Genomic DNA, 227,851 nt, shown 5'->3' on the forward strand with positions numbered 1-227,851 from the left:
AAAGATCACAGCCTGTTCCGTTGAGCCCCCACGGAAACGGCCAGGGCAATGGCCAGGGAGAGACTTGCGGACAGCGCCCGGAACGCGCCTACGTCCAGTTCCGAGACCAGTAGCTGGATTGCTTTCAGGCGTGCGAGCGGGCTGGTCACGACATCCGTAATCGCGACAATGTCAGCGCCGCTGGCACGGGCCTTGGTGGCCATGTCGATGGTCATTTCCGTGTACGGGGCGAAGGTCACCGCGATGACCGCGTCGTTCGGTCGGATCAGGTGTTCCATGTTGATGTTGGCGATGCCTGAATGGAGAACCGCCGGCACGTCCATCTTTTCGAAGGCATAGGCAAGATACGACGTGACCGGGAAGGCCCTGCGGAAGCCGATCATGTGAATCGTTTCGGCACGGGCCAGCACATCGACTGCCTGTTGAAGCGCGGTCGGGTCGACGGTTGTCAGCAGATTTTCCAGCGAAGAACGGCCAACCTCGACGAATTCGGCCAAGAGCGCAGAAGGGGACTCGGTGCCGTGCTCGCGCAGTTTGGCGAGGCGGGTGGCGTAGTCCGGCCATTTCTGGGAATAGTCCGAGCGGAACAGTTTCTGCATTTGCGAAAAACCGGAAAAGCCCATTTCCTGGCAGAAACGCATCACGGCGGACGGCTGAACGTCGGCGCCTTCGGCAAGTTCGGCAACCGTGGAAACCGCCACCTTGTCCGGATTGGCGGCGATGTAGTTCGCGAATTGTTTCAGGCGCTTGGGCAGTCTTTCGGCGGTGCTGCCGAGCCGGGCAAAAAACGCATCGATCGACTGCGGCGGCGCAAGGATTTCGGCGGTGGCGAGATTGGGTTCATTTTCTGGATCGGGCGAGGCGTCATTCATTGTCTTCTTCTTTTCCGGCTTGACACATTCCGTCGAAAATGATTTTGGAATTTTTATTCTAAATTGGCAAGCGCTGGTTCAAACCGCTCTGCCACATGTCATCCGGGAGGAAGTATCATGGCCGTCAATGTCGCCCTGCTTGGGGCTGGACGTATCGGTAAAGTGCACGCAAAGGCCGTTGGCGCGGCCGCCGGTGCGACGCTCGTCGCTGTTGCGGACGCCTTCCCGGAAGCCGCCGAAACGCTCGCAGCCGCCTATGGCGCCCGTGTCAGCACGATCGACGAGATCGCTGCCGCCGGAGATGTCGACGCGGTGATCATCTGCACGCCGACCGACACCCATGCCGATCTGGTCGAAAAGTTTGCACGCGCAGGCAAGGCGATCTTCTGTGAAAAGCCGGTCGATCTGTCGCTGGACCGGGTAAAAGCCTGCCTGAAGACGGTAGAAGACCTTGGCGCAACCTTGATGCTGGGGTTCAACCGCCGTTTCGATCCGCATTTCCGCGCCGTGCGCGCAGCCATTGACGAAGGGCGGATCGGCGACGTGGAAATGGTGCAGATCACCTCGCGCGATCCGGGTGCACCGCCGCCATCCTACATCACGTCGTCCGGCGGCATCTTCCGTGACATGACCATCCATGATTTCGACATGGCCCGGTTCCTGCTCGGCGATGAAGTCACGACCGTCTACGCGACGGCGTCGGTTCTGGTCGATCCGGAAATCGGCAAGCTCGGCGATTACGACAGCGCGATGGTGGTGCTGACGACGGCGTCCGGCAAGCAATGTTCCATCTCCAATTCCCGCCGGGCAACCTATGGCTACGACCAGCGCATAGAAGTGCATGGCTCCAAGGGTGTGGTGAGTGCGGAAAACCAGCGTCCGGTATCCATCGAAGTGGCAACTGAAGCCGGATACACCCGTCCGCCGCTGCATGATTTCTTCATGACCCGCTACACGGAAGCCTATGCGGCTGAAATCACCGCTTTCGTCGAGGCTATCGAAACCGGTACTGCGCCGTCACCGAGTGGCGAGGACGGATTGAAGGCACTCGCCCTGGCGGAAGCTGCCCTCAAGTCCATCGCCGAACGCCGCGCCGTCGGCATGGACGAAGTCTGAGCGTCAGAACCACTATGACCTCATCCTGAGGAGGACCGTCTGGTCCGTCTCGAAGGATGGGCGGCACACTCATGAGCAAGCAGCCCATCCTTCGAGACAGCGCCAAGGCGCTTCCTCAGGATGAGGTTAAAGGGCGGAACGGTCCGCTTCGTCACCTCCGGGAGGATCGGATTACATGACAAGTCTCGGTATCGGATTGATCGGCACCGGTTTCATGGGCAAGTGCCATGCGCTTGCCTATGGTTCGGTGAAAGCGGTGTTCGGCGATGTGCCGGCGACCCGCCTGGAAGTGTTGTGCGATGTTCCTGCAGAAAAGGCAGAAGCCTTTGCCGACCAGTTCAGCTTTGCAAGGGCAACGAGCGACTGGAAAGATCTGATTGCGGATCCGAAGGTCGATATCGTCTGCATCACCACACCCAACAAGGTGCACAAGGAAATGGCGCTTGCCGCGCTCGAGGCCGGCAAGCATGTGCATCTGGAAAAACCGATGGCGCTCAGCCTGGAGGACGCCAGACAGATGCTGGCTGTTGCCGAAAGAACAGGTGCGAAGACCATCGTCGGCTACAACTACCTGCATAATCCGGCGATTTCGCATGCCCGCAAACTCATCGCGGATGGCGCTATCGGCCGGATCGTGCATTTTCGCGGCATGGTCGATGAAGACTACCAGGCTGATCCGGACCTCGCCTGGACCTGGCGGGCAACCAAGGCCGATGCCGGCCTCGGCACGCTCGGCGATCTTGGCTGCCATCTGATTTCGCTCGCAACCGCGCTCGTCGGACCGGTCGAAAGCCTGGTCGCGGAGACAAGGACGGTTCATGAAACACGGCCCATGGGCAATGGCTCAAGCGAGCGGCGTCCGGTTGAAAACGAAGACATCGCTTCTGCGCTGCTGACCTTCGAAAACGGTGTGCATGGTGTTGTCTCGACCTCGCGCAGTGCCTGGGGCCGCAAGAGCTACATCGGCTTCGAGGTGCATGGAACGGAAGGCATGATCACCTTCGATCAGGAGCGCATGAACGAACTCCGTCTCTATCAGAACCGGGGTGAGCTTGCCGAACAGGGTTTCAAGACGTTGCTCAGCGGGCCAGCTCATCCCCCGTACGGGCAATTCGTTCCGGCCGCCGGCCATCAGCTCGGGTTCAACGATCTGAAGGTGATAGAGGTTCATGAGTTCCTGACGGCGATTTCCGAAGGGCGCAATGCCGTGCCGTCGTTCCGGGAGGCGCTTCATTTTGAAGCGGTCATTCATGCGATTGCCGAAGCCGGAGAGACGGGCTCCCGGGTACGGGTCTCCAGGGCGGACTGACGCCGACAGCATCCCACTGTCTATCGCTCACTTTATTGTTCAATGGGCGCGAACAGGCCGGTTCCTGTTCGCGCCCTTTATCTGTTGCGGATGATCCCTATAAACTCTTGAGAATACAGACCGTTGGTCCGCCGTGCCCGGCAGGCCTTGCCGGCTCTGCGGGCTTACTCAGATCCGGGAGATCCTCTTGGCCAAGGTAATCGTTTTCTTTGCCCACCCACGACCGCACAGGTCGGAGGTGAACCTGCCGCTGTTTGAAACCGCGCGGTCGATCAAGGAGATCACCACCGTTGATCTTTATGCGGACTATCCGGATTTCAGCATCGATATCGACCGGGAACAGGACCGCCTGCGGGCTCATGACGTGGTTGTCTTCCAGCATCCGCTTTACTGGTATTCGGCACCCGCCATCATGAAAGAGTGGCAGGATCTGGTTCTGGAACATGGCTTTGCCTATGGTCATGCCGGCAAGGCGTTGCATGGCAAGGTGTTTCTGAACGCGGTCACGACCGGTGCCAAACCGGATGCCTATTCGCAAACGGGCATGAACCATGCCGAGTTGCGCAGCTTGCTGGGCCCATTCGAAAAAACGGCGGATCTGTGCGGCATGCGCTACCTTGCGCCCTTTGCGCTGTTCGGGGCCGGGCGGGCACTGGAAGAAAACCGCTTTGAGGCCCACCGCCATGCCTATGGAAAGCTTCTGAATGCTTTGGTCCGCGATCAGCTGGATCTTGCAAAGGCGGCCGCAGCGCCGGTCCTGCCGGATGACCTGGATGCGTTCCTACAGGCAGGGGAGACGGTTTGATGGCGCTGCTCAGCGAAGCCTTCGTCTATCTGTGCGCGGCCGTCATCGCGGTGCCGATTGCCAACCGGCTCGGCCTTGGCTCCGTGCTCGGTTATCTGATCGCAGGTGTGGTGATCGGGCCTGTCATCGGCATCGTCGGGTCGGAAGCGGCCGACGTGCAGCATTTTGCAGAATTCGGCGTGGTGATGATGCTGTTCCTGGTCGGGCTGGAACTGCAGCCCGCCATGCTCTGGAAAATGCGCCAGCAGCTTGTCGGGCTTGGCGGCCTGCAGGTTGTCGCGACAGCGCTCGTCTTTGCTGCGGCCGGTCTGGCGTTCGGTCTTCACTGGCAGAGCGCTTTGGCGCTCGGCATGATCCTGTCGCTCTCCTCCACGGCCATCGTCTTGCAGACCCTCAACGAGAAAGGCTGGCTGAAAACGCAAGGTGGGCAGAGTTCCTTCTCGGTATTGCTGACCCAGGATATCGCGGTCATTCCGATGCTGGCGCTTCTTCCGTTGCTTGCCATCAGTGGCCATGGCGGGGAAGGAGCCGCGGATGGGCATGGCGAGAGTGCCGGTCATGGAGGTGAAGCTCTGGCGGCCTTGCCAGGCTGGGCACAGGCTCTTGTCATTCTGGCTGTTATTGCCGCAATCATTCTGGCAGGGCGTCATCTGCTGCGACCTGTCTTCCGGTTCATAGCCGAAGCGCGCCTGCGGGAAATCTTCACGGCAACCGCGCTGCTGCTGGTAATCGGCATCGCCCTAGTCATGGATTTTGTCGGTCTGTCGCCGGCACTCGGAACCTTCCTTGCCGGGGTTGTCCTGTCCGACAGCGACTATCGTCATGAGCTGGAAAGCGATATCGAACCCTTCAAGGGCCTGTTGCTTGGCCTGTTCTTCCTGACGGTCGGGGCGGGGATCGATTTCGACCTGCTGTTCGGTGCCCCTTTATCGATCCTTGGACTCGCGCTCGGCTTGATGGCAGTCAAGTTTCTGGTGCTGTTCCTGCTTGCAGCCCTCTTTCGCCTCACCGGGCCAGATCGGTGGCTGTTCGCGCTCGGGCTGGCACAGGCAGGGGAATTCGCTTTCGTGTTGTTCGGATTTGCCTCGGGCAGCGGAGTGCTGGAACCATCGCTGATCAAGACCATGACCCTGGTGGTGGCGATTTCCATGCTGCTGACACCCGCGTTGTTCATCTTCTACGAAAAAATCGTCGCTCCACGGGCTCTGGCGAAAGCGGATCGGGAACCGGATGTCATCGACAGGCGCGGCCGGGTTGTTGTCGCGGGCATGGGCCGGTTCGGCCAGATCGTCTCGCGACTTCTGCTGACCAGTGGCTACGACGTGATCATTCTCGATCATGACCCGCAGACGATTGAAAACCTGCGCAGGATAGGCATTCGAACCTTCTATGGGGATGCGACCCGGCCGGACCTTCTGCACGGTGCCGGGCTGGACGATGCCGACCTCTTCGTTGCCGCGCTTGATGATCGCGACAAGCAGACCGAACTGGTGGAACACGTTGCCAAGACCTATCCGAATGTCCGGATCCTCGCCCGTGCCCGCGACCGGCATCACGTCTACGAACTGGAAAATGCCGGTGCTCATTGTGCCGAGCGAGAGGTCTTCGAAGGGGCCTTGGCGCTTGGGCGCCAGGCGTTGACCGAGCTGGGGTACCATCCGTTCCGGGCGCGCACCAAGGCGAGGGAATTCCGTCATCACGACATTGCGATGCTCGATGACCTTCGCGAGAATTTCAACGACGGTGGCGTCGACACTTCCTATATCGATGCCATGCGGGCGCATTCCGAAACCCTGTTCGAAATCATGCAAGTCGACAGGGGCGGTGATCGCCCTGAAGGATCGGAGCGTGGCTGGACGCCGCCCCCAAAGGGCGACGCGACGCTCTGACGGGAGGGGGAAAGCAGCGTTCCGACAAAAGAATGAGGTTTCCCGGTGGTAACCACTGCCTTTTCCCGGCTGGCAGCGGCTCCTATATGCGGTGCAAGACAGACAATGGCGCCGGCCAGACATATGGCTGACAGCGCCGGAACAGGAACCAATCATGACTTCGCAAGACACCGACACAACCGGCCTCGATGATGTGTTGCAGATCGACATTGTTTCCGATGTCGTCTGCCCGTGGTGCATCGTCGGCTTCAAGCAGCTCGAACAGGCGATCGCACGGACCGGCGTTACGGCCGCCATCAAATGGCATCCTTTCGAACTCAATCAGGATATGGCTGCCGAGGGAGAGAACCTGCGCGAACACATCATGCGCAAATACGGCTCCAGCGCGGAGCAATCCCAGGCAGCGCGGGACCGGCTGACGGACCTTGGCGCGAGCCTTGGTTTCGAGTTCAACTTCACCGACGACATGCGCATGGTGAACACCTTCAAGGCGCACCAGCTGATCCATTGGGCCGGTGAGAGCCGCAAGGAACACCAGTTGAAGATGGCGCTGTTCCAGGCCTATTTCGGCGACCGGAAGGACCTCAATGACAATCAGGTTCTGGCGGATGTGGCCGAAAGCATTGGTCTCAACCGGGCCGAAGCCCTTGCCGTTCTGGAAGACGGCCGCTTTGCCGAAACCGTTCGCGCGGAAGAAGCCTTCTGGACCGGCAACGGCATTCACGGCGTTCCGGCTGTCATCTTCGAGCGTCAGCACCTGGTATCAGGCGCACAGGGCGTCGACAATTTCGCAGCCATCATCACCGAGCTGACGAAGGGCAAGGCGGCCTGACGGCACAGCCTTGGAGATAACCTGTAGATCGTCCAATTTCTTCGTCATGCCATAGCTACCATGGCATCCACGCCGTTACGTTCCCGCTCCACAGGCCTCAGTTTGAGGCTCTGTCTCGGCATGGATTGCAGGATCAAGTCTTGCAATGACGGGGTGGAGGAAGAGTTCGGTTATCTAACCACTCCCAGGGTAGAAACACTTTTGCCTTACAGCATTTCGAACAACACCCCTGCAGCCTCGATCCGACCGGCAGGTGTGTCGGCAGGCTCGGCGCCGTAATTTGTCCAGATCCTCAGGCCATCGGTCACACGGCAGCGGACGCCGCCGGCAAGGTCGAGCGTGTCGATCCCGGCTTCTTCGCACAGCATGGTGTAGAGGCGCTTCAGCACGGTTTCGTCACCCCAGCCACCGACATAGACGAGATGTTCCTGGCGGTAGGCGGCGGGTTGGCCGTCTTCCAGTTCCAGGATGACTTCGCCAGCACCTTCCAGTTCCTCGCGGTAGCCGGTGAAGGCGCCACCGCCCTTGAGCGGCATCGGCATATCCGGGCGCAGGCTTTCGACCCGCGAGACTGCAAGATCGAGCCCGGGCATGTCTGGTGGCAATGGCACGGGAATGACCATGTCGGCGTTGCGGGCGGCTGTGCGCGGGCCCATCACCACCAGCGCCTCGGTTTCCGCAAGCGCCTGTTTCAGGTCCTGCGGCACGTAGATCAGGCCAGGCAGGGCAACAATCTTGTAGCCGGAAAAGTCGCGGGTCTCGCCGCGCAGGATATCAACCGAAAGCCCGAGCTTGCGCAGCGCCTTGTAGGTGTCGAAAACAAGCTGGAAATAGGAAAGCCCCTTGCCGTGCGGCTGGGTGGTCCAGGCAAAATCCGCGTCATAGTCGAAGATCAGTGCAACAGGTGCCTGTGGGGCCGAGACGTCAGGCGCATCGCGCAATTCGTCGGCGACCTTGCGGGCTTCGAGCAGCGCCGGCGCATCGGCATTGTCCGGGCGCAGCATGCCGGCATGCATCTGTTCCTGCGCGAAAGGCGCCTGTCGCCAACGGAAATAGCACACGGCCTCGGCCCCATGGGCATAAGCCTCCCAAGCCCAAAGCCGCATCATGCCAGGCAGCGGAGCAGGATTGTGGGGGGCCCAGTTCACCGGTCCCGGCTGTTGTTCCATCACCCACCAGCGGCCCTTGCCAACGGCACGGTAGAGATCGTGGTGGAAGGCCTGGAAGTCCGGATCGCCCTGGCGCATGAAGGCCCGCTGATGGGCGTCATCCGCGCCGACACGGTCTTCCAGAAAACCGAGCGGGTAGCTGTCCCATGTCGCGATCTCGAGATCGTCGCCGACCTTGAAGTGGTCGAAATCCGTTACGCGGCCCATGTAGTTGTGGCTGATCGGTGCGCTGGAATGCGCCCGGATGATATCGACTTGTCGCTTGTTGAAGGTAACCACCTGATCGGAGGAGAACCGCCGGAAGGCAAGCGTGTGCGAGGGGTTCGGTTCGGTTACGGTCAGGTTCGGCAGGTCGATCTCGTCAAAGGAGAGATACTCCATAGACCAGAACACGTTGCCCCAGGCGCGGTTGAGCGCTTCAATGGAGCCGTAACGCTGCTTCAGCCAGACCCGGAATGCTTTTCGGGCAGCTTCCGAATAGGAGAGGATGGTGTCATGGCAGCCGTATTCGTTGTCGGTCTGCCAGGCGGCGACATGCGGATTGTTGCCGTAACGCTCGGCGACGAGCTTCACGATCCGGTCGCTCTCCTGACGAAAACCCTCGTGTGAAAAGCAGTAGTGGCGGCGGGAGCCGAACTTGCGGGGATTGCCGTTGGCATCGACGGCGACCATGTCCGGATGCTTGTCGATAACCCAGCGCGGCGGCGTTGCGGTCGGTGTGCCGAGCACGACCTTCAACCCGGCACGGCCCAAGGTCTCGATGGCTCTGTCCAGCCACTCGAAGTGCAAGTCACCGGGACGAGGCTCGAGGCGCGACCAGGCGAATTCACCGATGCGGATCCATGTCAGCCCGGTCTCGGCCATCCGGCGGGCATCTGCTTCCCAGATTTCTTCCGGCCAGTGTTCCGGATAATAGCAGGTGCCGAGAGTGCGTTTCATGATGGATGCTCACTGCTTGATGGGTCGGCAACGCTCATCCGGATGGTGAAGCGTTGCCACATATTCCGTGTCATCCCCGCGAAGGCGGGGTCTGAGGACCCTTCAAAGGTCCACTGAACTAGCATTTGGTCCCGGTGCTCCCAAAACTTTACCCGGGAGAAGAACGGCGGACCTGTTAGAGCAGGACCCTGTGCTCGCTCTGTCCACGAACCTTCACTTGCGCGAAATAGGTCTTGCCTTCGTGCTCGCCTGCAAGACCTTCGGCGGCGGATGTGGCAAAGAGCGTCTGCAGATCCGCCCCGCCGAATGCCGGGCAGGAAATCTGTTTTGCAGGCATGGAAACAGCCTCGGCAAATTTCCCGTCCGAAGTATAGCGCGCGACGTGGTTCGCCCCCCAATGGGCGTTCCACAGGAACCCTTCACTATCGACCACGGCGCCATCCGGATTGAATCCGTCGGCGGACAGATCGACGAACAGGGACGGCGCACCTGCCGGCCAGCCCTCGGCGTCCAGAGCGACCTTCTGAATGGTCAGGGTGTCGGTGTCGGCAAAATAGGCTGTCTTGCCGTCCGGCGAAAAACAGATCGCGTTGGAAATGGTGATGTCGGAGAACAGCTTGCGCAGCTCTCCCTTGTAATATCGGTAGATCGATCCGGCGTTCTTTTCGGCACCAAAGCCCATGGTGCCGATCCAGAAACCTCCCTTGGGATCTGCCCTGCCGTCGTTGGACCGCGTGATTGTGTTGTCGGCCTCCAGATCGCAGATCTTTGCGGAGGCTTCCGTTTCCAGATTGAACAGGAACAGCTTCGAAGAGCTGGCGATCAGGAGTTCGGTCCGGCTGACCCAGCCTGCGGCAGAAACATATTCATCGAACTGCCAGGTCTTTTCCGTGCCGTTGTCACGGCTGAGCAGGCGCTTGTTGAGAATGTCGAACCAGAATAGCTGCTGGCGTTCGGGATGCCACAACGGGCCTTCGCCAAGGGTGCACTGGCGCTCGTCGAAAACTGTGCTCATGACATCACCTGCATGCTGCAACGGCCGCGTCGTAGGCGGCGACGATTTTTTCGGCCCGTTCGCTGACTTCGGCAACACTGAACCCGGGTTTGAACAGAGCCGTTCCGATGCCGAAGCCGGCTGCCCCGGCCTTGATCCAGTCCCCGAAATTGTCCGGGCCGGCACCGCCCACGGCATAGGTCGCAGTGCCCTTCGGCAATACCGCCAGCATCGCCTTCAGTCCGTCCGGGCCGATGAGCGAGGCGGGAAAGAACTTCAGGCCGTCTGCCCCGCTGCGCAGCGCCGTGAAGCACTCGCTTGGCGTCATCACACCGGGAAAGGAAGACATGGCTTCGGCTTTCGTCGTCTTGATGACATCCGGATTGCAGTCGGGTGACACGATCAGCGTGCCGCCGGCGTTCTTGACGTCGCGCACCTGTTCGGGCGCCAGCACGGTGCCTGCGCCGATCTCGGCATTCGAGGAAAAGGCCTTTGCCATGGCGGCAATGCTGACAAGCGGGTCCGGCGAGTTGAGCGGAACCTCGATACGAGTGATGCCGGCGGCAATCAGGCATTCGGTAACGGGCAGAGCCTCGTCCGGGGTCAGGCCGCGCAGGATGGCTATCAGGTTACGGCTCATGAATGCTCCGGTTCGTAGAAGGAATAGGCAAGGGTCAGCCCCTTCAAGGTGATGGTTTCCGCATCGAGCTGCCTTGAGGCATGGCCGAGATGTGTCAAGGCGCTGCGATAGGCACCGGCGATCTTGTCGCTGCCCAGCAGGGCCGTGTTACCAAGGTCGAAATCACGGCTGACAGCGGCCAGTTCGGCTCCGATCAGAAGTCCCGACAATCTGCCGCTTGCCTGTGCCGGGCCAAGGTCCGCGACAAGGCCGGCAGCGCGCACGCCGAAGAGATCGGCAGTCAGCGCTTCGGGCGCGTTGAAACTGTGTTCGGCCGCTTCGGCAAAGGCTGTGCTGTCGAGGTCATCGGCGGAAAGGCCGTGCCGCAGGACGGAGTGTTTGGACAGAAGCGCGAAGGTCTCTCCTGTCATGAAGGTGCGGAACCGCTCAATTCGTCCGTCCTGGAGGGCGACCCACTTGGTGTGCGTTCCAGGCAGGCACAAGGTGCCGGTATATTTCTGATTATCCGCAAGGAACCCCGCGATCTGTGTTTCCTCGCCGCGCATGACATCGGGAGGGGTGAGCTGCTTGATGCCCGGCAGGATGCGCACGTCGAGGCGCGGGTCGGCTGCATCCACCCCGGTAGCGTTCCGGATCGACGGCGGCGCGCAGGGTACGGTCATGTAGGGAGCTTCGGCCCAACCCTGCCGGGACCCGGCCATGCCGCAGACGATCACAGGTGTGACCTCACCGTCCCTCAGAAGGTCAGCGATCAGTTCGATCAGGGCAGGTTCGAAATCCTGTTTCTCCAGTCGGCCCATGCCCTTTTCGGAGCTGCGATGGGCAAGGATGCCGCCGGCTTCGTCAAGCGCCCAGATGCGCAGATTGGTGGTGCCCCAATCCGCCGCGATCCAGGACGCTTTTGGATGTGTGTTCATCCCGTCACCACCACGCCGCCATCCACGACCAGCGCCTGTCCGGTCATCGCCTTGCTGGTTCTGGAGGCAAGGAAGAGCACCGGGTCAACCATGTCGTCCGGCTGCAGTTCAACCTTGAGACACTGCCGGTCGATGTGAGCTGCCAGACCTTCCGGTGTTACCCACATGTCCTTCTGCTTCTGGGTCAGGACCCAGCCGGGCGCAATTGCGTTGACGCGGATGTTTTCCGGGCCGAATTCCCGTGCGAGGCTGCGGGTCATGCCGTTGATGCCGGAATTCGCGGTTGTGTAGACCGGGTAGCCCGCATTGCCCATCATGTAGGAGATGGACGAGAAGTTGACGATGGAGCCACCGCCGGCCGCTCGCATGCCGGCAACCACATGCTGGCAGGCAAAGAAATAGGCCTTCAGGTTGATCGCCACGGACCAGTCCCAGAACGCCTCGTCAACCTCTTCGGTCTTGTGGCGTTTGTCGTTGGCGGCATTGTTGACCAGAACCGTGATCGGGCCATGGGCTTCGGCTGCCTGATCCATGGCCGCCTTGAGGGCAGCCATGTCTGTGATGTCACAGGGCAGGAACAGCGGACGGCGGCCGTATTTCTGTTCCATCTCGTCGCAGAAGGGCGCTGCGTCGGAACGCTGCACAAAGGCGACCTTCGCCCCCTGCCGCAGAAAGCCCTCCGTCAGCGCCGCGCCAATGCCGGAGCCGCCACCGGTGATGAATACCGATGCGTTGTCGAGATCCGGGTATGTTGCGTACATGGCACTTCCTCAATTGTTTTGGCGGCCTAAGCCGAAATCGGTTCGTTTTGAGTAACGTTACTCAAAGACGTTCGCCTTCCACAACCCAGACGGTTTCAGGGAACCGCCAGGGGAGCGTGAGCCCGTGGGACATCAGATATTGTCCACTGGCTTCAAGGTCTTGATGTTTCAGGAGAGGCGCACCGCGGGACAGCCGGGGCGCTTCGTCCCGATTGACGAGAGATAGCCTGTATCTGCCTTGCGGGTCCAGACCGGTCAAGCGTAACGGACGCGGCAGGATCTGGTCACTTGGTCGCGTCAGCGCGGCAAACGCAACGAACCGGCTGCCGTCGCCGGCAAGCTGCTGTTCTGCGATCACGGCCGGATCGGCGCTGTCCAGCCGCAGGATATCGGCCTGCATCATCCAGTCCCGGTTGGCTTTCCACCAGCTCGTGACATTGCGCAGCGTCTCGGCTTCGGCTTCCGTCAGCTCACGCGGGTCCATCTCGAAGCCCATGTGGCGTTGAGCCGCGGTCCAGGCTCGCAGACGAATGTCCAGCGTGCGGCCGGAAGTATGGCAGTGACGCGGCCCGACGTGAGAGCCGGTTACCGAGGCTGGCAGGAACAGGGCGGCATCGTGCTGAATACGCTGGCGTTCCAGCGCATCGTTACTGTCCGAAAGCCAGACCCGGTGCGTGCGTTCCAGGACGCCGAAGTCGATCCGCCCGCCGCCGGACGAGCAGCTCTCGATCTCCACTGCCGGAAAATCGGACCGCAGACGGTCGACCAGCTCGTAAAAGCCTTCGGCCTGTTTGGCATCGACCACGGGCAGGATGCGGTTGTGGTCCCACTTGATGTAGCCGATGTCGTTGTTTTTCAGGACGTCGGCGATGTGGGCATAAAGATAGTCGCGAACCTCCTGGTTGGACATGTCCAGCACCAGTTGCTGGCGTCCGCGGATCTGGTCTGCGTGACCGAGCACCCAGTCGGGATGAGCGCGGCAGAGGTCACTGTCCTCGTTGACCATTTCCGGTTCGAACCAGATGCCGAACTCCATGCCGAGCGCCTTGATATGGTCGATCAGCGGGGTGAGGCCGTCCGGGTACTTGCGTTTGTCGATCACCCAGTCTCCCAGAGACGAGGTGTCGTCATCCCGGCGGCCAAACCAGCCGTCGTCCAGCACAAAGCGCTCGGCGCCCAGGCCCGCCGCTTGGGAGGCGATGGCTTTGAGTTCGTCGAGGTCGTGTTTGAAATAGACCGCTTCCCAGCAATTGTAGTGAACCGGGCGGGGTGTGCGGGCTCCCTGAACCACATGGTCGCGAACATGGCGCTGGAACCGCACGGCGGCACCGTTGAAGCCGGTGGCGGAATAGGTTGCGTAGAGCGGTGCGCTGACGAAGTGGCGTCCGCTGGCAAGGCTGGCAGTGGCGTGGCCGAACTGGACCTGGCGACGCCCATCGGCAAGTTCCTCGGCAACCATCTTGTGGCCCCCGGACCAGCCATAGTGAAACGCGAAAGCTTCACCGGCCGTGTTGGACGTTCCGGCATTGCAGACGACAAGCCCCGGGAAATGGGCGTGGTCCGTGCGGCCCGTGCGGTTGTCGCGGACACGGGAACCGGGCGCAAACGGCAGGCGGCGGGTCAGGAATTCCGCGCACCAGCGGCCGGAAAACTCGATCATCTCGCCAGTGTAAGCCGGGACCGGCAGAACCGGAGCCGCCAGCCAGTCGACCGTGATCTCATCGGCGCTTTCCAGCCGTGTCTGAAGCTTTAACAGGGAGGTTTCCGGTGTCAGGACGAGATCGAAGACGAGGCTGAGATCAAGGCTGTTGTCGGCAAAGACAAGCGTCAGGCCATGCTCCGAAGCGGCTTCGCTTTCGAACCGGAAACTGGGCATGAGCGGCGCGCCGGATGCGTTCCTTGCAGTCAGGCCGGTTTGCCCGGGGAAGCTTTCGGAGGCTTCCGGACACAGGCTCAGACCGGCGTTGCGGTCGACCATGCCACCGGTGACGTCGGCAAGTGCGGCTGCCGAAAGCGTCTCCAGGTTTTCGCCAGTGGGAAGGGCGGGCCCCCAGTAGACGGCTTCCGGCAATCGGTCGTCGAAGCTGGCCAGGACCAGGCTCTGTCTGTCATCTCCAAGATGCCAGCTGCGGATCATTTCACGGCTCCGAGTGTGAGGCCTGCAATAAAGTGGCGCTGCATCAGAAAGAACATGGCGACAGGCGGCAGGGCGGCCACGATGGAACCGGCGCTCATCAGGTGGTAGGCAGCACGATATTGCGCGTTGAAGGACGTGATGCCGGCGGTGACAGGCTGGCTTTCAACGCCCTGGGTCAGCACCACGGCCCAGAAGTAGTCGTTCCAGATAAAGGTGAAGATCAGCACCGACAGCGCGGCGATGGCCGGCTTCATCAGCGGTAGCACCACGTACCAGAAGATCCGCCATTCGGAGACGCCCTCAACGCGCGCGGCCTCTATCAGCTCAAACGGCAGGGCACGGATGAAGTTGCGCATGAAGAGTGTGCAGAAGCCGGTCTGGAAGGCGATGTGGAACAGAACCAGGCCGGTGATGGTGTTGTAGAGGCCCATCTGCAGGGTCAGGTCACGCACCGGCACCATCAGGATCTGGAACGGCACGAAGTTGCCCGCCACGAACATGAAGAAGAGCCAGATATTGGCCTTGAACTTGTAGATGCCGAGGGCGAAGCCGGTCATGCACGAGAGGCCAACCGCGCCGATTACCGTTGGAATGGTGATCTTGAACGAGTTCAGCAAATACTGCGGCATGTCCGAGCCGGTGAAAACCAGCGCGTAGTTGGTGAAGCCTTCGAAGGATGACGGCCAGCCCCAGTAGTTGGCGTTGGCAAAATCCGAATCCGGCTTGACCGAAAAGATGGCGACCGCGATCAGCGGCAGCAGCCACAGGATCAGCGCCAGCGGAAGCAGCGTCTGATAGGTGATCTGCCAGGGGCGGGACGTGCGTTCGATCGGTGTCGGGAACATGTCAGCGCGCCTTTTCTTCTTTGTACATCGACCAGAGGAAGTAGGCGATGAAGGCCAGCATGATCAGGAACAGCACCACGGCAATGGCCGCGCCGTAGCCCATGCGGAAGCCGTATTCGGAGAGTGCGACCTCGAACATGTAGAAGCTGAGCACCCGGCTGGCGCCGAAGGGCCCGCCGTTGGTCATGACCGAAATCAGGTCGAAAGAGCGCAAAGCGCCGATGATGGTGACGACGAAGGCGATGAAGGTGGCCGGGCGAAGCTGCGGCACGATGATGTACCAGAGCATGCGCCAGCCCTTGGCGCCGTCGAGGCGTCCGGCCTCGATCTGCTCCGGATCAACCGCGTTGAGGCCGGTGAGATAGAGGATCATGCAATAGGCCGTCTGGGGCCAGAGGCCCGCGACGATGATGCCCACGGTGACCCAGTTCTCGTCCCCCAGCACGTTGAGCGGCGGCAGGCCGACTGCGCCGAGCAGAACGTTGAGGATGCCGAATGTCGGGTCGTAGAACCAGGTGAACACCAGGCCGACGACGACCTGGGAAATCACGAAGGGAAAGAAGAACAGGGATTTATAGAGCCGGATGCCGGTGACGGTCTGGTTCAGGAACAGCGCGATGAACAGACCGGCCGGAATGGCAAGCAGATAGAGCAGCAGCCAGATGACGTTGTTCTTCAGCGAGGTGTAGAACGCGTCATCCCAGTAGAGTTCCTCGTAATTGTAGAGCCCGACATATTCCGCCTGGCCCAAACCGTCCCACTCGTAGAGCGACAGGTTGAACGACTGGAAAATCGGAAAGATCACATAGAACAGGAAGAACAGGATCCCGGGAGCCAGGAATAGCCAGGGTGTCAACTGCTGCTGGTTGCGATGCCACCAGGAACTCTGGCGGGTCTCGGCGACGGATGCTTGGGCCATTTTCGGAACTCTTCGTGAGTCGTCGGCGTATACCGGAAAAGAGGACAGGGAGCGGTTGCCCCCTGTCCGGTCATGCGAAGGCAGACCTTATTTGTAGATACGCTGTTGGGCGCGGTCCAAACGGTCCAGGATCTTGTCCAGGTTGTCCGGCTTGACCATGAATTCCTGCAGGCCTTCCATGGCAACCTTTGCCATTTCAGCCGGGGCATCGCGGTCGAAGAACTGGGCAACGCCGCCCGGAGAGTTCGTGGACAGCATCTCAAAGCCCTGTTCCAGGAACTTGTCCTGGTCCACGGACGACTTGGCGTTCACCGGGAGCTGGCCGAGGTGCTTGCCGTCGTTGATCCAGGTCTGGACGTCCGGCGAGACCGCGAACTTCAGGAATTCGCGCGCGTTTTCCTTGTTCTCGGCATTGGCCGGAATGTGGAAGGTATCGGTCGGCGCGTCTTCCGCCTTGGCGATGCCCGGCGTGATTTCCACGAACTGGTAGAAATCGATCTGGTCATCGGAAAGACCGGCTTCGCGCAGCGGTGCCACGGCGAAGTTGCCCATCAGGTAAGCGGCTGCATCGCCCTTGACCATGAACGGCAGAGCTTCCTGCCAGGAGTAGGTCTGATGGTTGTCGATGAAGGCGCCCATGTCGATGAGCTCGCGCCAGTTGGCGAAGGTCTTGCGGACTTCGTCGGACTTCCAGGACGCCTTGCCCGTGAGCAGGTCCATGTGGAAGTCGAAGCCGTTGGTGCGCATGTTCAGGTAGTCGAACCAGCCACCTGCGGTCCAGAGGAACTTGGTGCCGATCGTGTAGCACTTCTTGCCGGCATCGATGATCTTCTGGCAGTTCGCCTTTTCCTCTTCCCAGGTAGTGGGTTCGGACAGGCCAAGCTCGTCGAAGATGTCTTTGCGGTAGTAAACACCCCACTGATAGTAGGTGTAGGGCACGCCCCACTGCTTGCCGTCGATGGTCATCGCACCCTTGGTAGAGGCGAGGTTGTCGGCAATTGCCGGTTCCGCCCAAAGGTCGGACACGTCCTCGAAAAGGCCGGCCTCCACGTAAGGCCGCATGCGGTTGGCTGCGTACCAGGTGGCAACGTCCGGCGCATTTGCCGTCAGGAAGTTGCGGATCTGGGTCTTGTAGGCTTCCCGGTCAATCACCGTCGTCTCGATGTTCAGCTCCGGGTTCTTCTCCTGGAACTGAGCGATCATCTCTTCCATGGTCGCACGCGGCGCCGGGTTCGATGTGTCGAGAAAGATTTTCAGATTGCCTGTCAGGCCGTCAGCAGAAGCTGCGCCCATCACGGCTGCCAACATGGCAAATGCCGCTACGGACGTTTTCAGCATGGAACGCATGGTGTCCTCCCTTTTGGTTCCATTATGTGAAACTTAGTTTTGTATATTGATACTTTGATGCGATGGCGATAAGTTGTCAACAGGCTCGACGACAAGAAACGGGCCGAAGGAGGAGCTGATGAACAAACAGGCGGGGTCATCGACAGGTGACGGCACGGTCGGCAAGGCGCTGGAAGTGCTGGACAAGGTTGCGGCTGTGGGCCGGCCTGTGCGCTTTTCCGAACTGCTGTCTGAAAGCACTCATCCCAAGGCGACGCTGTACCGGCTGCTGCAGACGCTGGTGAGCCAGGGCATGCTGGCCTACGACGAGCGCCAGCAGACCTATTCGCTGGGTATCCGCCTGGTGCGGCTGGCACATGCGGCCTGGCGGCAAAGTTCCATCGCGCCGATTGCGCGTCCCTTCGTAGGCGCCTTGTCGGAAGCTGTCGGCGAAACGGTTCACCTGGCACAGCTCGACAGCGGGCAGGTGCTTTATGTCGACAAGCGCAATCCGACCAATGCCATCGACATGTTTTCGCAGGCCGGCAAGGTTGGTCCGGCCTATTGCACCGGGGTCGGCAAGGCCCTGATGGCCTTTCTGGAGCCTGCTGAACTCGATCACGTTTTGAAGAAGCAGTCGTTCTATCGCTACACCCCGGCAACGCTGGCCAGCGAAGCTGAACTGCGTGCGGACCTGGAAAAGATCCGCGAAGAGGGGCTGTCCTACGACCGCGAGGAACACGAGCCCGGCATCATCTGCATTGCAGCGCCGATCCTGTCGTCCAAGGGGCGCCCGGTTGGAGCGCTTTCCGTTACCACGTCCACGCAGCGCAAGAGCCTTGAACAGCTTCTGGAATCACGGCCCGCACTGCTGGATGCGGCCTCGAAGATCGCGGCGGCGGTCGAGGACTGGCAGTTCCCTGCCTAACAAGAATCCCAAGGGAGAGAGAATTACATGTCTGGCGTCACACTGACAAAAGCCGTCAAGAAATATGGCGACCTGGAAGTCATCCACGGAGTGGACCTTCAGATCGAGCATGGCGAATTCTGCGTTTTTGTCGGTCCGTCCGGCTGTGGCAAGTCCACCCTTCTGCGCATGATCGCCGGGCTGGAGGAAACGACCGACGGCAGGATCGAGATCGGTGGCCGTGATGTGACCAAGACAGATCCGGCGGAACGGGGCGTTGCCATGGTGTTTCAGACCTATGCGCTTTACCCGCATATGACGGTTGAGGAGAACATGGGCTTCGGGCTGAAGATGAACGGTCATCCGAAGGCCGAGATCCAGTCCAAGGTTGCCGAGGCCAGTCGCATCCTGAAGCTGGACCCTTATCTGAAGCGCAAGCCGAAGGCGCTTTCCGGCGGGCAGCGCCAGCGCGTCGCCATTGGCCGGGCCATCGTGCGCGGACCGGAGGTGTTTCTGTTCGACGAACCGCTCTCCAACTTGGATGCCGAGCTGCGTGTTGACATGCGCGTTGAAATCGCCCGCCTGCACAAGGATATCGGCGCGACGATGATCTACGTGACGCACGACCAGGTCGAGGCGATGACGCTGGCAGACAAGATCGTGGTTCTGCGCGGTGGCAATATCGAGCAGGTCGGCTCGCCGATGCAGCTCTATTCCGATCCGGACAACAGGTTCGTTGCCGGCTTCATCGGCTCGCCCAGTATGAATTTCGTGGAAGGTATTGCCGGGGAGGGCGAGGTCAGTGTCGCTGCGTTCGGCGGTGTTGCCGTGCCGACATCGGTCGCGCTGCCCGCCAAGGGTGAAAAGGTGCTGGTCGGTCTGCGCCCGCAGCATCTGAAAGTCTCGCCTGCGCAGGAAGGGGCGAAGGTCGATCTGTGCGAGCAACTCGGCGGCGTCGCCTATTCCTATCTCATCTGCCCGACGGGCGAGCGCGTGATCGTGGAAACCAAGGGTGAGGATGCGCCAGTTTCAGATGGCCTTGTCGCCATCGACTTCGATCCGGCTTCGGCGTTGTTCTTCGATGCGAAGACGGAACAGCGGCTGAGGTAGTCTCGCCGAGGCGACTTGTCCAGGCGGCCCACCTTCCGCACGTGGTTTTGGACAAGTGAGACAATGCCGAACCGGAATCAGGCTATCAGCCGTGCCATTGGCGCGTCTCCTCGTACGAAAAAGAGTTCGCTACACTCACGCAGATGCGCTGGATTCCGGATCTGCACGCAGCTTATGCTGCGCTTGTTCGGAATGACGGTGGACAGCCGTAGATGGTGACGTTCCCGAGGGGCTGGCAACCGGATTGCGCAGGGAGCTGAGAACGCCTTTCCACTTATGCCGGGACGCAGGGCATCTGGTCCGCGGGTCGCTTGCATTGCATTCGTCTGGTGGGCGGGTCTGTTTTCTTGCCGATTTTGGCGGCTCTCCTGTCAGGGCCGATCTTTTCCCTCTGTCATCATAATCCTTCAGACAGCCATTATCACATGACTGTCAGGCATTGCGCTGCCGCTCTTGGTGCTGTGTCTTTGCAGGACCGGGTTGCATTCATCTGTCATGAGCTCGTGTTACGCTAACTGACGACCCGCCCGGAAAGGCGGCCACTTCGAACACGTATCTTGCCTTGACATGAATACTGATTCATGTGTCATATATTCCAGCGTCAGGCGATGATGTTACCCTGTGGAGGCCGTGGGAGCGGCCGTGCAGGTTTGCCGGCCTTTCGCGCAACGGGAGGAGAATTCATGACGAAACGCGTTTTCCGCTGGGCCGTGCCGCTTCTGGCTGGCATCAGCGTGGCGGCGGCCGGGATTGCCGGTGCCCAGGCCGACGATATCAAGATCGCCCATGTTTACGGCAAGACCGGTGCCCTGGAGGCCTATGCGAAACAGTCGCATACCGGCCTGATGATGGGTCTCGAATATGCCACCGACGGCACCATGGAAATCGACGGCCGCAAGATCGTGGTCATCGAGAAGGACACTCAGCTGAAGCCGGATATCGGCAAGGCCGCGCTGGCGGAAGCCTATGGTGACGATGAAGTCGATATCGCCGTCGGTCCTGTCTCCTCCGGCGTTGCGCTGGCCATGCTGCCGGTCGCCGAAGAATACGAGAAGGTGCTTCTGGTGGAGCCGGCGGTTGCCGACAGCATCACCGGCGAGAACTGGAACCGCTACATCTTCCGCACCGCGCGGAACTCGTCCCAGGACGCGATCGCCAACGCTGTCGCACTGGGGCAGGAAGGCGTCTCCATCGCGACGCTTGCACAGGACTATGCCTTCGGCCGTGACGGCGTCGCCGCCTTCAAGGAAGCGCTGGAAGGCACGGGTGCCAAATTGGTGTTCGAGGAATATGCGCCGACCGATACCAAGGATTTCACAGCCAACGCGCAGCGCGTCTTTGATGCCCTGAAGGATGAGCCGGGCCGCAAGTTCCTGTTCGTGATCTGGGCCGGTGGCGGCAATCCGATCAGCAAGATCAAGGCAATGGAGCCGGAGCGCTTTGGTGTCGAGATCGCCACGGGCGGCAACATCCTGGCGGCCATGGCGGCCTACAAGGAACTGCCGGGCATGGAAGGCGCGACCTACTACTATTACGAAATCCCGAAGAATCCGGTGAACGACTGGCTGGTGGCCGAACACCAGAAGCGCTTCAATGCGCCGCCGGACTTCTTCACCGCGGGTGGCATGTCTTCCGGCATTGCCATTGTCGAGGCGATCCGCAAGGCCGGGTCCACGGAGACCGAAGACCTGATCACTGCCATGGAAGGCATGGAGTTCGAAACGCCAAAGGGCAAGATGATGTTCCGGGCGGAAGATCACCAGGCTCTGCAGTCGATGTATCACTTCAAGATCAAGGTCGACCCGGATGTCGAATGGGGCATCCCGGAGCTGGTGCGCGAGTTGACAATCGAGGACATGAACATCCCGGTGCGCAACCAGTAAGCCGAATGAAGACGCGGCGGAGCCTTCAGCTTCGCCCGCGTGGCCCCAAGACCCTTAAGTTTGCCCGGCTGGTGTGAAATCCGTCCGGCCGGGCACTCATCCGATACAGTTTTCGCGACAATTCAAGCCTGGGAACGCGCATCGTGGCCAAGGAACACCCGATTCTGGAAACGAGGGACCTGACCATTCGCTTCGGCGGTCATGTGGCGGTCGATCACGTTTCCTGCGCCTTCGAGCGAGGCACCCTGACGGCGATCGTTGGGCCGAACGGTGCGGGCAAGACCACCTATTTCAACCTGATCTCCGGTCAGCTGGCAGCGACCTCCGGGGCTGTGCTGCTCAACGGCGAGACCATCACCAAACTGTCGGTGCCGGAACGCACGGACAGGGGGATCGGCCGGGCGTTCCAGCTGACCAATCTCTTTCCGACCCTGAGCGTGCGCGAAAACGTGCGCCTTGTAGCGCAGGCGAAGGCACGCAAGGGGTTCGATCTCTTCACCGTTGCAGAAAGCCATGTGGAACTTCTGGAGCGGGCAGACCACGTGCTGGCGGAGGTTCGGCTGATCGATCAGGCCGACCAGACCGTTTCCGCTCTGCCCCATGGTGACCAGCGCAAGCTTGAGGTGGCGCTGCTGATCGCGCTTGGGCCCCAGGTGCTCATGTTCGACGAGCCGACCGCCGGAATGAGCGTCGACGAAGTGCCGGTGATCCTGGAGCTGATCCAGAAACTGAAGAGCGACATGGACCGGACGATCCTGCTGGTGGAGCACAAGATGGATGTCATTCGCACCCTGGCCGACCGCATCATCGTTCTGCACAACGGGGCGCTGGTGGCCGATGGAGAACCCTCGGAAGTGATTGCCCTGCCGATCGTGCAGGAGGCTTATCTCGGCAAGGCACCGGCTTCCTCCGGGGAGGCTGCGTGATGGCGGAAAATCTGCTCACCCTTTCCGGAGTGCACACCCATATCGGCCCTTACCACATCCTGCAGGGTGTGGACCTCGCGGTGCCTGAAGGCGGGGTGACCGTTCTGCTCGGCCGTAACGGCGCAGGCAAGACCACAACGTTACGCACCATCATGGGGCTTTGGACGGCCAGCCAGGGCGATATCCGGTTTGGCGATCATGTCATCACCAAACTGTCGACGCCTGAAATTTCCCGCAGGGGAATTGCCTTTGTGCCGGAAGACATGGGCATCTTCACCGATCTGACAGTTGCCGAAAACATGATCCTGGCCGCTGCCAACGGGCCGATGGACCAAAAGCGCCTTGCCTGGATCAAGGAGCTGTTTCCGCCGATCGGCAGCTTCTGGAATTCCTCCGCAGGAACGCTGTCCGGTGGTCAGAAGCAGATGCTGTCCGTGGCGCGGGCGATCATCGAGCCGCGCCGGCTGATCCTGATCGACGAGCCGACGAAAGGCCTCGCGCCGGCGATCATCAAGGCGATGACCGATGCGCTGAAGGAACTGAAGGAAACCGATACCACCATCCTGCTGGTGGAGCAGAATTTCGCCATGGCGTCCGGCATCGGCGACACGGTCGCGGTGATGGATGATGGCCGCATCATTCATTCCGGCCGCATGGACGAACTGGTGGCGGATGTCGCCTTGCAGGAAAAACTCATGGGGCTGAGCCTGGAGGCGCATCAATGAGCGAGACGGCGATCAAACCGCGGATCGAGAAAATCCCGCTGAAGGAACAGCTTGCCCAGAAACTGCCGGTGCTGCTGGTGCCGGTGCTGGCTGCCGTCGGGCTCATTGCCATCGGCAATCCGGCGAGCTGGCTGACACTGACGGTGGCCGGGCTGGCCATGGGCATGATGATCTTCATCATGGCGTCGGGATTGACAGTGGTCTTCGGGCTGATGGACGTGATCAACTTCGGCCATGGCGCCTTTGTTGCCGTCGGCGCCTTCGTCGGCTTCACGGTTTTGGCCTGGCTGGCCGGCTGGACGGCTTCGCCAAGCGTCTTCATGAATCTCTCCGCCGTGCTGATTGCCATCCTTGCGGCCATGCTCGTGACCGGTCTTCTCGGTCTTGCCTTCGAGCGGGTGATCGTGATGCCGGTCTACGGCGAACATCTGAAGCAGATCCTTGTCACCATGGGCGGGCTGATCGTGGCCCAGCAGATGATCTACGTGGTTTGGGGGCCGGACGAGCTGCATATGTCCCGCCCGGAAGCCTTGCAGGGATCGCTGGTGATCGGCGAAGCAGCCATCGAGAAATACCGCCTGGTGGCGGTCGGCATCGGCCTCGCGCTGTTCATCGGCATGCGCCATATCCTGAAGAACACCAAGATCGGTCTGCTGGTGCGCGCCGGGGTGGAGAACGGCGAGATGGTGGAAGCGCTCGGCTACCGCATCCGCCGGCTGTTCCTGATCGTGTTCATGACCGGATCGGCGCTGGCCGGGCTCGGGGGCGTCATGTGGGGCCTCTATCAGGAAACGATTACCGCACACATGGGCTCGGAGATCATGGTTCTGGTGTTCATCGTGGTGATCATCGGCGGCCTTGGCTCGGTCGAGGGCTGTTTCATCGGCGCCATGCTGGTGGGACTGCTTGCAAACTACACAGCTTTTTTGGCGCCGAAGGTGGCGTTGATCTCGACCATCGCGCTGATGGTCGTGGTGCTGATGTGGCGGCCGCAGGGCCTTTATCCGGTGGTCAAGGCGAAGTAGGGACGGAACAAGATAATGTTGACCAGACTTCTTTCCGGCGACACGCCGCGCAGCGGCCTTCTGACTGCGCTGCTGCTGATCGTGTTGATCTCGCTCGCCTTTGCACCGTTTCTCTTTCCCGGCACCAAGTCACTGGAGACGGCCGCACGGATCTGCATCTTCATCGTGCTGGTGGCAAGTTACGACCTGCTGCTGGGCTATGCCGGTATCGTTTCCTTCGCCCACACCATGTTCTTCGGCATTGGCGCTTATGGGACCGCGCTTGCCTTGTCGACCACCGGGCCGAACTACGGTTCGCTGGTCTGGGGCACGGCGGCGGGTGCCGGGGTTGCGGCTCTGTTCGCGCTGGCCATCGGGCTGTTCTCGCTTCGGGTGAAGGCGATCTTCTTCGCCATGGTGACGCTGGCGGTCGCAAGCGCCTTTGCCGTGCTGGTGTCGCAGATGTCCTGGCTGACAGGCGGTGAGGACGGGCTCAACTACAAGATCCCGCGCGAGCTGACACCCGCCTTCAAGCTTATCAAGGCGAAGGTGTTCGACGTCAGCATCAATGGCAAGGTCCTGGCCTATTACCTGGTGTTCTTCGCCGCCGCGATCCTGTTCCTGGTCATGCTGCGCATCGTCAACTCGCCGTTCGGCCGCACGCTGAAGGCGGTTCGCGACAATGCCTTCCGGGCGGAGGCGATCGGTTACCGCGTGGTCTGGTATCGCACCACGGCCACCGTTCTGTCGGCAGTCATGGCAGCGCTTGCAGGCTCGCTCCTGGCCATCTGGCTGCGTTACACCGGCCCGGCAACAACGCTCTCCATGGAGATCATGATCGACATTCTGCTGATGGTCGTGATAGGGGGCATGGGCACGCTTTACGGGGCCGTGCTCGGGGCAACCCTGTTCATTCTGGCGCAGACCTATCTGCAAAACCTGATGGGTGTTGCTGCAGAAGCAACCAGCGCGGTGCCGGTGTTCTCGACGCTGGTGGCGCCGGAACGCTGGCTGTTGTGGCTGGGTGTTCTCTTCATTCTGTCGGTCTATTTTTTCCCGACGGGCATTGTCGGACGGCTACGGGCGGGGCGTGCGTGAGCGGGAATATGTTGCATATCCGCGACGAGGGAACGGGCAGACCGCTGGTGCTGATCCACGGCTGGTCTTGTCCGGGCCGGTTCTTCGAAGGCCAGATCGGGGCTCTGAAAACTGACGCCCGTTGCATTGTTCCGGATCTGCCGGGCCACGGCAAAACAGCGGGCCGGTTGCCATTGACCATCGAGGCAGCAGCCGATGCAGTTCATGCGGCTTTGGCCGAGCGCGAACTAACTGAAGTAATCCTCTGCGGTTGGTCGATGGGTGCGTTGGTTTCCTATGCAATGATTGAGCGGCACGGCGCGGACCGGATCTCGCAGTTCGTTGCCATTGACATGACGCCGAAGGTTCTGAACGACCCCGACTGGCAGAACGGAACGCTGAACGGCCTCAATGCCGAACTCAACGACCATTTCCTGAATGCCATTGTGGCGGATTGGGCCAAACTGCCGGCCCGGATCGCGAGACGACTGTTCGCCGAAGGCCTGCCCGTGCCGGAGTGCGTTGCGGAGCTAGCCCGCAAAGAGATTGCTGCAGCCGATCCTGTGCTCTTGAAGCCGATGTGGTCGTCACTGACCGCGCAGGATTTCCGCCCGCTTTTGAAAGCCTTTCCCGTGCCGTTTCATCTGGTGGCGGGTCTGCGCAGCCAGCTTTACGGCCCGGGTGTCCATCGCTGGCACGCGGACAATGTTCCGGAATTCCATTTCCATGGCTTTGAAGCATCAGGCCACGCGCCGCACATGGAAGAGCCGGACAAGTTCAACAGCCTGCTGCGGAACCTGGTGAAGGGCTGAGGTGCACAAACTTGGCTTTTTGGGACGGCCATCCTGACCGTTTCCTCAGTGTCCGCCGCCCAGCTTCGCCTTCACGAATTCAATGATCCGGTCCAGGATGCTCAAAACCAGGAACACGGCGAGCAGGCCGACGAAGAAGCGGAGGTCGCGCAGCAACGTGCCGGGGGCAAAATTCTGGACGCTGCTGTTGGCGTAGGTCCACACAGCCCAGGCAATCCCGGCGAGGAGTGCTGTCATCACCAGCGAGATCACGATGGTCAGCCAGAGAGGCTTTTGCGGCTGATCGCTCATTTCAGCACCCTTGCGGTCAGAAGGTCTGCCTTGAACACCATCAGGTCGTCCAGCTGTTCGACCTCGCCTTCGACCTCGATGTAAAGCGCCAGCAGCGGATTGATCGCCTCGCCAAGAAGCTGGCCGTCCTTGCCGGCCATGAGAAAGAAATTGCGTCCCTCGACCGGTCCGGACGAGACGAAGACCGGCGGAATGCCGCCGGTCAGGCAGAGGTCCGCGCAGGCCTTGTGCGCAAGGCCCCGGCCCGGGCGCATGGCGCCCGCATAGCACTTGCCGTCGCAGATTTCACCGGTCAGTTTCCAGCGGCCGAGCGAGACGGGTTCGGATGGGGTGAAGCCGGGTGTATCCTCCGTTGCAGGTTCTACCTGTCCCACCTGGATCATTGTCAGATCGCCGCGGTTGACCGGCACTCCACGCAAGGTCACCGGCATCTCGCGATTGGCTTCTGCCTGTTCAAAGACACCGCGTTTGCCCTGGCCTGCCAGCATGTAGGTGCGGGCAGGGGTGTCGCCATCAGCCGGAATGCGGAACACCGGATAGGGCCGGAGTTCAAACAGGCCTGTTTGCTCGAACCTGTTGCCCCACTGAAACGTGCCGCTGCCCGGATCGTTCTGGGTGGTGGACAGGGCGAAGGCTGCAAGGCCCAGTCCCGCGACAAAACACAGGGAGAAGACCCCGAGAAAGGCCACCAGTGGCTTCGGCACCTTGTTGAGATAGCCGACGAAAAACGGAGCCGCATTGGTTTGTTTCCAGCTCATGGCGCACCTCCGATCACCACCGGCTCGACATAGGTGCCGGGTGGCAGAGCGTTGGGATCGAGAAGGACGGTGGAGCCGACCAGCTTCAGCTTGTAGGTGGCGATCTTCTCGGTGAAGGGCGCGGGCGCTCGGCCGTCGGCCAGATTGTATTGATACCCGTGCCAGGGGCAGGTGATGCAGCCCCACAGCACCTTGCCTTCGCCAAGCGGGCCGTTCTGGTGGGCGCAGACATTGGTGACCGCCGACAGCTTGCCGTCATACTTGAAGATGGCGACACGCTCCTCTTCGCTCAGGGTCACGACCTTGGCGCATTTGTCGTCGATTTCGTCCACCTCACCTGCAACGACCCAGCCGGCTTCTTCCAGGGAAGCCTTTGCCGTGGCATCGCCTTTTTCCCGATTGGCCTCCAGGCGTCCGCTTGCAAAGTGAAGACCGCAGACCATGACAACGCTTGCCGCAACCATGCTGGTGAAGATGGGATCGGACGGGCCTTGCAGCGCGCCGAGCGCGACATGCAACACTACGAAGGCGTAGGCGGCATAGATGAACATGTGCAGCGCCTTCCAGATCGGCGCTCCCAGAAAGCTGAGCCAGAAATCATGGCTGGTGGCAGCCAGTGCGAACAGGATCAGGAGAGCAGCGATACCGAAAGCCTCGAAGGGAAAGCCGATCACCTGCCCGTAGCTTGTGTTGGACGACAGTAACGCGACATAGCTGTCGGTCGGGGAGAAGTTGAAATACCAGCCAAGTACATAGTTGGCGTGGACAGCCGCAATACCGGCGGTCATCACGCCGAAATGGCGGCGATTGTAAAGCAATGGCAAAAAGCGCCGGTCGAGCCGGGCCAGCGGCCCGATGCACAGGATCACCGTCAGCATCAGGAAGGCACAACTGCCGAAGGCACGCATCCTCAGGATGGCACCGTCGATTGGCCGGGTAATATCCTCATGGAACGGCCCGACACGAATGAAGACATAAAGATAAAGTGCGACGGCAATCAGCAGGATGGCATCATAGACCATCTTGTTGCGATTCCAGATCACCGGTGTGTATTGCACGCTCATTGGCTTGCCTCCGCGGAGCTTTCCACCGGAGCTTCAATCAGCACAGCCGGTCTGTCTGCGGGGGGCGACTGGCGCATCGCCAGGATGGTGAAGAAGACCAGCGGCAGGAGCAGGCCGAGGACGGTCCAGATACGGGCATGCGCCTTGCGATGTGCACGTTTCACCGGCCAGCCTCCCCATGCTTTTCAAGCACGTACCAGCGATAGAGCACCAGCGGCCAGATCAGGCAGATACCTGGAATGAGCAAGGGCCGGAAGACATGAGACCCGCGTGCGGATGGCTCCACCCGGTCGATGCCGATGACAAGAAAGAGTGCCGCGACCAGCCCGCCGGCCATGAGATAGTATTTTCCGATGTCGATCAGAATGGCTGCTGTTTGCAAGTGGACCCCCGCCAGGTCTGGATGTGATTGGTGTCAGCTTAGCTCATTACGAAGCGTTGCCAACGGTCTCTTCAAGTCTTCCGGTTCGAGTTGGCCTCTCTTCTTTTCTCACCCCGTCATTGCAGGGCTCGACCCTGCAATCCATGCCGTTTCCGTGCCTTGAGCGAGGTCCGTCATGTCGAACCGCAATGGCATGGATCCCATGGTCGAGCCATGGGATGACGGAGGAGGAGGTGTTGCACGAGTGGCCTTGCCGCGTAAAAGGAGCGATTGAGACCTTGTCACGGTTTCCATCACACCAGATCCGCATCCGTGATGATCTCCACCAGTGACGGACCGTCGTGGGCGATCGCGTCGGCGATGGCGTCTTTCAGCTCGGCGGGGTCGGTCACCCGGTGGCCATGACCACCGCACAGGCGCGCGAAAGCGGCGAAGGACGGGTTGGTGAGGTTCGTTTCCCAGACCGGCCATTCGCCCGAGCGCTGCTCCTTGGAGATCTTGCCGAGCTCGGAATTGTTCAAAAGGATATGGGTTATATCCATTCCGTATTTGACGGCCGTGGTGAACTCCATGGCGTATTGTCCAAAACCTCCGTCACCGGAAATCGAGATCACCTTGCGGCCCCGGAATTCCTCGAAGTCCTGGGTCGCGCTCCAGGCGCCCAGGGCCGCGGGCAGGCTGAAGCCGATGGAGCCGAGATAGCCGGACATCAGGATGCGCTGTCCGCAAGGCTCAAAATACCGACCGAAGGAATAGGTGTTGTTGCCGACGTCGACCGGGATGATCGCGTCCGGTGGGCACAGATCGCTCAAAGCCTTGAAAACGGCCGCCGAGTGAATGCCCCTGCCGCCGTCCTCGGAAAGACGAAGGTCCTTTTCCGCACGCCAGATTGTCCAGCGTTCCACCAGCTCGCTCGCCTGGTCGGGGGCATCTGCCGGTTTCAGTACCTGATCGACAATGGCTTCGCAGAAGGTGCCGATCTCGCCCCAGACAGGCAGAGTCACGGGATGAAACTTGCCGAGCTGCATGCGCTCGAAATCCACCTGGATGATGGTCTTGTAGGGGGCGATGCCTGTGTGGTTGGCAAAGGAAGACCCGAGCGAGACGATCAGATCCGCCTCGTTCATGAACCAGCTTGCAATGGGCGTCCCGGAGCGGCCAAGAACACCGGCTGCCAGCGGGTGGGTGTCCGGGATCAGGCCCTTGCCCTTGAAAGTGGTCAGGACCGGTGCGCCGAGCTTTTCGGCAAGCGCGACGACCTTGTCGCGAACATTCTTGGCGCCGTAGCCAAGCACAATGACCGGGCGTTTCGCTGCGTTGATCATCTCAACGGCCTTTGCGAGGTCCTCGCCCGAGGGCGTGATGCCGGTTCCGCCGAGGCGGCCTTCGGGTTTGCCTGCCTCCCTGCTGCTCGGATTGGTCTGGACGTCGTCGGGGAAAATGAGATTGGCGACATCCCGTTCCACCAGCGCGGTTTTCAAGGCCAGCGACATCAGCTCGGCATGGTTGGAGGTGCTGAGTACCGGCTGGGAAAACTTCGAGACGGCTTCGAACGCGGATTTGAGATCAATGTCCTGAAAGGCCCCCGGGCCGAACACCTGGGTCTGCACCTGGCCGGTGAGGGCCAGAACCGGTGACCGGTCGACCTTGGCGTCCCAGAGGCCGGTCAGAAGATTGGTTGCGCCGGGTCCGGCAATGGTGAGGCAGGCCGCCGGTTTGCCGGTCAGCTTGCCATAGGCGGAGGCGGCGAAGGCGGCGGCGCCTTCGTGGCGAATGCCGACATAGCCCAATGTGCCCTTGTCGACCTGACGGCGGATGGCATCGGCAAGGCCGAGGTTGGAATGGCCGACCATGCCGAAGACGCGCTTGACGCCCCAGTTGACCATGGTTTCGGCCATGACGTCTGTCACCGTGCGTTCGTGGGGCGGCTCCGGTTCCAGTCCGATGAAGATCTCGTCGCCGTCGATCCTGAGGGGATAGAGCTTCTGGCCACTGTCCTCGTGACCGCCGGGAGGCGTGCCCGTCAGCGGATCGAAGTCCCAGCCGTGCCAGGGGCAACGGATCCAGCATTTTCCGTCCGACCCCTTCTCGATGGAACCTTCCCCGAGCGGGCCGCGCTGATGCGGGCAATGATTGTCCATCGCCGCCCACTGGCCTTCGAAATGCGACAGGCATATCGAGGTTGTGCGGGCCGTGACCGTTTTCACCCGGCCTTCGGGCAGGTCGTTGACGTGCCCAACCTTGATCCAGTCGAGATTCTGAGCGTCCATTGGTCTTCCTCCCTTAAACGTCGCGATCGGTCACGCGATGCCGCCATAGGCAACGCCGGATAGCTCGGCCATTTCCCGTTTCCAGGTCGTCAGGTCTTCCAGGGTGAACTGGCTCAGGTGCGAATGACCGCAGGCCCTTGCCATCACCTGCATCAGTTCAACCGATGCTTCGAAGAAGTTGGTCAGCTGGCGGGCGGATTTCTCGATTTCCAGTCGATTGACCAGATGCGGTTTCTGGGTGGCGATCCCAACCGGGCAATTGTTGGTGTGGCAGGCTCGCATGGCGATACAGCCGATGGCCTGCATGGCCGAATTGGAAAGCGCCACCGCGTCGGCACCGAGCGCCAGGGCCTTGATGAAATCGGCCGGTTTGCGCAGGCCGCCTGTGATGATCAACGTGATGTCCGGCCGTTCCGACGTGTCGAGGTGCCGCCGGGCGCGGGCAAGCGCGGGAATGGTCGGAACGGAGATGTTGTCGCGGAAGATGATCGGTGCTGCCCCGGTGCCGCCGCCACGGCCATCAAGGATAATGTAGTCGACACCCAGCTCCAGCGCCGCGTCGATATCCTTTTCGACGTGCTGGGCCGACAGCTTGTAACCGATCGGGATGCCGCCGGTGCGGGTGCGGACCTCGTCGGCGAAATCCTTTATCTGAGATCGATCTGTCCAGTCCGGAAAGCGGGGCGGCGAGATCGCGTCTTCGCCTTCCTTCAAGCCGCGGACCTCGGCAATCTTGCCCTTGACCTTGGCACCCGGCAGATGACCACCCGTGCCGGTCTTGGCCCCCTGACCGCCCTTGAAGTGAAACGCCTGAACCTTGTCGAGCTTGTCCCACGCAAAACCGAAACGGGCCGAGGCAAGTTCATAGAAATACCTTGAATTGGCCTGTTGTTCTTCCGGTAGCATGCCGCCTTCGCCAGAGCAGATGCCGGTTCCGGCAAGGTCTGCGCCTCTGGCAAGGGCAATCTTGGCCGGCTCCGAAAGGGCGCCAAAGCTCATGTCGGAGACCAGCAACGGGATCTTCAGTTTCAGCGGTTTCTGCGCGTTCGGCCCGACAACAACGTCCGTGCCGACCGGTTCGTCCTCCAGAAGCGGGAATTTCTGCAGTTGGGCCGTCAGGATCTGGATATCGTCCCAGTCGGGCAGCTGGTTGCGAGGCACGCCCATGGCGTCGACGCGGCCGTGATGACCTGTCTTTTTAAGACCGTCGCGGGCGTATTGCTGGATCAGGCCGTTGTAAGGTTCTTCCTCGGTGCCGTGGCTGGTGTCGGCATAAAGGCCGAGGTAGCTGTTGCGGTTGAACGGCTGCGGATGCTCCCGGGCCCAGGCGGCGACCTCGTCCTCGTCGACCAGGATATCGTCGCCTTCCACCCAGCTCTTGAATTTCGGCAGGGCCTCGGAGTTGTTGTATTCGGAGACGCCGCTGTCGAGCCGGTAATCCCAGTAATGAACACCGCAGATGAGGTTGTTGCCGCTGACATAGCCATCGGACATGAGCGCGCCGCGATGCAGGCAGCGGCCGTAGAAGACGGAGATGTCGTCGTCGAAGCGAACAACCACAAGGTCAACATCTGCGACGAGGGCATAGGTCGGTTTTCTGTCCGGCAATTCGCTGAGTTTGGCAACAACCTGTTTTGTCATGTCTTCCCCCGGCTACTGGCGATATGCGCCCTTGCTATTGGGTTGGTCGAAATTCAGTCGGCAGGCACTTCCGGCCGCATGGGCGGCATGGCCTTGAGTTCCGCTGCCCCGTCCTTGCCGGACATGTGAGCAGCGTACCATTTGGCAAAAGGCACGGCTGTGACACCATGCAGGACCGCGCTGATCCAGACAGCGTTAACGGCCAGGTTCAGGAGCTGTTCGCCGATTGCGTGATCGATCTGGTCAACGACGAGCAGCGCGAAGAGGGCTGTTGCCAGTCCGCGCGGGCCGAACCAGCCGAAAAAGAGCTTGGTCAGCGGGGCGGCATCCGTGCCGGCAAGCGACAGCCAGACCGCCAGTGGCCGCACCACGAACAGGCTCACCAGAATGAGCGCAAGGCTGGCGGCATCAAGATGGGCGATGGCATCGGGCAACAGGGCAAGACCGATCAGGAAAAAGGCACCCCAGGAAAGCATCTGGCCTTCGCTTTCGGTGAATTCGTAGATGAAGGCGCATTGCCCCTTGATGACGTTGCCGAAGAAGAGCCCTGCGACGAACGCTGATATGAAGCCGTTGCCGCCGATTTCGCCGGCGGCTAGATAAGCGCCGCAAGCCATGGCAATGGCGCCGATGCCTTCGATGGTGTCTGTCGTCATGCCCCGGCGTTTGGCAGCCAGAAACAGCACCCCGCCCGCAGCACCGATAGCCGCGCCCGCCAGGGGACCAAGGATCAGTTGCTTGGCGCCGAACATCAGCCAGTCTGTCGCGCCCGGCTGCATCATTTCTCCGGCAAGGCTAGCGAACAGCAAGATGGCCGGCAGGGCCAGTCCGTCATTGAGGCCGCTTTCCAGCGTCAGCGCCCGGCGCACCCGCTCCGGCACCGCCTTGTTGGTGATGACAGCCTGGCCGAGAGCAGCATCGGTCGGGGCGAGCAGCGCGGCAGCAAGAGCGGCGACGATGAGCGGTTCGCCGCTCAAAAACGGTATGGCCGCCATGGTTCCGATAATAATGGCAAGTGGCAGGCCAAGGGCGAGCATGCGCAGGGGCCATTGGTGGCGCTGGCGCAAGGCCTGAAGATTGATCTGGGCAGCGTCCAGGAACAGAAGGACGATGAGAGCCATTTCGGCAACGATATGCAGAAGGCGTTCAGCATCGGTTCCGGGCATCAACCCGGTCTGGGCCATCAGGTAGCCGAAGCCGATGAAGAGGATCGGCGCTGTCAGGACGCCCTTCGACAATGTCCTGGCCAGCAGCGTGTAGCAGACCGTAAACAGCGCCAGAAGCAACAGGCCGGTTGTCATGAAACGGTATCCCCCTCGAACGCTGTGACGTTAGGACAGCGCGAGCTGCCGTCTCAAATCATAATGCGATGACGCGGTTGTGCGACAGCCGTGATTTGCCAAAGGCGAAAATGCGTTTGGAAAGGGCGGGTCAAAGGCCCGTGTGAGGATTACTGCAAGGCCGCCAATTGCTTCAGGATGCGCTGCGCATCGGCGGGTTTGGCGGCGATTTCAAGGATCAGTTTCTTGCGCACTGCTTCGGCAAATGTCGCTGGACTGTCGGCAGTCACCACAAAGGCGGCCGGACCGCCGATGATGCTCTCGTAGAACCGCTTTTCCAGATCGTAGGCAATCGGCCGGCCGGAACAGTGCCGGCACAGAACCGCCAGGCCGTTGATGACAATACCGGAGGAAACCACGATATCTCGGGCTTCGGGAATGGTCGGGCCGTTCCAGTTGTTGGCGCTGTCGGCAGACAGGTCGATCACCCTGCGCAAGCCCGCAAAGGCATTGTCGTCGATCAGCTCCTTGCCTTTCAGAAGCGCTGCGCCAATGGCGTTGCGGCCGTAGGCGCGGCGCGGGGCTGCCATCAGTTCCGTCGCAAAATGCTGGGCGCTCTCCGGACCGTCGATGACTGTCCAGTCCACGACAACATCCTGGGAGTGCATGTCCGCCCATTCGACATAGGTGACGACGATCTTGCCGTAAATGTTGCTGGCGATGGCATTCAGCACTGACGGATCCGTGATCGCGTCGGCATAGCCCTTGCGCTGGAAGCGGATTTCCTCGTCATCGATTGACCCGGTCGCATCGGCCAGGAGCACCAGTTCCAGGTCGAGTTCTTCGGAAAAGGCTGGGGGGATCAGAAAAAGGCACCAGACAACAACAGCAAGGATTATCCGCATCGCAACCGTCTCCCCATGGCAAAGGCATTTGAGAGTAGCTAGGGCGAGGTCGGGAAAAGGGCAGGGTGGATGATGGTCGTGTCGCGAAGTTTGTCGTTGTTTGCACATGTCATTATGCGGCTTGCCCCACTCGTATCCGGGGAAGCGCTCGCCACAGAATATTTGCACTCAAGCACTCGCAACTTGTCATCCCTGCGCAGGCAGGGATCCAGTAACTCACAGACTTTGCGTTTTTCGTCTCATACGACACGGCGTACTGGGTCCCGGTCTTGCTGCTGACGCAACAATCCGGGACGACAAATCATGGAGGTTCGGATGTGCTTAATCCCGCAATCCATGCCAATGCGTTTCCTCGTTCACGCACTTTGTATGGAGGTGCAACGGCTTGGATCCCATGGTCGAGCCTTGGGATGACGACGCTTGGAAATGAACAAACAAAAAAACCCGCCTTCCATCGGAAAGCGGGTTTTGCAGGGTCTGCTTTTTAACCAGAGCTTACGCGACAGCGCGGGCCAGTGCGCATTGCGACCACAGGTCGTTGATCGCGTTGGCGAGGTGTTCGATGTCCTCGGCCGTGTGCAGCGGTGTCGGGGTGAAGCGCAGGCGCTCCGTGCCGACCGGAACCGTCGGATAGTTGATCGGCTGAACGTAGATGCCGTAGGTGTCCAGAAGGATGTCAGAGATCCATTTGCACTTCTTGGCATCACCCACCATCACCGGAACGATGTGGCTCGGGTTTTCCATGTGCGGGATGCCGCGCTTGTCGAGAGCGGCGCGGACCTGGGCGACCCGGTCCTTGTGCGCCTTGCGTTCGAACGGGCTGTCCTTCAGGTGACGGATGGAGACGGCTGCGCCTGCTGCCAGCGCCGGCGGCAGGGCGGTGGTGAAGATAAAGCCGGAGGCGAAGGAGCGGATAAAGTCGACAACCGTCTTCGAACCGGTGATGTAGCCGCCCATCACGCCGAAGGCCTTGCCGAGCGTGCCTTCGATGATGGTCAGACGATCCATCAGGCCTTCGCGTTCGGCAACGCCGCCACCGCGCGGGCCGTACATGCCGACGGCATGCACTTCGTCGAGGTAGGTCAGTGCACCGAACTTGTCGGCAACGTCGCAGATTTCCTTGATCGGCGCGATGTCGCCATCCATGGAATAGACGCTTTCGAATGCTACCAGTTTCGGCGCGTCCGGATCGTCCGCCGCCATCTGGCGTTCCAGGTCTTCATAGTCGTTGTGCTTGAAGATGCGCTTTTCGCAGCGGGCGTGGCGGATGCCTTCAATCATGGAAGCGTGATTGAGCGAGTCCGAATAGACGATCATGCCCGGAACCTGGGAGGCGAGCGTACCCAGCGCTGCCCAGTTGGAAACATAACCGGACGTGAAGATCAGAGCAGCTTCCTTGCCGTGAAGGTCGGCCAGCTCGTTCTCCAGAAGAACATGGTAGTGGTTGGTGCCGGAAATGTTGCGCGTTCCGCCAGCGCCTGCGCCGCATTTGGAGATCACGTCCTGCATCGCGGACACGACCTTTTCGTTCTGGCCCATGCCGAGATAGTCGTTGGAGCACCAGACGGTCACGTCCTGAACGGAACCATCTTCGCGGTAACGGGTTGCGCGCGGAAAAGCACCTGCCTGGCGTTCCAGATCTGCAAACACACGGTAATTGCCGTTGTCATGCAGTTTGCCCAGGCGTTCTTCCAGATACGCGTTCACGTCCATTCTCAGGATCCTCTCATCGCGGGCACCTTTGCCAGCGCCTCTCTCCTGCCCGCGCAACTCGCGTCCCGCGCGGCCAATTTGCTGCCTGGAACCTTTCCGTCCGATTCCAGACTAGCAGCTAACTTATAGCCATTCAAAACTGCTTATCAAAGTTTTGGCCTTGATCAAGGTCAAAAACCCCGGCTGCGTCCAATCGCCATAGTGTCCGTTGCCGTGGTTTGCCAAGGAAAACCGGCCTTGTTCCCTTGTCGGAAAAAGTGCGCAATTCCCGGAGAAACCGAAGAATATCCCAAGGTGATTGCCGGAAAGTTTTCGCGGTTACGGCAAACATGGGTACGGCATCGAAATGTGCACGGGGCCAAATTGCCGCATTCTTCGGCCCGGTTTGAAGAAGTTTCTTGCTTTCAACCCACAAACATGAATACTGATTCATGTTTCATGAATTGGGAGGAAACAGCAGGTGCGCAAACCAGCCGCAGAAGCAGACGCGCCGCAAAAGGCTGCAGGCAACCAGCCGAAAACGGCGCGCGGTGAAGCCACCCGAAAGGCGATCCTGACAGCTGCCGAAAGGGTGATCGGCGAGAAAGGCTACAACGACGCCTCCATCGGCCACATTACCAGTGAGGCAGGCGTCGCCCAAGGCACTTTCTATATCTACTTCACCACCAAGGAGCAGGTGTTCTCGGAGCTCGTCCTGGAAATGGGGCGGCTGGTCCGGCACACGATCGCCGAGGCAACGCAGGGCATCGGCAACCGGCTGGAAGCGGAAAAGGCCGGCTTGCGGGCCTTCCTGGAATTCGTCCAGGCCCATCCGGACCTCTACCGGATCGTACAGGAAGCACTGTTCGTCGATCCTGCAGCCTATGAGGAATATTACAAGACATTCGCTGCCGGTTACCGGTCGGGACTGGTTGCCGCCGAGGCCGCCGGACAGATCTCCAAGGGGGACACGGAAACCCGTGCCTGGGCCCTCATGGGCATCGCCCGGGCCCTTGGCGAGCAGCTGGTCGTGTTCAAGTCGGAAAAACCCATTTCCGAACTGGTTGCCAGTGCCTACGACCTGATTGCCAACGGCATCAAACCCTGAGGCGCATGTCATGGGTCTCGTTGAGGCAGAAACACGCGGCGGCGCGATCTGGATATGGTTGAACCGGCCGGACCGGCACAATGCCCTGGTTCCGACCCTGGTTTCGCAACTGCGGAGCGCCATTGCCGAAGCGGCGATGGCCGAACCGGTGGCGCTGGTTCTGTCGGGCCGCGGATCCAGCTTTTCGACCGGTGGCGATATTGGCGGGTTTTTGGACCATGCCGGATCGCAGGGTACACTCGTGGCCTACTCGGATGAGCTTGTCGGCAGCCTGCACGAGACGATCCTCGACCTGCTGTCCTTTCCGGCGCCGGTGCTGGCGGCGGTCAATGGGCCGGTGACGGGTGGGTCTGCTGGCTTGATGCTGGCGGCAGACATGGTTGCCATGTCCGGGACGGCCTTTGTCCAGCCCTACTACAATCAGGTGGGGTTCGGTCCGGATGGCGGCTGGACAGCCTTGCTGCCGGACCGCATCGGCACTTCGAAGGCACTTGCGATCCAGTATCGCAACACGCGCATCTGTGCTTCGGAGGCCGTGGACCTGGGGCTTGCCGTCTGTCAGGTGCCGGGGGCTGAGCTTGTCGCAACTGTTGACGGCTGGGTCGTGGATCTCGGCAAAGGCTTCGCGCAGACCCACCGCACGACACGGCAGAGTGTTTGGGATGCACGCAGATGCGCGATGGTGCGAGACCGTCTCGACCAGGAAAAAGCCAGGTTCCTGGACCTGGTGAGCCGTCAAAGCACGCTCGACGGCATGAAGGAATTCACCAGGAAACGGGCCTGAGGAGAAGCCCGTCCGAAGGGCCAGGATGGCGACTGCAAGCCGGATCATCTCGACTTGCAGGGCGCTGGCTCCAGGCCCCGCCAGGTGTTGGGAGGACGCATGGAATATTTAACCGACATGGCCGCAAAACGGGCTGAGCTCACGCCCGGGGCGACAGCCTTTGTCGATCATGAAAGCGGCAGATCTTTCAGTTTCTGCGAGATCAACGAACGCGCCACCCGGTTGGGTAACCTTCTGCTCGGTCGCGGTCTTGCCAAGGGCGACCGCATGGCGGTGCTCTGCCATAACCACCCGGATTTCTTCGTGCTGCTGTTTGCGGCTCAGAAAACCGGCATCCTGCTGGTGCCGCTCAACTGGCGGCAGACTGTTGCCGAGCTGCAGCCCATATTGGCGGCCTCCGGTGCGAAGCTGCTGTTTCATGATCTTGCGTTTGTCGAGATTGCCGAAGAACTTGCCGCCACAACCGGCCTGTCCCTTCTGCCTCTGGGCGCCGAGGGTCGGGGCGGCAGCGCTCTTGATCGTCTTCTGACGGGGGCAAGTCCTGCAGCGATCGGATGCGGCAAGGTCAAGGCCTCGGCCCCCTGGTATCTGCTTTACACTTCCGGAACGACGGGCCTGCCCAAGGCGGTCATCCAGACGGCAGGCATGGCCTATGCCAACATGATCAACTACTGCCAGGCAACGGGTCTTTCGATCGGCGAAAAGGGCGTCAATTTCCTGCCGCTCTTCCATACGGCGGGGATCAACCTGCCGACGCTGCCGATCTTCCTGAACGGCGGCATGTCGACTGTCTTGCGCAAGTTCGATCCGGAGACCGTGCTTGATCTCGTTTCCGCCGGAAACGTCACCTGCTTCTTCGGTGTTCCGGCGATCTATCAGGCGCTGGCCCTGTCACCCAGGATCGGCAAGACGAATTTTTCGAAGGTCCGGTCGCTCGGCTGTGGCGGTGCGCCTGTGCCGAAACACCTGTTGTCGGAGTTTCAGGAGCGGGGCGTCACCATCTGCAACGGCATGGGCATGACCGAGACCGGGCCAACCGTGTTCCTGATGGACAAGGGCCATGCGCCCGCCAAGATCGGCTCAGTCGGAAAACCGCAGATCCTGACGGATGTTCGCCTGGTCGACGGCGATGGCGGTATCGTCGAAGGGCCGGGGGAAGGGGAAGTCCAGTTTCGTGGGCCGAACATCACGCCGGGCTACATGGACAACAAGGAAGCGACGGTTGCCACCTTCACGGTCGACGGCTGGCTGAAATCCGGTGACATCGGGCGCCGCGACGAGGACGGCTACTACTACATCGTCGACCGGATCAAGGACATGTACATCTCGGGAGGCGAGAACGTCTATCCGGCCGAAGTCGAGAAGGTTCTTGTCGGTTATCCGGCCGTTCTGGAGGCTGTGGTGATTGGTGTGCCTGATGCTAAGTGGGGCGAGGTCGGTGCGGCCTTCCTGATTGTGCGTCCCGGCGAAGACCTCGATACGACGACGTTGGCCGACTGGTGCCGCAAGCAGCTGGCGCCCTACAAGGTGCCGAAAAGCTTTACCGTCGTTGACGACCTGCCGCGCACCGCGGCGGGCAAGGTGCGCAAGAACATTCTGAAAGAAGACTTCCTTGCCGACAATTCCCTGGAGAAAGCATAACCGATGAGCCTGACCGCTGACGCGCAGCACAGCGCAACGTTTAGCTGGATCCCCCGTCAGGAGGATTTCGATGCCTTTGCCGATCTGTCCGGTGATGACAACCCGATCCACGTCGATCCCGAATTTTCGGCTCGCACACGGTTCGGCCGGACCGTCTCCCACGGAATGCTGCTCTATACGCGGGTCTTTGCGCATCTGAAGGCCCTCCATCCGGGGCGAAGCCATGCCGTGCAGACTTTGATGTTTCCCAATCCGGCCTATGCGGATGAGGAGCTAACGTTTTCATTCACGCCGAGCGAGGACGATGCAGACCTGATCCTGATCGAGGTCGCCCGTGTGGCGGACGGGGCCGTGACCTTGTCCGGTTCCTGTAAACTGGGGGTGCGGACATGAGCCTGGAAGTCGGAGCGCGCGCGGAAGTCAAACGCAGCTACACAGAAGACGACATGCGTGGTTTCGCGCAGCTTGCCGGAAACGGCACGGAAGTACCTGTGTCTGTTCCGGGGCCACTGATCGGCGGGCTCTTTTCCTATCTGCTGGGCGTCGAGCTGCCGGGGAGAGGAACCAACTACCTGAAGCAGAACCTGGAGTTTCTGGCGCCCGCCCCGGTCGGGGAGACGCTGACGGCCTCGGTGACCATCACGCGCCTGCGGCCGGAAAAACACCTGGTCGATCTGGAAACGGTCTGTGAAGCCGAGGACGGCACCCGCATCTGTCAGGGCCGGGCGCTGGTCTATGTCGAGGATGTCGGCAAGGACTGAGCCGTTGTTACAGGTTTTCGGCTGCCGCGTGGCGTTAGGCTGACCGGGTGCGCATTCGAGAGCCTTCTACTCGCCCTCGATGATCCGGACCTTGGATGGCCAGAAGGCGTAGTGCCCGGCAAGTTTCTCCGCCATCGGCACCGGCGATCTGTAGACCCAGCCGATCTCCTCGCCATCATGGGAAATGTAGCTGGCGTCGCCCTTGATGGGGCAATGGGTAGACTTGTCGACATACCCGAACCGGGTCTTGAGATCGGCTTCCGGTACGTAGATCACGGGGTCATAAAAAGACTTGCCGATTTCAAGAACGCGAACCGCATTGATGCTGTCCGCCAGCAGGGCCGCGCCCTGATAGATGCGAATTCGCCGGGGCACGTCCTTAATCACCATCAGGTGGTCGGGGTTTTCCGGGTTGCGGATCGCCGTATCGAAGGCGGGCATTGTCTGCGCAGTCATGAGGTCCTCCGTGGAATTGGCCCTCATGTGTGGATGGTGACGGTGAAACGCAAAACAATTCTATGCTGCAGGGCACACGGTTTCGCTGGGTTTTGGGCGTTCGCAGGTTGAAGGTCATCGTTTCGGCCTTGATAATTCCTGCAGTTCTGCGCTCAAACAGGAGAACATGAATTTAGGAAGAAGTGGTGCCATGGCCGAAAGCGTTCAGGATTTTTTGAAACGGCTGTTCCTGCGGGCCGTCGAAGTGGCGGACCCGATGCAGAGCCTTGGTGCGTTTCTGCCGGAGAAACCAGCGGGCCGCGTCGTGGTGATCGGCGCAGGCAAGGCCTCCGCCCGAATGGCGGAAGCGGTCGAAAAGATCTGGGGGCCGTGCGAGGGCCTGGTGATCACGCGCTATGGCTACGCGCGGCCGTGCGAAGGGATCGAGATCGTGGAGGCCGCGCATCCGGTGCCGGATGAAATGGGGTTTGTCGCGACCAAACGCATGATCGAGCTTGTTTCCGGCCTGGGTGAGAACGACTACGTACTGGCGCTCATGTCCGGTGGTGCCTCGGCCTTGCTGATTGCGCCCGCCGGAGAAATCTCGCTGGCCGAAAAGCAGGCGGTCAACCAGGCGCTTCTGGCTTCCGGTGCACCGATCGGCCAGATGAACGTCGTGCGGAAACATCTGAGCCGGGTGAAAGGCGGGCAATTGGCAGCGGCTGCCTATCCTGCAAAGATGCTGGCTCTGCTTATTTCGGATGTTCCTGGTGACAATCCTGCTGAAATCGGGTCCGGTCCGACGGTTGGCGATACCAGCACGACGGCCAATGCCAAGGCGATCCTGGAGCAGTGGAAGATCGAAGTGCCAGCTTCGGTGCAACAGGTTCTCGCCGCCGGAAGCGGTGTGTTGAAGCCCGATGACGAACAGCTCGGCCGCGTAGCGAATGTCATCTTCGCAGCTCCCTCCCAGTCGCTGGAAGCTGCCCGGACCCTAGCCGAAGCAGAAGGCTGTGATGTCGAGATCCTGGGTGATGCCCTGGAAGGCGAAGCGCGGGAAGTGGCGCGTGCCCATGCAGAGCTTGCCCTCAGCCGCCAGAGCGAGCGCCCCGAAGGCAGTCGGCCCTTGCTGCTCCTGTCCGGCGGTGAGCTGACGGTAACCCGACGCGGCGAGGGCGTTGGCGGACCGAACGCCGAATACGCTCTAGCTCTTGCCTTTGCCTTGCGCGGGGCTCCGGGTATCCACGCGATCGCTTGCGACACGGACGGTGTCGACGGAGCGGCAGAAGTAGCGGGTGCCGTCATTGGCCCGGATACGCTGGCGAGGGCGGACAAGGCGGGTGCCGATGTGGAAGAGGCACTTCTTACCAATGACGCTCACCGCTTTTTCGACACGATCGGAGATCAGGTTGTCACCGGGCCGACACTGACGAATGTCAATGATTTCCGTGCCATATGGATTGGATAGTGCATTGGCCGGGACGAACGCCCGCAAATCCTTTACCCGGCAAATGGCGCCGGAATTCCCAAGGGACCGGACTTGACTGAAATCACCATCACCCGTGTGGCGCGCCTGCCGGATCCGTTTCGGATCGAACGGTTTCTGTCCAATCCCAAGCTTGGCCCGAGGACGTTGTTCTTCAGCGGAGGATCGGCACTCAACGGTGTCGCCCAGTGCCTGAAGCGCTACACGCATAATTCCATCCACCTGGTGACACCGTTCGATTCCGGCGGCAGCTCGCAAGGGCTCAGGATTGCCTTCAACATGCCGGCCATCGGTGATCTCAGAAGCCGGTTGATGGCACTCGCCGACGAGACGGTGCTCGGCCATCCGGACGTTTTTCGCCTGTTCACACATCGGTTTTCGAAAACAGCCTCGCAAGTGGATCTGGCCGCCGAGCTGGAAAGCATGATCGCCGGAACGCATCCGCTTGTGGAGGCGATAGAGCAGCCGATGCGCACGCTCATCCAGAATCAGCTGGGCATGTTTCACGCCGCACGCCCGATAGATTTCGACCTGCGCGGCGCCAGCATCGGCAATCTGATCCTGGCCGGTGGTTACCTCAACCAGAACCAGCAGCTTGAGCCGATCATCTTTCTGGTGGCCAAGCTGGTGGGTGTTCAGGGCACCGTCCGGGCCGTTGCCGACGACAACCTGCACCTGGGGGCAGACCTTGAGGATGGCGAGGTTGTTATTGGCCAGCACCTTCTGACCGGCAAGGAGCATCCGCCACTGGTTTCTCCGATCAGGAACCTGTTCCTCAATCGGGGGCTGACCGGCAAGGACCCTGCGGAAGCAGCGTTTCCGGACCGCAACCGGAGCCTCATCCAGTCTGCTGACCTCATCTGTTATGCGCCGGGCAGTTTCTATACCAGCCTGATCGCAAATCTTCTGCCGAAAGGCGTTGGAAAAGCCATTGCCGCGCGCACCGTTCCGAAGGTCTATGTGCCCGGAACGGGGCAGGATCCGGAAACCGGCACGATGAGTGTTGCCGACAAGGTGCAGACCCTGCTTGCCTACTTGCGGCGGGACGCGGGTGGCGATTGCCCGGTCGACCGTCTGCTCAACTTCGTGATCGTCGACCAAGCGGTTCCGGAGAAGGAAACGGAAGGGCTGCAGGCGCTTGGGCTTTCCGTGCTTCGGCTCGATCTCGTCAGCAAGGCGTCCGCACCCTATTATGCCCCTGTGCCGCTTTGCGAAACTCTGGTCTCGCTGACGTAAGCACCACCGAACATTCAGGACAAGGCCATGAAACGTACGAAGCTTCTAAACCGGCATCTCAGCAAACTGGTAGCATCGCTCGGCCATATGGACGAGATCGTCCTTGCCGATGCAGGCCTGCCGGTTCCTGCCAATGTCGGTGTGATCGACCTGGCAGTCAGCCCCGGTATTCCGGCCTTCTTCGATGTTCTGGAAGCGCTGGCTGATGAAATGATCATCGAGCAGGCGGTCTTTGCAGACGAGGCATCGGAAGATCTCGTCACGCAGATCGAGGTCCGACTGGCCCATTGGGCGGCGGACACCGGCAAGCCGATCGAACATGTCCGCATGTCCCACGAGGACTTCAAGGAGCGTTGCTCGAAGGCACGTGCGGTCATTCGCACCGGTGAATGTACGCCTTATGCAAATCTGATTCTCGTCTCCGGCGTGCCGTTCTGACAATCGCCGCAGACGGTGTCTGCAAGGCCTGTCTCCACGACCATCGATGAGAACTGACCGATGCGAGGGGGGAGCGGAAATGCTCCTCCCATTTTTGTTTTCCGAAACGTTGCGGCGGCATGTTTCGTTGCAACGTCAGTCGCTTCCCGCTCTGCAAAAAATAAAAATTCGATCTCCAAAACCGATTTTGTTGACTTACAAAATCGGTTTTGTAAAAATTTTCCTCAATAAAACAAACTGTTGCCTTTTGAGGCTGCAGGCCGGGAATTGAGCCCTTCGGGCTCGCAGGGAGGATCGATGTCGCGACTTCGCGATTCCGTCACCATTGATGACGTGGCGCGCCATGTGGGCGTTGCGAAAGGAACCGTGTCGCGGGTCCTCAACAATTACACCGATATTTCCGAAGCCACCCGCAAACGTATCCTCAAGGCTGTTCAGGATCTGGGCTATCAGCCGTCGGCCACCGCGCGTAATCTGAAGCGCGGACGTCAGGACACGCTCGGCATCGTCATCCCCGTGGGTCACGGCAGTGGAGCGGATCCGTTCCTGTCCGAATTCATCGACGGCATCGCAAGAGCTCTCGACGAACTGGGGCTGGACCTTCTGGTGACCACTGCCCATTCACGCGAACACATGATCGAGACCGTGAAGCGGCTGATCGCCCGGCGCAAGGTGGACGGTTTCATCGTCACCCGAACGGAAGTGGACGATCCGCGCATCGCCTATCTGCGGGAACAGAATTTTCCATTCGTCGCCCATGGCCGCACGCGCGATCCGGCAGGCTATGCCTGGTTCGATATCGATAACGAGGCGGCCTTTGCTGACGGCGTTCGCCACCTCTACAGCCTCGGGCACGAGCGGATCGGGTTCATCGGCGGTCCGATGAAACTCAACTTCGCGCTTCAGCGCCGCAACGGGTACAGGCAGGGTCTGGAGGCGCTGGGCCTTGTGCATGATCCGGCATTGGAAAATCTTCAGCCGCTCAGCGAGAAAGGCGGCTTTGCAGGCGCCGAGGCGCTGTTGTCGCTGGAGGCGCCGCCGACCGCACTTTTGTGCGTGACTGATGCCCTTGCCATCGGCGCGGTGCAGTACTGCCGCAAGTTCGGTCTGAAGGTCGGCTCCGACGTTACCGTCGTCGGCTATGACGGCCTGCCCGTGGGCGAATACCTGGACCCGCCGCTGACGACCTTTTCGCAAAGCGCCCAGGAAGCAGGCGGCAGGGTTGCCCGCATGCTGATCGATGTTCTGGACGGCAAGAACCCCACGGATCTGCAGGCCCTTGCCAAGGCAAACCTGATCCGGCGCGCCTCGGATGGCGCTCCGGCAAATTCATCGGAGGCGCTTGCAAGCGCGCTCCGCGACCGGCTGAACCAACAGCCACATTCCGGCAGGAAGGGAGAGTAATATGTTTGGGAGGACAACATTCCTGGCCTCGACCATCGCGGGCGTTCTGACGCTCGGTCTGACGGCCGCACAGGCCGAGACGTTGCGGTTCTGGACGACTGAAGAACAACCGGAACGCCTGGCCAAGCAGGAAGAAATGGCCGCCGCGTTCAAGGAAAAGACAGGCATCGAGGTAGACGTCATTCCGGTGACGGAATCCGATCTCGGCACGCGTGCCACGGCAGCCTTTGCCGCCGGCGATTTGCCGGATGTCATCTATCACACACTGCAATACGCGCTGCCCTGGGCCGAAGCAGGCATCCTGGATACGGAAGCTGCGACCGAAGTGTTTGAAAAACTGGGTGCCGGCACATTCGCGCCGGGCGCGGTTGCCATGGCTGCCGTTGAAGACGGTGTCGCCTCCGTGCCTGTGGACGGCTGGACCCAGATGGTGATCTACCGCAAGGACCTCTTTGAGGAAAACGGCCTTGCCGCTCCGGACAGCTATGAAGACATTCTGGCAGCTGTCGAAAAACTGCATAACCCGCCCGAGATGTTCGGTTTCGTTGCCGCGACCAAGGTGGACGAGAACTTCATGAGCCAGGTGCTGGAGCACGTGCTTCTGGCCAATGGTGTCAGCCCTGTCGGCGACGACGGTTTCAAGCCGCTGGACGAGAAGAAGACTGTCGAAGCGCTGGAGTTCTACAAGGCCATCGCCAAGGCATCGCCTCCCGGAGACCTCTTCTGGAAGCAGTCGCGCGAGCTTTATTTTGCCGGCAAAGCGGCCATGATCATCTGGTCGCCGTTCATCCTGGATGAGCTTGCCGGCCTGCGTGACAGCGCTCCGCCGACCATCACAGACGATCCGACCTCCACGGAACTTGCTTCCAAGACCGGTGTTGTCACCACCTTGAGCGGCCCGTCCAATCCTGATGGGGCAGCTTGGGCCGACATCCGTTACTTCGGCATCACCAACGATGCGGACACGGAAGCGGCGATGCAGTTCGTCGAGTTCTCCATGGATGACGGCTACCTGTCGACCCTGTCGATCGCGCCGGAAGGCAAGTTCCCGATCCGTCGTGGTTCAGCCGACAACGCGACCGAATTCGTCGATGGCTGGGCAAAGCTCCCGGTGGGTGTCGACCGCAAGGCGCCGCTGACCGATCTCTACGATGCCGACACCATCAAGACCATCGTCTCCGGTCTCGACACCGCCAGCCGTTGGGGCGTCAAGGAAGGCCAGCTCTCGCTTGCCTCCAAGATGATCAACAGCCAGGTGATGAACCGTCTGGTGCGTGAATACATCGACGACGAACGCGATGCTGCGGCAACAGTTGCCAAGCTCAACGAGGAACTGGCCAAGATCCAGTAACGCCTTTCCACCCCTCAAGACCCCACGAGGGGGGGGGAAGCCCGCACATAACGGCCCGGACCGGGCGTCTATCGGATGCCCGGTCCTTCCCAATCTCCTGCCGCTGCATTGTCGGCAGCCGAGATGGGCTCCAGACAGTTGCCGGTTGGGACTTGTCGGTCGCCAACGGCAGAACGGGATCTAGACCCCGGGCGGAAACATGAACACCAAAACCGAAGCTGACGCTTCCTCAGGGCCGCCGAAAGGCATCGGTCCGATGCAGCGGCGTGAAATGTGGCTGGCGTATCTGATGCTGGCGCCGACATTTGCCATCATCCTGATGATTGTTGCCGGACCGCTGCTTGCCAATTTCTGGATCAGTGTGAAACCGGTTCAGCTTGCCGACCTGCGGCCGCCGACCGTGCTCGTCAACGAACGGGTTCGTGGTCGGCCAAATGCACCAGGCGACGAGGCCCGGCTGGAATACAGGCTGCGCAATTCGTCTCAGGACGAGGAAGTCCGCAACGTGACGCTGAGCGATGTGGTGCCCGATGGGTTCACGGTGACTTCGCATTCCGAAAACTGTTCGCTCAATGGCGCCGCGCTGACGTGCGATCTTGGAACCGTAGCGCCTGGCTGGCGCGGAGATGTCGAACTGGTTGGAACCGTGTCGCAGGGGTTTCTGGATGCAAACCGTCCCGAACGTGCGAGCGAGCCGGTTATTTCGGGCGAAGCCAACAATGTGCTGACCAACTTCGAATTCACGTTCGAGAACTTCAGCCGGATCTTCAGCGCGGACGAGTTCTGGTCAGTGCTGCGCATTACGTTCTACTACACCATCTTCGGGACAGGTGGCGCGTTGGTGCTGGGTCTCTTTGCGGCGCAGCTCCTGAACACGACCTTCCCCGGTCGCGGTGTCCTGCGGGGCCTGTTCCTGTTTCCCTACGTCTCGCCTGTGATCGCGGTTGCCTTCACCTGGGTCGTTCTGTTCGACCCGTTTTCCGGCACGCTCAACGCGCTGCTGACCAAAATGGGCGTTGTCGCCGATCCGATCAATTTCTTCGGCCAGAGGGCGATCGAGTTTTCCGTTCTCGGCATTCCGATGGAGTTTCCGCTGGCGCTGACGACGGTGATTGCCTTCGAGGCCTGGCGTTACTTCCCGCTGTCCTTCCTGTTCATTCTGGCGCGCATGCAGTCGATCAACACGGACATGTATGAAGCTGCCGAAATGGACGGGGCAACGCCGCTGCAGCAGTTCTGGTACCTGTCGCTGCCGCAACTGATGGGGATCCTCTCGGTCCTGTTCCTGCTGCGCTTCATCTGGACCTTCAACAAGTTCGACGACATCTTCCTTCTGACCGGCGGCAACGCGGGCACGCGTACGCTGACCGTCGATGTCTATGAGCAGGGATTTGCCCTGTCCAATCTCGGCGCCGGTGCAGCCGTTGCCGTGGTCGTCTTTGTCGTCCTTGTCACCTTCGCCACTTTGTTCATCCGCTTTTCGCCGAAGGAGGAAGGGCTATGAGACCCGGCAGTATCGTTCTCGCGGCGCTGACCGGCCTGATCTGGGGCGTCACTGCCATGGTGGTTATCGGTGTCACGCTGACACTGGTGACCGGCGATGTGGCGCAGCCGCAGGCAACGGCGGCAGGTCTTGCAGGGCTTGTCAGTGCTCTGGTTCTGGTCTGGAGGCAGTCGACCGGGGGCGCTGGAGCGATGGCGGACAGGGGGCTTTGTGCTGCCGTCCTGTTCGTCGTCCTGATGGTGGCTTCCTTCGCGGCTCCCTTCGGTCTGTCGCTTGGTCAGCACACGCTGTGGCAGGGACTTGGTCTGGTGATGTTTGTCGCCGGTGTTACCGGTGCCAATGCGATCTGCCTCGGTGGGGCCCGGCTTGGTGCCATGTCGCGCTACGAGCGTGAGGTTGTCTATATTCGCATCGCGAAGGGCGTCGGCTTCGTCGTCTTCTCGATCATTGTCGCCTTGCCGTTCTACGTCATGATCATGACCTCGCTCAAAAGTCAGCAGGCACTGCTGGCCAATCCGCTGGACCTGTCGATCGACGTCAGTCAGGGCATCAGCGGGCTGTTCCGGTCCTATGTCGAGCTTTTCACCCAGTTCAACTTCGGCCGTTACCTGATGGTGTCCGCCTTCGTGTCGGTGGCAACCGTCGTGCTGACACTGCTGTTCTCGGTGCCGGGTGCCTATGCCGTGTCGCGGCTGCGGTTTCCGGGACAGGCATTCCTGGCCCGCTCCGTTCTGCTCATCTACATGGTGCCGGCGATCGTGCTGGTGATCCCGCTCTATGCGGTGTTCTCGCAGCTTGGCCTGCGCAACACGCTCACCGGTCTGTTGATTGTCTATCCGGCAACCACCATCCCGGTCGCGCTCTACATGCTGCAGGGCTACTTTCGCGGTCTGCCGTCGGAGCTGGAGGAAGCCGGACTGATGGACGGGCTGTCGCGCATCGGCGTGATCCTCAAGATCACCCTGCCGCTGTCCCTTCCGGCGCTGGCCTCCGTTTCGCTTTACGTCTTCATGATCGCCTGGAACGAGTTCCTGTTCGCGTTCATGTTCCTGGATGATCCGGACATCTTCACGCTGTCGCGCGGAGTGGTGTCCCTCAATTCCTCCGAGGTGCCACGTCAGCATCTCATGGCGGGCGCGGTAATTGCGACCGTGCCCGTCCTTTTCATTTTCCTGTGGTTCGAACGTTTCCTTGTCCAGGGCCTGACGGCCGGCAGCGTCAAGGGTTGAACGATCAAGAGAAGGGGCTCTGAAGAGCCCGAGGGAGTACGCTGTGGCACACGCAGATCTAGACCAGGCGGCAAAGGCCATCCTGACCGAAAACGACCAGGGCGGGTACACGATCCCGACGAAGGGTCTTTATCCGTACCAGTGGAACTGGGATTCCGTCTTTGTCGCCCTGGGGTTTGCGGAATTCGACCAGGACCGGGCTTGGCAGGAAATCGAGATGCTGTTCCAGGGTCAGTGGCGCGACGGAATGGTGCCGCACATCCTGTTTCGCAAGGACGATCCGAGCTATTTTCCCGGACCGGGCGTGTGGGGAACCGACGGCGGTCCGATCCCGAGTTCCGGTCATTCCCAGCCGCCGGTGGCCGCGTCCGTCGTCCATAGCCTGGTGGAGGCTGACCGGACCGGCAAGGCATTGGAGCGGGCGAAGGCCTTGTTGCCGAAACTGATGGCCTGGCATCGCTGGTATCTTGCCTATCGCGACCCGAAAAACCTTGGTGTCATTGCCGTCATTCACCCCTGGGAATCCGGCCGAGACAACCTGCCGGACTGGGACGAGGCGCTGCGGGCGGTCGAGGTCAAGGACATTGGTCCCTATGAGCGGAAGGACACCTCTCATGTCGATCCGGCCATGCGGCCGCACAAGGAGGACTACGACCGCTATCTCAGCATTGTCGCTGCTTGCCGCAAGGTAGGCTGGGATCCGAAAAAAGTTGCCGAAACCTGCCCGTTCTTCGTTGCCGACCCGGGCGTTACCTTCATCTTCCTGCGCGCCAACCGGGATCTTCTCGCGCTGGCCGAAAAACTCGGCATGAGTGCGGAAGCCGACGAGATCCGAGGGTGGATCGCGGCGATGGAAAAAGGCAGCCGGACGCTTTGGAATGATGAGGTCAAGGCACATGTCGCTTTTGACGAGCGTCGCGGCAAGCAGACAGATGGCATCTCCAGTGCTTCCTTCCTGGCGCTCTATGCCGGGCTCCATGATCCGCAGACCCTTGGTGCGCTTCAGGGACATTTCGACAGGATCGCGGAGCGGGTCGAATACCTGATGCCGTCCTATGATCCCGATCACCGCAGTTACGAGCCTTTGCGGTATTGGCGCGGACCGGTGTGGGCGATGATCAATTACATGATCGCGAAAGGCTTTGCCGAAGCAGGCGATGCCGTCCGGGCGGAACGACTGCGCGCCGACACCGCGCGGCTGATCGAAACCGGGGGCTTTGCGGAATATTTCAGTCCGGAAACGGGCGCAGGAGCAGGTGGCGGATCGTTCTCCTGGACGTCGGCCATCTGGCTGACCTGGGCTTCGCCTTCACACGCCGAGCAGGCAGCTTAAGGGGGACGCGATGGGAGCGATCCAGCTCAACAAGGTTGAAAAGTGGTTCGGCAACCTGCAGGTCATCAAGGGCATCGACCTCGACATCAAGGATGGCGAATTTGTCATCTTTGTCGGACCGTCCGGCTGCGGGAAGTCGACACTGTTGCGTCTGATCTCAGGGCTTGAGGAAACCAGCCGTGGTGCTATCGAAATCGATGGCAAGGACGTCACTGCACTGCCACCATCGGGGCGGGGACTGTCGATGGTCTTCCAGTCCTACGCGCTTTACCCGCATATGTCGGTGCGCGAGAATGTCGGTTTCGGTCTGAAGACGGCAGGCTTTCCCAAGGCGGAGATCGACCGCAAGGTGAATGCGGCTGCTGAAGTGCTGAAGCTGGACGAATATCTCGACCGGCGCCCCAAGGCGCTTTCGGGTGGACAGCGCCAGCGGGTGGCCATCGGCCGCGCGATCGTCCGCGAGCCAAGTGCCTTCCTGTTCGATGAACCGTTGTCGAACCTGGACGCAGCGCTTCGCGTTGAAATGCGTTTTGAGGTCGCCCGGCTCCACAAGAGCCTCGGCACCACCATGATCTACGTGACACACGATCAGGTGGAAGCCATGACGCTGGCCGACAAGATCGTGGTGTTGCAGGCCGGCAGGATCGAACAGGTCGGATCGCCGCGCGAACTTTATGAACGGCCGGACAATCTGTTCGTGGCCCAGTTCATCGGTTCGCCGAAGATGAACGTGTTGCCCTGTTCACTCGAAGAAGGACGGTTTTCGCTGCGCGGGCATGGCGGCGGTCCTTATCCGTATGCCGGCAGCGGGCAAACACCGGTTAAACTCGGCATCCGTCCGGAGCACATCAGCCTTGCAACGCCGGGCGAAGGGCATTGCACCGGGACGGTGGAAGTGGCCGAGTATCTGGGTGCAGACACCTTCCTTTACGTGGCGCTCGACGGGCTTGAAACGATCCTGGTGCGCATCAGCGGTGCCGAAGACGTGGAGGAGGGTACTCGTGTTGGTCTGACCTTCGACGAGAGCCGCCTGCATTTCTTCGACGGCGAAGACAAGGCCATCCGCTAAGACTGCCTGTCGGAAAGAACCCGGCCTTTTCGGCGGGTTCAGTTCCGGCAGAGCACCAGCACGGTGTATCGAGAAGCCTCCTCGTCGATCCGGGTCGGGCTCTTGATGTTGGTGATGGTGTTGTAGGAAGGCGCCAGGCCGAGATCTTCCATGAACTCCGCCATCAGCTTGCCCCTGACCGCGAAATTCACGTTTTCCGGCAGGTCACCGGCCAGTTTGAGCGTCTTGAACTTGTCCAGACGAGACACAACGGTGCCGACAACAGCCCCCGTCCTGTCCAGAACCGGGCCACCTGAATTGCCTGGCTGTACCGGTGCTGTCAGCATGAAATGGCGGCTGTCGCCCTTGACGCCTGCCAGCGACGAGATCATGCCGGGAGTGAAGTTCAGGTTGTTGTCCAGGATCTGGGCAAAGGGATAGCCGATCACGAAAATCTCCTCTCCGCGAACGATCGGCTGTTTTGAACGGAACTGCGCAACATGATCCGACTTGCCGCTGTCGAGCTGCAGGATCGCGAGGTCGTTTTCCGTGTCCGCCTTCACCAGCCTCGCGGCACCGTGGCCTGGAATATCCAGCGAGCGGCAGTTGCCGACCACATGCGCATTGGTGCCGATGTGGCCTTCTGTCGTCAGGAAATAGCCGCTGCCGGAGGAGGAGGTCTTGCGGCCGATAATATCCTTGCGTGCTCCCTTGGGAAGCGGATCGCTGCTGTTGTCCTCTTCCAGAACCTGCAGGCCGGGAGCTGATGTGACCGCGTCCAGTTTCTCCTCGTCTGTTCCGTCGTAAAACGTCATGCTGTTCGACATGGCAACTGCCACGCGATCCATGAAGACGGCATGGCGTGCCTGCCAGGCAAGCGAAAAGCCGCGGCTGTCCGAAGAGGTCTTCATCATGCGCAGGTAGAAATCACGTCCATCCTGCCGACCGGAGACGACGAAGTAGTCATTCCGGAATTGCTTGTGCTCCACGGTCCGCCCATCGCTGGTATCGGTCAGACGCTTGTAGAGGGCCGCGTAGTCGGTTTCTTCCGCCGAAACCTGCAGGGTTTCCAGTTCGATGCTGTTGTCGTAGGCCCGCCAGAGGTGTCCGCGCGGCGTCTGGGTGGACGGTTCGAAGAGCTTGCCCGGAACGCCGAGCTGCAATCCGGAAACGGCGTCCTTGTAGGTTTCAAAACCGACCCGTTCGACAAGGTCTAGGCCGTCGCGCTGGAGGATCTGCATCTGCTCGTCGTCGAGCACACCGTTCGGGGTGAAGTCCCGGTGCTTCTGGAAAGTTGTGAGGGCGTTATAGGTGAGCCTGCCGAAGGTTCCGTCCACCTGTGAGGCGTAGTCTCCCGTAAAGACCAGCAGGAACTGGATCCGGACCCGTTCTCGCCAGTCCCTGGCATGGAACCAGTCCTTGGACTGATCGTAACCTGCCTGCACGGTGCCGGCTGATACCAGCAAAAACACGATGGCATGAAGAAACGAACGCATAACCAGCTCCCCTTGGTCGCGTTCCACATTTTAGCAAAACGGCGATGATGGAAACAGGCTCGCCCTGCTCAGCCGGGGATATCTCGCGATAAAACTCCGGAGGCGGTGTTCAGATGGAGCGGCCTGAAAAACCATGTTTCAAAGCGGAACAACATCGACCTTGTGATCGGTGGTTTGAGACCCTGACGTGCGCAACACGCCTTTCACCGGTGCCGCGTCTCCATAGTCGCGGCCATGCGCGACAACGATGTGATCCTGTCCGACCCTGAGAGCATTGGTGGGGTCATATTCGATCCAGCCTATCTCGATGCCGCACCAGGCCCTGACCCAGGCGTGCATGGCATCCGCACCTTCCAGCCGTTCCTGGCCTTCCGGCGGAATGGTCCGGAGAAAGCCGCTGACGTAGCCTGCCGGAATGCCGATGCTTCTGAGGCATGCGATCATGATGTGCGAAAAATCCTGGCAGACGCCATGACGTCGCTCGAACGCCTCGATGGCCGGAGTGTCGACTGTTGTGGCCTCGGCATCGAAACGCATGTCCGTGTTCAAGGCCTTGCCGATGGCTTCGACGGCGGAAATCGTGCTCATGCCCGGGACGACATGGTCCTGCGCATAGACTGCAAATGCGGGGTCGAGGGGCAGGCGCGGCGAGGCTGAAAGAAAATGGACCGGCGCCCTGGGGGCAAGCGACTGAACGCCGGAGAGCTCCCTTGCCAGGGCGTGCAACGGCGGTGAAATGTCGAGTTCTTCCGGTACCGCTGTTCTGTCGATACGGGCCTTCAGCTTGAAACTGAGTTCGCTGTGGCTGCGCCGGTAGGCAACGTCGGTGACAGCATTGCCGAAGAAGTCCGTCCGGTCGTGACGCTCAGAAGGGCCAGGCACGATATGGATCTGCCCCGCCATCAGCTTCTGCTCGCCGGGGATGGTTGCCGGCATCAGCCGGAGCGCATGATGTCCGTAGTTGGCCGGGCTGGCATAGTCGTAAGTGATTTCAAGCGTTACATCGTAATGCACGGGCGCCTCGCGTCGGGCGTGTCGGGTGAAAGCGACCGTCCGTTACCGGATATAGGCATCGGTCAGCTCCACGGAGAGATAGGAGATCTGATCGCGAAGATCGGCAAGAGAAGCCGGTGTCAGTGTCTCCGGGGTGGCGATTGCCAGAAGTGTGTGAACCTGCAGGACGGAGCGGGCCAGCTCCGAAAGATGCCCGTTTTCCGTCGCGTTGGGCAGCACGCCGATATGGTCTTTCATGTCGGTCAGCTGGTAGAGCACCGCGCGCGGGTTCTTGGTGTCCATCGCCAAAAGGTCCAGCACGGTGGCATGGCTGAGAGAGACCGCATAACGCCGGCTCATGGACATGGCACTGTCGCCAACCTCAAGCAGCAGTTCAAGAGAGCCTTCCGGGGCGTCTTCGTCGGTAAAGACCGACAGGAGATCAGCCATCCGGTGGGCGCGTTCCAGTGCACGGCCGATGGACAGGAAACGCCAGCCGATAAACCTGTACATGTTTTCATGCACAAGACCCGAAAAGCCGGTGATCTTGCGCAGCAGCAGGCCCATGGCTCTGGTAACGTCGGCATTGTCGCGCATTGTGCGCTTGGCGCCGTTCGCGGCTTGGGCAAGGTCGTTCAGCGCCAGCCAGCCATCGACAGAAAACCGGTCGCGTACCTTTGCAGCGCTGGCGACGGCCGATTGCAGCATGTCGCACAGGCCATCGGGAACAGGCTCGACAGGCGCCATGCCGATCTTGTCCAGATATTCCGCCGTCAATGCCACAAGCGGGGCTTCCGGGTCCGCCGTTTCCATCAACCGGGCATGATAGGCACGCAGCAGCCGCACCGCGCCTTCCGCACGCTCCACGTAGCGGCCGAGCCAGAACAGGTTGTCGGCTGCGCGCGATGGCAGGGAACCGGTCTGTGATTTGAAGAACGGCGATTCCGTCTGGTGGAGCAAGGTTTCCTTATGCGGCTTCTGACCGCCGACGATCCACACATCGGCCGCCGATCCGCCCGCCTGCATGGCAATCGCACTTGCATCTTCCGTTTGTCCGATCCGGGCAAAGCCGCCAGCCATGACTTCCCAGCCGTTGGTCGTTCGGGCCAGGAAGACGCGCAGGCTCATGGGCCGGGGGACCAGAAGCCCGCTGTCATAAGCAGGCGTCGTCGACAGGGTCACGGCTTCCTGCCCGACCAGCTTGTCGCTCTTGCTGTCGATCCAGGTTTCCAGAATGCCCTTGTGGAACTTGTCGAAATCCTTGCCGATAAAATCGGTATGGGAGGACGTGAAAGGCAGCGCGGTCGACAGCGCGGGGCTGAACATCATGCCTTCCGCATTTTCCTTCACGTAGGCTTTTGTTCCCTCTTCACCGCACCACCAGGTCGCGACGTTCGGCAGCTTCAGCGGCTCGCCGAGCAGGTGTTCGCTGATGCGCGGCAGAAAGGCAAGGAGCGCGCGCGTCTCCAGAATGCCGGTGCCGAGCGCGTTGATCATGGTGACTGCGCCGCTGCGGACCGCCTGAACAAGACCCGGTGTGCCGATGTGAGAGGTTTCGTTCAATTCCACCGGATCGGCCCAGGCGGCATCAAGGCGCCGCCAGAGAACGCTGACGGGCCTCAGTCCGGCGACCGTGCGTACCATCAGCTTGCCGTTTTCAACGGTCAGGTCCTCACCTTCCAGCAGCATGAAGCCGAGATAGCGGGCGATGTAGGCATGCTCGAAATAGGTGTCGTTCAGCGGGCCTGGTGTCAGGATCGAAACGCGGCTTTCGCTTTCTCCACGCAGCTCGACCAGGTGGTCGCGGAACCGCCGGAAAAACCCGGCCAGCCGATGGACATTGGCACGGGCGAAGAACTCGTTGAAGACGCGTCCGGTTGCGACCCGGTTTTCCAGCGCGAAGCCGGCACCGGAAGGCGCCTGTGCCCTGTCGGACAGGACCCACCAGGTTCCGTCCGGCCCGCGGCCGATCTCGAACGACAGGAAATGCAGAAAGTGTCCGGATTTCGGCTTGATGCCCACCAGCGGACGCTGCCACTCCGGGCTTTGCGCAATCAGGCTTGCCGGAAGATAGCCGTTGGACACCAGCCTGTTGTCGCCATAAAGATCGGCGACAACCTGTTCCAGAAGTTCGGCGCGCTGGGTCAGACCGTCTGCAATCACCTGCCAGTCGTCCTGGCTGATGATCACCGGAATATGGCTCAACGGCCATTCCCGCTCATTCGCCCCGTCCTGCCCGTATTGACGGAAATAGACCCCGGCATCGTTCAGATACTGATTGCCGCGCGCGAAACGCTCGGTGATTTCCTCCGGCGTCAGAGCGCTCAGATGCTCCAGAAACGGCCGCCAGACCGGTCTTACCCGGCCATCAGGGAAGAGCAGCTCGTCCGAAACATCCGGAAAGGGACGATAGGCCTTCAAGAGGCCGTAGCGAAGCGCTCCGGGTTCTGCGTTTTCGTCCAAGCTCATGCATCGTTTCCAGTCGGCGGGGCTGCCGGTTCGTCAGACATTCTGCGGTCTGCGCAGGTCCAACGTCAACGGAAACTCCGGATGCGGCCGTTCAAGCCCCGGAAGATAGAGCCCCGGCGTATGGCCGTGCGGCTCGAACCTTGCAAGGCGGCGGGCTTCTGCCTCGTTCCCGTTGACAGGAAACGTGTCATAGTTCCGTCCGCCCGGATGAGCAACATGATAGACGCAGCCACCAAGGGCCCGGCCGCTCCAGCGATCGAAGATATCGAAGGTCAGCGGGGCGTCGACCGGATGCACGGGGTGCAGCGCCATGGCCGGTTGCCAGGCCTTGTAACGGACACCGGCAACCGAAACGCCGTTGGTCTCGGTTTTCCTGAGCGGCAAGGTCCGCCGGTTACAGGTGACGGCGTAGCGGTCCGGATCGCTGGTGGTGAGCTTGACCTGCAGACGTTCAGTGGAACTGTCCGTATAGCGCACGGTGCCACCGATGGCGCCGGTTTCGCCCAGTACGTGCCAGGGTTCCAGCGCCTGTCGAAGTTCAAGGTGAACACCATCGACCTCGAGTTCTCCGCAGAAGGGGAAGCGGAATTCGGCCTGGGCTTCGAACCAGTCCGGACGCATCTGAAAACCGTGATGCTCCAGATCCCCCAGGACGTCGAGAAAATCGGTCCAGACATAATGCGGCAGCATGAACCGGTCGTGCAGGGCCGTGCCCCAACGGGTCAGATTGCCGGACAGTGGCTGCTGCCACAGGCGCGCAATGAGCGCCCTGAGCAACAGCTGCTGGGCAAGGCTCATGCGCGGGTCCGGCGGCATTTCGAAGCCGCGAAACTCGACGAGGCCCAGCCGTCCTGTCGGGCCGTCGGGGGAATAGAGCTTGTCGATGCAGATTTCCGCCCGGTGGGTGTTGCCGGTGACATCCACCAGAAGGTTGCGCAGCAACCGGTCCACCAGCCAGGGGAACGGCGTTGCTCCTTCATGTGGGCGGTGGATCTGTGACAGCGCGACTTCCAACTCGTAAAGGCCGTCATGACGGGCCTCATCGACGCGCGGTGCCTGCGAGGTCGGGCCGATGAAGAGGCCGGAGAACAGGTAGGACAGGCTTGGATGGCGCTGCCAGTGCAGGATCAGGCTGCGCAGGAGATCAGGCCGGCGCAGGAACGGACTGTCGAGCGGCGTCGCGCCGCCAACTACCACGTGGTTGCCGCCGCCGGTGCCGGTGTGCTTGCCGTCAATCATGAACTTGTCGGCACCGAGCCGCGACTGCCGGGCTTCTTCATAGACGCCTTCGGTGATCGCAACACATTCCTGCCAGTTGGACGCCGGATGGATGTTGACCTCGATGACGCCAGGATCCGGTGCAACGCGGATGACATTCATGCGCGGGTCGGGCGGGGGCGGATAACCTTCGATATGAACCGGCAGGTTCAAGTCAGCTGCGGCAGATTCCGCCACCGAGATGAGTTCCAGATAGTCCTCGATCCGTTCCACCGGCGGCATGAAGACGCAAAGACGTCCGTCGCGAGCTTCCACCGACAGCGCTGTTCGGACCGATGCTCCGCCAAATTCGTCGTCCGTCAGGGTTTGTTCCCGCCGGTCCTGCTGGCCTTCGCTGGCGGTGAAATGGGCAACATCCTGCCTGCGGTCAGCGCGCGGGCCCGCAGGAAACTCCGGCAACGGATCGCGGGGGACGGTCGGATCGGCGATGTTGGTGTAGGGGTATTGGGCCGGTGGGACATGGGGCAGGGATTCCAGCGGCAGGCGGTAGCCGACAGGGCTGTCTCCGGGTACGAGGAACAGCGCATCACGGCGCAGCTTCCAGCGTTCGGATCGCCAGCGGTGTCCGCCGGCCTTCGATTGCCAGCGCTGGATCGGCAGCACATGTCCGGCAGGTTCGGTCAGCCCGCGGTCGAAGACACGGGCAATACGATGCCGGGCCTCGGCATCCTCCAGCTTGGAATTTTTCGGGGTGACATTTTCCGGAAGGTTGGCTTCCTTCACCAGCCACACCGCCGGGTCTTCATAGGCGGCCACGACGTGGTCCGGGTCGATTTCCAGCTTCGTGGCGATCTCCTGCAGCAGCGCTGCGGCCTGATCTGCGCTGGCCTTGGTATCGTCGCCTTCTTCCGCGATCAAATCCGGATCATGCCAGATCGGTTTTTCGTCGCGGCGCCAGTAAAGCGAGAAAGTCCAGCGGGGCAGGGTTTCACCCGGGTACCATTTCCCCTGGCCGTAATGCAGGAACCCTCCAGGGGCAAAGCGTTCACGCAGCCGGCGGATCAGAATGTCCGCCTTCTGGCGTTTGGTCGGGCCGACCGCGTCGGTGTTCCATTCTGCGGCTTCGAAATCATCGATCGAGACGAAGGTGGGTTCACCGCCCATGGTCAGGCGGACGTCCTCCTGCGACAGGATCCGGTCGACCTTGGTGCCGAGCTGATTGAGTGCCGACCAGGCATCGTCTGAAAACGGCTTGGTGATGCGCGGATGTTCGGCGACGCGGGCCACCTTCATGTCGAAGGCAAAGTCGACCTCCGCCTTGCTTGCCATGCCGACAATCGGGGCGGCGTTGACGTAATGCGGCGTCGCAGCCAGCGGAATGTGGCTTTCGCCTGCCAGAAGGCCGGAGGTCGGATCGAGCCCGATCCAGCCTGCACCCGGCAGGAAGACCTCGGCCCAGGCATGAAGATCGGTGAAATCGTGATCGGTGCCGGAGGGGCCGTCCAGTGCTTCCAGATCCGGCTTCAATTGTATGAGATATCCGGAGACAAACCTTGCGGCAAAACCGAGATGGCGCAGGGCCTGCACCAGCAGCCAGGTGGAATCGCGACAGGACCCGGTTCCTTTCTCGAAGGTTTCTTCCGGTGTCTGTACGCCAGGCTCCATGCGAATGACATAGTTGACGGTCTGGGAAACCTTGGCGTTCAGCCCGACGATGAAGTCGACGGTTCTCTGGCGATCCTTAGGGACCGTTTCCAGGAACGCGGTCATGTGCGGGCCGGTCGGGTCGAGGCGACGGTAGATCTGAAGATCTTCGCGAAGTTCCGGCGGATAGTCGAAGGGCCATTCCTCCGCGCTCTCCTCGATGAAGAAATCGAAGGGATTGTAGACGGCCATGTCGGCGACCAGATCCACTTCGATCTTGAATTCGCGTACAGGCTCGGGAAACACGAAGCGGGACAGCCAGTTGCCGTAGGGGTCCTGCTGGTGATTGACGAAGTGTCCTTCGGGCGAAACCTTCAACGAGTGAGACAGGACCCGGGTGCGGCTGTGAGGGGCCGGCCGCAAGCGGATAATCTGCGGGCTTAAGGTAACCGGACGGTCGTATCGGTAATGGGTCAGGTGATAAATGCTTGCACGAATTGACATTTACAGGGTCCCGGTATTTGTCCGTTTCAAAGCGCGAGTGTCAGGTTTTCACAAAATCAAACGCATAACCACGTCTTTCTGTAGGCAGTTTCGCCTCACGAATGGGCTGCAAGCATCTTGTGAAAGGAGAAGGCCGGAAACCAGGTGAAATCTCGTGTCGCCGGTCAGGGTTCGTTAAACACGATGCAATCCTTCCGGCGAAGCCGGCTCTGACGAGCGCTTTTCCTGTGCTAATTTCGGATTGATTAACACAATCGGATCAAGGTGCCGGCTGCCAGTGAGCGGCCAGCAGGCATGAGCTCTGTTGCGGCCGGGTTTCAGGCAGGAATGCCTCAGGAGCCGGTTTCTGGCAATCTTTGGATATGCGCCAATAAAATGTGCGTAAGTGGTTGCCACTTCTGCAGAACATATTTGTGGTGGCTAATATGACGCCGGGGGTATGACCAGGCACTGTTTCGGTGCGGTCGGCCGGCCCCATCTCAAGGTTCCGTTCGGCTTTCGAACATTTAACCGGTGCTTCGGTGAATGTCCGTGATCTGAAGCGGGGCCGTTCTTGCGTGAAGTGCTGCAAGACGGGACGGGCAAGGATGAAGAGCGAAGGATAATGATGATCGTCAGACTGCTGTGCATGGTGTGGTTCTGGGTGGCAGCCGGCGTGGTTCAGGCGGCGGACTTCCGCGTGACCTTCATCAATCCGGGTGGTGAGACCGGTTTCTGGGGAGACGTGTCCAGAACCATGATGGCGGCTGCTGCCGATCTGAACGTCGACCTGGAAATCCTCCACGCCGATCGGCGTCCCTACGGCATGGAAGAGCTTCTCAGCCTCCGGCTGGAACAGGGGGAGCTGCCGGACTATTTCATTCTGGTCAACGAGAACCAGGCGGCTGCCCGTCTGATGCAGCTTATGGAGGGCCGGGAGAGCAAGGTTCTGTTCCTGCTCAACAAGCTGACACCGAAGCAACGGGTCGACCTGGAACGCAGGAACATCGATCTTCATGGTATTATCGCCTCGGTCGTTCCGGACAATGAAACGGCCGGTTACGAGATGGCACAGTCGTTGTTTGCCGAAGCGCGGCGGCTCAACCCGGAGGCAGGGGAAATCCGGTTGCTGTCCCTGACTGGCGATTCAACCACGCCTGCCGGATTGCAGCGGGAACTCGGAATGTTGCGGGCTGTCGCAGACAACAGTGACGTCAAACTGGTCCATGCCATTCCGGTCGACTGGAGCGAGGAACTTGCTTTCGCGCGGACGAAAAGCGTTTTGAACCGTACGCGAATTGATGTCGTCTGGGGTGCGAACGATGACATTGCTTTCGGTGCACAACGTGCAGCAACCGATGCCGGGCTGAACATCGGCAAGGATATATTGTTCGCCGGGTTGAACTGGTCGAACCGCGGCATGAACGCGGTACGGTCCAACGAACTGACCATGACTCATGGCGGGCATTTCTTTGCAGGTGCCTGGGCGATCGTGATGCTGAGGGATCATTTCTTCAGAAGCGTTCAGGGGGAAGTTTTCGTCGATGTCGTGTTCAAGATGTCGCCGATCACCGCCCAGAACGTCGAGCTATATCTCAGCAGGCTTGGTGACGGGAATTGGGACAAGATCGACTTTGCCCGTTTCTGCAAATCGTCTTCCAATCATAGCCACTACGATTTTTCAGCTGACGCCATTCTGGAAGCTGCCGGAAGTTGACCGGCGTGCCGGCTGGAAGGGGACGGCTGTTGTTTCTTTTCTCGTAACACTTTGAATTCTCACCTATCCAAGTCTGCTGTCCGGACGGTATAGATGCCTTGGAAGGGCCATTTGAAGAGCCCAGCGGGAGAGAGCCATGAGCGACGAAGCCGAACCGGGCAAAGCCTATAATCCGGAAACGGAAGGCGCCGAGATGCGCTTTGCGGACAAGATGTCCTATGGCGACTATCTGGGGCTGACGCAGATTCTGAATGCACAGGCCCCCTTGTCGGACGCTTCCGACGAACTGCTTTTCATCATTCAGCACCAGACGTCGGAATTGTGGATGAAGCTCATGCTGCATGAGCTGAACGCCGCTCGCGATGCGATTGCCGATGATCACATGCCGCAGGCGATGAAGCTTCTTGCCCGGGTCAGCCGGATCATGGAGCAACTGAATTCTGCCTGGGACGTGCTGCGGACGATGACGCCGAGCGACTATACCCAGTTCCGGGATGCTCTCGGCATGTCCTCGGGCTTCCAGTCGCTGCAGTACCGGCTGATCGAATATGCGCTGGGCAACCGGAACACGGCAATGATCCGACCGCACGAGCACGATGCGCAAAGCGTTGCTTTTCTGAATGCGGAGCTGGCCCGCCCCAGCCTTTACCAGGTCGTGCTGGCCTTCGCCCGCCGCCAGGGTCTCGACGTACCGGATGACGCCATTGCGGTACCTGCTTCTGCTCCGCATCTTGAAGTTCCCGAGATCATGACGCTCTGGCAGAAGGTTTACCGGGATCCGTCAGCCCATTGGGCCCTTTACGAAGTCGGTGAGAAACTTGTTGATCTGGAAGACTACTTCCGCCGGTGGCGCTTCAATCATGTCACCACCGTGGAACGGGTGATCGGCTTCAAACGTGGAACCGGCGGAACCGGCGGCGTCAGTTACCTGAAGCGCATGCTGGAAGTCGAACTCTTCCCCGAGCTCTGGCATGTGCGCACTGCGCTCTGAAACAGTCTGCGTCTCGTCATTCTTGGACGAATTGCATGTTTGCCATCGGCGTTTGTGCCGATAGAGTGTCGTTTCAAGAGCCCCGCAAGCGGGCTCAAGGGACTGAAGAGGGGATTTCCTATGTTGAAACAATTTGCTGCGGCCGCCAGCCTGGTGGCCCTTCTGGCGGGAGCGGCACAGGCCGAACCCGTCAAGGTCGGCATGATCACGACCCTGTCCGGCGGTGGTGCAGGTCTTGGCATCGATGCACGTGACGGCTTCATGCTGGCGGTCAAACAGGCCGGCAACAAGGACCTGGAAGTGATCATAGAAGACGACCAGCGCAAGCCGGACGTCGCGGTTCAGCTTGCCGACAAGATGATCCAGTCGGACAAGGTCGACGTCCTGACCGGCATTATCTGGTCGAACCTGGCAATGGCCGTCGTGCCGTCTGTCACTGCCCAGGGCAAGTTCTATCTGTCACCGAACGCCGGTCCGTCCGCTCTGGCCGGCAAGGGCTGCCATCCGAACTATTTCAGTGTTGCCTATCAGAATGACAACCTGCATGAGGCGGCAGGTGCCTACGCCAAGGAAGCCGGTTTCAAGAAGAGTTTCATCCTCGCGCCGAACTATCCGGCCGGCAAGGATTCGCTGACCGGATACAAGCGCTACTACGACGGTGAACTGGCGGGTGAGATCTACACCAAGCTGGGCCAGACCGACTATGCGGCCGAGATTGCCCAGATCCGCGCATCGGGCGCCGATAGCGTGTTCTTCTTCCTGCCTGGCGGCATGGGTATTTCCTTCCTGAAGCAATATGCCGACAGCGGCGTCGGCCTTCCGGTCGTTGGTCCGGCCTTTTCCTTTGATCAGGGTATCCTGCAGGCAGTCGGGGATGCTGCGCTGGGCGTGAAGAACACGAGCCAGTGGAGCAAGGATATCGACAACGATGCCAACAAGGCCTTCGTTGAAAGCTTCCAGGCCGAATACGGTCGCCTGCCGTCGCTTTATGCGGCCCAGGGCTTCGACACGGCCAATCTGCTGCTGTCGGCCATGGCGAAAGCGGATGTGACGGACGCCGACGGTTTCCGCGCAGCGCTTGAAGCAGCTGACTTCCCGTCCGTGCGCGGCAAGTTCAGCTTCGGCCCGAACCATCATCCGATCCAGGACATCTATGTTCGCGAGGTGATCAAGGAAGGTGATGTCTACACCAACAAGATCGTCGGAACGGCCCTGACTGATCATGGTGATGCCTATTCAGCCGAGTGCAAGATGTAAGACCCGGCGGGTTCTCCAAGCTTTGCGAAAGGCGCAGTCTCAGGGCTGCGCCTTTTTCTTTTTTGAAATCGTGGGGCTTCCGGGTCCCGGTTCGCAGGAAGTATGGGGCTGGGTTCAATTACCTTTGCCGGCGAAATTACTCCTCACCTGACTTCGGTCTTTCCAGGGCTTGCCCCTGTAATCCGCATCTTGACCATGCCTGCCGGGGCTGTGGTTTGGCGCAAGGGCAACGGCATGGATCCCATGGTCGAGCCACGGGATGACGGGGAGGGAGTGGGAGAATAGAGGGCATGGATACGGCGATACTTTGCCCGGCGTCCGTCATTGCAGGGCTTGACCCTGCAATCCCTGCCGTGATCTCAGCGAACGCAGATGGTGTGGTCTGAAGCGAGCTACTTCCCGAACGCACCTGTATCGATCATCTGCTGGAACATCTCTTCCATGGAGGTTTTCATCGGCCTGTAGGTTACGCCGAGGGCGCGTTTGCTTTTGGAATTGTCGGCGCGCCATTTCACGTCGACGTTGTTGGTGACGAATTTCCGTGAAATACCGCCGACGATCGGCCCGACCAGCCAGACGATCCATTTGGGTAGCGACTGGCGAGGCACCGGATAACGTTCGCCGTATTTCTCGATCAAGGCCTTGCCGAGTTCCAGAATGTTGGTGTCGTGGCCGGAGATGATATGCCGGCCCTCGGCCTCTTCCCGGAAACCCGCCTCCATGTGTGCCCTGGCAAGGTCACGCACATCCACGACACCAAGGCCAAGTTTCGGAGCGCCCCGTTTCATGGTGCCGTCGCCCATCTGGCGGACGATGTTGAAACTTTCGGATGTCGGCCCGGCGTTAAGGGCCGGACCGATCACCAGCGACGGATTGACGGTGACCAGCTTGAAGCGATCCTGAGCCCTGGCGTTCTTCCAGGCTTCCTGTTCCGCAAGCGTCTTGGAATAGCTGTAGGGCTGGTATTCGAGAGAGGCGGTGGTGTTCCAGACCTCCTCCGTCAGTTTGCCACCGGGGGCTTTTAAGCAGTCGATTGCATCCGTGTAGATGGCCGCGCAGGAGCTGGTGACGACCACGCGTTTGACACTTGCAGTCCGCGTGGCGGTTTCCAGAACGCTCCGTGTGCCTTTCACTGCGGGCTCGATCAGTTCCCTCTGCGGGTCCTTGACCGATGTGGTGAAAGGGGAGGCTGTGTGGAAGACGATGGCACAGCCTGCCATCGCCTCGGCGTAGGAACCTTCCTCCAGCAGGTCGGCCCTGAAAAAACGCAAGGTGCCCGGAGATCCGGCCGCAATCTCCTGAAGGTGTGCGACCTTGTCATTGCGGTCCGGGTCACGGACAGCAGCGTGCACCGTAATTCCGGCATCGAGCAATTCCTTCACCAGCCAGCCGGCAACATAGCCCGTGGCACCCGTTACCAAGACCGGTGCATCGGTGGAAAAAGAGGTCATCGGATCGGGTCATCCTTCCTTTGAAGGCCGCTCTTGCGCCGGCAGCTTGTCCAAGCAGTGAGATAGCCGCTGGATGGTGTGCGTCAACACAGGAATTTTTTCTGCCATAGATGCCCGTCCAGCAGCCAATGGGCGACAGACGATCGTGAAGACCTGCCCGGCGGACGTCGTATCCGGGGTGCAGACAGGCTGAGGACATGGGCGAGCAGGTCACGCTGCAGTGCAAAGTCAGTATTCGGATTTCGTTTTGCGATGCAAAACGAACCTCAATAGAAGTATGATGTAGAAAAATATGAAAGACTCGAAACCCGATTTCGTGCTACATCTGATGTCAAAATTGTGCCACACTGACGGTGCTGGTCGATAGGTGACCGGGTTTTCGGGTCGGGTGCAGGGGGCGTTCCTGTTCTTGAAACGCCTTTGAAAACAATGTTTTGCCACTCGTTTGAGTAGGCTTGATTATCTACTAAAAATTTAGTTTGACAACATGGCGATGCTGTGACCATCTATTCGTAGCCGGTTAATGACGGCGTTTAATATCTCACGGGAGGAGATGCAGATGCGTAAGTATCTACTCACCGCAGTCGCAGCTGGTGCTGTGCTTGCGGGGGCAGGGTCCGCTTTTGCCGATGAAGCAGCGGCGCAAAAGTGGATCGACCAGGAATTCCAGCCATCCGTTCTGTCAAAAGATGAGCAGCTTGCAGAAATGCAGTGGTTCATCAATGCGGCTGAACCGTTCAAGGGCATGGAAATCAACGTCTTGTCCGAAGGCATTCCGACGCACTCCTATGAGTCGGAAGTTCTGACCAAGGCCTTCGAAGAAATCACCGGTATCAAGGTCAATCACCAGATCCTCGGCGAAGGGGAAGTGGTGCAGGCCGTGCAGACCCAGATGCAGACCGGCCGGAACCTCTATGACGCCTATGTCAACGACTCCGACCTGATCGGCACCCATTCCCGTCTGCAGCTCGCCTACAACCTGACCGACTGGATGAACGGCGACGCCAAGGATGTCACCAACCCGGGTCTCGACCTGGAAGACTTCATGGGCACCCAGTTCACGACCGGCCCGGACGGCGACCTCTATCAGTTGCCTGACCAGCAGTTTGCGAACCTCTACTGGTTCCGCAAGGACTGGTTCGACCGTGAAGACCTGAAGGCAGCCTTCAAGGAAAAATACGGGTATGAACTCGGCGTGCCGGTCAACTGGTCCGCATATGAGGACATCGCCGAATTCTTCACCAAGGACGTCAAGGAAGTCGACGGCGTCCAGATCTATGGTCACATGGACTACGGCAAGCGCGCACCGGACCTCGGCTGGCGCATGACCGATGCCTGGCTGTCCATGGCGGGTGCAGGCGACAAGGGCGAGCCGAACGGCGTACCGGTTGACGAGTGGGGCATCCGCATGGAAGCCGGCACCTGTAACCCGGTTGGCGCTTCGGTTTCCCGCGGTGGTGCTGCAAACGGCCCAGCGGCCGTCTACGCGATCCGCAAGTGGGACGAATGGCTGCGCAACTATGCGCCTCCGGGTGCTGCCAGCTTCGACTTCTATCAGTCCCTGCCGGCTCTCAGCCAGGGCAACGTTGCCCAGCAGATCTTCTGGTACACCGCGTTCACCGCGGACATGGTGAAGCCGAAGTCCGAAGGCAACAACACGGTTGACGACGAAGGCACGCCGCTGTGGCGCATGGCTCCGAGCCCCCATGGTCCTTACTGGGAAGAAGGCCAGAAGGTCGGCTACCAGGACGTGGGTTCCTGGACCATCCTGAACTCCACTCCGGTGGATCGTGCGAAAGCAGCCTGGCTCTATGCCCAGTTCGTGGTTTCCAAGACGGTTGACGTGAAGAAGAGCCATGTCGGTCTCACCTTCATTCGCGACAGTACCGTGCGTCACGAGTCCTTCACCGAGCGTTCTCCGAAGCTCGGCGGCCTGGTCGAGTTCTATCGCTCGCCGGACCGTGTTGCCTGGTCCCCGACCGGCATCAACGTTCCGGACTATCCGAAGCTGGCCCAGATCTGGTGGCAGCAGATCGGTGACGTGAACTCCGGTGCGTTCACGCCGCAGGAAGCCATGGATCGTCTGGCACAGGAAATGGACATCGTCATGGCCCGCATGCAGCAGGCTGACGAGCGCGCCAACGTCTACGGTGGCTGCGGTCCGCGTCTGAACGAAGAGTCGGATCCGCAAGAATGGCTGAACAAGCCGGGCGCACCGAAGGCAAAGCTCGAAAACGAGAAGCCGCAGGGCCAGACCGTGAACTACGACGAGCTGGTCGCACGCTGGGCTGAAAAGTAAACCTGAGCGCGACGTGCAAGGGCATCGTGTCTGCCAAGCAGAACATGGTGCCCGGGCACCCATCACCCAACAAACCGGACCGGGGCGTCTCCCCGGTCCACCACCGATCCGAAGCGACAGGGCGCGAAATCGATGTTTCGCCACTTGCACCTGTCCGGACGCGGGCGAAAAATAAATGTCTCTAGAACTTAAGAACGTCAGCAAGCGCGTTGCAGGCATCACCCATGTCAAGGAAACGAGCCTGACGCTGCATCCCGGTCACTTCAATGTTCTGCTTGGGGAAACCGGCTCGGGCAAGACCTCGCTGATCAAGCTGATGGCTGGTCTCGACAGCCTGGCGACAGGGCAGATCGTGCTCAATGGCAAGGACGTGTCCCGCCTGTCCGCGCAAAAGCGCAACATCAGCCTGGTGCACCAGTTTTTCGTCAACTACCCGCATATGTCTGTCTTCGACAACATCGCCTCGCCGCTGAAGGTTGCAGGAGTTGCCAGGTCGGAGATCGAAGGCCGGGTGGAAGAAGCGGCCAAGCTGATGAAGCTGAACCCGTATCTCAACCGCAAGCCGCATGAACTGTCGGGTGGCCAGCAGCAGCGCACCGCGCTGGCGCGGGCCATCGTCAAGGAAAGCGATGCGGTCTTCCTCGACGAACCGCTTGCCAACCTCGACTACAAGCTGCGCGAGGAACTGCGCGACCAGCTTCCGGAACTTTTTGCAGGCCGCGGCGCGGTCGTCGTCTACGCAACGTCCGAGCCTGAAGAGGCCCTTCTTCTGGGAGGGCATACGGCCCTCATGACCGACGGCAACGTCGTGCAGTTCGGTCCGACCGCCGACATCTATCGCAAGCCGAAGGATCTGGACGCCGCCAAGGTGTTCTCCAACCCGCCGATCAATGTCGCTCCGGTGACCAAGCGCGGAGATCTAGTGATCCTGAACGAGGTCACGAGCTGGCAGGCCACAGGTGCTGCGTCGGGTCTTCGAGATGGCGCCTACACCCTTGCGATCCGGCCCAATCACGTGATGCCGGTGGCAAGTGCGCATCATACCGTGAAGCTTGACGGACACGTACTGGTGACGGAGCTCAGCGGTTCGGAAAGCAGTGCCCATTTCGACATGGACGGCAACGCCTGGGTCTCTCTGTCACCCGGTGTTCATCCCTATTCCGTCGGCGAGGTCCACACTTTCTACCTGGATCCGAGCCATTGTTTCTTCTTTGCGCCTGACGGCCAGCTGGTCGCCTGAGGAGAGGACATCATGGCACAAATCAAACTCTCCAATCTGCGTCACAGCTACCAGCCCAACCCGGCGAGCGATGCGGATTACGCGCTGAAGAAGATCGACCTGACGTGGGATGACGGCGGCGCCTATGCTCTGCTTGGCCCGTCGGGCTGCGGCAAGTCCACGCTGTTAAACATCATTTCCGGCCTGCTGGTTCCTTCTGAAGGCAAGATCCTGTTCAACGATCAGGACGTCACCTCGCTGCCGCCGGCAAAGCGCAATATCGCGCAAGTGTTCCAGTTTCCGGTCATCTACGACACGATGACCGTCTACGACAATCTGGCCTTTCCGCTCAGAAACCGCGGGCGGGACGAGGACACGGTCAAGCGCCGGGTCGCCGCGATCGCCGAAATGCTGGAAGTCAGCGACATGCTGAAGGTCCGGGCGGCAAATCTTTCGCCGGACAACAAGCAGAAGATCTCCATGGGCCGCGGCCTCATCCGCGAGGACGTCAACGTCGTCATGTTCGACGAGCCGCTGACGGTGATCGACCCGCATCTGAAATGGAAGCTGCGATCCAAGTTGAAAGAGCTTCATCAGCGGGTCAAGGCGACCATGATCTACGTGACGCACGACCAGACCGAAGCGCTGACCTTTGCCGACCAGGTGGTGGTGATGCAGGACGGTGAAGTCGTGCAGATCGGGACGCCAGTGGAGTTGTTCGAACGTCCGGCCCACACTTTCGTCGGTCACTTCATCGGCTCCCCGGGAATGAACGTCCTGCCCTGCGACGTCCAGAACGGCGCCGCGTTCTTCCGCGGTGAAAAGGTCGCGCTGGAAGGCCCGGTGACCGCCGCCGGCGACGGCACGGCGGAGATCGGGGTCCGTCCGGAATTCGTCAAGGTGTCTGCCGACGGTGCAGGCATTGCGGCGAAGGTCCGCAAGGTTGCCGATATCGGCCGCCACAAGGTGGTTGAGGCGATCGCTCATGACATGCGTATCAACGCCATTCTGGAGGGCGAAGCGCCCAATGCCGGAGACGACGTGATGCTCGACTTCAAACAATCCCAGACGCGTCTCTACAAGGACGGCTGGCTGGCGAGCCAGCCTGAGGGAGGGGCCCGATGAAAACGCAAAATCAACGCGCCTGGTTCTTCGTAACCCCGGTGCTCATTCTTGTCGCCTTCAACGCGCTCATCCCGATGATGACCGTGGTGAACTACTCCGTTCAGGAAACCTTCGGCGACAACCTGTTCTTCTGGCAGGGTCTGGACTGGTTCGAGCAGGTGCTTCGCTCGGAGCGCTTTCACAATGCGCTCGGACGGCAGTTCCTGTTCACTTTCCTGATCCTGATTATCGAGGTGCCGCTTGGTGTCGCGATTGCGCTGTCCATGCCCAAGAAAGGGTTCTGGGTGCCGTTCTGCCTCGTCACCATGGCCTTGCCGATGCTGATCCCGTGGAACGTGGTCGGCGCGATGTGGAACATCTTCACCCTGCCGGATATCGGTCTGCTCGGTTACTTCCTGAACCACACCCTGGGCATCTCCTATGACATGACCCAGAACCCGATCGCTGCCTGGGTGACGATCATCGTCATGGATGTCTGGCACTGGACATCGCTGGTGGTGCTCCTGGCCTATGCCGGTCTGGTTTCGATCCCGAACGCCTATTATCAGGCGGCGGAAATCGATGGAGCCTCCCGGTGGGCGGTGTTCCGCTTCATCCAGTTACCGAAGATGAAAACGGTGCTGACCATTGCCGTGCTGCTGCGCTTCATGGACAGCTTCAACATCTATACGGAGCCTTTCGTGCTGACGGGCGGTGGTCCGGGCAACTCCACGACGCTGCTCTCGATCGATCTTGTGAAGATCGCGCTGGGTCAGTTCGACCTTGGACCGGCAGCCGCCATGTCCCTCATCTACTTCGCCATCACGTTGTTCGCCTCCTGGCTGTTCTACACGCTGATGACGATGAACGATAACAAGTCCTGAGGAGAACCGTCATGCGCCTGAAAAGCCTGGTTCCCATCCTGTACATTCTCTTCCTGATGTTGCCGATCTACTGGCTCGTCGCGATGAGCTTCAAGACCACCAACGAGATCCTGTCAGGGTTCACCCTGTTCCCGCAGACCTGGACCTTCGCCAACTACATCGAGATCTTCACCGATCCGACCTGGTACTGGGGCTACATCAACTCGATCATTTACGTGACCATCAACACGGTCATTTCGATCACCGTCGCGCTGCCGGCAGCCTATGCATTCTCCCGCTATTCCTTCGTGGGCGACAAGCACCTGTTCTTCTGGCTGCTGACAAACCGTATGGCACCGGCCGCCGTCTTCGCGCTGCCCTTCTTCCAGCTCTATTCCGCCGTCGGCCTGTTCGACACCCATCTTGCCGTTGCACTGGCACACTGCCTGTTCAACGTGCCGTTGGCGGTCTGGATCCTGGAGGGTTTCATGAGCGGGGTGCCGAAGGAACTGGACGAAACCGCCTATGTGGACGGCTATTCCTTCCCGCGCTTCTTCATGACGATCTTCCTGCCGGCCATCAAGTCCGGCGTCGGGGTGGCCGCCTTCTTCTGCTTCATGTTCTCCTGGGTGGAAATGCTGCTGTCCAAGACACTTACCGCCGTCGAGGCGAAACCCATTGCCGCCGTGATGACCCGAACCGCTTCCTCCGCCGGTTACGAACTGGGTCTGCTGGCGGCCGCCGGGACCCTGACCATCATTCCCGGCGCCATCGTCATCTATTTTGTCCGTAACTACATAGCCAAGGGCTTTGCCCTGGGGAGGGTATGATGCTCGGTTGGATGGCCTGGACCCTGCCGACGGCTCTGCTGTTCGTCGGTATATTCTCCGCAATCGGGGTGCTGACTGCTCTGGAAGTGAAATTTCCCGGTGGCGCTGCCCGGCGCGGTGTCCTGGGACTGGAAACGACCCGCGGCGACCGCCTCTTCATCACCTTGCTCGGAACGGCCTATATCTTTCTGGCCTGGCTTGGCCTGGTGGGCAACCCGCTCTGGTGGCCGCTCGCCCTGAGCATCGGTTGGGGTGTCTTCTGCTTCTGGAAAGTCTGACGTGAATAAAGGCGCGCGGGTTTCCCGCGCGCTTCGTCCATCAGGTGGTCTCGATCAGGGGAGAAACCCGAACACCTTCGTCGACTAAAGACATAGTAATTTCCGATATTCTGGTGCATGAATAGATGCGTAAGCCACATCCATTCCGCAATCGGTGCAGGACTGTAATGAGAAAGCGTAAGAGCAACGAGTTTTTGACCGAAGTCGAACTGGAGTTCATGACCGAACTCTGGAAACTCGGCGAAGGTTCCGTGCGGGACATCCTTGCATGTCTGCCGCCGGAGAGAAAACTCGCCTATACGTCCTGCGCCACCATCATGCGGATCCTGGATGAAAAAGGCTTCGTGGACAGCCGCAAAGAAGGCAAGACATTCATCTATTCCCCTCGGCTGACCAGGGATACCTACCAGTCCCGATCTCTCCGAAACCTTTCAGAAAAACTGTTCGACGGCACGCCGGCGTCCCTCGTGGCCCGACTTGTCGATGAATACGAACTATCGGGAGACGATCTGGAGGAAATCAGAGCGTTGCTGGACAGGAGGAGGACAGATGACGCTACTTAACCAGATTTTCGATATCTATATCGATCTGAACATCACACTGGCCATTACCGCAATGGTGTGGCTGAGCGCCAAACTTCTGCTGGCCCGTTCCGGCAAGAAGGTCGACTTTTCCGTACAGCTTGGGCTGCTGAACGGCTTGTTCGCCCTGATCCTGCTAACACCCTTCGCCGTCATGGGCTACCAGCACATGCTGTCGGCGGAGGTGGTCCCCCGGACCATGTCCGTCAACCTGGCCGATTACGCCGTGTCGCAGTACCTGCGTGGCGGCATCGCCATTTCGGCGGAAGACTTTCAGTCGCTGCTTGGACTGCGCACGCAGATCAGCGAAACGATCCTGACCCTGTCTACAGGTCTGGGTGCCGGGATCGCTTTGGCTTTCGTGGCCGGGTTCAGCTATTTCGCGCTGAAGCTTGTCGTCAGCTTCGTCCGATTGTACCGGGTGCTCGCAACCTGCCATGAATGGCGGAGCAATGGCCGTGTGCTGTTGCTGCTGTCGGATCGCGCAATGGTGCCGTTTTCCGCACGTGGGCTGAGGCGCCACTACGTGGTCATTCCGTCCGACCTGCTGGCCGAGCCGGAAGACCTGAAGCTGGTTCTCAAGCACGAGTTCCAGCATCTGCGCCAGGGCGATGTCACCTGGGAAATCGGGCTTGAACTGCTGCGCCCGCTGTTCTTCTGGAACCCGTTCTTCTACATGTGGAAGTCGGAAGTCGAGCGTCTGCGTGAACTGGCCTGCGATCAGAAGGTCGCCGAAAATGCCCATGTGGACCTGAGGTCCTATTGCATGTGTCTGCTCCGCGCCGCCCAGGCGGGGATCCGCAAGCGCCAGGACAAGGAAGCGCGCAAACGTTCCGTCGGGATCGCAGCCGTTGCCCTTTTGGAGGTGCAGGACAAGCTGCTTCGCCGTTCCCCGGCCGCGAAACTGCGCCGCCGCGTGGAGGCCTTGCTGGAGACCAATCGGGTTCGTCCTCATTGGGGCGTTACCTGCCTGGCCGTGCTGCCCATGGTGGCGGTGGTTTTCCTGTCGGCACTATCGATCCAGAAACCGGCGGACTGGAGCCAGGACCGGCTGATGCTGTCGGCCATCATCAATCTGGAACGCCTGGAAACCAGAAACGGTTCGAACGGGCAGCAAGCCTATAATACCTTTGCGCAGCGCCCGCTGCGCTGAGTGATCCAACACTGCTCCGGGCGGAAAGTCGTCCGGAGCAGGAGCATATCCCCTCTGTTCTACAAAACGTTCGGTCTTGCTCAGGCGAGCGACCATGAGCTCCCGTTCGCGCTGTGCGTGCCTCGATTGCGGGTCATTCAAAAATATCCATCTGGAAATCATTCTCCATTCAGGGGATTACTGAACCGTGCCTGCACAGGGGCGGTGCCTCGTGGCTGGCGAGAAATGAAGGTCATCGTCGGCGGCGGTGTCGGGCAATCCAGAGATCTTGAGCGCGTGCAAGAAACAGGTCCATTGAGGTCAGCCAAATCCATACGGATCAGGGGTCTTGTCCAGGGCGTCGGGTTTCGGCCGTTTGTCTGGCAGCTTGCGAGGGGCCTGGGTCTTGCCGGTCATGTGCTGAACGACGGCGAAGGTGTGCTGATCGAAGCAAGTGGTGACGAGCGCTCGCTTGACCTTTTTCTGGGCCGTCTGCAATCGGACGCGCCACTGCTGGCACGTATCGACCAGATTGTTGTGTCCGATCTGGCAGGTGCGCCCGATGCCAGAGATTTCAGAATTCTGCCGAGTGAAGAAGGCAAGGTCGCCACTGGCGTGGTGCCGGACGCCGCAACATGCCCGGCCTGCCTGGCCGACATCCGCAACCCGGCCGACCGGCGTTACCGCTATGCCTTTGCCAATTGCACACATTGCGGACCGCGCCTGTCCATTCTGCGGCACATTCCTTATGACCGGGCCTCAACAGCCATGGCGGCCTTTGAAATGTGCCGGGCGTGCCGCAACGAATATGAAGACCCGGCTGACCGACGCTTTCATGCCCAACCGATTGCCTGTCCGCAGTGTGGGCCGAGACTCTGGTTTGAAGACAAAGACGGACGAGCTGTTGATGGCGATCCCGTCGTCCTTGCCGCCGAGCGGCTCGGGCGCGGTGCCATTCTGGCGATCAAGGGTCTTGGCGGGTTTCAGATAGCGGTCGATGCAGGCAATCAGAGCGCCGTTGAAAAGCTGAGGTTGCGCAAGCACCGCCCGGTGAAGCCACTCGCCCTTATGGCGCGGGATCTGGACCAGATCCGGGACTTCGCCTTGGCTGATGCAAAAGAGGTGGCGCTGTTGGAAAGCCCGGCGGCACCGATCGTTCTGCTTAAGAAAGCGGGCGCACCACTGGCGCCGGGTATCGCCGGTCCGTTCGACCGCCTGGGTGTCATGCTGCCGAACACCCCCTTGCACCATCTGCTGATGGCCAAACTCAAGGGGCCGATCGTGCTGACCTCCGGAAATCTTTCCGAGAACCCGCAGGAAACACAAAACGAATGTGCCCGGCACAACCTTGCGGGCATTGTCGACGGGTTCCTGATGCACAACCGCGACGTGGTCAACCGGCTGGATGACAGCGTCGTTCGCCAGGATCGATCCGGCGTTTCCATCCTGCGCCGCGCGCGCGGATACGCTCCGTCGCCGATCCGTCTGCCCATTTCTTTCGAGGGGGCGCCGAAGGTTCTTGCTCTTGGGGGAGAGCTGAAGGCGACCTTCTGCCTTCTCGACGGCCGCAATGCAGTTCTGTCGCAGCATATCGGCGATCTTGAAAACGCGCCGACCCTTGCGGACTACAAAAAGATGCTGAAGCTCTATCTGGACCTCTACCAATTCGAACCTGATATTGTCGCCGTCGATGCACATCCGCAATATCTGTCGACGCGGACCGGCGAAGACTTTGCTCAGGAGCGTGGCCTGCCGTTGGTTCGGGTGCAGCATCACCATGCGCATCTCGCGGCCTGTCTGGCTGATCAGGGGCAAGACCAGGCGATGCCCGGGAACGTTCATGCCGTTGTTCTGGACGGGCTGGGCTGGGGTGCGGACGGGACGGTCTGGGGCGGTGAAATCCTGCAGGGAAGCTACGGCGGCTTTGTGCGGCGTGGCCATTTCCGGCAAGTGCCGTTGCCGGGAGGAGAGGCCGCAAACCGTGAGCCGTGGCGCAATCTGGCAGCGCAATTGTTTACTGCCTTTGGAGTGAACTACCGCGTCAACCTGGTGGGAACCGGTCTGGAAACCAGGTTTGCCGGCCATCAGGCAAAGCTGCTTGATCAGATGATGCAGAAAGGTGTCAACGCACCGATGACGTCCTCTGCCGGGCGACTGTTTGATGCGGTGGCTGCCGCGCTTGATATTTGTCCGGACAAGCAAGGCTTCGAAGGTGAGGCTGCAATGCAGCTGGAGGTGCTGGCGCGAGCCTCCGTGGCTGCTGGCAAGGAAGGATATCCGGTGGAGGTGACGACGTCGGAGACCGTATTGCTGTCGTTCGACAAGGTCTGGCCAGCGCTTCTTGGTGATCTCAAATCCGGTGTGAAGCATGAGACTATCTCCGCGCGCTTTCACCAGGGCCTGATCGACGGCCTTGCGTGCGGCCTGTCGGCTGCAGGCGCAAGACCATCCGGCAAGGTCGTTCTTTCCGGCGGCGTTTTCCAGAACGCCTTCCTGCGCGACGGCCTGACCGAGAAGCTGGAAACCGATGGCTACACTGTTCTCAACCACAAAAGTGTGCCCGCCAACGATGGCGGTCTTGCGCTCGGTCAGGCGGCAATCGCGGCAAATTTGCAAGCGCCCTCAACCTTCGATGACTGATTTTTTGCCCTGACTGAAGGTCCTTGAACGCGCCTTGTTCAGCAGGATCGACTGATAGGCCATCGGGTACCATCTGCCCCGATTTTAAGCAGGTTGATCTTCCTCAAAGACGTTTTCCTGCAAGTCTGGAAGCGTGGAACCACTCGAAAATTTCACAGGTGTATTGCGGGTCGTTGCCATCATGTGCTGCAGTCCGGTTTGATCTCAAATCGATTTAGCGGCAGGGCGCAACACCAGACAATCGCGCTGGACGGAACGGTCATCGCCTACGCGGGTGCAATCTGCTTTGGGTATCAGGAGGGAGGGGCCATGGACAACGGGCACAAGACCGGGAACGGGGTCTCCACGGCCATCTGCGGAACCGCGCCTGTTCCTGCCGAAGAGATCGAAGCGATCTGCGCGCAATTTGGCAACGACAAGCACCGAATGCTCGACATCCTGCGCGAGGTGCAGGACCGCTACCGCTGCATTGCCCCGTCCACCATGGACCATGTTGCCGCCGCTACCGGTCTCACCCGGATCGAGGTGGAGGGCGTTGCCAGCTTCTATTCCTTCCTCTCCCTGGCGCCGAAAGGCAGGGTCACCATTCGGCTGTGTGACGATATCGTCGACCGGTTCTCCGGGGTGTCAGAGGTCGCCTGTGTTTTTGAAGAGGAGCTTGGGCTCAAAATCGGCGAAACCAGCAACGACGGTGCGTTTTCGCTGGAATACACTCCTTGCATCGGCATGTGCGATCAGGCGCCGGCCGCGATGGTCAACGACATCGTCCTGACGAAACTGACGCCGGAGACCGCGCGCAGCGCCGCGCAGGCGCTGAAGGCGGGCCGAAGCCCGGAGCAGTTGATCAGCGAAAGGTTCGAGGCGCTGACACCTTCCGAACGCGCCTTGCATATGGTCGACAACAACATCCGCCATGCGGGTGAAGTGCTGTTGGGGCCTGTTCCAGAAGACGCCGGGCTTGCCAAGGCGGCCACGATAACCCCGACGCAGATCATCTCCGCGATCGAGGAAAGCGGGTTGCGCGGCTGTGGCGGTGCAGGCTTTACCACCGGCCGCAAGTGGCGGTTCGCGGCCAGTGAACGTGCCGAGAAGCACTTCGTCATCTGCAATGCCGATGAAGGTGAACCGGGCACCTTCAAGGACCGGGTTCTCCTGACCGAACGGCCGCATCTCCTGATTGAAGGCATGACTATAGCGGCAAGGGCTGTCGGTGCGCGCGAGGGCATCCTTTATCTGCGCGGCGAATATGTCTATCTGCGCGAGCTTCTGCTTCAGGTGCTGGAAGAACGACGCCGGCGCGGTCTTCTCGGCAAGGACATTCTAGGCGTTAAGGGCTTTGATTTCGATATCCGCCTGCAGCTTGGCGCGGGCGCGTACATCTGTGGCGAGGAAGGTGCGCTTATCAGCTCCTGCGAGGGCCTGCCGGGCGAACCCAAGACGCGGCCGCCGTTCCCGGTCAACCGCGGCTATCTCGGGTATCCGACGGTGGTCAACAACGTTGAGACCTTCTGTCATGCCGCGCGCATTCTCGACAAGGGGGCGGCATGGTTCAATGCCATGGGGATGGAAGGCTCGCACGGCACCAAGCTCTTCTCCGTCTGTGGCGATTGCCTGAACCCGGGTATCTATGAACTGCCTTACGGACGCACGGTCCGGGAACTGCTGGCGATGGTCGGCGGCGAGGATGCCGCCGCGGTTCAGGTTGGCGGACCGAGCGGCACGATGATTGCCCGCGACAGCTTTCACCGCAAACTGACGTTCGACGACCTTGCGACCGGCGGGGCGATCATCGTCTTCAACGGAGAGCGCAATGTTCTGGAAATCGTCGAATACTACATGTCCTTCTTCGTGCATGAGAGCTGCGGCTATTGCACGCCCTGCCGGGTCGGCAATGTCTTCCTGCAGAAGGCGATCCAGAAGTTCCGCAAGGGGCTCGCGAACCCGGAGGACATCGACTACCTCAAGGACCTCTCCGGTACGATCATCGAGACCAGCCGCTGCGGTCTCGGCATGACGTCTCCCAACCCGGTTCTCACCACCTTGAAGAACTTTCCGCTGGTCTATTCGGCGGTGATCAAGCCGAGCAAGGACGGCATCCGCGATACGTTCGACATCCAGTCGGCCATCGACGGGGCACGCAAGATCGCCAAGCGCCGCTCCTATATCTTCGACAAGGATTTCACCCAATGAGCGGCACGAAGAGAGAGACCGGCTTCACCTTCACCATCGACGGGGTGGAGATCACCGCCTACGCGGGCCAGACCATCATGGAAGCGGCCGACGAGGCCGGGGTCTATATCCCGCGCCTGTGCGATCACGAAGGCCTGCGCCATCAGGGCAGTTGCCGGGTCTGCACGGTGAAGGCGGGCGGGCGCAGCGTTGCCGCCTGCACCCAGCCGGCGGCACCGGGGCAGGCGGTGGAAAACGAGACACCGCATCTAACCAAGATGCGCCGCGACCTGGTTGAAATGCTGTTTCACGAGGGCAATCACCTTTGCCCGATCTGCGAGGCCAGTGGCAATTGCGAGCTTCAGGCCATGGCCTACAGGCTGGACATGACGGAAGCCACCAGGTTTCCCTATCTGGAACCGTGCCGTGCTTTGGACGCATCCCATCCCGACATCGCGCTGGACACCAACCGCTGCATTTCCTGCGGGCGCTGCATCCGCGCGTCCCAGGACGTCGATGGCAAGGGCATCTTCGGTTATGTCGGCCGCGGCATTCACCGCCGTGTGGCAGTCAACGGCGAGAACCTTGCCGATACCGATGCCGAGGTGACCGATCACGCGATTTCGGCGGAGGTCTGCCCGGTTGGCTGCATCATCCGCAAGCGCGTCGGCTTCGCCGTTCCCATCGGCGAGCGGGAATTCGACCATGGCCTGATCGGTCACGACATTGAGGAGAAGCGCAAATGAGCGAGCTGCCCAAGGCCCGGATCGCGACCGCTTCTCTTGCCGGCTGTTTCGGCTGTCACATGGCGATCCTGGATATCGACGAGCGCCTGATCGAGCTGATGCAGCTTGTCGATGTCGACCGCTCGCCACTTACCGACAAGAAGCGCTTCACCCAGCGGTGCGACATCGGCATCATCGAAGGCGGCTGCTGCAACGAGGAAAACGTGCATGTGCTGCATGACTTCCGGCGCAACTGCGATGTGCTGATCGCGCTCGGCCAATGCGCGATCATGGGTGGGCTGCCGGCCATGCGCAACGCGATCATGCATTCCGATGCGCCGCTGCGCGAGTGTCTGGACGAGGCCTATATCACCGGCAAATACATCCGCAACACGACCCACAACGTGCCCAACGACCCGGCTCTGCCGCTGCTTCTGGACGAGGTTTATCCGTGTTCCCAGGTGGTGGAGATCGACTACCAGATCCCCGGCTGTGCACCCAGTGGGGACATCATCTTCGACACGCTTTCCAAGCTGCTGACCGGCAAGTTCCGGGGCTTCGAGCGTGAAATGATCAAGTTCGACTGAGGGTGATGGCGATGACTGAACCCAGACTGATTGAAATCTCTCCCGTCACCCGCGTGGAAGGCCACGGCAAGGTGACGATCCACCTCAATGCGGAAAACGAGGTGGATGAAGCCCGGCTGCACATTGTCGAATTCCGCGGCTTCGAGCGGTTCATTCGAGGCCGGCTGATGTGGGAAGTGCCGGTGATCGTGCAGCGGCTTTGCGGCATCTGCCCTGTCAGCCACCATCTGGCGGCAGCGAAAGCCATGGACATGATCGCCGGTGTCGACCAGTTGACGCCGACGGCGGAAAAGATGCGCCGGCTGATGCATTACGGCCAGGTGATGCAGTCCCACGTGCTGCACTTCTTCCACCTGGCAGCGCCCGATCTGCTGTTCGGCTTCGGTGCGCCTGCGGAAAAGCGCAACATCTTCGAGGTGATCAAGGAGAAACCGGAACTTGGCAAGCGCGCCGTCCTGATGCGCAAATACGGGCAGGAGATCATCGAGGCGACGGCGGGCAAGAAGGTACACGGCACCGGCGCCATTCCCGGTGGTATCAACCGCAACCTGCCCATCGAACGGCGGGATCATTTTCTTGCCTCGGTGGACCAGATGATCGAATGGTCCCTGGATGCGGTGAAACTCGCCAGGAACTACACGCTGGAGCATGAAGACCTGGTCGCCGAGTTCGGTTCGTTCCCCTCCAACTACATGTCACTGGTGCGCGAGAGCGACGGTGCGCTTGATCTCTATCACGGCAACCTGCGGGCTCTCAGTTCCACCGGAGACATGATCTTCGATCAGGTGCCTTACACGAAATATCACGAGCTGATTGTCGAGGACGTGCGCTCCTGGTCGTACATGAAATTCCCCTTCATCACGACGCTTGGGCCTGACGCCGGCTGGTATCGGGTCGGGCCATTGGCACGCATGAACACGGCTGCCTTCATCGACACGCCACTTGCCGATGCCGCCCTGAAAGACCTCAAGGCCGTGACGTGCGGTACGCCGAACAATTCCACACTGGCCAATCACTGGGCTCGGATGATCGAGGTTCTGCATTGCGTGGAGAAGATCCGGGAGCTTCTGAACGACCAGGATCTGCAAGGGACGGACCTGATTGCCAAGGGGGACCGGCGCGAGGAAGGCATCGGGGTGATCGAGGCTCCGCGTGGCAACCTCATTCACCACTACAAGGTCGATGAACATGACCAGGTGACCTATTGCAACCTGATCGTCTCCACGACCCATAACAACGAGGGCATGAACCGTGCGGTGAAGGATGTCGCGGTCAAGCATCTTTCCGGCAAGGAGCAGATTACCGAGGGCATGCTCAACCATGTCGAAGTCGCGATCCGCGCCTATGATCCATGCCTTTCGTGCGCCACCCACGCTCTCGGCCAGATGCCGCTGCAGGTGGAGCTTTTCAATGCGGATGGTGCGTTGGTCGACAGCCGGACGCAGTGTGTGTGAGCGTGGGGAGGTTCAGCGGAATGAATACCTCTCAGATGGTCATCCCGGACGCAGCAAAGCGGAGATCCGGGATCGGCGAGCCCGATACTCTCTTTCGGGAAATGAATTGCCGAGAAACCTGTACCTCCCCGATCCCGGCTCGCGCTGCGCTTGGCCGGGATGACGCTGGAAAGAGTTTTTGTAGGAACTCTGAAAAGAGGACGTCGTCATGCTTCTGATCGGATATGGCAATCCCGGGCGGGGCGATGACGGACTTGGGCCTGCCTTGTCCGAGGCAATCGCCGCGCGCGGATTGCCGGGGTTGGAGGTCGATACCGATTATCAGCTTGTCGCCGAACATGCGCTGGCGGTCTCAGAGCACGATGTGGTGATCTTCGTTGACGCGGAGATCGGTGCCGAGGGAGCCTATTCGTTCCGGGAAATCGCGCCGGGTGCACCGGAAGTGCTCGGCAGCCACAGCCTGGTTCCGCAGACTGTTCTGGCGCTTAGTGAAACCCTTTATGGCACCCGACCGAAAGCCTTCGTGCTGGGTATCTCCGGCTACGAATTTGGTGAGGTAAAGGAAGGGCTGTCCGACAAGGCAGCTGCCAATCTGGCTGCGGCCGAGGCTTTCTTGCTGGAGTGGCTGCAAAAGGCAGATCAGCAGAGGGAGGCAGCCCATGCATGAAATGTCACTTTGCGAGAGCATACTCGACATTTTGAAGGATCAGGCTGCGAAGGATAGCTTTACCCGGGTGAAGCGGGTCGCGGTCGACATCGGACCGCTGTCTTGCGTCGAACCAGAGGCGCTGAAATTCGGATTCGACGTCGTCATGCGGGGCTCACTCGCCGAAGGCGCCATTCTGGAAATATCCAGGCCTTCAGCCGAGGCTCTGTGTCTTTCCTGTTTCAAGACCGTGCAGGTGAACGCATGGTTCGATTGCTGCCCGGAATGTGGTTCGGAAGCCCTGCAGGTTGTCAGTGGGGAAGAGCTGAAGATCCGGGAACTGGAGGTGGTGTGATGTGTACGGTATGCGGTTGCAGCGGGTCTCACGAACATGACCATGAGCATCACCATGGACACGCCCATTCACATGACGCAGGTCATGTCCATTTCGGCGAAGGGGAAGCCGGCGTTTCCGTTCCGGGCATGAGCCAGGCACGGCTGATCCAGATCGAAACCGATATTCTGGGCAAGAACAATTCCTATGCGGACAACAATCGTGCCTTGCTGGCCGCAAAAGGCGTTCTGGCACTCAATCTTGTTTCAAGCCCCGGCTCCGGCAAGACAACGCTGCTTGTCGAAACCTTGAAGCGGATGGCGGGCAGGACCCCGGCTGCGGTCATCGAAGGTGATCAGCAGACGTCAAACGATGCCGAGCGGATCCGGGAAACGGGAGTACCTGCCATTCAGATAAACACCGGCAAGGGGTGCCATCTGGATGCACATATGGTCGGTCATGCCTTGGAGAAGTTGCCGCTGGACGAAGGCAGCGTGCTTTTCATCGAGAATGTCGGCAACCTGGTCTGCCCTGCGGCGTTCGATCTCGGCGAAGCCTTCAAGGTGGTGATCCTTTCGGTAACGGAAGGTGAGGACAAGCCGCTGAAATACCCCGATATCTTCGCCAACGCCGACCTGATGATCCTCAACAAGACCGACCTTCTGCCGCATGTCGATTTTTGCGTCGGCGCGGCGATCCGGAATGCACGACGGGTCAATCACAAGATCCAGATCCTGCAAGTGTCGGCGCGCACTGGCGGTGGCCTGGAAGGCTGGCTAGTCTGGCTGGACGGTGCCTTGAAGACGCAGGCAGCGCACGCACGCGGCCTTGCTGCGGAATAGGAGTTCTCCGTCATGTGTCTCGCCATTCCCGCAAGGGTGGTTTCCGTCGATAGCGACGACATGGCAACTGTCGCTCTGGAAGGGATCCGGAAACCGGTCTCGACAGCTCTCCTGGAGGAGGTTGCCGTTGGCGACTATGTGCTCGTCCATGTCGGCTATGCCCTGCACAAGCTCAGCGAGGAGGAAGCCGAACGGACCCTTCAGCTTATGGCGGAAGCCGGTGTTCTTGCCGAGGAGCTGGAGGAGATGGCGGGCGAGCCGGTGGTGGGGACGGACGCATGAAATACATCAAGGAATTTCGGGACGGCAAACTGGCGCAAAAGCTTGCCCTTGCAATCCGGCAGGAAGCTGATCCGGACCGGCGTTACCATCTGATGGAGTTTTGCGGTGGGCACACTCACGCCATCTTCCGTTACGGGGTGCAGGCTCTGGTTCCGCAAAATGTCGAGTATGTGCATGGGCCGGGATGCCCGGTCTGTGTCTTGCCGGTACGGCGTCTCGATGATGCGATCGAGCTGGCACTGAAGTCGAATGTGATCCTGACCACCTATGGCGACATGATGCGGGTGCCGGGCACCAAGCAGAAGAGCCTGATCCGGGCCAAGGCCGAAGGCGCCGATATCCGGATGGTCTATTCGACCCAGGATGCTCTGCGGATTGCGCGCGAAAATCCGCAACGGCAGGTGGTCTTTTTCGCCATCGGCTTCGAGACGACGACGCCGCCAACGGCGGTCGCGATCCTGCAGGCAAAGGCGGAAGGCCTGAAGAATTTCTCCGTCTTCTGCAATCACGTTCTGACACCGCCTGCCATCGCCCATATCGTCAACGCTCCTGCGGAGCCAGGGGAGCAGCCGGTTAAGATTGACGGTTTCCTTGGACCTTCTCATGTCAGCTCGGTCATCGGCTGGGCGCCGTACCAACCGGCGGCGCGGGACTTCAGGAAACCCGTCGTCATTGCCGGCTTTGAGCCGCTCGACGTGATGCAGTCGACCCTGATGCTGATCCGCCAGATCAACGAAGGCCGGCATGAAGTGGAAAACCAGTACACCCGGGTCGTCACGAAGGAAGGCAATCGCAAGGCCCAACGGCTGGTTGACGACGTTTTGGAGTTGCGCCGGACCTTTGAATGGCGCGGGCTCGGCTATGTCCCTGACAGTGCCCTGAAAATCCGAGAAGCCTATGTCGACTTCGATGCTGAAGAGCGTTTTGCGCTCAGCCCGAAGGAGTCGCGCGAAGTCAAATCCTGCGAATGTCCGGCGATCCTGCGCGGGGTGAAGAAGCCCACGGAATGCAAGCTGTTCGGCACGGTTTGCACGCCGGACAATCCGATGGGGGCCTGCATGGTTTCCTCTGAAGGTGCCTGCGCCGCATACTGGACCTATGGCCGCAAGCGCGAGGCGATTGCCGCCGCCAAGGGAGCCGCGGCGTGACCAGCATCGATCCGCAGGCAAAATTCCGTACCGGCGCTGTCGATATGACCCATGGCGGCGGCGGCCGGGCCATGGCCGTCCTGATCGAGGACCTGTTTCACCGGCATCTGAAAAATACAATCCTGGACCAGGGCCATGATGCGGCGGTGCTCGAAGTGCCGCCAGGACGGCTCGTCATGTCGACCGATGCCCATGTGATCTCGCCGCTGTTCTTTCCAGGTGGCGATATCGGATCGCTGTCGGTCCATGGCACCTTGAACGATGTGGCCATGGCCGGTGCGAGGCCGGTGTCCCTTACCGCGAGCTTCATACTGGAAGAAGGGTTCCCGCTGGCTGATCTGGAACGGATTGTCATATCCATGGCGCGCGCAGCCCGTGAAGCCGGAGTGCCGGTGGTTTCCGGCGATACCAAGGTGGTTGAAAAGGGGAAGGGCGACGGGGTCTTCATCACAACGACCGGTGTTGGCGTTCTGCCGGAAGGCGTCTCGATTTCTCCTGCTGCGGCCAAGCCAGGTCAGGCGGTTCTCCTGTCCGGTACCATTGGCGATCATGGTGTTGCCATCCTGTCGAAACGGGAAAACCTGACCTTCGAAACCGAAATCCAGTCCGACAGTGCAGCGCTGCATGGCCTCGTCAGTTCGATGGTCGACGCGGTGCCGGGCATTTCGGTTCTGCGGGATCCAACCAGGGGAGGACTGGCAACTGCGCTGAACGAAATCGCTCATGCTTCGAAGGTTGGCGTGATGCTCGACGAGGGTGAGATCCCCGTTCGCCCGGAAGTGGAAGGGGCCTGCGAGCTGCTCGGTCTCGACCCGCTTTACGTTGCCAATGAAGGCAAGCTCATCTGCATTTGCGAGGCGTCTGATGCAGACCGGTTGCTGGAGATCATGAAGGCTCACCCGCTGGGTCAGAACGCTGCGAAGATCGGGGAAATCGTGGAGGACGCAGATTGCATGGTGGTCATGAAGACCGGCTTCGGCGGCTCCCGTGTTGTCGACTGGCTTTCGGGCGAGCAACTGCCGCGCATCTGCTGAGGGCCGCATTGGCCCCAAGGCTTTTTCCCAATCCGATGCTTGTCATCCCGGTTTGGCGCAGCCAGGACGGGATCCGGTACACACCGGCCTTTGTGTTCCTCCAGAAGAGGCTGCTTTGTTTTCTCAGCCAGGGACTTGAGAGGACGCGCTCGCAGCGCGACTCATGACCGGGTTCCGGATCTGCGGGCGGCTGCGCCTTCCTGGTCCGGAATGAGGGGAGGGGGCAACAGGTTTTCGGGGCTTGTCCCTATCCGCCCTTTACCTTCAGCTTGCCATTGTCCTTCTTGTCCTGGCCGTCGTTGGCCCATGTGATGCGCAGGTCCAGGCGGGACTGGTCGTCTTCGGTGGTGGCTGTCACCCTGATGGCCAACAGACCTTTCGGGTGCAGGGTAATCTCGCCGGTGTCGTCACCGAATTGCAGCTCGCCCTTGGCGATGCCACGCTTGACGGCGTCGAGCAGTTTCTGGATCGATTTCCTGTCCTGCAGGGACTGGTGCCGGAAACGGCCCTTGCGTTCCATCATGACGACAATCCGTGTTGCTGGAGAATGTGCGCCGGATTGAACAGCTTGGCGTGGGGATAATCCCGACTGATGCCGACGATGTTGCCATCCGGGCAGATGATCGTGGCGCCGGTGCCAATGCCTTCAAGACCTTCGGAGCTTCTGGAATGCCGGTCGAGCGTGATGTCCGCTTCCAGATGCAAGAGGCCGTGCTTGGACGTCAGCTCCTGTCCGCTGTGCCTGTTGACGTGCCCCTGTACCAGCATCCTGATGCCGGCAAGATGGAGATCGTCTACGCCGGTTTCGGTCAGGGGATGGTCCACATCCCGGTATTTCGTGCGCATCAGATTGGCGATGGTGCCGGAGTAGAACACGAAGGGATCCTTCCGGCTTTCCTTCCGAAAGCGGCGATTGACGTGGGCCACACCTTTTGCCGAAATCTGGGACGCCATGTGATCATCGATACCGGCATGCACGAACAGCAACGATCCGCTCTGATGCACCGCCTTGAGGCTTTGAAAGAACCAGGCGTAGCGTCCGCCGGGTTCAACGAAGAGTTCCCGGCATTTGAGCGCGGCAGCATACAGCTGACGAGTGGTAAGGCCGACTTCGGCGGCGTGTTCCGCGAACTTGTCCGCCTTCTTCTTGAGCCGCTGCATTTCCTTGCGGATGGCCGCGTCACTCAGATAGCGTGAGGCTGCCTTCGGAAATTGTCTGGTCCACTTCTTTCCCGGAACCATCAGCGACAGGCAGGTTTCCTCGTCGGGCAGCATGGCGAGGTTGGCCGAGCTGCCGACATACCGCTCGTGTACTTCCTTCAAGAGCGGCATCACCTTCTTGCCCATGCGAACGAACATATGGGCGTTGAGCGAGCTGCGCTTGACGGTGAGGGCTTCGAGACCGAGGTAAAGCCGCAGGTCGTGGTTGCCGGCGAGGATGACGACATCGGCGCCGGTTTTCAGCAGCGCGCTGAGGCTGTCGAGAAGGTCCAGATTGCTGGGGCCCTTGTCCAGGCAATCGCCGCCGATGATGAACTGGCAGCTTCGGCCGAAGGGCGTCAGGTGAAAGTCGCTCAGACCATTTCCATTGCGCTGGATTGCCCGTGCCGCCGTCAGGGATCTCAACAGGCTTTCCGCATCCGCATGCAGGTCGGAAATGAAGATTACCGGCTTTTCCGGCCAGTCCCAGGGGCCAAGAGCATTTGCCCGGGCAAGGCTGCCGACAACACCGGGAAGGGTGCTTTCGGTGGTGAACTGGCCGAGGGGCAGATTCCCGATGGGCGCCAGCGGCCAGGGGACACAGCTTTCGGGCAGGCCGAGATCAATGGCTTCCGCCTGGTCCATCGGCGGCAGAAGCGGGGTCAGTGGCAGATGGGTCATCATGGCAGCAATCCGGTTCAATCCGTTGCGGTTTCAAGAGGCTGGCGCTGTTTCCAGTCGCCGCCGTGGTGCCTCCAGGTGCCGTTCTCGTCCAGTTTCAGGACGAGGGCACGGGCGTGGTGCATGCTGAGCTGGCGGATCTGGTCGAACGACAGAACGCCGAGGCAGTGGGCGGCATGGCGTATGGAAGCGCCGTGTCCGACGAAGATCCGGGCATTGGGCCCTGCACCGTCGTTGAGGTCCGCCATCTTCTGCTCAAGGAAAGCTGCCACGCGTTCGCCGGCGTCCATCAGGCTTTCCGCGCCCTGGACCGGTAGTCTGTGATGGCTGTTGGACTTCCAGTCTCCCGGCAGCGGGGCGGTGCGCGGGTCGTCTGCAATCACCTGCTCGATCTCGCGAAGGCTCAGGTTGGCAAGGGCCCCGACGCTGCGTTCGGCAAGCGCTTCGTCCTCGGTGATGGTGAAGTCCGAACCAAGTCTTTCGCCTAGCGACTGACCGAGAAGCGCTGCCGTCTGCCAGGCCCTGAGCTGACGGGAGCACAGGACCTCGGGTGCCAGCCGGAAGCCTTCCTGCCGTGCGATGTCCGCAATCTCGCGCCCGGCCTCCTGGGCCTGAACCTTGCCGGCGTCGGTCAGGGCATAGGGTTGCAGGGCGCTCGGCGTGTCCGGCTTTTGATGATAGGCGCCGTGGCGCACCAGAATGGCGAAACAACCCGTCATGGTGTCTGCCCCAGAAGCTCGGCACCTGCCTCGAACAGGGCATCGAAATCAATCAACCCCTTCACTTCCCACACCTGAACGCCGTCAAGTGCATCCAGGTAGGCAGCCGTGTCGAGCGGTGTTTTCATCGGCCAGAACGGGCCTTGCGGGGTCTGGTAGAAAGGGCCGGGGTTTTTCATGATTGCCGACAGGAGATCCGGCCGGTCCTTCAGATCCGTCTTGCTTACCTCGGTCGCGTCGGCGCTGTCGCGGGACCAGTTCAGCACCCAGAAATCGGTCAGCTGCGCATCGTGGGAAATACGCCCGGGGCCGTAGATGTCATCGATGAAGAGGTCGTATTTTTCTTCCAGATGCCAGAGCTCGTCCGGCTCCAGGTTGCGGAGTTCCTCTTCGCGTTCCTCGTCGATGAGACCGGTGAGCCGGGCGTTGGTGACGATGGTGCCCGGGTTGATGCGCGGAAGTTTCGGAATGCCGAGCGCATTGGTGCTGTTGCCGGCACTGCGCACGAGAAGGCGGTCGTTGGTGACATACTGCGTGCCGCTGAGCTCCATCAGGCGCAACATCGAGGTGGACTTGCCGCCGCCGGAAAGGCCCGATATCGCAAGCCCCCTGTTGGGGGTGCGGACAGCCGCTGCATGACAGGCGACCCACCCCTGCCGCTGGAAGTGATTGAGAAACTGGGTGTTGATGAAGTTGATCACCTGGTTTGGGTGATCGTCCGTAGGGCCAAAGGCGATCGCCCAGTCGGGGGATTGCAGGAACTGCAGACCCGTGCGGACCTTCAGGATCAGGCGCCCGTTTTCAAGGTCGCAGACCGCATCCTTGCGACCGGACTTTCCCGTTTCCCGCTCCCAGTCGGTGAACTCCGGGTCGAAGGGCAGTTCCATGGGTCCGAGCACATGGACGATCCTGTCCGGTTTGCTCGGCGCGGAAATCACATGCTGGAAATAGCGCAGCAATTCGGCCAGAAGCGCCGAAGAGGTGCATCTCACCTCGACCACATGGCCGCCGACCGTGAGGCACACCGGATCGCAGTTTCGCGTTTCCCGAGCCGGGGAAAGAGCGTCGACAACGTCCTGGACGGTTATGCCGTTCATCCGCGCACCTTTTCAATTACATGGTTGGCGTAAAGCTTGGCAGCGTCGATGCCGGCGCCTTCCAGAGCTCCCTTGAAACCACCGAAGGCCGAGACCTCAAACACGACCGGTCCGTTGTCCGTCAGGCCGACATCCACGGTGGTGAAGTCGAGATCGAACGGTTCCTGCGCGCGACGCGCCAGTTCGATCAGGTCGGCATCAGGTTCGAACGGTTCGTATTTGCCGCCGTGAAGGATGGTCGTGTTCCAGCTGTTTGTCTGGGCAACGCGGGCATAGGTGCCGAGATAGGACCCGCCGAGGAAAACCATGCCGAGGTCCCTGCCGGAAAGATTGACCTTCTTCTGCAGGTACATCACCGGATTGTCGGCCTTGAACGCGGCAATCTTGTGCCGGAGGGCTGTTTCGCCTTCGGTGGCATCCATCAGCGTCATGCCGCGGGCCTTTGTCGAAAACAGGGGCTTGAACACCGCACTGCCGAACCGCAGGACGGCGGCCAGGGCTTCGTCTTCGCTTTCGCTCACGCAGGTGGCTGGCATGGGAATGCCTGCATTGGCCAGGGTCACGGTGCAGCTTAGCCGGTTGACCAGGCCGAGAATGGACCTTGTGCTGGAAAAGACCCTGGTGCCGCTGGCCTCGGCAAGGCGCAACATCTCCAGCCGGTCCAGCGTTGCGGGGCTGTAGGTCTGGCTGATCTTCTTGACCACGATGCCGTCGAGGCTGCAAAGATCGATCTGCCCAGCCATCAGCGCCCTGGCTTCCAGATCCAGAACGACGTCGGCCATGTCGACCACGCAGCGAAAACCTGTTTGTGCTTCCAGGGCGTCCGCCAGAACTTCCGTCGACCATTTGCCGGGTATGCCGACAACGCCGATCCTGAGGTCAGTCAACGAAGATCTCCTTCATTTGCAGGCGGAACCGGGCCTCGGCGCCAGGCGGGCAGGCAAGGGCCTGTTCGATCAGGTAGCGGGCACGCAGCCACATGCGCCGGGCATGGGACTTGTCCAGAATGAACCGCGTCGACGTGGCAAAGGACCGGGCAAGGCCAAGGGCAAGCCGATATTCGAACGTGTCGTCACCCTGCTTGCGGGCGAAGGCTCTTACGGATTTGTAGAATGCGAGAGAGACATCGCTGATCCGCCGACGTGTTTCCCTGTCGAGCACCTGAAGCCGGTAGTTCGAAACCATGAACACGGACACGTCCTGAACGTAGTCCATGTAGCGGGAGCGATGCAGATCGACGAAGTGGATCCGGTTCTCGCCGGGGTCGTAGATGATGTTGTCGACGTTGAAGTCACCGTGGATATAGACGGAAAAGGGAGCGGTTACCCTTGCCTCGCGGTCGGCTGCCTCGGTGATCAGGGCGTCGAGCGAGGGAAGGGTTTCTCCCGCGAAATGGATGCCGGTTTCCTTGAATTCCGGGTGAACCCTGCGGACGTCTCCAAGGCGTTTGCCAAGTTGCTGCATGCTGCCGAGATCCGCCGGTTCTGCAGTCCGCGTCTGCTTCCAGACGTCTTTCAACGTGTGGGAAAGACTGGCAAGCGCCTGATTGCGCAGGGCGTCGCCTTCGTTCAGGACGATGTGCTCGAAGGTCAGGCCGGGCAAATGTTCGATCAGGAGCGCTGCCGACTGGTCGCGTTTGCGGTAGGAAAGGATTTTCGGGGCAAGGCCTGGATAGATGGAATGCCAGCTTTTCACGCCCTGGCGTTCTTCCTTGACCTTGCTCTTGTCGCCATCCTTGAAGACCGCCGTAACCATTTCGGTCTTCTTGTCCTTGATGGCGGAGATGGAACTCCCCGACCTGGTTTCGGCAATCGTTTCGATGGTGACATCGTCGCTGGCCGTGTCCAGGTCAGACATCAGGCCTTGCAGGGCGAAATAGCGTTCGAAATTGACTGCCTGTCCGATGTTGGCGGAAATCAGCGCTTCGCTTATGGCCCGCAGGGATTCGCCCATGCGCTGGAATTCGCTGGCGACCAGCAGGCTGTTGGCGATGTCGGCCGGCAACCGGTCCGGGTTGCGCATGTCGCGTGTGTAGGCCTTGAAGAGCTTGCGGTAGTCAGCCTCGATCTTGTTCTGGAGCTGGCCGATCTCTATGGCCTTTTCACTGTCCCTGCTGAGAAGGGCGTCCTCGATGCGGGCAACGCCTTGCCGGACACGACTGACAATCGCGGGATAACGTTCAGGCTCAAGCGTGACAAAGGTCTCGATGCGCTCTGCATGGCGCAAGGATTGGCGCACCAGGTTGGCGATGCGCTGAAGATCGGTGGCGACAAACTCCAGGCTGCGCAGGGTAAGATGTTTGCGATCGTTCTTTCTGGCTCCGGCCATCTGCTGGACACAGGCCGCAAGGATCCGGCTCTTCAGGTTATGGGCGTATCCGGCACGGTCCATGATCCGGCGTGCCGTCGCTGCCGTCGGTTCCTTGAAGAAGGCTTCAAGCTGTATGAGCTGACCATCGATTTCCGCGCACAGAAAACGGAGATTTTCCCGAATGGTCTTTGGGGCATTAATCATTATGGGGTCCGAGATAGACTTCGGGCTCCCGCGTACAGCCAAGTGAAAACAGTTTTGTGACATAAAGCGGACGTAGCTGTTGAGCTTCGTCGAAACCTATCCAGCGTGTCCCGACCTGATGCGGGTCCGGGCGTGGTCCCAATACCGGTTGGTAGTCTTCGGCAACGCTGCAGGCGAAAATGAAATCGAGCTGGTGCTGATATTCTCTTGCGGCCTGTTTGCGCCGATGAACTTCCGCCACATGCATCAGGTGCGACACGGTGATTGCGGCACCGATTTCTTCCACGCATTCGCGCTTCAGGCAGGCTTCGAGCGTTTCGCCCGGGTCCTGCTTGCCGCCGGGCAGAGTGAAGTACCGGCCTTTGACGGGGTGTCGCTTGTCTTGCACCAGCAGCCGGTCACCCCGGCGGATAAAGGCTCTTGGTGTTGAGCGGATGACGGGCCGAAACACGGCACCTTTTAGGGGCGCGTCACTTGCGATGGATCTCGCTCCCTGTTCAGGCCTGCCGGTTCGGGACCTGCCAGACCGGCTGGCGCAGCTTCTGTCAGGGGCCCGCTTCGGCTTTCAGCAGGGCCGTGATGGGGCGAGTATAGGTGAGTCGCTCACCGCGAGCGAACCGATCTTCGACTGTTCACGGTTTCAAGTGGTTCCAGTCCGCTCAGATATCCGGCCCCATGGCGCGGCCTTCTGTCGAGGGGTCGATGTCGTTGCGCAATTTCTCCAGTGCGCGCATGCGCTCCTGGGCCCGCTTCTGGTTCTCACGTGTGACGCCGGTGATGAGCACTTCGGCAATCGCCATGAGTGCCAGCGAGGAGTCCCAAGGGGAAGGGACCGCGACGCGGGCAGGCAGAACGAAGGTGGCGATGCGGCCGACCGGTGACATCCAGCTATCGGTGACAAGGGCCACGGTCGCACCCTGTCGGGCGGCGGCTTCGGCAAACTGGATGATTTCAGCCTGGTAGCGCCGGATATCGAAAACGACGACCACGTCCTTCGGACCGATGCCGATGAGCTGGTCCAGCCAGTTGCCCTGCTGGCCGGCGACGTGATTGACGTTGGCCCGCACGATCCGCAGATGCGCCGCCATGTAACGGGCAAGGCCGTCGGTAAAGCGGCCCCCGATCAGGTGCACATGCTTGCGTTCGTCCGACAGCAGCTTGACGAGGCCGGTGAGTTCGCCTTTCGGCAGATGAGCAAAGGTCTCGCGCACATTTTCCAGAAGCTGGCTGACATGGGGGTCGCCGACCGGGTCGTCTTCCATGTTGGCACTGCGGGCGAGTGGCGAATTCAGCTGGCTTTCCAGTTCGCCGCGGAGTTTTCGCTGAAACTCGGCGAAGCCGGGAAACCCCAGGCGGCCGACGAAGCGCAAGATGGTGGGGGAGCTGACCCCCGCGGCCTCTGCGAACTGGGCGACGGTGCCCAGTCCCTGCATCGGGTAATTGGCCAACAACGCATGCGCCGCCTTCTTTTCCGTGGCGGTGAATTCGTCCAGACGGTCGCGAATATCTTCCAGAAGAGGACGTTCCATGGTCGTCGGCCTTTATGACGGTCCGCGGCACTGAATTTCATTTGACAGCCGCTGCAATCTGCGTATCAAATATTACAGAAGTTAGTTAAGTCGGCAATCCTGTAATAAACATTACAAAATGCAGGGCCGATCTTTCAGGGAGTAGGGAATGGGTTCGAATCCCCAGACCGGAGGAATGACTCGGGCTGTCGCCGTTGAAAATGCGGAGGGAGCGGGGCCTTTCGTTTTTGTCTGCGATCACGCTTCCAACTTCTTTCCGCCCCCCTACGATACGTCGCTCGGGATTACCGATGCGGACAAGATTGCGCATATCGCGTGGGACCCGGGAGCGCTCGGCGTTGCCAGGGGGCTGGCCAAGAGCCTTGATGCGCCGCTGGTCCATACCACTGTCTCGCGCCTGATCATCGACTGCAATCGTGAGGAAAACCGGCCTGACCTGATCCCTTGCCTTAGCGAAACCACCAAGATTGCGGGCAACCAGGACCTGTCGGCCGATGAGAAGACCTTCCGTCTGAACCTGGCGCACCGGCCGTTTCACGATGCCATCGACAATGTGATCAGCCAGCGGCTCGAGCGCGGGCTGCCGACAGCGGTGGTCTCCATCCATTCGTTCACGCCGGTTTACAAGGGCCAGTCCCGTCCCTGGGAAATCGGCCTCATCTACGACAAGGACCGGCGTCTTGCGGATCCGGTTCTGGAAGCCTTGAAGGCACATGCCGGCCTGACCGTTGGAGACAACGAGCCGTACGCTCCGTCCGATGGTGTCTATTATACAATCCATCGGCACGGCGAGGATCGCAAGCTGCCTTGCCTGATGATTGAAATCCGCAACGACGAAGTGAAGACCTCGGCAGAAGAAGCGCAGTGGAGCGATCTTCTGGCGCCCCTGCTGGAGCACGCCGCGCAAGCCGTTGGCGGGCAGACGCAGGGAGAAGCCCATGCTTAAGGCGGCCCGCGTCTATATCTGCATCGTCGACGGCTTCAATCGGGGCCTCGGTAAGATAATCATGTGGGGGGTCTTCGTCATGGCGGCGATCCTTCTGTGGTCGTCGATCTCCAAGACATTCTTCAATCCATCGCTCTGGACACTGGAAGTCGCCCAGTTCGCGATGGTTGCCTATTACATTCTGGGCGGGCCCTATTCCATACAGCTCGGCTCCAATGTGCGCATGGATCTGTTCTATGCCGAGTGGAGCGCCAAGAAGAAGGCCTGGTTCGATGCCTTCACGGTGCTGCTGCTGATGTTCTATCTCGGTGTGCTGCTCTATGGCGCGTTGAATTCCACGGCGTACTCGCTTGGCTATTTCGGCAAGGACTCGCTCAGCTTCTGGTGGGACCTGTTCGTTTCCTTCATCACCGGTGGTCCTGACGCGGCGGCTGAAAAGCTCGGCTATATCGAGCGTAGCCCGACTGCCTGGCGGCCCTATCTCTGGCCGGTCAAACTCATAATGATCATTGGATTTGTTTTGATGCTGCTGCAGGCCATCTCGGAATTCATCAAGGATATCGCCCTGATCAAGGGAGAGACGCTCTGATGTCATACGAGATGATCGCTCTCCTGATGTTCTCGTCGATGATGCTGATGCTCCTGACGGGGCAGCGCGTTTTCGGCGCCATCGGTGGCATTGCCGCAATCGCCGCTCTGGCCCTTTGGGGCACTGGCGGTGGCGACATTCCTTTCTCCGCGGCCATGAAGCTGATGAAGTGGTATCCGCTGCTGACGCTGCCGATGTTCATCTTCATGGGCTATGTGCTGTCGGAAACCAAGATCGCCGACGACCTCTACAAGATGTTCCACGTGTGGATGGGTCCGCTCAATGGCGGGCTGGCTATTGGCACGATCCTGCTGATGGTCCTGATTTCCGCCATGAACGGTCTGTCGGTTGCCGGCATGGCCATCGGTGCGACCATCGCGTTGCCGGAACTCCTGAAACGAAAATACGACAAACGGATGGTCACGGGGGTAATCCAGGCCGGGTCGTCGCTTGGCATTCTGGTGCCGCCGTCCGTGGTGCTGGTGCTTTATGCGATGATCGCGCGCGCTCCTGTCGGCCAGCTCTGGCTGGCGGGGGTCGTTCCTGGTCTGATGATGGCAGCCATGTTCGTCGTCTACATCGCGATCCGCTGCAAGATCCAACCTGAACTCGGTCCTGCGCTGACGAAAGAAGAGCGCGACGCCTCCAAGGACGAGAAATATCATCTGCTTCTGGCAGGCATCCTGCCGATCATCATCTTTGCGGTGATGATGGTACCGTTCGTCAAGGGCTACACCAGCCTGGTGGAAAGCTCGGCCATTGGTGCTCTGGCCGCCCTGGTGGCTGCCATCATCCGTCGCCGGATGACCTGGGATATCCTGAAGCTTTGCCTGAAGAACACGCTCGGCATTTCGTGCATGTTCATGTGGATCATCCTTGCCGCCCTCGGGTTCGGCGCGGTGTTCGACGGTCTGGGCGCGGTCAAGGCCATCGAGAGCCTCTTCACCGAACAGCTCGGCCTGTCGCCGTGGATGATCCTGATCCTGATGCAGCTGTCCTTCCTGGTGATGGGCACCTTCCTGGACGATACGGCAATGCTGGTCATCGTGGCACCGCTTTACGTGCCTCTGGTCGCAAGCCTTGATCTGGGCATGCCGGCGGGCGAAGTTCTGATCTGGTACGGGGTGCTCTACACGATCACCACGCAGATCGCCTACATGACACCGCCCTTTGGCTACAATCTATTCTTGATGCGGGCGATGGCGCCCAAGGAAATCAGCATGCGCGACATCTACGGCTCGATTACGCCGTTTGTCGCGGTGATGGTCCTGGCGCTCGTCCTCGTCATGGTTTTCCCGCAAATTGCCCTGTGGTTGCCGGATCTGGTTTACGGCAGGTAGCAAGGAACGGGACAAGAAGACAACGTCCGGAGGAAAAACGGAGTTGGACCGCGGACTTACGAGAGCCGGAAAACGGCCGCACCGCTTTAGCTGAATGTGAAACTTAGGGGAACTTGAGATGACCAACAGACGTGAGTTTCTGAAAAAAGCCGGTATCGGCACTGCCGCCGCCGCCGGAGCGACCACCCTTGCGGCTCCGGCCGTGCATGGCCAGTCGCAGATCAAATGGCGCCTCCAGACCTATGCCGGTCCGGCGCTCGCCGAGCACGTGATCAAGCCGCATATCGATGCCTTCAACAAGGCCGCCAACGGCGAGATGGTGATCGAGCTCTACACCGCCGACCAGCTGGTGCCGACGGGCGAACTGTTCCGCGCCATGCAGCAGGGCACGATCGATGCCGTTCAGTCGGATGACGACAGCATGGCGTCCCCGACCGAAGTCACCGTCTTCGGCGGCTACTTCCCGTTCGCTTCCCGTTATTCCCTCGACGTGCCGGTGCTGTTCAACCAGTACGGCCTGAAGGAAATCTGGGAAGAGGAATATGCCAAGGTTGGCGTGAAGCACATTTCCGCAGGTTCCTGGGATCCGTGCCACTTTGCCACCAAGGACCCGATCCGTTCTCTGAAGGATCTTGAAGGCAAGCGCGTCTTCACCTTCCCGACAGCCGGCCGTTTCATGAGCCAGTTCGGCGTCGTGCCGGTCACCCTGCCGTGGGAAGACATCGAGGTTGCCGTTCAGACCGGCGAACTCGACGGCATTGCCTGGTCGGGCATCACCGAGGATTACACCGTCGGCTGGGCGGATGTGACCAACTACTTCCTCACCAACAACATCTCGGGTGCGTGGGCTGGTTCGTTCTTCGCCAACCAGGAGCGCTGGAACGAGCTTCCCGATCACCTGAAGACCATGCTGCAGCTTGCCATGGATGCGTCGCACTACTATCGCCAGTGGTGGTACTGGGGCGGTGAGGCCAACCTTCGCGTCAACGGCACCAAGATGGAGCTGACCTCCATTCCGGACGCCGAATGGGCAACGGTTGAAGAAGCTGCCATGGCCTTCTGGGACGAGATCGCAGCTGAATCCCCGACCAAGGCAAAGGTCGTGGAGATCTTCAAGAAGTACAATCAGGACATGAAGAAGGCCGGCCGGCCTTACCGCTATTCCTGATAGAAACCCGGACCGTGCCGGCCATCGGCAGGCACGGTCAGATCTGCCGGTCCGGAGCGACCCCTCCGGACCGGGAATTTCCGGAATTAAATTCTCGACCGCTCAACCTGGAACAACCGTAAAATGCCTGGCAACCTGACCTTTGATGCACTGAAGACTCTCGTCTCTTCCGGCGAGATCGACACGGTGCTGACCTGTATCGTCGACATGCAGGGACGGCTGATGGGCAAGCGTTTCCACGCCCAGCATTTCGTCGACAGTGCCTATCACGAGACCCATTGCTGCAACTATCTGCTGGCAACCGACCTAGAGATGTACACGGTCGAAGGCTATGCGGCGACGAGCTGGTCCGGCGGGTACGGCGACTATGTCATGAAACCGGATCTTTCCTCCCTGCGGCGGGTGCCGTGGCTGGAAGGCACGGCCATGGTGATGTGCGATATCCTCGATCACCACACCCACAAGGAAGTGCCGCATTCCCCGCGTGCGATGCTGAAATCGCAAGTCGCGCGTCTGGAGGAACTTGGGCTGACGCCGATCATGGCGACCGAGCTGGAGTTTTTCCTGTTCGAGAAAAGCTTTGAGGACATGCGCAAGGGCGGCTACCGCGATCTGGAGCCAATTTCCGGTTACAACGAAGATTACCACATCCTGCAGACCACCAAGGAAGAGGATGTGATGCGCCCGGTGCGCAATCACCTCTATGCCGCCGGCATCCCGGTCGAGAACACCAAGGGTGAAGCCGAAGCCGGGCAGGAAGAGCTCAACATCAAGTATGCACCGGCACTCGACACGGCCGAATATCACACCATCGCCAAGCATGCGGTGAAGGAAATTGCCTGGGCAAAAGGGCGTTCCGCGTCGTTCCTTGCCAAGTGGCATCATTCCCGCGTCGGGTCTTCGTCCCATGTGCACCAGTCACTGTTCGACAAGGACGGCAACAACGTCTTCGTGGATGCCAAGGGCGAATACGGCATGTCCGAGACCATGCGCCACTACATGGCCGGGCTCATCAAGTATGCGCCGGACTATACCTATTTCCTGGCGCCCTACATCAACAGCTACAAGCGCTTCCAGAAGGGCACCTTCGCGCCGACCAAGACCGTGTGGTCGGTCGACAACCGCACCGCCGGCTTCCGGCTCTGCGGCGAAGGCACCAAGGGCCTTCGCGTCGAGTGCCGCATCGGCGGTTCCGACCTCAATCCCTATCTGGCACTGGCGGTTCAGATTGCTGCCGGCATCAAGGGCATGGAAGAGAAGCTGGAACTCGACGCTCCGACCACCGGCGACGTCTACGACGCCAAGAAGGCGAGGGAAATTCCGCACACTTTGCGCGAGGCCCGCGAGACCCTGCGCAAGTCGAAATTCCTGCGTGAAGCGTTCTCCGACCAGGTGATCGACCACTATTCCCGCGCCGCCGAATGGGAGCTGGAGGAGTTCGACCGCGTGGTCACCGATTACGAGATTGCCCGCGGCTTCGAGCGGGCGTAAGAGGCGATGAAGCACTAGAAGGCAAGCTGCTTGGTTACCCCTCATCCTGAGGAGGACCACTAGGTCCGTCTCGAAGGATGGGCGGCACACCGGACAAGCGGCCCATCCTTCGAGACAGCACTCGCGCGCTTCCTCAGGATGAGGGAGGCGGGTGCTGAAAAACAAGAAATCGGAGCCAACCACTTTCAACAAACCGTCCGTAGAGGCGGTTCTGAGAGGTTCAAAATGTCAGATGTCATCAAGCTGATTTCCCCCATCGACGGTTCGGTCTATGCCGAACGCACGGCGCTGGACGACGCCACGGTCGACCGTGTCGTTTCCACCGCACGGACCGCACAGGCAAGCTGGGCTGCCGTGCCGGTTGCCGAACGCGTTGCCTATTGCCTCAAGGCGCTGGAAGCGCTGAAGGCGATGAACGAAGAAGTCGTGCCCGAACTGGCCTGGCAGATGGGCCGGCCGATCCGTTTCGGTGGCGAACTCGGCGGCACCATCGAGCGCACCGAATATTGCGCGAAGATCGCTGCTGAAGCGCTGGCCGATGTGGAGCGCACCGACAAGGCGGGCTTCAAGCGCTACCTGCGCCGCGTGCCGCTCGGCATCGTCATGGTGATCGCGCCGTGGAACTATCCGTTCATGACGGCGATCAATACCATCATGCCGGCGCTGATGGCAGGCAATGTGGTCGTGCTGAAGCATGCCGCGCAGACCCTTCTGGTCGGTGAACGCCTCGCCAAGGCCTTCGAGATTGCTGGTCTGCCAAAGGGCGTTTTCCAGAACATCGTCCTGACCCACCAGGGCACGGAAAAGCTGCTCGGTTCCGGTCTGATCGACCATGTCAACTTCACAGGTTCCGTCGGCGGCGGACGTGCCATCGAAAAGGCGCTGGCCGGTACCTTCGCGACGCTTGGTCTGGAACTGGGCGGCAAGGACCCGGCATATGTGCGGGCTGATGCAGACCTGAACTATGCGGTTGATAACCTGGTCGATGGTGCATTCTACAACGCCGGCCAGTGCTGCTGCGGCATCGAACGCGTCTATGTGCATGAAAGCCTCTACGACCGCTTCGTCGAAGGCTTTGTCGATCTGACCAGCCAGTACAAGCTTGGCAATCCGCTGGATGAAGCGACCACTCTCGGCCCGATGGCCCAGGCGCGTTTTGCCGCCTGGATCCGCGAGCAGACGCAAGAAGCTCTGCGCAAGGGCGCGAAGGCGCACATCGATACCTCCAAGTTCGAAGCCGACAAGGAAGGCACGCCCTACCTGGCGCCGCAGGTGCTGACGGACGTCAATCACCAGATGTCCGTGATGCGCGAAGAAAGCTTCGGCCCGGTCGTCGGCATCATGAAGGTGAAGGACGACGAGGAAGCGCTGCAGTTCATGAACGACAGCCCCTATGGCCTCACCGCATCGATCTGGACCGAAGACGTTCAGGCCGCTGCCGAGATCGGCGACAAGATCGAGACCGGCACCGTCTTCATGAACCGCTGCGACTATCTCGACCCGGCCCTGGTCTGGACCGGCGTCAAGGACACCGGCAAGGGTGCGGCTCTTTCCGAAATCGGCTTCCACAACCTGACCCGACCGAAGTCGTTCCACTTCCGTCTGGAACATTGAGGCCGGTCTGACAAACGACCGAGCAAGCCCAGTTTCCTAGTCCAAAATCGGGCAGGGTGATTGAGCTTGCTCCCCTCTCCCCCCTTGAGGGGGAGATGTCTCCGCAAGGAGACAGAGGGGGGGTGCCACCCCCTCGGCAAACTAGGCACCGGAATATACGCAGAGCCCAGTCACCCCCCTCTGTCAGCTTCGCTGACATCTCCCCCGCAAGGGGGGAGAGGGGTGCAAGAGGCAATGCCGAGACTTGTAACTGCCTCCCTTGTCGGTGTGGCAGCGACCAGAACCCTGAGTTTCAAGACAACGAGACACCCATGAGCTCACTTCCTTCCGTCAATTGGTCCTATCCGACCTCCGTTCGCTTCGGTGCCGGCCGCATCAAGGAACTTCCCGATGCGGTCAAGGCCACCGGCATGGCCAATCCGCTGCTGGTCACCGACCCGGGCCTTGCCGGCCTGCCGATGGTCGCGGAGGCGATTGCAAGCCTGGAAGCTGCCGGCCTTAAGGCTGCGGTCTTTTCCGACGTCAAGCCGAACCCGGTCGACAGCAACATTGCTGCCGGTGTCGCCGCCTACAAGGCCGGTGGACATGATGGTGTCATCGCTTTTGGTGGCGGTTCGGGCCTCGATGCAGGCAAGCTGATCGCCTTCATGTCCGGCCAGACCCGGCCAATTTGGGACTTTGAAGATATCGGCGACTGGTGGACCCGTGCAGATCCGGCCGGTATTGCGCCGATCGTCGCGGTGCCGACCACTGCCGGAACCGGCTCGGAAGTTGGCCGCGCGGGTGTTGTCACCAACGAAGCGACGCACACCAAGAAGGTTATCTTTCATCCGAAAATGCTGCCGGCCATCGTGATCTGCGATCCGGAACTGACTGTCGGTATGCCGCGCTTCATCACCGTCGGCACCGGTATGGACGCTCTGGCACATTGCCTGGAAGCCTATTCCGCACCGATGTATCACCCGATGTCCGAAGGCATCGCGCTTGAAGGCATGCGGCTGGTGTTTGAAAACCTGCCGAAAGTTGCTGCGGATGCGTCTGATCTTGAAGCACGTGGTCACCTGATGAGCGCCGCCGCCATGGGTGCTGTTGCCTTCCAGAAGGGCCTCGGAGCGATCCACTCGCTGTCTCATCCGGTCGGCGCGCTTTATGACACTCACCACGGCATGACCAACGCGGTCTTCATGCCTTACGTGCTGCAGTTCAACAAACCCGCCATCGAACAGAAATTCGAGCGGCTTGCCGGTTTCCTTGGCATCGCCGGCGGTTATCAGGGTGTGCTCGATGCGATCCTGAAACTGCGTGAAGACCTCGGCGTACCGCACACGCTGGCCGGTCTCAATGTCGATGACAGCAAGCGCGACCTGATTGCCGAAATGGCGATTGTCGACCCGACCGCAGGCGGTAACCCGGTTCCGCTGACCAAGGAAGGCGCATTGGACATCTTCGACAAGGCTCAGCAGGGTACCGTCTGAAGCAAGACCCCTTGACCTCGAAGGCGCACCGGATACCGGTGCGCCTTTTTTTGTTTTTCAGGCCATCTTTCGCAATCACGGCCAAGCGTAGCCAAGCCAGGCCGGTGTGCCGCGAGGCCTGTAGATGGACCAGAACTGTTCGCGGACAGCTTTGACGCTCTCCGATCCCGGGTCTTCGCTTCGCTGCGTCGCGGATCACGCACTCAGAGCCTTTGCACTTCAGGTCGCTCTGAACGTTTCCAGGATGAGGTTGGTGGTGCGTGCATTGCTGGCGCTCAGCGCGCCATTCGGTCTTTCTGTTCGAGATCGCTGCTCTCCGCCTTCCGCCACTGATCCGGCGTCATGCCGGTCACCCGCAGGAATTCGCGGTTGAAGTTCGACTTGGTCGAAAACCCTGCCCGGTACATGGCCTCGGTCACCGTGATGCCGTCCTGGCGCAGCAGCGTGCAGACATCCTTGATCCTGAAATCATTCACATAGCGTGAGACATTCATGTCGCGCACCCGGTTGATCGCCTGCGAGAGCTGACGGGCGGGCAGACCGGCACGGCGAGCCAGCCTTGAGAGGTTGAGCGTGTCGTCGCGATGAAGGTGCTGTGCCGTCATCAGGGCGTCGACCCGCGCGACGATTTCCGCGTCTTCGGACGTGGCGGTCTGGGCCGCGGGTTCCGGCTCGGTGTTTGTCTCCGTCTGGGCATGGCCTGCCGTGCGGGCGGCAAGACCGATCAGCAACAGGCTGACTATATTTGCGTTACTGACCAGAATGGCTGCATGGCTGCCGCCCGAGCGTTCGAAATCGAAAAGGATCACCAGATCGAACAGGGCGGACAGGCACAGGCAGAAGGCGGCCAGCCACAGGGCCCGGTGGGCAGCGGCAGCTTCGTCCAGACGCGCAAGTCCGAGGCCGTCCGGTCCGCGCCAGGCGATCCGTGCCAGGGCCACGGCATAGGCCAGGAACAGCAGCACCAGCGCACTATCCAGCAAGACAGGCGCCGCAAGCATCAGACCCAGAATGACGAGTGCGGCCAGTGGCGCCGCTGCCAGGCGAAACCGTCCGGGCGCGGCCTGATCGACGAGACCGCGAAAGCTCTCATAGGCAAGAGGGGGAAGCAGAGCGGCCAGCAGCGGCTGCACGAAGCGCAAAGCGTCGACGTTATATCCCCAGCGCAGGCCCAGGACGATGGATTGCAGGCAGCACAGGGCAATCAGCATCAGGAAAGCGCGCGTGGCTGTTGCTCCGTTGCTTTTCTTCAGGAACACAAAGACAAGCGCCAGAAGCAACGCGTTGACGAAGGGCAGGGGAACAAACAGCACGGGCAAGGCACCTCGATGGGGCGATGGCGGGGACCTTTATCGCGATCCGGCATGACTGAATCGTGAAAGAGGACGCTTTCCATCACGGCCTTAGCAAGAATTCGGTCATTGCTCCACTGACTGAAAGACCCCTCATGAAAATACAATCTCTTTTCTTGCCGCTGGTTCTCACGCTGGCCGTCACCACACCAGCCAAGGCCCAGGAACCGGTGGGTGTTCGCGAGATCTCGGTAAATTCGAAAGCCAGAGGCGAGGATCTCACTGTTCTGGTCTGGTACCCGGCCAAGCCGGGCGGGGAGGCGGTGCTGATCGGCGATGACAGGATCTTCGAAGGCACGCCAGCATTGGCCGATGCCGCAAGGGTGGAAGGGATGTATCCGCTGATCGTGCTCTCGCACGGGTCGGGAGCGTCAGTCGAAAAGATGGCCTGGATCGCGAGCGAACTTGCCGGCGAAGGCTTTATCGTCGCCGGTCCAAATCACCCCGGCACCACCAGCGGCGATTCCACGCCGGAAGATACGCCGAAGCTCTGGCAAAGAACGGACGACCTTTCCGTGGTGATCGATAAGTTGATTGCCGATCCGGACTGGTCGGCGTCAATCGACCGGGGAAATATCGGGGCGCTCGGTTTTTCCCTTGGTGGCGCTGCCGTTCTGGAAAGCGTGGGCGCAACGGCAAGCCTGGAGGCTTACGTCAACTATTGCGACACCAATCCGCAGATGCCGGACTGCCAATGGTTCATGGGCGGCAGAGCCTTTGTCGACAGGGAGGAAATCAAGGTCGAGCCGCTTGATCTGCGGACGGTCGACAAGGTTCTTTTCGAACAAAAGAGCCATGATGCCCGGATCAAGTCTGTTATCGCTGTCGATCCGGCGCTGGCGGCTGCTTTTCAGGAGCAAAGCTTCGCGGGCGTCGGTGTGCCGCTGCATTTCCTCAATCTTGGCGTGGCAGGGCAGATCGATGTCGGTGTGCGTTCTGCGCATCTGGCCGCTGCTGCGCCAGACGCCGATCTGGATCACATCGAGGATGCCGTTCATTTCAGCTTCCTGCCCGTGTGCAAGGAAGACGCGATTGCCTTCATGAAATCTATCGGCGAGACGGACAGCCTGTGCACCGATGGTGGCGGCAGGTCTCGTGCCGAGCTGCACGATCAGATGGCCAAGATGATTGTTGAGGGTTTCCGGGAAGATTTGAAGGCGGCAAACTGACGGCCTGGCCGGGGACACGATCGAGCTTTTTTGCTCATGTGGACTGCAGCCTCCCTTGCTTTCGGGGGGGAGGCTGCCAGTCGTCTCAAGGTGTCAGGATGAAGCGCCCTGGCTGCGTTCGATCAGCTTCAGCACTGCCACAAGCACGATGCCGTAGAGAACATGGCCAACGAGGGCGACCCAGACGATGCCACTGAAGTTCAGGAAGAAAGGCAGGCCGGCGACCGATGTGATGCCGCCAATGGCGAAGACCCAGAGACCGAAACCGTAAATTGCCGACGGCAGGAGCCAGTGGGTGTTGCCGACCACGCGCTGCCACAACGGCGCGAAGATGAACATCCAGCCGACAGGGTAGCCGATCAGTCCGACGGCGTAGAAATGGACGAAATATCCGCCGAAGTCACCGTTCGGAAGACCCAGGCTGCCAAGCAGGCTTTTGGCGAGGCCGTGCGGTGAAAGTGTCGCGAAACCCAAAGCCGGACTGATGATCTGGCCCCAGAGGTCGAACGCGTTGGTCGCAAAGAAGCCCGAGATGAACATCAGACCGAGCGTATGAAAACTCAGGGCGGGCAGGGTGCCGGCAGTCTGGGCCTGGCTGGAAGTCGTATTCATGACGGGATCACTTTCCTGAGATTGTCTCTTCTGCTGGCAGATACTTGGCTCTGAATGCGATCACATGGAAATAAAATGGCGAGGGTCCTGCGTGACGAATTCGTGATGAAAAATTGACGCCTCGCAGCGGCTGTTTCCAATCTTTGGATAACGCGACGGCGCTGTTGCTACACCTCCTCTTGCATGATCGGATGCGCCCTCTTTGCAACGCCGACAATGTGAGAATGCCGAAATGGATAAGTTGCCCGTCCGCCTCTATGCCGCTTTTGCTGCCGATGAGCGAGGCGGCAACATCGGCGGCGTTGTTTTTGAGGATACGCCGCTGTGGCCGGACGCGCGTCAGCGGATCGCTGCGGATATCGGTGCCCCGACGACGGGTTTTGTCCGCCAGAAGTCCGACAAGAGGATCGAGGTCCGCTTTCACTCGACCCGGGCGGAAATGGATATGTGCGGCCATGTTACCGTTGCGATTTTTGCAGCGTTGCTGGCCGACGGGCGGATTGGGCCTGGAAGCTATGTGCAGGAAACACCCGCGGGGGAAATCGGTGTTGATGTCGCCTCGGACGGTGCCATCACCATGCACCAGCCTTTGCCGAAGTTCGGATTGAACGAGGCAATCGCGGACGAGATAGCTCCGCTGCTCGGCATGGAGCCGGCTGGTATTCTCAGCGTTGCGGCGTCCTCGACAGCCCTTCGGCATGTTTTCATCGAAGTGGAAGATACCGATGCTCTGGCAGCCCTTCGTCCGGATGATGACGGGCTGCGCCGTTTCAGCCAGGCACGGTCGATCGACACGATGGGCATCTGGTGCCGGACAGGGCGTGGTCTGGGCAAGGCTAAGGTTCGCCTGCGGGATCTCTGCCACGGTGTCGGCGATCCGGAAGAGGCGGCGAGCGGCACCACCAACGGTGCGCTGGCCTGCCAATTGTTCCGGGCGCAAAAACTTCTGCCTGGTAATGGCGGACAGGCGGTCCTGGTCGCGGAGCAGGGCTTCGAGATGGGTCGTCCAAGCATCGTCAGAACAGTGCTGAACACGTCTGGCGGCGAAGTCACCGGTGTTTCTGTCGGTGGGTATGCGGCCTTGCGGTTGACGGGCGAGTTTCACCTGTGAAACCCGCTGCGCCGGTGTGACGTCAGACCCGTTCGAACAGCGCTGGTCCCGTCTCGCTGAAGAGTTCGATCTCGAGCGACTTGGCCGGACCGGATGATACATCGCCAAAGACGAGCGTCGAACGGGATCCGTCGGGCGCGTTCTCGGTGACGAAATCGAACACCATTACCGGCCCGCTCCAGGGCTTCAGCGGGAAGGGGATCTGTTTCGGTCCTGCCATCAGCACCAGCTTGTCGCCGTCTGCCTTGATTTCGACCTTGCCGAAATACGGGTTGGAATAGGTGCCGGTGAGAAGGTCTTGCGGAGGCGTCGGGCCGGCATCTGCCGGGCGGTCCTGACCGACAGTGCTGCCACGTTTGGTGTAGAAGCCTTCGAACCTGCTCGAATATCCGCCGTACCAGTCCCGGGTGATGTGGCCGAGCTGTGCCAGGTCGGTGAAAGAGGCCGTGATGGCTTCAGCTGCCCCGACAGGGGCTGCATTGGTGAGGACGACTATGCCCAGGCCGAGCGAGGGGATCATCGCAAAGCAGGTGCCCGCGCCCAGCAGGAACGCGCCGGAATGGCCGATCCGGACACGGCCGGACGGATCAGTGCCGACATTGAAACCGTAACCGTAAAAGCCGGACCTGGCATCGGGGCTGTGGGGGCGATCCGAAAAGCTTTGCGGGCTGATGGCCGGCAGAAGCGCCTCGGGTGCGATAAGCGGAGTTCCCGCGTGGGCGCCGTCTGCAAGCAGCATCTTCAGCCAGATGGCCAGATCGTTGGCGGTCGAACTGACGCCACCTGCCGGCGACTGGGCATCGGGCTTGCGCTGGTACAGCGGAGCAAAGCCGTCGCCGTCTCGGCTGTGTGGGATGGCGCGGTTGCTTGCTGCTATGTAGTCGGCAAAGCGTGAGCTGGTCGACGTCATGCCGAGTGGCCTGTAAAGCGCTTCTTCCGAAAGGCTGCTCCAGTCGGTGCCGGCAGCCTCGGCAACGGCCTCCGCGGCGGCAGTCAGGCCGAAGTTAGTATAGGCATAGGAAATCCGGAAAGGTGCCAGCGGCAGAAGCTTCAATCTCTGCAGGATTTCCTTTCGGTCGTAACCCAGGTCTTCCAGATCGTCGCCTGCGTGGTCCGGCAGACCGGAGCGATGGCTGTAGAGGTCACCTATGGTCAGCTTTTCGGTGCGGTCGGGATCGGACAATTCGAACCAGGGCAACAGTTCACGCATCCGGCTGTCCCAGCCGACGACGCCCTTGCTGACCTGGCTCGCAACGACGGTCGCGCCCACCGGTTTGGAGAGGGACGCAAGCTGAAACACGGTGTCCGGTGTGATGGTTTCCGGTCCGTCAAGGCGGCGCACGCCGAAGCCCTTGGAATAGACGGTTTCGCCCCGATGAACGGCGGCAACGGCGAGCCCCGGGATTTTGCTGCGCGTCATCACGTCGGCCACGATTGCGTCAAGCTCCGCGACTGCCTTTGCAATCTGCTCGGGCGAGGCTTCAACGCCTGGTGTCTGGGCAGGAGAAAGCTCCTGCGCAAACCCACGCAGTGGCAGTGCAGTCAGTGCAGCGGTCGCAGTGCCGAGAAACAGACGGCGGGAGAGTGTGTGCCGGGGCATATGCAAATTCCTTGGGGAGATACTGAAATCAAAACAAGCATATGCATGATGCGCGAAACGCACCTGAGAGATCAACTTAACGACGTGTAATGCGGGTTTGTTGAAACTTCTTGGTTAAGCAACCGTGTCTTGAGCAGACAAGCAAGTGGCCGGCACCAGAACGGCATCCGGCCGGCAGGTCGGGTGCTATTCGATGTCGCCGTGGACGGCGACCATATCCAGTTTCGCTTCCGGGGCGGCAATGGTTCTGAAGGCTTCGCGCACACCGTCTTCGGTCAGGTCGCGCTGAACGGCGATCAGCGTGTTTTCCGGATGCTCCTCGCAAAGCTCTGCCATATAGGCCAGCTCCTGACGGGCAACACCAAGCGCCGCCTCTACGGAAGGTGCGCCGTAAATGTCGACAAAATGCTGAGCAAGCCGCTCTGCGAGGGTGGCAAGCTCGGCCTCTTCGATCGGGGTGACGGCAACGAAGGTTGCTCTGCCGAAGGTTTCCAGCCCCAGCCAGCCGTTGGCAAAGGCCTGACGTGCCTTGCCGGTCAGGTCGGCTTCGGTCCAGTCGGAAAACTCGAAGCCGCCGGACAGGCACCATTCGCCGGTACGAGCCGGGGAAAAGAAGACGTTGCGGTCGCTGTCATCCAGGTGAATGGCACGAGCGAGTTTCATCCGGTTATCCCTCAAGACGGCTGGAAAGCGGGATCAAGGTCGTGTCCTCACCCGTTCTCAGCAACATACCAAAATTTTCATCGACACCGACGAAAGTGCCGGAGGTTCCGTCAACCTCCACCGTTTCACCCAGCGTCGGAACAAGACCGCGCCAGTCGGAATGGACGGGGCGCGGGCCGTCGTCCAGCCAGCGATTGAGCCAGTAAAGGCTATGGCGCACCCAGCACTCCAGAAGCTGGTCGGGGGTAATCTCGCCGCAGCCTTCTTCGGACAACCAGGTTCGGTCAGGATCCTTGCCGGGGTTCGATTTCCGGCTTGTCATGCTGAGTTCCAGGCCGAGGATCAGCCAGTCCGGGGTTGCCTCGGGATCCTGCGTAGACGCCTTGACGCGCATGCGCCCGCAGACCGCGCCGTTGACGCGAATCCGGCCATCCCATTCCAGATGGACTGCCACCTCCGGCGGGGCGAGCGTGCCGAGCGCTGCCTGAAAGCCGAGGCCGCACACGGGCAGGATGGCCATGGCCTCCTCCAGCGGGACTTCCGGTGCAAAGATCAGAGCCGCCCGCAGACGTTCCCCGCCAAGGTTATAGATGACTGTTCCGGGATCCGTGCCTGTGATGGCAAGCGCCAATGCACGTTCGAAGGGGTCTGCCTGTCCGGTCAGCGCCTCGCCCTGAAAAAGCGGCGGAAACTGCACTTCGCTCATGCGTTGCCCTCCGCGATCAAAGTTCGAGCGAGCTGACGGAACACGGAAGCTTCCGGCGCTTCAGGTGTCTTGATCGAAATCGGCGTGCCGCCATCGCCGGCAAGGCGGATGTTGAGATGCAGCGGCACTTCGGCCAACAGGGGAACACCGAGCTTTTCCGCTTCCGCAGCAACGCCGCCATGGCCAAAGACGTGTTCCTCATGACCGCAGTTGGAGCAGATGTGGGTCGACATGTTCTCGATCATGCCGATAAGCGGAACCTGCATCTGCTCGAACATGCTGATGCCCTTGCGGGCATCGATCAGGGCAACGTCCTGCGGTGTCGAAACGATGATGGCGCCGTCGACGGCGAACTTCTGGCAAAGTGTCATCTGGACATCGCCGGTGCCGGGCGGCAGATCGACGATCAGCGCATCGAGCGCGCCCCATTGCACCTGGGTCATCATCTGCTGCAGAGCACCCATCAGCATCGGCCCGCGCCAGGCAACTGCCTCGTCGCCAGATGTCATCAGGCCGATGGACATCATGGTGACGCCGTGGTTGCGCAGCGGCAGGATCATCTGGCCATCCGGCGAGGTCGGCCGGCCGGAGATGCCAAGCATCTTGGGCTGCGACGGACCATAGACGTCGGCATCCAGAAGCCCCACCTTGCGACCTTCGGCGGCCAGCGCACAAGCAAGATTGGCAGCCACGGTCGACTTGCCGACGCCGCCCTTGCCCGAGGCAACCGCGATCACCCGGTCGATGCCAGGCACCTTCTGCGGCCCGGTTGCGCCCGGTGCTGCCGGTTTCGCCCGGATCGGCTGCGGTTCGGACGGTTTGGGCGCTGCGGGTTTGGCGGCCTGTGCGGTCGGCTGGTCCGCATGGGACGTCAGGATCACCTGAACGCTTTCGCAGCCTTCCAGCGCTTCGAGCTTCGTTTCCGCTTCGCTTTTCAGAACTTCCATCTCGGCCATGCGCCGCGGGTCGATCTCCAGAACGAAGCGGACCGTACCGCCATTGACTTGCAGTGCCCGCATCATGCCCGAGGCGGCAATGTCCTCGCCGGAGGCCGGATCCTTGATCGTCTTCAGAACCGACAGGGCGGTTTCGCGCGTCAGTGACACGTTAGTCCTGCCCCTCGATTTCGCCGGTGACCACGTGCTCGAGACCGAGTTCCTCGATCGTTACGACAGCTTTCACCTTGAAGGATTTTCCCGCATTCGGGCCTGCTTCGCGCACCGCATTTTCGATGGCCTGCTGCGAGGTCACACCGACCTGCTTCAGGAACTTGCGCATGGACATGTTGAAATCTTCGCTCATCTTATTCTCCTGTTGAATGCGGCGCACATTGACGGCTCGCCCGATTGAAACCTACCCTAGCGGATCTGGCCAGCAACGTGAGGGAGGAGCGCGTGGGCTGCCGTGCCTTGATATTTCTTGCCGTTGCCCTGTCGGCGGGCATCCTGTTCCATAAACCGGGGATCGCGCAATCGCGGTCTTTCCGGATGGGCGTGCCGAACGCGATTGCGGAAACCGGCTTCCTCCAATATCTGCTGCCGCGCTTTTCGCTCAAGACCGGGATCCGCATCGAAATTGTGGGTGACACGGAATCCTCCGAACTCAGTCTTTCGGAAGGCGCTTCCGGGGTTGCCGTGTTTTCCGGACTTGGCAAGACCTGGTTCCTCATGACCCATGAGGAAACAAACGAACACGCGATCCGCTTTCGGGACTGGCTGACCGGGGATATCGGCAGGCGCACGGTTGATGCTTTCGAGGAGGACGGCAAGCAGGTGTTCACCGCAGCGCTCGAACAGGTGGAGGACGACGGTCCGGTCGTCCTGTCCGGCGATGCGATCCGGGGTGAGGAACTGGCCGTTCTCCATTGCGGACGGTGCCATATGGTCAACGAGGCGACGCGCCTTACGACCATCGGTTCATCGCCTTCCTTCGCGGTGATGCGCAGTTTCTCCGACTGGCAAATGCGGTTTGAGGCGTTTTTTGCCCTCAATCCGCATCCCGCTTTCACGGTGATCGACGGCGTTACCGAACCCTTCGACATTAGCCGGCCATCGCCAATCGTGCCGGTGCAGATGACGCTTGAAGAACTCGAAGCGATCCTTGCGTTCGTTTCCCGCATTCCGCCGGCCGACCTCGGAGCCCCCATACAGTACCAGTGATCTTGTCTCATGCGGTTCAATGATCGCGCCGCTTGCTGATGTAGTCGTCCGTCGTGCGAACACGTGGGCGCTCGGCGGAGGCGAACGGGTTGTTTTCCGAATGGTAGACGGCGTTCACGCGGCAGTCGTCGCACATCTGTATGAGCTGTATGGCCTTGTTGTCCTGGAACATGGCGTGTTTGCCGGCGAGCTTTTCCGTCAGTCTCATCACTGTTGACCGGACACCGAATGGCTTGCCGCATTCAACACAGTTGAACGGTTCTTCTTCCTTCAGCACCCTGGCGCGCAATGCGTCGTCCGAAAGATCCAGCCTCGGATCCAGTGTCAGGGCCTTTTCCGGGCAGATTGTCGTGCAGATGCCGCACTGCAGGCAGGCATCCTCCTGAAAGCGCAGCTGCGGCGCATCGGGATTTTCCTTAAGGGCGCCGGACGGGCAGAGCGACACGCAGGACAGGCACAGCGTGCAGGCGTTCTGGTCAAGGACAACCGAGCCATAGGGGGCTCCTTCCGGAAGCGGGATGACCTTGCCCGGCTCGTTGAGCGATTTGGCGGCAAGGCGCGTGATTTGCCGGCGGGAGCCAAGGGGCAGGATCGGCTGCTTCGCGGTCACCGGAGACTGTTCGCGGTAGAGGATTTCTTCCAGCTCGTCCGGATCGGACGGGGTGATGAGGCAGACGCGGTCTTCGCCGGCGATCGCATTGGAGAGTTCTGCCTGGAAGGGCATGCCTTCCTTTTCCGTGGCTGGTGATAGCAACACGGTCACGTCGGCGAAGCCGCAGGCAAGTGCTGCCAGGCTTTCCGTATGGCCGAAACTGGCAATGGCTTCCATCTCCAGCGGAATGACGTCTGCCGGCAAGCCCTTGCCGTAGCGCGCGCCCAGGCGGATCAGTTCTGCGCCGTGGCTGCTGTCGTGAACGAGCAGGCGCGGTGCGTCGGAGCTGAGCTTGCGCCAGGTTGCCGCCAGCGTTTGCAGTCGCTGGAAGGTGTGGCTGACGGGAGGAGCGTCGTAGCTGATGGCGCCGGACGGACAGACCGCCGAACAGCTTCCACAGCCGGCGCAGACCATCGTATCGACCGCAACACTGTCGCCGCCGGGGCTGATGGCACCGGTTGGGCAAAGATCCAAACAGCGCGTGCAGCCTGTTTTGCGGGCCCTGGAGTGAGCGCAGAGCTGCTCGTCCAGACGAACGTAGAGCGGCTTTTCGAAGGTGCCGACAAGTTGTGAGGCATCCAGGAGCACCTTGGTGAACGCGCCCGTATTGCCCGGGTCTGCCCGCAGGTAGCCTTCCCGCTTTTCCGGTGCGGGAAAGAGCGGCTGCCCCCGGCGGAGGTCCAGCACGATGTCGCATTCCGTGCGCCCACCGCTCTTGGGGTCTGTCCAGTTGAACGCGCCCCGCCCGCCGGGAATGCGTTCCTGCAGGGCATCGAAACCGACCTTGAAGTGGCCAAGCGCACCGGTTGCTGTTGTTACCCGGCCGCGCACGATGTCGAACCGCCGGTCGTCGGCAAGAGGCAATTCGTCGGCAGGGTCGAGAATGACTGTAACGCTCAGGAGCTCGCAAAGATGGTCTGCCGCGGTAAGCGCAGCTTCGTTGTCGCCAAGGATGAGGCAGGTGCCCTCCGAGGTAACGTCCACGACCTTTGCACCGGGTGTCGGCAAGATCGATTCGGCGAGCAGCGCGGCCATCTTGGGAGATGTGCTGCGGGTGTCGGCGGTCCAACCGGCTCGGTCGCGCAGATCGACAAAAAGAGGTTCGTCCGCTTCAAGGTCTGCGGCCAGATCCTCGAATGCCTGGCGTTCCTGCTGACACGCAATGATGACATTGCCCGCCTGAAGCGCTTCGGCAGCCTGCGCTGCTTCGCCGCGGCAAAGTTGCGTGTGGATTTTCGAACAGGTCAGTCCCGTTGCCTGTTCGATAAGCCCGGCGTCAATAGCCTGTGTATTCAGGCAATCGCAAAGCAGAAGCCTTGGTTGCGTCATTGTGTGCGCGTCCTCTCCCCCGGATCGTCCGAAACCGATTCTCTTGTGATTTGTCAGACAATACCGAACCCCATAACAAGGGCGCTGAAAGGCGCGCGTCAAGTTCGACTTCTGCGGGGCTTGAAATTTATGTCGCTTGCTACAGCATTTTACGTAACATCAAAACGGAGTCGGATTGAACCGGCGGACGGGGAGGTAGGTGGTTCGTGACTAGGGAAAGAACGCGCGTCATGCCGGTGGGGGTTGTGGTGCGCAGGCTGCCTGGCGTAACGCGCTGGCAGAAGTGGACCTGGTTGCCGGTGTCCCTGCTGCCGGGAGCCGCGCCTGCGGACTGGAAAATGCTGCGGGCCGAAGGCGATGCGATCGAATACCATGCGACGACCTTGAGCCTGGAGCTGCATCACACCCAGACCGAAGCCTATCTGATTGCCCTGTCCGACAAGGTTCCCTCCGTCTACGTTGTGATGCGGGCTGCCCCGGAGCTGGCTCCGGCGATCCCCATTGAGGTGCTGCACATGACAGCGTCTGCCCATGAAGGCCTGGATTACGCGGATTCCGCCGAGGTCTTTGTCGAGAAGGTGCCAATGCCGCCAGGGCTGATTGCCTGGGTCCGGGAATTCATTGACATGCACCACGAAGAGGAAATCTTCTACAAGCGTCAGCGTGACAAGCACCGGATCGACCTGGAGGAAGAAGGCATCGGTGATCCACGCATCCGGCAGCTTGCCGACGTTTACCGGGCGCCCGGCACCCGAAAGAAGGACACACTGCAGTGAACTCCGGTGACGACAAGCCAATGGATTTCTGGTCAAGGCGCAAGGCTGCGGTTCGTGAGGCCGAAGCCGCGGAGGTCGAGCGCCGGGACGCTGAGCTTGAAACCGCGAAACGGGTCGAGCTGGAAGAAAAGACCGATGCGGAAATCCTGGAAAAACTTGGATTGCCTGATCCCGACAGCCTGCAGAAGGACGACGATTTCACGCAGTTCCTGGCCAAGACCGTGCCGGAGCGTCTGCGCCGGAGGGCATTGCGCCGTTTGTGGCTGTCCAACCCCGTTCTCGCCAATCTCGATGGCCTGAACGATTATGACGATGATTTTACCGATGCATCGACCGCCGGTCAGGTGGTGAAGACCGCCTATGAAGTTGGTCGTGGATTCTTGAAAAAAATCTCTGAAACGGAGCCGGACGAAAACTCGGACGCTACGCAGGCCGGAGAAGGTGAAGTACTTTCCGGGCAAAGTGATTCTGCTGCGCCGCAATCGGAACAACTTGTTGCAGCGCAGCATAATTATGTCGAAAATGGAAAAACATCTATTCGATTGACGCAAAGAGACGAGAAGGTGCAAATTAGTGAAATTGGGACTATTGTGTCTGATGAAACAGCACTGGTCGAAACCGAAGAAGAGCGCCTGCCGAAACGGCGCCGAATGCGTTTCGACTTTGATTAATACTAAAGTCTAAGAAGTTTTTGCGCCAGAAAAGCACCGCGCGTGTGGGAGGAAAAGGCTCGAATGGCCGTTGTGGCGAGGGAATTCATTATCGAACCGGAAGATCAGGCCCGGTCCGAATTGTACGACTTTCTGGCACTGGTGCTTGCGCGCCCGGCCGGAGCCGAACTGCTCGAGCAGATTGCGGGCCTGCAGGGTGGTGACACGCCCCTGGGCAATGCTCTGAATGTGCTTGCCAGAATTGCGGCAGTGACGACGCCGGAGACGGCCGAGCGTGAATTCAATGCCCTTTTCGTCGGTCTCGGGCGCGGCGAACTGCTGCCATACGCCAGCTATTACCTGACAGGGTTCCTCAACGAAAAGCCTCTCGCAAAGCTGCGCCAGGACATGGCGGAGCGCGGGATCGAGCGCGCTGAAGACAAGCACGAGCCAGAAGACAACATCGCATCGCTGATGGAGATGATGGCGGGGATGATCCTCGGCCGTTTCGGCAAGGTGACGTCTCTCAGCGAACAGAAGAGTTTCTTCAACGCCCACGTGGAACCTTGGGCGATACATTTCTTCACTGATCTGGAAGCGGCTGGAACATCGGTGTTCTACGGTGCTGTCGGATCGTTGGGGCGCCAGTTCATGGAAATCGAGGCACAGGGCTTCGACATGATCTCGAACTGACGGTTGCATCTGAAATGGGGTGGCTTGGCCATCCATCTGCGAGAGGAGGAATGCGACAATGAAACGACCCGAAACGGCAAGCCCCGAAGAGGGTACAGGCCGCCGGGACTTCCTGAAGCTGGCGGCGATTTCTGCCCCGGTTGCCGTGACCACGGTAACCGCCGGAACCACCGCTGAAGCGGCTGAGCCCGATCTGGCTTCCGACAAGATGCAGGACACGGTTCATACCCGTGCCTACTACGACAGCGCCCGGTTCTAACTGGACCCTGTGAGACTTCCCCGGCCATGGTTGCGTGACGCCCGGACGCCGGTTCACAAATAACCCAGCCGTATCAGGTTCTGATACAAGCAAGGTAGGGCAATATGCTTAGGAAAAAGACCAATGGGGTTGCGCGACGCCCCCAAGGTGCAAGTATCCTGAAAGACGCTGCACACAAGTCGGTAGACCGCCGTACGTTCCTTAAGGGATCCGGTCTTGCCGCAGGCGGCCTGGCCGCCATTACCGTGACCGGAGGAACGGTCACCAAAGCCAAGGCACAATCCACCGGCGATGCCGTGAAGACCGTCAAGTCGATCTGCACGCACTGTTCCGTTGGCTGTACCGTTATCGCCGAAGTTTCCAGCGGAGTCTGGATCGGGCAGGAGCCCGGTTGGGACAGCCCGTTCAACCTGGGTGCCCACTGCGCCAAGGGAGCTTCCGTCCGCGAACACGCTCATGGCGAGCGCCGCCTGAAATATCCGATGAAAAAGGAAGGCGGAGAGTGGAAACGGATCAGCTGGGACGAGGCGATCAACGAGATCGGCGACAAGATGCTGCAGATCCGCGAAGAAAGCGGTCCGGACAGCGTCTACTGGCTCGGCTCGGCCAAGCACAGTAACGAGCAGGCTTATCTCTTCCGCAAGTTTGCAGGCTACTGGGGAACGAACAACGTCGACCACCAGGCCCGCATCTGCCACTCCACGACGGTTGCCGGCGTAGCGAACACATGGGGCTACGGCGCCATGACCAACAGCTACAACGACATCCACAATTCCAAGGCGATCTTCATCATCGGCGGCAATCCGGCGGAGGCACACCCCGTCTCCCTGCTGCACGTGCTGCGCGCCAAGGAACAGAACAACGCTCCGCTGATCGTCTGCGATCCGCGGTTCACCCGCACCGCGGCCCATGCCGACGAATATGTGCGCTTCCGTCCGGGTTCGGACGTTGCCCTCATCTGGGGCATTCTGTGGCACATCTTCGAAAACGGCTGGGAAGACAAGGAGTTCATCCGCACCCGCGTGTGGGGCATGGACCAGATCCGCGAAGAAGTTGCCAAATGGACGCCCGATGAAGTCGAGCGTGTCACCGGTACGCCGGAAAGCCAGCTGAAGCGCGTAGCGCGGACGCTTGCCAACAACCGTCCGGGCACCGTGATCTGGTGCATGGGCGGCACCCAGCACACCAACGGCAACAACAACACCCGTGCCTACTGCATCCTGCAGCTGGCACTTGGTAACATGGGCACCGCCGGTGGCGGCACCAACATCTTCCGTGGCCACGACAACGTGCAGGGAGCGACCGACCTTGGCGTTCTCGCCGACACGCTGCCGGGCTATTACGGCCTGACCGCCGGCTCCTGGGCTCACTGGGCTCGTGTGTGGGAAGAAGATCTTGATTGGCTGAAAGGCCGCTTCGGCACCATCAAGGGTGCGGACGGCAAGGACAAGGCCATGATGAACCTGACCGGTATCCCGGTCAGCCGCTGGATCGATGGTGTCCTTGAAGCCAAGGAAAACCTGGAACAGCCGGACAACACCCGTGCGATGGTTCTGTGGGGCCATGCCCCGAACTCCCAGACCCGTTTGCCGGAAATGAAACAGGCTATGGAAAAGCTCGACCTTCTGGTCGTGGTTGATCCCTATCCGACCGTTTCGGCAATCCTGCACGACCGCACCGACGGCTGTTACCTGCTGCCGGCCTCGACCCAGTTCGAGACCCGTGGTTCGGTGACCGCTTCCAACCGGTCGCTGCAGTGGCGCGAACAGGTGATTGCACCGCTGTTCGAATCCAAGCCCGACCACACGATCATCGCCATGTTCGCCAAGAAGTTCGGTTTCGACGACCGTCTCTTCCGCAACATCGGCATGGACGGGGACGAGCCGAACATCGAGGACCTGACACGCGAGTTCAACCGCGGCATGTGGACGGTGGGCTACACCGGCCAGTCGCCTGAGCGTATCAAGTCGCACATGGAGAACCAGCACACCTTCGACCGTACCACGCTGCGTGCAGTCGGTGGTCCGAACGACGGCGAGTTCTACGGCATGCCGTGGCCGTGCTGGGGCACCGCAGAGATGAAACACCCGGGAACGGCTAATCTCTACGACATGTCCATGCCGGTCGCTGAAGGCGGTCTGTGCTTCCGTGCCCGTTACGGCGTGGAGCGTGATGGCCAGAACCTTCTGGCGGAAGGTGTCTCCAACCCCGGTGCGGACATTCAGGACGGCTATCCCGAGTTCACCATGCAGATGCTGATCGACCTCGGCTGGGATGGTGACCTGACGGCCGAAGAGCGTCAGTCGATCGAGACTGTTGCCGGCGCTGCGGACAAGATCGGCACCGTGAACTGGAAAACCGACCTTTCGGGCGGTATCCAGCGCGTGGCGATCGCCCATGGCTGTGCCCCGTTCGGCAACGCCAAGGCGCGTGCCGTTGTGTGGACCTTCCCGGATCCGGTGCCGCTGCACCGCGAGCCGCTCTACACCAACCGGCGGGATCTGGTCGCGGACTATCCGACCTATGCCGACAAGTCGTTCTGGCGCGTTCCGACACTCTATGCGTCGATCCAGAAGAACGACTTCTCCAAGGACTTCCCGATCATCCTCACATCCGGCCGTCTGGTCGAATACGAGGGCGGCGGGGACGAAACCCGGTCGAACCCCTGGCTGGCGGAACTCCAGCAGAACATGTTCGTCGAAATCAATCCGCGGGATGCCAACAATCTCGGGGTGCGTGACGGCGCACAGGTCTGGGTCGAAGGCCCGGAGGGCGGCAAGGTCAAGGTCATGGCGATGGTTACCGAACGTGTCGGCGAAGGCGTTGCCTTCATGCCGTTCCACTTCGGTGGTCATTACCAGGGCGAGGACCTGAGGTCGAAGTATCCGAAGGGTGCAGACCCCTATGTGCTTGGGGAAAGCTGTAACACCGCTCAGACCTACGGGTATGACTCGGTGACCCAGATGCAAGAGACCAAGGCTACTCTCTGCAAGATCTCGGCAGCGTAAGGAGGACGACAAATGGCAAGATCAAAGTTCCTTTGCGACGCCGAACGCTGCATTGAGTGCAATGCCTGCGTCACGGCCTGCAAGAACGAGCACGAGGTGCCGTGGGGCATCAACCGCCGCCGTGTTGTGACCATCAATGATGGCAAACCGGGCGAACGGTCGATCTCCGTGGCCTGCATGCATTGCTCGGACGCACCCTGCATGGCGGTGTGCCCGGTGGACTGTTTCTACCAGACCGAAGAAGGCGTGGTGCTTCACTCGAAGGACCTGTGCATTGGCTGCGGCTACTGCTTCTACGCCTGTCCGTTCGGCGCACCGCAATTCCCGCAAGCGGGCAATTTCGGATCGCGCGGCAAGATGGACAAATGCACCTTCTGTGCAGGTGGTCCGGAAGAAAACAACTCCACTGCAGAGTTCGCGAAATACGGCCGCAACCGTATCGCGGAAGGCAAGTTGCCGCTCTGCGCGGAAATGTGCTCCACCAAGGCCCTGCTCGCGGGCGATGGCGACGTCGTGTCGGCCATCTACCGCGAACGTGTGGTTGCCCGCGGCTTCGGCTCGGGTGCCTGGGGCTGGGGTACCGCTTACGGCCAGAAAGGCGGCTGATCCCTTGCGGGGTGAGGGCAGACCGGCACGCCGGACTGCCCGTCACGCTTGGGTAGATGCCTGAAAGAAACGTAGGCGGGGCGGCTTTACAGCCGCCCCGCTCGTCTCCGGTTGTAATCGACAATGAGGTTTGCGGTCATGAAACGCGTGACTATGGCTTTGCTTGTTCTTCTGGCCTTTCTTGGTGCGGGTCTGGGGACAGGGTTTGCGCAGGATACGTCCGCCGACCGGTCGGCGACCGGTGGTGCGCAGACGCTTGAAGACATCATGAAGCGCCAGCGTGGCGAGAAGGTCGACTACGACTTCCGCCGCAACAACACCGGTGATCCGGACGACGCGGCGTCGATTTCCTCACAGCTCGGGACACTTGGCGGTGTCTCCGATCCGGAGCTCTGGCGGGCACTGCGGTACGGCTCCGCGGATGTAACAGTCTCTTCCGGTGGATTTGCAGCAACCGTTCTGATGCAGGATGGCGGCATGCGCTGGCTCGAATGGCGCAAGGGTCCACTTGCCACTTACGGCGCCTGGCTGCTCGGCGGGACTATCGTGCTGCTGGCCCTTTTCTATCTCATTCGCGGCCGTATTCGCATCGATGGCGAGAAGACCGGCCGCACCATCACCCGCTTCAAGGCGATCGAGCGCTTCGGGCACTGGCTGCTTGCGGGATCCTTCGTCCTGCTTGGCATTACCGGCCTGCTGACGCTTTTCGGGCGCTTCGTGATCATCCCCATGATCGGCAAGGACGCCTTCGCGCCCGTCGCGCATTTCTCGAAGTGGATCCACAACAATGTCGCCTGGGCCTTCATGCTTGGCCTGATCATGGTGTTCGTGATGTGGGTGGCACACAACATCCCGAACAAGACGGATGTAAAATGGATCGCCGTCGGTGGCGGGCTTTTCAAGAAGGGCGTGCACCCGCCGGCCAAGAAATTCAACTTCGGTCAGAAGCTGGTGTTCTGGGGGGTGATCGTGCTGGGCGCTTCGATTTCCGTTTCCGGGCTGTCGCTGCTGTTCCCGTTCGAAATGCCGATGTTTGCGGTTACCTTCGAAAAGCTCAACGCACTCGGCCTGCCGCAGCTGGTGGGTCTCGGTACATTGCCTACCGCGCTTGCACCGCATGAGGAAATGCAATTTGCGCAGCTGTGGCACGCCATTGTGGCCTTCGTGATGATGGCGCTGATCCTGGCGCATATCTACATCGGTTCCATCGGCATGGAAGGCGCCTATGACGCCATGGGCTCCGGCGAGGTTGAACTGCAGTGGGCGAAGGAGCACCACGGCCTCTGGGTGAAGGAAGTCGAAGAAGCTGAAAAGCGCGAAGCCGCCAAACATTCAGGCGGCGACAGCGCGGTTCCCGCCGAATAGGCCCGGCGTGACATGCCGTTTCAGCCGGATCCCGTATGGTTGCTTGCACGGGTCTTCGGGCCCGCTGCCGGCTTCCTTCTGACGCTGGTCTCCGCAGCCGGTAGCGCCGATTTCCAGACCCTGAAGGGTCACGGCGGCCCGGTCATGGATATCGATGTTTCCCTTGAGACCGGTCAGGTGGCCACTGCCAGCTTCGACAATTCGGTCGGCATCTGGAAAGACCGGGTGCCGCAATGGCTTGAGGGCCATGCGGCGGCGGTCAAGGTGGTTCAGTTTCTGGACGGTAGTCATCTGGTGTCCGGCGGAGACGACAACGAGCTTATTCTCTGGAACACCCGCAATAACTCGAACCGGGTTCTGGAAGGGCACACGGCCAAGATCATGGGGCTTGCGGTTTCCCCCGACAAGACGACGATTGCCAGCGCAAGCTGGGATGCACGTGTGGGGCTGTGGCCGGTTGCCGGCGGCGAGCCGGCTTATCTTGCCGGACATGCAGCCGGGGTGAATGCGGTCGCGTTTTCAAAGGACGGGCGCCAGCTTTATTCAGCGTCGGTCGACGGGTCGATCAAGCTCTGGGATCTGGCAACGCAAAGTGAAAAGCGGGTCGTTGATCGCAACGGTTTCGGCATCAATGTCATTGCCATTGGCGGTGAGGGTGACCGGGAGAGCTGGATTGCCTACGGCTCCCAGGACGGAGTGACGCGGATCGTCGATATCGAAACCGGCGAAAGGCTGCATGACTTCACTTTCGAGCGCCGGCCGATACTGGCCATGGCGGTCAGTCCGGATGGCTCACGTCTGGCGACCGGTGACGGTCATGGATATATCACCGTGTTCGACACGACGTCCTGGGCGCTTGAAACGGATTTCCGGGCAGCACTGAAAGGTCCGATCTGGGCGCTTGCCTTTTCGAAGGACGGCGATGTGTTGCATGCGGGCGGCATCGAGAACATCGTCTATTCATGGCCCCTTGCCGATCTTGCAACATTCGATCCGATGGCAACCGAGACACCGCAATTCCTCAAGAAACCGGAAGAAATGTCCAACGGCGAACGGCAGTTCGCGCGCAAATGCTCGATCTGCCACGCCCTGACCGGCGATACCGCGCGCAAGGCCGGGCCGACGCTTCACAACATCTTCGGCCGGCGTGCGGGCACTATTCCGGACTACCCCTATTCGGCGACCCTGTCAGGATCTGATATTGTCTGGTCGGAAACGACGATCGATCAACTGTTCCTGGACGGTCCGGATCACTATATTCCCGGGTCGAAGATGCCGATGCAGCGGATTGTGGAACAGCAAGACCGTGACGATCTGATCGACTATCTGAAATCGGCGACGGCGCCATCCGAAGGAGATACACAATGAAAACAATGCTCATCGCGTTTGCCGCCATTATCGTGATTGCCATCGGCGCCAACCAGGTTCTGGAGCACCTGCGGTTTTCCAGCGCCGACTTCACGTCCAGCCCGTCCGTGCGCTTGGGGGAATAACAATTACCCGAAATTCGACGGCAACAGGCGGCGCCTGCCGCTAATTCCCTTCGACATGAGCTTTTGATAGCTCATGAGCGGTGCCTGTGTGCGGCGTACTTGCCTTTCGCGCCGGGGTGACCTTGAAGCTCCACGCAAGTCCATTTGGCTTTGATCAGGTCAAAAAAAATCCCCCTCCTCGCGTGAGAAGGGGGAAGGTTTGAGCGGAGCATGCGACACAGATTGCTATCTGGCTCCACTCACTCGGAAAGCGAGAAGACGGTCAGACGGGCTCAGCTTGAGCCCTTGTCCGAATTAGGGAAGAACAGCTGCTGGCCGTCGACCTTGTAGTCGGCGATAGCCTGCTGGCCTTCCTTGGACAGCACCCAGTCAACGAACTGCTGGCCAAGATCGGCCTTCACATGGGCATGAACTTCCGGGTTCACCAGAATGATGCCGTACTGGTTGAACAGGATCGGGTCGCCTTCAACGGCAACCTTGTAGTCGCCCTTGTTGCCGAAGGAGATCCATGTGGCACGATCGGTCATGACGTAAGCGCCCATGCCGGTGCCGGTGTTGAGGGTAGCGCCCATGCCGGAGCCGGTTTCACGGTACCAGTCGCCAGACCCTTCGCTCGGGTCGATGCCGGCGGCCTTCCACAGGCGAAGTTCCGCCTTGTGGGTGCCGCTGTCATCGCCGCGAGAGGCAAATGGGGCCTTCGCATCGGCGATTTTCTTCAGGGACTCAACGACATCTTTCGAGCCGGCGACGCTTGCAGGGTCGTTTGCCGGGCCGACGATGACAAAGTCGTTGTACATGACGTCGGAACGGGAAACGCCGAGACCGTCTGCAACGAATTTTTCTTCGGACGGTTTGGAGTGAACGAACAGGACATCGCCATCGCCATTGGCGGCGTTCTTGATGGCCTGGCCTGTGCCAACGGCAACCACGCGGACCTCAATGCCAGTCTTTTCCTGGAAGATGGGCAGGAGGTAGTCGAACAGGCCCGAATTCTGGGTTGAGGTGGTCGACTGGACGACAATGAACTTGTCTTCCGCAAAACTCGGCTGACCGGCAAATACGGTCGTCAGGACGGCGGCGGCAAGCGCCAGAAATGCTCTTCTGATCAATTTTTCCTCCCGGGGTAATCATTCAGGGATTGGGTGTTGGGTCCAAGGTAAAGCCTGCCTTCCCGCCAGGCGCGAACGGGTTCGCTTCTGGGGTTGGACAGCACTTTTTCGACAGGGCCTGTCTCGACCACGGTGCCGTTCTGCAGAAAAACGAGGTCTTCACCGAGGCGTTTTGCCTGGCCTGCATCATGGGTCACCAGAACAACGGTGACACCGCGGGCGTTGGCTTCCAGTACCAGGGACTCGATCGCGGCAGTGGAGGCCGGGTCGAGATTGGCAGTAGGTTCGTCGAGAAACAGGAGTTCGGGATCGCAGGCAAGAGCACGCACCAGGGACAGGCGCTGCTGCTCGCCGCCGGACAAGACGCGCGCCGGTCGCCGGGCCAGATGACTGAGGCCCGCCGTTTCCAGCGCGGCCCTGACCTTGTCGGCGCGTTCGCTGCCGCGCAGGCCGCGAACGCTCAGTGCGAACTTGAGATTGGCGATAACCGAGCGGCGCAGCAACACGGGACGCTGGAAGACCATAGCCTGCGCGCGTCGGGCGGTGGCGTCCATCCGGCCGCCTTCCCACAGGATAGCGCCTTCCTGCGGCTGAAGCAGACCGTGCATCAATCGCAGCAAGAGGCTCTTGCCGGCTCCGTTCGGGCCCATGATGAGCGTGCGTGAACCGCGGCGGATGGCAACATCGACGTCGTGCAGAAGTTTTTCGCCGCCTGCCGAAAAGCCAAGACTTCTGACATCCAGCAAGGGGTCGTGCACTGCCGGGCTACGGCGCGACATCGTGGAGGCAGTGCCTGGTGTGTCGAAAGCTGCGTCACGCATAGGCGGCCCTCGCGGCTGAGGCACGAAGGGCCATGACACCGGCGTTCACGGCAAAGGCGATCATCAGCAGGATCACGCCGAGCGCCAAGGCAAGCTGGAGATTGCCCTTGGATGTTTCCAAAGCGATGGTCGTTGTCATCACGCGGGTAACATGGTTGATGTTGCCACCGACAATGATAACCGCTCCGACTTCGGCAACCGCACGGCCGAAACCGGCCAATGCGACTGTCAGCAGGCTGTAGCGGGCATCCCAGAGCATGGCTGTCAGACGATCAAATCGGCCGACGCCGAGCGATGCGAACTGCTCGGAATATTCCCTGTTGAGGTCTTCGATTACCTGGCGTGTCAGCGCGGCGACAATGGGCGTCACCAGCACCATCTGCGCGATAATCATGGCAGTCGGCGTGTAGAGCAGGCGCAGCGGCCCGAGCGGTCCGGATGCCGACAGGACGAGATAGACAAGCAGGCCAACCACGACAGGGGGCAGGCCCATCAGCGCGTTCAAGATGACGGCGACGAGCGTTCTTCCGGGGAAATTGAAAGTGCCGACCGCCGCGCCGAGGGGCAGGCCGATGACGCAGGCGAGAACGACAGCCGTAAGCGTGACCCGCATGGACAGGCCGATGATTTCCATCAGATCCGGATCCAGCGCGATGACCAGGCCAAGGGCTCCAGCAAATGCCCCCCAGAAACTGTCCATTCCTGTCATTTCTCCCTCTCTATGGGAAAAAATAACGTAAAATGCCAAAGAATGAAACTCATGTACGACATGGACACGCACAAAAAAGCCACAGCGGAAGGCGCTGTGGCTTTTTTAGGTAGATCGTGAATTTTATCGGCTTGCCGAGAAACTCCTCAATACAGCCAGCGGGGCAGCCAGGTGGCGAACATCGGGAAGGTCCAGAGGATGGCGACGGCGACGATCTGCAGGATGATAAAGGGAACGACGCCGCGGTAGATCTGGCCCGTTGTGATTTCCTTCGGCGCTGCGCCTCTCAGATAGAACAGCGAGAAGCCGAAGGGAGGGGTCAGGAACGAGGTCTGCAGGTTGATCGCGATCAGGACAGTCAGCCAGATCGGGTCGATGCCCATCAGGATCAGGGGCGGGATCAGAACCGGCAGCAGGATTACCGAGATCTCGACGAAGTCGAGGAAGAAGCCCAGCACGAAGACGAACAGCATCGCGAAGATCAGTGCGCCTGTCGGACCGCCCGGCATTTCCTGAAGGATGTCGTGGACCCGGTCTTCCCCCCCAAGGCCGACGAAGACCAGCGAGAAGAAGCTGGCCATCAGGATGGTGGCGAAGATCATCGAGGTGACGGTCAGCGTGGACAGCATGGAAGCTTTCAGGAGCCCGTCCGCGAAAGCCTTCCTCAGGATGTGCAGAACGACCCCCAGGGAAAACAGCGCCAGCCCCGCATAGACAGCGGCGATAACGTAGCCACCGGCCGTGACATCGGAGCGTTGCAGGCGTATCGGCAGGATCGATGCGGCGATTGCAAGTGTCAGGAGCGCAGCTGTTGCCAGCACGATGAGCTTTGAGGACACCCCGAGACGGCGGCCTGCCAGCAGGATCGCGCCCACGGCACCGACGGAAGCTGCCTCGTTGGGCGAGGCGATGCCGCCGAGGATGGAACCGAGCACCGCAACGATCAGCAGGATCGGCGGCACGATGGCGGCAGCAATCTCCCGGCCTGACGGCTGGTCGACATGTTCCGACATCGCTGGCGCGTCGTTCGGGAACAGGTAAGCCCGGCCGACAATGTAGGCGCAGTAGACGGCGACGAGCAGCAGACCGGGGATCATGGCGGCTGCAAAGGTCTGGCCGACCGAGATCGTCTCGATGGTGAACTTGCCCTGCGCGTATTGCGCCTGCTGGAAGGCATTGGACATGACGTCGGCCAGGATGATCAGCAGCGTCGACGGCGGGATGATCTGGCCGAGCGTTCCGGCAGTACAGACCATGCCGGAGGCAAGTTTGGGGTCATAGCCATTGCGCAGCATTGTGGGCAGGGCGATCAGGCCCATGGCAACCACCGTTGCGCCGACAATGCCCGTGGACGCGGCGAGCAGGGCACCGACCAGCATCACCGAAACACCGAGGCCACCTCTCATGCGGCCGAAGAGCCGGCCCATTGTTTCCAGCAGATCCTCTGCGATGCGGCTCTTTTCCAGAATGACGCCCATCAGGACGAACAGCGGGATCGCGGTCAGGACCGGGTTGGTGAGCACGCCGAAGAAACGCTGGCCCATGGCGCCCATGAGCTGAATGTTGAAGTCACCCATCATCCAGCCGAGCAGGGCAAAGCCCGTGGCAACGCCCGCAATGGTGAAGGCAACGGGATAGCCGAGCAGAATGAAGGCGATCAGCGCGCCGAACATGATGAGATCGAGAGGCAGGCTCATGCGCTGACGCCTTTCAGCTTCTGAACATCGCGGATGAAGGCGGCTACGCCCTGAATCAGCAGCAGCACGCAATAGGCGGGAATGAGGGATTTCAGGAGGAAGGAGGCAGGGATGCCGCCAACGGAAATCGGCCCTTCCAGAATGGCCCAGCTGCCGCGCACGGACGGCCAGGAGAACCAGATCAGCACGACGAGAGCCGGTGTCAGCAGGAACAGATGGCCGAAGATATCGACCCACGCCTGCGCGCGCTCGCTGTTCCTGGCATAGAAGATGTCGACACGCACATGGGCATTGACGAGGAACGTGTACCCGGCGCCGAGCATGAAGATCGCCGCGTGGAAATACAGCACGCCTTCATCGAGAAAGATGAAGCTGTAGCCAAAGACATAGCGAAGCAACACGATCGTGAATTGCAGCAGCAACATCAGAAGCGCCGCCCAGCACAGCGTGTTGCCTAATACCGAATTGACACGCTCCAGCGCGCCCGCCAGTTTTTCCATCTGTGGTTCCTGTTTGCTGACTGTTCTGCCTTCTGGATCAGTGGCAGACGTCCCATCATTTGTCATCCCCGCGCAGGCGGGGATCCAGTAACCCCGGCTAACTTGCTTTGGTTTGAAAGGCTGCGGCGTACTGGATCCCGGATCTGCGCTTCGCTCCGTCCGGGATGACAAGTGGAGGGGGGCCATTGAACGGCACCTTCGAACCTCCCGGTCTCTCCGCAGTCTCAAACCTCCAGGCTATTCGTCATTGCAGGGTTGAGCCATGGGGTGACGAAAGCAGGGGCAACGTGATTTGTCCATTTGCCAAGTCACGAGGAATACACTTCCCTGTTCCGAGCATCATCCAGAGGGAGCGCGAAGCGTTGTCTCGAAGGATCGGCCACACATTCCGGAACAAGGGGACGATCCGTCCAGACAGGCCGCCGGTTCCCCTCTGGCGTACTGCAACGACGTTGAAACGCCACCACATCGGGGAAAACAGATTTCCCCGATGTGAGACGTCAACCCGATCAGTCGTAGTTGTAGTCGAGCATACGCGCGTTCATCTGGCCGTTGTCGGCATAGGGCATGTACTCGCGCATCAGCTTGCGGTAGGCGAGGAAGCTTTCGGTGATGCGTTTCACCAGCTCGTCTTCGTCCGCACGCAGTTCGGCGATCACTTCACCGGCGGCATTGCCCATTGCAACGATGACGTCGTCCGGAAGCTTCTTCACCATCACACCGTGATCGTTGACCAGCTGGGTCAGTGCCTGGGCGTGCTTGGTGTTGTATTCCGTCAGAACGTCGTTGTAGAGGCTGGCGCAGGCACGCTGCACGGCTTCCTTCAGGTCGTCCGGCAGGGCGTTGTAGGCTTCCAGGTTGACGGCACATTCTTCAGCGGAAGACGGCTCGCCGACACCCGGCCAGTAGTAGTTCTTGGCGATCTGGTAGTAGCCGAGCGCGCTGTCGGTCCACGGACCGATGAACTCGCCCGCATCAAGTGCGCCGGACTGAAGCGCCTGGAACATGGCCGGGCCGCTCATGGCCTGAACCGCCATGCCGAGCTTGGAACACATTTCGGAGGCAAGACCGGTGGACCGGAACTTCAGGCCTTTCAGGTCGTCGGCGCTGTTGATCTCGTTGCGGAACCAGCCAGCCCACTGCGGTCCGGAGTTGCCACACAGGAACGGCTTCAGGTTGAAGCGGGCATAGATCTCGTCATAGAGAGCCTGGCCGCCGCCGTGGATCATCCAGCCGGCTTGTTCGGGAGCTGTCAGACCGAAAGGCTGCGAACCGAACAGCAGGATGCCCTTGGACTTGGAACCCCAGTAGGCGGGTACAGCATGGTACAGCTCGGCAGTGCCCTGGCCGACGGCATCGAACACACCGTTGCCCGGGACGATTTCGCCGGCGGCAAAGAGCTTCACCTCGATGCGGCCACCGGACAATGCGGTGATGCGGTCCGCCAGCATCTGGGCAGCGACGCCCGGTCCCGGCAGGTTCTTCGGCCATGCGGTGACCATGCGCCACTGGTGCACATCCTGCGCAATGGCAGGTGCGGCCAGGGTGGAGGCCGCAACAGCGGCTGTGCCGGTGGCGCCGGCTTTCAGAAAATCACGTCTTTTCATGGTATTACCCCTCAGTCAAAGGAATGGATCGGAGTGTCCCGCCGTGCTTGATTGTTTCCCCAAGATCAACCTGCTTTCATGTTGGACCATGAAAGCAGAAAGTTGATTGCATTATAGTTGCTGGGTCATCTTTCTGCGTCCATCAGGACGCGGGACGACCCAGAATAGCCGGCAGGTTAAGCCCCTGTTCTTTCGCGCAGTCCAGCGCGATCTCGTAGCCGGCATCCGCGTGACGCATCACGCCCGTTGCCGGATCGTTCCAGAGCACCCGACCGATTCGCCGATCGGCATCTTCCGTGCCGTCGCAGCAGATGACCATACCCGAGTGCTGGGAAAAGCCCATGCCGACGCCGCCGCCATGGTGGAGCGACACCCAGGTCGCGCCGGAAGCGGTGTTGAGCAGGGCATTCAGAAGCGGCCAGTCGGACACGGCATCGGAGCCGTCCTTCATGGCTTCGGTCTCGCGGTTGGGCGATGCAACCGAACCACTGTCGAGGTGGTCGCGGCCGATCACGATCGGCGCTTTCAGTTCGCCGTTGCGGACCATTTCGTTGAAGGCAAGGCCGAGGCGGTGGCGCTGCCCAAGGCCAACCCAGCAGATGCGGGCCGGCAGGCCCTGGAAGGAAATGCGCTCGCGCGCCATGTCCAGCCAGTTGTGCAGGTGCTGGTCGTCCGGGATCAGTTCCTTCACCTTGGCGTCGGTCTTGTAGATGTCTTCCGGATCGCCGGAAAGCGCGCACCAGCGGAACGGGCCGATACCGCGGCAAAACAGCGGACGAATATAGGCGGGCACGAAACCCGGGAAGGCAAAGGCGTTTTCCAGGCCTTCTTCCATGGCAACCTGGCGGATGTTGTTGCCGTAATCGAGTGTCGGCACTCCCATGTTCCAGAAGTCGACCATGGCGGCGACATGCACCTTCATGGACGCGCGAGCTGCTTTTTCCACCGCCTTCGGATCGGTCTCGGCCTTGGCGCGCCATTCGGCGACGGTCCAGCCCTGCGGCAGGTAACCGTTGACCGGATCATGGGCGGAGGTCTGGTCGGTGACGATGTCCGGCTTCACGCCGCGCTTCACCAGTTCGGAGAAGACATCGGCGGCGTTGCCGATCAGCGCCACGGACTTGGCTTCGCCTGCCTTGGTCCAGCGGTCGATCAGTGCCAGCGCCTCGTCGAGGGAGTGGGTCTTTTCATCGACGTAGCGGGTGCGCAGGCGGAAGTCGGCGCTCTTCTCGTCACACTCCACCGCAAGGCAGCAGGCCCCGGCCATGACGGCTGCAAGCGGCTGGGCACCGCCCATGCCGCCGAGACCACCGGTCAGGATCCAGCGGCCCTTCAGGTTGCCTTCGTAGTGCTGGCGTCCGGCTTCCATGAAGGTCTCATAGGTGCCCTGCACGATGCCCTGTGTGCCGATGTAGATCCAGGAACCGGCGGTCATCTGGCCATACATGGCCAGGCCCTTCTTATCCAGCTCGTGGAAGTGGTCCCAGTTGGCCCAGTTTGGCACCAGGTTGGAATTGGCGATCAGAACGCGCGGGGCATCCTTGTGGGTCTTGAAGACACCGACCGGCTTGCCGGACTGCACCAGCAGCGTCTCGTCTTCCTCAAGGGTCTTGAGGCTTGCGACGATGCGGTCGAAATCGTCCCAGGTGCGTGCCGCGCGGCCGATGCCGCCATAGACGACCAGCTCATGCGGGTTTTCCGCCACATCCGGATGAAGGTTGTTCATCAGCATGCGCAGCGGGGCTTCGGTCAGCCAGGACTTGGTGTTGAGCTCGGTGCCGGTGGGCGGGAATACGTCGCGGGCGTTGTGGCGGCGATCAGTCATTGTTCGCTCCCTGGGTGTTGTTCTGGAATAAGGAGGGCGCGAGGTTTTCCAGCGCGCTCAGGATGTCTTTCAGATGGGTCCGAAGCCGGTCGGCCTTGGCCTCGTCATAGGCAAAGGGCGTGTCTTCGGTGGCAAGATGGGTCTTCTGGGCGAGCTCCATCTGAATGGCGTGAAAGCCTTCGGCCGGTCGGCCGTAATGCCGTGTCGTCCAGCCACCCTTGAAGCGGCCGTTGAGGATCGACGTGTAACCTTCCGCTGCTTGGGTGCAGGCGACGACGGCAGCCTCGATGGCGCTGGCGCAGGTCGTGCCGTTGTTGGTGCCCGTGTTGAAATCGGGCAGCGTGCCTTCGAACAGGAACGGCACGACCGAGCGGATCGAGTGGCAATCGTAGAGGATGGCGACGCCATGTTTGGCGCGGACCCGTTCCATTTCCGCCTGAAGGGCAGCGTGATAGGGAGCATGCCAGGCAAGACGCCGGGCCTCGATTTCACCGGTCTGCGGTTCCATGCCGGATTGGTAGATGGGGCGTCCATCGAAATCGGTGGTCGGGCAGAGCGTTGTGGTGTTCTGGCCCGGATAAAGGCTGACGCCTTCCGGATCGCGATTGGCGTCGATCACGTAACGATGGAAGTTCGCCTTCACCATGGTCGCACCGGGCAGGAGATCGGAATAAAGCCGGTCCACATGCCAGTCGGTGTCGGCCAGTTTCAAGCCGGTGTCGTTGAACCTTGCCTTGATGTCGTCCGGAACGAATGTGCCTGCATGAGGCACGCCAAGAACGACCGGGCCATCACCGCGGAAGACGTCAACCGGCTGCATGGGCATCTCCCAGCGTGATCATGTGGCCAGCGGAAATCGCCGAGACCAGCTTGCGGCTGCGGATCAGGCCGGCTGCCGTTTCCAAGTCCGGTGCCATGTAGCGGTCCTTTTCCAGAGAGGGAACGACACCGCGAAGAGTGCCCATCACCGTTTGCAGCGAAGCGCTGGTCTTCAGCGGGGCGCGATGCTCGATGCCTTCGGCGGCACACAGAAGTTCCACACCCAGGATCTGGCTGAGGTTGGCGTTCATGCGGGCAAGACGACGAGCACCGTGGGCGGCCATGGAAACATGGTCTTCCTGGTTGGCACTGGTCGGCGTGGAATCCGTCGAGCACGGATTGGCGAGATGCTTGTTCTCGCTCATCAGGGCGGCGGTCGTCACTTCCGCGATCATCATGCCCGAGTTCAGGCCCGGATCCTTGGCGAGGAACGGCGGCAGGTCGAAGGAAAGCGTCGGGTCGACCATGAGCGCGACACGGCGCTGGGAAATCGCACCGAGTTCGGCAATGGCCAGCGCAATCTGGTCGGCAGCAAAGGCAACCGGTTCTGCGTGGAAGTTGCCGCCGGAAACGATCCGGTCTGCATCGATCAGAACCAGCGGATTGTCGGTTGCCGCATTGGCTTCGATCTCGAGCGTGCGGGCCGCCATGCGGAGCAGATCGACACAGGCACCGGCAACCTGGGGCTGACAGCGGATGCAGTAGGGGTCCTGCACGCGGGTGTCGCCCTCGCGGTGGCTTTCGCGGATTTCCGAGCCGTCCATGATTGCGCGCATGGCCCTTGCCACTTCGATCTGGCCGCGATGGCCGCGCAGCTCATGGATTTCTGGCAGAAGCGGTGCGGTCGAGCCCATGATGGCGTCGGTGGAAAGGCTGGCGGTCATCAGGGTCGCTTCGGCCAGACGCCAGGCGTCGAACAGGCCGGTGAGCGCACAGGCGGTCGAAAACTGCGTGCCATTGATCAGCCCAAGGCCTTCCTTGGGGCCAAGCACGACTGGGGTCAGGCCCGCCTTGGCAAGGGCTTCGCCACCGGGCATGCGCGTGCCGCCGAAATCAGCTTCACCTTCACCGATCAGGACAGCCGTCATATGGGCCAGCGGCGCAAGATCGCCGGATGCACCGACAGACCCTTGCGAGGGAACCATCGGCGTGACGTTTCTTTCCAGGCAATCCTCGATCAGCTTCATCACTTCGAAGCGGACACCGGAGGCACCGCGGCCAAGCGAGAGCAGCTTCAGCACCATCATCAGGCGGGTGGTGGTCTTGTCGAGCGGTTCGCCGACGCCGCAACAATGGGAAAGGATCAGATTCCGCTGCAGGGTTGCAGTGTCCTCGGGGGCGATCTTGACGCTGGCCAGCTTGCCGAAGCCGGTGTTGACGCCGTAAACGGCCTCGCTGCCCCGGGCCGCCTTGGCAACTCGTTCGGACGCAAGGTTGATCGCAGCTTCCGCTGCGCGGTCGATGCGCACTGGCAGCTCTTCCCGGTAGATGCGTTCCAGATCCGCCAGGGTCACGGAGCCCGGTGTCAGGGTAAGGGCGCTCATTCAGAGCCTCCGAAAATGCGTTTGAAGAGGGAATTGAAGCCGATCCGGTAGGAAAGCTCAGCCGGGTGGGTGACGTTCCAGACAGCCAGATCCGCCCGTTTGCCGGGCGCCAGCGTGCCTTGATCGTCCAGACCAAGCGCCTTCGCCGCTTCGCGGGTGACGCCGGCCAGCGCTTCTTCCGGTGTCATGCGGAACAAGGTGCAGCCCATGTTCATGGTTAGGAGCAACGAGGCGAGGGGGGAGGAACCCGGATTGCAGTCCGTTGCCAGCGCGACGGGCACATTGTGCTTGCGCAAAAGATCAAGCGGCGGGAACTGCGTTTCGCGCAAGGTGTAGAAGGCACCCGGCAAAAGCACGGCAACAGACCCGCTTTCGGCCATCGCCTTGACGCCGGCTTCATCCAGGTATTCCAGATGGTCGGCGGAAAGGGCGCCATAGGAAGCGGCCAGGGCCGCGCCGTTCAGGTTGGACAGTTGCTCTGCATGCAGCTTCACCGGCAGGCCGATCTGCTTGGCCTTGTCGAACACCTTGCCGATCTGTTCCGGCGAAAAGGCGATGCCTTCGCAAAAACCGTCCACGGCATCCACCAGTCCCTCGGCATGAGCCGCTTCCAGCGTCGGCAGGCAGACCTTTTCCAGATAGAGGTCGGCCTTGTCCTTGTATTCGGCCGGAATGGCATGGGCGCCCAGGAAGCTGGTCTTGACGGTGATCGGGCGCAGCTTGCCGATCTTGCGGGCGGTGCGCAGCATGCGCAGCTCCGTTTCCCGGTCGAGGCCATAGCCGGACTTTATCTCGATGGCGGTGACGCCCTCGGCGATCAGGGCATCGACACGCGGCAGGGCTGCTTCCAGCAGCTGCTTTTCGCTGGCTGCGCGCGTTGCCTTGACCGTGGAAACGATGCCGCCACCGGCCCGGGCCACTTCCTCGTACGTTGCACCTTGAAGGCGCATTTCGAATTCACGTGCCCGGTCGCCGCCGAAAACAACATGGGTATGACAGTCGATCAGGCCCGGGGTCACCAGCCGTCCGCCGATATCATCCGCGCTGAGCGACGCATAGTGCGACGGCAGGTCTGCGGCCTTGCCGATCCAGGCGATGCGGCCACCTTCGATCACCAGCGCACCGTCCTCAATCAGGCCGTACGGCTCTCCGTTTGCGGTGAGCGTTGCCAGCTTGGCGTTTGTGAGGAGGCGTTTCAGCACGTCCATCTCCGGCTTGATTAGATTGCGATATAAGATAATATGCATGCACATATTAACGTGTCAACGGAGGAAAAGACGGCATGTCGACAGTTTCTGGCGCGACGGTTTTTGCGGAAAAGGCGCTTCTGGCCGACGGCTGGGCGGAAAATGTCGCTGTCTCGATCGGTCCGGACGGCCGGATCGCCTCGGTTGAAAGAGATACGCAGCCAATCGGCGAACGCGTCGACATTCTTCTGCCGGCCCCGGTCAACCTGCACAGCCATGCGTTCCAGCGTGCCATGGCGGGCATGAGCGAGCGGCGCGGTAGCGAAAGCCGCGACAGTTTCTGGACCTGGCGCCAGATCATGTTCCGCTTTCTGGACGCCCTGACGCCGGAAGACGTGGAGGCGATTGCCGCCTTCGTGCAGATGGAAATGCTGGAGGCGGGTTATGCCGCCGTTGGCGAGTTCCACTATCTGCATCACCAGCCGGGCGGGGCGCCCTACGCCAACCTGGCGGAAATGTCGGACCGCATCATGGCGGCCGCTTCCGATACCGGCATCGGCCTCACGCATCTGCCGGTTCATTACCAGTTCGGCGGCTGCGACGGACGCCCATTGGCTGCCGGACAGATCCGCTTTGGCAACGACTTCGATCGTTTCCAGAAACTGCACGAGCTTGCGTCTGAGGCGCTCAAGTCCCTGCCGGATGATGCGGTTATCGGCGTTGCCCCGCATTCACTGAGGGCGGTTGATGCTGACAGTCTGAAGAAGGCCGTTGCCCTTGCCGGCGGCAACCCGCTGCACATGCATCTTGCCGAGCAGATCCCGGAAGTGGACGAGGTTCTGGCGGCCACGGGGCAGCGCCCGGTGGAATGGTTGCTTGCCAACCACGCGGTTTCAGAAAACTGGTGCCTGATCCACTGCACGCAGATGACCTCGCAGGAGACCGCCGGTCTTGCTGCGACCGGGGCCGTCGCGGGGCTTTGTCCGATCACGGAATCCAGCCTCGGCGACGGGATCTTCGATGGCGTCGACTACCTGGCCGCGGGCGGCCGCTTCGGCGTCGGCTCGGATTCCAACATCCGCATCGCGCTCTCCGAAGAGCTGCGCACGCTGGAATATTCCCAGCGCCTGCGCGATACCTGCCGGGCTTCTATTGCAACGAAGGAAAAGTCCACCGGTCGGGTCCTCTTCGACGGCGTCGTGGCCGGTGGTGCGCAGGCGGCGGGGCGTGCGGCGGGCAGGATATCGGAAGGGTCGCTTGCCGATCTCGTCGCACTGGATGGCACCGCCATCGACCTGGAAGGCCGGGAAGGCGACGAAATTCTGGATGCCTGGATCTTTGCCGGTGACGACCGGATGGTTGCGGAGGTCTGGTCCGCCGGCCGGCATGTTGTTTCCGGCGGAAACCATGTAAAAGGCAACGCCATCCGCGCGAAATATCGGGCCACCATGGCCTCGTTGCGCGCCAGACTTTGAAGAACGACTTGAACGGGTAGACGACTTGGCGCTTGCGGACACAAATTCCTGGACGGGCATTCGCGAAGAACTCCTTCGGCGGATCCATGACCGGATCTGGCAGCCGGGGGAGCAGATCCCCCATGAGGCCGATCTTGCGGAAGAGTTCGGCTGCGCCCGCACCACCGTCAACCGTGCTCTCCGGGACCTTGCCGAAAGCGGGCTTGTGGTGCGCAAGCGCCGGGCGGGAACGCGTGTTGCGCTCAACCCGCCTCAGCGCGCGACGCTCACCATTCCGATCCTGCGCGAGGAAGTCGAAGCGCTTGGCCGCACCTACCGGCACAGCCTTCTGGAAAAGGATCTCCGGCCCCTGCCGCCCATGTTGCACGGCGCGTTCCAGGTGACGCTCGGCGCGGATGTCCTGTTTTTAAAGACGCTGCACTTTGCAGACGACCGGCCTTATGCCTTCGAGGAACGCTACATCAACCTGGAAGCAGCTCCTGCGGCGCGAGACATGACGTTCGAGGACGTCAGCGCCAACGAGTGGCTGGTGCACAACGCGCCCTACAGCCACGGCGACATTTCCTTCTTCGCCGTCAATGCCGACAAGACCCTGTCGCGCAAACTTGATGCCTCCACGGGTGCAGCCCTCTTTGCGATGGAACGCATCACCTGGACCGGCTCTCTGCCGATCACCCACGTCCGCCTGATCTTCGCCCCGGGCTACCGGATGCGGACGGAGATCTGAACGGGGTGGGGCGTTTTCCGACGTCTCCAGTAAGGTTGTTCAAATACCGGCCGGGCATGGCCCCGCTCATTGCGATTGCGCCTCTTAGAGTTGTAACTGGGTCGGCAATCAATTAGAGTTGGATTCTGAAAGTTTGTTAACTAGTTGATTTATTTCAATTTTCGGATTGGAAAACAATTTCTGTCCTGACCAGCCCGAGCAATAGAGGGGTTGAAGAAAATCATGACCGTTGTTGGCGATGAGGTCATCAAACTCCTCGAACTGGGAGATGTCTTCCGATGGGTTACCGACGGGGAGCGGGCAAAAGCTCTGGAACTTCTTGAACGTGACACGAGGTTCGATGCAACAATCACGCAATTGCAATCCGGCAAAGTTCTGAGAGAGTTTTTTACAAGGTACTTCAATCAGCAAAGTGCTCCTTCGCTTTACGACGCCGTAATGCTGATGGCAGCGAAAGCCGGGCCCGTCTCAGTTTCCAGTATCGAAAACAACCTGGCTGGTTTCTTCTTTTTCGACCGGGATGCAGCAATCCTCAACGCGCAATTTGGCAATCCGGCAAAGGTGTTCGGGCTTGCAAACGATCTTGCCGACAGCATGCGCAAGTACGGCTTGCTTTCGATCAGCACCAAGAAACCCATCACCAGTGCGACTATTCCCTCAAGTGCATCCGCGTCTTTCTCAGGCAGCGGTGCAACGGGACGCGACATCTTCAATCACCGCGTTTCAGCGTTTGACCAGGCACGCATCCTTTATGAGCAGAAGACAAATCCGCAAGGTGATCCTGGCGCATCCGGTCCTGTGTCGCGCAGCTACTCCAATCCGCTCTGGAATGGTCTGACTGTTCCCAGTTCCGCCAGTGAACGTCTTCGGCAAGCCGCGCGCATTACGAGTTTGCCGATCTCCACGTTGTTTGAGCCGATCTACCTGAACGGTCGCCCGTCCCGGGGAGCCGTGATGAACGCTGCTGCAAAAACCTATAATCTGACGCCGGAAGTCATAGGAGCGATCGTCTTGGCGGAACAGCGTGATCAATCTCAAAACGAAGACATGCTCGACTACACAGCGGCGACGCATTCGGTCTCAAGGCGCACAACCTCTGTAGGCCTTGGTCAGGTGCGTGACGACACTGTCGCGCGCACGGATCTGTTCTCCGGGCTGCTGGAACACAAACGGAGGCAAGGTCTCGACGGCGCGCAGATCGCGACGCTTCTGACGTGCGACGAGTTCAACATCTTCGCTGTCGCGAAATACATCAGGTATGTTGCCAATCTCGTCGGCAAAAAGACAAAGACGGACTTGCCAAGAACCGCCGCGGCGTTTCCCGGTATCAATTTTGCCGTCTATGCGCTGCATGCCAGGAACTGGCCTGCTGACAACGTTGCGGCGCTTGGGTCCGAATACACCTCACGGCCGTGGGACGACAGGGTGACCGGTTGGGGAAGCTTTGTCGGTGAAGCTCATTCCGACATGTCAGGCGCCAAGATATCATGGTGAAGTGGCTGAAAATATTCCCCTTTCTGGTTCCGTTTATTCTGGCGTCCTGCAATGCCGAGCAGCAAAGAGTGATTGAGATGAAGACTGAAGTTGTCGACGGCCTGCAGTTTGGCGTACCCGAAGGACGCAAGGTCGAAACAGGTGCCGATCACATTCTGCTTTTGCCGGAACAGGCTCTGCGCGAAGTCGATGAAATCGCCATTTGGACCACTGCGCCGCAACCGGTCGCCGGAGGGGTCGACACCGAAGGGACCGATCCCGCCCCGCACACCCTGACGACAGTTGAAGGCGGCATGGGCGGCCCGGAATATACCCTCACCATTCCCAAGCAAATTGCAGACCGTCAGGCCTATGTCCGCGCCTATATCCAGTCGGAAGGCGGAACACCGGCGTTCGACGAGGCGTGGCAGGTTTGGCAAAGCCTGGCGGCCGAGAAGTAACCGACAGGGTCTCCGCAGGAAGTGAGGGAGGGGCTCTGCGCACCCCTCAACACGCACAAGATGAATATTTCTGTGCTCACTTTTTGATCGGCGCCGCCTTCTGCACGTCCTGAGCAGTCGCCTAAGGCCAGCAGTAGCCCGTCTCAGAAGGACGGGATACCGACAGCTTCCTTGGCTTTGTCCGTGAGGGTGTCCTTTACTGCATCCACAATGTCTTCCTTGAGCGGTGTCTCGTGGATATTGCGTTCCAGCAAACGGCTGGAAGACAATTCCCGTGCGAGATAGAACGCAACAGCACGTCCGCCAAAACCCTTCGAGAAGTTGGCTTTCTGCTGATATATCGGGTTGCCTCCCCGCAGACCATAACGGCGTGCGCGTTCCATCAGGCCCATCACGAACTGGTAACGTTGCAGACCGCTCATCTGGCGACCATGCTCGAGACCGGCATTGTAGAAGAACCTCTCTCCCGGGACCTTGTCGTGAAGCGCGTAGTCGTGCCCTGGAAAGAGCGCCGCCGCCACCCCGTTTGCGAACCCTTCATAATACTTCTTGCGCAGCTTACGAACCCGCTCGTTTTCCGGATGGAGTTCCTTGAGGGGCTTGAGCAAGGTCTTCAAGAGCGCCTTGTGCGGCGTGAGGAGCCCGCCGCCACCGTCAATCGCCTCACCCACGAGAAATCCCGTCAATTCCTTTTGCAGATCGAAATCCTGCGAGTTCGGGACGTGGTTCTGGACGCGCCGGTAAATCATTTCGCGTGCCTGGACGACGAGTTTTTCACCCTCCGGAATGTCGATATTGCGGTTGTCCCATCGTCGGTCGAGGATGGTGCGGCGCTGACGGCGCTCCTCCTGCCTGTGTGCGCGTTCCACCACATCGCCGATCAGCGCATCCCGGAACGGAGCCAGGATAAGACCAGGCTTGGCGCCATCGAACATGAAGTTGAACCCACGAGGGCCAGGCTTGTGGCAGCCGACATATTCTCTCAGGTACCAGTTGATCTCGGCTGGGTCATAGGTCTCGAAGTTGGCATAGGCCACTTCTTCGGCAGGGATGCCGTCGCAGAACTTGCCGATCGTCTCCCAGCTGTCGCCGGCGCCGACAGGCATAACGACCCCGCACCTCACCCAGACGCCGTCGCGCTTTTGTTCCACACGGTTGTGGGGAAAGTAGTTCTTGGGGATGGGGTTCTTTGGTTTTCTGATTTGAACGTGCATCAGATTTACAACTCTAATTCGGTATCACTTGAGTTCTCGTTGAGAGGCTGGATATCACGCGTCCTGCAGGTCGCACTTGTGCGGCATGTCACTTGACTTGAAGACGACGGTTTTGGGCTTGGGGGAGAGTTTTTGGCCGTTTTTGTGGGCTCAGGGGGGAGGGTATGATGCCCCCTCTACCGGTATTCCGGGTGGGTCACGGCGTGGCTGCGCGGTAAGATCCGGGCCCTGGATAACCTCTTGCCTTGGGCGCGTTGCCGTATTCAAAAACTCAGACTATTGCGCTCTTGTGAAAGCGCCTTTGCTTGCGCTGGCAGTGCTGGATTGCTGATCAGCGCGCAGAAGCCCGCTCTTTCTGGATCCAGTCCAAAAACACCTTGGAGGCAGGCGTTTCCGCGTAAGGTGGCGGGGTCCGGACGAAGTAGGCTTCACTAAGGGGCGCCTGATGTTCAAAGGGACGAACAAGGTCACCGCTTCGGAGGAGATCCCCGACGAGCGTGTCGTGTGCGAGGACGAGGCCCGCACCGTTCAAGGCTGCCGAAATCGCGATCACATAGGTCGACGCCAGATTGACTTCGGCTTCCCTTGCAAAGGACCTGCCTTGCGAGTTCATCCAACCGGACCAGGAGCCGGTGATGCCCGCGCAGTCGAACAGCCTGCCGCTCTCCAGTGAGCGCTCTTCTTCAGGCAGGCCGGGTGAGCAGACCGGATAGCATTTTTCCTCGGCAAGCCGAATGGCGGCGGTCGGCATGTCCTCCGGGCGGGCGAAGCGGATTTCCAGGGAGGCGTCGGCCGCGCGCTTTTCGGTGTCCCAGATCGATGTCACGATATTGAGCGTCAGCCAGGGAAATTCTTCGTAAAGTCGGCGAAGGCGCGGGGCCAGCCAATAGACGGAAAAGGCCAGATTGCACTGAAGCGTCAGGTTGCGCCCCAGGTCACTGCCGGTGACAAGCTGCGTGCTCCTGGTGATCAGGTCGAAGGCTTCACGCAGGCTCGGCAGATAGGTTTCCCCTTCGAGCGTCAGTTCCAGGGCACGCGTCTTGCGCACAAAAAGACTGCAGCCGAGCAGGGTCTCGAGGCTGCGTACATGCTGGCTGACCGCGGACTGGGTCAGGTTCAATTCCTGCGAGGCACGGGTGAAGCTGAGATGGCGCGCGGTTGCCTCGAATGCCCGCAACCAGGCCAGCGGCGGCAATCCAACCGTCTTCATGCGTGCACCTCACTCATTCATCAACTGACATAATGCGTATTAATTTTATTAATGCAACGCCATCGAATATATTGTTTGTCAATGTTGAAAGCGCTCCCTAGCGTCGAAGAGAAAGCGAGGGAGACAGTGCATGCTGCGTGTTGCAGAACATTCGAACATCACCCACTGGGCGGAGCGGATCGACCTGGCGGCAGCATTCCGCTGGACCGAGCGTCTTGGAATGCACGAAGCTGTCGCAAATCATTTCAGCCTCGCCGTCAATGACGAAGGCACGGCTTTTCTGGTAAACCCCCGCCAGCGGCATTTCAGCCGGATCAGGGCATCCGACCTGATTTTGCTGGATGCAAATGACCCGCAAACGCTGGAACATCCAAACGCTCCGGACCCGACTGCCTGGGGATTGCATGGCGCCATCCACCGGCAATGCCCACATGCGCGCTGCGTCATGCATGTGCATTCGGTCCATGCCACGGTTCTGGCCTGCCTTGCCGACAGCACTCTGCCGCCGATCGACCAGAACACCGCGACTTTTTATGGCCGCTTCGCAATTGACGAGAACTATGGCGGACTTGCTTTCGAGGAAGAAGGCGAACGCTGTGCGACGTTGCTTCGCGACCCGAAGATCAAGGTGCTGATCATGGGCAACCACGGCGTTCTGGTCGTCGCCAACACTGTCGCGGAAGCCTTTGACCGCCTTTATCATTTCGAACGTGCTGCAGAGACCTACATCCGGGCACTGCAGACCGGAAAACCATTGCGCGTTCTCAGCCCGGAGATTGCCGAGAAGACCGCGCAGGAAATTGAAAATTATCCGGGCCTTGGGCACGACCACTTCGCTGAATTGAAAGCCATTCTGGACGACGAAGGCTCGAACTACGCCAGCTAGGCACCGGCACGGCCCAGGCTGCGGACACTCGAAACAAAATCATGCATGGCCTGATGATGACATCGCCGGGCCGGGCGGACGGAATTTGCCAAAATTCCGGTTATCGCGACTGGCCGTCTGTACCGGCCAACGAGTTGAACTGAAACCTATCACGCTCATCAAGGAGAACCATGGAATGGGAGAGGCCTTTACGCCGCAAAACCGACTGGCAGTCTCGCGGCGAAGCGTTCTCGGGGGAACTGCTGCGCTCGGCGCCACGGCTCTCGTATCGTCTCTTGGTATCGGGCCGGCCGTTGCCCAGCCCAAAAAAGGCGGAACGATCCGCTTCGGGATTGCCTCGGGCAATACCAACGACACGTACGATCCGGCAGTTTGGGACAACACCTATTCGCAGGTCTTCGCCTTTGCCCGCAACGGCTACCTGGTGGAGATCGCCTCGGACGGGTCCCTCGTCGGGGAAGTGGCGGAAAGCTGGACGTCATCTCCCGATGCAAAGGTCTGGACGTTCAAGATCCGCAGCGGTGTCGAGTTCCACAGCGGCGGTACCGTGACACCTGATGATGTCGTTGCCTCGATCAACTATCACCGCGGCGCGGACAGCAGTTCGGCTGCCAAGCCCTTCCTTGCACCGGTTACCGACATTGCCAGCGACGGCGATACCGTCGTCTTCACGCTGGATGCAGGCAACGCCGATTTCCCTTATGTGGTGAGCGACTACCACATGCCGATCCTGAAGTCTTCGGATGGCAAGATCGATCCCACCAGCGGTGACGGTTGCGGTCCGTACAAAGTCACCAACTTCAAACCCGGCTACATCGCCGAACTCACGCGCAATCCGAATTACTGGAAATCGGACCGTGCCCATTTCGATGCGGTTGTCCTGATGGCCATTGTTGATCCGGCAGCGCGGCAGGCTGCACTGATGACCGGAAATGTCGACGTCGTGGACCAGGTGGATCTGAAGACGGTGCATCTGTTCCAGCGCGCACCGGGCGTCCAGATCGTCTCGGCGACCGGTGGTCAGCACTATACGTTCGCCATGGACACACGGGCAGCGCCCTTCAACGACAACAATGTCCGCATGGCCTTGAAATACGCCATCGACCGGCAGGAACTTGTCGACAAGATCCTCTTTGGCTATGGCTCGGTTGGCAACGACCACCCGATCAGCCCGGCCAACCGCTTTTACGCAGCCGATCTTGAGCAGACCAGTTATGATCCGGACAAGGCGAAATATTATCTGAAACAGGCGGGCCTCAGCTCGCTGGATCTGCAACTCTCCGCCTCCGACGCTGCTTTTGGCGGCGCTGTCGATGCAGCAGTGCTCTATTCAAGCAAGGCAGAGGCGGCCGGTATCAACATTCAGCCGGTGCGCGAGCCCAATGACGGTTACTGGTCCGATGTCTGGATGAAAAAGCCGTTTTGCGCGGTCTACTGGACCGGACGCCCGACTGAGGACGCGACCTTCACGCTCGCTTACGCTGCCGGGGCGCCGTGGAACGATACCTATTGGGACAACGAGCGCTTCAACCGGCTTCTGAGCGAAGCGCGGTCCGAACTCGACGAAGCAAAGCGCGCGGATATGTATCGCGAGATGCAGAACATCGTCAGGACCGATGGCGGCACCATCATCCCCATGTTCGCAAGCTACGTGATGGCACTCAGCGACAAGGTCAGTCATCCGGAAAAAGTCGCCGCAAACTGGCCGCTCGACGGTCTGCGCGCTACGGAGCGCTGGTGGTTTAGCTGAGTTCGTCTTCTCAAATCTGAAGCATTTTTGACTGGCACCTTGCACCTGGTTTCCCGCTGGGTGGCAGCTTCGCTTCGGATAATCGGGAATGACGGCGGTGAGACGTCCGCAAACAAAAAACGCCCTCATCCGGAAGGAGAGGGCGTTTTCGTTTCTTGCGGTGTTGGCAGCGATCAGTCGATGACCGAGCCCTCTTCGTCCTTCTTCATGTGACGCATGCGGGCCTTCAGGACCTTGCCGAAGATGATCGGCAGGACGAAGCCGATGATGGCCATGCTCCACAGGGTCAGCGACAGCGGGCTGTCGATCAGGGTGAACCAGTCGCCGTTGCTGATGGTGATCGCGCGGCGCAGGTTGTTTTCCATGGCGTTGCCGAGCAGCGTTCCGAGGATGATCGGGACCAGCGGCACGTCCAGCTTGCGCAGCACCCAGCCCAGCACACCGAAGCCGACCATGACCAGAAGGTCGAAGGAGGAGCCGGAGATGCCGTAGATGCCGACGAAGCTGACCATGGCGACGATGGGCATGAGGATGCGCGGCGGGATCAACAGGACGCGGGTGAAGAGACCGATCATCGGAATGTTCATGGCCAGCAGCATGAAGTTGGCAATGAACAGGGCCGCGATCAGACCCCAGACCACATCCGGCTGCTGGGTGAACAGCAGCGGGCCCGGTGTGATGTTGAGCGCCAGCAGAACCGCCAGAAGCACGGCCGTGGTCCCGGAACCGGGAACACCGAGGGCGAGCATCGGCACCAGCGCACCGCCCGCGGCGGCGTTGTTGCCGGCTTCAGGCGCGGCGACACCGCGCGGGTCGCCCTTGCCGAAGGTGCCTTCCTTGTCGACCAGTTTCTTCTCGAACGTATAGGAGATGAACGAGCCGAGCGACGCGCCGGCACCAGGCAGAACGCCGGCAATGAAGCCGAGCAGACTGGTGCGCAGCATGGTCGGGGTGCAGGACTTCAGCAGCGAGAAGCTGGGCATCAGCCGGCCGACGGAAACCTTGCTGGAGTTGGCGTCGGCATTGCCGTGACGGTGTTCCAGGAACAGGAAGACCTCGGACAGAGCAAACAGGCCGACGATGGCAACCAGGAAGTCGATCCCGTCGTAGAGGTGCACTTCGCCGAAGGTAAAGCGCGGCACACCTGTCTGGGTGTCGACGCCGACGGTGGCAAGGCCGATGCCGAGCGCGGCTGCGAAGGCGGTCTTGGCCTGGTTGGTCGAGGCAACGCCGCCCAGGGTGGCGAAGGCCAGGGTGAACAGGGCGAAATATTCCGCCGGACCGAACAGAAGCGCGATCTTGACCAGCTGCGGTGCCAGCAGGATCAGGCCCCAGGTGGCCAGGAAGGCACCAACGAAGGAGGCAACGCCCGACAGCGAGAGGGCCTCGCCTGCGCGGCCCTGCTGGGCCATCGGGTAACCGTCGAGACAGGTCATCATCGCCGGTTCGTCACCGGGAATGTTCAAGAGGATTGACGAGATACGCCCGCCGTACATGGCGCCGTAATAGACCGACGTCAGCAGGATCAGCGATGGCGTGGCACCGAGACCGAGCGTGAACGCAAGCGGGATGAGAATGGCGACGCCGTTGGACGGGCCGAGGCCCGGCAGGGCGCCCATGATGGTGCCGAGAAAGCAGCCGAGCAGGGCCAGCATCAGGTTCTGCCAGGTCAGCGCGATTGCGAAGCCGTCGGCCAGTGAAGAGAGAGTTTCCATGGCGATGCTCCGTTAAAAGCCGAACGGGCCCTTGGCCAGGGACAGGCCAAGAACGAGGTGGAAGACCGCATAGATGCCGAGCGAAGTCAGGCAACCTGTAATGAGCGAGCCGATCGGTGAAGAGCCGAGGCGCCAGGTCAGATAGGCAGCGGCAACGGCTGTCGCGATGATGAAGCCGGCTTCCGGCAGAAGTATCGCGTAGAGGATCATCGCCAGCACTGCCATGGCGACTTCAAGCAGACGCGGCAGCGACGGCCATTCCGGCGCGACGTCGGGTTTCAGGAAAATCGCCAGCGACGACAGACCCAACACGGATGCGATGATCAGGGGGAACGCCTTCGGGCCGACGGCGTCGGACAGAAAGCTTTCTTCGATGACAAGAGCGGCCCAGGCATATCCCAGCGCGAGAAGTAGCCCGACCGCGCCAAAGATGCGGTCGCTCATGGATACCTTCCTAATAGCGGCTCCTCCCCAAGTCCGGCGGCCGCCCCTTATGTGTTCTGTTGTTTGTTGGCACCCGAAGTGTGCCACTGTGTCCGCCGACAATCCACTTTGCCCAATCGGGCGGACAATGATCTGGCAGACATACTTCCGGCGTTACGCTGTCAGTCTCAAAGCTGCGTGCGGAAAACCGGATATTGCCCGCGTTCGGACGCGTCCTGAAAAAGAAGGGGGCACATGGACTGCGCCCCCTCCAGTCGGACTGACGGCATTCTTATTTGATGATGCCGATTTCTTTGGAGATGTTCTGGATCTGCTGAACCGAGTTGGCAACGAATTCCTGGAACTCGGCACCCTGCAGGTCGAGCGGAGCCAGACCGTTTGCAGCCATGATGCCTTTCCATTCTTCACTTGCGTACAGATCGGAGATCTTGGACACCCATGCGTTATAGGCGTCGTCGGACATGTTGCCCGGTGCGTAGAAACCGCGCCAGTTTGCGCCGATCGCGTCGACACCCTGTTCTTTTGCCGTCGGGAAGTCGGCGAATTCGCCGGACAGACGCTCAGGTGCCAGAACAGCGATCACCTTGATGTCGCCACTGTCGACAAAGCCCTTGGCTTCGGAAATGTCACCGGTGAAAGCCTGGACGGAACCGGCCAGAAGCTGGGTCACGGCTTCACCACCACCGTCGAAAGCGATGTATTTCACGGTGCGAACGTCTTCGATGCCGTAAGCGTTTGCAGCGATCAGAACCTTCAGGTGATCCCAGCCACCAACAGCGGAACCGCCGGCAACGGATACGGACGTCGGGTCCGATTTCATCTGGTCGAGAAGTTCCGGCAGGGTGTTGATCGGGCTGTCGGCCGCAACGGCGATCACGCCGTAGTCAGCGCCAACGGAAGCCACCCAGCGAACCTGGTCCATGGTGTTGCCCGGGAAGGCACCCTGGGCAAGGCGGGTTGCGGTTGCCGAGGAAGCTGCAACGATCAGGTCGTTGTCGTCGCCGCGCTTGTTGACGACTTCAGCATAGGCCACGCCGCCGCCGCCACCAGCCAGGTTCACAACCTGCATGGTCTTGTCGAGAAGCTTCAGGTCCTGAAGGGTCTTGCCGACCTGGCGGCAGGTGAAGTCCCAGCCACCACCTGGGTTGGCCGGTGCGATGCACTCCGGGTTTTCCGGCGTGAAATCGGCAGCTGTTGCGCCGAAAGCGGATGCGCCAAGGAATGCGGCCGCCAGCAGAAGGCGGGTCGTTTTGAATGCCATGTTGTGTTTCCTCCACATGTGCAAGGCTTTTGGTGAGCCCCTGGTATCCGTTGTGCCGCGTTAAAGCGGGTCCTCCCAACGGACGTGAGGAGAGCCTAGCGCCAAACCCTGTCATCAACCTGTCACCAGGGGGCACATTGCTTGCAAGCAGCGAAATTGCGGGGCAAGACTGGAGGCGGGAGGAACGAATCTTTGCGCCTTTTGCTCGTTGAAGACACGTTTGACATGGCGGAGGCCATCATGATCCGGCTGGACCGGTCTGGCATTGCCTGCGATCTGGCAAAGTCGCTGGAAGAGGCGAGGGCCTGCGTCAACGTTCAGCATTACGACGTGATCGTTCTTGATATCAATTTGCCGGATGGCCTGGGCACCGAGCTGCTGAAAGAGATCAGGTCTCGGGGCGAGCGCACGCCGGTGCTGATGCTGACGGCGGAATTTTCCGTCGACGATAGGGTATCCTCGCTCAATTCCGGGGCGGATGATTACCTGGTCAAGCCGTTCGACCACCGCGAACTTGAAGCCCGCATCCGCGCACTCTATCGCCGCGAACAGGGCGACAAGGCCGAGGAACTGACACTCGGCAGCCTCACGTTCAATGCTTCCGCGCGGGTCGTGCGTCAGGGCGACAGCCCGATCAATCTGACCAGGCGCGAATTCTCGCTGCTGGAGATCCTGGTCCGCAATCGCGGCAAGACCGTCAGCAAGGAACGTCTGTTCGAAGGGGTATTCAGTTTCCAGGACACCGACGTCAGCATGAACGCGCTGGAGCTTTATGTTGCGCGGCTGCGCAAGAAACTCTCGGGCGGATCTGTGAGGATCGAGACCCAGAGAGGGCTTGGTTACAAGCTGGAAGTCGATGACTGATCTCATCCGCAGGCTGGCGTCGACCTCGCTCACCGCACGTGTTGCCTTCGGGATTGCCTTTCTGCTGATCTTCGGCGGGGTGATCGTTTCCATCGCGGCATTCGCCTATGGCCGGGAAGCGGCCAGAAGCGCCTACGACCGGTTGCTCCTGGGCGCGGCGACAGGCATTGCTTCGTCGATCACCGTTCAGGACGACAGGCCCGTCATCGAGTTGCCGGTTTCGGCGTTCGAGTTGCTGGCGCTCGCCCCCGACGACAGGATCGGCTATCGCATTATCGGCCCGGAGGGCGCGACGCTGACCGGCTATGATGAAATCACCCTGCCGACAGGCCGGCGCGATTTCCGGGAAGGGTTTTTCGACGGTTCGTTCTTTGGAGAGCCAGCCCGTTTTGCCGTGGTCTCGCGCCGGTTTGCCGAGCGTACGCTCAACGGCACGATCAAGGTGGTTGTCGGTCAGACCCTGCGGGCGCGTAACGACATGGCCTATGACATCACCCGCAAGGCGCTCTACGTGCTTGCAGCCTCCGGCCTGGCAATGGTGCTGTTGTCGGTCGTCGTCGTCCGCTCGGTGCTGCAGCCGCTGGAACGGATCGCCGGCGGTCTCTCGGCACGGGACCCCCACGACCTGACACCGCTCGACACGTCGGTGCCGCGGGAAACGGCGGTGATGATCAATGCCCTCAACGGCTTCATGGCCCGGCTCGACCGGCAGATGAATTCCATGCGGCATCTGATCTCCGACACCGCACATCAGCTCAGGACGCCTGTTGCGGCCCTCAGGGCCCAGGCGGATCTCTTCACCGACGAACCGGAACTTTCCCGCAAGGAAAAGATCGTCGAGAGGATACAGACCCGAACGGCAAGCCTCGGCCGTCTGCTCGACCAGCTTCTGAGCCAGGCACTGGTGATCCACCGAGGCGACAGCGCCAGACGGGAGAAGGTGGACTTGCGCGATATTGCCCTCGACGTTTTCGAGGAAGGCGATCATGCTGTTCTCAATCCGGAATTCGACGTGATCCTGGATATCGGCGAAGACCCTGTCGAAGTGCTGGCGGATGTGCAATCGCTGAAGGAAGCCTTGAAGAACCTCCTGAACAACGCGCTCAAATACGGCCGCTCACCGGTACGGATCGGGGCTTCGCTGCAAGGTGGGCAAGCCAGTATCTGGGTGGAAGATGCGGGCGGTGGACCGGTGGATGGGGTTCTTGCCGAACTGGGGTCCCGTTTCAACAAGGGCGCGCTGTCGCGGCAAAGCAGTTCCGGCCTCGGTCTTGCGATCGCGCATTCCGTCGCCCTTTCCTACGATGGCGAATTGCGCCTGGAAAAGACGGGAGGGGCGCGTTTTCGCGCTGCCCTTGTGTTTGCAGCCGTACCGGAGGGGCGGACATGAAGCGGCCCGCCTATCTGCTGAAGTGCCTGGCTGCAGTCGTGATGCTGCTTGCCACCGGCCGGGCCGTGTCGGCCCAGGAGCTGGTGGAAAATTTCGGACCGGAGACCACCAACCGTGTGCTGGTGGTGCGCTCCACGACGGATATTTCGATCTTCGGTCCCGTGGTCGAAAGCTTCCTGCGTACGCGGCCCGGGTTGCAGGTGCGCTACGAGCAATGGGGATCGAACGAACTCTACCGCCTGACCCGCCGGGACTGCCGCGACGGCGTTCCAGGCGCCGACATTGTCATCAGCTCCGGTGTTCACCAGATGGTGCAGCTGGTCAACGAAGCCTGCGCAGCGTCCTACCGCTCACGGTTGACCGAACAGTTGCCGGAGGCCCTTCGCTGGCGCGACGAATTGTGGGGCATCACCCGCGAGCCCGCGGTGATCGTCTATAACCGCGAGCTGGTGCCCGTGGAGGATATTCCGCAGACCCGCTTCGACCTGCTCGATCTCCTTCGGCCTTCCGGCACTCCCTATGCCGGACGGGTCGCGACCTATGACATCGAGCAGTCGGGGCTTGGATATCTGTTTGCTTTTGCCGACGCGCAGGAAGCAACCACCTTTGGCGCGTTGCAGGAATCCTTCGGCCGCTCACAGGCGATTTCCACCTGTTGCTCGGTCGACATCATCAAGGGTGTTGCCGAGGGGCGCTACCTGATCGCCTACAATGTGCTTGGCTCCTACGCCCAGGGCTATCAGCTGAACGACGACCGGATCGGCATCGTGCTGCCGTCTGACTACACACTGGTCCTGTCGCGCACCTTCATGATCCCGAAGCAGGCAAACAACGAAGCCGAGGCCGAGGCGTTCCTGGATTTCCTCTTGTCCTCGGAAGGCACGCTTGCACTTCGGACCGCATTGCTGATCAGCCCGCTTCTGGAAACGGAGGATGGCAATGAAGGCGAGGTCCTGAGTTCGACAGCCCTGCGGCCGATCGTTCTTTCCCCTGCGCTCATGGTCGCACTGGATGCCCTGACCCGGGAAACCTTTTTGCGCCGCTGGCGGTCGACGTTTCCCGGGCCATGAGGCGCCGGCAGGCGCGTTGCATGACGCCCGTTTCAGGTCCTCAGGAAACGCCCAGGAAGGGATAAGGCCCCGGAAAGGTGCCGACCGGAATGAGGTGCGTCAGGAAACCATCGTCTCGCCATTCGTGAAGCAGCATCCCGCCGGGTTCCTTGGTCAGGCTGTTGCCGGCGTTGGTGCGCTGGTCCAGCGTGACCGCATGCGAGGTGCCGGGGCAGACCTGACACAGGCTGCCGGAAAAGAGGCCGGCGATGGAGCGGTGCAGATGGCCGCAGACCAGCCGAACCTGCCCGGAATGAAGGGAGAGGGCGGTGCCCAGGCTGTCTGCGTCGTGCAGGTTCTGCGCGTCCATCGCCTTGATCCCCACGGCAAAGGGGGGGTGATGAAAACCGACTATCGCGGGTTTGTCGCCAAGACCGGAGAGCGCGTCCGTCAGGAAGGACAGGGTTGCCGGCTCTAGCGTGCCATGCGCTGCGCTTTCGGTAAGGCTATCGAGCCCGACAACGGCAAAGTCTTCAAAATCGATCTGCCAGTCCAGGGGGCCGGTGCGGGGCATCCACTGTGCGTCCGCGAAGCTCTCCCGCATCGGCTCGCGCCGGTCGTGGTTGCCCGGCAGCACCCTGTAGGGCAGGTCGAGGTCCGCCATCAGCATCTTGAAGCGGTCGTATTCTTCCGGCGTTCCATGTTCGGTCAGGTCACCGGTAACGATCACGAGGTCGACTGGACCGATCTGCGGCAGCAGACGGTTGATTGTGGCGACCGTTTCGGCAAGGGCCGCGGCCGTGTCGACCTGTCCGTAGGCGAGTGCTCCTTCGGGAACAATGTGGGTGTCTGAAATCTGAATGATCTTGGTCATGAATGGGTCGATGTCTGGTCTGCAAGGAAGATGAGGTCGGAGGGATCAATGGCGAGGCGCACGGTGCTGCCGGTTTCAGGGGCTGTCCTGCCCGGGTGCTGAAGATAGAGAAGGCCGGCATCCGGAAGGACGCCGCCCACGGCGAGACGGAAATGACCGCCGGAGAACGTGACGGTTTCCACCGTTCCCGACAAGGATCCTGTCTGGTCTAGGCGGACGTTTTCCGACCGTATGTAAGCTGTTTTGCCGGCGGCGCCAGCGGGAAGCTTCAACTGTCCGCCGGGCAACTGCAGTACATCGTTTTCCATGTGTCCGGTCAATGGCATGGCGCTGCCGATGAAGCGGGCGACGAAGGCATTGGCCGGAGTGTGGTACAGCTCTTCTGGCCGGCCGACCTGAAGCATGGTTCCGTTCGTCATCACCGCGATCCGGTCCGCGATCGCCATCGCCTCGCTCTGGTCGTGGGTGACGAAAACAGCCGTGATCCGGAACTGCCGCAGCATGGCGGCCAGTTCGTCACGCAGGTTGTCGCGCAAGGCGGCGTCCAGCGCGGACAGGGGTTCGTCCAGCAGCAGGATCCTGGGGCGCGGTGCGACGGCACGGGCCAGGGCCACCCGTTGGCGCTGCCCGCCCGACAGGGCATTTGTCGGGCGGTCGGCGTAGTCGGTAAGGCGGCACAGGCTCAGCACCTCGTCCACACGTTGTCGGCGTTCTTCCGCCGGTACTTTTCTAACCTTCAGGCCGTAGCCGACATTCGCGCGCACGCTCATGTTGGGAAAGAGCGCATAGGACTGAAACACCATGCCGACATTGCGATGTTCCACGGCAAGTCCGGTCACGTCGGTCTCGTCGAACCGGATCCGGCTGCCCGCATCGGGGCGCTCCAGTCCGGCAATGATGCGCAGCAGGGTCGTCTTGCCACAGCCGGAGGGACCGAGCAGCGACAGGATTTCGCCGGGACCAACGGTCAGGTTGGTCGGGCAGAGAGCCCGCGTGCCATCGGCAAAGGTCTTGGCGGCGTTTTCGATTGTCAGGGTCATTGAGCGATCCTTTGCGCTCTGGCGGAGGCCCATTGCATGGCCATCAACAGCGGCACGATCATCGCGAAGAAGACGAGCGTATAGGCGGAGGCGACCTCCAGCCGCATGGAGGCATAGCTGTCGGCAAGGCCGACCGGCAGGGTTTTCAGATAAGGCGTGTGCAACATCCAGGTGAGGTTGAATTCGCCGATGGAGAGCGTCACCACGGTCAGGGCACCAGCCAGGATGCCCGGCATGGCATTGGGGATGATCACCGTTCGAAACCGCGTGAAGGCAGACGCGCCAAGTGTCGCCGCGCTTTCTTCCAGGCTGCGGAAATCCATGGCCATCAGGACGGCCAGGACCGATCGCACCATGAACGGCAGCGTGTAGAGAACATGGCCGACGAGGATGAAGGTCCAGGACGTGCGGAACCCGGACAAGGTTCCGTAGAGCTGCAAGAGCGCGAGCGCCAGTGCGAGGCCGGGGATGGCGAGCGGCAAGGAGATAAACTCTTCCAGCAGGCGCGACAGGCGTCCGGGATTCCTGGCAAGGGCGTAGGCCGCCGGAACGCCGATCACCAGCGTGACGGCAAGGCAGGCTATCGCGAGCCAGAGCGACAGGAAGATGCTGGCGGAATATAATTCCCAGACCCTCCCGATCCATTTCAGGGTCAGGCCAGAGGAAAGTCCGCGGAAGTAGTTGGCTGTTACCCCGGCCAGGATCGACTGGAGGGCCGGGACCAGCAGAAAGGCCGCAATGACAAGCGTGACCGCACATTGCAGCCACCAGGCGAGGGATCTTTTCATGTCAGCCTCCCGCCGCAACTGTCGTTCCCGCAAAACTGCGGGCGATGTAAAGCAGGGCCCAGGTCACAAGGCCAAGCAGAACGGACAGGGCTGACGCCATGGCGATGTTCGCCGACAGGGTGAATTCGGTATAGATCACCATCGGCAGGACATCGATGTTGGTGGCCAGCGTGAAGGCGGTTCCGAAGGCTCCCATGGCGGTGGCAAAGGCGATTGCACCGGCGGCGACGAGGGATGGGGCAAGACCGGGCAGGATCACGTCGATGACAATGCGCCACGGCGATGCGCCGAGGGTGCGGGCGGCTTCTTCCAGTGCTGGGTCGAGTTTTTCAACGGCAGCCATCACCGTCAGCAGGACGCGCGGGATGGAAAAATAGAGATAGCCGAGAAAGAGGCCGATCAGCGAATAGGCGAACACGATGTGCCCGGGCAATAGCTGGTTGAACAGCCCCTGACGTCCCCCCAGGAGGATGATCAGGAAGCCGATGACGACGCCCGGAAAGGCCAGCGGCAGCGTCAGGACGGAAAGCAGCAGGCCGCGTCCGAAGAACCGGTTTCGCGCCAGGAACAGGCCGGCGGTGGTCGCCAGAGCGAGCGCGGCAAGGCTGACCGCCAGCGACACCAGCACCGTGTTGACCAGGGTTTCAAGATATCGAGGCGTTTGCAGGATCTGCAGGTAGATGTGCCAGCCGGCTTCCGATTCAAAGGACGCCTGAACCAGGCGCACAAGCGGCAGAGCCAGAAAAGCGAGGGCGAATACCGCGAGCGGTACAAGACAGGCGGTCACGAATGTTCTGTCGGACATGAAGAATGCCTTCGGAAAAACAGGCCGGAACGCCAATGCGTTCCGGCCCGCCAGGTCAGGATGTTATTTGACTTCGTTCAGGTAACGCTCGCCGAAACCGGCCTGGGCGCGTTCCATGTGGGCATAATCGACGGCAACCGCACGCTCGTAATCGCTTGCAGGCAGGAATTTCGCGGCGACTTGAGCCGGCAGTTCCACCGGGCGGGACGGCTGCAGGTAGGCATTGGTCCAGATGGCCTGGCCTTCGTCGGACAGGATGAAGTCCAGAACCTTCTTGCCGGCTTCTTCATGCGGTGCGCCTGCCACCAGGCTCATCACGTAGGGAACGCGCACGGAACCTTCGCACGGCAGCACGAATTCGAAGTTGCCGTCTTCTTCGTATTTGCCGCGATAGGCGTTGAAGTCATAGTCGAAGAGGATCGGAATTTCGCCGGAAACGACGCGCGCGAAAGAGGTCTGCTTGGGGACGATCGGGTCGTTTTCAGCCAGTTCCTTGAAGTAGCTGATAGCCGGATCGAAGTTCTCCAGATCGCCGCCGAAGGCCAGGTTGACGGCAACCGCACCTGCATAGCCGACAAAGGCGGAAGACGGATCAAGGTAGCCGACCATGCCGCGGTATTCCGGCTTTTTCAGATCGGCGAAGCACTGCGGGACCGGAGCGCCACCGAGCGCGTCGACATTCACGAACATGCCGAGGGTGCCGTAGTGAACGGCAAACCACTTGCCTTCCGGGTCCTTCAGTCCTTCGGGGATGTCATCGAAACCGGCCGGCTTATAGGCGGTTACGACACCTTCGTTGCCGGCCTTGATGCCAGTGGTCACTCCGTAATAGGCAACGTCGGCGACCGGTGCGGCCTTCTCGGCCAGAAGCTGGCTGAGGGTCTGGCCGGAATTCTTGTTGTCATGCGGCATGGCAATGCCGAGCTTCTCATTGATGGCTTCCAGCATCGATGCCCAGTCGGCCCATTGCGGAGGGCAGTTGTAGCAAACGGCATCTTCGGCCTTTGCCGGCACGACGGCCGCCATTGTCATGGCCAATGCGAAAAGTGTACGTTTCATGTCAGTGACTCCTGAAGCGATCTCAAGCAGGTCTCGGGGTTACTCATTGGATGGCAGAGAAGTGGCAGCTTCTCTGCCATCGGCTTTTCCGGGAACGGGAGGGCCAAGGCTGCCTCCCGCGCGGAAACTGAATGTGGCGGCTGCGGACGGCAGGTCGGGGGTGGGCCGGTCCAGCAGCCTTGCCAGCACGGAATTGACGGCGCCCTGACCCATGGTGCGTGGATCGGTTTCGACGGTCGCCAGATGAGGGTCGACCAGCAGCCCGGTGGAAATGCCGTCAAAGCCGACCAGCGACAGATCGTCGGGAATACGCTTGCCGAGTGCGCGTGCGGCCTTCATGGCGGCAAGGGCGAGAAAGTCGTTCGACGCGAAAATTCCGGTCAGGGCCTGATGTTCGGCCAGAAGCGTGCCGAGCAATTCCAGAAGGGTGCCGTCCTGCTCCTCGATTTCCAGAAGAAGCGGGTCTGCCATGCCAAACTCACGGCATGCAGCGGCAAAGCCTTCGTAGCGCTCACGCGAGCGGTCGGAGCGGTGGAACCGCAGGGCCAGAAAACCGGTTTGAACGTGTCCCTGGCTGTGAAAGGCTCTTGCGACTTCACGCGCGGCGGCACGGTTGTCGACGGCCCACGCGGGCAAGCTGAAAGAGGAGCGGTTATAGACGAGGCAGCAGGGGAGGTCCCGGTCCCGGATCAGCTCCAGTGCCTCGCTGTCGGCGGCATTGTTGACCGTCAGGACCAGGCCGTCGACCTGTTTGGCAATCAGGGTGCGTGCGGCCTGAAGCTCCAGCACTTCGTCGTATTCCGAACAGGCCAGAATGAGCTGATAGCCTTCGCGGTGGGCTTCCTGCTGGGCAGCCTGGACGACTTCGGCAAACACGGGATTGGCGAGAGAAGGGACGATGCAGCCGAGTGTCTTTGTCGAGCTGCTTTGCAGGGATCGGCCAAGCGCGCTGAATTCGAAGCCGAGTGCTTTTGCTGCCGAAAGAACCTTCCGGCGGGTGTCGGCGCTGGCAGAGCCGGTGCCGTTGAGGACGCGGCTCACCGTTGCAATGCCGCAACCGGCCTGCTCGGCAACATCCTTGATCGTCGGCGGACGCGATCTCACCCTTGGCTCCTTCAGTCTTGGAAACGTTTCCAACACTGAATACAGGGTGTCGATGTCACTTTGATGAAAGCGTTTTCAGAAGGGAAAGGGAGCGCTTTTCGATGCGCAGTCGTCAGCCGCAACCGGGCTTGAAACCCGCCGCCCGCGGGGACAGGCGGCGGGTCAGGGGTCAGAACTTCTTGGCGAAGCTCAGCTTGAAGCTGCGGCCTGCACCTTCGTCTTCACTCAGGTGGTTCCGGTACGACTTGTCGAACACGTTGTCGACGTTGAACCGGACCTCACTGTCCGCCATGAAACCGTCGGTCGGTTTCCATGCCGCATAAAGGTTATGCAGCACGTAGCCAGCGGTTTCCTGTTCGTCAGCGCCCACACGGTCCTGGGCGGCGTAGAAGTCGCCCTTCCAGCCGAAGTCGAGGTTCCACGGACGGTAGACGTAGCCGATCTTGAGGAAGGCGCTGTCGGCGGGGACGGCATTCATGTAGCCGCCGGTGCTGACGTTGTTGCCCCGGATCAGCGAGGCGCTGAGAGACCCGTAGATGCTTTCGGTCCAGTAGGAGGCTTCCAGCTCAAGCCCTTCGTAACGGGCTTTCGGAATGATTTCCGTCACCACTGTCGAACCGTTCCAGTAGCTGGCGTAGTAGTTGGTGACGTTGTTGCGGAACGCCGTTCCCTTCAGGCGGAAAGCGTCACCGCCCATGATCAGGTCATCGAAAGAAAAGGTGACGCCGGCCTCGAAGTTGTTCGACAGTTCCTTGTCGAGATCGTTGACGACGTAGTTCGAAAACACCTCGTCGAGGGACGGCAGACGCTCGGTGTGTGCGACGGAGCCGAAGACGCCGAGCCATTCGGACATCTTGATCATGGCTGCAAGCTTTGGCGAATAGCCGACGGCGCTCTTTTCCTCGTTCAGGTTGATGGTGTTGCCGCTGCCGTCCACGTAGCTGCCGACAGACACGTTGCTGTAGTCGATCCGCATGCCGGGAATGAGGGTGATGCGGTCGTTCCACACCAGTTCGGCCTGCGCATAGCCGCCGACGTTGACCGTTTCGCCTTCCGGGTGAGACCCTGAACCACTGCGCACATAGGTGCCGAAATCACGCGGATTGCGACGCTCCTGGTACTGGCCGTCGATACCGGTCGTGACATAGGCCATCCAGTCTTCGCCCAGCTGGAACGTTGCGACGTTGTCGGCCTTGCCCTGCCAGGTCTCGTAGGAATATTCGGAATTGAAGCCAAACGGGTAATAGCAGGTCGGCGGCGCGGGCGCAGGGGCGTACTGGGCGCAGATCTGATCCTGGTTTTTCTGCTCGACCCGCGTGTCGGACCAGCTGAACTGGGCCTTCACATCAAGCAGATCGTTTCCTGAAAACCCGTTTGCATATCCGACAATCGCGGTCTGATCCGTCACTGTGCGGTCGACATCGCCAAAGTCCGGACCCCAGGCAATCTGGTCGTAGTTCTGGTCGTCCTCGTCACTCGACCAGTTCTGGTAACTTGCGAAAACGGACTGGTCTTCATTTTCCCCGAAGGTGTAACGGGCCTTGATGAGACCGTTGATGGAGCTGAAATCCGTGTCCGGGACCTCGTTGCCCTGGCCGTCCGTAATGTCCTGAGACTGCCGATAGTTGAGGGCGCCGAGCAACTCGAGGTTCTTGACCGGCTCCGCCGCGACGATCGCACTGCCCAGCCAGCCGTTGCCGTTCGAATCCCAGGAGGTTTTCAGCCGACCGCCGATCAGGTCACCCGGATCGAGGAAATCGCTGGCATCCTTTGTGGTGAAGGTGACCACACCGCCCATCGCACCGGCGCCATAAAGGGTTGATGATGCCGGTCCACGCAGGACCTCGATCTGTTTATAGAGTTCCGGATCGGAGAAGAACGACCCCATCCGGTACTGTTCGAAAAACTTGTTGACCCCGTCTACCTGCATGATGATCCGGGTCTCGTCGCCGGAAAGAGCTTCACCGATACCGCGGATATTGATGCTTTCGCCGAGGATCGAGTTACTGCCGATCGGCGTGACGCCCGGGATCTCCTGGAAGACGTCTCCGATCGAGCGCGGTTGCAGGTCGTCGATGGCTTCCTGGTCCAGCACGGTGACGGCCTGAGGAGTGTCGATCGCGACTTTGGGCACGCCGGCGCTGACCACGATCTGTTGTAGCTGCGACACCGGTTGATCCTGTCCGGCAACGGGTGTCGCCGGTGCTGCATCCGCTACTGCATCCTGTGCAGCCGCCCCGCAATTAAAAGCCAAAACCCAAAGGGCAACACCACCCATCAAGCGGGTGTTACCGGTCTTCTTGAGCCCCATAAAAATTCTCCAAGAGTGCGCGTTGTTCGCGTCCTTTTCGCTGCCTCTCACACAGCGTTTTAAACATGAGTCAGTGACTCAGGTATTGTGTTCCTAATGAAACATGAATATAAGAGTCAAGTATTAGATTGCGGTCACCGAGGAAAAGCGTCTCTTTGGAATGATTCAAAAATTCCTAATAATCTCAGTAATTTACGTTACGGGATGATGAGGCGGGAAACTGAGCGCGGGCTGCAGGAAGACCATAGCGATTGGGGACAGAACTCATGAATGCCGATCAGATCTCCTCTGAAACCAGGCAGAGCGCAGCCGACATCCGGGCGGCACGCGCGGACAATCCGAAGATGCGGGAGCGGGATCTGGCGCAGATACTCGGCATTACGGAAGCGGAGCTGGTCGCCAGCTTCGTAGGGCATGGCGTGCGCCGTATCGCGCCGCGTTTCGAGGATCTGTTTCCGGGGTTGCAGACCGTCGGCACGGTCATGGCACTGACGCGCAACGAGAGCGCAGTGCACGAGAAGATCGGCCCGTTCGAGAAATTCGTGAACGGCAAGCGGGCGGCCCTGATGCTGGGCGAGCAGATCGACACGCGCATGTTTCCGGCCAATTGGGTGCATGGCTTTGCGGTCGAAAAGGCTGACGGCAACGATATCCGCCGGTCACTGCAGTTCTTCGATGCCCATGGGGATGCGGTGATGAAGATCCACACCCGTGCGGAAACGGACCTGAATGCATGGAACACTCTGGTTGAAAAGCTCGTGCTGGACGACCAGACGCCGGATGTGTTGCCGCAAGTGAGCGAAGCAAAACCGTTCAGCCGAAAACAGGCATCCGAAGGAGCTGAAGCGATGCTGCGCGACCGCTGGCAAGCGATGACCGATCCGCATCAGTTCCACGGACTTTTGAAGGATCTGGACCTCGACCGGGTTAGCGCCTTTGAACTGGCGGGCGATGCCTGGGCCTGGCCGCTCGATCGTGGGGCGGTGCCGGCCTTGTTGCGTCTTGCAGCGTCGGAAAACATCCCGATCATGTGTTTTGTCGGCAATCGCGGTTGCATTCAGATCCACTCCGGGGCGGTGGCAACGGTGATGGACCGGGGTCCATGGATCAACGTGATGGACCCGACCTTCCATCTGCATCTGCGGACCGACCACATCCACGAGGTCTGGGCCGTGCGCAAACCGGCGGATGTCGGCCATGTCACGTCGGTGGAAGCTTATGACAGCGACGGACAGCAGATCATCCAGTTCTTCGGTGTGCGTGGTGAGGGCAACCAGGAACGGTCCGATTGGCGCGGCCTTGCCGAAAACCTGCCGAAACTGGATCGGGCGGTAAAGCTGGGAGCAGCGGAATGATTGGGTCTCTTTCGCGTTTTTCCGGCGTCTCGGCGGCTGTCGCGCTGACCGTTGCAGCCCTGGTCCTGCCCGGCAAGCCACTGTTTGCGGAAGGCACGGGCAGTCCGGACAGCAGCAATGTTGTTGCCATCGGCGGTTCGGTGACGGAGATCGTCTACGCCCTGGGTGAAGACAAGAGGCTGATTGCCCGCGACAGCACCAGCATTTTCCCGGCGGAAGCGGCAAGCCTTCCGGATGTCGGGTATATGCGCGCGCTGTCCCCGGAAGGTGTGCTCTCCGTCAACCCGGAGCTGATCCTGATGCTGGAAGGCAGCGGGCCGCAGGAAACGGTCGACGTGTTGCGCAAGTCTGGTGTGGCGATGGCGGATGTGCCGGAGGCATATACCGCCGAAGGCATCATCAAAAAGGTGCGTGTCGTTGGTGACGTGCTTGGCGTCGAGGCGAAGGCCGATGCTCTTGCGGGCAAACTTGAACAGGATCTGGCAGAGGCGCAACGTGCCGCTGAAAGCCGGACGTCAGGCGTTCGTGTCCTCTTCGTCCTGTCGACAAAGGGCGGGCGTATCCTTGCCGCCGGATCGGATACGGCCGCCAACGGCATACTTGCGCTTGCGGGTGCTGAAAACGCGACGTCCGGCTTTTCCGGCTACAAGATCCTCAGCGACGAGGCGATCGTCAGTGCGGCACCGGACGTCGTGCTGATGATGGACCGCCACGGCGACGGCGAAGACGCAGCGAGCGGTGATGCGGTGTTCGATCATCCGGCCGTGGCGCAAACGCCGGCAGGGAAGGACAGGCGACTGGTCCGCATGAACGGGCAGCTCCTGCTGGGGTTCGGTCCGCGCACTGCAGAAGCCGTCCGTGAATTGTCGACCCGTCTGGCGGATACGGCAAGCTGATGGCACTGATGAGCGATACGGTCTTGCCCGCCAGAAGCGGACGGATTTCCTCTCTCCTTGGGCTTGCCGACCTGCAGCGCGGAGACAGGGCTCCGCTCGCCCGGGCCGTCATTGTGCTGCTCGCCGTGCTGACATGTCTCGTCGTTCTGGGAAGCCTTGCCATCGGCCCTATCTCGATCCCGGTTCTGGAGCTCCTGCCGCATGTGCCGTCCTATTTCGCGGGAGCGGGAGAGGGCGCGCCACAGGGCGTTTCGGCAAGGGACTGGATCGTGCTCATGGATATTCGCCTGCCGCGGGTTACGCTGGGAGCGCTCATCGGAGCGGCCCTGGCGGTGTCCGGCGCCGTAATGCAGGGGCTGTTCCGAAATCCGCTTGCAGATCCGGGCATTGTCGGCGTTTCCGCCGGGGCGGGACTTGGCGCAGCCGCGTTCATCGTTCTCGGAAATACCGTACTGGCGCCAGTGATGGCGCTTCTGGGTATCTATGCGGTCCCACTGGCAGCCTTTGCGGGCGGCCTCGTCACGACGCTGCTTCTTTACAGGATCGGCACGCGCGGAGGCATCACGTCAGTTGCGACATTGTTGCTGGCGGGCATTGCCCTCGGCGCGCTCACCGGTGCGATGACAGGGCTATTGGTCTATGTGGCCGATGACCAGGAACTGCGCGACCTGCAGTTCTGGGGACTTGGGTCGCTCGCGGGATCCAACTGGCAGAAGGTCGCTTCCGCCGCGCCAATCATACTCACCATGCTGGTCTGCGTGCCGTTCCTGGCACGCGGTCTCAACGGTCTGACGCTTGGCGAAGCCGCCGCCTCGCACATCGGCATCAAGGTGCAGCGGCTCAAGAACCTCAGCATCCTGCTGGTGGCGGCGGCAACCGGCGCCTCCGTGGCTGTCAGCGGAGGCATCGGTTTTGTCGGCATCGTCGTGCCGCATTTGCTTCGTCTCACAATCGGTCCCGACCATCGCTACATGCTGCCGGCCGCAGCGCTTCTTGGCGCCTGTTTGCTGATAGCCGCCGACACGCTGGCGCGCACCATCGTGGCACCGGCGGAAATGCCCATCGGTATCATCACCGCCTTTGCCGGTGCGCCCTTCTTCCTCTGGATCCTGCTGCGCAAGCGCGGCCTCACAGGTCTTTAGGGTGTAGTCATGTTGCACAGGACAATTGAAAATGGCACGGCGCTGGCACCCGATCTTGTTGTCGAGCAGGTGTCTGTTTCGGCAGACAAGACCCGGATCGTGCAGGACCTCTCCTTTCACGCAAAGGCTGGGGAAGTGCTGGCGATCATCGGGCCAAGCGGTTCCGGCAAGACGACCTTGATGAAGGCAATGACCGGTGAACTGCCTTATTCCGGCGGGATAACGCTGGCAGGGCTGGAGGTTGGTGGCCTGTCACCGGAAGTGCTTGCCGCCATGCGCGGGGTGCTGCCGCAGGCAAGCCAGATTTCCTTTCCGCTGAACGTGGCGGAAGTGGTCGGTCTCGGCCTGACCTCCAGCCGCCGGGAGCGGAGCTTCCGTGCCCGGCGCATTGCCGAAGCCCTTGCGAAAGTCGGCCTGTCGGGGTTCGAAGGGCGAAGTTATCAGGAGCTGTCCGGCGGCGAGCAGCAACGGGTGCAGCTCGCACGGGTGTTGTGTCAGGTCTGGGACCCGCTTCCGCAAGAAGGCCTGCCGCATTGGTTGTTCCTGGACGAACCGGTCTCCAGTCTCGACATCAAGCACCAGGTCCAGATCATGCAGCTTGCAGCCGATTACGCCAAGCGTGGTGGCGGCGTCGTCGCCGTGATGCACGACCTCAACCTGACCGCTGCCTTTGCCGACCGGGTACTGGTCATGCAGGGTGGCCGCCGTCTTGCCTTCGGTACGCGGGACCAGGTCATGCAGGCGGAGTTGTTGTCGAAAGCTTATGACTTTCCGCTGGAAATCCTGACACGTCCGGGTGGTGGGCGGCCTGTGATCGTGCCGATGGACAACGGCTGAGGGTCTTTCGCCCTGGTGATGTTCGACTTGGTCAGGCTCAGGCGGTCTTTAAACTGCGCAGCGCGGAGATCATTTCCTCTGAATCCCACACCCGGTCGCCAATGGCGGCGAGGGCAACCTTGCCGGTGCCATCGAGGACGTAGGTCACCGGCAAACCACGCAGGAACCAGGTGCTCGGCATGGCCTTGTCCGTGTCCATCAGGACGGTGAGGCCATCATGGTCGATCTCGTCCAGAAAACCTTCGATCCGGTCCTGCCGGTCACCTACGTTGACGGCGAGCACTGCAAAGCCTTCGGGGCCGAGTTCCCGGTTGAGACGCGCCAGACCCGGCATTTCTTTTCGGCAGGGCGGACACCATGTCGCCCAGAACGATACAAGCAGGATCTTGCCGGAATAGTCGGCAAGCGTGTGGACGGTGCCATCAAGATCGGGAAGGTTGAGTTTCGGTTCGATTTCGAAGGCCGGTTCGGCCAGACCAAGTCGGAAGAAGTCGTTGCCTGCCGCAAACACCGTTCCCGGCAGCAATGCCATTGCCGCGCTGCCGGCCAGAAGGTCCCGTCTGTTCAATTGTCTCATGCCCGTAATCCCGCCTTACCGCTTTCCGTCGTGCAGGCGAAGGTCAAATCCTCGTCTGTCAGTGACATCAAGGTAAGCGGGACAGGGCAAATTGAAAGGCAAATGGGATCACATTGCGCACACGGTGGCGCGAGTGTGATCCCTCGTTTCCTAGTGGGCGTTCGCCTTGAGGGTGGCGGCGCCTTTGTCGAAGCGGCCGTCGAGGTAGGCCTTCAGCGTTGCGGCCACCCCATCTTCAGCGATCATGCCTGCGGCGTAGCTGAAGGCCTTCAGGAAGGTTTCGTCGGAAGCGAGCCCACCGAATAGCTCCGGCATTTCGATGCGCGCAGGCTTGTCGGCGTAAACGCCTTGTGCCCAAGCCTTCAGGATGTCGGCGTTGTTGTCCTCGATGACATGTGGTTCTCCAGCCTCGTTGTGACCGAGGCAGTAACGGCACCAAAGAGCCGTTTCGAGGGCAAGGCCAGCCACCGGCAACCCCTTGTCGAGGCGGTCCTGGATAGAAGGCAGGATAAACTTCGGCTGGCGGTTGGAGCCGTCAAGGCAGAGACGGGGGATCGTGTCTCCCACTGCCGGATTGGAGAACCGGTCCATCACGGTGGTGAGATAGGTCTCGAAGCTGACCCCCGGAATTTCCGGAACGGTCGGCAGGATCTCGTCTTCTTCCAGCTTTTTCAGGAAAGCGCAGATCAGTGGATCGGCCATGGCGTCATGGACGAAATAATGTCCCAGCAGCGCACCCGGATAGGCGATGGTCGCATGACCGCCGTTGAGGATACGCAATTTCATCAACTCGTATGGAGCGACGTCCTCGACGAATTCGACGCCGACCTTTTCCAGAGCCGGGCGACCGGCCGGGAAATGATCCTCCAGCACCCATTGGCGGAAGGGTTCACAGACGACAGGGGCCGCATCGGTCAGGCCGAAGCGTTCCTGAACCAGGCCGCGTTCGCGGTCGCCGGTCGCGGGGGTGATGCAGTCCACCATGCCGTTTGGAAAGGCGACGTTGTCGGCAATCCAGCTTCCGGCTTCCGGCGACAAGGCCCTGGCGAAACCGGCAACGGCCTGTTTCGCCATATGGCCGTTTTCGGGCAGGTTGTCGCAAGACATCACGGTAAAGGGTTCAAGTCCTTTGTCGCGGCGGACCAGCAAGGCGGCGACAAGCACGCCGAACACGGTCTGTGGCGCATCCGGTGAGGCGAGATCCGCCTGGATTTCCGGATGATTGACGTCGAAGCCACCGGTGTTCGGATCGACGAAATAGCCGCCTTCGGTGATCGTCAGCGAGACAATGCGGATATCGGGTTCGCCAAGGCGAGCGATCAGCGCCTTCGGATCCACGTCGACGAAGTCGATCATGGCGCCACAGACCTGCGCGCTGAGGCCTTCCGGGTCGAGCTCGACCACGGTCGTCAGCCAGTCCTGGGCTTGGAGGCGTTCACGCATGGTCTTGTCGTAGGGCTTGAGGCCCGCGCCGACGATGGCCCAGTCACGGCCTTCGCCGAGATCGAACAGCTTGCTCAGGTAGATGGCCTGATGCGCGCGATGGAAGTTGCCGACGCCGATGTGAAGGATGCCGGGGGTCAGGTCCGACCGGCGATACGCCGGTGCCTTGACGGTTTCGGGAAGAGAAGAGAGCACAGTTTCACTTAGGTTCTGGGTCATTGGTCAGCTCATCCAGTTGCCGCCATCGACGTTGTAAGTCTGCGATACGATGTAATCCGCGTCTTTCGACGCCAGAAAAACAGCCATGCCGGTGAGATCTTCGGCAGTGCCCATGCGGCCGAAAGGCACCGCGGCTCCGACCGCTGCCTTCTTTTCGCCGGGCTGCAGGCCTTCGTATTTCGCGAACATCGAATCCACATGGTCCCAGTGCTCGCCGTCGACGACGCCGGGGGCGATGGCATTCACGTTGATGCCGTGTTCGATCAGGTTGAGACCTGCCGACTGGGTCAGGCTGATGACCGCTGCCTTGGTGGCGCAATAGATGCCCACCAGCGCTTCACCGCGCCGGCCTGCCTGGCTGGCCATGTTTATGATCTTGCCGCCCTGACCACGCCTGATCATCGACTTTGCAGCGGCCTGCATCATGAACAGGGTTCCGGAAACGTTGATGTCGAACAGGCGCTGGTAGCTGTCGCGGGTGATCTCGATAATCGGTGCCAGATCGAACAGAGCCGCGTTGTTGACCAGGATGTCGAGCCCGCCGGTCTTCTGTTCCACGGCGGCGATGGCAGCATCGATCGACGACTGGTCGGTGACGTCCAACTGAACGGCATAGGCATTCGGGCCGATTTCACTGGCCGCCGCTTCTGCGCCGGCCAGGTTGATATCGGCAATCGCCACCCGGGCGCCTTCCTCTGCAAACCGCGCGGCAAAGGCCTTGCCGATGCCCCGGGCCGAACCCGTGATCAGCGCGGATTTTCCTTCAAGTCGGCTCATGCAATCCTCAGGCCCTGGTTGTCGAAGCGGTGGATCTTGTCAGGAGCCGGGGTCAGGTGAACAGTGTCGCCATGGCGGAACCCGATCTCACCGGACGAGCGCACGGTGATCGGTTCGTCGACGCCCTCCATATCGACATAAAGGAAAGTGTCGGAGCCGAGATGTTCCGAGACACCGACCTTTCCGACCCATTTGCCGTCGCCTTGCGAGACGGTCAGATGCTCCGGGCGGATGCCGATCGTGGCGGCATCGTATTCGGTGGCGAAGGACCCCATCAGGAAGTTCATCTTCGGCGAGCCGATGAAACCGGCCACGAACTTGTTGCGCGGTGTGTGATAAAGTTCCAGCGGCGAGCCGACCTGCTCGATCTTGCCTGCCTGCAGCACCACGATCTTGTCGGCCATGGTCATGGCTTCCACCTGGTCGTGGGTCACGTAGATCATGGTCGTCTTGAGGGACTGGTGCAGTTCGGAGATCTCGAGCCGCATGTTGACACGCAGCGCCGCATCCAGGTTCGACAGGGGTTCGTCGAACAGGAAGGCGGCCGGTTCGCGCACGATGGCACGGCCGATGGCAACACGCTGGCGCTGACCGCCGGAAAGCTGACCTGGGCGACGGTCCAGGTAATCCGTCAGGTTCAGCACCTTGGCGGCAGCGGTCACCTTGGCGTCCTGCGCCGCCTTGTCGATGCCGGCCATGCGCAGCGGGAAGGCGATGTTCTTGCGCACCGACATGTGCGGATAGAGCGCGTAGGACTGGAACACCATGGCAAGGCCACGTTTTGCGGGCGGCACTTCGGTGGCGTTCTTGCCGTCGATGGTGATGTCACCGGAAGAGACATCCTCCAGGCCTGCAATGAGACGCAGGAGTGTGGACTTGCCGCAGCCGGACGGACCGACGAACACCACGAACTCGCCGTCGTCGATCTGCAGGTCCAGCGGCGGGATAACCTGAACGTCGCCGAAGCTCTTGGTAATCTGCTTGAGGGTTATCTGACCCATGTTCAGGTCTCCTATTTAACCGCGCCGAAGGTCAGGCCGCGTACGAGCTGCTTCTGGCTGAACCAGCCGATGATGAGGATCGGGGCGATCGCCATCGTCGAGGCAGCGCTCAGTTTTGCGTAGAACAGGCCTTCCGGGCTGGAATAGCTGGCAATGAAAGCGGTGAGGGGGGCGGCGTCGACCGCCGTCAGGTTCAAGGTCCAGAACGCTTCGTTCCAGGACAGGATGATGTTCAGCAGCAGGGTCGAGGCAATGCCGGGAACCGCCATGGGTGTCAGCACGTAGATGATCTCGGACCACAGCTCCGCACCGTCCATCCGCGCGGCTTCCAGGATCTCGCCCGGAATTTCGCGGAAGTAGGTGAACAGCATCCAGACGATGATCGGCAAGTTGATGAGGGTAAGCACCATCACGAGGCCGACACGCGTGTCGAGGAGGCCGGTATCCCGGAACAGGAGATAGATCGGGATCAGCACGCCCACCGGCGGAAGCATCTTGGTGGACAGCATCCACATCAGGACGTCCTTGGTGCGCTTGCCCGGCACGAAGGCCATTGACCAGGCCGCCGGTATCGCGATCAGCAGACCCAGAAGGGTGGAGCCGAAGGAAATGATGACCGAGTTGGAGAAGTGCCGGAAATAGTCCGAACGCTCCTGGACCGTGCTGTAGTTTTCCAGCGTCCAGTCGAAAAACAGGAAGCTAGGAGGAGACGCAATGGCTTCCGCTTCCGTCTTGAAGCTGGTCAGCACGGTCCACAGGATCGGGAAGAAGATGGCGATGCCGACGGCCCACGCACATACGGTGACGAGAGCCTTGCGGCGGTTGGAGACTGCGCGCGCCATGGGTCAGGCCTCCAGGTTCTTGCCGATCATCCGCATCAGGAAGATCGCAACGATGTTGGCGAGGATAATGGCGACCACACCGCCGGCCGATCCGCCGCCGACGTCGAACTGCAGCAGCGACTGGGCGTAGATCAGGTAGGTGAGGTTGGTCGAGGCATAGCCCGGACCGCCATTGGTGGTGACGAGAATTTCCGCGAAGACCGACAGCAGGAAGATCGTCTGGATCAGGATCACGACGGTGATCGAACGGGCCAGGTGCGGCACCATGATGAAGACGAAGCGGTTCAGGAAATTGGCGCCGTCCATTTCGGCCGCTTCCAGCTGTTCGCTGTCCAGCGACTGCAGGGCGGTAAGCAGAATGAGCGTCGCAAATGGCAACCACTGCCAGGCGACGATCAGGATGATCGAGAACAGCGGTGCATGCGAGAGAAAGTCGAACGGTTGCAGCCCCAGAAATTTCGCAAAGTATGCGAACAGGCCGTTGACCGGGTTCATGAACATGTTCTTCCACACCAGCGCGGAGACGGTGGGCATGACGAAGAACGGGGCAATCACCAGAATGCGCACGATCCCCTGGCCCCAGAAGGGCTGGTCGAGCAGCAGGGCCAGCAGCACGCCGCCGACAATGGTGATGAGAAGGACGCCGCCAACGAGCAGCAGGGTGTTCTTCAGCGCTGCAAAGAAAGCCGGATCGGTGAGGAAGAACTCGTAGTTGGTCCAGCCGGTCCACTCTTCCATTCCCGGAATGAGCAGATTGTAGCGCAGGAAAGAGAAATAGAGGGTCATCGAGAGCGGGATGATCATCCAACCCAGCAGCAGCAGAACTGCCGGAGAGATCATCAAACGGGCCGCCGCCCGTGAATGTTGGGTAGCCATGATGCGACCTTTGCTCGGTCAGAGCCAGAGCTCACGCGGAACAGAAAGGAGGAGACCGGCGGGACGGGCAGGCACCCGCCGGTCCGCGAAGGCTTCTACTTGAGGTAACCGGCCTTCTTCATTTCGCGTTCAGCGGTCGCCTGGGCAGCAGCCAGTGCAGCGTCCGCATCCATCGAGCCGGCAAGAGCTGCCGAGAATGCCTGGCCGACAACGGTTGCCATGCCCTGGAATTCCGGAATGGCGACGAACTGCACGCCGACATACGGAACCGGATCCACGGTCGGATTCTGCGGATCAGCGGAGTTGATGCTGTCCAGCGTCATCTTTGCGAACGGAACTTTCTGGTACTCCGGGTTCTCATAGAGAGACGTACGGGTTCCCGGGGGAACGTTCGCCCAGCCTTCTTCGGCTGCAACCAGCTCCAGGTACTCCTTGGAAGTCGCCCACTCGATGAACTTCTTCGCAGCAGCTTCCTTCTGGGTGCCGGCCGGAATGGCCAGCGACCATGCCCAGAGCCAGTTACCGCGTTTGCCGAGACCCTTGTCCGGTGCCAGAGCAAAGCCGACCTTGTCAGCAACCTGGCTGTCCTTCGGGTTGGTCACGAAGGAGGCCGCCACGGTAGCGTCGATCCACATGCCGCACTTGCCGGTCTGGAACAGGGCCAGGTTTTCGTTGAAGCCGTTGGAAGAAGCGCCCGGAGGGCCTGCTTCGTTCATCACGTCGAGATAGGTGGTAAGAGCTTCTTTCCACTGCGGTGTGTCGAACTGCGGCTTCCAGTCCATGTCGAACCAGCGGGCGCCGTAAGAGTTTGCCATGGCCGTCAGGAACGCCATGTTTTCACCCCAGCCGGCCTTGCCGCGCAGGCAGATGCCGTAGACTTCGTTTTCCTTGTCCGTCATTGCCTTGGCGGCTTCGACGATAAAGTCCCAGGTCGGGGCTTCCGGCATTTCCAGGCCGGCTTTTTCCATCAGGTCCTTGCGGTACATGACCATGGAGCTTTCGCCGTAGAACGGTGCTGCATAGAGCTCGCCGTCAACGGTCAGGCCGCCACGGATGGCCGGCAGGATGTCGTCCGCGTCGTAGCTTTCCGGCAGGTCGTTCAGGGAAACGAGCCAGCCCTGCTTGCCCCAGATCGGAACTTCATAGGTGCCGATGGTCATGACGTCGAACTGACCGCCCTTGGTGGCGACGTCAGTGGTGACGCGCTGGCGGAGAACGTTCTCCTCCATGGTCAGCCATTTGACTTCGATGTCAGGGTTCTTGTCGGTGAAGTCCTTCGTCAGACCCTGCATGCGGATCATGTCGCCGTTGTTCACGGTCGCGATGGTGATTGTTTCTGCAGATGCGGATGCGCACAGAGCCGCCATTGCACATGCGCTGAGGAGCGCACGGGTATGAAATGCCATATTTTCCTCCCAAGCGAGATTGGGCATTTGCCATTCTTGCGGGCAAATATTCGCTCCAATTCGCACCCCGAGTCAAGATGTGAATCGCCTAAAACAAAAAAGGCTTCTCGCTGCACTGCGAAAAGCCTTTAAAATTCATATAGTTATTTATATTGAGAAATCGCTCAGAGCTTGAGCAATTGCTCAGCGGTCGTCTCGTTGGTGATCAGGCAATTGACAAATTTGCCGTTCAACGCTCCCAGCATGGCCGGCACCTTGCCGTCGCCCGCCGCAATTCCGTAAACCGGTTTCTCTCCGGCCGGCAGCAGGGGGGCACTGGCTACCAGGTCATTGGTAAGTCCTTCGACCAGCGCGCCTTTTCGGTCGTAGACCCAGCTCGTAATCTCGCCGATGGCACCGGCTTTCTCCAGTGCGCGCATTTCGTCGTGACTGACGAATCCGTCGACCGTCAGTGGTGCAGTCGGTCCCATGTTGCCGATGCCCACGAAAGTAACGTCCGCCTGCCGGATGAGATCGAGGATATTGTGCACCGCTTCCTGGTTATGCAGCAGTTGCAGTTCCTCGCGGGAGCGGGCGAAGACGGGCAGCGGCATCGGGTAGTGCCGGGCATTGATGCGGTCGGCAAGCCGGATGATGACGTTGTAGGCCGAGGCCGAGCCGTCCGACATCATGTTGCCCAGAAGCGAGACGATGCGGTGCTGCGGACAATCCATCATCGGCAATTGATCCACCGAAGCGCGCAAGGTGCGGCCCGTGCCGTAGGCGATGATCTTGGGTTTCTGGGAGCGGAAATGACGTTCCATCTCGGTGGCGGCCGCCTGGGCAATGCCGACCGTGGAGGACGGGGCGTCCGGGTCGCTGGGAACCACTTCGCAGCTCTGCAGTCCGAAGCGTTCCGTCAGGCGGGTGCTCAGTTCCATGCAGTTGGCGATCGGGTGGTCGAGCCGCACCTTGATCAGCCGTTCACTGACAGCAAGCGAAACCAGCCGCTGTGCCGATTGGCGGGATACACCGAGCTTGCGGGCGATCTCGTCTTGGGTGTTGCCGGCAACATAGTATAACCAGCCGGCGCGGGCGGCGTCATCGAGACGGGATGCCTCGGCAGGAATTTTCTGTTTCATCTTAGTTGCCGTTGTTCTTCAGATCCGGCCTAAGCTGAAAGAATTCGCCGAAAGATGCAAACAGTTGCGCGGCACCCGCAGTGGCAGTGGCCGAATTCAGAAGGCCGGAAAGGTGCGAACCGCCAATGAATCGGTAGACTTCCATACCGGCGGCAAGCCCTGCCTTGATGCCGTTTTCGCTGTCCTCGATCACCAGGCAGCGCTCCGGTGCGACGCCATGTTTTTCTGCCGCCAGCAGGAACAGGTCTGGCGCGGGTTTGCCGTGAGCGACTTCGGAAGCCGTGGTGGTCCGGCGGGCAAAGAGATCCGTCAGCCCGGTTATCTCCAGCGATCTGGCGAGCCGCGGCGGGCTGGAACTGGTCGCAAGGCAATAGTCCACGCCAAGGTTCTCGATCACCTCCCGTACGCCGTCGATCGGTCTGAGCTCCGCTTCAAAGGCGCTGAGAAGGCTTGCCCGGTAGGCGGTTTCGAATTCCGGCGGCAGGTCGACACCGAATTCCTTGCGGATCTGCTGCAGGACAACCGGATAGCTTCGACCCAGGAAATGGTGAGCGACGTAGTCCATGGTGATGTGAACGTTCCGCGTCGCGAGTTCTGCCACCAGCATGCGCGCGCTGATGACTTCGCTGTCGATGAGAACACCGTCGCAGTCGAAGATGACTAGGTCGATTGGCTGATTCAAACTCGGGGTTCCTGCCGATTGGAAAGTTAAAACGAGCGACCTCATCCTGAGGAGGCGCGCAAGCGCCGTCTCGAAGGATGGGCCGCTTGCTCAGGAGTATGAAGCCCATCCTTCGAGACGGACCTGGCGGTCCTCCTCAGGATGAGGGCGGTGCAGAGAGCACGGCCGACAGAGAGGCACGCCGTTCCGGTCTCGTCAACCGAACCAGCGCTTCAGCCATCGGCGGAAGCCGCTCGTGGCTTCGCTCGCGCGACGATGGGCGCTGGCGCGGGCCTGCTCGGCGCTATCGCCGACATCGTCCATGAAGTCGTCGATACCGTCGACCACCGGGTCGATCCGGCGTTTCTTGAAGGCGTTGACGGTCTTGATGATCAGATAGGCGAGAGCGACAAGCACCACGACGAACAGGATATTGAACCAGGGGATCAGGAAGACATCCGGCCCGGAGACAACCTCGATGCTGATGGCATTGGGAAAGATCGTGAACAGCTCCACACGCCAGCCATAGTGGGTGACGGCGATCCAGACATCATCGCTTTTCTTGGCCAGATCCTGCGCCTGGGCGGTGATGTTGCTGCTGTCGAACTTGAAATAGGGCGGCCAGCCCCAGTCGGTGTCTTCGTTGCGATAGACCCTTGGCTTGCCGTTCGGCCAGACCGTATTGATGAAGCGGACGTCCCGTGTCCAGTTCTTGTTGGTACCTGCATCGGGGGCGGCCCAGAAGAGCGACGAAGCGCCGATGTCCATGCGCTTGACGTCGGTGCCGACGATCCGAACCACATCACGTCCCGGCAACGTGTAATGGAGGAAGGCGACAAGGATCAGCAGGAGCGGAATGCCGATTATCCATTTGATCCACTTCATTGTGCGCCGTCCTCGCCGTCTTGTTCTCCGGGGATTGCACCCCACGGCCCCATGTTCCTGCCGAAGCCGTAGTCGGCCTGGTCTTCTTCCGCCATGGCGGCCTCCGGTCCGAACAGTTCCAGCCGCGTGCCGACCTTGTCGACCATATATTCTTCCGCAAGGAACTGGACCGCGTAGTTCTTCTTGGCTTCGCTCCAGCTTCGGTAATGACCGTAGAATGCGTCCTTGTGACAAATGAAAAGCTGGCGGAAGTCAAGCGGTGTCAATTCGGCCAGCAGCATGTTGACCAGGTTCTTGTCGCGGTGATTGCGCGAGCGAAGCAGGTAGAAATAGGCCGCGTTTTCCGGTTCGACCCACAGCTTGTCGTCTTTCAGCTCCAGCCTGTGCACGATGTCGTTGAGGGCGTGATATTCCGCGGGGAGCTGCTGGTGATACTTGCGTCTCAAAGCACGCAGGTCGCGCCGCGAGACGTCCGACAGATCCTCGCCCTGGCTGGCGGCCGTGTCGATGACGATGAAGTCCAGTTTCTGTTTCAAAAGGCTCTTGGCGACGCTGCCGCCTGCATCGAGGATAGGCTCCACCAACTGGTTTCGATTGAGGAAATCGGCCACCTCGTAGCGGTCTTCCAGGCTGAAGAGGTGCTTCACGGGCAGGTCGACGACAATGTCCATGCGCCTGGAGGCGATGCATGCGGTTTCCTTCACATCGCGAAAGATGTAGAGGCCGCCGAAATGGGAGGTATGGAAATTTCCCTGCTCATAGCTTTTCGAACTGATCGCCAAGGGGGTGCGGATGATGTCGCCGGTGTGCTTGGAAAGCTCGATCATGTCCGCGATCAGCACATCGTCCCACCAGCCGTCGGGCTCGCTCATGAACGCTTCGATCTTGTCGGCCAGTTCATCACCTGCTTCGGAATGCCCGCCGACGGTGTCGGCCTCCACCTCGATCGCCCTGATATAAAACAGATCCTGCGGCGAGGTGATGGAATAGATCGAGTTGACCAGTTCACCGACGACGCAATCGCGGATCGACAGCGCAAAGAGCTGTTCCTCATTGTCCTCGATGAAGCGTTTCAGGATCGAACGCGACGTGGAGAACCGCGCGTTCAGCAGCGGTGCGGTCTTCTGTTCGATCGACAGCAGAATGAACTGCCGGTTGCAGCCGTGCGGATTGAGGTAGTGGATGTCGTCCAGCTCATCGCCGATCTCCGGGGAAAATCCGGCGATGTCGACGTGAAAGGCTTCGAGCGCCGTTCGCTTGCCGGTCAGGTGTTCCAGCGCGCGGTTGTAGCGGGCCACCATGGACGGTGCGGAGACCTCGTAGAGGTTGCCGAACATCAAGCCATGTTTGACGAGCCTCATCATGTGCGCGTGATTTCCATGTAGCGGCGCTTGGCTTCTTCCATGCGCTGCATCTCGCGCACGGCATTCTCGATGGCAACCTCGTCCGACTTGTCCGCATAGCGGAATTCGCTGTCCGCGTAGCGGTTGATTTCCTGGATGACCATGTCGACGGTGATCGGCTGCGCCAGGTCGGCGATCATCGCCTTCTTGGTCTCGTAGTCCTTGAACAGGAACAGTTCCGGATCTTCCATCCAGGCATCCGGCAATTCGAAGTCCATCGCCCGCACTTTCACGGCATCGGTGATGTTCTTGATCGCCCGGCCGGTGAAACGTTCGTCCGCTTGCTGGATGGCCTTCAGGTAGGTCCCGAGCTTGGCGATCGTGTCCAGGTCACCGATTTCAGCCCGCACGTTGTCGAACACCTTCGTCAGCGCATCTTCCTGTGGCCGGGAGTGACGCTCGTAGGACGCCGCAACGGCCTTCTTCAGAGCCTGGGCCTCGAAAAGATCATGGTCGCCGACTGGAATCGAGTGGTTCTTGCCCATCAGCAGATGCAGGATGTCGATGTAGTCCTCGCGGCTTTGCGGGCCGTCGACCAGGAAGCGGGCGCCGGCGCGCTGACGCAGGGCGTCATCGACGTTCTCCGGATAGTTGGAGAACATGCCGAACGTGCAGTTGCCGCGCACCACAGTGTTGGCACCGGCAAAGCTCTCCATCAGGACCGCTGTAATTTCGAGCTGGCCGGCGGAGGACTGGCGATCGCCGCGCTTGCCGGCAAGCTGGTCTATGTCGTCGATGGTGCCGAAACCGATCACATTCGGGTCGGTGACATTGCGGATGAAGGCCTTGGCATTCTGGGCAGACTTGCCCTGGTAGCTGTCGATGCTTTCCGTGGAGAGGTTCTGATAGCGGAACGGATAGCCGGCGACCTGACAATAGTCGTTGACCATGCCGGCCATCATCTGGATCAGGGTTGTCTTGCCGGTGCCCGGCTTGCCGTCGCCCATGAAGGTGAAGATGAAGCCGCCGAGTTCCGCGAACGGGTTGAGCTTGCGGTCGAAATCGTAGGCCATCAGCATCTTGGCAAGCTTCATTGCCTGGTATTTGGCGATGTGGTTGCCGACGACTTCTTCCGGCTTCTTGAACGCCATGGCGAGCGTGGTCGAGTGCGCGCGTGCGGAAGGCGTGAAGCCGGTGATCTCGAAATTGTCCGCTTCCACGCGGTAACGGCTTTCCGAGAACGCCTGCAGCACGCTGACACCTTCCGCGCGCAGTGTCACCTTTTCCATCAGCTGTTCGCAGAAGGACGTCACCAGGCCGATCAACTGGGCATCGGTTTCAATCGCGGCGGCGGCAATTTCCTGGTCCAGCTCCCAGAGAACACCATGAAGGGCGAGCTGGTCGTTGTCGAAAAGGATTTCCTCGACGTCGCCGCACTGGACTTCGGTTTCACCGGTTTCGGCCGAGAGCCCCGACAGGAGGAAGTCCGTCATGTTGGCAAAGACGTGCAAGGCAATCATGGCCGTTGCCGACAGAAGATCCTGGAAACGCATCTTCTGCGAGGCGTCCAGCGTTCCGGCAAGGTTGGCGCGCTTTAGCTCGGCAAGGCCGGTCTGGTCGGCAAACTGGTCGGACGCCACCTGGGCGACAGCCAGCGCCCGGCGCAGGGACCGCAGAACGCTCGCCTGAAGCGGGGTGGTCAGAGCATCGTCGTCGCATTCCAGAATGCGGTTTGAAAGCTGCACACCTTCGGGACGGGCCGTGGAGCGGGTGACGAGGCCAGGCGTCGTGGAGCGGAACCGCCGGCGGGCGCCAAGGCCGGGCGAACGGTCCTGTGCAACGGGCGCATCCGACTTCTTGGCGATCCGCGGGGTGTGGTCGAAGCCCTGGAGCATTGCTTCCGCAAAGGCGTATTTCTCGCGGATCTTGTCTTCTTTCAGTTCCATGAGGTCGTTGGAAAGGGTCACGCGAAAAACCTATTTGTAACTGAGGATCTTGCCCGAAGGGCTGACGACATACTTGCGGATATTGGCAAAGCCCGGCGGGTTTCGCTCTTCCAGAATTTGATAAGGCCGCTGCGGCAGGATCAGCGATCGCTGCTGGTGTGTATGGCCTGCGACTTCCTGTGATGCCGGATTGTGCGCCGACAGCGGATCGAGTTGGTAGATCTGCCGCTCGACCGACGAAAAGAAGCCTGCGGATTCGAACTCGGAGCCGGAGGCGACCAGGGTTTCGGTCGTCCAGGCCAGAGCCCAGTCTTCTCCAGGACGACCGGCGGCTTCGGCCAGGACGTCGCGCAGCGGACCGGACTGTTGGGTAAACGTGTGGCTGTACATCGGCCCCAGAAAGAACCGGCGCAGGCGCTTGGGATGCAGGTCATCGAAGTCGCGGTCGAAGCCGCGAGCGATTGTCACCAGCTTCAGGGACGCGGAGGATTGCGCGGTCAGATGGCTCTGGACGCGCGGCCAACGGCGCTCGTCCTTGGCCAGAGGCCACTTGCCGCTGTCTTCCAGGTCGAGAATGTAGATCAGCGGAATGTTCTGCTGACTGTCATAGACGGCCCAATGCAGCCTGTAGAGGCGGCGGTTGTCGACGACGTTGCCCATCCAGGCCAGACGTGGGTCATTCCGTGCCCAGAACAGGTCGCCCTTGGCGAGCTCTTCGTAATACTGGCGCTGCGAGGCGGCAAACTGCAGGTTGGTCGGCGAGGACTGTTCACGCAGGATATGGTTGACCATCTCCAGCTTGAGTTCGCGCATTGCCGGCAGCGACCGTAAATGCTTGTCCGCCTGCATGGCGTCGTTCGCCATCTGCAGCAGCTCCTGATAGATCGGGAAGCCGCTGTCCTGACGGTCGATGTTCAAAAGCGAGGGCAGCATGTCCGACACGCGGCCCGCCAGCAGATATTTGTAGGAAAGCGCCGTGAAGGTTCCCGACAGCGCTTCCAGGTACTCTTTCAGAACCGGTATTTCCGAGGCGAGCGCGGTGTTCTCATTGATGACGCTTTCCGCCACCCCTTGCAAATGCGAGATGATCCGCTCGAACTTGGCGAAGTAGCGCCGTGTTTCATGCGCTTCTTCCAGGGTTCTGTGGTCCAGGGTCAGATCCACGGTTCAGACCCTCAGGCCCCGTACGTGTTCTTGTCGTGCTTCTCGACGATCTGCTGGAACCGGCGCGCAAAACGCTCGTCCGACTTGGCCTTTTCCTCCAGCACCTTGCGGGCGAACACCATGTGGTCCTCATGGGCTTCCATCATGTCGGCCATGCGCTGGTTGGTTGCCGAGCCGATGGCGGCCATCGCGGACTGGGCTTCCTTGTCGGTGGCCACGCCGATCTCGTTGATCTTGTGGGCGATATCCTGCTGCTGGGCCGTCTTGAGGGATTTCACAAGCGCATCGTAAAGCACGACGCGCTGCTTTGTGTCCGTCTGCAGCTTGTTGATCAGCACCATCTGGGTGGCCGCCTGGTTCTGAAGGCTGTCGACCCAGGTCTTGCCCTTTTCGATGTAGCGTTCCAGCGTCTGGCTCTCGGCCAGCTTGACCTGCTCTTCCTGGGCCAGGCGGTTGTATTCGGCGTTCATCTCCGCCAGCTGGCTCTCAAGCTTGGTGCGCTCGGAGGCATCGGTCTCCACGGAAATCTTGTTTTCCAGAGCAATCACGTCCGGATCCATGGCCACAAGCTTGGCCTTGATTTCCTCCAGCGTGCCGACAGTCTGTTCGCGCTGGCTCAGTGTTTCGCTGAGGTTGGTTTCCACGCGCTTGGAATGTTCGTTCAGCGTGTTGAGCTGCTCCTGCAGCAGCTGTCCGATGACATTGGACTTGGTGATCAGGTCCTGAAGCTTGTCGTCGATGCTGGCGGAGCGCATGCGTTCCTGGCGGATGCTGTCGGAGCGCTGCTTGGAAAAGATGCCGATGAAGCTTTCCCATCCGGTCTTCGTGCGCATGGCATCGAAGTCCTTGGAAAAGGTCGCGGTGACATCGTCAAGACCCATGATGAGCTCGGCGATGTTGGCGCCCATGAGCTCGGTGTGCTTGTGAACATCGTCCAGGGACGCGTTCTCGATGTCGATGGAAATGTCCTGCCCGGTGTCCAGCTTGGACTTCGCGGTTTCGATCTTCGAGGTCAGCTCGTCGATCTTCTGCCTCGCGGCGGCAACTTCCTTTTTCGACTTTTCAATCTGAGCGCTGAAATCCGCCATGGGCCCCTTCCGGATAAAATTTTTTCAAAGTGATTCTTATTTAGCAAGTCTTCTTGGAAATACAATTACAACGCGCTTGCCGAAACGTCATGGTTCCACATGCTTGCGGCGTGTTTCTTGGACGGCGTGAAGCGGCTCAGTCTTGAAGACGGCCGGGAAAGCCGATGCTGGATGCCCGTTGTACCCGCAGCCAGAGTTGTCCGTCGAAGGCCTTCCGGTCGAGAAAATCCACACGAAGTCCAAGACTGGTGCACTCGGTGTCGATCCAGGACTTGCTGTGGCGAACGATCCCCGGTTCATCGGAAACATGGCTTGTGCCGACCCATGCTGTGCCGTTGTAGTCCTCTTCCGGGGACCTCGCAGGGAGGTAGGAAACGAGGAAAACCGCATTCTCGTTCGAGTTCTGGAGAAAACCCTCCAGCATCGTGCGGATATGAGACTTGCTGCAATGGGTCCAGATGGACCCCGCCAGAACCATGTCGAACTTTTTACCGAACACGGACAGGTCGAATTCGGCATTGTGGTCGAAACGCGGCTGTCTTTGTCGAAGGACCTGATCATCAAACAACAGATCAAGTCCCCAACGCACCCTGTCGCGGTGCGGTTCGATACCGCAGTAGTTTTGCTCTCCAAGAAAGGGAATCAGCCAGTAGGCGGTCCGCAGACAACCGCAGCCGATTTCCAGCACGCTCGTTTCGGGCGACAAGCCTTCGCGCAGGAGTTCTGCGAATTGACGTCTGCCACCTTCATCGAAGGTCTGGGTCGGCACGCCAAGAAATCCGTGGTCGAGCGCCATCTTCTCGCCAAGGTGCTGGACGTTTGTTTTTTGCTGATCCGATGCTGTCTTCATTGCCTTGTCTGTCTGCCCGCAACACGTTCCGTGTGAAGGTGTCAGGTCTCGCGGTTCGTGGTGGTTGTCCTGTCGTAACAGGACGGGAACGGGCATGTGGACTACCGCGAAACAGCATCTGCGGCAAAGGCGTATTTGAAAGCTTTTGACCTTTCACGTCGTCAACGGCTATGCCATTGTTCCGCAGACCTGCTCTTCAAAAACAACAACAACAGCCCCGTCAAATCACATGAGCCAATCCGAAACGCCAGAAGAACGTTTTCCCGACGTGCTTTTTTACAATGCCTCACTCACGGAGGTGCAGGAAAACGTGAAAATAGGACCCGGTACACGTGTCGGTTCCATGACGATAATTCACAAGAATGCAAGCATTGGTTCTGGAACTACTATCGGGTCGCATTGCAATATTTGCGAATGTGTCATTGGCGATAATGTTTCCATTCAGACCGGCTGCCATATTACACGTGGGGTTACTGTTGAAGATGACGTGTTCATCGGCCCGCAAGTCGTCACGCTCAACGACAAGCTGAAAGGTGGACCGATGGTCTATCCCTATATCGAGCGCGGAGCGAAGATCGGTGGTGGCAGCCGCATTCTTCCAGGTGTTCGTGTGGGCGCAAATGCAGTTGTCGGTGCCGGCAGTGTTGTGACCAGGGACGTTCCTCCGGGTGCCCTCGTGGTTGGTAATCCGGCTCGTGTCAGATCCGACGGACAGGACAGGCAAGCTCAGAAATCCCCATGAAGGACCTGATCCTGAACCTTGCACCCACGGGAATGGTGCCGACCCGTGCCATGTCGTCGGCCGTGCCGCTGTCGCCGGACGAGATCATCGCCGACTGCCGCCTGTGTGCGGACCTTGGCGCGACGATCCTGCACATTCATGCAAGAGACGAGGATGGCCGGCCAACATTCCGGAAAGACATATACGCGCGGATCATCGCAGGTATCCGGGAAACGCACCCGGATGTGATCATCTGCGTGTCCCTCAGCGGTCGGAACTTCCCGGCGTTCGAACAACGTTCAGACCCCTTGCTGCTGACAGGGGACCTCAGGCCCGACATGGCCAGCCTCACGCTGTCCTCGCTGAATTTTACCCGCACCGAAAGTATCAACGCACCGGATATGGTTGTCCGTCTTGCAAAGACCATGGAAGACCGCGGCATTCGTCCCGAGCTGGAGGTCTTTGATGCGGGCATGGTGAATTACGCCAGGTATCTTGCAGACCGCGGGATATTGAAGCCTCCCTTCTATTTCAACGTGCTGCTCGGAAATCTCAGTAGTGCACAGGTAACGCCCCTGCATCTGGCGGCGATCACGCAGGATCTGCCTCCAGAATCCGTCTGGTGTGCAGGCGGGATCGGCGAAGGCCAGCTTGCCGCCAACACGCTGGGGCTCTTGTTCGGAAACGGCGTGCGCACCGGTCTGGAGGATTTTCTGTGGCTTGACGCGGACAGAACGCAACCGGCTACAAACGAGAAACTGGTTAGCCGGGTAAGCGAGCTCTGCACGCTCCTTGGCAAGCGGTTTGCCTCTGCCTCGCAGGTTCGCGAAGCGCTCGGGATGACGCCTCATGCAGGCTGACCGTCGTCCGCTCCGGATCCTGATGACCAACAACACGCTGGATCAACCAGCCGGGTCGGAGCTTTATCTCAGGGATCTGGCGCTGTCCCTCATGCGGCGCGGGCACTTCCCGGTTGCTTACAGCCAGAGCCTTGGCCCGGTTGCAGACCGTCTCCGAGCGGCGACGATTCCTGTCGTTGACGACCTGCGGGACCTGTCCGCGGTGCCCGATGTGATCCACGGGCAGCATCATCTGGAAACGATGACGGCCGCGCTTCGTTTTCCGCAAGTGCCGGTCACCTATACCTGTCACGGCTGGATTCCCTGGCAGGAATGGCCACCGGTCTTCCCGAACATTCTGCACTATGTCGCGGTTGATGACCTGTGCCGGGAACGTCTTCTGACCAGTGCGGGCGTACCGGCTGACCAGATCTCGGTCCTGCATAATTTTGTCGATCTCGACCGCTTCAGAAAGGTGCGGGACCTTCCGGACAAGCCGAAGTCCGCGCTTGTCTTCAGCAATTCTGCGGCTCAGGTCCCGAAGGCGATACGTGACGCCTGCACCCGCATGGGCATCGAGCGCGTCGATATCGTTGGACAGAACTCCGGCCGCTCCGCCGCGCACCCGGAGACCATCCTGGCGGACTATGACGTTGTCTTTGCAAAGGCGCGCGCTGCAATCGAGGCAATGGCATCCGGATGTGCCGTTGTCGTCATGGATTACGGTCAACTTGGCGGACTTGTTAGCTCCTCCAATCTGCAAAGCATGCGCGGATTGAATTTCGGCATCCGAACCTTGCAGAGCCAGCTTTTGCATCAGGACAAGATCGAGCGTGAACTGGAGCGTTACGACGCATCGGATGCGCGTGCGGTGACACAGTGGATCAGGGCGAACGCCGGCCTGGAGGCAGCCGTGGATCGATGGCTGGAAATCTACCACAGGACCATTGAACACTGGAATGATGTTGCCGGTACGCTGCACGATAGTGAGAGACTGACCTCCGCATCGCGCTATGTCTGTCAGCTAGCACCGCGGGTGAAGGCAAGGGAACAGGCGGAACATTGCAAAAACCTGGCCCAGGCAGACCTCAGGGCGGCGAAAGCTCAGTTGGAGCGGGATACGGCAGTCGCTGCCAACAATGATGCGCGACACAAGGCGAGGATCGCTGAACTGGAAAGAGAAGTGCAGGGCCTGAGGAGGGAATTGCAGGGTCTGAAGAGGGAACTGGAAAGACACAGATTTCCAGGATTGGCTGTTCGGATGGCCTGGCAGGGGTTTGAGAAGCAGGTTCTCAAGCCGTGCCGCCGGCAGATAGCGTCCTTCAGGAAGCCGAAATCGTGACCCTGCATCTTGCCGAAATTGTCTCCGAGGAACCATTGCGCGTGCTGCTGGTTGGCCTTGGCAAGATGGGCCAGCTCCATATGGAATGCCTGTCCAAGATGCCCGGCGTTTCTCTTGTCGGTATCGTCGATGAAGACGAGGGCAAAGAGATGGCTGCAAACGGGATCCCGTTCGCGCGATCGATCGATGGTCTCGCCAACGACTTTGCAGCTGCCGTTATTGCGGTTCCTGTCGAAAGGCATGCCGAGGCTGCCGTTCCGTTGCTCGCGCGCGGCATCGATTGCCTTGTCGAAAAACCTTTGTCGCTGTGCCCGGGAGAAATAGAGACGATGATTGCCGCGGCCCGCACCGGCGGCGCCAGGCTATCGGTCGCGCAGGTCGAACGTTTCAACCCGGCCATCGAAAGCACGATGGCCGCCTTGCGCAAGCGCTCGGGCAAGGTGCGCGTGCAACGGCTGTCCCGGATGCAAAGCGTTGCCGGCGGCCCGGACGTGATCGCCGACCTGATGGTGCATGATCTGGACTGGATCGTGAAACTCGAGGGAACAAGTGACTGCGAGATAACGGTGCTGGAGAGCCGAAGGACGGCAGGCTGCCTGGATCATGTCTGCTGCCGTCTCGGTTTTGGCGACAGGTCCTATGAGCTGGCTGCGGTCCATGGAGCCAGCGAACGGAGGCGCAGCCTTGACGTCAGGCTGGACAGAGATGAAACGCGCTGTTTCGACCTTCTTGCGTTGTCGCCCGATGGACGGCCGGACCCACTGACGCGGCAGGCCGAAGTTTTTGTCATGAGCAGAGCAGGTGACGCGGCTGAACTGGCGACAGCTGAAGAGGCGCTCGCTGTACTTCGACTGTCGGACGCAATCAGACGATGCGCATTCGAGACCTCCAAGCTACCGGAAGGTGCGGCGTGAAGGTGATTGTTCCCTTCGCCGATGTGGTTGGCGAATGGCAACCTGTCCGGGCCAAGGCTCTGGAAGGTATCGCCAGGGTGTTCTCACATGGGCGTTTTGTCGGCGGTCCGGAAATTGCCGAGCTGGAACAAAAGCTTGCCGGGATAACTGGTGCAAGGTTTGCAGTCGCCTGTGCTTCGGGAACGACGGCCCTGCAAATGGCCATGATGGCTCTCGGCATCGGGCCGGGTGATGAAGTCATTGTTCCGGACTTTACCTTTATCGCGCCGGCGGAAAGCGCTCTTGTGCTCGGTGCGGAGCCAGTTCTAGTGGACGTCCTGCACCCGTCCGGCCTGCTTGACCCGGATGAACTGGAAACAGCGATTTCCAGCCGCACCAAGGCCATCGTCGCGGTCTCGCTTTTTGGACTGCCTGCCAACTTCGAAGCCATCAATTCGATTGCCGCAAGGCATGGAATCCCGGTGATCGAAGACGCTGCCCAGAGCCTGGGGGCGGGGTTGGAAGACAGGCGGAGCGGCAATCTAGCGGGGCTCGGATGCACCAGTTTTTTTCCGACGAAGGTGCTCGGCGGGGCAGGGGACGGCGGAGCGGTCTTCACCAATGATGAGGCGCTCGCCAGCGCGCTTCGCGAGATCCGTGACCATGGACAAGGCGGCAAGTACCATCACCTGCGGCTGGGGATGAACGGCAGGATGAGTTCGATCGCCGCCGCTGCCCTGCTGGCGCGGCTCGACCGTTTCAGCAGGGCATTGGATCGTCGCCGCAGTATAGGTGCGCTATACGACAGGCTCCTCGAACCACTCCGGGAGACTGGTCGTTTGGATTATGTCCGCAGTCCGGACATGGCAGGCAGTGCCCGTTCGCAATATGCCGTCGTTCTGGAGGATCGCGAAGCGCTTGCCAGAGGTTTGCGAGAGGCAGGCATAGAAACGGCAGTTCATTATCCCGCTCCGCTGCACGACCAGCCGGTTCTGCAGCATTGCCGCCGGTCTGGTCGCCTCGAAACAGCGTCCATGCTGGCAAAGAGGATCCTGTGTCTGCCCATACATCCTGGCCTGGCGGATGAACAGGTGAACCTCACCGTGGAACGACTTGGCGCGCTCGTCCAAGCCTGAACACCCCACTCGTTCCCGAGGCTGATGTTGGTCAGGCCCCGGTAAAGTCCAGAAACCGGCGGCTGAACAATGGCCTTGCCTCGTGCCGTGCGATGAGAAGATCGCGCCAGGCGGCGGGATAATCGGCCACAGCCAGCATGTCTGTCGTTTCGTGGTCTATGCCGGTGGCAACTTCGAGCAAGGCGTCCAGATCGCTGAGATCGGGTTTTGGCAGCGTATTGCTGCGGCACGCCTGCCACATTTCAGCATAAAGATCTTCCAGTTTCGAAACCAGAAGCGGCGTGTCGAAGAGGAGGCAGTCGTCCCGGCTCTCGGTCAGGCGTTGACGAAGATCCCGCAGCGCTTGGCGGTCCTTGCCGAGGTCTGCTGCGCGTTTCACGTAATCTTCCGGCGTCGGACAGACGAGCTCCTGAAGACCGGCGGCGGTGACCAGGCTCGCACAGACCCGTGCGGCGAAACATTTTCCGGCAATCGTGAGGACCGGCACGCCCATCCAGAGGACATCGGAGGCGGTGGTATGGGCGCCATAGGGTGTGGTGTCGAGGAAGAGGTCGGCAAGCGGATAACGTGCCAGATGGTCGGGGTTGGCCATCTTCCCGGCAAAAACCAGCCTGTCCGGAGCAATGCCTGCCGCTTCGGCACAAGCCTTGAGACGCTGGTCGGTTTCCGTTCCGCCGGTCAGCAGCCAGAGAACGCTTCCCGGTACCTTCTTCAGGATGGCGAACCAGCGGTCCAGGCAGAACCGCGTGATCTTGTGGCTGCCGTTGAAGCAGCAGAACACCGTGCCGTCTTCCGGCAGTCCGAAATCGGAGCGTTGCCAGATGCGCTCGGAAACGACGCGCTTGCGGTTGTTCGGCTGGTAGCAGGGCAGGCGCAGAACCTCTTCGGAATAATAGATCTCGTGGTCCTGCGGAATGATGATGTCGTCGGCGACGATATAGTGATGGAACGGACTGGCCGTCGTGCCCGGAAAACCGAGCCAGTTGACGATGACGGGAGCCGGACGCAGTGCGACCAGCCGCGTGCGGCCTTCCCGAGTATAGCCGTTTACGTCGATCAGGATCTGGATGCCGTCTTCGGCGATCAACCGCGCGGCAGCTTCGTCGTCGATGCCGGAAATGGTGCGCCAGTTGTCGGTGGTTTCCCGGAAATTCCGGCTGAGCGGATCATCCGCTGCCGGGCCGCAATCATAGGCGAAGACCTCGACCTTGGACCGCTCATGCAGGCCGAACACTTCCGCCATCAGGTGACCGACGGCATGTTCGCGAAGATCGGACGACAGGTAACCGATCCGCAGCGGGCCGTCGTGCTCCATGGCCTTTGGCCATGCCTTCATGGGGGCGGAGGGCGTTCCGACGTCCCGGCGGCTGTAGTCGGCGCAAAGGCCAAGCTGAAACAGCGGGTCGTCGCTGAAGGCCGCGGCCGAAAGGGGCGACATGGCCCGCACCTGCTGTGAAGGCGTTACCCGTTCCAGCGGCTGCACCACCGGCCACTCGCACTGGCGCTGCCGAAGGGCAATGAAATGCTGCGCGACTTCCCGTTGGTGCGGGTCGAGTTCCAGGCTCTGGCGCAGCATGCTTTCGGCTAGAACATCCTGGTTGGCGGCTTCCAGTGTGCGGGCAATCTGGTTGAGGGCCGTCAGTCGAACGGAGAGCGAAGCCGGCGTCACCGCAAGGGTCTGTTCCAGCACTGTGTTCCACTGCCCAACCGCCGCGCCGATATCCCCCTGCTGTTCCAGAACACGGCCGAGGTTGATATGGGCCGCATGAAAGCTCGGATTGAGGTTCAACGCGCGCTCCAGGGTCTCGCGCGCAGCCGTCAGCTTACCGGTTTCGGAAAACAGCACAGACTGGTTGAAAAGCACTGCATACAGCAGTGGGTCATCCGGGTTCTGTGCCACCCAGGTGCCATAGAGAACTTCCGCGGCACCAAAGGAGCCGTTGCCTTTCAGGGCCTCGGCCGCGCCGATGAGTTCAACGATCGACAGGCTGGTTTCATTTGCCATTCGTGGCGGTCCTGGGTGTGTCTGGTGAGTCGGAATGATGGCGCAAAGATCAGGAGACCGCTACAGCCATGGCGGCGATTTGCTCAGGTGTCATGGTCGCGATCTGTGACTCTGTGAAGTGTCCGATCTGGTCAGCGTCGAGCGCTTCGATCGACTGCGGGCCGAGGGCAGCGATCGCCTGCGCGCTGAGCGAACGGATCTGGGTTCCGGTGAGGCCGGACAGCTGGGCGTAAGACATGGCTCCGATGCGTTCCGGTGCCAGGGCACCTAGCTGCGTGACTGTCAGTGCTCCGACCTGGCGCGAGGTCAACGCTCCGAACTGGGTGGACGACAGGATCGAGATTTCACTGCTGGTCAGGTTGGAAACCTGGTTTGCGCTGAGGGAGGCGATCTGGGATGGGGTCAAAGCCGTGAATTGCGCATTTGACAGGGCGCGCAACTGCACACGCACGAGACCGGCAAGTTGTGACGCGCTCATTTCGGCGATTTCATCTGGTGACAGCCCCGCCAGCGCGCTGGTGGAAATGGATCCGACCTGCGCAGCGCTCAGGCCGCTGATCTGGGTCAGGGTCAGCGCTTCGATCTGGTTTTCCGAAAGTCCCGCAATCGTCGACGGCAAAAGGGCGCCGATCATGGTCGAGGTGAAGGCGATGAACTGGTCTGCAGACAAGGCGCCAATCTGGGTTGCCGTCAGGCCGGAGACGGCCTCTCTGGCAAGAGCGAGAAGTTGTGCTGTCGCCAGACCGCCGATCTGGTCCGCGCTCAGACCGGAGATCGCTGACGCCGACAGATATTCCATCTGCGAGGTGGAGAGCGAGCTCAGTTGCGACAGCGTCAGGCCGGCAATGGCGGTGGCGGTCAGGGCCTCCAGTCCGGTCGAACCGAGGGCGCCAAGCTGACCTGAGTTGAACTGGGAGAGCTGCGCTGCCGTCAGTCCCTTGATGCCGCTGGCCGAAAGAGCCGTAATCTGCGCGGGCTTGAGCGCGGCCAACTGGTCGGTGGTCAGGGAGGCGACCTGCGCCCCGGTCAGGCCGCTGGTTGCGGCGGGCGTCAAAAGGCCGATGCGTGTGCTGGAAAGGGAGGCGATCTGGCCGGTGCTCAGTCCGCTGAGCGCGGTGGCCGACAGTGCGCCGAATTGCGGATCTGTGAAGGTGGCAAGCGTCGTTGGCGAAAGCCCGGCAAGCGCTGCTCCGGACAATCCCTCGATCTGACTGGTCGTCAGAGCTGTGAGTTGGTCTTCGGACAGCGCACTGATTTGTGCCGCACTCAGGCCGGAAACCGCATTTTGGGACAGGGCCGAAACCTGTCCTGTTGTCAGCGCGGCCAGTTGAGGGGCGGACAGGGCACCGGCTGCCGAGCTGGAAAGGCCCCCCATCTCGATCAGCGACAATTGAGAGACCCGCAGTGGCGTCAGTGTGCCGATCTGCGTTGCCGTCAAGGCTGCAGCCTGAGTGGCGGTCATGCTCGCCCATTGTCCGCCGGAGAAAGCTGCAAGGCTCGTTGCATCGAGTGCGGCAATCGTGGTTGTCGAAAGCCCGGCAACATGCTTTCCGCTGAACATGGCGAGCTGGCCGGCTGACAGCCAGGAGAATTGATCGGCCCCCAGACCGGACAGGCCGGAAGGTGTCAGCGCCGCAACCTGACGTGTGCCAAGCGCTCCGATCTGATCCTGGGTGAGCGCGCCGACTTGCGCTGCCGACAGCCCCGCAATCTGTGTCGTTGCCAGTCCGGCTATCGTTCCGCTTTCAAGGGACGCGATCTGCGCTGGTTTGAGAGCTGCAAGCTGACCGGCGGTCAATGCGGAAAACTGCTCCGCGGACAATCTGGAAAGCACGGCAGTGCCGCTTCCTGCCAGGGCGCCGGGGGCAAGCGCGGCGACCTGATCCGGATCGAAGCGGGAGATCTGTTCCGGCGAAAGGCTCGAGAGGACCGTGGACGAAAGTCCGCCGATACCGGCTGTCGACATTGCAGCGATCTGATTGCCGGTGAGGGCGGCGGCCTGCTCAGTTGTCAGGGCACCTGTCTGCCTTGCCGTGAGGGCCTTTACCTGATGCGTGCTGAGGCTGGCGATCGTGCCCGGCGCCAGGCTTGAAATGACGCTCGTGGAGAGCCCTGATATCTGCTCGGAGGTCAGCGACAGCAGTTTGTCCGGGCCAAGCTGGTCTGCCTGGGTCGGGGTCAGACCGGCAAGGGCCTTCGAAGACAAGCCGGAGATCTGCTTGTCGGTAAGAGCACCCAGTTGCCCGGCACTCATGGCGCCGAGACCTTCGGCGGAAAGCCGCTGCATCTGCGTTTTCGACAGGCTCTCGATCTGCGTGGTCGATAGCGCTCCGACCTGATCGCCGTTCAGAAGGCCGATGGTGATTGCAGCGAGGCTGGATATCTGGCTGGTCGAGAGTGCGGAAACTGCTGCCGGAGCAAGGCCTTTCCAGGCTGCGGCTGAAAGCGCGTTCAGTTGTGTTGTCGACAGGGAGGCGGAGGTCGCCGGGCTCAGGCCTGCAGCAGCGTCTCCGGATATGGCGCTGACCTGGGTGGTCGTCAGCCCGGCAATCTGGCTGGTCGTGAAAGCGCCGATCTGATCAGCCGCCAGCGATCCGATCTGCGTTCTCGTGAGCGCGCTGATCTGTGATGTGGAGAGGGAGGCGGTCTGTGTGGTGGTTAGTCCGGTCAGCGCCGCGGTGCTCAGACTGCTGATCTGCGACCGTGACAGCGCCGCGATCTGCTCACTCGAAAAGGCTTCAAGGGCTTCATCACCCAGGCCCGCAATTTGTGTGGTGCTCAGGGCTGCAAGCTGTTCGTTAGTGAGGGCGGCTGCCTGAGTGGCCTTGAGCGCGCCGATCGTTCCGGCGCTGAGGCTTTTCACCTGTGTTGCCGACAGGGCGGATATCTGGCCGGTGCTGAAAGACTGGATCTGCGTGGTGGCCAGGCCCGCCATCGCCGTGCCGGTCAAGGCGGCCAGCTGGGCATCGCTCAAGGTTGCAATTGCGGTTCGGGTCAGGCCCTTGATCCCGGTGGCAGAAAGGGCTGCGGTTTGGGTGGTGGTCAGCGCTTCCACCTGTGCCGTTGTCAGGCGGGTCACCTGCGCCGCGTTGAAACTGGCGATCTGGGCTGCTGTCAGCGCCGCGATCTGATCCGGCACCAGGGCTTCGAACTGGGTTGCGTTCAAGGCCTTCAACTGAACCCCTGTCAGGCCGTTCAACTGGGCTGTTGTCAGGCCCGACACGTCGGAGGCGGAAAGACCTGCAAGACCCGTTGCAGACAACGCGCCGATCTGCTTGTCGCTCAGCGCCAGGATCTGCTCGGGCGACAGCGCATCGACCTGTTCGTCGGTCAGGCCTTTCATCTGTGTCGTTGTCAGGGAGCCGAGTTGTGTCGTCGTCAGGGCGGCGATGGTCTCTTCACGCAAGCCGCCGATTGCGGCTGCCGTCAGTTCTCCAAACTGCGCGTTCGACAGAGAGCCGAGTTTGGTCGCCGTCACCGCCGCCATCTGCGTCTGGGTCAGGGCACGCAATTGCACGGAGCTGAACTGGGCCAGCTGGTCCGCGGACAATGCGGCGATCTGGGTTGCGCCGAGAGATGCGGTCTGGGTGGCTGTCAGTCCGGCAATCTGGGTTTTCTCAAGCCCTGCAATAACGTCGCTGTTCAGGCCGGCAAGCCCGGACGTCGACAGCGAGCCGATCTGTTTGGCAGACAGCGCGGCCGCCTGGGTCGAAGACAGCACTTCGGTCTGGGTGCCGTCGAGGGCGCCTAGTGCGGCAGGTGCAAGGCTTGCCACCTGTGTTGTCGACAGGGAGGCAATCTGGTCCCGGGTCAGGCCCTTGGCCTGATTGGCGACAAGGGATGTGATCTGCGTTGTCGTGAACGCGTCGAATTGCGCCGTGCTCAACTGGCCGACGGCGGTGCTGGAAAGAGCTGAAACCTGTGTGTTGCTCAGCGCGGCAATCTGGTCCGGTGTCAGAGCGGCGATCTGGCCGGAGCCGAGGGACGAAATGCCGGCTGCCGAAAGGGCGTTCAGGCGCTCGCCCTGCAGGGCGGAAACCTGAGCATCCGTCAGGCCGGCGGTGTTGCCGGCAAGGGCTGCAATCTGGGTGGTGGACAATGCCTGGAACTGATCGGACGACAGCGATGAAACCGCCGATGCGGTCAGGCTTTTCACCTGTGCGCCGGTGAGAGCCGCCACTTGCGTTATCGACAGCGCTGCAAGCTGGTCCGTTCCAAGGGCGGCGATTGCCTGGCCTGAGAGACCGGCAATCTGGGTCGGGGCAAGCTGACTGAGCTGGCTCGTCGAGAAGAACCCGATCTGGGAGCCGGTCAGGCCCGACAGGGCAGTGGCAGTCAGGCTTTCCAGCCTGTCTGGCGTCAGGGCCGCGATATGGCTTTCACTCAAACCGCGGATCTGCGCCGGGGCAAGATCGGCAAGTTGCGTGTTGCCGAGCGCCGCAAACTGCTCGGCTCTCAGGCTTGCGAAGGCGGTTTCGGTCAGGCTCCGCAACTGGCTGGTCGACAGGTTCGACAGGAAGCTGCTCGACAGCGCTTCCATCTGCTCCGGTCCGAGAGCGGCAATCGTGGTGGTGGAAAAGCCCTTGATGGCGGTGCTGTTGAAGGCGGCGATCTGTTCGCTGCTGAGCTGGCGGATTGTCGTGCCGTTCAGGGCTAGCGCCTGAGCATAGCCCATCGAGCCGATCTGCTCGGTGCTGAAAGTTCGGAGCTGTCCGGCGGAAAAGGCCCGCATCTGGGGAGCAGTCAGCGAGCGGACCTGCAGCGAGCCGAGTGCGCCGATCTGGGTTTCATCCAGTGCGGCGATCATCGTGGTGCCGATGCCGCGCACCTGGTTGACGCTCAAGGCGCCGATCTGGTCAGTCGACAGGGCGTCGAACTGGGTCTCGTTGAACCCTGCTATCACGAAACTGGACAGGGCGCTCAGGCGTGTGCCGGTAAGAAGCGCGATCTGGGTTTCCTTCAGCGCCTTGCCCTGGGTTGCGGTGATCGCGTTCAGCTGGGTCTCTGTCAGCGCCTTGAACTGGTCTTCGGAAAACAGCGACAGGTCGCCGGCGGTCAGTCCCTGGAATTGTGTGGTGGTCAGACTTGCGATGCGGGTCTCGCTGAGGCCGGAAATGACCTCGTTGTTGAGCGAGGTGATCTGCGTTGCCGAGAAAGACGCGAACTGGTCTGCGGTCAGTGAGGCGACCTGCTGAGCCCCGAGGGCAGCCACCGCCGTCCGGGTCAATTGGCCGATCTGGGAAAAGTTCAGCGCGCCGAGCTGGGTCTCGTTCAGGTAGCGCGTCTGGGTCTGGGTGAGGCCCTGGATTTGGGCCTTGCTGAAATTTGCGATCTGGGGAGCCGTCAGCGCGCCGATCTGCGTGGTCGTCATGGCGCCGATGGAGGTTCCGGAAAAAAACCTGATCTGCCCGGGGCTGAAGGTCTGGATCTGGTCCTCGGAGAAGGACTGGACCTGCCTGGTCGACAGCACGGAAACCTGCTGGGCTGTGAGCCCGGCAAGCTGGGAGAACGTCAGTGCGGAAATTTCCGGCAGCGTCAGCCCTTTTACCTGGGTGGTCGACAGCGTGCCGATATGGGTGGCGGTCAGGGCGCCGAACTGGGTCGTCGTCAGTGCGGCGATGCTCTGGCTGCTGAGGGCCCGGAACTGGGTGCTGGCGAGCGACAGCAGCGTGTCGACGCTGATCGCCTTCACCTGCGGCATCGTCAGGCTGCCCATGTGGGTGGTCGTCAGCTGGCCGGATTGTTCCGCCGTCATTGCCGCAACCTGGTCCACGGTCAGATTGCGAAATTGCGACACGCTCAGCATGCCAAGCTGGGTGCTGGCCATGCCGGAAAACTGTTCCAGGCTCAGGCCCGCCACTCTCGCGGGTGAAAGTGCCTTCACCTGCAGGCTGGTCAGTGCTGAAATATCGTCAGAGCCGAAATGCGAAAACTGGCTGTCGGAAAACCCGGCAAGGACGGATGTCGCAAAGCTCTTGACCTGACCTGGCGAAAACGCCTCGATCTGTGTTCCGGAAAGATCCTGAATCTGGGTGGCCGAAAGGGCGGCGATCTGGGGTGCCGTCAGCGCCTGCAACTCGCTCGCGGAAAAGGCGGCAAGGTCCTCCGCCGTCAGTTGCCGGATCTGGGTGGTGGTCAGCGCGCGGATATGGTCTGCGTCGTCCGAGCTGACTTCCTGGTAGGTGATCGCATCGTAACTGGCGAGCGTCTGGGACGAGGTGAGGGTGCTGGTTCCAGATCCTGTTGTCGTCTGTCCGGAAGTTGTATCGGAAGATGGCTCGTCCGTGGCCGGAGACACCGACGTGCTTGCAGGTGAGACGTAGAAGGTTGCCGCGCTGGGCGTGGCGTTGATTGTCGTCACTTAAGGAGGTTCCAGAAAGCCCCATAGCGGGCCGAAGGCTGCTCAGCAACTTCCGTGCCAGTGGCTGTTTTGGCGAAAATCGCTGATTTCTCCTGTTGAATGGATGCTGACTGTTGGTCCCGTCGGACAAAATCTGCCGCTGTCCCCAGGCAAAATTCGCCCGGTGCTGGTGGTGCGCTGGGCAGGAAATGCCATGGCGCGGCCATGCCATGGGCCGGTATTGGCGGAGGGGGCTCCGAGCAAACGCAGCTTGATGGAGAAGCCGTCTGGCGGAATTGGCCGAGAGATTTTGATCCGCAGCAGCTTTGTAATGCTGCCGGGCGTCTTTGGCACGGCGCGTGCTAGGCGCGATTTAACGGCCGAGCGGGTAGGCGGCCGGGCTTTCGCAGCTACCCTGGAACACACCACATCATGTCCCTTCCCATACTGATCACCGGAAGTGCCGGCCTCATCGGGTCCGCCCTTGTGGACACGCTGATGGCGCTGGGCCGCCCTATCCGCACGTTTGATATTGCCGAAGCTGGGCAGGACAGCCGCAACGGCGCTGCTGTTGAAGACGCGGTGCGGGGCTGCGGCGGCGTTATTCACCTTGCAGCGGTGTCCCGGGTGCTTTGGGGCGAGCATAATCCCGTGCTGTGCCGGGACGTGAATGTCGGTGGAACCCGCAACGTCCTTGCAGCTGCTGCAAGTAGCGATAGCCGTCCCTGGGTCCTCTTCGGCAGCAGCCGGGAAGCGTATGGGCCGGTTACGCGGTTTCCGGCAGATGAAGACACTGCGCGCTGCCCGATGAATGTCTACGGACGGTCAAAGCTGGCAGGCGAAAAGTTGGTGGAGGCGGCCCGGGAGGCCGGTGTCAAGGCCGCGATCCTGCGGTTCTCGAACGTCTATGGCCGGATTTCCGATCATGCGGACCGTGTTGTTCCCGCCTTCGCAAGAGCCGCCGCCGAAGGGCGCAGATTGCAGGTCGAGGGCCGCAATCATGTCTTCGACTTCAATTATCTGGATGATGTCGTTGACGGTATTCTGAAGATGGTCACTTTCATCGAGGCGGAACGGAAGGCGCCGCCACCTGTGCAATTCGTCTCCGGGGTCGGCACCAGCCTGACCGAACTTGCCGAAGCCAGCGTACGGCTGGCCGGAACGGCCGCCGAAATCCACCATGTCGGGCCGCGCAGCTTCGACGTCAACGGCTTCGTCGGGTCGGGGGAAAGAGCACGGCAATTGCTCGGCTGGCAAACGAAGACAAGCATAGAGGAAGGGCTTGCGCACATGGTCCGGGCCTTTGCGGATGCAAATGGCGAGGCTCCGCTTGCAGAGCCTGCATGTGCCTACAGTGCAGGTGCTACTGACCCCGGTCTGTCCGCTGTTTGATTGCCTTTCCTTGAGCTGGTGCCGGTTGAAACGACCGGCCTGGCTTGCCCTGTTGCCATGAATCGGATTAGCTGCGGGAAAGCGTGGCCAATGGCGCCGTCTTGCTTCTGCAAGGCTTGCCCGCGATTTGCAATTGCCTGATATCCTTGGGGAAATTTCTTCCGTCAATCGCCGTAAAGCGGATTTTTGATTGACGTATGTCAGAATGCTGCGCGACATTGTCTCCCTGTCGATCAGCGGGTGTCCGGTCGGTCCCGCGGGAGCGCCCAGACGCAGATCGGCGTTGAAGTGGTGGATCATCTTGTCTGCGTTCACGAGAACGCGGGGTGGTCCGGGAGACGTGATGGTCAAGCCTACCGTACACGATATCGCCCGCGAGGCCGGGGTCAGCCTGTCGACCGTCGACCGGGTCTTGAACGGGCGTGCGGATGTGCGCCCGAAGAACGCGGAGCGGGTGAAGGAAGCTGTTCGCAAGCTCGGCTATGTGCGCGATACCAATGCGGCCAATCTCGCCAGGCAGCGCCAGTACAAATTCGTGTTCGTTCTTCCCGAAGGGCCCAATCATTTCGTCGAAACGCTCGTGGCCGCGGTCGAAGAAGCGTCCGGTGCGCAGGTGGCGGACCGGACCGACGTCAGCGTCCTGTTGGTCGACGCCGCCGACCCGCACGCGGTTGTCGACAGGCTGAAGACCCTGGACCTGTCCGAACTGGACGGCGTTGCCATGATGGTTCCGGAAACACCGCAGGTGCGCGATGCCATCGCGCATATCAAGAGTGCAGGTGTTTACGTCGTCGCGCTGGTGTCGGACCTGCCGAACTCGAAATGCCACTATTTTGCAGGTGTCGACAATTTCTCCGCCGGCAAGACCGCAGGGGCGCTGTTGGGCAAGTTTTTGCGCAACGAGACCGGCAGCATCCTGGTGGTGACCAATTCCATGGTGGCGCGTGACAGTATCGAGCGCCGCTTCGGTCTGGACGAAGTGCTGTCGCGGGACTTTCCGCAACTGAAAACCCTGCCGACGATCGAATTCTACGACGATCCGGACCGGATTCATGAAACCCTTGACCACGCGCTCAAGGCACACCCGGAGCTGAAGGCGGTTTATTCCATGGGGTCGGGCAATGCGGCCATGCTGGATGCATTGCGTGAGCACGGCGTTGCCGGGCGGTTTGTGGTGATCGCTCACGATCTGACGCCCGTAACGCGGCAGGCTCTTGCCGATGGCGAACTTGATGCTGTCATCGCCCAGAATGTCGGGCATCTCGTGCGCAGTGCCCTGCGGGTCTTGCGGGCCAAATGCGACGGCACGGACATCTATGAGGCGCAGGAAAAGATCCGGATCGAGATCATCATGCGCGAAAACCTCTATTGAGGCTGGCTGCTCCGGCCACGAGTTCTGTCCCCTAAAAATAAGTAAAATCAATGCCATGCCCTGTGTTATCGGCATGGTTCAGGTCTGATTGATCTCGAAAAGAAAGACGTATGTCAGTTTTTTGATTGACGTGACATACGTATGTCAGATAGCGTGAGCCTGCACTTGGAGGAGTGCTGCGGTCCGGCATGCGCCGGCACGCGACCATTCGGGAGGACTTCACCCATGAAAACTGCGAAACTTCTCGCGGCAACCGCCATTGTTGCGGTTAGCGGACTATCTGTTTCCAATGCGCAGGCCGATGAGCTGACGCTGTGCTGGGCGGCCTGGGATCCGGCCAACGCGCTGGTCGAGCTGTCGAAGGAATTTGAAGCCGAATACGGCCACACCATGAACTTCGAATTCGTGCCCTGGCCGAACTTCGCCGACCGCATGCTGAACGAGCTGAACTCCGGCGGCAAACTGTGCGATCTGCTGATCGGCGACAGCCAGTGGATCGGCGGCGGCGCGGAAAACGGCCATTACGTCAAGCTGAACGACTTCTTCGAGAAGGAAGGCATCAGCATGGACGATTTCGCTCCGGCGACCGTCTATGCCTATTCCACCTGGCCCAAGGGCGAGCCGAACTACTATGCGCTGCCGGCCATGGGCGATGCCAATGGCTGGTTCTATCGCAAGGACTGGTTCGAAATGCCGGACATTCAGGCTGCCTTCAAGGAGAAGCACGGCCGTGACCTGGCTCCGCCCAAGACGCAAGCTGAGCTTCTGGAAGTCGCACAGTTCTTCCAGGGACGCGAGATCGACGGTCAGACCCGGTACGGCGCGTCCATCTTCACCGAGCGCGGCTCGGAAGGCATCACCATGGGCGCGACCAGCGCGCTTTATCCGTTCGGCTTCAAATACGAGATGACGCCGGGCAAATACGACATGGAAGGTGCGGTCAACTCGCCCGAAGCCGTGGCGGGCCTTGAGTTTTACAAGGAACTCTACAAGACCGGCACGCCCCCGGGCTACACCGACAGCTACATGGAACAGTCCCTCGATGCCTTCAAGTCGGGGCAGGTGGCCATGGCCATGAACTGGTTCGCCTTCTTCCCAGGCCTCTATGCCGACCCGGATGTGGGCGGCGACAAGATCGGCTTCTTCGTCAATCCCGGCCAGAACCGGGAAGCCTCGACGCTCGGCGGGCAGGGCATCTCCGTGGTGGCCTATTCCGACAAGCAGGATGCGGCGCTTGAGTACATCAAGTGGTTCGCGCAGCCGAGCGTTCAGAAGAAGTGGTGGGATCTCGGTGGCTATTCCTGCCATGTCAGCGTCCTCAGCGATCCGAGCTTCCCGGACAGTGCGCCGTTTGCGTCCGATTTTCTTCTGGCCATGGATAACGTGATGGATTTCTGGCAGGAGCCGGCTTACGCCGAACTGCTGCTGGCGATGCAAAAACGCCTTCATGACTATGTGGTTGCCGACCAGGGCACCGCACAGGAAGCGCTCGACAAGCTGATCGCCGACTGGACCGAAACCTTCGAGGACGAAGGCAAGCTCTGACGGCTCCAGGCGAACCCTGACGATGCCAATGCGCTTGTCAGGGTTTGACCTGCCCTTGTCTCAGCAGATGGCCGGTCTTCTGGCGGCCATATCCTGATCCTGCCTCTGCGGACGGCCCGCCTTCTGGCGGGCTGTCTCACCCTGAAAGACCGGCCGTCCCGGCCCTTGCTTTCCGGAACCGTTTCTCAAGAAGAGCGTCTCATGTCCGACACCCCGATAGACCGAGTAGCAAAGGCAACGCCGCCCACCGTTGCCGCGAAAATCCGAGGGCTTTCCGACCGTACGATTGCCTGGCTTTTTGTCGCTCCGACAATTTTCCTGCTGCTTGCGGTCAATATCTTCCCGCTGATCTGGACGATCAATCTCAGTTTCACGAATTTTCGGGCCAATCGGCCAAACCGCGATGTCGAATACATCGGCCTGCGCAATTACGAGCGCATCCTGACCGATGGCGACATCTGGCTGACCATGCAGGCGACCGCGCATTTCCTGTTCTGGACCATCGTCCTGCAGGTGCTGATCGGTTTCACCCTGGCCTGGCTGATCAACCGGAAATTCAAGGGCAACGATCTGTGGACCACCCTGATCGTGCTGCCGATGATGTTGTCGCCGGCCGTTGTCGGCAATTTCTGGACCTTTCTCTACCAGCCGCAGATCGGTCTCTTCAATTACGGTGTGTCCTTCTTCACCGGGGTCGATCCGGCATCCTTCCAGATGATCGGCGACGTGGCGCTCGCGCCCTGGGCCATCGTGATCGTCGATACCTGGATGTGGACCCCCTTCGTGATGCTCATCTGTCTGGCAGGCCTGCGATCGATACCGGACTATATCTACGAGGCCGCGGAAATCGATCGGGCCAGCAAGTGGCGCCAGTTCTGGACGATCACTGTGCCCATGGTGCTGCCCTTCCTTATGCTGGCAGTCCTGTTCCGCGGCATCGAGAACTTCAAGATGTTCGATCTTGTGGTGCAGCTCACCGGCGGTGGCCCCGGCTCCGTGACCGAGCTCACCTCCATCAACCTGAAGCGTGAAGCCTTCGAGAAGTGGCGCACCGGCTATGCCTCCGCCTACGCGATCGTCCTGTTCGTGACTGTCTTCGGCCTCGCCTCGATCTACGTCAAAGCCCTGAACAAGGTGAAGGAAAGATGAGCAGCTATTCCATCACAGAACCGTCTTCGCGGCAGAAGTGGGTGGCCGGGTCGCTGGTCATCGCCTACGCGGTCATCACCCTGCTGCCGCTGGTCTGGATCCTGACGACAGGGTTCAAGTCTCCGGTCGATGCCATCGCCTATCCTCCGAAGGTGCTCTTCGAACCGTCTCTGGAAGGCTACGTCAACCTCTTCACCACCCGCACCCGCGTGTCGCCGGAACAGCTTCAGGCGCTGCCGCCGCCCGCTACCTGGTACGAGGAAATCGTTCGCAACCGCGACATGGTGATCGCAGGCCCCTCCCGCTACGGCGAAAGGTTCCTGAATTCGGTCATCATCGGATTTGGCTCCACCTTCCTGTCGGTGTTCCTCGGAACGCTCGCCGCCTATGCCTTTTCAAGGTTCAAGGTGCCGCTGAAGGACGACCTGCTGTTCTTCATCCTGTCGACAAGAATGATGCCGCCGATCGCGGTCGCGATCCCGATCTTCCTGATGTTCCGCACCCTTGGGCTGTCGGATACGCACCTGGGCATGATCCTGCTCTATACGGCGGTCAATATCTCGCTTGCGGTCTGGCTGCTGAAGGGCTTCATCGACGAGATCCCGCGAGAATACGAGGAAGCGGCGCTGATCGACGGCTACACCCGCTTCCAGGCATTCTACAAGGTGGTGTTGCCGCAGGCGGCAACGGGCATCGCCTCGACGGCCATCTTCTGCCTGATCTTCTCGTGGAACGAATATGCCTTCGCGGTGCTGCTGACCTCCGGTACGGCACAGACGGCTCCTCCCTTCATTCCGACCATTATCGGCGTCGGCGGCCAGGACTGGCCGGCGGTCGCGGCAGGGGCAACCCTGTTCCTGGTGCCGGTCATGGTCTTCACCATCCTGCTTCGCAAACATCTCCTGCGCGGCATCACCTTCGGAGCGGTCCGCAAATGATCAGCGATTTCATGAGCGGCCTCGTCCGCCTGCGCCGCGGGTCCTGGGAAATGCTCGCATCCCTTCTGATCGCCATTGGTGTGATCATGCTGATGCAGCCGGTCTTCCTGTGGGCCTACACCTATTCCTTCATCGTCACGCTGACCGGAACAGTCATGTTCATCATCGTCAGCCACTTTCCGGAGTGACTGTCTTGGCAGAGATCGTAATCAGAAACCTTCGGAAGGAATTCGGCGACTTCACTGCCGTGCAGTCGTCTTCCTTCAAGATCGAGGACGGTGAGTTCTTCATGCTGCTCGGCCCGTCCGGCTGCGGCAAGACCACCACCTTGCGCATGATCGCCGGGCTGGAGCTGCCGACGTCGGGCGAGATCTATATCGACGGCGAGGAAGTCGGCCAACGGCCGGCGAGCCAGCGCGATATCGCCTTCGTCTTCCAGATGTTCGCCCTCTACCCACACATGAATGTGCGCAAGAACATCTCCTATCCGCTGGTCAGCCAGGGCATGCCGAAACATCAGGTTGCCGAGAAAGTGGCGGAAGTTGCCCGCATTCTCGGGATCGAGAAGATCCTCGACCGGCCGGTGGGCGGGCTTTCCGGCGGCGATCGCCAGCGCGTCGCTCTCGGCAGGGCCATCGTCCGGGATCCGAAAGCCTTCATGATGGACGAGCCGCTCGGTGCGCTCGACGCGGAGTTCCGCGAGCATATGGCCGAGGAGCTGCGGGCGCTGCATGACCGCATGGGCGCCACCACTGTCTATGTCACCCACGACCAGCTGGAGGCCATGCAGATGGGCGACAAGATCGTGGTCATGAACCATGGCGTCATCGAGCAGTTCGGCACGCCGCAGGATATCTACGACAAGCCGGCAACCATGTTCGTTGCCGACTTCATCGGCTCGCCGCCGATGAACTTCCTGCGCTTTCACGGCGAGGTCCATGCAGGCGCGTCCAAGGTGATGATGCATCACGAGGAACTGGACGTGCCGCGGCTGATGGAACCCTTTGAAGGCGACATGGTCTTCGGCATTCGTCCGGAGCACATCACGCTCAACGACAGCGGATCCTACCGGGGTGAGGTTCTGGCCGCCGAATATCTCGGCACCACGCAGATCGTCACGTTGAAGACCGCCTCCGGTGAGCTGAAGGCCCGCATTCCCTCAGACCAGCCAGTTCGCGCCGGTGAATTTGTCGGCCTCGAATTCAACGGATCAACGGTGACACTGTTCGACAATCAGTCGGGGCGGGCGCTGCGGTCGGAACTGAACGAGGGAGTGCTTGCTCATGGCTGAAGTCAGGCTGTCAGGCCTCACCAAGCGGTTCGGCGATACGCTCGCTGTCGATGAGGTGAGCATGAACATCCCCAACGGCGCCTTCGTGACGCTGCTGGGGCCGACAGGGGCCGGGAAGACCACCATCCTGCGTCTGATCGCGGGACTGGAACAGCCGGACGCGGGCGACGTCGTCATCGCGGGGCGGTCGGTGGTTGGCGACACGCCGGCGCAGCGCAACGTCGCCATGGTGTTCCAGCAGTATTCGCTCTATCCACACATGAGCGTGCGGGAGAACCTGGCATTTCCGCTTCGCTCGCCCTTGCTCAAGACGCCTGCGGACGAGATCGACCGCAAGGTTGCCGAAGTGGCCGAAGTCTTGCGCATTTCGCACAAGCTTGCCAACAAGGCGACCAACCTTTCCGGCGGCGAAATGCAGCGGGTGTCCATCGGCCGGGCACTGGTGCGCGATCCGTCCATCTATCTCATGGACGAACCGCTTTCCTCGCTCGACGCCAAGCTGCGTTCGGACCTGCGCATCGAGTTGAAGCGCATCCAGGAAAGCCTGGGGGCGACGTTGCTTTACGTGACCCATGACCAGATCGAGGCCATGACCATGGCAACGCACGTCGGCGTTCTCGATCATGGCCGCCTGGTGCAATTCGGATCGCCGCGCGAGATCTACGAAAACCCGGTTAATCTCTATGTCGCCGGGCGTCTCGGCCAGCCACGCATCAACGTGCTGCCGGCCGATCTTTTTGCCGGCGCGCCGAGCGGTGCCAAGACCATCGGTCTGCGTCCGGAGCATATCGCGCAAGGCGAAGGCAAGGTATCGGAAGTTCGCCGGGTCGAACATCTGGGTGATCAGACCCGGCTGCATCTATCTCTGGATGGACATTCCGTCGTAACGCTGTCAGACAGCCACACCGCCCTGGAACCGGGCGACACTCTCGCCATTCAACCAAGAAATCCGCTTTTCTTCGACGCCAGCGGCGCTCGCATTTCCTGAGGAGACGGGACATGAAGCAATTCATCAATACCAAGGAAACGCTCGTCACCGAAGCGATTGACGGCATGCTGCGCACGGCCGGCGGACGGCTCGCCCGTCTCGACGGTTATCCGCATATCAAGGTGGTGGTGCGCACCGACTGGGACAAATCCAAGGTGGCGCTTGTCTCCGGAGGCGGCTCTGGTCATGAGCCAAGCCATGCAGGTTTCGTCGGCCAGGGCATGCTCACGGCGGCCGTCTGCGGCGAGGTGTTTGCATCTCCCTCCGTGGATGCCGTGCTGGCGGGAATTCTGGCCGTTACAGGCAAGGCCGGCTGCCTGCTGATCGTCAAGAACTACACCGGCGACCGGCTGAACTTCGGTCTGGCGGCCGAGCGGGCCCGCTCCTTCGGACTGAAGGTCAACATGGTGATTGTCGATGACGACGTTGCCCTGCCGGACCTGCCGCAGGCGCGCGGTGTCGCCGGTACGCTGTTCGTGCACAAGATCGCCGGAGCGCTCGCCGATCAGGGCGCGGATCTTGAAACCATTACCGAGGCGGCGAAGAAAACCATCGGCGGTGCGATCTCGATCGGCATGTCGCTGGACACCTGCACGGTGCCGGGCTCGCCCAAGGAAGACCGGATTGCCCATGGCAAGGCGGAACTCGGGCTTGGTATTCATGGCGAGGCGGGGATCGAGCAGGTTGATTATTCGAATGCCCGCGCCGCCATGGCCATGGTGGTGGACCGGCTTGCACCGAACCTCGCACCTGGACCTCATGTGGCGATCGTGAACAACCTGGGCAGCACGACACCTCTTGAAATGTCGGTGCTTCTGGAAGAGCTCACGGCCTCGCGCATCGGCAGCCAGATCCGCTGGGTCATCGGCCCCGCGGCGATGATGACCTCGCTCGACATGCATGGGTTCTCGGTGTCGCTGCTGCCGGTCGGCAAGACGGAAGAAGCCCTGCTGCAGGCGCCGGTCGCACCCTGGGCATGGCCCGGCTGCCTTGCGCTTGGCGCAGTGTCGGTGCTGCCGCTGCCGGACGGTCTGACGCCGATCCAGCCGCTGCCGTCCAAGAACCCGGAGACGCGGAAGTTCATCGAACGTTGCTGCGACATCCTGATTGCGGCCGAGGACGATCTCAATGCGCTTGATGCCAAGTCGGGCGACGGCGATACCGGCAGCACGCTTGCCACCGCCGCCCGGGCGCTGGTGAAGGCACTCGACCGGTTGCCGCTGGCGGATCTCACCCAGCTCTACCGGGCCATCGGTCTGGAACTCAGCCAGACGATGGGCGGATCTTCCGGTGTCCTGCTGGCGATCTTCTTTGCCGCTGCCGGCGATGCGTCCTCCAGCGGCCGTGGGGCCATTGGGGCGTTGAAGGCCGGTCTTGACCGGATCATGCAGGTGGGCGGCGCCCAGCCGGGTGACCGCACCATGATCGACGCTCTGCTGCCGGCGCTCAACGCTCTGGAAAACGGTGTCGAGGCGGCTGCTGCCGAAGCCCGTCAGGGCGCGGACGCCACGTCGCGGATCACGCGGGCGCGCGCGGGCAGGGCATCCTATGTCTCGGAGGCGAACCTCTCCGGTCACAACGATCCGGGCGCGGAGGCCGTCGCCCGGCTGTTCGAGCAACTGACCCTCTCACCGGCCCTTACCTCCAAGTCCGCGTAGGCCGGCACCTGACCGGCAGGCCGGGCTTCGAGCTCACGGCCTGCCGGTGCTTTCCCTGATTTTCCATTCCATTGAACCAGCCCCTGGTCGAGTGTCCTCGCCAATGGTGTTCCGGCGTTCGGATAGCCCGCAAGGCCCGGGACATTGCGATCTCCGGCAGGCTTTCCACAAATTCCCGTTGGCTTGATGCTACCGCCTTGATGCCCTTGCGTTAGGTAAGGTGCCTGTCGTCATGCCGGCTGGCGGGTCTTCCTTTGCAGGAAGTGGCAGGGTTGATGATAAAGACGTTTTCTGTCCATTCTTCTCACGGAAACCCTTGCCTTCGGGATTGATCCATCACAAACTCCGGCAAATTTTACGGGATCTTGTGATGCTTTTGCGGCTGACCAGAATGTATAACTTTCCGATTGGTCGCCTGCATGCAAAGCTCAAGGCAAAGGGAGTGAACCAGGTCGCCAAATAGAGCTTGAAAAAAGTTATGTAATATAACTATTATAGATCATCATCTGATCGGAGGGAGGAATCCGGTCAGGTTTTGAAGTTGATCGAACAGGGAGGAAACCATGATCAACTTGCATAAGCAGTTTGCCAAACTGGCTGTGGCTGCGACTGTCTCCGCAATCGCACTTGGCGGGAGCATGTCGTCCACACTTGCGCAGGAAGTCACGCTGCGCCTGCACCAGTTTTTGCCGGCTCAGGCCAATGTACCCAAGAACGTTCTCGACCCCTGGGCCGACAAGATCGAAGCGGAATCCGGTGGGCGCATCAAGATCGAGCGTTATCCGGCCATGCAGCTGGGCGGCAAGCCGCCGGAGCTGATCGATCAGGTCGTCGATGGTGTCGTTGATATCGTCTGGACCGTTGCCGGTTACACCCCGGGCCGCTTCCCGCGCGCAGAAGTGTTCGAGCTTCCGTTCACGATGACGGATGCGGAGACCATGTCCCGTGCCTACTGGAAGCTTGCCGAAGAAACGATGATGGATGAGGACTTCGCGCGCTTCAAGCCGCTGGCCCTCTGGGTTCATGGACCCGGTGTCATCCACTCCAGCAAGCCGATCGTTGCACTGTCCGACCTGAACGGCGTCAAGCTGCGCGCACCGACCCGTGTCACCAACAAGCTGTTCTCCAATCTGGGCGCGACGCCGATCGGCATGCCGGTTCCGGCCATACCGGAGGCGCTCAGCAAGGGTGTTGTCGATGCGACGGTTATTCCGTGGGAAGTCGTCGGCGCGCTGAAGGTGAACGAGCTGGTCAAGAACCACACCGAGTTCCCGGGCAAGGCGCTCTACACCACGTCCTTCATCTTCGGGATGAACAAGGACAAGTACGACAGCCTGCCGGACGACCTGAAGGCCATCATCGACGCAAACTCCGGTGAGGAATTCTCTGCCTTCGCCGGCAAGCAGATGCAGGCCGATGATGCCGGCCCGCGGGCCGCAGCCGTGGAGATGGGCAACAACATCATCACGCTGACGGACGAGCAGGCTGCCGAGTGGGAAGCCGCCGCTCAGGGCACCATCGACGAGTGGTACGCCGAAATGGATGCCAAGGGCATCGACGGCAAGGCGCTGCAGGCCCGTGCCGAAGCGCTGATGGCCAACTGACCGTCATGAAGCAGTCCTCCGGAACCAGGTGTTCCGGAGGGCATCCTTCGACAGGATACACGTAAAATGCTGCTCACTCTGGTGGAGCGTCTCGCGCGCTTCATGGCGATCCTTGGCGGTCTGGTTCTGACGGCGCTGATCGGGCTGACCTGTGTCAGCGTGCTTGGCCGCGGGCTGAACACATTCGGTCATTCCGAATTCATGACCTCGCTGTCCGAAAGCGCCGCCAACGCGCTGATCGCGACCGGTGTCGGTCCGGTTTCCGGCGATTTCGAGCTGGTCGAAGCGGGGATCAGCTTCACCATTTTCGCCTTTCTGCCCATCTGCCAGCTTAAGCGGGGACACGCCACCGTGGACGTCTTCGCCGGCAGTTTTCCGCGCTGGATGAACCGGTGGCTGGAAGTCGTGTGGGAGGTTCTCCTCAGCTTGCTGATCTTCCTGATCACCTGGCGGCTGTTCGTCGGCATGGAAGACAAGATGCGCTACAACGAAACCACCTTCCTGCTGCAGTTTCCGATCTGGTGGGCCTTCGCGCTCAGCTTTGCCGCCGCCGCTGTTGCCTCCGTCGTCGCGCTCTACTGCGCCGTCGCCAAGGTGCTTGAACTGATCACCGGCCGGCGTTTCACGCCCGATGCCGAGGGAGGGGTCCATTGAGCCTGCTTGAACTCGGCTATCTGTCGTTTCCCGTTCTTCTGCTGCTTATCTTCCTGCGGGCGCCGATCGGCCTTGCCATGATGATTTGCGGTCTGGGTGGTCTCTATCTTGCGACCGGCAGTTCCAACATCATTCTCGCCAAGCTGAAGTCGGAGACCTATTCCACCTTCTCCAGCTACTCGCTGACGATCATTCCGATGTTCCTGCTGATGGGGCAGTTCGCGACCCACTCCGGCATGTCGTCGTCTCTCTTCAAGGCCGCCGAAAGCTGGCTCGGCCACCGCAAGGGCGGTGTTGCCATGGCTGCGGTCGGGGCCTGCGCGGGCTTTGGCGCCATCTGCGGATCGTCGCTGGCAACCGCCGCCACCATGAGCCGTGTCGCCCTGCCGGAACTGCGCCGCTACGGCTATTCCGGCGGCTTTTCGACGGCAACGCTGGCCGCCGGCGGCACGCTCGGCATTCTCATTCCGCCGTCGGTCATCCTGGTGATCTATGCCATCCTGACCGAACAGAACATCGCCAAGCTGTTCCTGGCTGCCTTCATTCCCGGCATTCTGGCGGCCATCGGCTACATGATCACCATCTCGATCTATGTCCGCCTCAATCCCGGCTCCGCCGGAACGCGTGAGCCGGTGCCTTATGCGGAGCGCATGCGTGCGCTGATGGACGTCTGGCCTGTGCTTCTGGTGTTCGGGCTCGTGGTCGGTGGCATCTATCTGGGCTGGTTTACCCCGACCGAAGGCGCTGCCGTGGGTGCGGCCGGAACGGGCATCATCGCGCTCATTTCCGGTAACCTGACCTGGAAGGTCTTTGTCGACAGCATGATCCAGACGGCCATGAGCACGGCGATGATCTTCTTCATCGTGCTCGGTGCCGGCTTCTACAACAGCTTCCTGGCACTCAGCCAGCTGCCGCAGGAACTCTCCGGCTGGGTCGTTGGCCAGGGCTTCAGTCCGCTTGTCGTTCTGACACTGATCCTGCTGTTCTACCTGGTCTTCGGTTGCCTCATGGACAGCCTGTCGATGATCCTTCTGACCATCCCGATCTTCTTTCCGGTGATCAGCGTGCTCGACTTCGGCATGAGCCCGGAACACGTTGCCATCTGGTTCGGTATCCTGGTGCTGATCGTTGTCGAGGTGGGGCTGATAACACCGCCCGTCGGCATGAACCTTTTCATCATCAACGCGATGGATCGGTCGACGCCGATGAAGGAGACCTACAAGGCGGTTCTCTGGTTCGTGACGTCCGACATAGTCCGCGTGATCCTGTTGGTCCTCTTTCCGTCAATCACCCTGTTCCTTCTGGCTGGCTAACCCAGCCGGAAGGAGTGCGCCCTTTCGGCGTATCAAAATAGGTATGAGATATAACAATGATGACTAAAACCAATTCAGAGGCTGTGCCATGCTGATATCCGGACAAGCGGCTTTCGTGACAGGTGGCGGCAGTGGCCTCGGGGCCGCGACAGCCCGTCATTTTGCGAGCCAGGGCGCGAAAGTTGCGATCCTTGATTTCGATATCGACCGGGCCCGCACTGTGGCGGAAGAAATCGGCGGCTTCGCCGTTCAGGCCGACGTCAGCGACGAGGCAGCCGTAGGCGCTGCACTCGACGAAGCGATCGGGTTGCTCGGTGAAACGCCGCGCGTTGTCGTCAACTGCGCCGGCGTCGGCTTTGCCGCGCGCATCGTCGGCCGGGAAGGCAAGCTCTCCTTCGATACCTTTGAAAAGACGCTGAAGGTCAATCTCTTCGGCACGTTCAATGTCATGAGCCATGCCGCAAGACGCCTCATGGACGTGGAACCGCTGGAAAACGGCGAGCGTGGCGTGATCGTCAATACGGCATCGGTCGCCTTCGAGGACGGCCAGCTGGGCCAGGCTGCCTATTCGGCGTCCAAGGGCGGCATTGCCGCCATGTGTCTGCCGGCAGCGCGGGAGTTTGCCCAGCACGGCATCCGCGTGATGGCCATTGCGCCGGGTCTGTTCAGAACGCCGATGATGGAAGGCCTGCCGGAAGAGGTCTCAGCCAAAATCACGGCCAACATTCCGTTCCCGCCACGTCTTGGCGAGCCGGAGGAATTCGCCCTGCTTGCCGGGCACATCGTGACCAACCCGTTCCTGAACGGCACGACCATCCGCCTGGATGGCGCCGTGCGTCTGCCGCCGCGCTGAGGAGACACCGATGACAGAACCGATCCTGAAAATTGAGATTTCCGACAGCGTCGCGACCCTGACCATGAACCGTCCGGACAAGCGCAATGCCATGTGCGACGAGCTGCTTGGGGCCATCGACGGCTTTTTCCTGTCTCCGCCCGCCGAGGTGAAGGCGGTGGTCATCACCGGCACGGCCGGGCATTTCTGCTCGGGCCTTGATCTGTCTGAGCATGTGGCTCGCGACGCGGAAGGAACCATGCGCCATTCGCGCGGCTGGCACCAGGTGATGGACCGGATCCAGTTCGGCGGGTTGCCGGTGGTTTCCGCAATGTTCGGCGCCGTCATTGGCGGCGGTCTGGAACTGGCCAGTGCCACCCATGTGCGCGTTGCCGAAACCTCCGCGTTCTTCCAGCTGCCGGAAGGCCGCCGGGGCATCTTCGTCGGTGGTGGCGCTTCCGTGCGCGTGGGCCGCATTCTGGGCGCGGACCGGATGACCGAGATGATGCTGACCGGCCGCAAGTACAACGCGGACGAAGGCCTGGCTCTGGGTCTTGCTCATTACACCGTCGGCGAGGGAGAGGCGCTGGCCAAGGCACAGGACCTGGCAGGCCGGATCGCTTCCAACGCGCCGCTGTCCAACTACATCATGATCCAGGCGCTGGCGCGCATTGCGGACATGTCCAAGACGGACGGTCTCTTTACCGAGAGCCTGTGCGCCGCGATTACACAGACCAGCCCGGACGCGCTGGAAGGCCTTGCCGCTTTCCTGGAAAAGCGCAACCCGACCTTCAGGTGATCTCATGAGGAAAACCGCGATGGAACCGGAGACCGAGACCGGAATTGTCAACGTCAGCGACAGGACCCTGCGCGCGCTTTACGGCTATCAGATGAAGCGGACGTTCAACGTCATTCAGTCGGACCTGAGCCGCACCCTGAAGCCGTTCGACCTGCGCATGCTGACCTATACCGCCCTTGTGCTGATCGTCGACAACCCGGGCCTGCGCCAGTCCCAACTGGCCGAGGCCATGGATATCGAACGGCCCAACCTGGTCGTGATTGTCGACGAACTGGAGCGGCGTGACCTGATCATCAGGGACCGGTTGCCGAGTGACCGCAGGGCCTATGCGTTGAAGGCGACACTGGCCGGTCGCCGGCTGTGTGAAAAGGCAATCGCCGCGGTCATGGAGCACGAGAAGATGCTGCTCAACGGTATCAGCAAGGACGCGTTGAGTGTCGCCACCAAGGTGATGCAGATGATTGAAAGCAACCGCCAACGGGAAGACTGACATGAAGTTTCGGGAGGAGACGATCATGAAGCGCACCACGGAATTTCTGCGCCACTCGGTCGAGCGGGAAGACCGCCCGGATGGCAGCATTCTGCTGCGGTCCACCTATCCGCTGAGCCCGGTGGTCGAGCGGACGGGAGACTGGCTGCACCAATGGGCGGGGGAAGCTCCGGACAGGGTGTTTCTGGCCGAACGCAGCGGTGCCGGCTGGCGCGAGGAAAGCTATGCGGGCATCCTGGAAAAGGTTCGGGCGATCGGTGCCGCGCTCCTGGCAAGGGGCATGGGGGCAAATACGCCGATCCTGATCATGTCCGGCAACGGCGTCGATCACGGCATTCTTGCGCTTGCTGCCCAGTATGTCGGAGTGCCGGTGGTGCCGGTGGCCGAGCAGTATTCGCTCATTCACGGTGCCCATGGCCGCCTGCGCGAGGCGATCAACCTCATCAAGCCGAAAATGGCCTATGTGGTCGATGCCGACCAATACGGCGAAGCGTTGAACCTTGAAGATCTTGCGTCGGTCGAGATTGTCGCCAGCCGCCCGGGGAGTCGGAACGTTACCGCCTTCGCCGACCTGCTGAAGGGAGACGGTAGCGTCGACGTCGACAGTGCTTTCGCGGCGGTCACTCCGGATACGGTCGGCAAGATCCTGATGACCTCCGGCTCGACCTCCAGCCCGAAGGGCGTTCTGACCACCCACCGGATGATGTGCGTGAATCAGGCCCAGCTTGCCGACTCCATGCCGTTCCTGCGCAAGCGCCCGCCGGTGATCGTCGACTGGCTGCCCTGGAACCACGTCTTCGGCGGCTCGCATAATTTCAACATGATGCTGGCCAACGGTGGCAGTCTCTACATTGACGACGGCAAGCCGGTGAAGGGCCTGTTCGAACGGACGGTGGAGAACCTGTCGTTGAAGACCGGTACGCTGGTGTTCAACGTGCCGCTTGGCTTCGGCATGCTGCTGAAGGCACTGGAAGCGGACGCGGATCTGCGTCAGCGCTTCTTCGAGGATCTGGATCTGATCTTCTATGCAGGGGCCTCCCTGCCGCAGGAGGTCTGGTCCGGATTTGAGCGCATGGCGATGGAGGTCAAGGGCGAGGTGCCCTTGATGACGTCTTCCTGGGGACTGACCGAAACAGCGCCCTCGGCCCTGATGCAGCAGGAACCTGCCCCCCACTCCGGCATTGTCGGTGTTCCGGTGAGCGGCGTCACCGTCAAGCTGATCCCGGATGCGGACATGCGCTGCGAAGTCCGCGTGAAGGGCCCCAACGTGATGCCCGGCTATCTCAACGATCCTGAAAAGACCGCCGCGGCCTTCGATGAAGAAGGGTTCTTCATCACCGGGGATGCGATGCTGTTTCTTGATCCGGCAGACGCAAACAAGGGCATGCGCTTTGACGGCCGGATATCGGAAGACTTCAAGCTGCAGTCCGGCACCTGGGTGCGGGCGGCGCAGCTGAAGCTGGACATGCTGTCCCGCCTCGCGCCGCTTGCCGCAGACCTGATTATCACCGGCGCCGATCGGAACCAGATCGGGGTGATGATCTTCCCGAATGTCGCGGAGCTGACCCGGGAAGGCTTTGACCTCAACGATGATGACGGTGCTTTCCGCTGCAAGCTGCTGCAGGGCGAAATCCACCGCCGGCTTTCGGCGCGCGCCCGCGAGATCAGCGGCAGCTCGACACTGGTGTCCCGCGCCATCGTGCTGTCTCAGCCAGCTTCCATGCCCGAAGGCGAGATGACCGCCAAGGGCAATCTGAACATCCGAAAGGTTCTGGCGCGCCGCGAGGCCCTGCTGGAACGGCTTTACACCGACGATGACCCTGCTGTGGTCACACTCTGATTGAGGAGCGCTTGAAATGGTCGACATCACCAAGGTTCGCGCCATCGACATCCACACTCACGCCGAAGAGCCCTGCGGCTGTCATTCCGACGATGGCTATGACGACCTGCAGGCCACGATGGCGAAATACTTCCGCGCGCCCTGGAGCCATCCGCCGACCGTACCGGAAACGGCAGCCCATTACCGCGAACAGAACATTGCGGCGGTAATCTTTCCGGTCGATGCCGAGCGCGAGACCGGCTACCGCCGCTACAAGAATGAGGAAGTGGCGGAACTTGCCGCCGAAAACGACGATGTGCTGATCCCCTTCGCCTCCATCGATCCGCACAAGGGCAAGATGGGTGCGCGCGAGGCGCGGCGCCTGATGAGGGATTTCGGCATCAAGGGTTTCAAGTTCCACCCGACGATGCAGGGTTTTTACCCCAACGACCGCATGGCCTACGAGCTCTATGAAGCGATCGCGGAAGAAGGCTCCATTGCGCTGTTCCATACCGGCCAGACAGGCGTCGGCAGCGGCATGCGCGGTGGCAACGGCATGCGGCTGAAATACTCCAACCCGATGTATATGGACGATGTCGCGGTCGATTTTCCCGACATGAAGATCATCCTCGCGCATCCTTCCTTCCCCTGGCAGGAGGAAGCCCTGGCGGTCGCCCAGCACAAGCCCAATGTCTATATCGACCTCTCCGGCTGGTCGCCGAAGTATTTCCCGGAAATCCTGGTGAAATACTGCAATTCGATCCTGAAGAAGAAGGTGCTGTTCGGCTCCGACTGGCCGATGATCACGCCGGAGCGCTGGCTGGCGGATTTCGAGAAGATCGCCATCAAGGACGAGCTTCGGCCGGACATCATCAAGGGCAATGCGGCAAGGCTGCTGGGGCTGGCATGATCACTCCGAAGCTCTCCCATTTCTGCGACCTTGAGGTCGAACTTGGCCCTGTCCGGGAACTAGGCCAGGGCAGGGCGGGTGCGCGGCGGATCATCCCGATTGTCGGTGGCCGGGTGAGCGGACAGGTGTCCGGAACGGTGCTGGACATGGGCGCTGACTGGCAGACGATCCTGGCAGACGGTTCGGCCGACATCGACACCCGTTACGCCTTCGAGACAGACGACGGCGCGGTGATCGAGATCATCAACAAGGGTGTTCGCCATGGTCCGCCGGACGTGCTGAAAGCGCTTGCCCGCGGCGAGGATATCGACCCGACGCTCTATTACTTCCGCACGGCGGCGCGGCTGGAGACCGGAGACCCGCGTTATGACTGGGTCAACAATACTCTCTTCGTCGGCACCGGCCGGCGGCTTGCCTCCGCCGTGCTTGTGTCCTTGTTCCGGGTGGGGTGAGGGCGGGAGTGAAGTTGTGATGTCCGGGCTCTCGAAACATTTCGAAACAAAGTCCACGATCACCGATCTCCTCATCCTGAGGAGGACCTTCGGGTCCGTCTCGAAGGATGGGCCGCTTGCGCCGGAGTTAGCCGCCCATCCTTCGAGACGGGCTGGCGCCCTCCTCAGGATGAGGGGGAAATTGCAGCAACTGCTCGTATTGCCGATCCATTGAAAGCCTGTAGCCATGAAACCCTTCACCGCACCGCTTGACGATATCCTGTTCTGCCTGACCCATGTTGCCGGGGCAGCCGATCTGCCGGACTTCGATGCGGATCTTGCCGCCGAGATCGGCGGTCATTTTGCTGCCTTTGCAGAAGAGCAGTTGGCCCCGTTGAACGAACCGGGCGACAGCCAGGGTTGCCGGCTGGTGGAGGGGCGGGTGCGCATGCCGGACGGGTTCCGCGAAGCCTATGCCGCTTATGCGGAGCAGGGCTGGCCGGGATTGACGATCCCGGAACAGCTTGGCGGGCAGGGGCTCGATGCCGGCGTACTTGCGATCACCTCGGAAATCTTCACCGGCGCCAACCACAGTCTGCAGATGGTGACGAGCCTTGCTGCGGGTGCCGCCCGCACCCTGCTGGCCTTTGGCACGGAAGATCAGCAGGCGCGCGTGATCCCGCAATTTGCCTCCGGCGAGGCCCTTGCCACCATGTGCCTGACCGAACCGGACGCGGGGTCCGATCTTTCCCGCATCCGTTGCCGGGCGGTGCGGGCTGGTGATGGCTGGTCAATCAGCGGCGAGAAGATCTTCATCTCCGGCGGCGATCAGGACATGAGCGAGAAGATCCATCACCTGGTGCTGGCGCGCACGTCAGACGATGGCGTGAAGGGCCTGTCGCTGTTTCTGTGCCCGTGCACCCGCGTGGACGGCAGCCGCAACGCGGTGACCGTGACCCGTATTGAGGAAAAGATGGGTCTGCATGCTTCGCCCACCTGCCAGCTTGCTTTCGACGGCGCCGTCGCCGAACTGGTTGGCCGGGAAGGCGAAGGCCTGAAGGCGATGTTCACGATGATGAACCATGCCCGCGTGGATGTGGCCTTGCAGGGTGTTGCCCATGCCGCCCGCGCTGCGGATATCGCCAGCACCTATGCGGCGGAACGCAAGCAGGGCCGGGATGCTGCGGGCAAGCCGGTGACGCTGGATGGTCATGCCGACGTACGTCGCATGCTGGACGAGATCGATGCCCTTGCCCTTGGCGGACGAGCAATCGCGCACCTTGCGCTCGTCACGGTCGAAGCAGGCGAGAACCGGGCTCTGGCGGAATTCCTGACACCGATCGCCAAGGCTTACTGCACGCAAGCCGGCATGCAGGCAACGGAGCTTGGCATGCAGGTGCTCGGCGGGTACGGCTATCTGAAGGAATACGTCCTGGAACAGTGCTACCGGGATGTGCGGATCACCGCGATTTATGAAGGTGCCAACGCCATTCATGAAAGAGCACTGGTCACGCGTCTGTTGCCGGGCAAGGAAAGCGAGGCATTCGAGGAATTCCTGCGGGCCGAATGTCTGCGGAACGACAAGATTTACCCGCAACTGGGCGAGGTTGTCGCCAACTGGTGCCGCGTGAGGGATCTGGTGTTGCAGAGCGAAGACCCGACAGCCCTTGCCCATGACTTCATGACACTGACGAGCAAGACGCTGTTGAAGGTCCTGTGGGCACGCATGGCGGAAAAGGCTGACTGCCATCCGGACCCTGAGCGGATCAGACGGCTTGCGGGGAAAGTGCTTGCAGGGCCCGAGCTGGCGCTGAGCGCCTGAGCCTGCACAGCAGTGAAATTCTTTTCTTCAAGGGGCAAGGGGCAAGGGGCAAGGGGCACGAGCCCCTTGGGCAGTAACATCTCGCCAAAAAGGCCGGGGATGAGGTTCTCTCTCGTTCTGCTTTTGCACGCCGGTCTGTTCCCGAAACCTTTTCAATGTCCGCAGCTTCGCGCAAAGTAGCCCAAACCGATCACGCCGGGACGTTTCATGCATCCGCTCAATCTCGATCAGCTGAGGGCCTTTCTGGCCGTTGTCCGCCATGGGGGCGTCAACAAGGCCGCAGGAAGTTTGAACCTGACGCAGCCGGCGGTGACGACGCGGATCAAGAGGCTTGAGGAAGCCCTGGGGACCGAGCTGTTTGAACGCTCGCCCGGCAGGCTGAAGCTGACCAAGCGCGGCGAGCTGCTTCAGACATTTGCCGAGCAGTTCGAGCGTCTGTCGGACAAGGTCGAGGAGACGGTGGTCTCCCGTGAGGGGATTGACCGCCATCTGCGCATCGGAGCCTCGGAAACCATTGCACAGTGCTGGCTGCCGGATCTGGTTGCCGCGCTGCGGGCCGACTTTCCCAATCTGATCGTGGAAATCAACGTCGATATCTCGGTGAACCTGCGCGCCGGTTTGCTCGACCGGGAAATCGATCTGGCCCTGTTGCTGGGGCCGATTTCGGAATATTCGGTCGACAATATCGAGCTGCCCGGTTTCGACCTCGGCTGGTACGTGGCGGCGGATAGTCCGGCCGAGGGCGCGCAAGCCGAGGCGCTTTTGCGGGAAAAACCCGTGATTACCTACGCCCGGCACACGCGGCCTTACCGCGAGCTGAAAACGCTGTTGTTCGAACGGGTTGCACCGGACGTGCAGATGTTCCCGTCATCGTCTCTGTCTGCCTGTTTCAGGCTGGTGGAAGCAGGGCTCGGGGTCGCGGCGTTGCCGAAGGCGCTGGCACGGCCCTATGTCGATGGCGGACGCATCGTCGAGTTCGACCCGGGATGGGTGCCGGATGCCCTGAGGTTTTCGGCGAGCTATCTCGGTGACCCGCGCAGCCATATCGTGGCGGCTGCGGCGAAGAAGGCGCTGGAGGTGGCGGTCGCTTACTCAGGATATAAAAATCATTTATAATATCTGCTAAAATCATTCAATTTGAGTTTATAGCCGCAATGCGGGAGCCTTTCTCCAATGGAGGAGAGCCCCAGTGCTGCAATCTTATGAAACCCTTCGACAGGAAAACATCGAGACGCTTCGGGCGCAGATAAGGTCCGGCAGCTATCGCTCGCACACGGCGGGGCTGGGCAAGAACCTGCTTCAGGCAAACCTGGCGATCATTCCGGAAGCCTATGCGCTGGATTTCATGCGCTTCTGCCAGCGCAATCCGAAACCCTGTCCGTTGATCGGTGCTTCGGACACGGGAAATCCCCTCCTGTTCACCCTGGGACACTGCCTCGATATTCGTACCGACGTCCCCGCCTACAACATCTATCGCGATGGTCGGCTGGAAGGCTCGGTGACGGACATAAGCGCCTTGTGGTCAGACGATCTCGTCGCCTTTGCGCTCGGCTGTTCCTTCACTTTCGAACATGCGCTGATCGAGGCGGGGATCGACCTCTGGCACATTTCTAACAATGTCACCGTGCCGATGTACCGCTCGAACATGGAAACGACACCGGCCGGGCCGTTCCGCGGTGCAATGGTGGTTTCCATGCGGATGATCCCGGATGAGCGGGTGCGGGACGCGGTAGCCATTTCGGCCCGCTTTCCGCTGGCGCACGGATCACCGGTCCATATCGGCGATCCGGCGGCCATCGGCATTTCCGATCTCGACAATCCGGACTGGGGCGATGCGGTGCCGGTGGAGGCCGGTTTCACGCCCGTCTTCTGGGCTTGCGGAGTGACGCCGCAAGCCATCATCCAGAACGCTGCCCTGCCGCTGCTGATTACCCATAAACCGGGACACATGCTGATCACGGACATCCCGGATGACGCTGAAATTCCAATCATAACAAAAAAGACGCTGTAAGCTCGAACCTTCACGGAGTGGACACATGAAAAAGATTCTGACTTTCCTCATGGCCGGTGTCGCCATGTCCTCGGCCGCCGCCGCGGAAGATCTGTCTGTCGTCGGCAGCTGGTCCAGCCTGCCTCTGCACCAGGACTATGAGGCGCCGTTCTGGCAGACCGCCTTGCCTGAGGCATCCGGTGGCACCATCAACACAACCGTCACGACCCACAACCAGATGAACCTCGGCGTTGGTGAAGTATTCCGCCTGCTTGGCCAGGGTGTTTTCGACGTCGGCATGACGGTGGGCGATTATGCAGTTGCCGATGCACCGGAACTGGAAGGCCTCGATGTGCCGCTGGTGGCCATGTCTGCCGACAAGGCCCATGCGGCGGTCGATGCTGCCCGGCCGATGGTCGAGGAGATCTTCGAAAAACGCTTCAATTCCAAGGTGCTTGCCATTGCGCCCTATCCGCCGCAGGTGGTGTTCTGCAACGCCGAAGTGGGTTCGCTGGACGACCTGAAGGGCAAGAAGATCCGCGCATCCGGCCGCATGACGGCCAAGTTCCTGGAAGCGCTGGGTGCTGAAGGCATTACGGTTGCCTTTTCCGAGGTGCCGGGCGCGCTGCAGAAGGGCGTCGTCGATTGTGCGGTGACCGGGGCAGGCTCCGGCTACAGCGCCGGTTGGTGGGAAGTCAGCACGCATCTCTTGCCGATCCCGCTTGGCGGCTGGGCCCCGGTGGTAACTGCGATCAATCTCGACAAGTGGAACGCTCTGTCCGGCGAGACCCGGGCTTTGATCGAAAAGGAAATTGCCGAGAAGTTCGAAGCCCCCGCCTGGGCGTCGGCAGAAGGTGCGTTGACCAATGACATCGCCTGCCTGACCGGCAAGGGCGAATGCGCCTCGGGCGACGTGAGGGACATGGTTCTGGTCGAAGCCAGCGACGGTGACATCGAGCGGGCACGCCAGATCCTGGAAACGGATGTTCTGCCGGAATGGGCGGAGCGGGCCGGCGGTGACTGGGCTGCGCGCTGGAACGACAGCGTCGGCACCGTCGTCGGTGTGCAGATCAAGACCAACTAAGCCCGGGAGACATCGAGGTGGCGGAGAAACTCCTGTCAATCCTGTCGAGGATCAACCGGGCGATAGCGATTTCGGTCGGCGTTCTGTTCCTCACCTGTGCAGGTCTTGTTCTGATTGATATCTGTCTCCGCCGTGTCGGTGCCTCCTTCGGCGGCACCGACGAAATCTCCGGCTACGTGATGGCCATCGGAACGGCCTGGGGCATGGCTTTCGGATTGAGCGAACTTTCGCATATCCGGATCGATTTCCTGCGCCGCTCGGTTGGACTGCCAAAATGGCGAGCGGTGCTGGATCTTCTGTCGATCTTTGCCCTGTCCTCGACCGTCTCGATCGTCGCGCTGAAGTGCTGGCCGGTGGTGGAGACGACACTGCGCAATTCCTCAAGGGCGAACACACCCCTGGAAACTCCGCTCGCGCTGGTGCAATTGCCCTGGTTTGCCGGGTGGGTGTGGTTTGCGGTCACCGCATGGCTGACCTTTGTCGCCGGTGTGCTGCTGGTCCTGCGCGGTGAATTTGCAAAATCCGAGCAGGCGATCGGTGCCTTTCCGGAAGGGGAGACAGCCTGATGCTTTCCTTCGTTTCCGTAGGCCTTCTCGGGCTCCTCAGCCTTTCCATTCCCGTCGGCATCGTGCTGTTCCTGCTGGGGTTCGGCATCGACCAGTTCTTCAGCGCCTTTCCGTTGACACGCGGCCTCGGGTCGATGGTCTGGTCGACGTCGGAAAATGCGGCGCTGATCGCCATTCCGTTCTTTGTGCTGCTGGGCGAGATCCTGGTGCGCACCGGCATTGCCGCACGCACCTACTCGGCGCTCGACCGCTGGGTCTCCTGGCTGCCGGGCGGGCTGGTGCATGCCAATGTGGCAACCGCCACCATGTTCTCGGCCACATCCGGATCTTCGGTAGCGACCGCTGCCACGGTGGCGACGGTGGCCATGCCGCAGGCCGACCGGCTGGGCTATGACCAGAAGCTCTTTTCCGGTGCGATCGCCGCCGGGGGTACGCTCGGCATCATGATCCCGCCGTCGATCAACCTGATCGTCTACGGTTTTCTGACACAGACCTCGATCCCGCAGCTTTTTCTGGCAGGGCTTCTGCCTGGCATCCTGCTGGCGATGGCCTTTCTGGCAGTGACTGCGCTGGTCTGTCTGGTCAATCCGAAGCTCGGCGGGGCACGGCGGACGTTCCCCTTGCGGGAAATGGCACTCGGGCTCGCGGATCTGCTGCCGATCATTCTTCTGTTCAGTGCCATCATCGGCTCGATCTACAAGGGCTGGGCAACACCAACCGAAGCCGCCTCTGTCGGGGTTGCCGGTGCGCTGGCGATTGCCGCGCTTTTCGGTGGGCTCAACACGCGCATGATCGGCGAAGCGCTGATCGGCACAGTGCGGGTCACTGCGATGATCATGCTGGTGGTTATCGGGGCGTCGTTTCTCAACTTCACGCTTTCGGCCGCCGGCCTGTCGCAGGAATTGCTCGGCTTTCTGGAGGGGCTCGGCTTCGGTCCCCTGCAGACGCTGCTGGTGATCGTCGCGATGTATATCGTGCTCGGTTTCTTCATCGAGACCTTGTCGCTAATGGTCATCACCATTCCCATCGTTGTGCCGATCGTCATCAGCCTGGGCTATGATCCGGTGTGGTTCGGCATCCTGATGATCGTGCTGATCGAGATGGCGCTGATCACACCGCCGGTGGGGCTCAATCTCTTCGTCGTCCAGAGTGCGCGGCGCGGCGGATCCATAGCCGAGGTGATGCTGGGAGCCATTCCCTACGTGTTGGCGATGCTGGCCATGGTCGCGGCGCTGATCGCCCTGCCGCAGATTGCACTTTATCTGCCGATGGCCATGCGCTGAGGGGACAAGAGCAGAATTATTTTGGAACTGACAGACCGGGCAGACGTTTCCACCGTGATGAAGGCGGACCGGAGCAATCCGGAGGCCACATACACGAAGGAGACATTGATGAAACGGTTTACCAAACTCGCCCTGACCCTGACGGGAGCCACGCTTCTTGCGACCCCTGTGATGGCCCAGGACAAGCCTGCTGGCGTTGAAGTTGGCAAACTGACATGCGTTGTCGAGCAGGAAACCAATTTCATCGTCGGTTCCAAGGCCGTCATGAACTGCACCTTCGACCGGGTCGGTGACGGCCCTGCCAGCTACTACACGGCGACCGTAAGCGAGTACGGGCTTGATATCGGGACCACCGACTCGGCCACGCTGATATGGGGCGTCGTTGCACCGACCGCCGACCTGGAGGTGGGTGCTCTTGAAGGTGAATACGCTGGCGTGACCGCAGGTGCGAGCCTCGGTGCGGGTATCAAGGCCAATGCCCTTATTGGCGGCTTCGACAAGTCGATTGCGCTGAACCCGCTCAGTGTTGAAAGCCAGACGGGCACGAACATCACGGTTGGCGTCAGTCGGATGTCACTGGAAGCGATCAAGTGAACACAGTGACATAACGTCAAGAAGGGTCGGCTTTGCCGGCCCTTTTTGCATTTCCGGACGCGGATTTGGCTGAAAAGAGTGCGGACGTCCGACGATAATTCGAACTGGAGGGATACCTGGATGGCGACAGGTCAGTCGGAGACAATCAAGGAAGTTCTTACAAATTGGGAAGACGAAATTGAAAAGGAAGGCCGCGCCGACGTCGGTTCGCTGTTGAATGCTTCTGGCAGCCGTGCGGCGGGACCTCTTCTGTTTCTGCCGGCCCTTGTGATGATATCTCCCATCGGGGCCATACCAGGCGTCCCGATTGTTCTCACAACATTGACGCTTCTGGTGGCGGGACAGCTTGTGCTTGGCAGAACCTCGATCTGGTTGCCGTCTTTCGTGCGCAATCGCGGTTTTCCCAAGCAGAAGGTGAAGTCGATCATCGACAAGCTCACCCCCTATGCCGAACGCGCCGACCGTTACCTCGGGCAACGCCTGGCCATGTTCGCCGGCGAAACCGCGAGCCGGATCGTCGCGGCGTTTTGCATCTTTCTGTCTCTTCTTGTCTATCCCGCCACCCTGCTGCCCTTTGCTGTCGCCTTGCCCGGCTCGGCAATACTGCTCCTGAGTCTCGGGTTGCTGGTGCGCGACGGCGTCGTGACGCTGGTGGGGCTGATGGTGGCCTTGGCAGCGGTCGCCACCGTCGTTTACTGGCTTGCCTGAGAGCTTCTCGTGACGACCTTGTCCATGAGTTCGTCCCGAAATCGGGAGGCCTCCTCGTGACGGACAACGGGGGAGCGTAGATCAGGACAGGCGTGTGATCCGTCCGTCCACGGCACAAAAGAAGCTCCGATTTGAGCCAGTTTTCCTTTGTTCTTCTGCCTTGAAGCCTGCTCCTCCTCGCAGGGAGAGCCACGACCTCTGGGTACGCAAAAAAACGGGCCGCCGAAGCGACCCGTTTGATTGATGCCTTTCAGACAGCCGTTCAGCCTTTCAGCAGAACCGCATCCGGATTGGCCTTGTAGGTGGCAGGCTCATAGGTCTGCGCGTTCTCAAGCTGTTCCTTGGTGAAGGGGGCGGTGACCAGAAGGTCGCCGTTCTCCGTTTCGAACATCTTCAGGCTGTTGAAGGCAACGGCAACCGGCTTTGCGTTGAAGCCAAGGAAACCGCCGACATCGATGACAACTGCCTGGGCCTTGCCGTCCTTGCCGATCAGGACCTCGGCGACTTCACCGATGTTTGTGTCCTGGTTGGTGTAGACCGTTGAATCGATCAGCTCGTCCGTGGACACGCTGGCTGCATCGACCTCGGTCTTTTCTTCAGTCCAGCTGGTGGACATGGCTTCATCCAGCTGCTGCCTGGCCGGGTCGATGGCCTCCTTGCGCACGGTCTCATAGGTGGACCTGGCGTTTTCGGTAACCTTGTCCATTTGCTCGCGCGCACCTTCCGTCGTCATCCAGTACGGGATGTAATCCGGGCGTTCATAGGCGGTTGCCGCTTCCAGTTCCTGGCGCGAGACGTCACTGACGACGATGAGCCGTTTGTCCTCACCAGCCACGAAGTTGAGGCGGGCGAAATCGAGGGCGACTTCCTTTTCGCCAATGCCGAGGAAACCGCCGACACCGACAATCACCGCATGCACGGAGCCGTCGCGGCCGAAGACCACGTCGTTGATGTCGCCGATTTCTTCCCCTTCAGCATTTCTGCTGGTCACCACAGGCTTGCCGACCATGTTGGTGGCGAGAATGCCGGTGGTCGTTTCCGGTGCAAGGGTGTGGAGTTCGAATTCGTATACGCCGGTGTCATCACTTGCACCGGCCTGACCGCCGTCTTTCATCGCAGCGGTCTCACCGGCAACAGCCGCCGTTGAAATAGCAGCTACGATTGCGGTGGTGGCGAGTAGATGGCGAAGCATTTCAGCATCTCCCTTTCGTGTTCTGAAAAGTTGAAAGTGCAGTAGGTAAATGGTTGAACTTTCGGGAAGTTCCGGGAGAAGGCGTCACGGCTGCGCCTGGGGGGCGTTGAGCCGTGACGCGAAAAATCAGGCGAGTTTGCCTGCGCTTTTCGGACCGGCCAGCAGCCAGACAATGAAGCCGACGACCGGGAAAATCAGGATCCCGAGAACCCAAAGCAACTTTGCCCCGGTGGAGGAGCCGCTTCCGAGGACCTGAATGATCGCGTAGACGTCCAGGATGAGGATCAACAGGCCGACAATTCCATATTCCATGACAGATCTCCGATGCTGGTGACTGTGACGGAAACGGCCGGGCGCGAAGAAGGTTCCCTGCGGTGGTCTTGAAGTTTCCGAGATAATTTTCAAAAATATTTGGAACGATTTCGAAAACGAGACGTTTCATCTCCGTATCTCAAATATCGGAGGTTGCTATGCTTTCCTGGGCATTGTTGTTCTTGGTGGTTGCTATTGTTGCAGCCGTACTTGGTTTTGGCGGTATTGCCGGTACTGCGGTTTCCATTGCCAAACTGATCTTCTTTGTCGCCATTGCGCTGTTCCTGATTTCGGCAGTCGCACATGCCATCAGAGGCCGCAGGGTCTGACACGAGAACAAAACGGGCGCTTCGGCGCCCTTTTTTGTGCCTTCCCCAACAGGCATTCAGGCGACGTCAAACGCCTGACAAGACAACGCTTTCCTCGTTCAATTAATTAGGTGATTCAGTCGCCTGCCGGTATCCGGTGGCTAGCGGGCTTCGGCCTGAATGCGCAGCGTATTGCGGGCAGTCCAGAGCCGGCGGGCGATTTGGTGTCTGTCCGGTCTGCTCTCGATCGAGAAAACGGCATCCTGGGCTATATTGAACAGCTGCCTCGAGACAAGGTGCAGGTGCTCCTTGCGGCAGACCAGGGACGCCTTTTCCAAAGCGCAAATGAGGTGGTCGAGCACCAGGATGTTGCCTCTTGAAGCCTGCCTGAGCGGACTGATCGCCGTGTCCAGGAGATCGTGCACTTCCAGGATCGTCAACCACAGTCGAGGGGTCTCGTCGTCATCGGTAATGAGCGAGCTGGGAGCGCCGCGCTGCAGGATCCGCGCGGCGGAGGCCGACAGGTGATCGATCGCGCTTATCGCGGTGTAGCTGTCGTTGACGCCGGGGGAGAGCGCTCGCAGCGCGATCTCCACCATCAGGTGCACCGAAAACTGGATATCCCCTTCGGGAGCCCGGGCCTTTTCGATCTTGAAGGTACCGTTCAAGGGCTTCAGATCAGGGTCTTCGGCCTCCGTGCGCACCTTTGCGATCGGCATGCCTTCGATGACGTAGGTTCCGGGAATGACGGACACTTCGATGAAACCGTCGAGAGACTTCGCGATGTCTATCAGCCGTTCGCTGTCGATGAAGGTGATGTAGCCGCTGCGCGCGGCTTTGAAGGTGCAGACCGGCAGGTCGGGTATCTCCTCGCGGTCATTCGGCTTTTCACGCGGTTCGTGCGCCAGAAGCTCGTCGATCGAGGATCGCAACGCTGCATGAATGCGGCCGATTTCGGCGTCGACCCGGATACGGCCGGCAACGTCGTTGACGAAATAGACCAGCCAGAAAAAGCTGCTGGAGGCGAGGATTATCGAGAGGATGACGGAAAACCGGAGATCCTTGGTGTCGTCGACACCGAAAAGGACAAGCATGGAATAAAGGAAGGTCGCGCCCAGAAGGCCGATGGTAATCTGGGTGGTTCTGTTGCTGGCGAAGGTTTCCAGCAGGCGGGCCGAAATATTGCCCGCGGCGAGTGTGAATACGACCAGCGTCAGGGAATAGACAAGGCTGATGACCGACATCATCGCGCCGGCAATGGTCGACAGAACCGAGCGGGCACCATCGATGCTGATGGAGCTGTAGCCGAAAAAGTCGAAGACACCGGTCAGGAGTTGCAGGTCATCGATCAGGAAGGCTGCGAATGCGAGGACAGCCCCCAGAAGTGTGATGCAGACGGGGATGAACAGAAAGCCCTTGGCCAGACGGACGAGGGCTTGTTCGCGGGCGTTTTCCCGATAGGCCAGATCCATTCCCGTTCCCCCTCAAACCGGCAGGGTTCCATCGACGATGGAACCCTGCCGGTCATTGTTAGCTGTCGTGCGCCAACCGGCTTGCCTGATCACACCGGATGCAGTGCGCCGGCCTGTAACGGACGCAGAAGCGGAAAGGTTCCGGTGTAGATGAGAATGATCAGACGGACAGAGCGTCCCTGATCAGGGAGGCGGATTCGGCGGCGGCGATTTCGGACCGTTCAAATTTCTCGGTCCCGTTCATGAGGTCATCCAGACGAAGGCGTGCACGGGAGACGCGGCTTTTGACCGTGCCGACCTTCACGCCGAGGATGTCGGCTGCTTCTTCATAGGAAAAGCCGCTGGCACCGATCAGGATAAGGGCTTCACGCTGGTCGTCCGGAAGAACCTGAAGGGCGCTCAGGAAATCCTTCAGTTCCAGATGGCCTGCCTGTTGCGGTTTGCTTTCCAGGCTGGCGGCGTGTTCACCGTCAGGGTCGGCGACCTCGCGCTGCATCTTCCGGCCAACGGAGTAATACTGGTTACGGAGAATGGTAATCAGCCAGGCGGTGAGGTTGGTACCTTCGGTGAACTTGTCTTTGTTGGCGATCGCCTTTGCCAGAGTTTCCTGGACCAGATCGTCCGCACGGTCGCGGTCACCACTGATCGATCTGGCAAAGGCGCGCAATCGCGGTATGGCGTCGACCAGATCCTTCTTGAACTTTGCGACGTTCATTCGGCGGCCTCCTCGTCAGAGCCTCTGTCGTCCAAGGCGGACAGCAGGTCCATCATGTCATCCGGTATGTCTTCCGATAGGGCCTCGTCGTAAACCTTCTTGAGCTGGTTGCCGATCCAGTCTTCTTTGGACTTGGCTCCGGCGGCCGGTGTTATTACACCAAATCCGGCGTTGGGCCGACTTGGGTTAAGCTTGCTTGCCATGGCAGATTCCCGATATTTGCGTCTTCGACGATAGGCTGATTTGCGACGTAAACGCGGCGGCAAAAAAAAAGTTCCTCGAGTATGGAACTTTTTTTTGCCGAATGCATTTCCGACTTATGGGTGCGCTTGATGCGGGCCCTTCGACCGCTTTCAGGCGGCAACTATTGAGGAACTAATTTATGTCCGTGAGCCTTTCGGAAGAAATCGCGCCGCTCCTGCCGTATCTGCGTAGATATGCAAGAGCACTGGCGGGAAGTCAGAAAAGTGGCGATGCCTATGTCAGGGCCTGCCTGCAGGCGCTGGTGGCAGATCAGACCATTATCGATACATCTCATGGCGTGAAAATCGGTCTTTACCGGCTTTTCCATGTCCTTTGGAACGCAAGCGTCGTTCCGCCCACCGCGCATGACGGGACGGTTTCCATCTTCGAGCAGACTGCTCAGCAGCGGCTTGCGACCATGGCGGCCGAAAGCCGGCAGACCCTGTTGTTGTCCACACTGGAAGGGTTTTCGCTTCCCGAGACCGCCCTCATCATCGAGCGTAGCGAAGAAGAAGTGACCCAGCTCGTTCAGGATGCGATCGCGGAAATTGACAGGCAGACCAAGACGGATGTGCTTATCATCGAGGACGAGCCGCTTATTTCCATGGATCTGATCCAGATCGTTGAGTCGCTCGGTCATGGCGTTACCAGCGTTGCCCGGACAGCGAGCGATGCCATCGCAGCGGCAAAGGCGCAGACCCCGGGTCTTGTGCTTGCCGATATCCAGCTTGCCGACGGATCGTCCGGCATTGATGCGGTCAAGGATATTCTTGCCGAAATGTCGGTTCCGGTCATCTTCATCACGTCGTTCCCCGAGCGTCTTCTGACAGGCGAACGGCCGGAGCCGACGTTCCTTATCACCAAGCCGTTCAATCCGAATACGGTGAAGGCGGGGATCAGCCAGGCGCTGTTCTTCAAAGGGGCGGAAGAGGTGGCCGCTGCCTGAGGGCAGCGCTGCGTGATGAGCACAGGGGGCGTGTTCCACTGCATTCGTTCCACGAGAGCGAAGCAAGATGCCGTTTTCGGCGTCTGCCCTTCGGTGCGCGATAACGACAGATCCCAAGGCGGGAGGAAGAGGCGGGCACTGCCCGCCTTCTTCCATCAGTGCCGCGAGATCCAAGTATCGATTTCCCGCTCGGCTTCTTCACGGGTCTTGCCGTATTTCTGCTGGATCAGACCTGCGAGTTCGGTCCGTTTGCCGGCAACACGATCCACATCATCGTCGGTCAGCCTGCCCCATTGGGTGATGGCCTTGCCTTTGAATTCTTTCCAGTTTCCTTCAATCCGGTCCCAATTCATCGGTCGTTTTCTCCTTGTCTTTCTGACATCTGGAAAACGGTTCCTGAGGTCAAAGGTTCCGAATGAATTGCGGTTGCTGCCAGCTTCGAGTGTTTGCTGGCTCATCGGCGCGGGAGCGGCTTTTCCGATGCGGGACGGCCGCGAAAGTTTACATGCCCGGATGACGGAGCAAATTCGAAATGTCTGAAATCGTGTCCTATCTGTTTGGTGCGGCCTCCTTCATGCCGCATGGATACTGCCTGCTCTGGCGTCCGGATCTCGTGGCCATTCATGCAATCTCCGATGCCCTGATTGCGTTGGCCTATATTGCCATTCCCCTGATGATCTTCGGGTTTCTGCGCAAGCGTCCGGACATTCAAGGCAATTCCCGCAAGATCGGTTACCTGTTCATCGCCTTCATTCTGGCGTGTGCGCTGACCCATCTGACAGCCCTGGTAACGCTCTGGTGGCCGATCTACGGCGCACAAGGTCTGATCAAGCTGGTAACAGCCCTTGTCTCGGTGGCAACAGCAGTGGTTGTCTGGCGGGTGCGGCCGATGCTGCTGGCCATTCCCTCGCTCAAGGATCTGGAGCGGGCCAATGATGTTCTGAAGGCTGAAAATCTCCAGCTTTCCGACAAGGTCGGCAGATCGCGGCGGGAGATAAGACGGATCAACGAGCGATTCGAGACCGCGTTGACCGGATCCAACATCTCCGTTTTCACCCAGGACAAGGATCTGCGCTACACGTGGATCCATAATCCGCGATTCGGCAAGGAAGCCGATGACGTCATCGGGTGTACAGATCAGGATCTGCTGCCGGAAGAGACCGCGGCGGAACTGGAGCCGGTCAAGCGCCAGGTGCTGGAAACCGGCGAGACGGCATCTACCTTCTTCGCGCTCGACAGTGAAGAAACGGGAACTATTTCGCTGGACCTGATCGTGCATCCGACACGTGACAGCAGTGGTGAAATTGATGGTGTGCTGTGCACGGCCATCGATATGACCGAGAAGAATCTCTATGAGATCCGACTCGCCTCGCTGGCAAGTCAACTCGCGGAGGCAAATCGGCGTTTCGAAAAGGCGCTCGACGGTTCGCTTACAACCGTGTTCGAACAGGACCTGGACCTGAAATATATTCATGTCGTCAATCCGTCGCCCGGTTTCAAACCGGATTTCTTCATCGGCAAAAGCGATGATGAGCTGTTTCCGGAAGAAGATCAGCTGAAACTCATTCCGGTTAAGAAGAAGGTCCTCGAGACAGGCGAAAGCGCCGTCATCGAATTCGACATGGACATGAACGGGGTCAATCGCAGCTACAACATGCGCATGGAGCCTTCGCGCGACAAGGAAGGCCGGATCACCGGCCTGATCGGCATCTCCATCGACCTGACCCACAAGCGGGAAAACGAACGCCAGATGCATCTCGTCATGCGGGAACTGACGCATCGCTCCAAGAACCTGCTTGCAGTCATTCAGGCGATGGCACGCCAGACAGCGGCGCGTTCGGACAACACCGAGGATTTTGTCGAAAGTTTTGCCGCACGGCTCCAGGCGATGGCGGCCAGTCATGATCTTCTGGTGTCGCAGTCCTGGTACGGCGCTGACCTGAAAGAACTTGTGCTGGCGCATCTGGCGCAATCGATCGACCCGGGGAGCCCGCAGATCGAGATCGAAGGCGATCCGCATTCGATTACGGCGGATGCGGCCCAGAACCTTGGCCTTGCCCTGCATGAGCTGACGACCAATGCCGCCAAATATGGCGCCTTGTCAGTGCTCGGGGGGAAACTGTCGGTGTCGTGGACGACCGTAGACGGAAGGATCAGGCTGGTCTGGAAGGAAAGTGGCGGTCCGGAAGTTGTGCCGCCAAGGCGCAACGGTTTCGGGCGAATGCTGCTGGAACGTTTGGTGGGGCCGGCGCTCGACGGCGACGTCACCATCGACTTCGCTCCGGAAGGCGTGAGTTGCGTCATCGAGTTTCCGGTCAGGAAGAGAAGTTCTTAGAGCGCCCGTGCCGTAAACTGCAGGCAGGGCCGGGAGAGGTGCGTTACGTCCTGCGACGAGCGAAGCTTTACGAACCTTTTCCGCGCGCAGCCTTTTCGCGGCGAAGCGCCTTCAGGGCCTCGTCGATTTCTTCGATCAGTTCGGCTGGAGACCGGCCGTCCCGAGAAACCGCCTGGGGGGCCTTGCGCAGGCTGGCCCGCCAGGCTAGCAGGGCTGTCCGCTTTTGCTCTTTCGACAGGTGCCGGTCTTCCAGGACGCTTGCAGGCGTCCGGAACCCGGCAAATCGTTTCGATACGCTGATCATGGTATCACACGGTTGAAACTGAGTTGGTGCATACGCCAAAGGCCGCCTGCCGTCTTGCGGCAGACGGACCTTTGTCGTCTTGCAAGTTACCCGGGATGCGGGTGAGGAACGGTCATTCGGTAATGACGGCCCTCAGCATCCAGGCTGCCTTGTCGTGGAACGTGATGCGCTGGGTCAGAAGATCTTCTGTCACCGGGTCGCTATTGTCGCCGGCGTAGGCTGCCATGTCGCGCATTTCGGCAGCGATCATTTCATGACTGCGAACCAGATCCTCGATCATTTCGAAGGCATTGGGCATGCCGCCGGCCGGCAGGCTGACGGTCAGGTTCAATTTGCCTTCGTCGACATTGACCGGTGCCCTATGTCCAAGGGCACGAATGCGCTCGGCAAGGTCGTCTGTCGCGGCAAAGAGATTTTCATAGTGCTCTTCGGTGAGGTCGTGGATCGACTTGAACAGCGGTCCAACGACGTTCCAGTGGTAAAGGTGCGATTTCACCGTGAGCATGTAGGTTTCGGCCAGGATGACCGAGAGATGCTTCGCCAGTTGTTCGCGCACCTCGGCAGAAACACCCGTCTTGATCGGGTCGACCTTCGGGGTTTCGATGTTCAGAACCTGAGACGTCGACATAGTTCTTCCTTTCGTGCTTTCGATTGGCGATCGATGTGTCCGGGTGTGCTGCTGACAAGAGCGTGGCCCGGACGTTCGATAGGAAAAGTCTTCAGCTCGTCCTCAGTTCCATGTTTTTGAAAATATTTCGATTTTTGACAGTATGGAAAATGTGATCTGAAATTATTTCAAGAATAGCATTTGTATTTTTTATAAGTCTGAGCTTCCGGGCGGCATATTTCATTTTTATCTCGTCGTTATAAAGTTCTCTATCCAGTCCTTTCATTGAAATGATATTGGAACAATCCCGCGCGAGATGGCGTTTTCATTTGAGGTTGTTTTTGAAAACAGCGGA

The 227,851-nt window shown here is 60.5% G+C and carries 204 protein-coding genes; 115 read left to right on the forward strand and 89 right to left on the reverse strand.

Features of this window, described 5'->3' with window-relative positions; genetic code table 11:
• Positions 1 to 5: 5 nt before the first annotated feature.
• Positions 6 to 872, reverse strand: a complete 867-nt coding sequence (locus FIU93_RS10925; RefSeq protein WP_077291829.1) for a MurR/RpiR family transcriptional regulator — start codon at positions 870 to 872, stop codon at positions 6 to 8.
• Positions 873 to 989: 117 nt separating this feature from the next.
• Between FIU93_RS10925 and iolG the strand changes: the two genes are divergently transcribed.
• The 5 genes from iolG (at position 990) to FIU93_RS10950 (ending at position 6,823) form a co-directional block, all read left to right on the forward strand.
• The gene (gene iolG, locus FIU93_RS10930; RefSeq protein ID WP_152505577.1) at positions 990 to 1,988 is read left to right on the forward strand and encodes an inositol 2-dehydrogenase; all 999 of its coding nucleotides are present in this window, start codon (positions 990 to 992) and stop codon (positions 1,986 to 1,988) included.
• A gap of 175 nt (positions 1,989 to 2,163) precedes the next feature.
• Positions 2,164 to 3,297 carry a Gfo/Idh/MocA family oxidoreductase gene (locus FIU93_RS10935; protein WP_152505578.1) on the forward strand — a complete coding sequence of 378 codons (1,134 nt, stop codon included), beginning with the start codon at positions 2,164 to 2,166 and terminating at the stop codon, positions 3,295 to 3,297.
• Between the two features lie 187 nt (positions 3,298 to 3,484).
• A complete protein-coding gene (locus tag FIU93_RS10940; RefSeq protein ID WP_286202421.1) occupies positions 3,485 to 4,102 on the forward strand; it encodes an NAD(P)H-dependent oxidoreductase in 618 nt (205 codons plus the stop codon).
• Positions 4,102 to 5,991, forward strand: coding sequence for a monovalent cation:proton antiporter-2 (CPA2) family protein (locus FIU93_RS10945; RefSeq protein WP_152505579.1), 1,890 nt, complete (start codon positions 4,102 to 4,104; stop codon positions 5,989 to 5,991). The genes FIU93_RS10940 and FIU93_RS10945 overlap by 1 nt, the downstream gene beginning before the upstream one ends.
• A 154-nt stretch (positions 5,992 to 6,145) precedes the next feature.
• Positions 6,146 to 6,823 (forward strand): DsbA family oxidoreductase, encoded by a 678-nt coding sequence (locus tag FIU93_RS10950; RefSeq protein WP_062487180.1) that lies wholly within the window; start codon positions 6,146 to 6,148, stop codon positions 6,821 to 6,823.
• A gap of 206 nt (positions 6,824 to 7,029) precedes the next feature.
• Here the strand turns inward: FIU93_RS10950 and FIU93_RS10955 are convergent, their stop codons facing one another.
• The 9 genes from FIU93_RS10955 to FIU93_RS10995 form a co-directional block, all read right to left on the reverse strand.
• Positions 7,030 to 8,931 (reverse strand): beta-galactosidase, encoded by a 1,902-nt coding sequence (locus FIU93_RS10955; protein WP_152505580.1) that lies wholly within the window; start codon positions 8,929 to 8,931, stop codon positions 7,030 to 7,032.
• 175 nt (positions 8,932 to 9,106) lie between these two features.
• A complete protein-coding gene (locus FIU93_RS10960; protein ID WP_152505581.1) occupies positions 9,107 to 9,946 on the reverse strand; it encodes an SMP-30/gluconolactonase/LRE family protein in 840 nt (279 codons plus the stop codon).
• A gap of 4 nt (positions 9,947 to 9,950) precedes the next feature.
• Complete coding sequence (locus tag FIU93_RS10965) at positions 9,951 to 10,565, reverse strand: 2-dehydro-3-deoxy-6-phosphogalactonate aldolase (protein WP_152505582.1); 615 nt, start codon at positions 10,563 to 10,565, stop codon at positions 9,951 to 9,953.
• Positions 10,562 to 11,482 carry a 2-dehydro-3-deoxygalactonokinase gene (locus FIU93_RS10970; protein WP_152505583.1) on the reverse strand — a complete coding sequence of 307 codons (921 nt, stop codon included), beginning with the start codon at positions 11,480 to 11,482 and terminating at the stop codon, positions 10,562 to 10,564. The genes FIU93_RS10965 and FIU93_RS10970 overlap by 4 nt, the downstream gene beginning before the upstream one ends.
• Complete coding sequence (locus FIU93_RS10975) at positions 11,479 to 12,243, reverse strand: SDR family oxidoreductase (RefSeq protein WP_152505584.1); 765 nt, start codon at positions 12,241 to 12,243, stop codon at positions 11,479 to 11,481. Before FIU93_RS10975 ends, FIU93_RS10970 begins: the two co-directional genes overlap by 4 nt.
• A 61-nt stretch (positions 12,244 to 12,304) precedes the next feature.
• Entirely contained in the window at positions 12,305 to 14,380 is a 2,076-nt protein-coding gene (locus FIU93_RS10980; RefSeq protein WP_152505585.1) for an alpha-galactosidase, read from the reverse strand.
• Complete coding sequence (locus tag FIU93_RS10985; protein ID WP_023003019.1) at positions 14,377 to 15,225, reverse strand: carbohydrate ABC transporter permease; 849 nt, start codon at positions 15,223 to 15,225, stop codon at positions 14,377 to 14,379. The genes FIU93_RS10980 and FIU93_RS10985 overlap by 4 nt, the downstream gene beginning before the upstream one ends.
• Position 15,226: 1 nt before the next feature.
• A complete protein-coding gene (locus tag FIU93_RS10990) occupies positions 15,227 to 16,144 on the reverse strand; it encodes a sugar ABC transporter permease (RefSeq protein WP_023003020.1) in 918 nt (305 codons plus the stop codon).
• A gap of 87 nt (positions 16,145 to 16,231) precedes the next feature.
• Positions 16,232 to 17,491, reverse strand: coding sequence for an ABC transporter substrate-binding protein (locus FIU93_RS10995; RefSeq protein WP_152505586.1), 1,260 nt, complete (start codon positions 17,489 to 17,491; stop codon positions 16,232 to 16,234).
• A 118-nt stretch (positions 17,492 to 17,609) separates the two neighbouring features.
• On the opposite strand from FIU93_RS10995, the gene FIU93_RS11000 reads away from it, so the two are divergent.
• The 8 genes from FIU93_RS11000 to FIU93_RS11035 all read left to right on the forward strand — a co-directional run bounded on the left by FIU93_RS11000 (position 17,610) and on the right by FIU93_RS11035 (position 25,914).
• Positions 17,610 to 18,398 (forward strand): IclR family transcriptional regulator, encoded by a 789-nt coding sequence (locus tag FIU93_RS11000; protein ID WP_152505587.1) that lies wholly within the window; start codon positions 17,610 to 17,612, stop codon positions 18,396 to 18,398.
• 27 nt (positions 18,399 to 18,425) lie between these two features.
• On the forward strand, positions 18,426 to 19,487 hold the full coding sequence (gene ugpC / locus FIU93_RS11005) for a sn-glycerol-3-phosphate ABC transporter ATP-binding protein UgpC (RefSeq protein ID WP_152505588.1): 1,062 nt from the start codon (positions 18,426 to 18,428) through the stop codon (positions 19,485 to 19,487).
• Positions 19,488 to 20,170: 683 nt separating this feature from the next.
• Positions 20,171 to 21,370 (forward strand): substrate-binding domain-containing protein, encoded by a 1,200-nt coding sequence (locus FIU93_RS11010; protein WP_023003024.1) that lies wholly within the window; start codon positions 20,171 to 20,173, stop codon positions 21,368 to 21,370.
• A gap of 140 nt (positions 21,371 to 21,510) precedes the next feature.
• A complete protein-coding gene (locus FIU93_RS11015; protein WP_152505589.1) occupies positions 21,511 to 22,296 on the forward strand; it encodes an ABC transporter ATP-binding protein in 786 nt (261 codons plus the stop codon).
• Positions 22,296 to 23,021 carry an ABC transporter ATP-binding protein gene (locus tag FIU93_RS11020; protein ID WP_023003026.1) on the forward strand — a complete coding sequence of 242 codons (726 nt, stop codon included), beginning with the start codon at positions 22,296 to 22,298 and terminating at the stop codon, positions 23,019 to 23,021. The genes FIU93_RS11015 and FIU93_RS11020 overlap by 1 nt, the downstream gene beginning before the upstream one ends.
• A complete protein-coding gene (locus FIU93_RS11025; RefSeq protein WP_023003027.1) occupies positions 23,018 to 24,046 on the forward strand; it encodes a branched-chain amino acid ABC transporter permease in 1,029 nt (342 codons plus the stop codon). The genes FIU93_RS11020 and FIU93_RS11025 overlap by 4 nt, the downstream gene beginning before the upstream one ends.
• Positions 24,047 to 24,061: 15 nt before the next feature.
• Positions 24,062 to 25,123 (forward strand): branched-chain amino acid ABC transporter permease, encoded by a 1,062-nt coding sequence (locus FIU93_RS11030; protein ID WP_152505590.1) that lies wholly within the window; start codon positions 24,062 to 24,064, stop codon positions 25,121 to 25,123.
• 8 nt (positions 25,124 to 25,131) lie between these two features.
• A complete protein-coding gene (locus FIU93_RS11035) occupies positions 25,132 to 25,914 on the forward strand; it encodes an alpha/beta hydrolase (protein ID WP_152505591.1) in 783 nt (260 codons plus the stop codon).
• 45 nt (positions 25,915 to 25,959) lie between these two features.
• On the opposite strand, the gene FIU93_RS11040 is transcribed toward FIU93_RS11035, so the two are convergent.
• From FIU93_RS11040 to hemA, 10 genes are all read right to left on the reverse strand, one after another.
• Complete coding sequence (locus FIU93_RS11040) at positions 25,960 to 26,205, reverse strand: hypothetical protein (protein WP_152505592.1); 246 nt, start codon at positions 26,203 to 26,205, stop codon at positions 25,960 to 25,962.
• A complete protein-coding gene (locus tag FIU93_RS11045; protein WP_152505593.1) occupies positions 26,202 to 26,963 on the reverse strand; it encodes a hypothetical protein in 762 nt (253 codons plus the stop codon). Before FIU93_RS11045 ends, FIU93_RS11040 begins: the two co-directional genes overlap by 4 nt.
• Positions 26,960 to 28,027, reverse strand: a complete 1,068-nt coding sequence (locus FIU93_RS11050; protein WP_152505594.1) for a Rieske 2Fe-2S domain-containing protein — start codon at positions 28,025 to 28,027, stop codon at positions 26,960 to 26,962. The genes FIU93_RS11045 and FIU93_RS11050 overlap by 4 nt, the downstream gene beginning before the upstream one ends.
• Positions 28,024 to 28,191: a hypothetical protein gene (locus tag FIU93_RS31380; RefSeq protein WP_173017301.1), complete on the reverse strand. Its 168-nt coding sequence runs from the start codon at positions 28,189 to 28,191 to the stop codon at positions 28,024 to 28,026. The genes FIU93_RS11050 and FIU93_RS31380 overlap by 4 nt, the downstream gene beginning before the upstream one ends.
• Complete coding sequence (locus tag FIU93_RS11055; protein ID WP_062487206.1) at positions 28,188 to 28,409, reverse strand: hypothetical protein; 222 nt, start codon at positions 28,407 to 28,409, stop codon at positions 28,188 to 28,190. Before FIU93_RS11055 ends, FIU93_RS31380 begins: the two co-directional genes overlap by 4 nt.
• Positions 28,410 to 28,702: 293 nt before the next feature.
• Complete coding sequence (locus FIU93_RS11060) at positions 28,703 to 30,679, reverse strand: thiamine pyrophosphate-binding protein (protein ID WP_152505595.1); 1,977 nt, start codon at positions 30,677 to 30,679, stop codon at positions 28,703 to 28,705.
• A gap of 30 nt (positions 30,680 to 30,709) precedes the next feature.
• On the reverse strand, positions 30,710 to 32,320 hold the full coding sequence (locus FIU93_RS11065; protein ID WP_152505596.1) for a glutamate synthase-related protein: 1,611 nt from the start codon (positions 32,318 to 32,320) through the stop codon (positions 30,710 to 30,712).
• A gap of 53 nt (positions 32,321 to 32,373) precedes the next feature.
• On the reverse strand, positions 32,374 to 33,621 hold the full coding sequence (locus FIU93_RS11070; RefSeq protein WP_152505597.1) for a cation:proton antiporter: 1,248 nt from the start codon (positions 33,619 to 33,621) through the stop codon (positions 32,374 to 32,376).
• Between the two features lie 149 nt (positions 33,622 to 33,770).
• Positions 33,771 to 34,505 carry a DUF1194 domain-containing protein gene (locus tag FIU93_RS11075; RefSeq protein WP_152505598.1) on the reverse strand — a complete coding sequence of 245 codons (735 nt, stop codon included), beginning with the start codon at positions 34,503 to 34,505 and terminating at the stop codon, positions 33,771 to 33,773.
• A gap of 495 nt (positions 34,506 to 35,000) precedes the next feature.
• Complete coding sequence (gene hemA / locus FIU93_RS11080; RefSeq protein WP_031270302.1) at positions 35,001 to 36,218, reverse strand: 5-aminolevulinate synthase; 1,218 nt, start codon at positions 36,216 to 36,218, stop codon at positions 35,001 to 35,003.
• Positions 36,219 to 36,678: 460 nt separating this feature from the next.
• Between hemA and FIU93_RS11085 the strand changes: the two genes are divergently transcribed.
• The 5 genes from FIU93_RS11085 to FIU93_RS11105 all read left to right on the forward strand — a co-directional run bounded on the left by FIU93_RS11085 (position 36,679) and on the right by FIU93_RS11105 (position 40,491).
• Positions 36,679 to 37,305: a TetR/AcrR family transcriptional regulator gene (locus tag FIU93_RS11085; protein ID WP_077291855.1), complete on the forward strand. Its 627-nt coding sequence runs from the start codon at positions 36,679 to 36,681 to the stop codon at positions 37,303 to 37,305.
• A gap of 10 nt (positions 37,306 to 37,315) precedes the next feature.
• Positions 37,316 to 38,089 carry an enoyl-CoA hydratase/isomerase family protein gene (locus FIU93_RS11090; protein ID WP_152505599.1) on the forward strand — a complete coding sequence of 258 codons (774 nt, stop codon included), beginning with the start codon at positions 37,316 to 37,318 and terminating at the stop codon, positions 38,087 to 38,089.
• Between the two features lie 99 nt (positions 38,090 to 38,188).
• Positions 38,189 to 39,730 (forward strand): AMP-binding protein, encoded by a 1,542-nt coding sequence (locus FIU93_RS11095; protein WP_152505600.1) that lies wholly within the window; start codon positions 38,189 to 38,191, stop codon positions 39,728 to 39,730.
• Positions 39,731 to 39,733: 3 nt separating this feature from the next.
• Positions 39,734 to 40,123, forward strand: coding sequence for a MaoC/PaaZ C-terminal domain-containing protein (locus FIU93_RS11100; RefSeq protein ID WP_152505601.1), 390 nt, complete (start codon positions 39,734 to 39,736; stop codon positions 40,121 to 40,123).
• Positions 40,120 to 40,491, forward strand: a complete 372-nt coding sequence (locus tag FIU93_RS11105; protein ID WP_077291859.1) for a phosphate acetyltransferase — start codon at positions 40,120 to 40,122, stop codon at positions 40,489 to 40,491. The genes FIU93_RS11100 and FIU93_RS11105 overlap by 4 nt, the downstream gene beginning before the upstream one ends.
• 66 nt (positions 40,492 to 40,557) lie before the next feature.
• On the opposite strand, the gene FIU93_RS11110 is transcribed toward FIU93_RS11105, so the two are convergent.
• Positions 40,558 to 40,947: a DUF427 domain-containing protein gene (locus FIU93_RS11110; RefSeq protein WP_208984244.1), complete on the reverse strand. Its 390-nt coding sequence runs from the start codon at positions 40,945 to 40,947 to the stop codon at positions 40,558 to 40,560.
• 190 nt (positions 40,948 to 41,137) lie between these two features.
• Here FIU93_RS11110 and FIU93_RS11115 point away from each other — a divergent pair, with 190 nt between their 5' ends.
• The 9 genes from FIU93_RS11115 to FIU93_RS11155 all read left to right on the forward strand — a co-directional run bounded on the left by FIU93_RS11115 (position 41,138) and on the right by FIU93_RS11155 (position 51,976).
• Positions 41,138 to 42,394: a glycerate kinase gene (locus FIU93_RS11115; RefSeq protein ID WP_152507565.1), complete on the forward strand. Its 1,257-nt coding sequence runs from the start codon at positions 41,138 to 41,140 to the stop codon at positions 42,392 to 42,394.
• 72 nt (positions 42,395 to 42,466) lie between these two features.
• Complete coding sequence (locus tag FIU93_RS11120; RefSeq protein WP_152505602.1) at positions 42,467 to 43,648, forward strand: GAK system CofD-like protein; 1,182 nt, start codon at positions 42,467 to 42,469, stop codon at positions 43,646 to 43,648.
• A gap of 27 nt (positions 43,649 to 43,675) precedes the next feature.
• Positions 43,676 to 44,086, forward strand: coding sequence for a D-ribose pyranase (rbsD, locus tag FIU93_RS11125; RefSeq protein ID WP_152505603.1), 411 nt, complete (start codon positions 43,676 to 43,678; stop codon positions 44,084 to 44,086).
• Between the two features lie 297 nt (positions 44,087 to 44,383).
• On the forward strand, positions 44,384 to 45,490 hold the full coding sequence (locus FIU93_RS11130; RefSeq protein ID WP_152505604.1) for a substrate-binding domain-containing protein: 1,107 nt from the start codon (positions 44,384 to 44,386) through the stop codon (positions 45,488 to 45,490).
• Position 45,491: 1 nt separating this feature from the next.
• A complete protein-coding gene (locus FIU93_RS11135; RefSeq protein WP_055656322.1) occupies positions 45,492 to 46,841 on the forward strand; it encodes an extracellular solute-binding protein in 1,350 nt (449 codons plus the stop codon).
• Between the two features lie 199 nt (positions 46,842 to 47,040).
• Positions 47,041 to 48,345 carry a sugar ABC transporter permease gene (locus FIU93_RS11140; RefSeq protein ID WP_077291864.1) on the forward strand — a complete coding sequence of 435 codons (1,305 nt, stop codon included), beginning with the start codon at positions 47,041 to 47,043 and terminating at the stop codon, positions 48,343 to 48,345.
• Positions 48,342 to 49,574, forward strand: a complete 1,233-nt coding sequence (locus tag FIU93_RS11145) for a carbohydrate ABC transporter permease (RefSeq protein ID WP_152505605.1) — start codon at positions 48,342 to 48,344, stop codon at positions 49,572 to 49,574. The genes FIU93_RS11140 and FIU93_RS11145 overlap by 4 nt, the downstream gene beginning before the upstream one ends.
• Positions 49,575 to 49,617: 43 nt before the next feature.
• Positions 49,618 to 50,907: a trehalase family glycosidase gene (locus tag FIU93_RS11150; protein ID WP_062487240.1), complete on the forward strand. Its 1,290-nt coding sequence runs from the start codon at positions 49,618 to 49,620 to the stop codon at positions 50,905 to 50,907.
• 10 nt (positions 50,908 to 50,917) lie between these two features.
• Positions 50,918 to 51,976, forward strand: coding sequence for an ABC transporter ATP-binding protein (locus FIU93_RS11155; protein ID WP_023003055.1), 1,059 nt, complete (start codon positions 50,918 to 50,920; stop codon positions 51,974 to 51,976).
• 38 nt (positions 51,977 to 52,014) lie between these two features.
• On the opposite strand, the gene FIU93_RS11160 is transcribed toward FIU93_RS11155, so the two are convergent.
• The 4 genes from FIU93_RS11160 to FIU93_RS11175 form a co-directional block, all read right to left on the reverse strand.
• Positions 52,015 to 53,451: a serine protease gene (locus tag FIU93_RS11160; RefSeq protein WP_152505606.1), complete on the reverse strand. Its 1,437-nt coding sequence runs from the start codon at positions 53,449 to 53,451 to the stop codon at positions 52,015 to 52,017.
• Positions 53,452 to 53,589: 138 nt separating this feature from the next.
• Positions 53,590 to 54,465, reverse strand: a complete 876-nt coding sequence (locus tag FIU93_RS11165; RefSeq protein ID WP_023003057.1) for a transglutaminase family protein — start codon at positions 54,463 to 54,465, stop codon at positions 53,590 to 53,592.
• A gap of 42 nt (positions 54,466 to 54,507) precedes the next feature.
• Positions 54,508 to 56,913 (reverse strand): circularly permuted type 2 ATP-grasp protein, encoded by a 2,406-nt coding sequence (locus tag FIU93_RS11170; RefSeq protein WP_152505607.1) that lies wholly within the window; start codon positions 56,911 to 56,913, stop codon positions 54,508 to 54,510.
• 33 nt (positions 56,914 to 56,946) lie between these two features.
• Positions 56,947 to 60,279 carry a transglutaminase family protein gene (locus FIU93_RS11175; RefSeq protein ID WP_152505608.1) on the reverse strand — a complete coding sequence of 1,111 codons (3,333 nt, stop codon included), beginning with the start codon at positions 60,277 to 60,279 and terminating at the stop codon, positions 56,947 to 56,949.
• Between the two features lie 604 nt (positions 60,280 to 60,883).
• Here FIU93_RS11175 and FIU93_RS11180 point away from each other — a divergent pair.
• From FIU93_RS11180 to FIU93_RS11190, 3 genes are all read left to right on the forward strand, one after another.
• Entirely contained in the window at positions 60,884 to 61,975 is a 1,092-nt protein-coding gene (locus FIU93_RS11180) for an ABC transporter substrate-binding protein (protein ID WP_081713240.1), read from the forward strand.
• A 136-nt stretch (positions 61,976 to 62,111) separates the two neighbouring features.
• The gene (gene kynA / locus FIU93_RS11185) at positions 62,112 to 62,966 is read left to right on the forward strand and encodes a tryptophan 2,3-dioxygenase (RefSeq protein WP_152505609.1); all 855 of its coding nucleotides are present in this window, start codon (positions 62,112 to 62,114) and stop codon (positions 62,964 to 62,966) included.
• A gap of 120 nt (positions 62,967 to 63,086) precedes the next feature.
• Positions 63,087 to 64,223, forward strand: a complete 1,137-nt coding sequence (locus tag FIU93_RS11190) for an ABC transporter substrate-binding protein (protein ID WP_023003062.1) — start codon at positions 63,087 to 63,089, stop codon at positions 64,221 to 64,223.
• Positions 64,224 to 64,615: 392 nt separating this feature from the next.
• Here FIU93_RS11190 and FIU93_RS11195 read toward each other — a convergent pair whose 3' ends face one another.
• Positions 64,616 to 65,674 carry an NAD-dependent epimerase/dehydratase family protein gene (locus tag FIU93_RS11195; RefSeq protein WP_152505610.1) on the reverse strand — a complete coding sequence of 353 codons (1,059 nt, stop codon included), beginning with the start codon at positions 65,672 to 65,674 and terminating at the stop codon, positions 64,616 to 64,618.
• Positions 65,675 to 66,233: 559 nt separating this feature from the next.
• Between FIU93_RS11195 and FIU93_RS11200 the strand changes: the two genes are divergently transcribed.
• The 19 genes from FIU93_RS11200 to hypE all read left to right on the forward strand — a co-directional run bounded on the left by FIU93_RS11200 (position 66,234) and on the right by hypE (position 85,841).
• Positions 66,234 to 67,973, forward strand: coding sequence for an ABC transporter substrate-binding protein (locus tag FIU93_RS11200; protein WP_031270305.1), 1,740 nt, complete (start codon positions 66,234 to 66,236; stop codon positions 67,971 to 67,973).
• Between the two features lie 175 nt (positions 67,974 to 68,148).
• Positions 68,149 to 69,213, forward strand: a complete 1,065-nt coding sequence (locus FIU93_RS11205) for an ABC transporter ATP-binding protein (RefSeq protein WP_062487252.1) — start codon at positions 68,149 to 68,151, stop codon at positions 69,211 to 69,213.
• A gap of 12 nt (positions 69,214 to 69,225) precedes the next feature.
• Complete coding sequence (locus FIU93_RS11210) at positions 69,226 to 70,317, forward strand: ABC transporter ATP-binding protein (RefSeq protein ID WP_062487254.1); 1,092 nt, start codon at positions 69,226 to 69,228, stop codon at positions 70,315 to 70,317.
• Entirely contained in the window at positions 70,314 to 71,180 is an 867-nt protein-coding gene (locus FIU93_RS11215) for a sugar ABC transporter permease (RefSeq protein ID WP_023003068.1), read from the forward strand. The genes FIU93_RS11210 and FIU93_RS11215 overlap by 4 nt, the downstream gene beginning before the upstream one ends.
• An 11-nt stretch (positions 71,181 to 71,191) precedes the next feature.
• Positions 71,192 to 71,989: a carbohydrate ABC transporter permease gene (locus tag FIU93_RS11220; RefSeq protein ID WP_023003069.1), complete on the forward strand. Its 798-nt coding sequence runs from the start codon at positions 71,192 to 71,194 to the stop codon at positions 71,987 to 71,989.
• Positions 71,986 to 72,267 (forward strand): DUF2160 domain-containing protein, encoded by a 282-nt coding sequence (locus tag FIU93_RS11225; RefSeq protein WP_023003070.1) that lies wholly within the window; start codon positions 71,986 to 71,988, stop codon positions 72,265 to 72,267. The genes FIU93_RS11220 and FIU93_RS11225 overlap by 4 nt, the downstream gene beginning before the upstream one ends.
• Before the next feature lie 167 nt (positions 72,268 to 72,434).
• Positions 72,435 to 72,830 (forward strand): BlaI/MecI/CopY family transcriptional regulator, encoded by a 396-nt coding sequence (locus FIU93_RS11230; RefSeq protein ID WP_023003071.1) that lies wholly within the window; start codon positions 72,435 to 72,437, stop codon positions 72,828 to 72,830.
• A complete protein-coding gene (locus tag FIU93_RS11235; protein WP_023003072.1) occupies positions 72,817 to 74,001 on the forward strand; it encodes a M56 family metallopeptidase in 1,185 nt (394 codons plus the stop codon). The genes FIU93_RS11230 and FIU93_RS11235 overlap by 14 nt, the downstream gene beginning before the upstream one ends.
• A gap of 225 nt (positions 74,002 to 74,226) precedes the next feature.
• On the forward strand, positions 74,227 to 76,620 hold the full coding sequence (gene hypF, locus FIU93_RS11240; RefSeq protein ID WP_152505611.1) for a carbamoyltransferase HypF: 2,394 nt from the start codon (positions 74,227 to 74,229) through the stop codon (positions 76,618 to 76,620).
• Between the two features lie 309 nt (positions 76,621 to 76,929).
• The gene (locus FIU93_RS11245; RefSeq protein ID WP_152505612.1) at positions 76,930 to 78,810 is read left to right on the forward strand and encodes an NAD(P)H-dependent oxidoreductase subunit E; all 1,881 of its coding nucleotides are present in this window, start codon (positions 76,930 to 76,932) and stop codon (positions 78,808 to 78,810) included.
• Positions 78,807 to 79,535: a 2Fe-2S iron-sulfur cluster-binding protein gene (locus FIU93_RS11250; protein ID WP_023003076.1), complete on the forward strand. Its 729-nt coding sequence runs from the start codon at positions 78,807 to 78,809 to the stop codon at positions 79,533 to 79,535. The genes FIU93_RS11245 and FIU93_RS11250 overlap by 4 nt, the downstream gene beginning before the upstream one ends.
• Positions 79,532 to 80,101 (forward strand): NADP oxidoreductase, encoded by a 570-nt coding sequence (locus FIU93_RS11255; protein WP_055656289.1) that lies wholly within the window; start codon positions 79,532 to 79,534, stop codon positions 80,099 to 80,101. The genes FIU93_RS11250 and FIU93_RS11255 overlap by 4 nt, the downstream gene beginning before the upstream one ends.
• A gap of 11 nt (positions 80,102 to 80,112) precedes the next feature.
• Positions 80,113 to 81,555, forward strand: a complete 1,443-nt coding sequence (locus FIU93_RS11260) for a Ni/Fe hydrogenase subunit alpha (RefSeq protein WP_152505613.1) — start codon at positions 80,113 to 80,115, stop codon at positions 81,553 to 81,555.
• A gap of 208 nt (positions 81,556 to 81,763) precedes the next feature.
• Entirely contained in the window at positions 81,764 to 82,222 is a 459-nt protein-coding gene (locus FIU93_RS11265; RefSeq protein ID WP_152505614.1) for a hydrogenase maturation protease, read from the forward strand.
• Positions 82,215 to 82,556 (forward strand): hydrogenase maturation nickel metallochaperone HypA, encoded by a 342-nt coding sequence (hypA, locus tag FIU93_RS11270; RefSeq protein WP_152505615.1) that lies wholly within the window; start codon positions 82,215 to 82,217, stop codon positions 82,554 to 82,556. The genes FIU93_RS11265 and hypA overlap by 8 nt, the downstream gene beginning before the upstream one ends.
• On the forward strand, positions 82,556 to 83,377 hold the full coding sequence (gene hypB, locus FIU93_RS11275) for a hydrogenase nickel incorporation protein HypB (protein WP_152505616.1): 822 nt from the start codon (positions 82,556 to 82,558) through the stop codon (positions 83,375 to 83,377). The genes hypA and hypB overlap by 1 nt, the downstream gene beginning before the upstream one ends.
• Positions 83,378 to 83,389: 12 nt before the next feature.
• Positions 83,390 to 83,659, forward strand: a complete 270-nt coding sequence (locus FIU93_RS11280; RefSeq protein ID WP_023003083.1) for a HypC/HybG/HupF family hydrogenase formation chaperone — start codon at positions 83,390 to 83,392, stop codon at positions 83,657 to 83,659.
• A complete protein-coding gene (gene hypD, locus FIU93_RS11285) occupies positions 83,656 to 84,807 on the forward strand; it encodes a hydrogenase formation protein HypD (RefSeq protein ID WP_152505617.1) in 1,152 nt (383 codons plus the stop codon). The genes FIU93_RS11280 and hypD overlap by 4 nt, the downstream gene beginning before the upstream one ends.
• A 44-nt stretch (positions 84,808 to 84,851) precedes the next feature.
• Positions 84,852 to 85,841, forward strand: coding sequence for a hydrogenase expression/formation protein HypE (gene hypE, locus FIU93_RS11290; protein ID WP_152507566.1), 990 nt, complete (start codon positions 84,852 to 84,854; stop codon positions 85,839 to 85,841).
• Between the two features lie 247 nt (positions 85,842 to 86,088).
• Here hypE and FIU93_RS11295 read toward each other — a convergent pair whose 3' ends face one another.
• The 8 genes from FIU93_RS11295 to FIU93_RS11330 all read right to left on the reverse strand — a co-directional run bounded on the left by FIU93_RS11295 (position 86,089) and on the right by FIU93_RS11330 (position 93,581).
• Positions 86,089 to 86,364, reverse strand: coding sequence for an amphi-Trp domain-containing protein (locus FIU93_RS11295; protein ID WP_152505618.1), 276 nt, complete (start codon positions 86,362 to 86,364; stop codon positions 86,089 to 86,091).
• A complete protein-coding gene (locus FIU93_RS11300) occupies positions 86,361 to 87,725 on the reverse strand; it encodes a metallophosphoesterase family protein (protein ID WP_209010339.1) in 1,365 nt (454 codons plus the stop codon). The genes FIU93_RS11295 and FIU93_RS11300 overlap by 4 nt, the downstream gene beginning before the upstream one ends.
• A 14-nt stretch (positions 87,726 to 87,739) precedes the next feature.
• Complete coding sequence (locus FIU93_RS11305; RefSeq protein ID WP_152505620.1) at positions 87,740 to 88,441, reverse strand: histidine phosphatase family protein; 702 nt, start codon at positions 88,439 to 88,441, stop codon at positions 87,740 to 87,742.
• Positions 88,438 to 89,538 (reverse strand): HprK-related kinase B, encoded by a 1,101-nt coding sequence (locus FIU93_RS11310; RefSeq protein WP_152505621.1) that lies wholly within the window; start codon positions 89,536 to 89,538, stop codon positions 88,438 to 88,440. The genes FIU93_RS11305 and FIU93_RS11310 overlap by 4 nt, the downstream gene beginning before the upstream one ends.
• Positions 89,535 to 90,425, reverse strand: coding sequence for a GAK system ATP-grasp enzyme (locus FIU93_RS11315; RefSeq protein ID WP_152505622.1), 891 nt, complete (start codon positions 90,423 to 90,425; stop codon positions 89,535 to 89,537). Before FIU93_RS11315 ends, FIU93_RS11310 begins: the two co-directional genes overlap by 4 nt.
• A complete protein-coding gene (locus tag FIU93_RS11320) occupies positions 90,418 to 92,052 on the reverse strand; it encodes a phosphotransferase (protein WP_152505623.1) in 1,635 nt (544 codons plus the stop codon). Before FIU93_RS11320 ends, FIU93_RS11315 begins: the two co-directional genes overlap by 8 nt.
• Positions 92,045 to 92,503 (reverse strand): NUDIX domain-containing protein, encoded by a 459-nt coding sequence (locus FIU93_RS11325; RefSeq protein WP_075281942.1) that lies wholly within the window; start codon positions 92,501 to 92,503, stop codon positions 92,045 to 92,047. Before FIU93_RS11325 ends, FIU93_RS11320 begins: the two co-directional genes overlap by 8 nt.
• A 208-nt stretch (positions 92,504 to 92,711) precedes the next feature.
• The gene (locus tag FIU93_RS11330) at positions 92,712 to 93,581 is read right to left on the reverse strand and encodes a MurR/RpiR family transcriptional regulator (protein ID WP_023003093.1); all 870 of its coding nucleotides are present in this window, start codon (positions 93,579 to 93,581) and stop codon (positions 92,712 to 92,714) included.
• Between the two features lie 148 nt (positions 93,582 to 93,729).
• Here FIU93_RS11330 and FIU93_RS11335 point away from each other — a divergent pair, with 148 nt between their 5' ends.
• The 7 genes from FIU93_RS11335 to FIU93_RS11365 all read left to right on the forward strand — a co-directional run bounded on the left by FIU93_RS11335 (position 93,730) and on the right by FIU93_RS11365 (position 102,204).
• Positions 93,730 to 94,527, forward strand: a complete 798-nt coding sequence (locus FIU93_RS11335) for an N-formylglutamate amidohydrolase (RefSeq protein WP_209010340.1) — start codon at positions 93,730 to 93,732, stop codon at positions 94,525 to 94,527.
• Positions 94,520 to 95,116, forward strand: coding sequence for a TRAP transporter small permease subunit (locus FIU93_RS11340; RefSeq protein WP_055656263.1), 597 nt, complete (start codon positions 94,520 to 94,522; stop codon positions 95,114 to 95,116). Before FIU93_RS11335 ends, FIU93_RS11340 begins: the two co-directional genes overlap by 8 nt.
• Positions 95,116 to 96,456 (forward strand): TRAP transporter large permease subunit, encoded by a 1,341-nt coding sequence (locus tag FIU93_RS11345; RefSeq protein WP_023003096.1) that lies wholly within the window; start codon positions 95,116 to 95,118, stop codon positions 96,454 to 96,456. The genes FIU93_RS11340 and FIU93_RS11345 overlap by 1 nt, the downstream gene beginning before the upstream one ends.
• Positions 96,457 to 96,574: 118 nt before the next feature.
• Positions 96,575 to 97,624: a TRAP transporter substrate-binding protein gene (locus FIU93_RS11350; RefSeq protein WP_023003097.1), complete on the forward strand. Its 1,050-nt coding sequence runs from the start codon at positions 96,575 to 96,577 to the stop codon at positions 97,622 to 97,624.
• Between the two features lie 123 nt (positions 97,625 to 97,747).
• Positions 97,748 to 99,115 (forward strand): glutamine synthetase family protein, encoded by a 1,368-nt coding sequence (locus FIU93_RS11355; RefSeq protein WP_152505624.1) that lies wholly within the window; start codon positions 97,748 to 97,750, stop codon positions 99,113 to 99,115.
• 225 nt (positions 99,116 to 99,340) lie between these two features.
• Positions 99,341 to 100,729: an aldehyde dehydrogenase family protein gene (locus tag FIU93_RS11360; protein WP_152505625.1), complete on the forward strand. Its 1,389-nt coding sequence runs from the start codon at positions 99,341 to 99,343 to the stop codon at positions 100,727 to 100,729.
• A gap of 311 nt (positions 100,730 to 101,040) precedes the next feature.
• Complete coding sequence (locus FIU93_RS11365) at positions 101,041 to 102,204, forward strand: iron-containing alcohol dehydrogenase (protein ID WP_152505626.1); 1,164 nt, start codon at positions 101,041 to 101,043, stop codon at positions 102,202 to 102,204.
• 275 nt (positions 102,205 to 102,479) lie between these two features.
• On the opposite strand, the gene FIU93_RS11370 is transcribed toward FIU93_RS11365, so the two are convergent.
• Positions 102,480 to 103,517 carry an AraC family transcriptional regulator gene (locus FIU93_RS11370; RefSeq protein WP_209010341.1) on the reverse strand — a complete coding sequence of 346 codons (1,038 nt, stop codon included), beginning with the start codon at positions 103,515 to 103,517 and terminating at the stop codon, positions 102,480 to 102,482.
• Between the two features lie 134 nt (positions 103,518 to 103,651).
• Between FIU93_RS11370 and FIU93_RS11375 the strand changes: the two genes are divergently transcribed.
• Positions 103,652 to 104,725 carry an alpha/beta fold hydrolase gene (locus tag FIU93_RS11375; RefSeq protein WP_152505628.1) on the forward strand — a complete coding sequence of 358 codons (1,074 nt, stop codon included), beginning with the start codon at positions 103,652 to 103,654 and terminating at the stop codon, positions 104,723 to 104,725.
• Between the two features lie 93 nt (positions 104,726 to 104,818).
• Here FIU93_RS11375 and FIU93_RS11380 read toward each other — a convergent pair whose 3' ends face one another.
• Positions 104,819 to 105,337 carry a hypothetical protein gene (locus tag FIU93_RS11380; RefSeq protein WP_023003103.1) on the reverse strand — a complete coding sequence of 173 codons (519 nt, stop codon included), beginning with the start codon at positions 105,335 to 105,337 and terminating at the stop codon, positions 104,819 to 104,821.
• Positions 105,338 to 105,569: 232 nt separating this feature from the next.
• On the opposite strand from FIU93_RS11380, the gene FIU93_RS11385 reads away from it, so the two are divergent.
• Positions 105,570 to 106,448, forward strand: coding sequence for a PhzF family phenazine biosynthesis protein (locus FIU93_RS11385; RefSeq protein WP_152505629.1), 879 nt, complete (start codon positions 105,570 to 105,572; stop codon positions 106,446 to 106,448).
• Positions 106,449 to 106,470: 22 nt separating this feature from the next.
• On the opposite strand, the gene FIU93_RS11390 is transcribed toward FIU93_RS11385, so the two are convergent.
• The 5 genes from FIU93_RS11390 to FIU93_RS11410 form a co-directional block, all read right to left on the reverse strand.
• The gene (locus FIU93_RS11390) at positions 106,471 to 108,048 is read right to left on the reverse strand and encodes a serine hydrolase (protein WP_152505630.1); all 1,578 of its coding nucleotides are present in this window, start codon (positions 108,046 to 108,048) and stop codon (positions 106,471 to 106,473) included.
• Positions 108,049 to 108,234: 186 nt separating this feature from the next.
• A complete protein-coding gene (locus FIU93_RS11395) occupies positions 108,235 to 108,711 on the reverse strand; it encodes a DUF6505 family protein (RefSeq protein WP_062487297.1) in 477 nt (158 codons plus the stop codon).
• A gap of 4 nt (positions 108,712 to 108,715) precedes the next feature.
• Positions 108,716 to 109,417 (reverse strand): biotin/lipoate--protein ligase family protein, encoded by a 702-nt coding sequence (locus FIU93_RS11400; protein ID WP_055656245.1) that lies wholly within the window; start codon positions 109,415 to 109,417, stop codon positions 108,716 to 108,718.
• Positions 109,414 to 110,523: an Mrp/NBP35 family ATP-binding protein gene (locus FIU93_RS11405; RefSeq protein WP_152505631.1), complete on the reverse strand. Its 1,110-nt coding sequence runs from the start codon at positions 110,521 to 110,523 to the stop codon at positions 109,414 to 109,416. The genes FIU93_RS11400 and FIU93_RS11405 overlap by 4 nt, the downstream gene beginning before the upstream one ends.
• Position 110,524: 1 nt before the next feature.
• Complete coding sequence (locus FIU93_RS11410) at positions 110,525 to 110,719, reverse strand: DUF6494 family protein (protein WP_023003109.1); 195 nt, start codon at positions 110,717 to 110,719, stop codon at positions 110,525 to 110,527.
• A gap of 92 nt (positions 110,720 to 110,811) precedes the next feature.
• On the opposite strand from FIU93_RS11410, the gene FIU93_RS11415 reads away from it, so the two are divergent.
• Positions 110,812 to 111,576: a hypothetical protein gene (locus FIU93_RS11415; protein WP_208984239.1), complete on the forward strand. Its 765-nt coding sequence runs from the start codon at positions 110,812 to 110,814 to the stop codon at positions 111,574 to 111,576.
• Positions 111,577 to 111,592: 16 nt separating this feature from the next.
• On the opposite strand, the gene FIU93_RS11420 is transcribed toward FIU93_RS11415, so the two are convergent.
• Positions 111,593 to 113,557 carry a 4Fe-4S binding protein gene (locus tag FIU93_RS11420; protein WP_152505632.1) on the reverse strand — a complete coding sequence of 655 codons (1,965 nt, stop codon included), beginning with the start codon at positions 113,555 to 113,557 and terminating at the stop codon, positions 111,593 to 111,595.
• A 206-nt stretch (positions 113,558 to 113,763) separates the two neighbouring features.
• Between FIU93_RS11420 and FIU93_RS11425 the strand changes: the two genes are divergently transcribed.
• The 9 genes from FIU93_RS11425 to FIU93_RS31685 all read left to right on the forward strand — a co-directional run bounded on the left by FIU93_RS11425 (position 113,764) and on the right by FIU93_RS31685 (position 122,407).
• Entirely contained in the window at positions 113,764 to 114,333 is a 570-nt protein-coding gene (locus tag FIU93_RS11425; protein WP_208984238.1) for a DUF3305 domain-containing protein, read from the forward strand.
• Positions 114,330 to 115,004 carry a DUF3306 domain-containing protein gene (locus tag FIU93_RS11430; protein ID WP_209010342.1) on the forward strand — a complete coding sequence of 225 codons (675 nt, stop codon included), beginning with the start codon at positions 114,330 to 114,332 and terminating at the stop codon, positions 115,002 to 115,004. Before FIU93_RS11425 ends, FIU93_RS11430 begins: the two co-directional genes overlap by 4 nt.
• A gap of 63 nt (positions 115,005 to 115,067) precedes the next feature.
• A complete protein-coding gene (locus FIU93_RS11435; protein WP_055656785.1) occupies positions 115,068 to 115,676 on the forward strand; it encodes a molecular chaperone TorD family protein in 609 nt (202 codons plus the stop codon).
• A 58-nt stretch (positions 115,677 to 115,734) separates the two neighbouring features.
• Entirely contained in the window at positions 115,735 to 115,935 is a 201-nt protein-coding gene (locus tag FIU93_RS11440) for a hypothetical protein (RefSeq protein ID WP_023003115.1), read from the forward strand.
• 104 nt (positions 115,936 to 116,039) lie between these two features.
• Positions 116,040 to 118,943, forward strand: a complete 2,904-nt coding sequence (locus tag FIU93_RS11445; protein ID WP_023003116.1) for a formate dehydrogenase subunit alpha — start codon at positions 116,040 to 116,042, stop codon at positions 118,941 to 118,943.
• A 12-nt stretch (positions 118,944 to 118,955) separates the two neighbouring features.
• The gene (gene fdh3B, locus FIU93_RS11450) at positions 118,956 to 119,549 is read left to right on the forward strand and encodes a formate dehydrogenase FDH3 subunit beta (protein WP_006937368.1); all 594 of its coding nucleotides are present in this window, start codon (positions 118,956 to 118,958) and stop codon (positions 119,547 to 119,549) included.
• A 138-nt stretch (positions 119,550 to 119,687) separates the two neighbouring features.
• A complete protein-coding gene (locus FIU93_RS11455; protein WP_055656237.1) occupies positions 119,688 to 120,914 on the forward strand; it encodes a formate dehydrogenase subunit gamma in 1,227 nt (408 codons plus the stop codon).
• 12 nt (positions 120,915 to 120,926) lie between these two features.
• Complete coding sequence (locus FIU93_RS11460; protein WP_209010343.1) at positions 120,927 to 122,282, forward strand: c-type cytochrome; 1,356 nt, start codon at positions 120,927 to 120,929, stop codon at positions 122,280 to 122,282.
• Positions 122,279 to 122,407 carry a hypothetical protein gene (locus FIU93_RS31685; protein WP_023003119.1) on the forward strand — a complete coding sequence of 43 codons (129 nt, stop codon included), beginning with the start codon at positions 122,279 to 122,281 and terminating at the stop codon, positions 122,405 to 122,407. The genes FIU93_RS11460 and FIU93_RS31685 overlap by 4 nt, the downstream gene beginning before the upstream one ends.
• Positions 122,408 to 122,679: 272 nt before the next feature.
• On the opposite strand, the gene FIU93_RS11465 is transcribed toward FIU93_RS31685, so the two are convergent.
• The 10 genes from FIU93_RS11465 to hutI all read right to left on the reverse strand — a co-directional run bounded on the left by FIU93_RS11465 (position 122,680) and on the right by hutI (position 134,246).
• The gene (locus FIU93_RS11465; RefSeq protein WP_152505633.1) at positions 122,680 to 123,516 is read right to left on the reverse strand and encodes a substrate-binding domain-containing protein; all 837 of its coding nucleotides are present in this window, start codon (positions 123,514 to 123,516) and stop codon (positions 122,680 to 122,682) included.
• Positions 123,513 to 124,337 carry an ATP-binding cassette domain-containing protein gene (locus FIU93_RS11470; protein ID WP_152505634.1) on the reverse strand — a complete coding sequence of 275 codons (825 nt, stop codon included), beginning with the start codon at positions 124,335 to 124,337 and terminating at the stop codon, positions 123,513 to 123,515. The genes FIU93_RS11465 and FIU93_RS11470 overlap by 4 nt, the downstream gene beginning before the upstream one ends.
• On the reverse strand, positions 124,330 to 125,037 hold the full coding sequence (locus tag FIU93_RS11475; RefSeq protein WP_055656232.1) for an ABC transporter permease: 708 nt from the start codon (positions 125,035 to 125,037) through the stop codon (positions 124,330 to 124,332). Before FIU93_RS11475 ends, FIU93_RS11470 begins: the two co-directional genes overlap by 8 nt.
• A 155-nt stretch (positions 125,038 to 125,192) precedes the next feature.
• Positions 125,193 to 126,743, reverse strand: a complete 1,551-nt coding sequence (locus tag FIU93_RS11480) for a TRAP transporter large permease subunit (protein ID WP_062487310.1) — start codon at positions 126,741 to 126,743, stop codon at positions 125,193 to 125,195.
• Positions 126,740 to 127,243 carry a TRAP transporter small permease subunit gene (locus FIU93_RS11485; RefSeq protein ID WP_152505635.1) on the reverse strand — a complete coding sequence of 168 codons (504 nt, stop codon included), beginning with the start codon at positions 127,241 to 127,243 and terminating at the stop codon, positions 126,740 to 126,742. The genes FIU93_RS11480 and FIU93_RS11485 overlap by 4 nt, the downstream gene beginning before the upstream one ends.
• Positions 127,244 to 127,752: 509 nt before the next feature.
• Entirely contained in the window at positions 127,753 to 128,850 is a 1,098-nt protein-coding gene (locus FIU93_RS11490; protein WP_023003125.1) for a TRAP transporter substrate-binding protein, read from the reverse strand.
• Positions 128,851 to 128,992: 142 nt separating this feature from the next.
• Positions 128,993 to 130,675: a urocanate hydratase gene (hutU, locus tag FIU93_RS11495; RefSeq protein WP_055656225.1), complete on the reverse strand. Its 1,683-nt coding sequence runs from the start codon at positions 130,673 to 130,675 to the stop codon at positions 128,993 to 128,995.
• Positions 130,668 to 131,495 carry an N-formylglutamate deformylase gene (gene hutG / locus FIU93_RS11500; RefSeq protein ID WP_055656223.1) on the reverse strand — a complete coding sequence of 276 codons (828 nt, stop codon included), beginning with the start codon at positions 131,493 to 131,495 and terminating at the stop codon, positions 130,668 to 130,670. Before hutG ends, hutU begins: the two co-directional genes overlap by 8 nt.
• A complete protein-coding gene (gene hutH, locus FIU93_RS11505) occupies positions 131,482 to 133,038 on the reverse strand; it encodes a histidine ammonia-lyase (RefSeq protein WP_152505636.1) in 1,557 nt (518 codons plus the stop codon). Before hutH ends, hutG begins: the two co-directional genes overlap by 14 nt.
• Positions 133,035 to 134,246, reverse strand: coding sequence for an imidazolonepropionase (gene hutI / locus FIU93_RS11510; protein ID WP_152507570.1), 1,212 nt, complete (start codon positions 134,244 to 134,246; stop codon positions 133,035 to 133,037). The genes hutH and hutI overlap by 4 nt, the downstream gene beginning before the upstream one ends.
• A 74-nt stretch (positions 134,247 to 134,320) precedes the next feature.
• Between hutI and FIU93_RS11515 the strand changes: the two genes are divergently transcribed.
• From FIU93_RS11515 to FIU93_RS11530, 4 genes are all read left to right on the forward strand, one after another.
• The gene (locus tag FIU93_RS11515; RefSeq protein ID WP_152505637.1) at positions 134,321 to 135,700 is read left to right on the forward strand and encodes a formimidoylglutamate deiminase; all 1,380 of its coding nucleotides are present in this window, start codon (positions 134,321 to 134,323) and stop codon (positions 135,698 to 135,700) included.
• 25 nt (positions 135,701 to 135,725) lie between these two features.
• On the forward strand, positions 135,726 to 136,427 hold the full coding sequence (locus FIU93_RS11520; protein ID WP_152505638.1) for a UTRA domain-containing protein: 702 nt from the start codon (positions 135,726 to 135,728) through the stop codon (positions 136,425 to 136,427).
• A 222-nt stretch (positions 136,428 to 136,649) separates the two neighbouring features.
• A complete protein-coding gene (locus FIU93_RS11525; protein WP_152505639.1) occupies positions 136,650 to 137,921 on the forward strand; it encodes a hypothetical protein in 1,272 nt (423 codons plus the stop codon).
• A gap of 77 nt (positions 137,922 to 137,998) precedes the next feature.
• Entirely contained in the window at positions 137,999 to 138,361 is a 363-nt protein-coding gene (locus FIU93_RS11530) for a Tsi3 family protein (RefSeq protein ID WP_139314069.1), read from the forward strand.
• A 143-nt stretch (positions 138,362 to 138,504) separates the two neighbouring features.
• Here the strand turns inward: FIU93_RS11530 and FIU93_RS11535 are convergent, their stop codons facing one another.
• On the reverse strand, positions 138,505 to 139,467 hold the full coding sequence (locus tag FIU93_RS11535; protein ID WP_055656214.1) for a hypothetical protein: 963 nt from the start codon (positions 139,465 to 139,467) through the stop codon (positions 138,505 to 138,507).
• A 439-nt stretch (positions 139,468 to 139,906) separates the two neighbouring features.
• Positions 139,907 to 140,785, reverse strand: coding sequence for a LysR family transcriptional regulator (locus FIU93_RS11540; RefSeq protein ID WP_055656212.1), 879 nt, complete (start codon positions 140,783 to 140,785; stop codon positions 139,907 to 139,909).
• 130 nt (positions 140,786 to 140,915) lie between these two features.
• Here FIU93_RS11540 and FIU93_RS11545 point away from each other — a divergent pair, with 130 nt between their 5' ends.
• Positions 140,916 to 141,671 (forward strand): class II aldolase and adducin N-terminal domain-containing protein, encoded by a 756-nt coding sequence (locus FIU93_RS11545; RefSeq protein ID WP_152505640.1) that lies wholly within the window; start codon positions 140,916 to 140,918, stop codon positions 141,669 to 141,671.
• Between the two features lie 175 nt (positions 141,672 to 141,846).
• Entirely contained in the window at positions 141,847 to 143,421 is a 1,575-nt protein-coding gene (locus tag FIU93_RS11550; RefSeq protein WP_077291908.1) for an ABC transporter substrate-binding protein, read from the forward strand.
• 173 nt (positions 143,422 to 143,594) lie between these two features.
• Here the strand turns inward: FIU93_RS11550 and FIU93_RS11555 are convergent, their stop codons facing one another.
• From FIU93_RS11555 to FIU93_RS11565, 3 genes are all read right to left on the reverse strand, one after another.
• Positions 143,595 to 145,136 carry a tripartite tricarboxylate transporter permease gene (locus FIU93_RS11555; protein WP_152505641.1) on the reverse strand — a complete coding sequence of 514 codons (1,542 nt, stop codon included), beginning with the start codon at positions 145,134 to 145,136 and terminating at the stop codon, positions 143,595 to 143,597.
• A gap of 12 nt (positions 145,137 to 145,148) precedes the next feature.
• Entirely contained in the window at positions 145,149 to 145,580 is a 432-nt protein-coding gene (locus tag FIU93_RS11560; RefSeq protein ID WP_055656205.1) for a tripartite tricarboxylate transporter TctB family protein, read from the reverse strand.
• 271 nt (positions 145,581 to 145,851) lie between these two features.
• Positions 145,852 to 146,841 (reverse strand): tripartite tricarboxylate transporter substrate-binding protein, encoded by a 990-nt coding sequence (locus FIU93_RS11565; protein WP_023003140.1) that lies wholly within the window; start codon positions 146,839 to 146,841, stop codon positions 145,852 to 145,854.
• Positions 146,842 to 147,033: 192 nt separating this feature from the next.
• Between FIU93_RS11565 and FIU93_RS11570 the strand changes: the two genes are divergently transcribed.
• From FIU93_RS11570 to FIU93_RS11580, 3 genes are read left to right on the forward strand one after another with little or no spacing between them, the layout of a single operon-like run.
• Positions 147,034 to 147,705, forward strand: a complete 672-nt coding sequence (locus tag FIU93_RS11570) for a response regulator transcription factor (RefSeq protein WP_023003141.1) — start codon at positions 147,034 to 147,036, stop codon at positions 147,703 to 147,705.
• Positions 147,698 to 149,095, forward strand: a complete 1,398-nt coding sequence (locus FIU93_RS11575) for a sensor histidine kinase (RefSeq protein ID WP_152505642.1) — start codon at positions 147,698 to 147,700, stop codon at positions 149,093 to 149,095. Before FIU93_RS11570 ends, FIU93_RS11575 begins: the two co-directional genes overlap by 8 nt.
• Positions 149,092 to 150,165 carry an extracellular solute-binding protein gene (locus tag FIU93_RS11580; RefSeq protein WP_286202422.1) on the forward strand — a complete coding sequence of 358 codons (1,074 nt, stop codon included), beginning with the start codon at positions 149,092 to 149,094 and terminating at the stop codon, positions 150,163 to 150,165. Before FIU93_RS11575 ends, FIU93_RS11580 begins: the two co-directional genes overlap by 4 nt.
• A 40-nt stretch (positions 150,166 to 150,205) precedes the next feature.
• Here the strand turns inward: FIU93_RS11580 and FIU93_RS11585 are convergent, their stop codons facing one another.
• From FIU93_RS11585 to FIU93_RS11615, 7 genes are all read right to left on the reverse strand, one after another.
• Positions 150,206 to 151,018 (reverse strand): phosphodiesterase, encoded by an 813-nt coding sequence (locus tag FIU93_RS11585; RefSeq protein WP_152505643.1) that lies wholly within the window; start codon positions 151,016 to 151,018, stop codon positions 150,206 to 150,208.
• Positions 151,015 to 152,058, reverse strand: a complete 1,044-nt coding sequence (locus FIU93_RS11590) for an ABC transporter ATP-binding protein (RefSeq protein ID WP_152505644.1) — start codon at positions 152,056 to 152,058, stop codon at positions 151,015 to 151,017. The genes FIU93_RS11585 and FIU93_RS11590 overlap by 4 nt, the downstream gene beginning before the upstream one ends.
• The gene (locus tag FIU93_RS11595) at positions 152,055 to 152,846 is read right to left on the reverse strand and encodes an ABC transporter permease subunit (RefSeq protein ID WP_152505645.1); all 792 of its coding nucleotides are present in this window, start codon (positions 152,844 to 152,846) and stop codon (positions 152,055 to 152,057) included. The genes FIU93_RS11590 and FIU93_RS11595 overlap by 4 nt, the downstream gene beginning before the upstream one ends.
• A gap of 1 nt (position 152,847) precedes the next feature.
• Positions 152,848 to 153,651 carry an ABC transporter permease subunit gene (locus FIU93_RS11600; protein WP_031270343.1) on the reverse strand — a complete coding sequence of 268 codons (804 nt, stop codon included), beginning with the start codon at positions 153,649 to 153,651 and terminating at the stop codon, positions 152,848 to 152,850.
• Between the two features lie 63 nt (positions 153,652 to 153,714).
• Positions 153,715 to 154,710 carry an ABC transporter substrate-binding protein gene (locus FIU93_RS11605; protein WP_209010345.1) on the reverse strand — a complete coding sequence of 332 codons (996 nt, stop codon included), beginning with the start codon at positions 154,708 to 154,710 and terminating at the stop codon, positions 153,715 to 153,717.
• A 39-nt stretch (positions 154,711 to 154,749) separates the two neighbouring features.
• Entirely contained in the window at positions 154,750 to 155,814 is a 1,065-nt protein-coding gene (locus tag FIU93_RS11610) for a LacI family DNA-binding transcriptional regulator (protein ID WP_152505646.1), read from the reverse strand.
• 169 nt (positions 155,815 to 155,983) lie between these two features.
• Positions 155,984 to 158,125: a TonB-dependent receptor gene (locus FIU93_RS11615; RefSeq protein ID WP_152505647.1), complete on the reverse strand. Its 2,142-nt coding sequence runs from the start codon at positions 158,123 to 158,125 to the stop codon at positions 155,984 to 155,986.
• Positions 158,126 to 158,391: 266 nt separating this feature from the next.
• Here FIU93_RS11615 and FIU93_RS11620 point away from each other — a divergent pair, with 266 nt between their 5' ends.
• Genes FIU93_RS11620 through FIU93_RS11635 form a run of 4 tightly spaced genes read left to right on the forward strand, consistent with a single transcriptional unit; the run spans position 158,392 to position 162,355 of the window.
• Positions 158,392 to 159,480 carry a ChuX/HutX family heme-like substrate-binding protein gene (locus FIU93_RS11620; RefSeq protein ID WP_152505648.1) on the forward strand — a complete coding sequence of 363 codons (1,089 nt, stop codon included), beginning with the start codon at positions 158,392 to 158,394 and terminating at the stop codon, positions 159,478 to 159,480.
• On the forward strand, positions 159,477 to 160,376 hold the full coding sequence (locus FIU93_RS11625; RefSeq protein WP_173017302.1) for an ABC transporter substrate-binding protein: 900 nt from the start codon (positions 159,477 to 159,479) through the stop codon (positions 160,374 to 160,376). The genes FIU93_RS11620 and FIU93_RS11625 overlap by 4 nt, the downstream gene beginning before the upstream one ends.
• Positions 160,377 to 160,384: 8 nt before the next feature.
• Positions 160,385 to 161,518, forward strand: coding sequence for an iron ABC transporter permease (locus tag FIU93_RS11630; RefSeq protein WP_152507574.1), 1,134 nt, complete (start codon positions 160,385 to 160,387; stop codon positions 161,516 to 161,518).
• A gap of 9 nt (positions 161,519 to 161,527) precedes the next feature.
• Positions 161,528 to 162,355, forward strand: a complete 828-nt coding sequence (locus FIU93_RS11635) for a heme ABC transporter ATP-binding protein (RefSeq protein ID WP_152505649.1) — start codon at positions 161,528 to 161,530, stop codon at positions 162,353 to 162,355.
• Between the two features lie 37 nt (positions 162,356 to 162,392).
• Here FIU93_RS11635 and FIU93_RS11640 read toward each other — a convergent pair whose 3' ends face one another.
• From FIU93_RS11640 to FIU93_RS11710, 15 genes are all read right to left on the reverse strand, one after another.
• On the reverse strand, positions 162,393 to 162,932 hold the full coding sequence (locus FIU93_RS11640) for a TlpA disulfide reductase family protein (RefSeq protein WP_152505650.1): 540 nt from the start codon (positions 162,930 to 162,932) through the stop codon (positions 162,393 to 162,395).
• Positions 162,933 to 163,082: 150 nt separating this feature from the next.
• Positions 163,083 to 164,594 carry a mannitol dehydrogenase family protein gene (locus FIU93_RS11645; RefSeq protein WP_152505651.1) on the reverse strand — a complete coding sequence of 504 codons (1,512 nt, stop codon included), beginning with the start codon at positions 164,592 to 164,594 and terminating at the stop codon, positions 163,083 to 163,085.
• 3 nt (positions 164,595 to 164,597) lie between these two features.
• Complete coding sequence (locus FIU93_RS11650; RefSeq protein WP_152505652.1) at positions 164,598 to 165,371, reverse strand: L-iditol 2-dehydrogenase; 774 nt, start codon at positions 165,369 to 165,371, stop codon at positions 164,598 to 164,600.
• Positions 165,368 to 166,372 carry an ABC transporter ATP-binding protein gene (locus FIU93_RS11655; RefSeq protein ID WP_055656185.1) on the reverse strand — a complete coding sequence of 335 codons (1,005 nt, stop codon included), beginning with the start codon at positions 166,370 to 166,372 and terminating at the stop codon, positions 165,368 to 165,370. Before FIU93_RS11655 ends, FIU93_RS11650 begins: the two co-directional genes overlap by 4 nt.
• A gap of 11 nt (positions 166,373 to 166,383) precedes the next feature.
• Complete coding sequence (locus FIU93_RS11660; protein WP_023003159.1) at positions 166,384 to 167,214, reverse strand: carbohydrate ABC transporter permease; 831 nt, start codon at positions 167,212 to 167,214, stop codon at positions 166,384 to 166,386.
• A 3-nt stretch (positions 167,215 to 167,217) separates the two neighbouring features.
• Positions 167,218 to 168,090: a sugar ABC transporter permease gene (locus FIU93_RS11665; RefSeq protein ID WP_031270353.1), complete on the reverse strand. Its 873-nt coding sequence runs from the start codon at positions 168,088 to 168,090 to the stop codon at positions 167,218 to 167,220.
• A 95-nt stretch (positions 168,091 to 168,185) separates the two neighbouring features.
• Complete coding sequence (locus FIU93_RS11670) at positions 168,186 to 169,457, reverse strand: sugar ABC transporter substrate-binding protein (RefSeq protein WP_208992187.1); 1,272 nt, start codon at positions 169,455 to 169,457, stop codon at positions 168,186 to 168,188.
• Positions 169,458 to 169,660: 203 nt separating this feature from the next.
• Positions 169,661 to 170,617: a sugar-binding transcriptional regulator gene (locus FIU93_RS11675; protein ID WP_023003162.1), complete on the reverse strand. Its 957-nt coding sequence runs from the start codon at positions 170,615 to 170,617 to the stop codon at positions 169,661 to 169,663.
• A gap of 1 nt (position 170,618) precedes the next feature.
• A complete protein-coding gene (locus tag FIU93_RS11680; RefSeq protein WP_209010346.1) occupies positions 170,619 to 171,299 on the reverse strand; it encodes an HAD family hydrolase in 681 nt (226 codons plus the stop codon).
• Positions 171,300 to 171,494: 195 nt separating this feature from the next.
• Positions 171,495 to 172,163: a DUF1523 family protein gene (locus tag FIU93_RS11685; RefSeq protein WP_023003164.1), complete on the reverse strand. Its 669-nt coding sequence runs from the start codon at positions 172,161 to 172,163 to the stop codon at positions 171,495 to 171,497.
• The gene (locus FIU93_RS11690) at positions 172,160 to 173,527 is read right to left on the reverse strand and encodes a DUF6638 family protein (protein ID WP_152505654.1); all 1,368 of its coding nucleotides are present in this window, start codon (positions 173,525 to 173,527) and stop codon (positions 172,160 to 172,162) included. Before FIU93_RS11690 ends, FIU93_RS11685 begins: the two co-directional genes overlap by 4 nt.
• Positions 173,524 to 175,473, reverse strand: a complete 1,950-nt coding sequence (locus tag FIU93_RS11695; RefSeq protein ID WP_152505655.1) for an ATP-binding protein — start codon at positions 175,471 to 175,473, stop codon at positions 173,524 to 173,526. The genes FIU93_RS11690 and FIU93_RS11695 overlap by 4 nt, the downstream gene beginning before the upstream one ends.
• A gap of 9 nt (positions 175,474 to 175,482) precedes the next feature.
• A complete protein-coding gene (locus FIU93_RS11700; protein ID WP_023003167.1) occupies positions 175,483 to 176,616 on the reverse strand; it encodes a hypothetical protein in 1,134 nt (377 codons plus the stop codon).
• Positions 176,617 to 176,627: 11 nt separating this feature from the next.
• Positions 176,628 to 177,704, reverse strand: a complete 1,077-nt coding sequence (locus tag FIU93_RS11705) for a hypothetical protein (protein WP_023003168.1) — start codon at positions 177,702 to 177,704, stop codon at positions 176,628 to 176,630.
• Positions 177,705 to 177,840: 136 nt separating this feature from the next.
• Positions 177,841 to 178,554: a class I SAM-dependent methyltransferase gene (locus tag FIU93_RS11710; RefSeq protein WP_152505656.1), complete on the reverse strand. Its 714-nt coding sequence runs from the start codon at positions 178,552 to 178,554 to the stop codon at positions 177,841 to 177,843.
• A gap of 145 nt (positions 178,555 to 178,699) precedes the next feature.
• Here FIU93_RS11710 and FIU93_RS11715 point away from each other — a divergent pair, with 145 nt between their 5' ends.
• Genes FIU93_RS11715 through FIU93_RS11735 form a run of 5 tightly spaced genes read left to right on the forward strand, consistent with a single transcriptional unit; the run spans position 178,700 to position 183,485 of the window.
• Positions 178,700 to 179,296: an acyltransferase gene (locus FIU93_RS11715; protein ID WP_286202423.1), complete on the forward strand. Its 597-nt coding sequence runs from the start codon at positions 178,700 to 178,702 to the stop codon at positions 179,294 to 179,296.
• The gene (locus FIU93_RS11720) at positions 179,293 to 180,135 is read left to right on the forward strand and encodes a 3-keto-5-aminohexanoate cleavage protein (protein WP_152505657.1); all 843 of its coding nucleotides are present in this window, start codon (positions 179,293 to 179,295) and stop codon (positions 180,133 to 180,135) included. The genes FIU93_RS11715 and FIU93_RS11720 overlap by 4 nt, the downstream gene beginning before the upstream one ends.
• Positions 180,125 to 181,456 (forward strand): glycosyltransferase, encoded by a 1,332-nt coding sequence (locus FIU93_RS11725; RefSeq protein WP_152505658.1) that lies wholly within the window; start codon positions 180,125 to 180,127, stop codon positions 181,454 to 181,456. Before FIU93_RS11720 ends, FIU93_RS11725 begins: the two co-directional genes overlap by 11 nt.
• Positions 181,453 to 182,370: a Gfo/Idh/MocA family oxidoreductase gene (locus tag FIU93_RS11730; RefSeq protein WP_152505659.1), complete on the forward strand. Its 918-nt coding sequence runs from the start codon at positions 181,453 to 181,455 to the stop codon at positions 182,368 to 182,370. The genes FIU93_RS11725 and FIU93_RS11730 overlap by 4 nt, the downstream gene beginning before the upstream one ends.
• Positions 182,367 to 183,485 (forward strand): DegT/DnrJ/EryC1/StrS family aminotransferase, encoded by a 1,119-nt coding sequence (locus FIU93_RS11735; RefSeq protein WP_209010347.1) that lies wholly within the window; start codon positions 182,367 to 182,369, stop codon positions 183,483 to 183,485. The genes FIU93_RS11730 and FIU93_RS11735 overlap by 4 nt, the downstream gene beginning before the upstream one ends.
• A gap of 31 nt (positions 183,486 to 183,516) precedes the next feature.
• On the opposite strand, the gene FIU93_RS11740 is transcribed toward FIU93_RS11735, so the two are convergent.
• On the reverse strand, positions 183,517 to 185,490 hold the full coding sequence (locus FIU93_RS11740) for a tetratricopeptide repeat protein (protein ID WP_152505661.1): 1,974 nt from the start codon (positions 185,488 to 185,490) through the stop codon (positions 183,517 to 183,519).
• Positions 185,491 to 185,539: 49 nt separating this feature from the next.
• On the reverse strand, positions 185,540 to 191,851 hold the full coding sequence (locus FIU93_RS11745) for a hypothetical protein (RefSeq protein WP_152505662.1): 6,312 nt from the start codon (positions 191,849 to 191,851) through the stop codon (positions 185,540 to 185,542).
• A 411-nt stretch (positions 191,852 to 192,262) separates the two neighbouring features.
• On the opposite strand from FIU93_RS11745, the gene FIU93_RS11750 reads away from it, so the two are divergent.
• The 26 genes from FIU93_RS11750 to FIU93_RS11875 all read left to right on the forward strand — a co-directional run bounded on the left by FIU93_RS11750 (position 192,263) and on the right by FIU93_RS11875 (position 219,062).
• Entirely contained in the window at positions 192,263 to 193,222 is a 960-nt protein-coding gene (locus FIU93_RS11750; RefSeq protein WP_152505663.1) for an NAD-dependent epimerase/dehydratase family protein, read from the forward strand.
• A gap of 343 nt (positions 193,223 to 193,565) precedes the next feature.
• Complete coding sequence (locus FIU93_RS11755; RefSeq protein ID WP_152505664.1) at positions 193,566 to 194,594, forward strand: LacI family DNA-binding transcriptional regulator; 1,029 nt, start codon at positions 193,566 to 193,568, stop codon at positions 194,592 to 194,594.
• Between the two features lie 225 nt (positions 194,595 to 194,819).
• Positions 194,820 to 196,139, forward strand: coding sequence for an extracellular solute-binding protein (locus FIU93_RS11760; RefSeq protein WP_023003180.1), 1,320 nt, complete (start codon positions 194,820 to 194,822; stop codon positions 196,137 to 196,139).
• Positions 196,140 to 196,340: 201 nt separating this feature from the next.
• Positions 196,341 to 197,288, forward strand: a complete 948-nt coding sequence (locus tag FIU93_RS11765) for a sugar ABC transporter permease (protein WP_031270370.1) — start codon at positions 196,341 to 196,343, stop codon at positions 197,286 to 197,288.
• A complete protein-coding gene (locus FIU93_RS11770) occupies positions 197,285 to 198,226 on the forward strand; it encodes a carbohydrate ABC transporter permease (protein ID WP_023003182.1) in 942 nt (313 codons plus the stop codon). The genes FIU93_RS11765 and FIU93_RS11770 overlap by 4 nt, the downstream gene beginning before the upstream one ends.
• Positions 198,226 to 198,414, forward strand: coding sequence for a hypothetical protein (locus tag FIU93_RS11775; RefSeq protein ID WP_035908047.1), 189 nt, complete (start codon positions 198,226 to 198,228; stop codon positions 198,412 to 198,414). The genes FIU93_RS11770 and FIU93_RS11775 overlap by 1 nt, the downstream gene beginning before the upstream one ends.
• A gap of 5 nt (positions 198,415 to 198,419) precedes the next feature.
• Entirely contained in the window at positions 198,420 to 199,517 is a 1,098-nt protein-coding gene (locus FIU93_RS11780; RefSeq protein WP_055656157.1) for an ABC transporter ATP-binding protein, read from the forward strand.
• Complete coding sequence (locus tag FIU93_RS11785) at positions 199,510 to 200,505, forward strand: ABC transporter ATP-binding protein (RefSeq protein WP_023003185.1); 996 nt, start codon at positions 199,510 to 199,512, stop codon at positions 200,503 to 200,505. Before FIU93_RS11780 ends, FIU93_RS11785 begins: the two co-directional genes overlap by 8 nt.
• A gap of 11 nt (positions 200,506 to 200,516) precedes the next feature.
• Complete coding sequence (locus FIU93_RS11790; RefSeq protein ID WP_055656154.1) at positions 200,517 to 202,163, forward strand: dihydroxyacetone kinase subunit DhaK; 1,647 nt, start codon at positions 200,517 to 200,519, stop codon at positions 202,161 to 202,163.
• A gap of 563 nt (positions 202,164 to 202,726) precedes the next feature.
• Positions 202,727 to 203,767: a TRAP transporter substrate-binding protein gene (locus tag FIU93_RS11795; protein WP_023003188.1), complete on the forward strand. Its 1,041-nt coding sequence runs from the start codon at positions 202,727 to 202,729 to the stop codon at positions 203,765 to 203,767.
• A gap of 66 nt (positions 203,768 to 203,833) precedes the next feature.
• Positions 203,834 to 204,421: a TRAP transporter small permease gene (locus tag FIU93_RS11800; protein ID WP_023003189.1), complete on the forward strand. Its 588-nt coding sequence runs from the start codon at positions 203,834 to 203,836 to the stop codon at positions 204,419 to 204,421.
• Positions 204,418 to 205,734 carry a TRAP transporter large permease gene (locus FIU93_RS11805; protein ID WP_023003190.1) on the forward strand — a complete coding sequence of 439 codons (1,317 nt, stop codon included), beginning with the start codon at positions 204,418 to 204,420 and terminating at the stop codon, positions 205,732 to 205,734. Before FIU93_RS11800 ends, FIU93_RS11805 begins: the two co-directional genes overlap by 4 nt.
• A gap of 88 nt (positions 205,735 to 205,822) precedes the next feature.
• Positions 205,823 to 206,587, forward strand: coding sequence for an SDR family NAD(P)-dependent oxidoreductase (locus tag FIU93_RS11810; RefSeq protein WP_055656147.1), 765 nt, complete (start codon positions 205,823 to 205,825; stop codon positions 206,585 to 206,587).
• 10 nt (positions 206,588 to 206,597) lie between these two features.
• Complete coding sequence (locus tag FIU93_RS11815) at positions 206,598 to 207,365, forward strand: crotonase/enoyl-CoA hydratase family protein (protein WP_055656770.1); 768 nt, start codon at positions 206,598 to 206,600, stop codon at positions 207,363 to 207,365.
• A gap of 19 nt (positions 207,366 to 207,384) precedes the next feature.
• Positions 207,385 to 207,855, forward strand: a complete 471-nt coding sequence (locus tag FIU93_RS11820) for a MarR family transcriptional regulator (protein ID WP_208984233.1) — start codon at positions 207,385 to 207,387, stop codon at positions 207,853 to 207,855.
• A 25-nt stretch (positions 207,856 to 207,880) separates the two neighbouring features.
• Positions 207,881 to 209,695 (forward strand): feruloyl-CoA synthase, encoded by a 1,815-nt coding sequence (locus FIU93_RS11825; RefSeq protein ID WP_152505665.1) that lies wholly within the window; start codon positions 207,881 to 207,883, stop codon positions 209,693 to 209,695.
• 16 nt (positions 209,696 to 209,711) lie between these two features.
• Complete coding sequence (locus tag FIU93_RS11830; RefSeq protein WP_023003195.1) at positions 209,712 to 210,584, forward strand: amidohydrolase family protein; 873 nt, start codon at positions 209,712 to 209,714, stop codon at positions 210,582 to 210,584.
• A complete protein-coding gene (locus FIU93_RS11835) occupies positions 210,581 to 211,036 on the forward strand; it encodes a DUF3237 domain-containing protein (protein ID WP_152505666.1) in 456 nt (151 codons plus the stop codon). Before FIU93_RS11830 ends, FIU93_RS11835 begins: the two co-directional genes overlap by 4 nt.
• A gap of 226 nt (positions 211,037 to 211,262) precedes the next feature.
• Positions 211,263 to 212,837, forward strand: a complete 1,575-nt coding sequence (locus FIU93_RS11840) for an acyl-CoA dehydrogenase family protein (protein WP_152505667.1) — start codon at positions 211,263 to 211,265, stop codon at positions 212,835 to 212,837.
• Between the two features lie 207 nt (positions 212,838 to 213,044).
• Positions 213,045 to 213,953: a LysR family transcriptional regulator gene (locus tag FIU93_RS11845; protein ID WP_152505668.1), complete on the forward strand. Its 909-nt coding sequence runs from the start codon at positions 213,045 to 213,047 to the stop codon at positions 213,951 to 213,953.
• A 73-nt stretch (positions 213,954 to 214,026) separates the two neighbouring features.
• Positions 214,027 to 214,848 carry a putative hydro-lyase gene (locus FIU93_RS11850; RefSeq protein ID WP_152505669.1) on the forward strand — a complete coding sequence of 274 codons (822 nt, stop codon included), beginning with the start codon at positions 214,027 to 214,029 and terminating at the stop codon, positions 214,846 to 214,848.
• Between the two features lie 25 nt (positions 214,849 to 214,873).
• Positions 214,874 to 215,911, forward strand: a complete 1,038-nt coding sequence (locus FIU93_RS11855; protein WP_152505670.1) for a TRAP transporter substrate-binding protein — start codon at positions 214,874 to 214,876, stop codon at positions 215,909 to 215,911.
• Positions 215,912 to 215,928: 17 nt separating this feature from the next.
• On the forward strand, positions 215,929 to 216,477 hold the full coding sequence (locus FIU93_RS11860; protein ID WP_023003201.1) for a TRAP transporter small permease subunit: 549 nt from the start codon (positions 215,929 to 215,931) through the stop codon (positions 216,475 to 216,477).
• Positions 216,477 to 217,760, forward strand: coding sequence for a TRAP transporter large permease (locus FIU93_RS11865; RefSeq protein WP_152505671.1), 1,284 nt, complete (start codon positions 216,477 to 216,479; stop codon positions 217,758 to 217,760). Before FIU93_RS11860 ends, FIU93_RS11865 begins: the two co-directional genes overlap by 1 nt.
• A 108-nt stretch (positions 217,761 to 217,868) precedes the next feature.
• Complete coding sequence (locus FIU93_RS11870) at positions 217,869 to 218,354, forward strand: DUF992 domain-containing protein (RefSeq protein ID WP_209009961.1); 486 nt, start codon at positions 217,869 to 217,871, stop codon at positions 218,352 to 218,354.
• Between the two features lie 120 nt (positions 218,355 to 218,474).
• The gene (locus FIU93_RS11875; RefSeq protein WP_023003204.1) at positions 218,475 to 219,062 is read left to right on the forward strand and encodes an exopolysaccharide biosynthesis protein; all 588 of its coding nucleotides are present in this window, start codon (positions 218,475 to 218,477) and stop codon (positions 219,060 to 219,062) included.
• 262 nt (positions 219,063 to 219,324) lie between these two features.
• Here FIU93_RS11875 and FIU93_RS11880 read toward each other — a convergent pair whose 3' ends face one another.
• Both FIU93_RS11880 and FIU93_RS11885 read right to left on the reverse strand, forming a co-directional pair.
• On the reverse strand, positions 219,325 to 220,254 hold the full coding sequence (locus FIU93_RS11880) for a PRC-barrel domain-containing protein (protein WP_152505673.1): 930 nt from the start codon (positions 220,252 to 220,254) through the stop codon (positions 219,325 to 219,327).
• A 126-nt stretch (positions 220,255 to 220,380) separates the two neighbouring features.
• A complete protein-coding gene (locus FIU93_RS11885) occupies positions 220,381 to 220,566 on the reverse strand; it encodes a PLD nuclease N-terminal domain-containing protein (protein WP_023003206.1) in 186 nt (61 codons plus the stop codon).
• A gap of 158 nt (positions 220,567 to 220,724) precedes the next feature.
• Here FIU93_RS11885 and FIU93_RS11890 point away from each other — a divergent pair, with 158 nt between their 5' ends.
• A complete protein-coding gene (locus FIU93_RS11890; RefSeq protein ID WP_023003207.1) occupies positions 220,725 to 220,895 on the forward strand; it encodes a DUF1328 domain-containing protein in 171 nt (56 codons plus the stop codon).
• 140 nt (positions 220,896 to 221,035) lie between these two features.
• On the opposite strand, the gene FIU93_RS11895 is transcribed toward FIU93_RS11890, so the two are convergent.
• The 3 genes from FIU93_RS11895 to FIU93_RS11905 all read right to left on the reverse strand — a co-directional run bounded on the left by FIU93_RS11895 (position 221,036) and on the right by FIU93_RS11905 (position 223,264).
• Positions 221,036 to 222,346: a DUF2254 domain-containing protein gene (locus FIU93_RS11895; protein ID WP_152505674.1), complete on the reverse strand. Its 1,311-nt coding sequence runs from the start codon at positions 222,344 to 222,346 to the stop codon at positions 221,036 to 221,038.
• Between the two features lie 160 nt (positions 222,347 to 222,506).
• Positions 222,507 to 223,061: a sigma-70 family RNA polymerase sigma factor gene (locus FIU93_RS11900; RefSeq protein ID WP_152505675.1), complete on the reverse strand. Its 555-nt coding sequence runs from the start codon at positions 223,059 to 223,061 to the stop codon at positions 222,507 to 222,509.
• Positions 223,058 to 223,264 (reverse strand): NepR family anti-sigma factor, encoded by a 207-nt coding sequence (locus FIU93_RS11905; RefSeq protein WP_023003210.1) that lies wholly within the window; start codon positions 223,262 to 223,264, stop codon positions 223,058 to 223,060. The genes FIU93_RS11900 and FIU93_RS11905 overlap by 4 nt, the downstream gene beginning before the upstream one ends.
• 185 nt (positions 223,265 to 223,449) lie before the next feature.
• Here FIU93_RS11905 and FIU93_RS11910 point away from each other — a divergent pair, with 185 nt between their 5' ends.
• Positions 223,450 to 224,250: a response regulator gene (locus FIU93_RS11910; RefSeq protein WP_152507575.1), complete on the forward strand. Its 801-nt coding sequence runs from the start codon at positions 223,450 to 223,452 to the stop codon at positions 224,248 to 224,250.
• A 155-nt stretch (positions 224,251 to 224,405) separates the two neighbouring features.
• Here FIU93_RS11910 and FIU93_RS11915 read toward each other — a convergent pair whose 3' ends face one another.
• Entirely contained in the window at positions 224,406 to 224,603 is a 198-nt protein-coding gene (locus FIU93_RS11915) for a CsbD family protein (protein ID WP_023003212.1), read from the reverse strand.
• Positions 224,604 to 224,782: 179 nt separating this feature from the next.
• Between FIU93_RS11915 and FIU93_RS11920 the strand changes: the two genes are divergently transcribed.
• Positions 224,783 to 226,585: a PAS domain-containing protein gene (locus tag FIU93_RS11920; protein ID WP_152505676.1), complete on the forward strand. Its 1,803-nt coding sequence runs from the start codon at positions 224,783 to 224,785 to the stop codon at positions 226,583 to 226,585.
• 67 nt (positions 226,586 to 226,652) lie between these two features.
• Here FIU93_RS11920 and FIU93_RS11925 read toward each other — a convergent pair whose 3' ends face one another.
• Complete coding sequence (locus FIU93_RS11925) at positions 226,653 to 226,889, reverse strand: hypothetical protein (RefSeq protein WP_152505677.1); 237 nt, start codon at positions 226,887 to 226,889, stop codon at positions 226,653 to 226,655.
• A 112-nt stretch (positions 226,890 to 227,001) separates the two neighbouring features.
• Positions 227,002 to 227,517, reverse strand: a complete 516-nt coding sequence (locus FIU93_RS11930; protein ID WP_055656126.1) for a DNA starvation/stationary phase protection protein — start codon at positions 227,515 to 227,517, stop codon at positions 227,002 to 227,004.
• Positions 227,518 to 227,851: the final 334 nt, after the last annotated feature.

Source organism: Labrenzia sp. THAF35, assembly GCF_009363595.1.
Taxonomy (GTDB): Bacteria; Pseudomonadota; Alphaproteobacteria; order Rhizobiales; family Stappiaceae; genus Roseibium; species Roseibium algicola.

What these genes read in the sequence shown, in the direction of transcription:
- FIU93_RS11530 (WP_139314069.1), top strand. Translation starts at nt 137,999, where the DNA reads ATGAAGACTGAAGTTGTCGACGGCCTGCAGTTTGGCGTACCCGAAGGA.
- FIU93_RS11600 (WP_031270343.1), bottom strand. Translation starts at nt 153,651, where the DNA reads ATGTCCGACAGAACATTCGTGACCGCCTGTCTTGTACCGCTCGCGGTA.
- FIU93_RS11920 (WP_152505676.1), top strand. Translation starts at nt 224,783, where the DNA reads ATGTCTGAAATCGTGTCCTATCTGTTTGGTGCGGCCTCCTTCATGCCG.
- FIU93_RS11580 (WP_286202422.1), top strand. Translation starts at nt 149,092, where the DNA reads ATGAAGCGGCCCGCCTATCTGCTGAAGTGCCTGGCTGCAGTCGTGATG.
- hutG (WP_055656223.1), bottom strand. Translation starts at nt 131,495, where the DNA reads ATGCAGCCGGTTGACGTCTTCCGCGGTGATGGCCCGGTCGTTCTTGGC.
- FIU93_RS11445 (WP_023003116.1), top strand. Translation starts at nt 116,040, where the DNA reads ATGCTTAGGAAAAAGACCAATGGGGTTGCGCGACGCCCCCAAGGTGCA.
- FIU93_RS11905 (WP_023003210.1), bottom strand. Translation starts at nt 223,264, where the DNA reads ATGGCAAGCAAGCTTAACCCAAGTCGGCCCAACGCCGGATTTGGTGTA.
- FIU93_RS11640 (WP_152505650.1), bottom strand. Translation starts at nt 162,932, where the DNA reads ATGAGACAATTGAACAGACGGGACCTTCTGGCCGGCAGCGCGGCAATG.
- FIU93_RS11710 (WP_152505656.1), bottom strand. Translation starts at nt 178,554, where the DNA reads ATGAAGACAGCATCGGATCAGCAAAAAACAAACGTCCAGCACCTTGGC.
- FIU93_RS11490 (WP_023003125.1), bottom strand. Translation starts at nt 128,850, where the DNA reads ATGAAAAGACGTGATTTTCTGAAAGCCGGCGCCACCGGCACAGCCGCT.
- FIU93_RS11665 (WP_031270353.1), bottom strand. Translation starts at nt 168,090, where the DNA reads ATGGCTACCCAACATTCACGGGCGGCGGCCCGTTTGATGATCTCTCCG.
- FIU93_RS11840 (WP_152505667.1), top strand. Translation starts at nt 211,263, where the DNA reads ATGAAACCCTTCACCGCACCGCTTGACGATATCCTGTTCTGCCTGACC.
- FIU93_RS11410 (WP_023003109.1), bottom strand. Translation starts at nt 110,719, where the DNA reads ATGAGCGAAGATTTCAACATGTCCATGCGCAAGTTCCTGAAGCAGGTC.
- FIU93_RS11470 (WP_152505634.1), bottom strand. Translation starts at nt 124,337, where the DNA reads ATGCGTGACGCAGCTTTCGACACACCAGGCACTGCCTCCACGATGTCG.
- FIU93_RS11235 (WP_023003072.1), top strand. Translation starts at nt 72,817, where the DNA reads ATGACGCTACTTAACCAGATTTTCGATATCTATATCGATCTGAACATC.
- FIU93_RS11035 (WP_152505591.1), top strand. Translation starts at nt 25,132, where the DNA reads ATGTTGCATATCCGCGACGAGGGAACGGGCAGACCGCTGGTGCTGATC.
- FIU93_RS11345 (WP_023003096.1), top strand. Translation starts at nt 95,116, where the DNA reads ATGTCATACGAGATGATCGCTCTCCTGATGTTCTCGTCGATGATGCTG.
- FIU93_RS11755 (WP_152505664.1), top strand. Translation starts at nt 193,566, where the DNA reads ATGGTCAAGCCTACCGTACACGATATCGCCCGCGAGGCCGGGGTCAGC.
- FIU93_RS11305 (WP_152505620.1), bottom strand. Translation starts at nt 88,441, where the DNA reads ATGACGGGTTGTTTCGCCATTCTGGTGCGCCACGGCGCCTATCATCAA.
- FIU93_RS11645 (WP_152505651.1), bottom strand. Translation starts at nt 164,594, where the DNA reads ATGACCCAGAACCTAAGTGAAACTGTGCTCTCTTCTCTTCCCGAAACC.
- FIU93_RS11930 (WP_055656126.1), bottom strand. Translation starts at nt 227,517, where the DNA reads ATGTCGACGTCTCAGGTTCTGAACATCGAAACCCCGAAGGTCGACCCG.
- hutI (WP_152507570.1), bottom strand. Translation starts at nt 134,246, where the DNA reads ATGGACGTGCTGAAACGCCTCCTCACAAACGCCAAGCTGGCAACGCTC.
- FIU93_RS11065 (WP_152505596.1), bottom strand. Translation starts at nt 32,320, where the DNA reads ATGACAAAACAGGTTGTTGCCAAACTCAGCGAATTGCCGGACAGAAAA.
- FIU93_RS11900 (WP_152505675.1), bottom strand. Translation starts at nt 223,061, where the DNA reads ATGAACGTCGCAAAGTTCAAGAAGGATCTGGTCGACGCCATACCGCGA.
- FIU93_RS11135 (WP_055656322.1), top strand. Translation starts at nt 45,492, where the DNA reads ATGTTTGGGAGGACAACATTCCTGGCCTCGACCATCGCGGGCGTTCTG.
- FIU93_RS10945 (WP_152505579.1), top strand. Translation starts at nt 4,102, where the DNA reads ATGGCGCTGCTCAGCGAAGCCTTCGTCTATCTGTGCGCGGCCGTCATC.
- FIU93_RS11110 (WP_208984244.1), bottom strand. Translation starts at nt 40,947, where the DNA reads ATGACTGCGCAGACAATGCCCGCCTTCGATACGGCGATCCGCAACCCG.
- FIU93_RS11830 (WP_023003195.1), top strand. Translation starts at nt 209,712, where the DNA reads ATGGTCGACATCACCAAGGTTCGCGCCATCGACATCCACACTCACGCC.
- FIU93_RS11790 (WP_055656154.1), top strand. Translation starts at nt 200,517, where the DNA reads ATGAAGCAATTCATCAATACCAAGGAAACGCTCGTCACCGAAGCGATT.
- FIU93_RS11800 (WP_023003189.1), top strand. Translation starts at nt 203,834, where the DNA reads ATGCTGCTCACTCTGGTGGAGCGTCTCGCGCGCTTCATGGCGATCCTT.
- FIU93_RS11000 (WP_152505587.1), top strand. Translation starts at nt 17,610, where the DNA reads ATGAACAAACAGGCGGGGTCATCGACAGGTGACGGCACGGTCGGCAAG.
- FIU93_RS11300 (WP_209010339.1), bottom strand. Translation starts at nt 87,725, where the DNA reads ATGATGACCCATCTGCCACTGACCCCGCTTCTGCCGCCGATGGACCAG.
- FIU93_RS11750 (WP_152505663.1), top strand. Translation starts at nt 192,263, where the DNA reads ATGTCCCTTCCCATACTGATCACCGGAAGTGCCGGCCTCATCGGGTCC.
- FIU93_RS11925 (WP_152505677.1), bottom strand. Translation starts at nt 226,889, where the DNA reads ATGATCAGCGTATCGAAACGATTTGCCGGGTTCCGGACGCCTGCAAGC.
- FIU93_RS11170 (WP_152505607.1), bottom strand. Translation starts at nt 56,913, where the DNA reads ATGAGCTTGGACGAAAACGCAGAACCCGGAGCGCTTCGCTACGGCCTC.
- FIU93_RS11705 (WP_023003168.1), bottom strand. Translation starts at nt 177,704, where the DNA reads ATGGCGGATTTCAGCGCTCAGATTGAAAAGTCGAAAAAGGAAGTTGCC.
- FIU93_RS11210 (WP_062487254.1), top strand. Translation starts at nt 69,226, where the DNA reads ATGGCACAAATCAAACTCTCCAATCTGCGTCACAGCTACCAGCCCAAC.
- FIU93_RS11650 (WP_152505652.1), bottom strand. Translation starts at nt 165,371, where the DNA reads ATGAGCCGACTTGAAGGAAAATCCGCGCTGATCACGGGTTCGGCCCGG.
- FIU93_RS11100 (WP_152505601.1), top strand. Translation starts at nt 39,734, where the DNA reads ATGAGCCTGACCGCTGACGCGCAGCACAGCGCAACGTTTAGCTGGATC.
- FIU93_RS10955 (WP_152505580.1), bottom strand. Translation starts at nt 8,931, where the DNA reads ATGAAACGCACTCTCGGCACCTGCTATTATCCGGAACACTGGCCGGAA.
- FIU93_RS11620 (WP_152505648.1), top strand. Translation starts at nt 158,392, where the DNA reads ATGAATGCCGATCAGATCTCCTCTGAAACCAGGCAGAGCGCAGCCGAC.
- FIU93_RS11070 (WP_152505597.1), bottom strand. Translation starts at nt 33,621, where the DNA reads ATGACAACCGGCCTGTTGCTTCTGGCGCTGTTTACGGTCTGCTACACG.
- FIU93_RS11075 (WP_152505598.1), bottom strand. Translation starts at nt 34,505, where the DNA reads ATGCGGATAATCCTTGCTGTTGTTGTCTGGTGCCTTTTTCTGATCCCC.
- FIU93_RS11575 (WP_152505642.1), top strand. Translation starts at nt 147,698, where the DNA reads ATGACTGATCTCATCCGCAGGCTGGCGTCGACCTCGCTCACCGCACGT.
- FIU93_RS11760 (WP_023003180.1), top strand. Translation starts at nt 194,820, where the DNA reads ATGAAAACTGCGAAACTTCTCGCGGCAACCGCCATTGTTGCGGTTAGC.
- FIU93_RS11355 (WP_152505624.1), top strand. Translation starts at nt 97,748, where the DNA reads ATGCCTGGCAACCTGACCTTTGATGCACTGAAGACTCTCGTCTCTTCC.
- FIU93_RS10960 (WP_152505581.1), bottom strand. Translation starts at nt 9,946, where the DNA reads ATGAGCACAGTTTTCGACGAGCGCCAGTGCACCCTTGGCGAAGGCCCG.
- FIU93_RS11460 (WP_209010343.1), top strand. Translation starts at nt 120,927, where the DNA reads ATGCCGTTTCAGCCGGATCCCGTATGGTTGCTTGCACGGGTCTTCGGG.
- FIU93_RS11545 (WP_152505640.1), top strand. Translation starts at nt 140,916, where the DNA reads ATGCTGCGTGTTGCAGAACATTCGAACATCACCCACTGGGCGGAGCGG.
- FIU93_RS11785 (WP_023003185.1), top strand. Translation starts at nt 199,510, where the DNA reads ATGGCTGAAGTCAGGCTGTCAGGCCTCACCAAGCGGTTCGGCGATACG.
- FIU93_RS11310 (WP_152505621.1), bottom strand. Translation starts at nt 89,538, where the DNA reads ATGAACGGCATAACCGTCCAGGACGTTGTCGACGCTCTTTCCCCGGCT.
- FIU93_RS11480 (WP_062487310.1), bottom strand. Translation starts at nt 126,743, where the DNA reads ATGAGCCTGCCTCTCGATCTCATCATGTTCGGCGCGCTGATCGCCTTC.
- FIU93_RS10990 (WP_023003020.1), bottom strand. Translation starts at nt 16,144, where the DNA reads ATGGCCCAAGCATCCGTCGCCGAGACCCGCCAGAGTTCCTGGTGGCAT.
- FIU93_RS11455 (WP_055656237.1), top strand. Translation starts at nt 119,688, where the DNA reads ATGAAACGCGTGACTATGGCTTTGCTTGTTCTTCTGGCCTTTCTTGGT.
- FIU93_RS11115 (WP_152507565.1), top strand. Translation starts at nt 41,138, where the DNA reads ATGGCCGAAAGCGTTCAGGATTTTTTGAAACGGCTGTTCCTGCGGGCC.
- FIU93_RS11690 (WP_152505654.1), bottom strand. Translation starts at nt 173,527, where the DNA reads ATGATGAGGCTCGTCAAACATGGCTTGATGTTCGGCAACCTCTACGAG.
- FIU93_RS11090 (WP_152505599.1), top strand. Translation starts at nt 37,316, where the DNA reads ATGGGTCTCGTTGAGGCAGAAACACGCGGCGGCGCGATCTGGATATGG.
- FIU93_RS11485 (WP_152505635.1), bottom strand. Translation starts at nt 127,243, where the DNA reads ATGGAAAAACTGGCGGGCGCGCTGGAGCGTGTCAATTCGGTATTAGGC.
- FIU93_RS11280 (WP_023003083.1), top strand. Translation starts at nt 83,390, where the DNA reads ATGTGTCTCGCCATTCCCGCAAGGGTGGTTTCCGTCGATAGCGACGAC.
- hutH (WP_152505636.1), bottom strand. Translation starts at nt 133,038, where the DNA reads ATGAGCGCCCTTACCCTGACACCGGGCTCCGTGACCCTGGCGGATCTG.
- FIU93_RS10925 (WP_077291829.1), bottom strand. Translation starts at nt 872, where the DNA reads ATGAATGACGCCTCGCCCGATCCAGAAAATGAACCCAATCTCGCCACC.
- hypF (WP_152505611.1), top strand. Translation starts at nt 74,227, where the DNA reads ATGAAGGTCATCGTCGGCGGCGGTGTCGGGCAATCCAGAGATCTTGAG.
- FIU93_RS11655 (WP_055656185.1), bottom strand. Translation starts at nt 166,372, where the DNA reads ATGGGTCAGATAACCCTCAAGCAGATTACCAAGAGCTTCGGCGACGTT.
- FIU93_RS10980 (WP_152505585.1), bottom strand. Translation starts at nt 14,380, where the DNA reads ATGATCCGCAGCTGGCATCTTGGAGATGACAGACAGAGCCTGGTCCTG.
- FIU93_RS10970 (WP_152505583.1), bottom strand. Translation starts at nt 11,482, where the DNA reads ATGAACACACATCCAAAAGCGTCCTGGATCGCGGCGGATTGGGGCACC.
- FIU93_RS11770 (WP_023003182.1), top strand. Translation starts at nt 197,285, where the DNA reads ATGAGCAGCTATTCCATCACAGAACCGTCTTCGCGGCAGAAGTGGGTG.
- FIU93_RS11515 (WP_152505637.1), top strand. Translation starts at nt 134,321, where the DNA reads ATGTCGACAGTTTCTGGCGCGACGGTTTTTGCGGAAAAGGCGCTTCTG.
- FIU93_RS11585 (WP_152505643.1), bottom strand. Translation starts at nt 151,018, where the DNA reads ATGACCAAGATCATTCAGATTTCAGACACCCACATTGTTCCCGAAGGA.
- FIU93_RS11225 (WP_023003070.1), top strand. Translation starts at nt 71,986, where the DNA reads ATGATGCTCGGTTGGATGGCCTGGACCCTGCCGACGGCTCTGCTGTTC.
- FIU93_RS11010 (WP_023003024.1), top strand. Translation starts at nt 20,171, where the DNA reads ATGACGAAACGCGTTTTCCGCTGGGCCGTGCCGCTTCTGGCTGGCATC.
- FIU93_RS10950 (WP_062487180.1), top strand. Translation starts at nt 6,146, where the DNA reads ATGACTTCGCAAGACACCGACACAACCGGCCTCGATGATGTGTTGCAG.
- FIU93_RS11595 (WP_152505645.1), bottom strand. Translation starts at nt 152,846, where the DNA reads ATGAAAAGATCCCTCGCCTGGTGGCTGCAATGTGCGGTCACGCTTGTC.
- FIU93_RS11380 (WP_023003103.1), bottom strand. Translation starts at nt 105,337, where the DNA reads ATGAATACGACTTCCAGCCAGGCCCAGACTGCCGGCACCCTGCCCGCC.
- FIU93_RS11630 (WP_152507574.1), top strand. Translation starts at nt 160,385, where the DNA reads ATGAGCGATACGGTCTTGCCCGCCAGAAGCGGACGGATTTCCTCTCTC.
- FIU93_RS11845 (WP_152505668.1), top strand. Translation starts at nt 213,045, where the DNA reads ATGCATCCGCTCAATCTCGATCAGCTGAGGGCCTTTCTGGCCGTTGTC.
- FIU93_RS11820 (WP_208984233.1), top strand. Translation starts at nt 207,385, where the DNA reads ATGGAACCGGAGACCGAGACCGGAATTGTCAACGTCAGCGACAGGACC.
- FIU93_RS11870 (WP_209009961.1), top strand. Translation starts at nt 217,869, where the DNA reads ATGAAACGGTTTACCAAACTCGCCCTGACCCTGACGGGAGCCACGCTT.
- hypD (WP_152505617.1), top strand. Translation starts at nt 83,656, where the DNA reads ATGAAATACATCAAGGAATTTCGGGACGGCAAACTGGCGCAAAAGCTT.
- FIU93_RS11260 (WP_152505613.1), top strand. Translation starts at nt 80,113, where the DNA reads ATGACTGAACCCAGACTGATTGAAATCTCTCCCGTCACCCGCGTGGAA.
- FIU93_RS11670 (WP_208992187.1), bottom strand. Translation starts at nt 169,457, where the DNA reads ATGGCGGCTCTGTGCGCATCCGCATCTGCAGAAACAATCACCATCGCG.
- iolG (WP_152505577.1), top strand. Translation starts at nt 990, where the DNA reads ATGGCCGTCAATGTCGCCCTGCTTGGGGCTGGACGTATCGGTAAAGTG.
- FIU93_RS11175 (WP_152505608.1), bottom strand. Translation starts at nt 60,279, where the DNA reads ATGTCAATTCGTGCAAGCATTTATCACCTGACCCATTACCGATACGAC.
- FIU93_RS11660 (WP_023003159.1), bottom strand. Translation starts at nt 167,214, where the DNA reads ATGGCGCGCGCAGTCTCCAACCGCCGCAAGGCTCTCGTCACCGTATGT.
- FIU93_RS11200 (WP_031270305.1), top strand. Translation starts at nt 66,234, where the DNA reads ATGCGTAAGTATCTACTCACCGCAGTCGCAGCTGGTGCTGTGCTTGCG.
- FIU93_RS11140 (WP_077291864.1), top strand. Translation starts at nt 47,041, where the DNA reads ATGAACACCAAAACCGAAGCTGACGCTTCCTCAGGGCCGCCGAAAGGC.
- hypE (WP_152507566.1), top strand. Translation starts at nt 84,852, where the DNA reads ATGACCCATGGCGGCGGCGGCCGGGCCATGGCCGTCCTGATCGAGGAC.
- FIU93_RS11765 (WP_031270370.1), top strand. Translation starts at nt 196,341, where the DNA reads ATGTCCGACACCCCGATAGACCGAGTAGCAAAGGCAACGCCGCCCACC.
- FIU93_RS11535 (WP_055656214.1), bottom strand. Translation starts at nt 139,467, where the DNA reads ATGCCTGTCGGCGCCGGCGACAGCTGGGAGACGATCGGCAAGTTCTGC.
- FIU93_RS11130 (WP_152505604.1), top strand. Translation starts at nt 44,384, where the DNA reads ATGTCGCGACTTCGCGATTCCGTCACCATTGATGACGTGGCGCGCCAT.
- hypB (WP_152505616.1), top strand. Translation starts at nt 82,556, where the DNA reads ATGTGTACGGTATGCGGTTGCAGCGGGTCTCACGAACATGACCATGAG.
- FIU93_RS11675 (WP_023003162.1), bottom strand. Translation starts at nt 170,617, where the DNA reads ATGAAACAGAAAATTCCTGCCGAGGCATCCCGTCTCGATGACGCCGCC.
- FIU93_RS11020 (WP_023003026.1), top strand. Translation starts at nt 22,296, where the DNA reads ATGGCGGAAAATCTGCTCACCCTTTCCGGAGTGCACACCCATATCGGC.
- FIU93_RS11725 (WP_152505658.1), top strand. Translation starts at nt 180,125, where the DNA reads ATGCAGGCTGACCGTCGTCCGCTCCGGATCCTGATGACCAACAACACG.
- FIU93_RS11215 (WP_023003068.1), top strand. Translation starts at nt 70,314, where the DNA reads ATGAAAACGCAAAATCAACGCGCCTGGTTCTTCGTAACCCCGGTGCTC.
- FIU93_RS11635 (WP_152505649.1), top strand. Translation starts at nt 161,528, where the DNA reads ATGTTGCACAGGACAATTGAAAATGGCACGGCGCTGGCACCCGATCTT.
- FIU93_RS10935 (WP_152505578.1), top strand. Translation starts at nt 2,164, where the DNA reads ATGACAAGTCTCGGTATCGGATTGATCGGCACCGGTTTCATGGGCAAG.
- FIU93_RS11400 (WP_055656245.1), bottom strand. Translation starts at nt 109,417, where the DNA reads ATGAGCGAAGTGCAGTTTCCGCCGCTTTTTCAGGGCGAGGCGCTGACC.
- FIU93_RS11330 (WP_023003093.1), bottom strand. Translation starts at nt 93,581, where the DNA reads ATGGAACGTCCTCTTCTGGAAGATATTCGCGACCGTCTGGACGAATTC.
- hemA (WP_031270302.1), bottom strand. Translation starts at nt 36,218, where the DNA reads ATGGACGTGAACGCGTATCTGGAAGAACGCCTGGGCAAACTGCATGAC.
- FIU93_RS11155 (WP_023003055.1), top strand. Translation starts at nt 50,918, where the DNA reads ATGGGAGCGATCCAGCTCAACAAGGTTGAAAAGTGGTTCGGCAACCTG.
- FIU93_RS11525 (WP_152505639.1), top strand. Translation starts at nt 136,650, where the DNA reads ATGACCGTTGTTGGCGATGAGGTCATCAAACTCCTCGAACTGGGAGAT.
- hutU (WP_055656225.1), bottom strand. Translation starts at nt 130,675, where the DNA reads ATGACTGATCGCCGCCACAACGCCCGCGACGTATTCCCGCCCACCGGC.
- FIU93_RS11320 (WP_152505623.1), bottom strand. Translation starts at nt 92,052, where the DNA reads ATGATTAATGCCCCAAAGACCATTCGGGAAAATCTCCGTTTTCTGTGC.
- FIU93_RS11245 (WP_152505612.1), top strand. Translation starts at nt 76,930, where the DNA reads ATGGACAACGGGCACAAGACCGGGAACGGGGTCTCCACGGCCATCTGC.
- FIU93_RS11885 (WP_023003206.1), bottom strand. Translation starts at nt 220,566, where the DNA reads ATGGAATATGGAATTGTCGGCCTGTTGATCCTCATCCTGGACGTCTAC.
- FIU93_RS11255 (WP_055656289.1), top strand. Translation starts at nt 79,532, where the DNA reads ATGAGCGAGCTGCCCAAGGCCCGGATCGCGACCGCTTCTCTTGCCGGC.
- FIU93_RS11230 (WP_023003071.1), top strand. Translation starts at nt 72,435, where the DNA reads ATGAGAAAGCGTAAGAGCAACGAGTTTTTGACCGAAGTCGAACTGGAG.
- FIU93_RS11340 (WP_055656263.1), top strand. Translation starts at nt 94,520, where the DNA reads ATGCTTAAGGCGGCCCGCGTCTATATCTGCATCGTCGACGGCTTCAAT.
- FIU93_RS11740 (WP_152505661.1), bottom strand. Translation starts at nt 185,490, where the DNA reads ATGGCAAATGAAACCAGCCTGTCGATCGTTGAACTCATCGGCGCGGCC.
- FIU93_RS11560 (WP_055656205.1), bottom strand. Translation starts at nt 145,580, where the DNA reads ATGAGCGACCGCATCTTTGGCGCGGTCGGGCTACTTCTCGCGCTGGGA.
- FIU93_RS11855 (WP_152505670.1), top strand. Translation starts at nt 214,874, where the DNA reads ATGAAAAAGATTCTGACTTTCCTCATGGCCGGTGTCGCCATGTCCTCG.
- FIU93_RS11605 (WP_209010345.1), bottom strand. Translation starts at nt 154,710, where the DNA reads ATGAAACGTACACTTTTCGCATTGGCCATGACAATGGCGGCCGTCGTG.
- FIU93_RS11265 (WP_152505614.1), top strand. Translation starts at nt 81,764, where the DNA reads ATGCTTCTGATCGGATATGGCAATCCCGGGCGGGGCGATGACGGACTT.
- FIU93_RS11625 (WP_173017302.1), top strand. Translation starts at nt 159,477, where the DNA reads ATGATTGGGTCTCTTTCGCGTTTTTCCGGCGTCTCGGCGGCTGTCGCG.
- FIU93_RS11220 (WP_023003069.1), top strand. Translation starts at nt 71,192, where the DNA reads ATGCGCCTGAAAAGCCTGGTTCCCATCCTGTACATTCTCTTCCTGATG.
- FIU93_RS11350 (WP_023003097.1), top strand. Translation starts at nt 96,575, where the DNA reads ATGACCAACAGACGTGAGTTTCTGAAAAAAGCCGGTATCGGCACTGCC.
- FIU93_RS11045 (WP_152505593.1), bottom strand. Translation starts at nt 26,963, where the DNA reads ATGAGCTGGAAACAAACCAATGCGGCTCCGTTTTTCGTCGGCTATCTC.
- kynA (WP_152505609.1), top strand. Translation starts at nt 62,112, where the DNA reads ATGAGCGACGAAGCCGAACCGGGCAAAGCCTATAATCCGGAAACGGAA.
- FIU93_RS11555 (WP_152505641.1), bottom strand. Translation starts at nt 145,136, where the DNA reads ATGGAAACTCTCTCTTCACTGGCCGACGGCTTCGCAATCGCGCTGACC.
- FIU93_RS11160 (WP_152505606.1), bottom strand. Translation starts at nt 53,451, where the DNA reads ATGCGTTCGTTTCTTCATGCCATCGTGTTTTTGCTGGTATCAGCCGGC.
- FIU93_RS11825 (WP_152505665.1), top strand. Translation starts at nt 207,881, where the DNA reads ATGAAGCGCACCACGGAATTTCTGCGCCACTCGGTCGAGCGGGAAGAC.
- FIU93_RS11105 (WP_077291859.1), top strand. Translation starts at nt 40,120, where the DNA reads ATGAGCCTGGAAGTCGGAGCGCGCGCGGAAGTCAAACGCAGCTACACA.
- FIU93_RS11360 (WP_152505625.1), top strand. Translation starts at nt 99,341, where the DNA reads ATGTCAGATGTCATCAAGCTGATTTCCCCCATCGACGGTTCGGTCTAT.
- FIU93_RS11865 (WP_152505671.1), top strand. Translation starts at nt 216,477, where the DNA reads ATGCTTTCCTTCGTTTCCGTAGGCCTTCTCGGGCTCCTCAGCCTTTCC.
- FIU93_RS11890 (WP_023003207.1), top strand. Translation starts at nt 220,725, where the DNA reads ATGCTTTCCTGGGCATTGTTGTTCTTGGTGGTTGCTATTGTTGCAGCC.
- FIU93_RS11050 (WP_152505594.1), bottom strand. Translation starts at nt 28,027, where the DNA reads ATGAGCGTGCAATACACACCGGTGATCTGGAATCGCAACAAGATGGTC.
- FIU93_RS11440 (WP_023003115.1), top strand. Translation starts at nt 115,735, where the DNA reads ATGAAACGACCCGAAACGGCAAGCCCCGAAGAGGGTACAGGCCGCCGG.
- FIU93_RS11030 (WP_152505590.1), top strand. Translation starts at nt 24,062, where the DNA reads ATGTTGACCAGACTTCTTTCCGGCGACACGCCGCGCAGCGGCCTTCTG.
- FIU93_RS11295 (WP_152505618.1), bottom strand. Translation starts at nt 86,364, where the DNA reads ATGATGGAACGCAAGGGCCGTTTCCGGCACCAGTCCCTGCAGGACAGG.
- FIU93_RS11205 (WP_062487252.1), top strand. Translation starts at nt 68,149, where the DNA reads ATGTCTCTAGAACTTAAGAACGTCAGCAAGCGCGTTGCAGGCATCACC.
- fdh3B (WP_006937368.1), top strand. Translation starts at nt 118,956, where the DNA reads ATGGCAAGATCAAAGTTCCTTTGCGACGCCGAACGCTGCATTGAGTGC.
- FIU93_RS11880 (WP_152505673.1), bottom strand. Translation starts at nt 220,254, where the DNA reads ATGCTTCGCCATCTACTCGCCACCACCGCAATCGTAGCTGCTATTTCA.
- ugpC (WP_152505588.1), top strand. Translation starts at nt 18,426, where the DNA reads ATGTCTGGCGTCACACTGACAAAAGCCGTCAAGAAATATGGCGACCTG.
- FIU93_RS10985 (WP_023003019.1), bottom strand. Translation starts at nt 15,225, where the DNA reads ATGTTCCCGACACCGATCGAACGCACGTCCCGCCCCTGGCAGATCACC.
- FIU93_RS11385 (WP_152505629.1), top strand. Translation starts at nt 105,570, where the DNA reads ATGGATAAGTTGCCCGTCCGCCTCTATGCCGCTTTTGCTGCCGATGAG.
- FIU93_RS11250 (WP_023003076.1), top strand. Translation starts at nt 78,807, where the DNA reads ATGAGCGGCACGAAGAGAGAGACCGGCTTCACCTTCACCATCGACGGG.
- FIU93_RS11540 (WP_055656212.1), bottom strand. Translation starts at nt 140,785, where the DNA reads ATGAAGACGGTTGGATTGCCGCCGCTGGCCTGGTTGCGGGCATTCGAG.
- FIU93_RS11615 (WP_152505647.1), bottom strand. Translation starts at nt 158,125, where the DNA reads ATGGGGCTCAAGAAGACCGGTAACACCCGCTTGATGGGTGGTGTTGCC.
- FIU93_RS11375 (WP_152505628.1), top strand. Translation starts at nt 103,652, where the DNA reads ATGAAAATACAATCTCTTTTCTTGCCGCTGGTTCTCACGCTGGCCGTC.
- FIU93_RS11835 (WP_152505666.1), top strand. Translation starts at nt 210,581, where the DNA reads ATGATCACTCCGAAGCTCTCCCATTTCTGCGACCTTGAGGTCGAACTT.
- FIU93_RS11095 (WP_152505600.1), top strand. Translation starts at nt 38,189, where the DNA reads ATGGAATATTTAACCGACATGGCCGCAAAACGGGCTGAGCTCACGCCC.
- FIU93_RS11795 (WP_023003188.1), top strand. Translation starts at nt 202,727, where the DNA reads ATGATCAACTTGCATAAGCAGTTTGCCAAACTGGCTGTGGCTGCGACT.
- FIU93_RS11915 (WP_023003212.1), bottom strand. Translation starts at nt 224,603, where the DNA reads ATGAATTGGGACCGGATTGAAGGAAACTGGAAAGAATTCAAAGGCAAG.
- FIU93_RS10995 (WP_152505586.1), bottom strand. Translation starts at nt 17,491, where the DNA reads ATGCGTTCCATGCTGAAAACGTCCGTAGCGGCATTTGCCATGTTGGCA.
- rbsD (WP_152505603.1), top strand. Translation starts at nt 43,676, where the DNA reads ATGAAACGTACGAAGCTTCTAAACCGGCATCTCAGCAAACTGGTAGCA.
- FIU93_RS11810 (WP_055656147.1), top strand. Translation starts at nt 205,823, where the DNA reads ATGCTGATATCCGGACAAGCGGCTTTCGTGACAGGTGGCGGCAGTGGC.
- FIU93_RS11815 (WP_055656770.1), top strand. Translation starts at nt 206,598, where the DNA reads ATGACAGAACCGATCCTGAAAATTGAGATTTCCGACAGCGTCGCGACC.
- FIU93_RS11060 (WP_152505595.1), bottom strand. Translation starts at nt 30,679, where the DNA reads ATGGACGCTCAGAATCTCGACTGGATCAAGGTTGGGCACGTCAACGAC.
- FIU93_RS11190 (WP_023003062.1), top strand. Translation starts at nt 63,087, where the DNA reads ATGTTGAAACAATTTGCTGCGGCCGCCAGCCTGGTGGCCCTTCTGGCG.
- FIU93_RS11145 (WP_152505605.1), top strand. Translation starts at nt 48,342, where the DNA reads ATGAGACCCGGCAGTATCGTTCTCGCGGCGCTGACCGGCCTGATCTGG.
- FIU93_RS11195 (WP_152505610.1), bottom strand. Translation starts at nt 65,674, where the DNA reads ATGACCTCTTTTTCCACCGATGCACCGGTCTTGGTAACGGGTGCCACG.
- FIU93_RS11550 (WP_077291908.1), top strand. Translation starts at nt 141,847, where the DNA reads ATGGGAGAGGCCTTTACGCCGCAAAACCGACTGGCAGTCTCGCGGCGA.
- FIU93_RS11435 (WP_055656785.1), top strand. Translation starts at nt 115,068, where the DNA reads ATGGCCGTTGTGGCGAGGGAATTCATTATCGAACCGGAAGATCAGGCC.
- FIU93_RS11180 (WP_081713240.1), top strand. Translation starts at nt 60,884, where the DNA reads ATGATGATCGTCAGACTGCTGTGCATGGTGTGGTTCTGGGTGGCAGCC.
- FIU93_RS11685 (WP_023003164.1), bottom strand. Translation starts at nt 172,163, where the DNA reads ATGAAGTGGATCAAATGGATAATCGGCATTCCGCTCCTGCTGATCCTT.
- FIU93_RS11565 (WP_023003140.1), bottom strand. Translation starts at nt 146,841, where the DNA reads ATGGCATTCAAAACGACCCGCCTTCTGCTGGCGGCCGCATTCCTTGGC.
- FIU93_RS10975 (WP_152505584.1), bottom strand. Translation starts at nt 12,243, where the DNA reads ATGTACGCAACATACCCGGATCTCGACAACGCATCGGTATTCATCACC.
- FIU93_RS11420 (WP_152505632.1), bottom strand. Translation starts at nt 113,557, where the DNA reads ATGACGCAACCAAGGCTTCTGCTTTGCGATTGCCTGAATACACAGGCT.
- FIU93_RS11040 (WP_152505592.1), bottom strand. Translation starts at nt 26,205, where the DNA reads ATGAGCGATCAGCCGCAAAAGCCTCTCTGGCTGACCATCGTGATCTCG.
- FIU93_RS11720 (WP_152505657.1), top strand. Translation starts at nt 179,293, where the DNA reads ATGAAGGACCTGATCCTGAACCTTGCACCCACGGGAATGGTGCCGACC.
- FIU93_RS11335 (WP_209010340.1), top strand. Translation starts at nt 93,730, where the DNA reads ATGGGTTCGAATCCCCAGACCGGAGGAATGACTCGGGCTGTCGCCGTT.
- FIU93_RS11395 (WP_062487297.1), bottom strand. Translation starts at nt 108,711, where the DNA reads ATGAAACTCGCTCGTGCCATTCACCTGGATGACAGCGACCGCAACGTC.
- FIU93_RS31685 (WP_023003119.1), top strand. Translation starts at nt 122,279, where the DNA reads ATGAAAACAATGCTCATCGCGTTTGCCGCCATTATCGTGATTGCCATC.
- FIU93_RS11365 (WP_152505626.1), top strand. Translation starts at nt 101,041, where the DNA reads ATGAGCTCACTTCCTTCCGTCAATTGGTCCTATCCGACCTCCGTTCGC.
- FIU93_RS11390 (WP_152505630.1), bottom strand. Translation starts at nt 108,048, where the DNA reads ATGCCCCGGCACACACTCTCCCGCCGTCTGTTTCTCGGCACTGCGACC.
- FIU93_RS10965 (WP_152505582.1), bottom strand. Translation starts at nt 10,565, where the DNA reads ATGAGCCGTAACCTGATAGCCATCCTGCGCGGCCTGACCCCGGACGAG.
- FIU93_RS11590 (WP_152505644.1), bottom strand. Translation starts at nt 152,058, where the DNA reads ATGACCCTGACAATCGAAAACGCCGCCAAGACCTTTGCCGATGGCACG.
- FIU93_RS11895 (WP_152505674.1), bottom strand. Translation starts at nt 222,346, where the DNA reads ATGGATCTGGCCTATCGGGAAAACGCCCGCGAACAAGCCCTCGTCCGT.
- FIU93_RS11475 (WP_055656232.1), bottom strand. Translation starts at nt 125,037, where the DNA reads ATGGACAGTTTCTGGGGGGCATTTGCTGGAGCCCTTGGCCTGGTCATC.
- FIU93_RS11875 (WP_023003204.1), top strand. Translation starts at nt 218,475, where the DNA reads ATGGCGACAGGTCAGTCGGAGACAATCAAGGAAGTTCTTACAAATTGG.
- hypA (WP_152505615.1), top strand. Translation starts at nt 82,215, where the DNA reads ATGCATGAAATGTCACTTTGCGAGAGCATACTCGACATTTTGAAGGAT.
- FIU93_RS11025 (WP_023003027.1), top strand. Translation starts at nt 23,018, where the DNA reads ATGAGCGAGACGGCGATCAAACCGCGGATCGAGAAAATCCCGCTGAAG.